General features: G+C 72.3%; 172 protein-coding genes, 5 tRNA genes, 2 pseudogenes and 3 riboswitches (1 of these 182 cut by a window edge). Of the genes and pseudogenes, 130 read left to right on the plus strand and 49 right to left on the minus strand.

The features are described 5' to 3' along the window. Window positions 1-837 (minus strand): maltotransferase domain-containing protein (locus ORI94_RS09145; RefSeq protein ID WP_266073873.1); only part of this gene is annotated, 837 nt, incomplete at its 3' end. 201 nt (window positions 838-1,038) lie between these two features. After that, the gene (locus ORI94_RS09150) at window positions 1,039-1,536 is read right to left on the minus strand and encodes a S8 family serine peptidase (RefSeq protein WP_323056033.1); all 498 of its coding nucleotides are present in this window, start codon (window positions 1,534-1,536) and stop codon (window positions 1,039-1,041) included. A gap of 545 nt (window positions 1,537-2,081) precedes the next feature. Between ORI94_RS09150 and ORI94_RS09155 the strand changes: the two genes are divergently transcribed. Next, complete coding sequence (locus ORI94_RS09155; RefSeq protein ID WP_266073875.1) at window positions 2,082-4,748, plus strand: glycosyltransferase family 1 protein; 2,667 nt, start codon at window positions 2,082-2,084, stop codon at window positions 4,746-4,748. Window positions 4,749-4,793: 45 nt separating this feature from the next. On the opposite strand, the gene ORI94_RS09160 is transcribed toward ORI94_RS09155, so the two are convergent. From ORI94_RS09160 to glgX, 5 genes are all read right to left on the minus strand, one after another. Beyond that, window positions 4,794-5,315 (minus strand): DUF1990 domain-containing protein, encoded by a 522-nt coding sequence (locus ORI94_RS09160; protein ID WP_266073876.1) that lies wholly within the window; start codon window positions 5,313-5,315, stop codon window positions 4,794-4,796. A gap of 105 nt (window positions 5,316-5,420) precedes the next feature. After that, entirely contained in the window at window positions 5,421-7,481 is a 2,061-nt protein-coding gene (locus ORI94_RS09165) for a M4 family metallopeptidase (protein WP_266073877.1), read from the minus strand. 399 nt (window positions 7,482-7,880) lie between these two features. Further along, window positions 7,881-9,743, minus strand: coding sequence for an ABC transporter ATP-binding protein (locus ORI94_RS09170; protein WP_266073878.1), 1,863 nt, complete (start codon window positions 9,741-9,743; stop codon window positions 7,881-7,883). Further along, the gene (locus tag ORI94_RS09175) at window positions 9,740-11,569 is read right to left on the minus strand and encodes an ABC transporter ATP-binding protein (protein ID WP_266073880.1); all 1,830 of its coding nucleotides are present in this window, start codon (window positions 11,567-11,569) and stop codon (window positions 9,740-9,742) included. Before ORI94_RS09175 ends, ORI94_RS09170 begins: the two co-directional genes overlap by 4 nt. Window positions 11,570-12,099: 530 nt before the next feature. Continuing rightward, window positions 12,100-14,385 (minus strand): glycogen debranching protein GlgX, encoded by a 2,286-nt coding sequence (gene glgX, locus ORI94_RS09180; protein ID WP_266073882.1) that lies wholly within the window; start codon window positions 14,383-14,385, stop codon window positions 12,100-12,102. Between the two features lie 353 nt (window positions 14,386-14,738). On the opposite strand from glgX, the gene ORI94_RS09185 reads away from it, so the two are divergent. From ORI94_RS09185 to ORI94_RS09230, 10 genes are all read left to right on the plus strand, one after another. Beyond that, entirely contained in the window at window positions 14,739-15,959 is a 1,221-nt protein-coding gene (locus ORI94_RS09185; RefSeq protein ID WP_266073884.1) for a L,D-transpeptidase, read from the plus strand. 201 nt (window positions 15,960-16,160) lie between these two features. Further along, on the plus strand, window positions 16,161-17,408 hold the full coding sequence (locus ORI94_RS09190; protein ID WP_266073885.1) for a L,D-transpeptidase: 1,248 nt from the start codon (window positions 16,161-16,163) through the stop codon (window positions 17,406-17,408). Between the two features lie 179 nt (window positions 17,409-17,587). Beyond that, window positions 17,588-18,355 (plus strand): enoyl-CoA hydratase/isomerase family protein, encoded by a 768-nt coding sequence (locus ORI94_RS09195; RefSeq protein ID WP_266073886.1) that lies wholly within the window; start codon window positions 17,588-17,590, stop codon window positions 18,353-18,355. A 273-nt stretch (window positions 18,356-18,628) separates the two neighbouring features. Further along, window positions 18,629-19,132, plus strand: coding sequence for an ATP-binding protein (locus ORI94_RS09200; protein WP_266073887.1), 504 nt, complete (start codon window positions 18,629-18,631; stop codon window positions 19,130-19,132). Between the two features lie 514 nt (window positions 19,133-19,646). After that, window positions 19,647-20,339 carry a hypothetical protein gene (locus tag ORI94_RS09205; RefSeq protein ID WP_416237794.1) on the plus strand — a complete coding sequence of 231 codons (693 nt, stop codon included), beginning with the start codon at window positions 19,647-19,649 and terminating at the stop codon, window positions 20,337-20,339. Beyond that, window positions 20,336-20,890: a YkgJ family cysteine cluster protein gene (locus ORI94_RS09210; protein WP_266073890.1), complete on the plus strand. Its 555-nt coding sequence runs from the start codon at window positions 20,336-20,338 to the stop codon at window positions 20,888-20,890. The genes ORI94_RS09205 and ORI94_RS09210 overlap by 4 nt, the downstream gene beginning before the upstream one ends. Then, window positions 20,887-22,038, plus strand: a complete 1,152-nt coding sequence (locus ORI94_RS09215; protein ID WP_266073891.1) for a sugar-binding transcriptional regulator — start codon at window positions 20,887-20,889, stop codon at window positions 22,036-22,038. The genes ORI94_RS09210 and ORI94_RS09215 overlap by 4 nt, the downstream gene beginning before the upstream one ends. After that, a complete protein-coding gene (locus ORI94_RS09220) occupies window positions 22,035-22,781 on the plus strand; it encodes a type VII secretion system-associated protein (protein ID WP_266073893.1) in 747 nt (248 codons plus the stop codon). The genes ORI94_RS09215 and ORI94_RS09220 overlap by 4 nt, the downstream gene beginning before the upstream one ends. Next, window positions 22,778-25,972, plus strand: coding sequence for a hypothetical protein (locus ORI94_RS09225; RefSeq protein WP_266073894.1), 3,195 nt, complete (start codon window positions 22,778-22,780; stop codon window positions 25,970-25,972). Before ORI94_RS09220 ends, ORI94_RS09225 begins: the two co-directional genes overlap by 4 nt. A 96-nt stretch (window positions 25,973-26,068) precedes the next feature. Next, window positions 26,069-27,469 (plus strand): hypothetical protein, encoded by a 1,401-nt coding sequence (locus tag ORI94_RS09230; protein ID WP_266073895.1) that lies wholly within the window; start codon window positions 26,069-26,071, stop codon window positions 27,467-27,469. Between the two features lie 91 nt (window positions 27,470-27,560). Here ORI94_RS09230 and ORI94_RS09235 read toward each other — a convergent pair whose 3' ends face one another. Further along, window positions 27,561-30,890, minus strand: coding sequence for a right-handed parallel beta-helix repeat-containing protein (locus ORI94_RS09235; protein ID WP_266073896.1), 3,330 nt, complete (start codon window positions 30,888-30,890; stop codon window positions 27,561-27,563). Window positions 30,891-31,009: 119 nt separating this feature from the next. On the opposite strand from ORI94_RS09235, the gene ORI94_RS09240 reads away from it, so the two are divergent. Beyond that, window positions 31,010-32,281 (plus strand): S8 family serine peptidase, encoded by a 1,272-nt coding sequence (locus ORI94_RS09240; protein ID WP_266073897.1) that lies wholly within the window; start codon window positions 31,010-31,012, stop codon window positions 32,279-32,281. A gap of 491 nt (window positions 32,282-32,772) precedes the next feature. Here the strand turns inward: ORI94_RS09240 and eccCa are convergent, their stop codons facing one another. Further along, window positions 32,773-36,765 (minus strand): type VII secretion protein EccCa, encoded by a 3,993-nt coding sequence (eccCa, locus tag ORI94_RS09245; protein WP_266074138.1) that lies wholly within the window; start codon window positions 36,763-36,765, stop codon window positions 32,773-32,775. Between the two features lie 406 nt (window positions 36,766-37,171). On the opposite strand from eccCa, the gene eccD reads away from it, so the two are divergent. The 10 genes from eccD to ORI94_RS09295 all read left to right on the plus strand — a co-directional run bounded on the left by eccD (window position 37,172) and on the right by ORI94_RS09295 (window position 69,565). Further along, window positions 37,172-38,569: a type VII secretion integral membrane protein EccD gene (eccD, locus tag ORI94_RS09250; protein ID WP_266073898.1), complete on the plus strand. Its 1,398-nt coding sequence runs from the start codon at window positions 37,172-37,174 to the stop codon at window positions 38,567-38,569. 19 nt (window positions 38,570-38,588) lie between these two features. After that, entirely contained in the window at window positions 38,589-40,109 is a 1,521-nt protein-coding gene (eccB, locus tag ORI94_RS09255) for a type VII secretion protein EccB (protein ID WP_266073899.1), read from the plus strand. Between the two features lie 348 nt (window positions 40,110-40,457). After that, the gene (locus ORI94_RS09260) at window positions 40,458-40,808 is read left to right on the plus strand and encodes a hypothetical protein (protein ID WP_266073901.1); all 351 of its coding nucleotides are present in this window, start codon (window positions 40,458-40,460) and stop codon (window positions 40,806-40,808) included. 222 nt (window positions 40,809-41,030) lie between these two features. Next, on the plus strand, window positions 41,031-41,351 hold the full coding sequence (locus tag ORI94_RS09265) for a WXG100 family type VII secretion target (RefSeq protein ID WP_266073902.1): 321 nt from the start codon (window positions 41,031-41,033) through the stop codon (window positions 41,349-41,351). 28 nt (window positions 41,352-41,379) lie between these two features. After that, window positions 41,380-41,823: a type VII secretion system-associated protein gene (locus ORI94_RS09270; RefSeq protein WP_266073904.1), complete on the plus strand. Its 444-nt coding sequence runs from the start codon at window positions 41,380-41,382 to the stop codon at window positions 41,821-41,823. Window positions 41,824-41,907: 84 nt separating this feature from the next. After that, window positions 41,908-45,546 carry an AAWKG family protein gene (locus ORI94_RS09275; protein WP_266073906.1) on the plus strand — a complete coding sequence of 1,213 codons (3,639 nt, stop codon included), beginning with the start codon at window positions 41,908-41,910 and terminating at the stop codon, window positions 45,544-45,546. Window positions 45,547-45,561: 15 nt separating this feature from the next. Then, window positions 45,562-46,065 carry a YbaB/EbfC family nucleoid-associated protein gene (locus tag ORI94_RS09280; protein WP_266073907.1) on the plus strand — a complete coding sequence of 168 codons (504 nt, stop codon included), beginning with the start codon at window positions 45,562-45,564 and terminating at the stop codon, window positions 46,063-46,065. Between the two features lie 2 nt (window positions 46,066-46,067). Next, complete coding sequence (locus tag ORI94_RS09285; RefSeq protein WP_266073908.1) at window positions 46,068-46,415, plus strand: hypothetical protein; 348 nt, start codon at window positions 46,068-46,070, stop codon at window positions 46,413-46,415. Further along, window positions 46,416-68,897: a lonely Cys domain-containing protein gene (locus ORI94_RS09290; protein ID WP_266073909.1), complete on the plus strand. Its 22,482-nt coding sequence runs from the start codon at window positions 46,416-46,418 to the stop codon at window positions 68,895-68,897. A 98-nt stretch (window positions 68,898-68,995) separates the two neighbouring features. Beyond that, window positions 68,996-69,565 (plus strand): type VII secretion system-associated protein, encoded by a 570-nt coding sequence (locus tag ORI94_RS09295; RefSeq protein ID WP_266073910.1) that lies wholly within the window; start codon window positions 68,996-68,998, stop codon window positions 69,563-69,565. A gap of 176 nt (window positions 69,566-69,741) precedes the next feature. On the opposite strand, the gene ORI94_RS09300 is transcribed toward ORI94_RS09295, so the two are convergent. The 5 genes from ORI94_RS09300 to gcvT form a co-directional block, all read right to left on the minus strand. Then, window positions 69,742-70,149, minus strand: a complete 408-nt coding sequence (locus ORI94_RS09300; protein ID WP_266073911.1) for a cold-shock protein — start codon at window positions 70,147-70,149, stop codon at window positions 69,742-69,744. A 91-nt stretch (window positions 70,150-70,240) separates the two neighbouring features. Then, the gene (locus ORI94_RS09305; RefSeq protein ID WP_266073912.1) at window positions 70,241-71,608 is read right to left on the minus strand and encodes an L-serine ammonia-lyase; all 1,368 of its coding nucleotides are present in this window, start codon (window positions 71,606-71,608) and stop codon (window positions 70,241-70,243) included. A 181-nt stretch (window positions 71,609-71,789) separates the two neighbouring features. Continuing rightward, the gene (gene glyA, locus ORI94_RS09310) at window positions 71,790-73,049 is read right to left on the minus strand and encodes a serine hydroxymethyltransferase (RefSeq protein WP_266073914.1); all 1,260 of its coding nucleotides are present in this window, start codon (window positions 73,047-73,049) and stop codon (window positions 71,790-71,792) included. Between the two features lie 15 nt (window positions 73,050-73,064). After that, complete coding sequence (gene gcvH, locus ORI94_RS09315; RefSeq protein ID WP_257847892.1) at window positions 73,065-73,442, minus strand: glycine cleavage system protein GcvH; 378 nt, start codon at window positions 73,440-73,442, stop codon at window positions 73,065-73,067. A gap of 141 nt (window positions 73,443-73,583) precedes the next feature. Next, window positions 73,584-74,717 carry a glycine cleavage system aminomethyltransferase GcvT gene (gcvT, locus tag ORI94_RS09320; protein ID WP_266073915.1) on the minus strand — a complete coding sequence of 378 codons (1,134 nt, stop codon included), beginning with the start codon at window positions 74,715-74,717 and terminating at the stop codon, window positions 73,584-73,586. Window positions 74,718-74,876: 159 nt separating this feature from the next. Continuing rightward, window positions 74,877-74,976, minus strand: a riboswitch (glycine riboswitch). Between the two features lie 236 nt (window positions 74,977-75,212). On the opposite strand from gcvT, the gene ORI94_RS09325 reads away from it, so the two are divergent. The 10 genes from ORI94_RS09325 to ORI94_RS09370 all read left to right on the plus strand — a co-directional run bounded on the left by ORI94_RS09325 (window position 75,213) and on the right by ORI94_RS09370 (window position 86,010). Then, entirely contained in the window at window positions 75,213-75,881 is a 669-nt protein-coding gene (locus ORI94_RS09325) for an AAA family ATPase (protein ID WP_266073916.1), read from the plus strand. A 112-nt stretch (window positions 75,882-75,993) separates the two neighbouring features. Next, on the plus strand, window positions 75,994-76,800 hold the full coding sequence (locus tag ORI94_RS09330) for an enhanced serine sensitivity protein SseB (RefSeq protein ID WP_266073917.1): 807 nt from the start codon (window positions 75,994-75,996) through the stop codon (window positions 76,798-76,800). Window positions 76,801-76,928: 128 nt separating this feature from the next. Then, window positions 76,929-77,717 (plus strand): enhanced serine sensitivity protein SseB C-terminal domain-containing protein, encoded by a 789-nt coding sequence (locus tag ORI94_RS09335; RefSeq protein ID WP_266073918.1) that lies wholly within the window; start codon window positions 76,929-76,931, stop codon window positions 77,715-77,717. Between the two features lie 428 nt (window positions 77,718-78,145). Next, window positions 78,146-79,816: an ABC transporter substrate-binding protein gene (locus ORI94_RS09340; RefSeq protein ID WP_266073920.1), complete on the plus strand. Its 1,671-nt coding sequence runs from the start codon at window positions 78,146-78,148 to the stop codon at window positions 79,814-79,816. Between the two features lie 105 nt (window positions 79,817-79,921). Beyond that, window positions 79,922-80,926 carry an ABC transporter permease gene (locus ORI94_RS09345; RefSeq protein ID WP_266073921.1) on the plus strand — a complete coding sequence of 335 codons (1,005 nt, stop codon included), beginning with the start codon at window positions 79,922-79,924 and terminating at the stop codon, window positions 80,924-80,926. 13 nt (window positions 80,927-80,939) lie between these two features. Then, on the plus strand, window positions 80,940-81,896 hold the full coding sequence (locus ORI94_RS09350) for an ABC transporter permease (RefSeq protein WP_266073922.1): 957 nt from the start codon (window positions 80,940-80,942) through the stop codon (window positions 81,894-81,896). Window positions 81,897-81,902: 6 nt separating this feature from the next. Continuing rightward, window positions 81,903-82,904, plus strand: a complete 1,002-nt coding sequence (locus ORI94_RS09355) for an ABC transporter ATP-binding protein (RefSeq protein ID WP_266073924.1) — start codon at window positions 81,903-81,905, stop codon at window positions 82,902-82,904. Next, the gene (locus ORI94_RS09360) at window positions 82,901-84,154 is read left to right on the plus strand and encodes an ABC transporter ATP-binding protein (RefSeq protein ID WP_266073925.1); all 1,254 of its coding nucleotides are present in this window, start codon (window positions 82,901-82,903) and stop codon (window positions 84,152-84,154) included. The genes ORI94_RS09355 and ORI94_RS09360 overlap by 4 nt, the downstream gene beginning before the upstream one ends. A gap of 259 nt (window positions 84,155-84,413) precedes the next feature. Beyond that, a complete protein-coding gene (locus tag ORI94_RS09365; protein WP_266074140.1) occupies window positions 84,414-85,073 on the plus strand; it encodes a trimeric intracellular cation channel family protein in 660 nt (219 codons plus the stop codon). 76 nt (window positions 85,074-85,149) lie between these two features. Then, on the plus strand, window positions 85,150-86,010 hold the full coding sequence (locus ORI94_RS09370) for a thioesterase family protein (protein ID WP_266073926.1): 861 nt from the start codon (window positions 85,150-85,152) through the stop codon (window positions 86,008-86,010). Between the two features lie 67 nt (window positions 86,011-86,077). Here the strand turns inward: ORI94_RS09370 and ORI94_RS09375 are convergent, their stop codons facing one another. Continuing rightward, a complete protein-coding gene (locus tag ORI94_RS09375; protein ID WP_266073928.1) occupies window positions 86,078-86,806 on the minus strand; it encodes a TetR family transcriptional regulator in 729 nt (242 codons plus the stop codon). A gap of 132 nt (window positions 86,807-86,938) precedes the next feature. Between ORI94_RS09375 and ORI94_RS09380 the strand changes: the two genes are divergently transcribed. The 3 genes from ORI94_RS09380 (at window position 86,939) to ORI94_RS09390 (ending at window position 88,609) form a co-directional block, all read left to right on the plus strand. Beyond that, window positions 86,939-87,100 carry a hypothetical protein gene (locus ORI94_RS09380; RefSeq protein ID WP_266073929.1) on the plus strand — a complete coding sequence of 54 codons (162 nt, stop codon included), beginning with the start codon at window positions 86,939-86,941 and terminating at the stop codon, window positions 87,098-87,100. A gap of 5 nt (window positions 87,101-87,105) precedes the next feature. Continuing rightward, on the plus strand, window positions 87,106-87,372 hold the full coding sequence (locus ORI94_RS09385) for a DUF4190 domain-containing protein (RefSeq protein WP_266073931.1): 267 nt from the start codon (window positions 87,106-87,108) through the stop codon (window positions 87,370-87,372). 67 nt (window positions 87,373-87,439) lie between these two features. Further along, complete coding sequence (locus ORI94_RS09390) at window positions 87,440-88,609, plus strand: cysteine desulfurase family protein (protein WP_266073932.1); 1,170 nt, start codon at window positions 87,440-87,442, stop codon at window positions 88,607-88,609. 19 nt (window positions 88,610-88,628) lie between these two features. Continuing rightward, a riboswitch (TPP riboswitch) is annotated at window positions 88,629-88,802 on the minus strand. Between the two features lie 84 nt (window positions 88,803-88,886). On the opposite strand, the gene ORI94_RS09395 is transcribed toward ORI94_RS09390, so the two are convergent. Then, complete coding sequence (locus ORI94_RS09395; RefSeq protein WP_266073933.1) at window positions 88,887-89,567, minus strand: N-acetylmuramoyl-L-alanine amidase; 681 nt, start codon at window positions 89,565-89,567, stop codon at window positions 88,887-88,889. A gap of 59 nt (window positions 89,568-89,626) precedes the next feature. On the opposite strand from ORI94_RS09395, the gene mnmA reads away from it, so the two are divergent. Then, window positions 89,627-90,766, plus strand: a complete 1,140-nt coding sequence (mnmA, locus tag ORI94_RS09400) for a tRNA 2-thiouridine(34) synthase MnmA (protein ID WP_266073934.1) — start codon at window positions 89,627-89,629, stop codon at window positions 90,764-90,766. 337 nt (window positions 90,767-91,103) lie between these two features. Here mnmA and ORI94_RS09405 read toward each other — a convergent pair whose 3' ends face one another. Both ORI94_RS09405 and ORI94_RS09410 read right to left on the minus strand, forming a co-directional pair. Beyond that, window positions 91,104-91,883 (minus strand): alpha/beta fold hydrolase, encoded by a 780-nt coding sequence (locus ORI94_RS09405; protein WP_266073935.1) that lies wholly within the window; start codon window positions 91,881-91,883, stop codon window positions 91,104-91,106. An 80-nt stretch (window positions 91,884-91,963) separates the two neighbouring features. Next, a complete protein-coding gene (locus ORI94_RS09410; protein WP_266073936.1) occupies window positions 91,964-92,287 on the minus strand; it encodes a DUF427 domain-containing protein in 324 nt (107 codons plus the stop codon). Window positions 92,288-92,461: 174 nt separating this feature from the next. On the opposite strand from ORI94_RS09410, the gene ORI94_RS09415 reads away from it, so the two are divergent. From ORI94_RS09415 to gatB, 9 genes are all read left to right on the plus strand, one after another. After that, window positions 92,462-93,001, plus strand: coding sequence for a TIGR00730 family Rossman fold protein (locus tag ORI94_RS09415; protein ID WP_266073938.1), 540 nt, complete (start codon window positions 92,462-92,464; stop codon window positions 92,999-93,001). Between the two features lie 61 nt (window positions 93,002-93,062). Further along, window positions 93,063-93,773 carry an SDR family oxidoreductase gene (locus ORI94_RS09420; protein ID WP_266073940.1) on the plus strand — a complete coding sequence of 237 codons (711 nt, stop codon included), beginning with the start codon at window positions 93,063-93,065 and terminating at the stop codon, window positions 93,771-93,773. A gap of 208 nt (window positions 93,774-93,981) precedes the next feature. Beyond that, window positions 93,982-94,989, plus strand: coding sequence for a methionine synthase (locus tag ORI94_RS09425; RefSeq protein WP_266073941.1), 1,008 nt, complete (start codon window positions 93,982-93,984; stop codon window positions 94,987-94,989). A 14-nt stretch (window positions 94,990-95,003) separates the two neighbouring features. Next, window positions 95,004-97,223, plus strand: a complete 2,220-nt coding sequence (gene ligA, locus ORI94_RS09430; protein WP_266073942.1) for an NAD-dependent DNA ligase LigA — start codon at window positions 95,004-95,006, stop codon at window positions 97,221-97,223. A gap of 278 nt (window positions 97,224-97,501) precedes the next feature. Continuing rightward, window positions 97,502-99,850 carry a putative bifunctional diguanylate cyclase/phosphodiesterase gene (locus ORI94_RS09435; protein WP_266073943.1) on the plus strand — a complete coding sequence of 783 codons (2,349 nt, stop codon included), beginning with the start codon at window positions 97,502-97,504 and terminating at the stop codon, window positions 99,848-99,850. A gap of 176 nt (window positions 99,851-100,026) precedes the next feature. Continuing rightward, window positions 100,027-100,323 (plus strand): Asp-tRNA(Asn)/Glu-tRNA(Gln) amidotransferase subunit GatC, encoded by a 297-nt coding sequence (gatC, locus tag ORI94_RS09440; protein WP_042167914.1) that lies wholly within the window; start codon window positions 100,027-100,029, stop codon window positions 100,321-100,323. A gap of 5 nt (window positions 100,324-100,328) precedes the next feature. Beyond that, on the plus strand, window positions 100,329-101,822 hold the full coding sequence (gene gatA / locus ORI94_RS09445) for an Asp-tRNA(Asn)/Glu-tRNA(Gln) amidotransferase subunit GatA (protein ID WP_266073945.1): 1,494 nt from the start codon (window positions 100,329-100,331) through the stop codon (window positions 101,820-101,822). Next, on the plus strand, window positions 101,819-102,058 hold the full coding sequence (locus ORI94_RS09450; RefSeq protein WP_266073946.1) for a hypothetical protein: 240 nt from the start codon (window positions 101,819-101,821) through the stop codon (window positions 102,056-102,058). The genes gatA and ORI94_RS09450 overlap by 4 nt, the downstream gene beginning before the upstream one ends. 15 nt (window positions 102,059-102,073) lie before the next feature. Next, window positions 102,074-103,588, plus strand: coding sequence for an Asp-tRNA(Asn)/Glu-tRNA(Gln) amidotransferase subunit GatB (gene gatB / locus ORI94_RS09455; protein ID WP_266073948.1), 1,515 nt, complete (start codon window positions 102,074-102,076; stop codon window positions 103,586-103,588). 126 nt (window positions 103,589-103,714) lie between these two features. Here the strand turns inward: gatB and ORI94_RS09460 are convergent, their stop codons facing one another. Beyond that, window positions 103,715-104,518 carry an SAM-dependent methyltransferase gene (locus tag ORI94_RS09460; RefSeq protein WP_266073950.1) on the minus strand — a complete coding sequence of 268 codons (804 nt, stop codon included), beginning with the start codon at window positions 104,516-104,518 and terminating at the stop codon, window positions 103,715-103,717. Window positions 104,519-104,707: 189 nt separating this feature from the next. Between ORI94_RS09460 and ORI94_RS09465 the strand changes: the two genes are divergently transcribed. The 5 genes from ORI94_RS09465 to ORI94_RS09485 all read left to right on the plus strand — a co-directional run bounded on the left by ORI94_RS09465 (window position 104,708) and on the right by ORI94_RS09485 (window position 109,046). Then, a complete protein-coding gene (locus tag ORI94_RS09465; RefSeq protein ID WP_042167924.1) occupies window positions 104,708-105,037 on the plus strand; it encodes a hypothetical protein in 330 nt (109 codons plus the stop codon). A 155-nt stretch (window positions 105,038-105,192) separates the two neighbouring features. Then, window positions 105,193-107,439, plus strand: coding sequence for an MMPL family transporter (locus ORI94_RS09470; RefSeq protein WP_266073951.1), 2,247 nt, complete (start codon window positions 105,193-105,195; stop codon window positions 107,437-107,439). Next, window positions 107,417-107,986: a GNAT family N-acetyltransferase gene (locus tag ORI94_RS09475; RefSeq protein WP_042167928.1), complete on the plus strand. Its 570-nt coding sequence runs from the start codon at window positions 107,417-107,419 to the stop codon at window positions 107,984-107,986. Before ORI94_RS09470 ends, ORI94_RS09475 begins: the two co-directional genes overlap by 23 nt. A 35-nt stretch (window positions 107,987-108,021) precedes the next feature. Beyond that, window positions 108,022-108,606: a hypothetical protein gene (locus tag ORI94_RS09480; RefSeq protein WP_266073953.1), complete on the plus strand. Its 585-nt coding sequence runs from the start codon at window positions 108,022-108,024 to the stop codon at window positions 108,604-108,606. A 209-nt stretch (window positions 108,607-108,815) separates the two neighbouring features. After that, complete coding sequence (locus tag ORI94_RS09485) at window positions 108,816-109,046, plus strand: DUF6191 domain-containing protein (protein WP_266073954.1); 231 nt, start codon at window positions 108,816-108,818, stop codon at window positions 109,044-109,046. Here ORI94_RS09485 and ORI94_RS09490 read toward each other — a convergent pair. Beyond that, on the minus strand, window positions 109,043-110,206 hold the full coding sequence (locus ORI94_RS09490; RefSeq protein WP_266073956.1) for a PQQ-dependent sugar dehydrogenase: 1,164 nt from the start codon (window positions 110,204-110,206) through the stop codon (window positions 109,043-109,045). The two genes, ORI94_RS09485 and ORI94_RS09490, sit on opposite strands and share 4 nt — an antisense overlap. Window positions 110,207-110,659: 453 nt before the next feature. Then, window positions 110,660-111,658, minus strand: a complete 999-nt coding sequence (locus ORI94_RS09495; RefSeq protein WP_266073958.1) for an aldo/keto reductase — start codon at window positions 111,656-111,658, stop codon at window positions 110,660-110,662. 75 nt (window positions 111,659-111,733) lie between these two features. Between ORI94_RS09495 and ORI94_RS09500 the strand changes: the two genes are divergently transcribed. The 6 genes from ORI94_RS09500 (at window position 111,734) to serA (ending at window position 121,834) form a co-directional block, all read left to right on the plus strand. After that, window positions 111,734-112,684 (plus strand): 2-hydroxyacid dehydrogenase, encoded by a 951-nt coding sequence (locus ORI94_RS09500; RefSeq protein ID WP_266073959.1) that lies wholly within the window; start codon window positions 111,734-111,736, stop codon window positions 112,682-112,684. A gap of 333 nt (window positions 112,685-113,017) precedes the next feature. Beyond that, entirely contained in the window at window positions 113,018-116,191 is a 3,174-nt protein-coding gene (locus tag ORI94_RS09505) for a putative bifunctional diguanylate cyclase/phosphodiesterase (RefSeq protein WP_266073961.1), read from the plus strand. 228 nt (window positions 116,192-116,419) lie between these two features. Further along, window positions 116,420-118,312, plus strand: a complete 1,893-nt coding sequence (locus ORI94_RS09510) for an acetolactate synthase large subunit (RefSeq protein ID WP_266073962.1) — start codon at window positions 116,420-116,422, stop codon at window positions 118,310-118,312. Window positions 118,313-118,340: 28 nt separating this feature from the next. Further along, window positions 118,341-118,865 (plus strand): acetolactate synthase small subunit, encoded by a 525-nt coding sequence (gene ilvN, locus ORI94_RS09515; protein WP_042167943.1) that lies wholly within the window; start codon window positions 118,341-118,343, stop codon window positions 118,863-118,865. 118 nt (window positions 118,866-118,983) lie between these two features. Further along, a complete protein-coding gene (gene ilvC, locus ORI94_RS09520) occupies window positions 118,984-119,982 on the plus strand; it encodes a ketol-acid reductoisomerase (protein WP_266073964.1) in 999 nt (332 codons plus the stop codon). 262 nt (window positions 119,983-120,244) lie between these two features. Continuing rightward, a complete protein-coding gene (gene serA, locus ORI94_RS09525; RefSeq protein ID WP_266073965.1) occupies window positions 120,245-121,834 on the plus strand; it encodes a phosphoglycerate dehydrogenase in 1,590 nt (529 codons plus the stop codon). 76 nt (window positions 121,835-121,910) lie between these two features. On the opposite strand, the gene ORI94_RS09530 is transcribed toward serA, so the two are convergent. Continuing rightward, the gene (locus ORI94_RS09530; RefSeq protein WP_266074142.1) at window positions 121,911-123,167 is read right to left on the minus strand and encodes a PucR family transcriptional regulator; all 1,257 of its coding nucleotides are present in this window, start codon (window positions 123,165-123,167) and stop codon (window positions 121,911-121,913) included. 139 nt (window positions 123,168-123,306) lie between these two features. On the opposite strand from ORI94_RS09530, the gene ORI94_RS09535 reads away from it, so the two are divergent. The 7 genes from ORI94_RS09535 (at window position 123,307) to ORI94_RS09565 (ending at window position 132,638) form a co-directional block, all read left to right on the plus strand. Continuing rightward, window positions 123,307-124,233: a proline dehydrogenase family protein gene (locus ORI94_RS09535; RefSeq protein WP_266073966.1), complete on the plus strand. Its 927-nt coding sequence runs from the start codon at window positions 123,307-123,309 to the stop codon at window positions 124,231-124,233. A 98-nt stretch (window positions 124,234-124,331) separates the two neighbouring features. Beyond that, the gene (gene pruA / locus ORI94_RS09540; RefSeq protein ID WP_266073968.1) at window positions 124,332-125,972 is read left to right on the plus strand and encodes an L-glutamate gamma-semialdehyde dehydrogenase; all 1,641 of its coding nucleotides are present in this window, start codon (window positions 124,332-124,334) and stop codon (window positions 125,970-125,972) included. Between the two features lie 337 nt (window positions 125,973-126,309). Next, window positions 126,310-126,441: a hypothetical protein gene (locus ORI94_RS09545; protein ID WP_266073969.1), complete on the plus strand. Its 132-nt coding sequence runs from the start codon at window positions 126,310-126,312 to the stop codon at window positions 126,439-126,441. 109 nt (window positions 126,442-126,550) lie between these two features. After that, window positions 126,551-127,594, plus strand: a complete 1,044-nt coding sequence (locus tag ORI94_RS09550) for a 3-isopropylmalate dehydrogenase (protein WP_266073971.1) — start codon at window positions 126,551-126,553, stop codon at window positions 127,592-127,594. A gap of 240 nt (window positions 127,595-127,834) precedes the next feature. Beyond that, entirely contained in the window at window positions 127,835-128,923 is a 1,089-nt protein-coding gene (locus ORI94_RS09555) for a branched-chain amino acid aminotransferase (protein ID WP_266073973.1), read from the plus strand. 611 nt (window positions 128,924-129,534) lie between these two features. Next, the gene (gene cimA, locus ORI94_RS09560) at window positions 129,535-131,139 is read left to right on the plus strand and encodes a citramalate synthase (RefSeq protein ID WP_266073975.1); all 1,605 of its coding nucleotides are present in this window, start codon (window positions 129,535-129,537) and stop codon (window positions 131,137-131,139) included. Window positions 131,140-131,288: 149 nt separating this feature from the next. Next, on the plus strand, window positions 131,289-132,638 hold the full coding sequence (locus ORI94_RS09565; RefSeq protein WP_266073977.1) for a hypothetical protein: 1,350 nt from the start codon (window positions 131,289-131,291) through the stop codon (window positions 132,636-132,638). Between the two features lie 435 nt (window positions 132,639-133,073). On the opposite strand, the gene ORI94_RS09570 is transcribed toward ORI94_RS09565, so the two are convergent. Beyond that, window positions 133,074-133,679, minus strand: coding sequence for a YceI family protein (locus ORI94_RS09570; RefSeq protein WP_266073978.1), 606 nt, complete (start codon window positions 133,677-133,679; stop codon window positions 133,074-133,076). 137 nt (window positions 133,680-133,816) lie between these two features. On the opposite strand from ORI94_RS09570, the gene ORI94_RS09575 reads away from it, so the two are divergent. Continuing rightward, window positions 133,817-134,563, plus strand: a complete 747-nt coding sequence (locus ORI94_RS09575; RefSeq protein WP_266073979.1) for a hypothetical protein — start codon at window positions 133,817-133,819, stop codon at window positions 134,561-134,563. A 145-nt stretch (window positions 134,564-134,708) separates the two neighbouring features. Here ORI94_RS09575 and ORI94_RS09580 read toward each other — a convergent pair. After that, window positions 134,709-135,755, minus strand: a pseudogene (locus ORI94_RS09580) (B12-binding domain-containing radical SAM protein). A 299-nt stretch (window positions 135,756-136,054) separates the two neighbouring features. On the opposite strand from ORI94_RS09580, the gene ORI94_RS09585 reads away from it, so the two are divergent. From ORI94_RS09585 to ORI94_RS09595, 3 genes are all read left to right on the plus strand, one after another. Then, window positions 136,055-136,924 (plus strand): SDR family NAD(P)-dependent oxidoreductase, encoded by an 870-nt coding sequence (locus ORI94_RS09585; protein WP_266073980.1) that lies wholly within the window; start codon window positions 136,055-136,057, stop codon window positions 136,922-136,924. Window positions 136,925-137,145: 221 nt separating this feature from the next. Then, window positions 137,146-138,729, plus strand: a complete 1,584-nt coding sequence (locus tag ORI94_RS09590; RefSeq protein ID WP_266073981.1) for an acyl-CoA carboxylase subunit beta — start codon at window positions 137,146-137,148, stop codon at window positions 138,727-138,729. Between the two features lie 87 nt (window positions 138,730-138,816). After that, window positions 138,817-139,011: an acyl-CoA carboxylase subunit epsilon gene (locus tag ORI94_RS09595; protein WP_266073982.1), complete on the plus strand. Its 195-nt coding sequence runs from the start codon at window positions 138,817-138,819 to the stop codon at window positions 139,009-139,011. A 177-nt stretch (window positions 139,012-139,188) separates the two neighbouring features. Here ORI94_RS09595 and ORI94_RS09600 read toward each other — a convergent pair whose 3' ends face one another. The 8 genes from ORI94_RS09600 to ORI94_RS09635 all read right to left on the minus strand — a co-directional run bounded on the left by ORI94_RS09600 (window position 139,189) and on the right by ORI94_RS09635 (window position 149,974). After that, a complete protein-coding gene (locus ORI94_RS09600; protein WP_266073984.1) occupies window positions 139,189-139,770 on the minus strand; it encodes a GTP-binding protein in 582 nt (193 codons plus the stop codon). After that, the gene (locus ORI94_RS09605; protein WP_266073985.1) at window positions 139,751-140,320 is read right to left on the minus strand and encodes a DUF742 domain-containing protein; all 570 of its coding nucleotides are present in this window, start codon (window positions 140,318-140,320) and stop codon (window positions 139,751-139,753) included. Before ORI94_RS09605 ends, ORI94_RS09600 begins: the two co-directional genes overlap by 20 nt. Window positions 140,321-140,415: 95 nt before the next feature. Further along, window positions 140,416-140,829, minus strand: a complete 414-nt coding sequence (locus ORI94_RS09610; protein ID WP_042168317.1) for a roadblock/LC7 domain-containing protein — start codon at window positions 140,827-140,829, stop codon at window positions 140,416-140,418. Window positions 140,830-140,839: 10 nt separating this feature from the next. After that, on the minus strand, window positions 140,840-144,238 hold the full coding sequence (locus ORI94_RS09615; protein WP_266073988.1) for a nitrate- and nitrite sensing domain-containing protein: 3,399 nt from the start codon (window positions 144,236-144,238) through the stop codon (window positions 140,840-140,842). A gap of 374 nt (window positions 144,239-144,612) precedes the next feature. Further along, window positions 144,613-145,203 (minus strand): GTP-binding protein, encoded by a 591-nt coding sequence (locus ORI94_RS09620; protein WP_266073989.1) that lies wholly within the window; start codon window positions 145,201-145,203, stop codon window positions 144,613-144,615. Next, window positions 145,184-145,579 (minus strand): DUF742 domain-containing protein, encoded by a 396-nt coding sequence (locus tag ORI94_RS09625; RefSeq protein WP_042167979.1) that lies wholly within the window; start codon window positions 145,577-145,579, stop codon window positions 145,184-145,186. Before ORI94_RS09625 ends, ORI94_RS09620 begins: the two co-directional genes overlap by 20 nt. Window positions 145,580-145,690: 111 nt before the next feature. Next, on the minus strand, window positions 145,691-146,104 hold the full coding sequence (locus ORI94_RS09630) for a roadblock/LC7 domain-containing protein (protein ID WP_005479910.1): 414 nt from the start codon (window positions 146,102-146,104) through the stop codon (window positions 145,691-145,693). A gap of 9 nt (window positions 146,105-146,113) precedes the next feature. Next, window positions 146,114-149,974 (minus strand): nitrate- and nitrite sensing domain-containing protein, encoded by a 3,861-nt coding sequence (locus ORI94_RS09635; protein WP_266073991.1) that lies wholly within the window; start codon window positions 149,972-149,974, stop codon window positions 146,114-146,116. A gap of 620 nt (window positions 149,975-150,594) precedes the next feature. On the opposite strand from ORI94_RS09635, the gene ORI94_RS09640 reads away from it, so the two are divergent. From ORI94_RS09640 to ORI94_RS09680, 9 genes are all read left to right on the plus strand, one after another. Continuing rightward, window positions 150,595-150,780, plus strand: coding sequence for a hypothetical protein (locus tag ORI94_RS09640; RefSeq protein WP_266074155.1), 186 nt, complete (start codon window positions 150,595-150,597; stop codon window positions 150,778-150,780). Window positions 150,781-151,006: 226 nt separating this feature from the next. After that, window positions 151,007-151,792 carry a fumarylacetoacetate hydrolase family protein gene (locus tag ORI94_RS09645; RefSeq protein WP_266073992.1) on the plus strand — a complete coding sequence of 262 codons (786 nt, stop codon included), beginning with the start codon at window positions 151,007-151,009 and terminating at the stop codon, window positions 151,790-151,792. Further along, window positions 151,785-153,269, plus strand: coding sequence for a glutamate--tRNA ligase (gene gltX / locus ORI94_RS09650; RefSeq protein WP_266073993.1), 1,485 nt, complete (start codon window positions 151,785-151,787; stop codon window positions 153,267-153,269). Before ORI94_RS09645 ends, gltX begins: the two co-directional genes overlap by 8 nt. Before the next feature lie 74 nt (window positions 153,270-153,343). Then, the gene (locus tag ORI94_RS09655) at window positions 153,344-154,075 is read left to right on the plus strand and encodes an HAD family hydrolase (protein ID WP_266073995.1); all 732 of its coding nucleotides are present in this window, start codon (window positions 153,344-153,346) and stop codon (window positions 154,073-154,075) included. A gap of 90 nt (window positions 154,076-154,165) precedes the next feature. Next, window positions 154,166-154,237 (plus strand) — tRNA-Gln (locus tag ORI94_RS09660). Between the two features lie 40 nt (window positions 154,238-154,277). Next, window positions 154,278-154,350 (plus strand) — tRNA-Glu (locus tag ORI94_RS09665). 61 nt (window positions 154,351-154,411) lie between these two features. Further along, a tRNA-Glu gene (locus ORI94_RS09670) sits at window positions 154,412-154,484 on the plus strand. A 22-nt stretch (window positions 154,485-154,506) separates the two neighbouring features. Next, window positions 154,507-154,578: transfer RNA gene (locus tag ORI94_RS09675), tRNA-Gln, on the plus strand. A 28-nt stretch (window positions 154,579-154,606) separates the two neighbouring features. Beyond that, a tRNA-Glu gene (locus tag ORI94_RS09680) sits at window positions 154,607-154,679 on the plus strand. A gap of 120 nt (window positions 154,680-154,799) precedes the next feature. Here ORI94_RS09680 and ndgR read toward each other — a convergent pair. Then, entirely contained in the window at window positions 154,800-155,513 is a 714-nt protein-coding gene (gene ndgR / locus ORI94_RS09685) for an IclR family transcriptional regulator NdgR (RefSeq protein WP_042168001.1), read from the minus strand. A gap of 202 nt (window positions 155,514-155,715) precedes the next feature. Between ndgR and leuC the strand changes: the two genes are divergently transcribed. The 4 genes from leuC to ORI94_RS09705 all read left to right on the plus strand — a co-directional run bounded on the left by leuC (window position 155,716) and on the right by ORI94_RS09705 (window position 159,018). Next, complete coding sequence (gene leuC / locus ORI94_RS09690) at window positions 155,716-157,146, plus strand: 3-isopropylmalate dehydratase large subunit (protein WP_266073997.1); 1,431 nt, start codon at window positions 155,716-155,718, stop codon at window positions 157,144-157,146. 2 nt (window positions 157,147-157,148) lie between these two features. Next, on the plus strand, window positions 157,149-157,751 hold the full coding sequence (gene leuD, locus ORI94_RS09695; protein WP_266073998.1) for a 3-isopropylmalate dehydratase small subunit: 603 nt from the start codon (window positions 157,149-157,151) through the stop codon (window positions 157,749-157,751). A 276-nt stretch (window positions 157,752-158,027) separates the two neighbouring features. Next, on the plus strand, window positions 158,028-158,258 hold the full coding sequence (locus tag ORI94_RS09700) for a hypothetical protein (protein ID WP_266074000.1): 231 nt from the start codon (window positions 158,028-158,030) through the stop codon (window positions 158,256-158,258). Between the two features lie 136 nt (window positions 158,259-158,394). Beyond that, on the plus strand, window positions 158,395-159,018 hold the full coding sequence (locus ORI94_RS09705) for an HU family DNA-binding protein (protein ID WP_266074001.1): 624 nt from the start codon (window positions 158,395-158,397) through the stop codon (window positions 159,016-159,018). Between the two features lie 103 nt (window positions 159,019-159,121). Here the strand turns inward: ORI94_RS09705 and ORI94_RS09710 are convergent, their stop codons facing one another. Continuing rightward, on the minus strand, window positions 159,122-159,325 hold the full coding sequence (locus tag ORI94_RS09710) for a hypothetical protein (RefSeq protein WP_042168011.1): 204 nt from the start codon (window positions 159,323-159,325) through the stop codon (window positions 159,122-159,124). Window positions 159,326-159,334: 9 nt separating this feature from the next. After that, the gene (gene cofC, locus ORI94_RS09715) at window positions 159,335-159,973 is read right to left on the minus strand and encodes a 2-phospho-L-lactate guanylyltransferase (RefSeq protein ID WP_266074002.1); all 639 of its coding nucleotides are present in this window, start codon (window positions 159,971-159,973) and stop codon (window positions 159,335-159,337) included. 158 nt (window positions 159,974-160,131) lie between these two features. Here cofC and ORI94_RS09720 point away from each other — a divergent pair, with 158 nt between their 5' ends. The 3 genes from ORI94_RS09720 (at window position 160,132) to ORI94_RS09730 (ending at window position 163,275) form a co-directional block, all read left to right on the plus strand. Then, window positions 160,132-160,995: a lysophospholipid acyltransferase family protein gene (locus ORI94_RS09720; RefSeq protein WP_266074003.1), complete on the plus strand. Its 864-nt coding sequence runs from the start codon at window positions 160,132-160,134 to the stop codon at window positions 160,993-160,995. Further along, window positions 160,992-162,002 (plus strand): NAD(P)H-dependent glycerol-3-phosphate dehydrogenase, encoded by a 1,011-nt coding sequence (locus ORI94_RS09725; RefSeq protein WP_042168021.1) that lies wholly within the window; start codon window positions 160,992-160,994, stop codon window positions 162,000-162,002. Before ORI94_RS09720 ends, ORI94_RS09725 begins: the two co-directional genes overlap by 4 nt. A gap of 115 nt (window positions 162,003-162,117) precedes the next feature. Continuing rightward, on the plus strand, window positions 162,118-163,275 hold the full coding sequence (locus tag ORI94_RS09730; RefSeq protein ID WP_266074005.1) for a D-alanine--D-alanine ligase family protein: 1,158 nt from the start codon (window positions 162,118-162,120) through the stop codon (window positions 163,273-163,275). A gap of 55 nt (window positions 163,276-163,330) precedes the next feature. Here ORI94_RS09730 and ORI94_RS09735 read toward each other — a convergent pair whose 3' ends face one another. After that, entirely contained in the window at window positions 163,331-163,831 is a 501-nt protein-coding gene (locus ORI94_RS09735; RefSeq protein ID WP_266074006.1) for a DUF3515 domain-containing protein, read from the minus strand. 20 nt (window positions 163,832-163,851) lie between these two features. Continuing rightward, window positions 163,852-164,085 (minus strand): Lrp/AsnC family transcriptional regulator, encoded by a 234-nt coding sequence (locus ORI94_RS09740; RefSeq protein WP_042168027.1) that lies wholly within the window; start codon window positions 164,083-164,085, stop codon window positions 163,852-163,854. A gap of 218 nt (window positions 164,086-164,303) precedes the next feature. Here ORI94_RS09740 and ORI94_RS09745 point away from each other — a divergent pair, with 218 nt between their 5' ends. Continuing rightward, window positions 164,304-165,269, plus strand: coding sequence for a thiamine-phosphate kinase (locus ORI94_RS09745; RefSeq protein ID WP_266074007.1), 966 nt, complete (start codon window positions 164,304-164,306; stop codon window positions 165,267-165,269). A 38-nt stretch (window positions 165,270-165,307) separates the two neighbouring features. Further along, entirely contained in the window at window positions 165,308-166,147 is an 840-nt protein-coding gene (thiD, locus tag ORI94_RS09750) for a bifunctional hydroxymethylpyrimidine kinase/phosphomethylpyrimidine kinase (RefSeq protein ID WP_266074143.1), read from the plus strand. Window positions 166,148-166,259: 112 nt separating this feature from the next. On the opposite strand, the gene rpmB is transcribed toward thiD, so the two are convergent. After that, on the minus strand, window positions 166,260-166,445 hold the full coding sequence (gene rpmB / locus ORI94_RS09755) for a 50S ribosomal protein L28 (protein ID WP_004924906.1): 186 nt from the start codon (window positions 166,443-166,445) through the stop codon (window positions 166,260-166,262). A 267-nt stretch (window positions 166,446-166,712) separates the two neighbouring features. Here rpmB and ORI94_RS09760 point away from each other — a divergent pair, with 267 nt between their 5' ends. After that, window positions 166,713-168,452 (plus strand): DAK2 domain-containing protein, encoded by a 1,740-nt coding sequence (locus ORI94_RS09760; RefSeq protein WP_266074145.1) that lies wholly within the window; start codon window positions 166,713-166,715, stop codon window positions 168,450-168,452. Between the two features lie 483 nt (window positions 168,453-168,935). Here ORI94_RS09760 and ORI94_RS09765 read toward each other — a convergent pair whose 3' ends face one another. Together ORI94_RS09765 and ORI94_RS09770 are read right to left on the minus strand one after the other, a co-directional pair. Beyond that, window positions 168,936-171,947 carry a tetratricopeptide repeat protein gene (locus tag ORI94_RS09765; protein WP_266074013.1) on the minus strand — a complete coding sequence of 1,004 codons (3,012 nt, stop codon included), beginning with the start codon at window positions 171,945-171,947 and terminating at the stop codon, window positions 168,936-168,938. After that, a complete protein-coding gene (locus tag ORI94_RS09770) occupies window positions 171,944-173,791 on the minus strand; it encodes an HSP90 family protein (RefSeq protein WP_266074146.1) in 1,848 nt (615 codons plus the stop codon). The genes ORI94_RS09765 and ORI94_RS09770 overlap by 4 nt, the downstream gene beginning before the upstream one ends. 182 nt (window positions 173,792-173,973) lie before the next feature. Here ORI94_RS09770 and recG point away from each other — a divergent pair, with 182 nt between their 5' ends. The 8 genes from recG to mutM all read left to right on the plus strand — a co-directional run bounded on the left by recG (window position 173,974) and on the right by mutM (window position 181,651). Then, complete coding sequence (gene recG, locus ORI94_RS09775) at window positions 173,974-176,223, plus strand: ATP-dependent DNA helicase RecG (protein ID WP_266074015.1); 2,250 nt, start codon at window positions 173,974-173,976, stop codon at window positions 176,221-176,223. A gap of 99 nt (window positions 176,224-176,322) precedes the next feature. After that, complete coding sequence (gene rsmD, locus ORI94_RS09780) at window positions 176,323-176,910, plus strand: 16S rRNA (guanine(966)-N(2))-methyltransferase RsmD (RefSeq protein WP_266074016.1); 588 nt, start codon at window positions 176,323-176,325, stop codon at window positions 176,908-176,910. A 26-nt stretch (window positions 176,911-176,936) separates the two neighbouring features. After that, window positions 176,937-177,416 (plus strand): pantetheine-phosphate adenylyltransferase, encoded by a 480-nt coding sequence (gene coaD, locus ORI94_RS09785; RefSeq protein WP_042168041.1) that lies wholly within the window; start codon window positions 176,937-176,939, stop codon window positions 177,414-177,416. Between the two features lie 176 nt (window positions 177,417-177,592). Beyond that, entirely contained in the window at window positions 177,593-178,696 is a 1,104-nt protein-coding gene (locus tag ORI94_RS09790; protein ID WP_266074017.1) for an ATP synthase F0 subunit B, read from the plus strand. Window positions 178,697-178,892: 196 nt separating this feature from the next. Next, window positions 178,893-179,537, plus strand: coding sequence for a YceD family protein (locus tag ORI94_RS09795; RefSeq protein WP_266074018.1), 645 nt, complete (start codon window positions 178,893-178,895; stop codon window positions 179,535-179,537). Between the two features lie 2 nt (window positions 179,538-179,539). Continuing rightward, complete coding sequence (rpmF, locus tag ORI94_RS09800; RefSeq protein WP_003951102.1) at window positions 179,540-179,713, plus strand: 50S ribosomal protein L32; 174 nt, start codon at window positions 179,540-179,542, stop codon at window positions 179,711-179,713. Window positions 179,714-179,732: 19 nt separating this feature from the next. Next, window positions 179,733-180,599: a ribonuclease III gene (rnc, locus tag ORI94_RS09805; protein ID WP_266074147.1), complete on the plus strand. Its 867-nt coding sequence runs from the start codon at window positions 179,733-179,735 to the stop codon at window positions 180,597-180,599. Window positions 180,600-180,766: 167 nt separating this feature from the next. Continuing rightward, window positions 180,767-181,651, plus strand: coding sequence for a bifunctional DNA-formamidopyrimidine glycosylase/DNA-(apurinic or apyrimidinic site) lyase (mutM, locus tag ORI94_RS09810; RefSeq protein ID WP_266074035.1), 885 nt, complete (start codon window positions 180,767-180,769; stop codon window positions 181,649-181,651). On the opposite strand, the gene ORI94_RS09815 is transcribed toward mutM, so the two are convergent. Next, window positions 181,624-182,034: a winged helix-turn-helix transcriptional regulator gene (locus ORI94_RS09815; RefSeq protein ID WP_266074037.1), complete on the minus strand. Its 411-nt coding sequence runs from the start codon at window positions 182,032-182,034 to the stop codon at window positions 181,624-181,626. The genes mutM and ORI94_RS09815 overlap by 28 nt on opposite strands. A gap of 172 nt (window positions 182,035-182,206) precedes the next feature. Continuing rightward, window positions 182,207-183,559, minus strand: coding sequence for a CAP domain-containing protein (locus tag ORI94_RS09820; RefSeq protein WP_266074038.1), 1,353 nt, complete (start codon window positions 183,557-183,559; stop codon window positions 182,207-182,209). Window positions 183,560-183,725: 166 nt separating this feature from the next. On the opposite strand from ORI94_RS09820, the gene ORI94_RS09825 reads away from it, so the two are divergent. The 5 genes from ORI94_RS09825 (at window position 183,726) to ftsY (ending at window position 191,725) form a co-directional block, all read left to right on the plus strand. After that, the gene (locus tag ORI94_RS09825) at window positions 183,726-184,007 is read left to right on the plus strand and encodes an acylphosphatase (RefSeq protein WP_042168058.1); all 282 of its coding nucleotides are present in this window, start codon (window positions 183,726-183,728) and stop codon (window positions 184,005-184,007) included. Window positions 184,008-184,385: 378 nt separating this feature from the next. Next, on the plus strand, window positions 184,386-184,589 hold the full coding sequence (locus ORI94_RS09830; protein WP_004924871.1) for a hypothetical protein: 204 nt from the start codon (window positions 184,386-184,388) through the stop codon (window positions 184,587-184,589). Between the two features lie 254 nt (window positions 184,590-184,843). Continuing rightward, entirely contained in the window at window positions 184,844-188,515 is a 3,672-nt protein-coding gene (smc, locus tag ORI94_RS09835; RefSeq protein WP_266074039.1) for a chromosome segregation protein SMC, read from the plus strand. Window positions 188,516-188,740: 225 nt separating this feature from the next. Continuing rightward, window positions 188,741-190,159, plus strand: coding sequence for a sugar porter family MFS transporter (locus tag ORI94_RS09840; RefSeq protein WP_266074040.1), 1,419 nt, complete (start codon window positions 188,741-188,743; stop codon window positions 190,157-190,159). A 366-nt stretch (window positions 190,160-190,525) separates the two neighbouring features. Continuing rightward, a complete protein-coding gene (gene ftsY / locus ORI94_RS09845) occupies window positions 190,526-191,725 on the plus strand; it encodes a signal recognition particle-docking protein FtsY (RefSeq protein ID WP_266074042.1) in 1,200 nt (399 codons plus the stop codon). Window positions 191,726-191,826: 101 nt separating this feature from the next. Here ftsY and ORI94_RS09850 read toward each other — a convergent pair whose 3' ends face one another. Continuing rightward, window positions 191,827-192,492 carry a bifunctional DNA primase/polymerase gene (locus ORI94_RS09850; RefSeq protein WP_266074043.1) on the minus strand — a complete coding sequence of 222 codons (666 nt, stop codon included), beginning with the start codon at window positions 192,490-192,492 and terminating at the stop codon, window positions 191,827-191,829. A 444-nt stretch (window positions 192,493-192,936) separates the two neighbouring features. On the opposite strand from ORI94_RS09850, the pseudogene ORI94_RS09855 reads away from it, so the two are divergent. From ORI94_RS09855 to ffh, 5 genes and pseudogenes are all read left to right on the plus strand, one after another. After that, a pseudogene (locus ORI94_RS09855) lies at window positions 192,937-194,401 on the plus strand (hypothetical protein). Window positions 194,402-194,818: 417 nt separating this feature from the next. Continuing rightward, on the plus strand, window positions 194,819-196,159 hold the full coding sequence (locus tag ORI94_RS09860) for an ammonium transporter (RefSeq protein WP_266074045.1): 1,341 nt from the start codon (window positions 194,819-194,821) through the stop codon (window positions 196,157-196,159). Continuing rightward, window positions 196,156-196,494 carry a P-II family nitrogen regulator gene (locus tag ORI94_RS09865; protein WP_042168077.1) on the plus strand — a complete coding sequence of 113 codons (339 nt, stop codon included), beginning with the start codon at window positions 196,156-196,158 and terminating at the stop codon, window positions 196,492-196,494. Before ORI94_RS09860 ends, ORI94_RS09865 begins: the two co-directional genes overlap by 4 nt. A 28-nt stretch (window positions 196,495-196,522) precedes the next feature. Next, the gene (locus ORI94_RS09870) at window positions 196,523-199,057 is read left to right on the plus strand and encodes a [protein-PII] uridylyltransferase (protein WP_266074047.1); all 2,535 of its coding nucleotides are present in this window, start codon (window positions 196,523-196,525) and stop codon (window positions 199,055-199,057) included. Between the two features lie 220 nt (window positions 199,058-199,277). Continuing rightward, window positions 199,278-200,828 (plus strand): signal recognition particle protein, encoded by a 1,551-nt coding sequence (ffh, locus tag ORI94_RS09875; RefSeq protein WP_266074049.1) that lies wholly within the window; start codon window positions 199,278-199,280, stop codon window positions 200,826-200,828. A gap of 100 nt (window positions 200,829-200,928) precedes the next feature. Here the strand turns inward: ffh and ORI94_RS09880 are convergent, their stop codons facing one another. Continuing rightward, entirely contained in the window at window positions 200,929-201,798 is an 870-nt protein-coding gene (locus ORI94_RS09880; RefSeq protein ID WP_266074050.1) for a methyltransferase domain-containing protein, read from the minus strand. Window positions 201,799-202,416: 618 nt separating this feature from the next. On the opposite strand from ORI94_RS09880, the gene ORI94_RS09885 reads away from it, so the two are divergent. The 17 genes from ORI94_RS09885 to ORI94_RS09965 all read left to right on the plus strand — a co-directional run bounded on the left by ORI94_RS09885 (window position 202,417) and on the right by ORI94_RS09965 (window position 215,730). Next, window positions 202,417-203,019: a hypothetical protein gene (locus tag ORI94_RS09885; protein ID WP_266074051.1), complete on the plus strand. Its 603-nt coding sequence runs from the start codon at window positions 202,417-202,419 to the stop codon at window positions 203,017-203,019. Window positions 203,020-203,359: 340 nt separating this feature from the next. Further along, the gene (gene rpsP, locus ORI94_RS09890) at window positions 203,360-203,788 is read left to right on the plus strand and encodes a 30S ribosomal protein S16 (protein ID WP_266074053.1); all 429 of its coding nucleotides are present in this window, start codon (window positions 203,360-203,362) and stop codon (window positions 203,786-203,788) included. Between the two features lie 2 nt (window positions 203,789-203,790). Then, complete coding sequence (locus ORI94_RS09895; RefSeq protein WP_266074054.1) at window positions 203,791-204,030, plus strand: RNA-binding protein; 240 nt, start codon at window positions 203,791-203,793, stop codon at window positions 204,028-204,030. 81 nt (window positions 204,031-204,111) lie between these two features. Continuing rightward, a complete protein-coding gene (gene rimM, locus ORI94_RS09900) occupies window positions 204,112-204,675 on the plus strand; it encodes a ribosome maturation factor RimM (RefSeq protein ID WP_266074056.1) in 564 nt (187 codons plus the stop codon). Further along, the gene (gene trmD / locus ORI94_RS09905; RefSeq protein WP_266074148.1) at window positions 204,675-205,508 is read left to right on the plus strand and encodes a tRNA (guanosine(37)-N1)-methyltransferase TrmD; all 834 of its coding nucleotides are present in this window, start codon (window positions 204,675-204,677) and stop codon (window positions 205,506-205,508) included. Before rimM ends, trmD begins: the two co-directional genes overlap by 1 nt. Before the next feature lie 131 nt (window positions 205,509-205,639). Further along, on the plus strand, window positions 205,640-205,990 hold the full coding sequence (rplS, locus tag ORI94_RS09910; RefSeq protein WP_042168098.1) for a 50S ribosomal protein L19: 351 nt from the start codon (window positions 205,640-205,642) through the stop codon (window positions 205,988-205,990). 45 nt (window positions 205,991-206,035) lie between these two features. Next, window positions 206,036-206,788 (plus strand): signal peptidase I, encoded by a 753-nt coding sequence (gene lepB / locus ORI94_RS09915; RefSeq protein ID WP_266074057.1) that lies wholly within the window; start codon window positions 206,036-206,038, stop codon window positions 206,786-206,788. Then, window positions 206,781-207,875 (plus strand): signal peptidase I, encoded by a 1,095-nt coding sequence (lepB, locus tag ORI94_RS09920; protein ID WP_266074059.1) that lies wholly within the window; start codon window positions 206,781-206,783, stop codon window positions 207,873-207,875. Before lepB (ORI94_RS09915) ends, lepB (ORI94_RS09920) begins: the two co-directional genes overlap by 8 nt. Beyond that, on the plus strand, window positions 207,763-208,755 hold the full coding sequence (gene lepB, locus ORI94_RS09925; protein ID WP_266074061.1) for a signal peptidase I: 993 nt from the start codon (window positions 207,763-207,765) through the stop codon (window positions 208,753-208,755). The genes lepB (ORI94_RS09920) and lepB (ORI94_RS09925) overlap by 113 nt, the downstream gene beginning before the upstream one ends. 83 nt (window positions 208,756-208,838) lie before the next feature. After that, window positions 208,839-209,627 (plus strand): signal peptidase I, encoded by a 789-nt coding sequence (gene lepB / locus ORI94_RS09930; protein WP_266074062.1) that lies wholly within the window; start codon window positions 208,839-208,841, stop codon window positions 209,625-209,627. Further along, window positions 209,617-210,153, plus strand: a complete 537-nt coding sequence (locus tag ORI94_RS09935) for an NUDIX hydrolase (protein ID WP_266074063.1) — start codon at window positions 209,617-209,619, stop codon at window positions 210,151-210,153. The genes lepB (ORI94_RS09930) and ORI94_RS09935 overlap by 11 nt, the downstream gene beginning before the upstream one ends. A gap of 115 nt (window positions 210,154-210,268) precedes the next feature. Further along, complete coding sequence (locus ORI94_RS09940) at window positions 210,269-210,577, plus strand: DUF2469 domain-containing protein (RefSeq protein ID WP_003965949.1); 309 nt, start codon at window positions 210,269-210,271, stop codon at window positions 210,575-210,577. Between the two features lie 58 nt (window positions 210,578-210,635). Next, window positions 210,636-211,040, plus strand: a complete 405-nt coding sequence (locus ORI94_RS09945) for a YraN family protein (protein WP_266074067.1) — start codon at window positions 210,636-210,638, stop codon at window positions 211,038-211,040. Between the two features lies 1 nt (window position 211,041). Continuing rightward, window positions 211,042-212,667, plus strand: coding sequence for a YifB family Mg chelatase-like AAA ATPase (locus ORI94_RS09950; protein ID WP_266074068.1), 1,626 nt, complete (start codon window positions 211,042-211,044; stop codon window positions 212,665-212,667). After that, window positions 212,664-213,839 carry a DNA-processing protein DprA gene (gene dprA / locus ORI94_RS09955; protein WP_266074069.1) on the plus strand — a complete coding sequence of 392 codons (1,176 nt, stop codon included), beginning with the start codon at window positions 212,664-212,666 and terminating at the stop codon, window positions 213,837-213,839. Before ORI94_RS09950 ends, dprA begins: the two co-directional genes overlap by 4 nt. 335 nt (window positions 213,840-214,174) lie before the next feature. Further along, window positions 214,175-215,017 carry an RNA polymerase sigma factor WhiG gene (gene whiG, locus ORI94_RS09960; protein ID WP_266074070.1) on the plus strand — a complete coding sequence of 281 codons (843 nt, stop codon included), beginning with the start codon at window positions 214,175-214,177 and terminating at the stop codon, window positions 215,015-215,017. 155 nt (window positions 215,018-215,172) lie between these two features. Then, on the plus strand, window positions 215,173-215,730 hold the full coding sequence (locus ORI94_RS09965; RefSeq protein ID WP_042168130.1) for a TetR/AcrR family transcriptional regulator: 558 nt from the start codon (window positions 215,173-215,175) through the stop codon (window positions 215,728-215,730). 189 nt (window positions 215,731-215,919) lie between these two features. On the opposite strand, the gene ORI94_RS09970 is transcribed toward ORI94_RS09965, so the two are convergent. After that, window positions 215,920-216,534 carry a M23 family metallopeptidase gene (locus ORI94_RS09970; RefSeq protein ID WP_416237795.1) on the minus strand — a complete coding sequence of 205 codons (615 nt, stop codon included), beginning with the start codon at window positions 216,532-216,534 and terminating at the stop codon, window positions 215,920-215,922. 345 nt (window positions 216,535-216,879) lie between these two features. Here ORI94_RS09970 and rpsB point away from each other — a divergent pair, with 345 nt between their 5' ends. The 9 genes from rpsB to ORI94_RS10015 all read left to right on the plus strand — a co-directional run bounded on the left by rpsB (window position 216,880) and on the right by ORI94_RS10015 (window position 226,926). Then, window positions 216,880-217,815 (plus strand): 30S ribosomal protein S2, encoded by a 936-nt coding sequence (gene rpsB / locus ORI94_RS09975; RefSeq protein ID WP_266074071.1) that lies wholly within the window; start codon window positions 216,880-216,882, stop codon window positions 217,813-217,815. Between the two features lie 160 nt (window positions 217,816-217,975). Further along, complete coding sequence (gene tsf / locus ORI94_RS09980; protein WP_266074072.1) at window positions 217,976-218,821, plus strand: translation elongation factor Ts; 846 nt, start codon at window positions 217,976-217,978, stop codon at window positions 218,819-218,821. Window positions 218,822-219,011: 190 nt separating this feature from the next. Then, on the plus strand, window positions 219,012-219,767 hold the full coding sequence (gene pyrH / locus ORI94_RS09985; protein WP_042168138.1) for a UMP kinase: 756 nt from the start codon (window positions 219,012-219,014) through the stop codon (window positions 219,765-219,767). Between the two features lie 181 nt (window positions 219,768-219,948). After that, on the plus strand, window positions 219,949-220,506 hold the full coding sequence (frr, locus tag ORI94_RS09990) for a ribosome recycling factor (protein WP_266074073.1): 558 nt from the start codon (window positions 219,949-219,951) through the stop codon (window positions 220,504-220,506). After that, on the plus strand, window positions 220,506-221,639 hold the full coding sequence (locus tag ORI94_RS09995; protein ID WP_266074074.1) for a phosphatidate cytidylyltransferase: 1,134 nt from the start codon (window positions 220,506-220,508) through the stop codon (window positions 221,637-221,639). The genes frr and ORI94_RS09995 overlap by 1 nt, the downstream gene beginning before the upstream one ends. A gap of 157 nt (window positions 221,640-221,796) precedes the next feature. After that, complete coding sequence (gene rlmN / locus ORI94_RS10000; RefSeq protein ID WP_266074075.1) at window positions 221,797-222,903, plus strand: 23S rRNA (adenine(2503)-C(2))-methyltransferase RlmN; 1,107 nt, start codon at window positions 221,797-221,799, stop codon at window positions 222,901-222,903. A 48-nt stretch (window positions 222,904-222,951) separates the two neighbouring features. Continuing rightward, window positions 222,952-223,057: riboswitch (TPP riboswitch) on the plus strand. Between the two features lie 81 nt (window positions 223,058-223,138). Next, window positions 223,139-224,242 carry a thiamine ABC transporter substrate-binding protein gene (locus ORI94_RS10005; RefSeq protein ID WP_266074076.1) on the plus strand — a complete coding sequence of 368 codons (1,104 nt, stop codon included), beginning with the start codon at window positions 223,139-223,141 and terminating at the stop codon, window positions 224,240-224,242. Next, window positions 224,218-225,906: an ABC transporter permease gene (locus ORI94_RS10010; RefSeq protein WP_416237796.1), complete on the plus strand. Its 1,689-nt coding sequence runs from the start codon at window positions 224,218-224,220 to the stop codon at window positions 225,904-225,906. Before ORI94_RS10005 ends, ORI94_RS10010 begins: the two co-directional genes overlap by 25 nt. Next, the gene (locus ORI94_RS10015; protein ID WP_266074077.1) at window positions 225,907-226,926 is read left to right on the plus strand and encodes an ABC transporter ATP-binding protein; all 1,020 of its coding nucleotides are present in this window, start codon (window positions 225,907-225,909) and stop codon (window positions 226,924-226,926) included. A 255-nt stretch (window positions 226,927-227,181) separates the two neighbouring features. Here the strand turns inward: ORI94_RS10015 and ORI94_RS10020 are convergent, their stop codons facing one another. The 4 genes from ORI94_RS10020 to ORI94_RS10035 all read right to left on the minus strand — a co-directional run. After that, the gene (locus tag ORI94_RS10020) at window positions 227,182-227,910 is read right to left on the minus strand and encodes an LAETG motif-containing sortase-dependent surface protein (protein WP_266074078.1); all 729 of its coding nucleotides are present in this window, start codon (window positions 227,908-227,910) and stop codon (window positions 227,182-227,184) included. Window positions 227,911-228,128: 218 nt separating this feature from the next. After that, window positions 228,129-228,536 carry a VOC family protein gene (locus ORI94_RS10025; RefSeq protein WP_266074079.1) on the minus strand — a complete coding sequence of 136 codons (408 nt, stop codon included), beginning with the start codon at window positions 228,534-228,536 and terminating at the stop codon, window positions 228,129-228,131. A 145-nt stretch (window positions 228,537-228,681) separates the two neighbouring features. After that, window positions 228,682-230,094 (minus strand): hypothetical protein, encoded by a 1,413-nt coding sequence (locus ORI94_RS10030; RefSeq protein ID WP_266074080.1) that lies wholly within the window; start codon window positions 230,092-230,094, stop codon window positions 228,682-228,684. Next, a protein-coding gene (locus ORI94_RS10035; RefSeq protein ID WP_266074081.1) for an ABC transporter ATP-binding protein crosses the window boundary here: on the minus strand, window positions 230,076-230,686 show its 3' portion. It continues 139 nt past the right edge of the window; only the last 611 of its 750 coding nucleotides appear in the window; the start codon falls outside the window, past its right edge — the gene reads right to left on this strand; its stop codon occupies window positions 230,076-230,078. The genes ORI94_RS10030 and ORI94_RS10035 overlap by 19 nt, the downstream gene beginning before the upstream one ends.

Here is a 230,686-nt window from a genome sequence, read left to right on the forward strand (position 1 = left end):
GGAGCCGAACAGGGCACGCTCGCGCTCCACCAGCAGCGGCATCGGGTCGCTGCTGGTGACCAGGTCCCGCAGCGGGTGGCGGGCCAGCACCGCGTCCACCTCCGGCGTCAGCCCCGCCGCCAGCCGGGACGAGGCCGGACGCCGCTCGTCGCGCAGCGCGTCCACGGCCGCCAGGAGCACGGTCCGTCGGTCCGGTTCCGGGACCCCGGCCGCCGCCTTCTCGTACAGCAGGGCGCCCTCCTCCAGCACCAGGTCGGTGTCCATGCCCGCCGGAATCTTGATCCGCGCGTGGTGCCGCCAGGTGGTGACCGGATCGCTCCAGGCCTCCACGGTGTACGTCCAGTGCCCCGTCCGCCCCGCGGTGACGGTCGCCCCCCACCGGTCGGTGCCGGGCGCCAGCTCCCGCATCGGTGTGAACGGCTCCCGGCGGCCCTCGGGGTCGGTCAGGACGACATGGGCGGCCACCGCGTCGTGCCCCTCACGGAACACGGTCGCCGACACCTCGAACGACTCCCCGACCACCGCCTTCGCCGGCCGGCGCCCCTCGAGGACCTTCGGCCGGACGTCGAGGATGGGGATACGGCCCACGGAGGTGGCGGGACGGGGGGAGTCGGGGGAGGACGGCCCGGGTGTCGGTGAGGGTGACGGGGTTTCGCCCCCGCTGCCCGGCCGCACCGGAGAGGCTCCGGAACCGCGCTTCGCGGACGGCCGTGGCGGGCCGGGCTCCGAGGCCGTTCCGGGGCCCGGCCGCGCCGGTGTCCCGGGAGCGGGTGCCGAGGGCGTCCTCACGGTGTCGGGCTGTGGTGGAGGGGATGACGAAGGGTGCTTGGCGGGCATGACCGCTCCTGTCCGCGTCAACGTGGGTGGGCGGATGACTGTGGGGAGGTGGGTCCTGCGTGGTTCTGCGCGATCCTGCGTGGTCCTGAGTGACGTACCGTGATGCCCCGTCGTGTCCCGTGGTGCACGGCGGTGCTCCTGAGGGGTGTACCGCAGGAGCCTTCCCACCCTATTCGGGTGAGCAATCCGGCACTTTGTTAACTACTCGCGCGTATGTCGACACACAAGACCGGCCTCGCCGGGCAGGGCGGAGCCGGCCCTCGACAGGCCCGCTCCCACGCCGTCGCCCGTTTTCCGGCCGACGCCGTCGGCGGTCGGGGCGCGGGGCCGGGGAACGCCGCACCAGGGCGCCGGCGTCCGCGGCAGCCGGTTCGGCGCCCCGGGGCCGCGGCCACCGGCCTTCCCGGTCGTCGCCCTCTCGACCAGGGCTTTCACCCCCTGTGCCGGAGTCGCCCGCCGGTGCCCGGCGAGATGCGGTGCCGCCGCGCCCGCCGCGTGCGGGGACGCCGCCGACGTGCCCGGGGCGGCGACCCGCCCGGTGTCGCCCGCGGCGGACGCCGACCTGACGGCGACCCCGGGGGCGAACAGAACCATGGCCGAGCCGTGGTGCGAAAAGGCCGGTTTCTTGTCCTCCCGGCCGCTCGGGCCCACCGTGATCGCCCGTCCGGCCCCCGCCGGCGGGCACGGCCCGGCCGGCACAGCCGTTCAGCACCGTGCCGTACGTGTGACCGGGTCCCGCCCCGTGGCGCGCGGCCGGATCCCCGCCCCCACCGAGCGGGCCGGCGGTCCCCTCCTGCGGCGTCACCAGGCGGCTGCCGACCACGGAGCCGGGTGCTCGCCCACCGGGCGTCCGCCCCGCGGGCGCGGCGTGCGCGGGCAGGGGCGCGGCCGAAACCGTCGCGGCGCACGGGAGCGCCGCCGTGGTCGCCGTCGTCACTCCCGCCCGGCGCGGACGCCGCCTGCGCGTCCGTGCCATGGTCCGGGTCCTCCTCCTCGACCCGGCGCACGGCCCCGCGGGCCGGCACGCCACCGTGGCATCGTCCCGTGCGGAGCGAAGCCCCACAAGGACGCCCGCGGGTGGGGAACCGGCCGTGTCCGCCGCGTGGCGAATCGTTTGGGCGGGGTGTGCCGGTGCCGGGTTGCCCGACTTCCGCCGTGGATGCCGTTTCCGCCGGTAGTGTCGTGCGGGACGACCGGACGCACACTGCCGTCCCTCCGCACCGCGACTCGCGCCGAGGTGGAATTTGAAGGCGATCCGTCGATTCACCGTCCGTCCCGTTCTCCCCGAACCCCTCCGGCCCCTCAGCGACCTGGCCCGCAATCTGCGCTGGTCCTGGCACGCGCCGACCGGCGACCTCTTCCAGTCCGTCGACCCCGAACGCTGGGCCGCCTGCGGTCGTGACCCCGTACGGCTGCTGGGCGGCGTGGGGACCGAGCGGCTCACCGAGCTGGCCGGCGACCGCGCGTTCCTGGACCGCCTCGGCGCGGCCGCGGACGACCTGCACACGTACATGACCGGCGACCGCTGGTACCAGACCCAGTCCGGAACCCGGCCGCGGAGCGACCAACTGCCCGCCGCCATCGCCTACTTCTCCCCGGAGTTCGGCATCACGGCCGCCCTGCCGCAGTACTCCGGCGGGCTCGGCATCCTCGCCGGCGACCACCTCAAGGCCGCCAGCGACCTGGGCGTCCCGCTGATCGGCGTCGGCCTGCTCTACCGGCACGGCTACTTCCGCCAGACCCTGTCCCGGGACGGCTGGCAGCAGGAGCACTACCCCGTCCTCGACCCCCACGAGCTGCCCCTCGTCCAGCTCGAGGAACCCGACGGCACGCACATCCTGGTGAGCCTCGCCCTGCCCGGCGGCCGGTCGCTGCGCGCCCGGATCTGGCTGGCCCAGGTGGGCAGGGTCCCGCTGCTCCTGCTCGACTCCGACGTCGAGGAGAACGACCCCGGCGCCCGCGGCGTCACCGACCGGCTCTACGGCGGCGGCAGCGAGCACCGGCTGCTCCAGGAGATGCTGCTCGGCATAGGAGGTGTCCGGGCGGTACGCGCGTACTGCGGGCTCACCGGGCACCCACCGCCCGAGGTGTTCCATACCAACGAGGGCCACGCCGGCTTCCTCGGTCTGGAGCGCATCGCCGAACTGGCGGCCGACGGAATGGAGTTCGACGCCGCCCTGGAGGCCGTCCGGGCCGGGACCGTGTTCACCACGCACACCCCCGTACCGGCCGGCATCGACCGCTTCGACCACGCTCTGGTCGCCCGCCACTTCGGTCCCGGCACCGAACTGCCGGGCGTCGACGTCGACCGTGTCATCGGGCTCGGCAGGGAGACGTACCCCGGCGGCGAGCCCGGCCTGTTCAACATGGCCGTGATGGGCCTGCGCCTCGCCCAGCGCGCCAACGGCGTGTCCCTGCTGCACGGCAGCGTCAGCCGCGAGATGTTCGCCGGGCTCTGGCCCGGGTTCGATCCCGAGGAGGTGCCCATCACCTCCGTCACCAACGGGGTGCACGCGCCCACCTGGATCGCCCCCGAGGTGCTCCGGCTCGGCGCCCGGCAGATCGGCGCGGAGCGGGCCGAGGAGGCGCTGGCCGTCGGCGGCTCGGACCGCTGGGACTCGGTCGCCGACATCCCGGACCAGGACATCTGGGAGCTGCGCCGGTCCCTGCGCGCCCTGCTGGTGATGGAGGTGCGGGAGCGGCTGCGCGCCTCCTGGCGGCAGCGCGGCGCCGGGACGGCGGAGCTGGGCTGGATCGACCAGGTGCTCGACCCGGACGTGCTGACCATCGGGTTCGCCCGGCGGGTCCCCTCGTACAAGCGGCTGACGCTGATGCTGCAGGACCAAGGCCGGCTGACGAACCTGCTGCTGCACCCCGAGCGGCCGGTGCAGATCGTGATCGCGGGCAAGGCGCACCCGGCGGACGAGGGCGGCAAGCGGCTCATCCAGGAGCTGGTCCGGTTCGCGGACGACCCGCGCGTCCGGCACCGGATCGTGTTCCTGCCCGACTACGGCATGGCGATGGCGCAGAAGCTCTACCCGGGCTGCGACATCTGGCTGAACAACCCGCTGCGACCGCTGGAGGCGTGCGGCACCAGCGGCATGAAGGCCGCGCTCAACGGCTGCCTCAACCTCTCGGTGCTGGACGGCTGGTGGGACGAGTGGTTCCAGCCCGACTTCGGCTGGGCCATCCCCACCGCGGACGGGGCGGACGGGGCCGCCCCCACGCTCTCGGCGGTGGGGGGCGACCCGGACCGGCGCGACGCCATGGAGGCCGCCGCGCTCTACGACCTGCTGGAGCAGCGGATCACCCCGCGCTTCTACGAGCGGGGCGAGAGCGGACTGCCGGACCGGTGGCTGGAGATGGTCCGGCGCACCCTGAGCCTGCTCGGCCCGAAGGTGCTGGCCGGCCGCATGGTCCGCGAGTACGTCGAGCGCCTGTACGCGCCCGCCGCCGGCAGCCACCGCGCGATGGACCCGGACGCCGCGCGGGACCTCGCCCGGTGGAAGGCCCGGGTGCGCGCCGCCTGGCACGGGGTGAGCGTCGACCACGTCGAGACGTCGGAGACGACGGGCACCGCGGAACTCGGCACCACGCTCGGGCTGCGGGTGCGCGTGGGCCTCGGCGGCCTGGGCCCGGACGACGTCGAGGTCCAGGCCGTCTCCGGGCGGGTGGACGAGGAGGACCGCATCGCCGACGCCACCCCCGTGCCGCTGAAACCGGTGGGCGCCGCCGACCTGGAGGGCCGCTGGGTGTACGAGGGCCCGCTCTCCCTGGACCGCACCGGACCGTTCGGCTACACGGTCCGTGTCCTGCCCAGCCACCGGCTGCTGGCCCAGGGCACGGAACTGGGCCTGGTCGCGGTCCCCTCGGAGGAGGCGCTGGCGGCGGCGGGGCTGCTGATGAGGTGAGGCCCGGCGCGTAGGCAGGTGGGGCCGAAGGGCCTCGAGGAGCCCTCAGAACTCCTCGAGGCCCTTCGTCGCGAGGCGGCGCAGCACCGTGCCGCAGCGGCGGGCCCAGGCCTGCTGCAGGCCGCGGCCGGCCGGGCCGGCCGCCCGCGCGTACCACCTGGCCGGCCTGCTGAACGCCGAGACGGTCAGCCACACCGTCCCGTCACCGGTGCGGTCCACGACGAAGGCCTCCTCGCCGCACTCCGGATGACCGGGCAGCGTGCCGTACGCCCAGCCGGCTCTGCGGTGCTCCTCCACCGTCCAGACCACCCGGCAGGGCGCCCGGACCACTCCGGCGAGCGTCACGGTGACGTCGACACCGGGTGCCGCGCGGCCGGCGGCGGTGTCGAGCCCGGCCCCCAGGGCCCGGTGCAGCTCCCAGGAGAGGACCGCCTCCGCGCTCTGGCGGAAGACCGCCTCGCCCTCGCCGAGGCGGGTGCGGACGTGCAGGGGATGGAATCCAGGAGGGCAGAAACCCGGCTCACGGGTCGCGCCGACGTGGTCGTAGGTGAAGTCCGCCGAAGACATGGGACCCAAGAGTAGGGCGGCCCCCAAAGCCGTCGACGGCGGGGCGCCGCCCCGGAGGCCCGGCCTCCAAAACGGCGCCCCGTTCCGCGTGCCGCCTGCGGCGGCCTACGGGAAGGTGAGTCCCCAGCTGTTGATGTAGCCGGTGTCCCGGGCGGCCTGGTCCTGCACCCTCAGCCGCCAGGTGCCGTTGGCGGTCTCGGAGGAGGCGTCGACCGTGTAGGTCTCGTCGACGTTGTCCGAGGAGTCGCCGGAGGTGCGGCTCAGCAGGCGGTACGCCGTCCCGTCCGGGGCCAGCAGGTCCACGACGAGGTCACCGCGCCAGGTGTGCACGATGTCGACCGGGACCCGCAGGTTGGAGGGAGCCCTGCCCGCCTGCCCGGTCACGGTGATGGACGAGGTGACGGCCGCGCCGTTGTCCGGGACGGGCACGTCGGTGGTGTTCTCGAAGGTGGTGCCGTCGCCGCCACCGCCGTCGTCCCCGGAACGCGCGCCGACGTTGATGCCGGCCCAGGCGTCCTGCACCGCCCTGTACTCGGCGCTGTCCGTGCCGTACAGCTCACCGGTGGCCGCGAGGGTGCCGGTGCGGGCGCCCGCGTAGTTGGTGGTCGAGGTGAACTTGGTGGTCAGCGCGCGGAACCAGATCCTCTCCGCCTTGGCGCGGCCGATGCCGGTGACCGGCAGGCCGTCCGAGGTGGGCGAGTCGTAGCTGACGCCGTTGATGGTCTTGGCGCCGCTGCCCTCGCTCAGCAGGTAGAAGAAGTGGTTCGCGGGGCCCGAGGAGTAGTGCACGTCGATCGAGCCGATCCCGGAGTACCAGGCGTCCTTGGACGCGCCGTCCCGGCTCGGCCGGTCCATGTGGCGCAACGGGGTGCCGTCGCCGTTGATGTCGATCTCCTCGCCGATGAGGTAGTCACCGGGGTCGGAGGGGTTGGCCGCGTAGAACTCGACGGTCGCGCCGAAGATGTCGCTGGTCGCCTCGTTGAGGCCGCCGGACTCGCCGCTGTAGACCAGGCCCGCGGTGTTCGAGGTGAGACCGTGGGTCATCTCGTGCGCGGCGACGTCGATCGAGGTCAGCGGGTTGGCGTTGCCCGATCCGTCGCCGTAGGTCATGCAGAAGCAGCTGTCCGACCAGAAGGCGTTGACGTAGTTGTTGCCGTAGTGGACCCGGGAGTGGGCGCCCACCCCGTCCCCGCGGATGCCGCTGCGGCCGTGCACGTTCTTGTAGTAGTCCCAGGTCAGTGCGGCGCCGTAGTGGGCGTCGGCGGCCGCCGACTCCAGGTTCGACGGGCTGCCGTCGCCCCACACGTCGTCGGAGCCGGAGAACAGGGTGCCGGTGCCGGAGGTGCCGCGGTTCAGGTTGTACGTCCGGTGCCCGCCGCGCGCGCCGTCGGTGAGGTGGTAGGTCGACCCGGACCGGGTGGAGGTCAGGTCGACGGTGCCGCTGTAGACGGTGTGGCCGGTCGCGTTCCGGACGGCCTGCCACGCGTAGAGCTTCTCGCCCGTGGTGGCGTCGGTGACGACGTGCAGCTCCTGCGGCGTGCCGTCGTGCTGGAGTCCGCCGACGACCGTCTCGTACGCCACCGTCGGGGTGCCGCTCGCGGCCCAGACCACCTTGCGCGGGGCGCGGTCCACGGCGGGGCTCTTGGCGTCCCCGGCCTTCGCGGCGGACAGCGCCTGCCGCTTCGCCTCGGCGGTGGACACCGTGGCCGTGGTCGTGGCGGGCTTCACCGCGGCCCGGGTGGCCTTGACGACGGACTCGGCCGCGCCGGGCCGCTCGCCCCGCACGACCAGGTCGCCGCCGAGGACGGGCAGGCCGTCGTAGGTGCGCTCGTAGCGGACGTGGACGGTGCCGTCGCGGTCCTTGAGGACGTCACGGACGACGAGCTTCTCCTGCGCGTCCAGACCGAGGTCCTCGGCGGTGTCCGCCCTGGTGGCGTTCGCCTCGCGGATCAGCTCGGCGCGCTGGGCGGGGGTGAGCCGGACCGACTCCGCGGCGGGCTTCGGCTGAGCCGCCGGCGTGGCGTCCGGGGCCGCGGTGGCACTGCCGGCCTGCACGGCCGTGGCCACCAGGGCGGCGACCCCGGCGAGGGCGGCCGCCGCGGTGCGGCGGCGCGTGGGGCGGGGGCCGGCCTGGGGGGTGCGTCTGTGGGAGGACCTGCTTCTCAACACTGACTCCTTCTGCGTGACCGCGGGATGTGCGGCCAGGGGAGACCGGCCGGCTGGTGAGCGGGCCGGGCAGAACAGGGCGGTACGCGGTACCACGTGCTGCTGTGCGGGAGCGACGGCCGAGGCGCGACGGTGCGGTGGCGCTGTGGGGTTGTCGTGCAAGGGCCGTGGGAAGAGTGGCAGGCGACCGCGGTTTCTGTCAGGAGCGCGTCAGGAACTTGGCCGGAAACCGTCCGTTGTCCGGGAGTTCGGGTTCGATTAACGGAGGATTGCGCGGGTGCGACGGCGGCCGCGGCATACCCGCGGCACACCGCCGGCCCCGGCCTGCACGTCCGCCCCGGCCTGCACGTCCGCCCCGGCCGCATGCCCGGGCACGGGTCGCGCCCGGTGCTCCCCCCGTTACGCCAGGCTGTCCCGCCACGCCCGGTGCAGGTCCGCGAAGCGGCCCGTGCCCGCGACGAGTTCGGCCGGGGGACCGTCCTCCACGATGCGGCCGTGTTCCATCACCAGGACGCGGTCCGCGATCTCCACGGTGGACAGGCGGTGCGCGATGACGACCGCCGTACGGCCCTTCAGCACCGTCGCCATCGCGCGCTGCACCGCGCGCTCGCCGGGGACGTCCAGTGAGCTGGTCGCCTCGTCCAGGACCAGTACGGCGGGATCGGCGAGCAACGCCCTCGCGAAGGCCACGAGCTGGCGCTGGCCGGCCGAGATGCGGCCGCCGCGTTTGCGTACGTCGGTGTCGTAGCCGTCCGGGAGGCAGGTGATGAAGTCGTGCGCGCCGATCTCCTTCGCCGCCTGCTCGATCTCCGCGCGGCCGGCCTCCGGGCGGCCGAGGGCGATGTTGTCGGCGACCGTGCCGGAGAACAGGAACGCCTCCTGCGTCACCATGACCACCCCGCGCCGCAGTGCGGACCCCGGCAGGTCGCGCAGGTCGACGCCGTCCAGCAGGACCCGGCCGTCGGTGGGGTCGTAGAAGCGGGCGAGCAGCTTGGCCAGGGTCGACTTGCCGGCGCCGGTCGAGCCGACCACCGCGACGGTCTGCCCGGCGGGGAGGACGAGGTCGAAGCGGGGCAGCACCTCGCCGCCGGTGCGGTAGGCGAACCGGACCCCGTCGAAGACGACCTCGCGGCCGGGGTGCTCCGACCGCGGCTCCGGCAGCTCACGGGGCGCCGCCGGCTCCGGCACGGACGGGACCTGGGCCAGCAGACCGGCGATCTTCTCCAGCGAGGCCGCCGCCGACTGGTACGCGTTCAGGAACATGCCCAGCCGGTCGATCGGGTCGTACAGCCGCCGCAGGTACAGCACCGCCGCCGCCAGCACACCGAGCGCGAGCGTCCCCTCCGCCACCCGGTAGGCGCCCCACAGGACGACCAGCGCGACCGTGGTGTTGGCGGTCACCCGGGAGCCGACCACATAGCGGGCCATCTCCAGGAGCGCGTCGCCGTTGGTCCGCTCGTGCCGCCGGTTCAGCTCCCGGAACGCGGCGTCGTTGGCGGACTCGCGGCGGAAGGCGCGCACCGGGCGGATGCCGTTCATCGTCTCGACGAACTTCACGATCACCGCGGCGATCGCCGTGGACCGCTGCCGGTACACCTCGGACACCCGCCGCCGGTACGACCGGACGAGTGCGTACAGCGGGACGAAGGACGCCACCGCCACCGCGCCGAGCCCGAGGTCCAGCCAGAGCAGCAGCACCGCGATGTAGACGCAGGACACGATGACCGTCACCAGCTCCTGCAGGCCCTCCTCCAGGAGCTCCCGCAGCGACTCGACGTCCGTGGTGGAGCGGGAGATGAGCCGGCCCGAGGTGTAGCGCTCGTGGAAGTCGACGCTGAGCGCCTGCGCGTGCCGGAAGATACGGCCGCGCAGATCCAGCAGCACGTCCTGGCTGACCCGGGCGGCGGTGACGATGAACGCGTACTGCAGCACGCCGCCCGACGCCGCGCACAGCAGATAGCCCACCGCCACCGCGATCAGCGGCCCGTGGTCGGCGGACCGGAACGCGGGCACGCCCCGGTCGATCGCGTACGCCACCAGCAGCGGGCCCGCCTGCACCGCCGCCTGCTGGAGCAGCAGCAGAAGCGCCGTCAGGGCGACCCGGCCGGGCATCGGTGCCAGCAGGGAGCGCAGCAGGACGCCGCCGGCGCCCGGGGGAGTGGGCAGGACGTCCCGGTCGAAGGGGTCGCCGGCCACCGGGGCCGGCGGTGCGTCGTTCCCGCCGTCCTCGTCCCGGACGGGCGTGGCGGGGGCCGCCGTCATCGCTGCTCCTCCTTCTGTCCCGCCGGATCGCCGGCCATCAGGTGGGCGTACTCGGCGTTGGTGCGCAGCAGTTCGTGGTGGGTGCCGACCGCCGTGATCCGGCCGCCGGAGAGCAGGGCGACGCGGTCGGCCAGCAGGACCGTGGACGGGCGGTGCGCCACGATCAGGGCCGTGGTGTCCGCGAGCACCCGGCGCAGGGCCGCCTCGACCGCGGCCTCCGTGTGCACGTCGAGCGCGGACAGCGGGTCGTCCAGGACCAGGAAGTCAGGCTGCCCGACCACCGCGCGGGCCAGCGCGAGACGCTGCCGCTGCCCGCCGGACAGACTCAGCCCCTGCTCGCCGACCTGGGTGTCGGCGCCCTGCGGCAGCGCGTGCACGAAGCCGGCCTGCGCCACGCCCAGCGCCCGCTCCAGCTCGTCCTTCCCGGCGGTTGCCCCGGCGCCCATCAGCACGTTCTCCGCCACCGAGGCCGAGAACAGGGTCGGCTCCTCGAACGCGACGGAGACCCTGCACCGCAGTTCCTCGCGGGAGAGCGCGGTGATGTCCGTGCCGTCGAGGGTGATCCGCCCCGAGGTCGCCTCGTGCAGGCGGGGGACCAGGGCGGTGAGCGTGGTCTTGCCGCTGCCGGTCGCGCCGACCAGGGCCATCGACTCGCCGGGACGGATGTGCAGGTCGACCCGGTCCAGGACGGGCGGGGACCCGGAAGGGGCGTCGGGGTAGCGGAAGGTGACGCCGTGGAAGCGCAGCCCGCCGCCGCCCGCGGGGGCGGCCGGCGCCCGTGGGCCGCGGGGGCCCGGCTCCTCCTCCTCGATGTCCATCACCTCGAAGTACCGCTGGGTCGCGGTCGCCGCCTCCTGGCTCATCGCCAGCAGGAAGCCGATCGAGTCCACGGGCCAGCGCAGCGCCAGGGCCGTCGACAGGAACGCCACCAGGGTGCCCGCGGACAGGTCCCCGTCGGCCACCCGCACGGTCCCCAGCACCAGGGTCGCGCCGATGGCCAGCTCCGGGAGCGTCACGATGACGCTCATGATGGCGCCGAGCAGCCGGGCCTTGCGCAGCTCCGTCCCGCGCAGGTCCTCGGACAGCTTCCGGAACACCCGCGCCTGGCTGCGGTGCCGTCCGAACCCCTTGACGACGCGGATGCCGAGCACGCTCTCCTCGACGACCGTCGTCAGATCGCCGACCTGGTCCTGTCCGAGCCGCGACGCCCCGGAGTACCGCTTCTCGAAGATCAGGCAGGTGACCATCACCGGCACGGCGGGAATCAGGACGACCAGTCCCAGAGCCCAGTCCTGAACCAGCATGATGATCACACCGACGAGGATCGTCACCCCGTTGACCAGGAGAAACGTCAGAGGGAAGGCCAGGAACATGCGCACCAGCATCAGATCCGTGGTCCCCCGGGACAGCAACTGCCCCGACGGCCAACGGTCGTGGAACGCCACCGGCAGCCGCTGCAGACGCCGGTACAGGCCCGCCCGCATCCCCGCCTCGACACCCGCCAGCGGACGCGCCACCAGCCACCGCCGGAGCCCGAACAGCACTGCCTCCGCGAGCCCGAGCAGCAGCAGGTACAGCGCGCCGAGCCACACGCCCGCCGGATCCCGGTCGGCGACCGGGCCGTCCACCATCCACTTCAGGACCAGCGGGACGACCAGGGCGATGCACGAGGCGAGGACCGCGATGCCGGCGGCGGTCAGCAGCCGCGCCCGCACGGGCCGCACGTACGGCCACAGACGCAGCAACGTACGAACCGTGGAGGGCGCTTCGCGCGTTTCGAGGGGTGAGGGTGGGGGTGGGGGCGGGGACGGGAGTGTGGTGGCCATCGGCAGCGAGCCTACGGATCGTCACCGGCCCTGCCCACCGAGTTTTGGCCGGACCGCGCTCGGCCTTCCGGCCTACGACCTGCGGCTCGGGCCGGCCGTACACGCCGGACGCGGGAGGCGTATCACTCCATCGGCCGATCGGCCGATGCGTCCCGGGCGGGACGGCCGGGGTGCGGGCACCCCGACCGCCGGGAGGCTCGGTGCCGTGCCCGTCGTCGACGCCACCGGCCCGCGACGCGCGCCCGCCGCCGGACCCCGGTCCGCGCCCCCGGCCGCGCGGGAGCGCGAGGTCCTCGCCCCGGTCGCCAGGGGCACCTCCCACCGCGGGACCGCCCGCGAACTCCTCATCGGCGAGGCGGCCGTGAGGGCCCACCTCACCCACCGCGCCCACCTCCACGCCGAAACCCGGCGTCAAGGCCCGTGCCGCGGCCGTGGCGGTCGCCCACGACCGCGGCATCCCCGGCCGAGGCCGACCCGGGCACGGGCACGGGCTGCGCAACGGGCCGGTGTCCGGCCGGTGCCGCTTCACGTCACCCGACCACGCGCAGCAGCAGCACCGTCCGTCCCGCAACCGTGATCGCCGTGTCCGCCGGGTGGGTCGTGCCCGGCGGTGAGTCCTGGTCCTCCCGGCCGGTGTCGACGAGGACCTCGTAGCGCTCGGCCCACGGCGGGCCCGGGAGGCGGACGTCCGCCGGCTCGTCGCCGGCGTGCAGGACGGCGAGGAAGCTGTCGTCCAGGACGCGTTCCCCGCGCTCGTCCCGGTCCGGGATGTCCCGGCCGGAGAGGTACATGCCGAGGGTGGCGGCGGGCGCGTACCAGTCCTCCTCGGTCATCTCCGTGCCCCGCGCGGTGAACCAGGCCAGGTCGCGCAGGCCGTCGGCACTGTGCGCGTGTCCGGAGTAGAAGGTGCGGCGGCGCAGCACCGGATGGCGGCGGCGCAGGGCGATCAGCCGGGACGTGAGGTCGAACAGGGCCCGCCAGCCCGGCCGGTCCAGCAGCTCCCAGTCCACCCAGCCGGTCTCGTTGTCCTGGCAGTAGGCGTTGTTGTTGCCGTGCTGGGTGCGCCCCATCTCGTCACCCGCGACCAGCATCGGCACGCCCGTCGAGAGCAGCAGGGTGGTCAGCAGGTTGCGCAGTTGTCGCCGGCGCAGGGCCAGGATCCCCGGGTCCTCGCTCTCGCCCTCGGCGCCGCAGTTCCAGGAGCGGTTGTCGTCGGTGCCGTCCCGGTTGCCCTCGCCGTTGGCCTCGTTGTGCTTGCGCTCGTACGACACGAGGTCGCGCAGGGTGAACCCGTCGTGCGCGGTGACGAAGTTGACCGAGGCGTACGGGCGCCGCCCGCCCCAGTCGTACAGGTCGCTCGAACCGGAGAGCCGGTAGCCGATCTCCCGCAGGTCCGCGGCGCCGGGCCGCCAGAAGTCCCGCACGGCGTCGCGGTACCGGTCGTTCCACTCCGACCACAGCGGCGGGAACGCCCCCACCCGGTAGCCGCCGGGGCCCACGTCCCACGGCTCGGCGATCAGTTTCACCCCGCGCAGCACCGGGTCCTGGGCGATCACCGAGAGGAACGGGGCGCGCATGTCGACGTCGTCCCCGTCCGCGGTGCGGGCCAGCGCCGCCGCCAGGTCGAAGCGGAAGCCGTCGACACCCATCTCGGTCACCCAGTAGCGCAGCGAGTCCGTGACCAGACGCAGTACGTGCGGCTGGACGACGTCCAGGGTGTTGCCGCAGCCGGTGTGGTCGGCGTACCGGCGGGCATCGGCCCGGAGCCGGTAGTGGCCGCGGTTGTCGATGCCCTTCAGGGACAGGGTGGGGCCCAGTTCGTTCGCCTCGGCGGTGTGGTTGTAGACCACGTCGAGGACGACCTCGATGCCCGCCGCGTGCAGTGCGCGCACCATCCGCTTGAACTCGCCGACCTGCTGCCCGCCCGTCCCAAAGGCCGCGTAGCCCGCGTGGGGGGCGAACCAGCCGACGGAGTTGTAGCCCCAGTGGTTGCGCAGCCCCCGCCGCAGCAGATGGTCCTCGTGCGCGAACTGGTGCACCGGCAGCAGCTCCACGGCCGTCACCCCGAGCCGCACCAGATGGCCGACCGCGGCGGGATGGGCCAGCCCCGCGTACGTGCCGCGCAGCTCCTCGGGGACGCCCGGGTGCCGCTGCGTGAACCCCCTGACGTGCAGCTCGTACAGGACCGTGTCCGCCCACGGCGTCCCGGGCCGGCGGTCGTCGGACCAGTCGTCGTCATCATGGACGACGACTCCCTTCGGCACGTACGGGGCGGAGTCCCGGTCGTCGCGCACGGTGTCCGCGACCTGCTGCTCCGGCCAGTCCCGGACATGCCCGTACACCTGGGGCGGCAGGCCCGACGTGCCGTAGTCGCCGTCCACCGCGCGGGCGTACGGGTCGAGCAGCAGCTTCGCCGGGTTCCAGCGGGCACCGGTCCACGGGTCCCAGCGGCCGTGCACCCGGTAGCCGTAGCGCGTGCCGGGCAGGACGCCCGGTACGAAGCCGTGCCAGACCCCGTCCGTCAGCTCGGTGAGCCGGGCGCGGCTCTCCGAGCCGCGCCCGTCGAACAGGCACAGTTCGACGCCCTCGGCGCCCTGGGCCCACAGCGCGAAGCCGGTCCCCGCCGCCCCGTCCGGGCCGGTCCGGAAGCGGGCGCCCAACGGGGCCGGCGGGCCGGGCCGCACGGGCACCGTCACCGGCGGCGCGGTGGCCCGCACGCCGTTCACGGCGACGGCCGGGCGCCCGTCGCCGGTGACCCGGTCCCCGGTCACCGCCTGCCGCCCGGCCACCGCCTCCTGCTCGGCTGCGCTGGACACCTGTCAGCCTCCCGCGGCTCGTCGTGGGACGACGGCGGGCAGGGGAGTGCGGCCGCCCGGCCCCCGGGCGTTCCTCGGCCGAGGCCGCGGCTCCCCGGCGCGTCGTCCTCCCCTCAGTTCTGCCCAGAGCGTGCCGTGCACTCACGTTTCCCCGGGGAACGTCAGGGCGCACCCCGACGTTTCCCGGGGCGCGCCCCCGCGTCGCCCCGGAGCGGGGGCACACACGCAGGTCCCCGGAGGGGCGCCGGGGCCCGCCCCTTCGGGGCGCGGGGGCGGGACCGGGCGAAGACGGGTGCTCCCCCGAGGGGACGCATGGTCGTTTCCCCACGGCGCACACCGTCGTTGGGTAGCGCGTGAGCCACCTACAAGGGCGCGCACGGCGCGCGAGGGCCGCACTGGCCACCGTAGTGACATGGGCGGGATTGCTGGCCGGGGCCGTCGGCTGTACCCCGGACGGCCCCGTCGCGGGGGCGCTCGGCCCCCCGGGAGCGAAGGAGGTGATCCGGGTCGTGCCCGCCGACGCCAGCAAGGAGGTGCGCCCCGGCCAGGTGCTGCGGGTGCGGGCGTCCGAGGGCCGGCTGGAGTCGGTCAGGGTCGTCCGGTCCCAGGACGCGCGGGAGTCCCCGGTCCCCGGCCGGATCTCCGCCGACGGGCAGAGCTGGAAGCCCGACGACGAACGGCTGGCGCTGGCCGCGAAGTACACGGTCGACGCCGTCGCCCTGGACGACGACGGGCGCCGCTCGGCCCGCCGCACCACCTTCACGACGTACGTCCCCGAGCAGCGTTTCATCGGCTACGTCGCCCCGGACGACCGTTCCGTCGTCGGCACGGGGATGATCGTCTCCCTGGCGTTCAACCGCGGGATCGCCGACCGCGCGGCGGTCGAACGCGCCGTCCGCGTCACCTCCCGCCCGGCCGTCGACATCCGCCCGCACTGGTTCGGCAGGGAACGCCTCGACTTCCGCCCCGAGACGTACTGGAAGCCCGGCACCGAGGTCACCGTCGAACTGGACCTGCGGGACGTCGAGGGCGCGCCCGGCGTCTACGGGCTCCAGCACCGCACGTTCTCGTTCACCGTCGGCCGCGGCCAGGTCTCGGTGGTCGACGCGTCCCGGCACACGATGGAGGTGCGCCGGGACGGCGAGGTGCTCGCCACGGTGCCGGTCACGGCCGGGGCGCCCAAGACCCCCACGTACAACGGGAAGATGGTGATCACCGAGATGCTCGAGGTCACCCGGATGGACAGCCGCACGGTCGGCTTCGGCGGCGAGTACGACATCCCCGACGTCCCGCACGCCATCCGCCTGACCGACTCCGGCACCTTCCTGCACGGCAACTACTGGGCCGAGAGCGACGTCTTCGGCGACACCAACGTCAGCCACGGGTGCGTCGGTCTGCGGGATGTGAAGGGCGGCGGCGCGAGCACCCCCGCGGGCTGGTTCTTCGACCGCAGCCTCGTCGGCGACGTCGTCGAGGTGGTCAACAGCAAGGACCGGACGGTCGCCCCGGACAACGGCCTCGGCGGCTGGAACATGAGCTGGGAGAAGTGGACGAGGGGCAGCGCCGTGAAGTGAACCCCGGGGCCCCGGAACCCCCTCACGCGCGGATGGCCGAAAGGGCGCTTCGGTTGTGCCCCGAGGGCCGGCGGAGTTTGGAACGGAACGGTGACACACCGGACGCCTCCAACCCTCCTGGCCTGTGGTTACCATGCGCCGAAGCGCGCGAGGGGCGTGCGGGGGCGCGGGCCGGGCGAGGCCCGCCGAGGGGAGAAACAAGTGAACGTGGGGCCGATATCGGGGGCGTCGGTTGACGCGCGGAGGCGCGGCGGCGGGAAGCTCGCCGCGCTGGCACTCGGGGTGATGCTGGCGGTCACCGCGTGCGGCGGCGGGGGGACCGGGCCGGGCGCCGGGTCCGGCGCGCAGGACGACCGGCCCAAGGACTCCACCGTGGCGGTGAGCAAGCAGTCCGAGGCGGTCATAGCCGTAGCGCCCGAGGACGGCGCCGAGTCCGTGAAGACCAGCGGCGCGCTCAAGGTCGACGCGGCCGAGGGCAAGCTGACCGAGGTCGTCGTCAAGGACCCGGACGGCGAGAAGGTCGACGGGAGGATATCCGGCGACGGCGCCCACTGGACGCCGTCGACCCACCTGGCCGCCTCCACCGAGTACACCGTCCACGCGGTCGCCGAGGACTCCGCCGGCCGTACCGCCGCCGAGGACTCCAGCTTCACCACGCTGACCCCCGAGAACACCTTCGTCGGTATCTTCACCCCCGAGGACGGCTCCGAGGTCGGCGTCGGAATGCCGTTCTCGCTCCGCTTCACCCGGGGCATCACCCACCCCGAGGACGTCGAGAGGGCCATCACCGTCAGGACCGAGCCGGCCGTCGAGGTCGAGGGGCACTGGTTCGGCAACGACCGCCTCGACTTCCGCCCGGAGAAGTACTGGAAGGCCGGCACCAAGGTCACCGTCGACCTCAACCTCGACGGGGTCGAGGGCCGCCCCGGCGTCTACGGCGAGCAGGCCAAGACCGTCTCCTTCACCGTCGGCCGCAGCCAGGTCTCCGTCGTCGACGCCAGGAAGCTCACCATGAAGGTCGAGCGGGACGGCAAGGTCATCAGGACGATCCCGGTCACCACCGGCGCCCCCGGCACCGAGACGTGGAACGGCCAGATGGTCATCAGCGAGCGGCTCGCGGTCACCCGGATGAACGGCGAGACGGTCGGGTTCGGCGGCGAGTACGACATCAAGGACGTCCCGCACGCCATGCGCCTGAGCACGTCGGGCACCTTCATCCACGGCAACTACTGGGGTGGCGGCGCCTTCGGCAACTACAACGCCAGCCACGGCTGCATCGGCCTGCGCGACACCCGCGGCGGTTGGGACAAGACGGCACCGGGCTCCTGGTTCTTCGAGAACTCCATGATCGGCGACGTGGTCGTCGTGAAGAACTCCGACGACGCCACCATCGCCCCGGACAACGGCCTCAACGGCTGGAACATGTCCTGGGAGAAGTGGAAGGCGTAACCGCACGGCCCGCGGGGGCGTGGTCTCCGCGCGGCACACGCGGCCCCGGTGCGAGGTACGGCGCCGGGGCCGCGGCCGTTGGCCGCCGTGCCGTCGCTGCCCGGGGGCGGCCCCGGGCCCCGGCCGGATGTGATCGACCGCACCGGCCCGTTGCCGTTAGTCACCGTTAACCTGCTGCCATGACCGTACATCTCGAAGTCGCCGAGGGCGTCGGCACGCTGCGCCTGGACCGCCCGCCCATGAACGCGCTGGACGTCGCCACGCAGGACCGGCTGAAGGAACTCGCCGAGGAGATCACGCGCCGCGACGACGTGCGCGCCGTGGTGATCTTCGGCGGGGAGAAGGTGTTCGCGGCGGGCGCGGACATCAAGGAGATGCGGGCGATGGACCACGCCGCGATGGTCCTGCGCGCCCGCGCCCTGCAGGACTCCTTCACCGCCGTGGCCCGCATCCCCAAGCCGGTGGTGGCCGCGGTGACCGGCTACGCGCTCGGCGGGGGCTGCGAACTCGCGCTCTGCGCGGACTTCCGCATCGCCGGGGAGGACGCCAGGCTGGGCCAGCCCGAGATCCTGCTCGGACTGATTCCGGGAGCGGGCGGCACCCAGCGCCTGGCCCGTCTCGTCGGCCCGTCCAGGGCGAAGGACCTCATCTTCACGGGCCGTCAGGTGAAGGCGGACGAGGCGCTGGCGCTGGGCCTGGTGGACCGGGTGGTGCCGGCCGCCGAGGTCTACGAGCAGGCGCACGCGTGGGCCGCGAAGCTCGCGAAGGGGCCCGCGACCGCCCTGCGCGCGGCCAAGGAGGCGGTCGACACCGGTCTGGAGACCGACATCGACACCGGCCTCACCGTCGAACGCAACTGGTTCGCCGGCCTGTTCGCCACCGAGGACCGCGAGCGGGGGATGCGCAGCTTCGTGGAGGACGGCCCCGGCAGGGCGAAGTTCCTGTGAACCTTCCTGTGAGGGCTCGCACTTGACGCGATGTCTGGTCCGGGTCCCTCGATCGGGGGGTTTGTGGAAGCCTTGACGCGCCCTCGAGCCTGTCGTGTCGAGGGATCCTGGCGATCGCCGCGCAGCGAACCGTTTCCGCAGGCCGAACGGGCCGCCGGCGCCTCTGAAGTGTCAGGGGCATATGTCGACGGACTGTTCCGGGGCAGGGGCGTACGGGGGGCGCATTCCGCCGGAACGACCCCGGACGCCCCGTCGGACCTCCATGATGGGGGCATGGCGGGGCTGGAGGGCAGGGAACAGCCGCGGGGAGACGGACGTGCGACCGCGTCGCGCTGGTCGCCGACGGTCGAGGACGAACACGCCCAGAAACTACTGGAGTTGTTCGGCGATCCGTCGCAGGCGGAGGTCCCGCTGCCGTCCCGCCCGGAGTCCGCGGCCACCGCCCGCCGCCTCACCCAGGTCGTGGTCCTGCGCCACTGGGGCCTCGGGGCGGCGATCACCGAGGACGCCGTCCTCCTCGTCTCCGAGCTCGTCGGCAACGCGGTACGCCACACCGGCGCTCGCGTCTTCGGCCTCCGGCTGCGCCGCCGCCCCCGCTGGATCCGCGTCGAGGTCCGCGACCCGTCCCGCGGTCTGCCCTGCCTCATGCCGGTCCAGGAACTCGACATCAGCGGCCGTGGCCTCTCCCTCGTCGACGCCCTTGCCGACCGCTGGGGCGTCGACCTCCTGCCCCGGGGCAAGACGACCTGGTTCGACATGCGCATCACCGACCGCTGAGCCGCGGCGGCGTGGCCGGCAATCCGGGCGGTCGCCCGCGCACGGGATGGAAATGCCGGATTCCTGCCGTTGTGGGTACCTGCCGGTGCGGCCTCACGCGCCACAACGACTCCCTGGAGTCCCTCCGATGTCTTCTGCCCGCCATGTGTTGATCACCTGACAGGAGTGAACTACCCCGACAGAGGCGTGCGTCGGCGAGCCGACAGCCCGGGGCACGGTCGCTTCGGGCACTGCGCAGAACCCGTTGGGGGTTTGGTTCGGTGGGAGTCTCCGTGGGGCATGGGGCCGCGAACGCCCCGGCCTTTCGTGCGCCGGGACCGCCGGAGGCGACCGACGCCGACGGCCCCGTCGACGTCGGTCCTCCGCAGTGCCGCCTGCTTCCCCCGCGTCTGCTCCCCGCGCCCGGCCGGCCCGCCGGGGCCGCGGCCGGGGGCGGGCGCGTCCCGCGCCGTTGACCACGGGTGACGTACGTGCCACGCGCGCAGGGGGACGAGACCCTGACGAAAGGAACGACGTGTTGACGACTGGCGGTGCGCTGCGTACGCGCGCCGAATGGCATGCCTCCCGGACGGAGAACCTCTGTACCCGCGGGGCGCGCTTCGTCACCGGCTCGGACATCGCCCGCATCTCCCGGGCCCTCGCCCTGGAGCCCTGGCACGTCACGCAGACCGCGCCCGCGGCCGCCGACGACCCGACCGGGATCGTCACGGACGGGGGCCGGCGCCGGGTGAACCTCCGCCTCGCGAACGGCTCGCACGGCTGCGTCTTCCTGCTGCGCACCTCCGGTGGCCTCGGCCACTGCGGGCTCGGCGACCTCGCCCCCGTCTCGTGCCGGGCGTACCCCGCCCACCTGGGAGACGGCACCGCCCCGGCCCCGGCGGCGGACGCCGGGCAGACCGGTGCCACGACGTCCGGTGCCACGACGTCCGGTGCCACGCCGCCCGATGCCATGCCGCCCGGCGGGCCCCGGCGGTGGACCGAGGAGGACCTCGACCGGAAACTGCTGGCGGAGGTCAGGAGCGGCTGGACGGCGGACCGTGACCACTGGTTCGAGGTGGTCAGGCGGTGGAACGCCCTGGCCGCCGAGTACGAAGGCGCCGAGTCCGCCGACGACGAGCCCGGCATCCGCGACTTCCAGCGTTACCTCCTGGAGGCGTACGCCGCCCGCGAGGCGGGCACGGCCCGGCCCGGGGAGGCGACGTCGTGAACGGAAGCGGAGCCAACGTCGCCGGATGCGCCACCTGCACGGGCGACTGCTGCCGGAGGTACAAGGTGGGAGTCACCGCCGCCGACATGCGCAGGGTCGCCGCCGGAACCGCCTTGCACCCCGAGGAGTTCATCACCCTGCTCAAGGACGACACGGGGTTCAAACTGGTCCCCGAGGGGCCGACCCTCGACCTCTACCTCGTGCGCAGGCCGGAGACCGGCGGCTGCGTGTTCCTGATGGAGATCGACTCGGGCAAGGCCCGCTGCGGTGTCTACGCCCACCGCCCCCTGGTGTGCAGCAACTTCCCGACCACCCTCGAACGCGGCGCGGTCGGCATCCGCCAGGACACCGTCTGCGGACCGGACTCGTGGAATCTCGCCGCCATGGAACTGACCACGTACCGGCGCGACCTCGAACGAAACCGCGAGGCGTGGGCGGAGCACCGGCGCCTGATCCGGAAGTGGAACGCCGCCGTGGAGCGGGGCGAGCGGGAACGCACCGCCCGGGAGCTCTACGACTTCCTGCTCGGCCCCGACTGGACCGGCCGATGAGACTGCAGAGAAACGAGCGGCCGGACGAGCGGCCGGACGAGCGGTTGGACGAGTGGCTGGACGAACCTCGCGGTGGCCGACGGGAGGACCTGGTCGGGCCCGGCGAGCCGGAAGCTCCCTCCGCACCGCTCGACCTGCTCCTCGCCGCCTCCGTCGCCCGGCGGTTCTACCTCGGCAACCAGTCGAAGGTGGAGATCGCCAGGGAATTCGACATCAGCCGCTTCAAGGTGGCCCGCCTCCTCGACGCGGCGGTGGCCCACGACATCGTGCGGATCGACATCACCGTCCCGGCCGAGATCGACGCCCCGCTCGGGCAGGCACTGGCGGAGCGGTTCGGACTCCGTCACGCCGTGGTGGTCGGCCTGACGGACGGCGAGGGCGGGAAGGACGGCGCGGCACGCCCGGCGGACCGGCACCGGGTCAGCCGCTGGCTCGGCACGGCGGCGGCCCAACTGCTCTCGGAGACCGCCGAGGAGGGCGACGTCATCGGACTGGACGGCAGCCCCGAGGCGGACGCGCTCAGCGAGGCGGTCAACCGGCTGCCGCCGTGCGACGTCGTACAGATGACCGGAGTGCACGGACCGGACCTCGCCCGTGATCCCGCGGTCGCCGCGGTCCGCCGTACCGCCGCGGCCGGTGGCGGCCCCGCCTTCCCCCTCTACACCCCCTTCGTCCTGCCGGACGCCGCGACCGCGGCGGTCCTCAGGAGCCAGCCGGCCATCGCCGGGACGGTGCACCGCTTCGGCCGGATCACCCGGGCCGTCGTCGGCATCGGCGCGTGGGACGCCGGCCTGTCGACGATGTACGACGCCCTGGGCGACGCGGAACGCGAGACGTACCGGACGTCCGGCGCGTGCGCCGATGTGGCCGGCCATGTCCTCGACGGGTCCGGCGAGGTGATCCACACGGAGCTGAACGCCCGCATGATCTGCGTGAGCGCCGCCGAACTCCGTGCCGTGCCCGAGCTGATCGGCGTCTCGGGCGGCGCGCGGAGCGCCGAGGCGATCCGCGCCGTCCTGAAGTCCGGCCTGCTCACCTCGGTCGTCACCGACACGGCGACCGCCCGCCGTCTGCTGCGGCACGACGGCACGGACGACACGGCGCGGACGGTCCCGTCGCCCCGAACCACCGAACGAGGACAGCAATGACCCAGCAGGGCACCGGGAGTGCCGTCGCCGTGAACGAGCCGACGGCGGCTGAGGACCCGGGTACGGGTACGGGTGCGGAGCTTCTGTCCGTGCCCGACGACATCCGCGAGGCCGGCCGGCTCGCCCCGGACCACTGGCTGGGGGTCGTCGACCCGATGTGGTCCGGTCAGGAGCGGCCGCCCCGGTGGGCGGTGCCCGGCCGCTGGCGGTCCGGCCTCGACGGCGAGATCGTCGAGTGGGAGGAGAACCCCGACTACCGGCCGTCCCCCCTCGCACTCGGCTGGCCCGAACCGGAGGACGAGGTGGACCACGCCGTCCAGCTCGCCTCGACCGGTTACGGGCCCGGCGAGGCGGTGCCGGCCGCGCTCGTGGGCCGTGAGGTCGCCGTGCTGACCGGGCCGGACGGCGGTCCGCTGAGCGCCGCGACCCCGGAGGGAACCCCGGTCGTGCTGGTGTTCACCTCGCCCGCGTTCCTGCACACCGCGGGGCGCCTCGCCTTCGAACGCGTCGGCGTCGCCGACCTCGTGCCGCGGATTCCCGAGGGGCACGCGCTCTATCTGAACCCCTCGGCCGCGGTGAGCATGCTGCTGGACGTCGACGCCGTACGCGACGCGATCCGGTCCGGCGCGCAGGACGGAACGGACGTACGCGAGCCGGCCGCAGAGCAGTGGGACGGTGTGCGGCGGCGTCCCGCGCGAGTGCTGACCGAGGCCGTTCACCCGGTACGGGGGACGGACGCGTGAGCCGCTGGTCGTCCGTCATCCCGCGTCGCGGCGACAGGTCCGGTACGGGGCGCGGAACCCGGCGCCCCGCCGTCGAGCCGCACGGCGGTACCAAAGACGCCCGAGGCCAGGGGGCCGTCGGCGCCCCGCCCGTCGAGGACGTCGACGGCGTCCTGCTGGTCCGCTCGGTCGACGACGACTCCTTCCCGCTGGACACCCTGCTCGAAGTGGCGGGCGCCGTCGGCACGGAGGAGGACGTGGTCACGGTGATCGTCGGCTCCGCCGCCGACGGCGCCGAGCACTGGGCGCGGCTCGGCGCCCTGCTGGACACCCTCCGCTCGCAGGGCACCGACCGGGTCCGGCTCGTCATGCCCGGTGCCGGGGACGACCGGCCCGAGCGGCCCGGCATCGCCCGCCGGATCGCCGACGCCTGGGAACTGGAGGTCATCGCCCCGGACGGGGCCGTACTGGTCACCCCCGGCGGTGTGCTCTTCGTCCACGGCACCGCCCGCCCCGGACCCGGATGGTGGCGGTTCGCGCCCGGCGAGGCACCCCGCAGGCTGGGCCCGCGCGCCCCCGCGCCCGCCTGGCAGGAGGCGTTGGGCCGGGTGCCCGTGCGCACCACCGGCGGCTGCGTGGTGGACCGGATACCGGCGGGTGTGGTGATCCGCCCGGCCGAGGCCCCCGGACCGACCCCCGACGACCTGTGCTTCGCGGTGCCCGTCGACTTCGAACGTCCCATGGTCCTGGTCGGTGCCCCGCAGGCGGAGGACGTCGCGGCCGACGAGGTGGCCGCCGTGCTCGCGACCCTGCCCGTGGCCCAGCGCTCCCGTGTCCGGCTCGCGCCGGGCGGCCGGCGCGACCTGTTGCGGCTCGGCCAGTCCGTCGCCGACCAGCTGGGCGCCGAGGTCGAGGTACTCACGGGCCTGCCGCTGATCGCCGACCACGCACCGCCCGGCACGGGCCCCCGGCCGACCCTGGTGGGACGGGACGGCAGGCCGAGCTGGCAGCCGTTCGTGTCCGCGGTGGTCTGCGGACCCACCGACGCCGAGGGCCGTACGCCCGCCCCCAGGCCGGTGGCCACCCACATGCCCGACTGGATCCTCGGCGGCACCGGGCCGGGGACCGTACGGCTGACGGACCGCTGGCACGCCACCGTCACCCGGGCCGGACTCGCCCTGTGGACACCGGACGGCCCGCGTCCCGGGCCGGTGGGCCCGGCCGTGGATCCCGAGGTGTGCGCCATCGAACTGGGCATGCCCGGTCAGCCGTTGGACGGCTCCCTGCTGCCCGCGCTGTCCCGGCTGCTGCGCGGTCTCGGCGCCGACACCCGGGCGCGGACCACCCTGCTGGTGCGCGGCCGGCTCCTGGACGGCGACGGCGAACTGCGCCGGCTGGCCGCCGAACACGGCGTGCCGGGCATCCGCTACGTCACCGCCGCACGCCCCACGGGCGCCGGTACCGCGGCCCGCCACCCCGGCACGGCCGCGGTCGGGGCGCCCGCCCGGCCGCCCGGGGAACGTCCCTCCGCCGCTGCGGCGGCGCCCCCGCCGAACCTCCAGCTCACCTCCTTGCCGGCCCCGTCGCCGACCGGCCGCCGGACGGAGCCCGGGGCCGGGACGGAGGGCGGCCGAGTGGCAACGGCCGGAGCGGACGCGGCCCCGGCGGGCGGCGGGCCGCCCGGCCGCCCCGCGCCCGGCTCCACCACCAAGCCAGCGCACACATCCGGAGGTTCACGGATGGCCGAGGACACGGCCCGCTCCGGTGGCACGCCTGAACGGACGACGCCGGAAACCGCCCCGAACCACGACACCGGGAACGGAACGGCAGGGGCTGACAACAAGCCGGCTGCCCCGTCGGGTGGTTCACGTGTCGGTGGGGGTGTGGCCCGTGGTGGTGGGGTTGGGCCGGGGGCGGAGTCGGGTGGTCGTACGGGGTCCGTGGCCGGTGCGGTGCCGGGTGGCGGGGCCGGTGAGGAGGACGAGGCTCTGAACGGGGGGCGGATGCCTGAGGTCAAGCCGGCTGCCCCGTCGGGTGGTTCACCGGCCGGTGCGACGGTCCGTACCGTGCCCGAGGCCGGTGCCGAGCCCGAGCCCGGTGCCGAGCCCGGTGCCGAGCCCGAGCCCGAGCCCGGTGCCGAGACCGGTGCCGGCAGCCGGGCCGTGCCCCCGGGGCTCGACGCCGGGGGCACGGGCGCCGGGGGCACCGGCGGGGCACCGCGCGGTGCCGGAACCGGTCGCAGGGCGCCGCAAGCCGAGACACGGCCGGTGTCCGCTTCGACGTCGGCGTCCGAGGCGTCGCCGGACCCCGCCTCGCCGGCGTTCAGGGCCGGGGCCGGGGCCGGGGCCGGGATCCCGGGTACCCCGGCCCCGCAGGCCGCCCCGGTGCCGGGCGCCACGCCCGCCCCGGCCGCTCCGAAGCCCTCGCTCCGCCCGGTGCGTCCCGCGCACCTCCCCTTCGTCCCCGGGCATGTCAGCGGGGCCGCCGAGCAGGCCGCGTTCCGGGACTTCGCGGCGGGGGCCTGGGAAGCGCACGCCGCCGCGGTCTCCCGGCTGCTCACCCGGATGCCCGCGCTGCGCGGTCACGAGCTGGACGCCGCGCGGATCGATCTCGTCGCGGCGCACGCCTACCTCACCACCGACGAGGGGCCGCTGCACCACCGCGAGCTGATCCGGGACCTGCACTCCGGCGAGGGGCGCCTGCTGCCCTACGCCGGCTGCCTGGCGTCTGCCCTGCGGCGGCTGCCCTCCTATCGCGGGGTGGCACTGCGCGGCGGGGACCCCGTCGGGCCCGAGCCCGGGGTCGGCACGCTGCTGCAGGACCCCGGCCCGGTCAGCGCGCTGGCCGGAACCCCGGTGCCCCCCGCCGGGACCGCCGTGCGGTACGCGATCTGGTCCGTCACAGGCCGCAAGGTACGGCAACTGATCGACCGGCCCACCGGACCCGCGCAGACGAACGAAGAGATCGTCTTCGTGCCGGGGACCGGATTCCGGGTGCTGGGGGTACGGTCCGTGCCCGCAGGCCCCTCGGTGGTGCTGCTCCGTGAGCTCCCCGGGAACGCGACCGCCTACATGGACGGGTCGGAGGAACTGAGCGGACTGGACCTGAAGGCGCTCGCGCACCTCGAGGAGGCGCTCTCCAAGGAGAACCGCGTCGGCGAGGGCCGGGGCTGGCCGGAACGCTGCACCGGGCCCGTGGGCCAGGACGGGTAGCGACGGGCGACGGGTGACGCGCGGAGGAACCACTCCACCCGGTCGCGCCCACGGACAGAGATCACCACCGATCACGTACACAGTCCAAGGAGAACGATGGCAAGCAGTCAGAACCGGTCGTCCCCGGCCGGGCCGGAGCGGGAATCCCGGGCCACGGGCGGTTCGTCCGTCCGCCGGGCGGTGTCCCTGGGGCCGGCCGTGGCCGACCCGGGCGCGATGCTGGCGCCCGCCGCACGGCCGTCCGCCGCCCCGGCGAGCGGTACGGGCGCCGATGAGAGAAACGAAAACAACGAGAGCGACAAGAGCGAGGCGGCACCCGCGCGCCCCGCGGCAGCGGGCGCCGCGGCCGTGGAACCGGCCACGACGGCCGACCCCGCCTCCTCCACCGCCGGCACCGCAGCCACCGCCGGCACGGCCGCCTCCTCCACCACCGCGACGACCGCCGGCACCGCCGGTACGGCCACCGCGACGACCGCCGGCACGGCCGCCGCGCTCGGCGCTCAGTCGCAGCCGCGGACACGCGCGCAGGCGGCCCCGGAGGCCGAGGGTTCGGCGCGTGGCATGGCGGCAGCCGGTGGCGCGGCGGGTGCCGCCGGTGCGGCCGCCGCGGGCGGGGCGGGTGAACCGCCGTCCGGCAAGCCGAAGAAGCCGCTGCTCGCCGCCGCCGGTATCGCCGGTGCCGTCCTGCTCGCCGTGCCGCTGCTGATCTGGGCCACGGACGACGGCAAGACGAAGAGGGACAGTGTGGAGGTGGCCGCAGGCTCCGACACCCTGCTCGACGAGGAGCCCCTGGACGTACCGAAGGGTGCGTACGCCCCGGCCGAGCCCTCGCCGGAGCCGTCGACCGAGAAGCCCACGGCCAAGCCGGTTCCCGTCGTCAAGGCACCGGTACCGGTGCTGACGTCGGTGCCGCCCCGTGAGCCGGCCGAGAAGAAGGAGGCCGAGAAGAAGGAGGCCGAGAAGAAGGAGACGGAGAAGACGGCGGAGACCAAGAAGACGGCGGAGACCAGGAAGGTCGAGGACAACCCGCCGCCCAAGCTTCCGGCGAACACCGCCGGGGCCGCCGTCCAGCGTCTCGCCGCGTCGAACCCGGGCCGGCACATCTGCTACCGGGCCTATGTCAAGGACGTCGGCTGGCAGACCCCGCGGTGCGACGGAGCCGTCGCGGGCGGAACGGGCAAGGGCATCAAGGCCCTGAACATCGCGGTGTCGGGGACCAAGGGCATGTCCGCCAACGGCTTCGTCCAGAAGGACGGATGGACGGGCGAGTGGGAGAGCGTGTCCAACGGCATCGGCCTGGTCATGGGAACCTCCGATCACAACGCGCCGAACCTCGGCGGCTTCGCCATCGACGTCGGTGAGGGCCACGTCTGCCAGAACCACCGCGTCGGCGGGCACGGCTGGGGAGGCCTGGCGTGCGACACGGTCGACCCGTGGGTCTTCGGCGGTTCGACGGAGCCGCACCTCTGGCTGGAGTCCGTCCGCTTCACCGTGTGAACGGGGTGTGAGGGGTCCGACGGACGGACGAGCGCCCGCCGGTGTGTTCCTCCGGCGGGCGCTCGCCCTCACCGCGCGGCCGGGCGCGGTCTCACGGGGCCGCCTGCTGCCGCCGCGCGGGCGGCAGGTCCTCGGGCAGCAGGGTGGTGAGGTCGGCGAGGCTGGGCGACTGGAGCCCGCCCAGCCGGCGGGCCTGGCTGGTCATCATGGACTCCAGCAGCTGCCGGGCGAGCCGGGCGTTGCCGAAGGACCGGTCGCGCGGGATGGCGTCCACATGGGCGCGCAGCGCCGCGAGGGTGTCCTCGGCGCACTCGTACCCGGAGGAGGCCGCGTGCCGGGACACGATGGTGACCAGCTCGTCCGTGCTGTAGTCCTCGAACTGCACATACTTGGAGAACCGCGAGGTCAGACCGGGGTTGGAGGCGAGGAAGCGCTCCATCTCCTCGGTGTATCCGGCGACCACGACCACGATCTCGTCCCGGTGGTCCTCCATCAGTTTCAGCAGGGTGTCGACGGCTTCGCGGCCGAAGTCGTTGGAGGAGCCCTCGGGGGTGAGGGTGTAGGCCTCGTCGATGAACAGCACGCCGCCCAGCGCGCCGGTGAAGACCTCCTTGGTGCGGGCCGCGGTGTGACCGACGTACTGGCCCACCAGGTCCGCCCGCGCCACCTCCACCAGGGAGGCGCGGGGGAGCACCCCCAGCGAGTGCAGGAGCCTGGCGTAGAGCCGGGCGACGGTGGTCTTGCCGGTGCCGGGCGGCCCGCTGAAGACCAGGTGGTTGCTGATCCGGGGGGCGGGCAGCCCCGCCGCGATCCTCTGCCGGGCGTTGGACAGCAGGCTCACCAGGTCGGTGACCTCCCGCTTCACGGCGCCGAGGCCCACCATGGCGTCGAGTTCGGCCATCGGGTCGACCGCGTCGTCCCCGGCCTGTCCCGTGCCGCCGTCGCCTCCGACGGCCGCCGCCGCCTCGTCCCCGACGTCCTGCGGCAGCAGCAGCGTCAGGTCGTTCTCGGCCGGGTCCGCCATCGCCGCGAGGCGGAACGCCTGCCGGTCCACCATGTCCTCGAACACCCCGCGGGCCGCACGGCCGTTGCCGAAGGACGCGTCGCGCGTCATCGCCTCGAAGCGTACGGCCAGGGCCTCACGGGTCAGCGGCCCGAGCTCGAACCGGTGCTGGGCGCACATGGACTCGGTGATGGTCACCAGCTCCTCCACCGCGTAGTTGCCGAACTCGATGGTGCGGGTGAAGCGGGAGGCGAGACCCGGGTTGGCGGACAGGAACGACTCCATCTGCTCGGAGTATCCGGCCGCCACCACGACCACGTCGTCGCGGTGGTCCTCCATCAGTTTCAGCAGGGTGTCGACGGCTTCGCGGCCGAAGTCGTTGGAGGAGCCCTCGGGAGTGAGGGTGTAGGCCTCGTCGATGAACAGCACGCCGCCCAGCGCGCTGGTGAACGCCTCGGTGGTCTTGATGGCCGTACCGCCGATGATCTGGGCGACGAGATCGGCGCGGGCGACCTCGACCAGGTGACCGCTGCGCAGTACGCCGAGGTCCGCCAGGATGCTGCCGTAGAGGCGGGCGACGGTGGTCTTGCCGGTGCCGGGCGGCCCGGCGAAGATCAGATGCCGGCTCATCGACGGCACCGGCATGCCGAGACGGCGGCGGCGCTCCGCGAGCTGGTTGAGGTTGACCAGCGTGTTCACCTGGTGCTTGACGTTGTCCAGGCCGATGAGCGCCTCCAGTTCGGCCAGCGGGCTCCGAGGCCCCTGCTCCTCGCCGGAGCCGCCCGCGCCGCCCTCGCCGTTCAGGTCGGCGCTCTCGCCCCAGCTGTCCGCCAGACCGTTGTCCGCGCTGGTCAGCAGGTCGACCGAGAGCCGCTCGCTCGCACGGCTCTGGCGCAGGCCCGCGCCGCGGTTGTCGCGCACCACGCACCGGGTGACGTCCACCGGCTCGGCGCTGTCGATCCGTACGCCGTCGCCGGTGCTGCCGCTCACCTCGCAGCCGGTGAGTACGGCCCGGCCGCCGCGCGACACCTGGATGCCGTGGGCCTTCGCACCGCTCACCCGGACCCGCTCCAGGGTGATCTCCGCGCCGTCCCGCACGGTGATGCCCGCGTCGGTGCTGTCGTTGACCTCGCAGTCCCGCAGGACGCCCCGGCCGCGCTCGCCGACGTCGACACCCGAGCGGGCGGCGGAGGTCAGCACGGTGTCGCTGACCTCGGGGTCGGAGTCGTCGTCGATGCTCAGTCCGCAGCCGCCCGCGGACTCGACCTCGCAGTGTTCCAGCCGGCCGCGGCCGTCGTCGGTGATCTCGATGCCGTGGCCGCCCGCCCCGACCACCCGGGCCCGGCGCAGCAGGGGGTTGGCGGCGGAACGCACCGCGATGCCGACGCCCGCCGCGTCCAGCACCTCCAGGCGGTCGAACTCGGCCGTGGAGTCGTCCGCGAGCAGCACCGCCCCGCCGGTGTCGGCGCAGTCGCTGACCACGGTGTCCCGCAGCAGCGGCGAACTGCCCTCGACGACACGGATCGCGGCCTCCGTGGACCCGTGGAACGCGCAGCCCTCCAGGGTGCCGCGCGAGCGGTCCAGGACGAGCAGCCCGCTGTTCTTGGTGCGCCGGGTGACGCACCGGGCCAGCAGCGGGTCGGCCCCGCCGGAGATGACGACGGCGCTCTGCGCGATGGACTCGAAGGTCGTCTCCTCGATCTCCGGCCGGGACATGCTCGACACCAGCAGGCCCACCGAGGTGTGGTGGACGGTGCACCGCAGCACCCGGGTGGAACTGTGGCCCTCCAGGGCGACGGCCGGCTTGTCGGTGCCGGAGATGTCGCAGTTCTCCACGGTGCCCCTGGCCTCGCCGGAGGCCAGGACGCCGTTGGCCCGCGCGCCCCGGATACGGCAGTCGCGCACCAGCGGCGAGGCCTTCTCGCCGATGACCACCGCGGACGTGCCGAAGTTCTCGAACACGCAGTCCTCGACGATGCTTTCGCTCTCCGAGGAGTCGACGAGCCCCGCGCCGCCCGGGTTGCCGATCCGGCAGCCGCGGGCGGCCAGCGAGCCCTTGCCGCGCACCAGCAGCGCCGTCCAGCCCGCGCCGGTCACCGTGCAGCCGTCGAGGGCGGCCTGGCCGGCCGGTACGTCGACGACCGCCGCCTCCTTGTCGCGGCCCCGGATCGTGAGACCGCCGAGCATCACGGCGTCGGCCATGAGGCTGACGGCGGTGCCGCTCCGCGGACAGAGCTCCACGGTGCCCGGCTCGCCCTCGCCGACGATCGTGACCCGGTTGCGGATGACGAGGTTCTCGGCGTAGCGGCCGGGACGGACCCGGATCACCGCCCCGGTGCGCGCCTGGGTCAGTGCCTCACCGATCGTCCGGTAGCCGTCCGACCGTTCCGGGTCGACCGTGAGTATGTGCCGTGCCACGCGCCTCGAACCTCCTTGTGTTGCCGCGTCTTCGACTCGCCGTGCCCGGGGCCTGTCCGGTGGGTCAGGCCGTGGACGCGGCGTGCGCCCAAGCGTGTCATGTGCATATCATGCACTTCATGCGGAATGTCATGAAATACCGGTGTGTGCGTCTCGCGCCGGCAGTCGCCGTCGCCCTCGCCGTCGTCCTGCCGGTCACCTGCGGGCCCGCCCTCGCCGCACCGGCCGCGCCCCCCGCGTCCGGCGCTCCGTCGGCGACCTCCGGTGACGACCCGGGGACCACCCTGCTGCCCCCGCTGCCCGTCCGGCTCGGCGAGGACAACCCCTGCACCGGGGAGTCGGACCGGACGGCCACCAGGACGGCGTGGTCGCAGACCACGCTCGGGCTGCCGCGGGCCCAGCGGATCACCCGCGGCGGCGGGGTGACCGTCGCGGTGGTCGACACCGGCGTCGCCTCCGACGTCCCCGGCCTGTCCGGGCGGGTGACGGCCGTCGACGGCGCCGGCGAGGACTGCGTGGGACACGGCACCTTCGCCGCCGGCCTCGTCGCCGCCGCGCCCCGGACGGGAAGCGGCATCACCGGCGTCGCCCCCGAGGCCGGGATCCTGGCCCTGCAGGGCACCGACGACCGCGGCGCCCCCTCGGTGGAACGCGTCGCGCTCGGCATCCGCGAGGCCGCGGACCGCGGTGCGGAGGTCATCTACGTCGGCCACGCGCTGCGCACCGGACGGGCCGAGCTGACCGAGGCCGTCGCCCACGCCACCCGACGCGACGCCCTGGTGGTCGCCCCCGCCGCCCCGGACGCCGTGACCCGCGAGGAACGCGGACCCGGCGGGGAGATGCCCGAGGGGCCGTACTGGCCGGCCGCCGTGCCGGACGTGCTGGCCGTCGTGGACTTCGGGCCGGGCGGTGTACGGCAGAAGAACGCCCCGCCCGCCCACGAACCCGACCTGGCCGCACCCGGCAGCGGCATGGTCAGCGTCGGCCCCCGGGGCGCGGGCCACTACATCGGCTCCGGTGCCTCGCTGGCCGCGGCGGGCGCCGCGGGCGCCGCCGCACTCGTCCGCGCCTACCGGCCCGAGCTGACCGCGAACGAGGTCTCCCGGCAGCTCCTCGCCGCCGCCTACCCGTCGGACACACCCCGGCTCGACCCGTACGCGGCCCTGACCGTCGTCCCGGACCGGACCGCGGCGTCCCCGGCCGCACCGGTCCCGGCCCGCATGCCCGCCCCGGCCGACCCGACCCCCCACCGGCGCTCCCTGACCGTCGCCGCGGCGGGCCTGGCGCTCGTCCTCCTGCTGGCAGCCGCCGCCGCGGTCGTCCCCCGGGGCCGGGCCCGCAACTGGACCCCGCCGGGCCCCCGCACCCGTAACACCCCCGCGGGCCGATAGCCCACGCCCGGCACCGCCTCCGGCAGCGGACCGGGGGCCGGGGCCCCAAGGGGCGACGACCGGGGCGGGCGGGCGGACGCCGAACGGGCGGACCCCGCAGCGCACCCGGCACACCCAGAGCCGCGAACCCGTCCCCGGGCACGACGGCCCTCCGGGGACGGCACGGCCGGGGACATGACTGCCCGCCGCCGCCCCGGCGCTCCCCGTCCGGCTCCCGGCGCGTGCCGCGGGCGCGGCATCCGGCCGGGCCGTGACGGGGCCGGGGCGGGGCGCGCTCCGGTGCCTTCGGCGGCCCCGGAGCGGTGTGCTGGTCCGCGGGTCCGGACGGCCGCAGTCCGTGCGGATCACGGCGTGCGGGCCCGTCGCCGAAGCCAGGACCACCCCGCCTGGTCCGCTCCCGCCCCGGCCCCCGGCGCGTGCCGCGGGCCCGGCCGCCGGCCGGGCCGGGGCCGGGGCGGGAGCGGGGCGGAGTGCGGGGCGGGAAGGGAGCATCAGCTGGGGTTCTCCAGCAGGGCGGTCTGGATCTGGACGGTCTTGCGGCGGGCTATGCGCACCGCACGGCCGGGGATCAGTTCGCGGCCCTTCACACTGCCGAAGAGGTAGCCCTCACTGGGCGGGCAGGACATCAGCAGGCCGGGCGTGTTGACCTCCTGGAGGCGGCGCAGCAGCGACTCGTTGAGGCCGCGCCCGGCGCCCGCGGAGGAGCGCGCCACGATCAGGTGCAGGCCGACCTCGTGGCCGAGCGCGAGATGGTCCAGCAGCGGGGCGAACGGCTGCGCCATGGGGCCGCTGCCGACCATGTCGTAGTCGTCGACCAGGATGAACAGCCGCGGCCCCTGCCACCAGTCGCACAGCCGCATCCGCGACGGCGCGATGTCCTCGCCGGGCACCCGCTGCCGTACCGCCCTGGCCGCCCCGTCCACGAGGTCCTTCAGCATGTCCGTGGAGACCGCGTGGCCGAGCCGGTAGCGCTCCGGGACGCTCTCCACCAGCTCCCGCCGGTAGTCCACCGTCATGATGCGGGCCTCGGAGGGGGTGTACCGCTCGGTGATGCCCCGGGCGATCACCCGCAGCAGGTTCGTCTTGCCGGACTCGCTGTCACCCACCACGATCATGTGCGGGTTCTCGGTGAAGTCGTGCCACACCGGAGCGAGTTCGTTCTCGTCCAGGCCGATGGCGATGCGCAGCCCCTGATCACCCTCCGGCTCGGGCAGCTCCTCGACGGGCAGCGAGGCCGGCAGCATCCGTACCCGGGGCGCGGCCGGGCCCGGCCAGCTCTCGCTGATCGCGGAGACCAGCCCCGCGACCCCGTCGGCGAGGTCGTCGGCGTCCTCGACCCCGTCGACGCGCGGCAGCGCCGACAGATAGTGCAGCTTGTCGGAGGTCAGGCCCCGCCCCGGGCTGCGCGGAATCGTCGCCGCCTTGCGGGAGTCGATCTGCGAGTCCATCGGGTCACCCATCCGCAGCTCCAGCCGCGTACCGGTCTGGTCGCGCACCGAGGACGACAGCTCCACCCAGCGGGCGGTGGTGATCAGCAGATGGACGCCGTAGTTGAGCCCGCGGGCGGCCAGCGCGTTGAAGGTGGGAATGTGCCGGTCGAAGTCCTGGCGCACGGTCGACCAGCCGTCGATGACCAGGAAGACGTCCCCGTGCGGCTCCTCGGGAAACTCGCCCGCCGCCCGCCGCTTGCGGTACGTGGGCATGGAGTCGATGCCGTGCTCCAGGAAGAACCGTTCCCGCCGGCTGAGCAGCGTGCTCACCTCGGAGATCGTCCGGCCCACCCGCTCGGTGTCCACGCGCGCGGCCACCCCGCTCATGTGCGGCAGCCCGTCCAGCGCCGCGAGCGTGCCGCCGCCGAAGTCCAGGCAGTAGAACTGCACCTCGCGCGGGGTGTGGGTGAGCGCGAGACCGGTGATGAGCGTCCGCAGCAGGGTGCTCTTGCCGCTCTGCGGACCCCCGGCGATGGCCACATGGCCGCCGGCCGCCGACAGGTCCACCGTCAGCAGGTCACGCAGCTGGTCGAACGGCCGGTCCACCACACCCACCGGCACGGTGAGCCGGCCCCGCAGCGGCCAGTCGGCCGTCGTCAGGCCGTGGCGCGCGTCCGGTGCCAGCGGAGGCAGAATCTGGTCGAGGGTGGCCGGCGCGCCCAGCGGCGGCAGCCACACCTGGTGGGCGGGCGGCCCCGAACCGCGCAGCCGGTCCAGCGCCACCGACAGCAGCGTCTCGCCGCTCTCCGCGTCACCGCCCTCCGGACCCTCCGCCTCTTCCTCCCCGCCGGGCCCACCCGCGGGGTCCGGGTCGGCGGGCGCGCGCGGCACCACCCACTGGGCCGTCCACGGCACCACCTGACGGGCCACCTGCGCCTGCACGAGGGCACGCCGCCGCCGGTACGGACCGGAGACGTACGCGGCACGGAACCGGGTCAGCGCGTCGACACCGCTCTTGAGGAAACCGGCACCCGGCTGCGCGGGCAGCTCGTACGCGTCCGGCACCCCCAGCACACCCCGGCTCTCCATCGCGGAGAAGGTCCGCAGACCGATCCGGTACGACAGATGGCTCTCCAACTGGTGCATACGGCCCTCGTCCAGCCGCTGCGACGCCAGCAGCAGGTGCACCCCGAGGCTGCGCCCGAGGCGGCCGATCATCACGAACAGTTCCATGAAGTCACGGTGTGCGGACAGCAGTTCGCTGAACTCGTCGACCACCACGAACAGGCTCGGCAGCGGCTGCAACGGCACCCCGGACTGGCGCGCCTTCTCGTACTCCAGGGCGGAGGTGTAGTTGCCGGCCGCCCGCAACAGCTCCTGGCGGCGGATCAGCTCGCCGTGCAGGGCGTCCTGCATCCGGGCGACCAGCGACACCTCGTCCGCGAGGTTGGTGATGACCGCGGAGGTGTGCGGAAGCTCGTCCAGGCCGAGGAAGGTGGCGCCGCCCTTGAAGTCGACGAGGACGAAGTTCAGCGTCTCGGACGAGTTCGTCAGGGCCAGCGACAGCACGAGGGTGCGCAGCAGCTCGCTCTTGCCGGAACCGGTGGCGCCGATGAGCATGCCGTGCGGACCCGTACCGCCCTGCGCGGACTCCTTGATGTCCAGCTCCACCGGCCGGCCCTCGCCGCTGACCGCGATCGGCACCCGCAGCCGGGCACTGCCCGTGTACCGCTCCCACAGCGTCGCCGGCTCGTGCCGGTGCAGATCGGGGATGTTCAGCAGCGAGGTCAGCTCGACGTCGTCGGAGAACGGCTTCGAGTCGTCACCGCCCATGCTCATCCGGTACGGCGCGAGCAGCCGGGCCAGCGCCCGCGCCCCCACCGGCCCCAGCCGGTCGGGCCTGCCGAGCACCGTCGACTGCTCCTTGCGGTCCCGGTCGGTGCGCACCAGCGCGACACCGTCCTCCTCCACCTCGAGCCGCAGCGTGGTGCGCCCGGGCTTCCAGGCCAGGGAACCGGACAGGTCGAGCACCACCGCGTTGCGGAACCCGTGCCCGTCGAACCGGTGGCCCGCGGGCACCGTGCACCCGTCGATCACGATCACCGTGTACGGCTCCTCGCGCCCCGGCACCGCGTCCGGGTCGGCGCCGGGCCGCTCGTGGAACTCGACACCGAGCAGGCCCTCCAGCTCGTTGAACGCCGAGGCGATCATGCGGGTCGGCCCGGCGCCGTCCTCCTCGTGCCGGTGCAGACTGTGCGGGAGCCACTTCGCCCACTCCCACTCGGAGCGCCGCTCGTCCGAGACGCACAGCGTGATCCACAGGTCGTCGGGGGAGTGGAACACCGCCAACTGCGCGAGCAGGGAACGCGTCAGGGCCCGTACGTGCTCCTCCTCGCCCCGCAGCAGCACCTTCGACCAGGCCCGCAGATAGATCGCGATGGGCTGGTCCCGCACCGTCGAGTAGGCGCGGGTGAAGCTGCGCAGCGCGTGCGCGGACAGCGGCTCCAGGTCCTCCACGGGTTTCGTCGACAGCGGTGTCAGCTTCATCGCGAGGCGCTGGTCGCCGACGCCCATCCGGACCTCCGCGAAGTCCTCGTCGGACGCCCGCCGTTCCCACAGCCGGGTGCTGCGCACCAGCGACGACAGCGCGTCCGGCGCGGGGTGGCGCCAGGCCAGGGCACGCTGCTGGTCGACGACGGACGCCCGCACCTTGCGCCGGGTCTGGCGCAGATAGCGCAGGTAGTCGCGGCGCTCGCCCTTCATCCGCTGCTTGCGCTCGCCGTTGCGGCGCATGACCTGACCGAGCATCATGCCGGCGGACGCGATCACCATCACGCCGAGCGCGATGTAGATGAACCCGCCGCTGGACCGGCTCATGCCCGGCCGCATGAACATCAGCATCATGGAGACCGACATCAGTGCCATCGGCAAGTATGTCCACACCGCGGAACTGTCCGGCACGACTTCCGGAAGGGTCGGCGGTTCCTGGAGACTCAGCTCCCCCGACGGCAATTCCGGTCCTCTGCGGCGTGCCGGCCTGCGGAACAGGATCACGCTCAACGAATGGCCTCCTCAATGATCTCGGAACAATTCCGCGGTGACGGCACGGAATTGCCCGGTGTCCGCCTGCACACGCCCGCCGGAAATGCGCTCCCGTGAAGTCCACCTCGGAGTCCGCCCCGAAGTCCGACGGGGTGCGGAAGGGATGAAACGCCGGAGCGCAATGCGTCACAGTCCCGCGCCGTGGCTGCGGGAAAATTTCCGTAGGGTTCCCTAACGCTGAATTCTTGACCGGTGTTGCGAAAAGGCCCGACCTGCCGTCAAACTCGTCGGCGCGTGCCCCGTCCGACGTCCTGTCGCGATCGAGCGACCGACCGGTGTGCCGCTGTCACCCTCCAGCCACCGCGCAACCCGTGGCCCGCCAGAAAGCGTGAACCCGAACCCATGACGGACATCGCCCATGACTGACACCCAGGCGGCCAGCCTGTGCCGCGTCACCGTACGCGCTCCGGCCAGGACCGTCGACCTGGCCGTGCCCTCCGACGTTCCCGTCGCCGACCTGCTGCCCACAGTGATCGGTTACGGAGGGGACGACCTGGAGGAAACAGGTCTGGAGCACGGCGGTTGGGTACTGCAACGCCTCGGCGGCCCTCCGCTCGACCCCGAGAGTACCTTGGACTCCCTCGGTCTGCGGGACGGCGAGGAGCTTTATCTCCGCCCCCGCACCGAGGCGTTGCCCGAAGTGCACCTCGACGACCTGGTCGACGGCATCTCGGCCACCATGCAGCAACGCCCGCACGGCTGGAGCCCCGAGGCCGGCCGGCGGCTCCTGCGCGGCCTGGCCGTGGTCACCCTCGCCCTCGGCATGGTGCTCCTCGCCCTGCCGGGAACCGAGGGCTGGATCCGGGCCGTCGCCGCGGGCGCGGCCGGACTGCTGCTGCTCGCCGGCGCCGGCTCCGCGACCCGGGCCGTCGGCGACGCCGGAGCCGGCTCGGCGCTCGGCCTCATGGTCGGCCCCTACTTCGCCCTGGCCGGCTGGCTGCTGCCCGGCGGCGACCTGGGCGGAGCCGACGGCGAAGCCGTCCTGGGCGCACGCCTGCTGGCGGCGTCGGCGGCCGGCGGCGCGGGAGCGGTGCTCGCCCTCGCGGCGGTCGGCGTGTACCCGGCCCTGTTCATCGGCGTGGCCTGCGTCGCCGCGGCCGGAGCGCTCGGCGCCGCCCTGATCACCCTGAACCTGGCGCCGGACCAGGCCGCCGGGGTGGTCGCCGTCGTGGTCGTCCTGTTCGGCGGGTTCGTCCCCTCGCTGTCGTTCCGGCTCTCCGGCATGCGGATGCCCCCGCTGCCCACCAACGTCCAGCAGCTGCAGCAGGGCATCGACCCGTACCCCGCCTCCGACGTCGAGGCGCGGTCCATGCTCGCCGACGGCTGGATGACCGCCTTCTACGGCGCCATCGGCCTCGTCTGCCTGCCCTGCCTGGTGGCGCTCGCCGCCGATCCCGGCCTCGCCGAGATCCTCACCGTGGTCGCCCTCTCGCTCCTGTTGCTGCTGCACAGCAGGGGGCTCGGCAACGTCTGGCAGCGCCTCGCGCTGACCACCGCCGGCGCCTGGGGCGTGGTCCTGCTGCTGTCCGTGTCCGCCCGCTCCCTCGGCCCGACGGACCGGCTGACCCTGACGGCCGGCCTGATGGGCCTCGCGGCCGCCCTCGCCATCGCCTCGTGGACCGTCCCCGGCCGGCGGCTCGTCCCGTACTGGGGGCGCGCGGCCGAACTGCTGCACTCACTCGCCGCCATCAGCATCCTGCCGCTGACGCTCTGGTCCATGGGCGTCTACGGCCTGCTCCGCGGCATCAACGGCTGAACCCGGGAGAACGGCGAGCATGCACAGCAAACGGGACCAAGTACAGGCGCACCTCTTCATCATGGGGAGGCTGGCCTCGGCCATGCTGCGCGCCGAGCCCGACGACCCGGAGAGCCCCCTGGGCCGGACCAATCGCGGCGCCGCGATCGGCGTGATCATCGCCGTGCTGGTGTGCGCCGGAGCCTTCGTCTTCGGCCTCATCCAGCCCGGCGGCAACAACTCCTGGCGCTCCGGCGAGAACCTGGTCGTCGACAAGCAGACCGGCGCGCGCTACCTGTACCTCGACGGCCGACTGCGCCCGGTGCGCAACTACGCGTCGGCCCGGCTGATCGCCGGCGGCGACCTCGGCGTCACCACGGTCGGCACGTCCTCGCTGGCCGGCACCCCGCACGGCACCCCCGTCGGCATACCCGACGGCCCCGAGGCACTGCCGGCCACCGGAGACCTGGACCGTACGCCGTGGCTGGTCTGCTCGGGCGTCCGCCCGAGGTCGACCGGCGTCGTCGCGGCCACCACGACCCTCGCCCTGGGCACCGGCACACCGCGCGACGTCCCCGGTGCACGGCACCTGGGAGAGCGGGACGGCCTGCTGGTCACCGGACCGGGCGACACCACCTACCTGCTGTGGCAGGGAAGCAGGCTCCGGCTCGACGAGCGGGCGAACGCGGCCGAGGCCCTCGGCTACGGAAGCGTCACCCCGCGCCCCGTCTCCGCCGCCTTCCTCGACTCCTTCCCGCAGGGACCCGACCTGTCCCCGGCCGACGTGCCGGGCCGGGGTGAGGAGGGGCCCGAACTGGCCGGACGCACCACCAGGGTCGGGCAGCTGTTCCGGGTCGACGTCCCCGGCTCGGCCCCCCGCTACCACCTGCTGGCCGAGGAGGGCCTGGTGCCGCTCACGGCCACCGGCGCGACCCTCCTGCTGGGCGACCCGCAGACCCGCGAGAAGGCCTACGGCGGCGGCGCCGCGACCGTGGCGACGCTCGGAGCGGACACCCTGACCGAGCATCTCGCCCCGGCCTCCGTGAGCGCCGCGGTGAACGCGGCGAAGCTGCCCGAGACCCCGCCGAAGGCGGTCGAGGTCGGCTCCGGCTCCGCCGCCTGCGCGGCCGTCGACTCCACGGACGGCGGTGTCCGGGTCGGCACGTCCGTGCTGCCCGAGAACGTGCTGCCCGAGCCCGTCCAGCCACCCGCCGCCGAGGTCGTACCGGCCTGCCTGAAGGTCGACTCCATCGCGGTGCGAGCCGGAAAGGGCGCGCTGGTGAGGGCGTTGAGCGCGAGCGGCAGCGCCATGGGCGACACCACGTACCTGGTGACGGACACGGGCGTGAAGTACCGGCTGCTGTCCCAGGAGGGCGTCGAGGCGCTGGGCTACGAGGGCGTCGAGGAGCGGACCATGCCGTCCCCGATGCTGGCCATGCTGCCCAGCGGCCCCGACCTCACCCCCGAGGCGGCCTCCTCGGGCGAGGCCCGGGTGACGCTGCGCTGCCCGCGGGACCAGGGGACGAGCGGGGGCCAGCGGGAGCAGTCCGGCCCGAGGTAAGTCATCCGACAGGGAAAATCTTGGATTCGGGGATGTCACCTCGTGTTAAACCGGACGACCGGCGGTGCCGCGCGGAAGGAGGTGATGCCCGATCTGTCCGACCCCTGTCGCGCCGCTGCTCAGGTGAGCGCCACGAATTCTCCGAACCTGCTCAATCGAGCGCGGTAAACCGGGGTGTGGGGTGCCTTGGGCGCCTCGAGGGAAATTGTCAAACAACTTGTGGCGCGCATAGCATTTGGCCGCCCCACGACCCGGCGAACCACCTGGTGATCGCAGGGACGCCCCGTCTGCCCACGGGGTGATGCGGGATCCACAGGTCGGTGAAATTCACCGAAAGGGAGTTCTCTCATGGCCATGCAGCAGTCCGAAGAACAGGCGACCCGCAACGGGATCATGGCGCTGGAACAGGCCTTCAACGGTGTCCGTCGCTGTCAGGATGACGTCCAGTCCACCTCGCACAACCTCTCCGCCAATTACGGCGGCGTGGACGGCGGCAAGTACAAGTCGCTGCTCGAGCAGTGGGACAGCCACGTCGACACCATCCTGATCAACCTCGACCGGATGGTCGACGAGCTCAACACCACCCTCACGGAGCACGGCCTGGTGCAGGGCTCCTCGAGCGAGATCATCGACCAGGCGTACTCGCGCTCCACCGCCGTGTTCGACGAGCTCAACGGCACCAACACCTCCGGCAACTGACGTCCCCGGCCGACAGGGCCACCCGTCCCACCGCCGGCGTCGGCGCGTGCACCCGACGGCGCCTGCCCGCGCCTGCCCGCCGCCACACGCCGGCCGCCGCCCCACGGCAACGCCCCGCACACGCTCAGGGCGATCACCGCCCGGCGGCACGGTCCCGCCCACAGACCGTGCCGCGCACATCTTCCATAACCCGCGGTTCCCGCGGCGAATCGAGGAATTCCGATGGACTTCTCCGACGGTTACATCTACGTCGACTACAACCACGCCGAAGGCGCGGCGGACGACATGGTCAGCCAGTCGAAGGCGATCATGAGCATCCTGGCCAACCTCGAGATGGAGCTGGCCGAGCTCAGGAACAGCTGGATCGGTGACGACCGGGAGGTGTACAGCGAGGTCCAGGCGAAGTGGGACAACGCTGTCGAGAACATCAAGAACCTGCTGGCCAACCACTCCCACCTGCTCACCGACATCTCCTCCAACTACCGCTACACGGAGCAGAACCTGTCGCAGCGGTGGAGCGAAATCCGCATCGGCGGCCGCTGACCACTGCCGGTGACGGAAGGGTGATGACGTGGCCGTCACGGTCCTTGACAGCGAATTCCTGAGACAGTTCATCAACCACCAGATCACTGACTTCAGGAAGACGCTGGAGAACATCCTCAAAGACGACGCGCACGCCGGCCCGGCGATCTCGTACATCGCGGACGCCATCTCGACCACCACGATCGATGCTGCGAAACCCCTCGTCATCGGACTCATGGCCGGAGAGAACGGCTCGGTCGGCGGGGGCGCCCTGAACGGGGTCATCCAGAAGGGCGCGGGTGAGGTCGAGCGGATTCTCGAGGCACAGGGAGTCCTCTTCGAGGACCTCGAGGAGGCGTTGTGGGACACCATCGACCAACTGGCCAAGAGTCAGGGCAAGAACCTCGAGAGCATCACCGCGGACGAGTTCATGGACATCTTCGAGGACGTCGACAGCGACTTCGGCAATCCGGGTGCCCCCGACGAGGACTGACCGGGTCGTCGGACATCAGGTGACCCAGGGCGCTTCGACGCACACCCGGCAGTTCTCCTCCCCACCACCTCGCGGAGCTCGGCGATGGCCAACCCCGAAGACAACAACAACGACAACTGGAAAAAGGCAGTTGACATGCTCACCGGCTACATCCTGCCGGAGCGGAGCACGTTGTTCGAGAATCTGAAGGGCAACGACGACATCCCGTTGATCCACGTCCGGCTGGACAAGGAGGGCGGGCCGGAGTACTCGTCCGGGTTCCTTTCCCCCAGTGGCTGGAAGACCAAGAACACCGACTACACCCTTCCGTTCTACCGTTCCAGCGGTGACGACGCGGAGGTGTCCGAGGGCAGCTACCTCTACCGGTACCGGGCGTACATCACCTTTCTCGGTTCGGGCCAGGCCTGGCCGCCGAGCGGTGACGACATCATTCCGGGCTACACGAAGACCAGTGAGGTCCTCAAGGACAAGGGCGGCTGGAACAAGGAGGGGGAGAAGCTCGACTGGGACACCAATCCCCTGGTCCAGTACCTCTACGGCTCCAGGGACGCCCTCTCGCAGCTGACCATGTGGCCCTACTCCACCCACGGGTACACGAACCGTGACATCAAGGTGGACGACGCCAACTACGTCGACCTGCGGTCCTTCACGGAGACAGCCAAGGCGTTCGACCGGGTCGTCGCGTTCTTCGAGGACAGCTCCCTCACCGTCGGCAAGTGGGACACCGAGGACATCGGAGAGGGCAGCGAGTCCTGGGACGGCACCTCGGCCGCCATTTTCAAGGAGCTCATCCACAAGCTGGCACGGAACTACGAGGGGTACGCGGACCAGCTCAACGGTGACGGTGGTGGAGGCACCGCCCTCACCATCGACGGTGAGACGGTGACGTCCGAACCGGCCCGCGCCCTCGCCGAGGCCCAGCAGATCATCCTCACCCAGGCACAGAACCTCTACGACGCCTGGGAGGCGTGGAAGGCCGAGAGCAATCCGCAGCGCTGGCTCTACGACATGCTCGAGGAGGCCCGGCTGACGCTCTTCGACACCCAGTACGACAAGACCGACATCGAGACGGTGAGCTCCGGCTCCGGGCCGTACACGTCCTGGCACAACTACGTGGTGGCGACGGCCGGCTTCCAGAACGACATCGTCATCGAGGGCAAGTCGTACGGCAGGCCGAGCGAGATGTCGACGTGGAAGGCGATCGGCGACGAGGCGGTGCGCCGGTGGGAACAGTCGGTGCAGGACTGGCTCAGCACGGCGGGCGCCACGGCCATTGTTGAAATCCATAAAGCGTTCAAAACGGCCCAAGACGCATTTGACACGAGCATAACCGACAGGGACAGCAGGCCCCTTTCGGAGATCTCCGCGAAAGCGGAAGCGGACGCTGAGAAGAAGAAGGCGAAAGAAGAGGCTGACGCCGCCAAGGCGCTGGCCGACAAGGAGAAGGCGGACGCCAAGGCCGAGCGCGACGCGGAGAAGGCCGCGCTGGAGAAGGAGAAGGCGGAGGCCAAGGCGCTGGCCGACAAGGAGAAGGCGGACGCCAAGGCCGAGCGCGACGCGGAGAAGGCCGCGCTGGAGAAGGAGAAGGCGGAGGCCAAGGCGCTGGCCGACAAGGAGAAGGCCGACGCCAAGGCCGAGCAGGAGGCCGCCAAGGAAGAGGCCGCCAAGGAGAAGGCGGACGCCAAGGCCGAGGCGGACAAGGAGAAGGCGGACGCCAAGGCCGAGCAGGAGGCCGCCAAGGAAGAGGCCGCCAAGGAGAAGGCGGACGCCAAGGCCGAGGCGGACAAGGAGAAGGCGGACGCCAAGGCCGAGCAGGAGGCTGCCAAGGAAGAGGCCGCCAAGGAGAAGGCGGACGCCAAGGCCGAGCAGGAGGCCGCCAAGGAAGAGGCCGCCAAGGAGAAGGCCCAGGCCAAGGCGGAAGCCGCCGAGCAGCAGGCCTTCGTCCTCGCGCAGAACCAGAAGGCGCAGGACGAGGCGAAGAAGGAACGCGAACGGGCCCAGGCTCAGAACGACGCCGACCGCGCCGAGGCCAAGGCCGAGCAGGAGGCCGCCAAGGAGGAGCAGGCCCAGGCGAAGGCAGAGGCCGAGAAGGAGCAGGAAGCGGCCAAGGCCCAGGCGGAGCAGGAGAAGGCGGCGGCGAAGGCCGAGCAGGAAGCCGCCAGGGCCGAGGCCGAGAAGGAGAAGGAGGCCGCCAAGGCCGAGGCGGTCGCGGAGAAGGAGGCCGCCAAGGAGGAGCAGGCCCAGGCGAAGGCCCAGGCTGAGAAGGAGCAGGAAGCGGCCAAGGCCGAGGCGGTCGCGGAGAAGGAGGCCGCCAAGGAGGAGCAGGCCCAGGCGAAGGCCCAGGCGGAGCAGGAGAAGGCGGCGGCCAAGGCCGAGCAGGAAGCCGCCAGGGCCGAGGCCGAGAAGGAGAAGGAGGCCGCCAAGGCCGAGGCGGTCGCGGAGAAGGAGGCCGCCAAGGAGGAGCAGGCCCAGGCGAAGGCCCAGGCGGAGCAGGAGAAGGCGGCGGCGAAGGCCGAGCAGGAAGCCGCCAGGGCCGAGGCCGAGAAGGACAGGGAAGCCGCCCGGCAGGAGCAGGTCGACGCCAGGGCCGATGCCGAGGCCCAGCAGGAGCAGGCCCGCCGCGAGGCCGTGGTCGAGAAGCAACAGGCCAGGCTGGAGGCCGAACAGGCCAAGGCCGAGGCGCAGGCCGACTACGAGGAGCAGAAGGCCGAGGCCCGCGCCGAGCGCGAGGCCGCCGTACGGGAGGCCGACCGTCAGGAGGAGGCGGCCAGGCAGGAGTACGAGCGGGAGAAGGCCGCCGCCGAGGAACAGCGGGACCAGGCACGGGAAGAGGCCGAGCAGGAGCGGGCGCAGGCACGCCAGGAGTACGAGCGCGAGATAGCCGCCGGCACCGACGAGGCCCGCGCCCGGCAGGAGTACGACGACCGGATCGCGGAGATCGACGCCGCTGAACGGGAGGCCGTCGAACGGGCCGACGCCGCCGAGGCCGACGCCAGGAACGAGTACGAGCGGGAGAAGGCCGCCGCCCAGGAGGAACGGGAGCAGGCGCGCACCGACGCGGAGCAGGCGCGCAAGGACGCCAGGGCCGAGTACGACGAGCGCATGGGCGACATCCAGGCCGAGTACGACCGGATCAACGCCGGCGACAAGAACATCGACGAGCTGATCCGCCAGCGCATCGCGGACCTCCCCGAGCCTCCCGACCTCTCCGCCTACAACCCCGGGGGCACGCCCACGGGTTCGGCCGGGTCGATGTACTCCTCCGTCTTCGACGACAACCTCTACAACCAGGACGACCTCTCCTCGGCGCTGGGACGTCCGCAGAGCGGCGGCAGTCCGGCGGCCGCCTCCGCGGACGGCACCGGCACGGGAGCGGGATCGCCGGGGATGTATCCGCCGATGGCGCGGGGCGCCGGCGGCGGCGAGGCCGGTGGAAACTCCGGCGAGCGCGTGAGGAACGTCATCGAGCCGGGCGTCGCCCGGTCCGGCAGGGTGGCGGCCGGCACGCCGACCGTCGACGACGAGGAACACCGCGTCGTGTCCAAGGGCACGCAGACCAGCAGCAGCATGCCCTTCATGCCGCCCATGGGAGGCATGGGCGGAGCGGGCGAAGGCAGGCCGCAGACGGAGAGCGGCGACAGGGAACGCACCACCTGGCTCGCCGAGGACGAGGACGTCTGGGGCACCGACGAAGGGGGAGCGCCCCAGGCTCTGGGGCGCTGATGGGAGGAGACCGAGTTGAGTCAGTCGATGGAAGACCGTGTGGCCCAGGCGATGGCCCACCTCAAGGCGGCGGAGGAAGCCGCGGCTTCGGCGCGCGCGGAACTGGACGCCGCGTCGGTCACCGCGCGTTCGGCGGACCGGTCGGTCCGGGTCTGTGTCGGGGCGAAGGGCGAACTGACCAGCCTGGAGTTCCTCGACGGCAAGTACCGCACCATGGCCGCCCCGCAGCTGTCCGCGGCGGTGCTGGAGGCCGCCAACGCGGCGCGGGCCGAGATGGCCCGCCGGGTCGTCGAGACGCTCGATCCGCTCACCCGGATGACCTCGCGGGGCGCCGCACCCGAGCGGATGGGCGTCGACTGGGAGTCGGTCTTCGGTTCCCTGCTCAGCGAGACCTCCGTGACGAAGGGCCGGCCGACCGCGATGAGCCGGCTCCGCGACGAGATCGTCGAGGACGAGGAAGACCCCGCGGCCCCGCCCGGGGCCCGCGGCGCGGACGACCGACGGCAGGAGGGGAGGTAGTCATGGCCGGCAACTACTCCGCCGACATCCAGGCGATCCTGGCAGGTTCCCAGCACCTCGCCGACGCCGTTCGGTACGGCGACGAGATGCTGCCCCGGTTCGAGACCGGTTGCGCCGTGTACTCGGGCTGGTGGGGCGAGGAGGGCGGCGACGACGAGTTCGCCAACGTGGTCGGTGAACAGGTCCGGCAGGAACAGGAGCAGGTGGCAGCCACGGTCACGGCCATCACCGGCGGGTTCCTGAACCTGGTCGACGCGGTCGCCGCGGAGGCCGAGCATGTGCAGCGGCCGCAGATCCAGGCGCTGGACGACATCGGGGCGCAGGGCTCGGAGAGCGAAAACAGGCGCTGAATGGCGATCATGTTCCCGCCCGGTCTGCGGGAGTTCATCGAGGTCTGGGTGGGCGCGAACGTCGCGACCGGCAACGAGGACCGGGGCTTCGCCAGCCGCTACCCCTACCAGCGGCTGGCGGACGACGTCCGTGATCTCTCCGACGCGATGAAGGGAGCGATCTCCACCGCCGGGAACTCGCTCCCGCCGCGGATCGCCGACGAGTTCGTCGCCGCGATGAAGCTGTTCGTCGACGACAACGGTCAGAACCACCTGCAGAAGTTCTCCGACGAGCTCCGGGACATCGGCTCGCGCCAGGTGGACCGCTCGATGAAGCTCTCCGAGGCCAAGTACCAGATCCTCCTCGAGTTCATCCTGATGAACATCGAGCTGGCGCTGATCGCCGCGTTGTCCGTCTTCACCGGCGGGACCTCGCTCACCGAGATCGCCATCGCGAAGGCGCGCACCGCGCTCACCATTCTGCTGCTCCTCCAGCGGCTGGGACGCGCCGTCCCCACGCCGCTGTCGGTGCTGCTCGAGGCGATCCAGGAAGCGTTCGTCATGTTCGCCGCGCAGCTGATCTCCATGACCGCGCCGGACGACCCGGACCGCCGGCGCAAGGAGTTCGACTGGACGGAGATCGGGCAGTCGGCGGTCGCCGGCGCGTTCGCGGGGCTCTTCGGGGGCCTGTTCTCCCAGTTCAGCGCGCCGATCGTGCGCAACATCTTCAAGAACAACCACACGTGGAAGGAAGTGTTCGACCTTCCGCTCACCTTCGTCAACGAAGGCCAGGCGGAAACCTTCGCGGGGGCCTTCACCAACCTCATATTCCTGGGCACGTTCACGCTCAACCCCGCGACGTTCGTGAGCGCGGGCCTCAGCGGGCTCCTCTTCGAAGCCGCCTCCACCGGCGCCGAGTACGGCGGCAAGTGGATGTACGACAAGTTCTTCCACAAGCCCGACTTCGGCCCCGACGACATCAACCACCTGACGAACGGCGGAGGCGGGGGCGGGGAGAGGAACGGCTATCGCGACCGGTACGGAAATTCCTACGGGGACACGTACGAAACCACCTACGGGGACAGTGGCAACAACGCGTATGGGAAAACCTACCTGGACACCTACGAGGACGGGATCCATGAGCGGACCGGGGGCCCCTACAAGCCCTCGCTGTCCGATGCCGACCCGAACCCGGTCCCGCTGCCCCGCCCCGGGACGGTCTCCACCGTCGGCACCTGGGACGACCCGTACACGCCGCCCCGCTCCGTCACCTACGACGACGACACCTCCTCCCTCGGCGACGTCAGCGATATCAGCGACATCCCGACGGTCTCCTCCCTCACGGACTACGGATCCGACCACGGCGGCCCCTTCGATGGCGCCCCTTACGGGCAGCCCGTGGCGGCCAACGGGAACACCGGCACGCAGCCCGGGCCGGGAGCACCGGGTGCGGGCAAACCGTCGTCCACGAACACCTCCTCGGATGCGTCCACGAACGCCTACGACGACTCCACCGTGGACGACCTCGACACCACGGCCCCGGACTCCGTCATCGGCCGGAACACCCTGCCGACGCCGGCGAACGTGGACACCGACACCGTCTTCTCCACCCTCACCTCCCCTGTGGACACCGGCCCGGGGGCCGACGGGACCGCCGGCACGAACAACGGCCCGGGGAACATCCCGTCCACCGTCGGCTCCTCCGCCCCGGGGCTGCCGTCGACCCAGACGGGCGGCAACACCTCCGTACCGGACGGCACCGAACGCCGGCAGCCGGCGGACGACGACACGACGACACCGTTCGCCGAGGACGTGGACACGGACGACGTCCGTACCCCCCGCGCCACGGGCGACACCGGCGGCACCCGGGACGTCTCCAGGGCGCCCGACACGTCAGGGACCCCCGAGACCCGGTCCGCCCCGGAACGCCAACGGCCGGCGGACGACGACACGAGCACACCGCTCGCCGCCGCCGACGCCGCGGACGACACCGAGAACTCCGCGGACTTCTCCAGGAACCCGGAGACGTCCCGGATCCCCGACACCCGGGTCACGCCCGACCAGCAGGACCGGGCCACCCCGCAGCCGGACCCGCGGACGGGTCCCCTCGCACCCCCGGTCGCCCCGGTTCCCGGCGGTTCGCCGGCCGCCGCGACGCCCACCCCGTCGACCACCGCCTCCCCGGCCCCCGCCCCGCCGAACGCCACCCCGCAGCAACGGCCCCAGATCACCCCGTCCGGTGAGCACGGCACCACCCCCACGGACACCGACGGCGTCACCACCCCCGACGACCCGGCGGCCACCGTCACCCCGGACGGCACCCGTGCCCCCTCGCCCGAGGAGGCCGAGCGGTCCGGCCCGCCCCCCACGGCGCCGGAGACCGGGGCCACGTCCGACGTCCCGCCGCCCTACCGGCCCGTACGGACCGAGTCCGGGGAACTGCCGACCGCCGCCTCCCTGGTGGAACCGGCCCCGGCCGTCGCCCGCGAGGTGCCCCCCGTACCGCCCGTCGTCGCCGACGAGACGCCGCTCAGCTCCCGGGCACCGGCCGAGATCCCGGCCGGGCCCTCCTCCCCGCCGGGCTCGCCCGGCTCCCCGGACTCGATCGACATGATCATGGACTGGGAGGACGACGACGCGTCCATGACCGACTCGCCCGAGCCGTCCCCGGCCGCCGACGACCCCGAGCACCGGCTGCTGACGGGCGTGTTCGGCCCCGGCATCGAGACGAACCGGATCTACCCTGCCCTCCGCGACGCCCTCGCGCACCTCGACCAGCTCCGGCAGGCCGACCCCGCGCTGCGCGACGGACCGTTCGACCTGGACACCCTGACCCGCCGGGTGCTGCTCCTGGACGCCGCCGCCCCGGTGACCGACGCGCAGCGCAGCGAGCTGTTCCGGGTGGCGATGGACCCGGCGGTGGAGTCGGCGGGCAGCCTGGCCGCCCTGGCGGCGTTCCACCTCCAGCTCCAGGGGGTGCTGTCACCCACCCGTACGTTGACCGCCCCGGGCGGGGGCGTCCGGGGCCGCGACTGGACGAACGGCGCGATCCCCGACCTGGATCTCACCCATGTCGGCAAGGTGGTCCGCCAGGCCGGTGGCAGCCTGGTGCGCGGCGACGTGGACACCGCGCCCTGGCACCGCCCCGGTGAGCCGGAACCGTACGTCGTGATGACGGAGGGCGACCACCGGCGGATCGTCGTACGCGGCTTCGACGGCGCCCCGCGCCAGGTACCCATCGACGTGTTCGCCGAACTGCTCGCCCTCGATCCCGCGCTGAGCGGACTCCCCCCGGACGTTCCGGTGGTGCTGCTCGTCCCCGGCGCCGGTGCGCGGGGTCTGGATCTGCCCCGCAGGGCGGCGGACCGTACCGGCAGGGAGGTCTGGTCGGCCAACGGCGCCGTGAAGGTGTCGCCCCAGCAGGACCCGGCCCTGCCGCACGTCGTCTCCCTGCAGTTCGGGGAAGGGCTGCCGCGCGCCCACTGGATCCGCAGTACCCCCGGCCAGGTGCTCGACCCGGCGGAGTACGGGGACGCGCCGGCCTGGGAGCGCGAGATGCGGTCCCACAGCGTCGTCACCGACCGGGGCACCACCATCGGCAGAGGCGTGTTCGAGGAGTCCGAGGCTCCGCGCCGGATCGAGGCGCTGCGGCTCGCGACGGAGTCGACGGAGCTGTGGCACTACAACCCGTTCACCGGGGAGTCCGCCAAGGACGACGCGCCGGTTCCGTTCGCCGGCAAGCCGGTGTACGTCTTCGGCGCACACGCCCGGCCCGGCGCGACCCGGGTACCGACCCTGACGGACCCGCGCCACCACACCCGGCAGCGGGAGACCGGCGGGATGCTCAAGCGGCGCCCGAGCCTGGCGCGGCTCCCCAAGGACCACGCCGTCCTGATGGAGGCGTGCTCCAGCGCGAAGCCGCCCGGCGTGGTCCGCACCCGCAGGGGCATCGACGACACGTTCGTTCCCGACCCGCTGGCGGTCGTCAGCGAGAGTCAGCACGTCGCCAACGAGACCGGGCGCACCACCTACGGCGGCACCCACATGGTCAGCTTCGCGGTGCTGCCGGACCAGACGTTCGTCCACCGCCTCTACACGGACTCGCGGGGCCGGCGCGGCGCATGGGTGGAGCACCGCCCCGAACCCGCCGGCGCCGTCCTCGACGACCGCGCCCGCGCGGCCGGCCTGCACACGGACCCCTCGCAGCCGGTGTCCGACGCGACCCGTGAACGGACGCTGCGACTGGTCCGCGCGCTGCGCCTGACCTTCGGCGCGGCGATCGAGGACGACAGCCGGTACGGGGAACTCCTCGCCGGTATCGGCGCGCTGGAGAGCATGCGCGCTACCGACCCGGTCCTGCGCGACCTCGGCCCGTTCTCCATGGACCTGTTCGAACGCGCGGCCCACGCGAACCAGCAGGGCGACGTGGCGGGCGCCCCTGCCCCCGACGCCTACCGGGACCTGCTCACCCGGGCCGCCGACGCCGTGAGCCGCCAACCGGACGCCACGCTCACCGGCTTCGTCTCCCTGCCCCACGTGACGGCCGCGGCGCAGCGGCTGGGCGGACTGTCCGACCCGGAGCTGGACACCGAGGCCGCCCGCATCCTGCGTCTCGACGACGGCCCGGCGGCCGTCGGACAGCCCGAGCGGGCCCGGCTGTTCTGGGCGAGCGTGAAGGCCCTGGAGTGGGAGAGCCGGACCCCCGACCCGGACGCCCTGACCGGAAGGGTCCTGCATCTGGGCCGGCCGGACCCGGCCCGGCGGCCCGAACTGCTCGGCCTGGTCGCGCAGGCGGCGGCCGTCGGCGTCGACGTGGACGACCTGACCGAACTGGGCGCGTTCCACCTGGAGACGCTGGGTGCCCTCGCACCCCGGACGCAACTGCTCGACCTCAACGGCGTGCCGACCGGACGGCGCTGGTCCCCCTCCGCGCCCGACGCGGCCACGGCTACGACCACGGCCACCGACCGCGTCGTCGTCGCCGCCCCCAAGCAGGGCGGCGGCTACCAGGCCGTGGGGCAGGAACGCCCGCCGTGGAGCACCTCCGACAGGCCACCGGCCTACCTCGTGTGGGCCGGAGGCGACCGGGACCACCTCCTCATGAACCTGCCCGGCGGCTTCCGCGGCAGGGTGCCCTACGACGAGGTCGCCGAGCTGCTGGCACGCGACCCGGTGCTCAACACCCGCCCGCAGGACACGGACGTCGTCCTGGCCGTACCGAAGGCCGCCCCTGCGGCACAGGCCGGGCCGGCGACGCCCACCGGGCCGGCCGGCAGCGGCACCCCGGACACCGATCCCCGGGCCGTCGTCAGCGCCGGGACCGGTCGTGCCGTATGGGCCTCGCAGGGCAGCGTGAGCCTGGCCCCGACCGGTCCGTCACGGCCGTACGTCCCCTCCCTCCTGCTCAGCGCGCCGGGACGTCCCGCGGCAGCCGACTGGTCGGCCGTCCGCCCCGGCGGCACCGGAGTGGACGACATCACGTTCGCGGCCGAGGACGAGACCGAGGCCCCGGACAAGCTGCCCCCGCCCCCGCCCCCGGGGCCGGACCTGACGGTGGCCCTCGCTCCGAGGCCCACCGAGCCGGACCCGACCCCTCCGGACGCCCCACGCCTCGACCGCGCCATGACGCCCCCGCCCCGACGCCGTGCCCCGGCCCGGTTCGAGGACGGCAGGCGGATGCCCGAGTACGTCGACGACCTCCAGGCGCTGCTGCCGTCCGGGCTGACCGCCGCCGAGCTCGAACAGCTCCTCGCCAGTCCCGGCACCTTCGGCCAGAGCACGGTCGTCCTGCGGGGCTTCGAACAGGCGGTGGACGCGATCCACGCCGAACTGCGGCGCAGGCCGGGCGCCCGGCCCGGCGAGGGCGGCGCACAGCTGCTGACCGACATCCGTCAGACGCTCCGGGACAAGCCGAAGACGCTGGCGGACGGAGACGGGCGCCCGTTCCCGTACGCCAACGCGGACGGAAAGGTCCGTGTGCTGTACGTCAGAGCGCGTCACTACGGCAACTGGGCCCCGTTCGACGACGGCATCGGTGACGCCGCGAAGATCGACAGCATGCACCGGGGCGCCGCGACGTTCGGGTTCGCCAAGAACATGCAGGCCAACTCCCAGTACGGCCTCGGCGGGCCGATCGGCCCGGCGGGCGCCGAGGAGTTCGGCGGCTTCGGCCGTCTCGCCCTGCGGTTCGGCTTCATCAACAAGGTCGGCTACACGCTGGCCGACCAGCGCATGAACCAGGTGGAGACCCGGACGCTGGACGCGTCACGGTCGTTCCTGGACGACGTCCACTACGAGATACGCGTCACCGACGCCGCCGGACGGGACGTCACGGGCACCGACACCGACCCGGCCGCACCGGCCCGGTTCGCCTTCGGCATCCGCAACGGGCTCCGGGTGCGCCTGCCCGACAGCGTGACGAAGATGCCGAAGCCGGGCCGCATCCCCCGGTCGATCGACCTGGACCGCAACTCCCCGTACCGCTTCGTGCGGATCGAGGGGTTCGGCCCGGTCGCGGCGATCCGCGACTGGGCGGCCGGACAGATCGGAGCCCTGCCCGGCAGCTCGGCCTACACCGAGTTGGACGTCTTCTTCTCGGGCGACAGCTTCCAACGGCACGGCGGCACGATGGCGCGCGGCCGCATCACCACCCCGCCGCTGTTCGCCGACGACAAGAAGAAGTCACCGCTGGGCGTCTTCGTGGTGGAGGAACTGATCCCCCGGGCGGCGGTGCTCGTCGGAGAGACCGACCAGGCCGAGATGCGGGACATCAACACCTCGACGGTCCGCAGCGAGCGGAGCCGGGCCACGGGCAGAAGCCTGCTGCTGCAAGCCGTCGCCGGACCCGCCTTCAACTTCTTCAACCCCGGCACGGCCCCCTTCGACCTGCGGCTCCAGTTCGGGCCGAGTGCCCAGTACTCGTACGCGAGGACCTGGTCGGCCGGACTCGGCGGGGCAGGCACCCTCAAGTCGGCCGGACAGGTGAAAGGTCCCAAGACCGCCCTCTACCTGGTCGTGAAGTCCGTGCGCGTGCGGCGGGCCGGCGACGACGGACCGCCGACGCGCTTCCTCACCTGGAGCCTGGACCGGATGACCAGCTCCGAGGCACGGCGGCTGGCCGGATGGGACGACGGGACCTCACTCGCCCTGCGGCACGGCGGCGCCCCGCCGTTCGTCCCGGCCTATCTGACCGTGGACCGCCCGCGCACCCTGGGCATGCACCGGGTGAAGGAGCTCACCTTCGACGACGGCCTGCGCACCCGGGTCGCACCGGACACGGCGGACGGCGTCGGCCGCACCCTGCTGGACGCGTTCGCCGACGGCGTGGTGGACGCCATCGCGCATCTGCGCCAGGGGCTGGTGGTACCCCTCGACCAGCTGCTGCCGCCGAACCTGCCGAAGGGCCGGCGCGCCCGCCTGGGCGACCTGCTCACCCGCAGGCCGGACCAGGTGCTCGACGCGGCCCGACGCCTGCCCGTGCCGCCTCGGTGGACCGATCCCGTCACGTACCGGATCGCGCTCCAGAACACCCTGCAGGTCCTCGGTGTGCTGTCCCAGCAGAACATCACCGCGAACCTGGAGGCGCTGACCACGATCGGCCTGCCGGTCAGACTCACGGACCCCGACTCCGTCGGACAGACCTACTACACCCTCCGGGTGCGCGGGACGCTGACCGGGCGACGGTACGAGGGCAAGGACGTCGACGAGGGAATGCGCTTCAGCGCGCAGGGCGTCGACCGGCTCGACGGCCAGGCAAGCGCGAAACGAGGTGTGGACCTGGGCTTCGAAGGCACGTTCTCGGGCCGCGACAACAACGCCGACGACGCGGGGCTCCCCCGGAACACGCTCGGGCTGACCCTGGGCGCGCGCCGGGGATGGCAGTGGGAGGCGGAGACCGCCTTCGGCTCGACGGTCACCAACGAGCCGATGTCGGTGAGCAACCAGCCCACCCACCTGTACCGCTACGACATGTCCCTCACCGCGACCCTGGGCGGCTACTGGCGGCCCCGCGGCCTGATCCGCGGCCTCGGCCTCGGGCTGCCGGGACTGCTGGTCCTGGACGAGCCGGTCAACGTGCTCTTCGGCCGGACGGCGCTGGGCCACCTGAGGGGCGGCGGTCCGATGACCGGTCAGGTGCTCATCGGTGTCCCCGTCCAGCACACCCCCGACGCGGACCCGTACGCGGACGGGGCGCTCAACCCCTATCTGTCCGACGAGCCCGCCCCCGCCCCCATGGCCACCGAGCGGGCTCACGCCCTGGCGAGGGGCGACCTCGTGCTGCCCGCCGGCACCGGCGAAGGGCAGCCCGCCGGACGGCTCGCCGACCGCGGGGCGGAGCAGTTCAGGGAGTTCCAGCAGCACCCGTTCGTGATCGTGAACATGGTGCTGTCACCCACGCTGGTCGCGGAGGTGGACCGGGTCCTGAAGGAGGCGTCGGGCAGCGCCTGGCAACTGGTGAAGGAGGGCGCCCCCACCCGGGAGGCGATCGTCCGCACCTTCACCCCCCAGTACCTCGCGGCGAGTTTCGACCAGAGCTCGGGACCGCTGGGCCTGGTGGGCAGCGGCCTGCTGGGCAAGGGGCCGTACGGCGAGCTGTGGGGGACCTATCGGTACGCGACGACGGTCGGGGGCCTGCACGCCCTCACGCCGTCGATGTCCATGGACACCGAGATGACGCTCGGCGGCACCCGGCAGGCGGCCGGCAAGACCAGCAACAGCACGAGCTTCGTCTTCGGCGGCCAGCTGGTCTACTCCGTCGCCCAGAACCCGGGGCACGGCCTGATGGGCGCGTACGGACTCGTCGCCAACCCCGTCTCGACGTCCCGCGCGCACAGTGTCAGCGTCGTCCGGACGGTCGTCGCGGACATGAACCGCAAGGGCTTCACCCACCAGGTGCTGGTGGCCGGCGACGTGCAGCACTGGTTCGCGCTGGTCTCCAGCCGGCTGGGGACGGGCCGGATCGGGACGGCCGCGGCGGCCAGCGCCCTCGTACCCCGCTCGTTGGCCGGAGCGGCGGGGACGGAGCTGACGAGCCCGGGCGGCCTGCTGGGGCACCTGCCGGAGAAGAGCGCGCACCGGATGGGGCTGCTCGACGACGGCATGGGCGACGTCCCCCGCTACACGCGGCAGCTCTGGTCGCCGCAGCCCTGGCTGCGCGGCGCCGCCTTCGGCACGTACGCGGTGAACGCGCTGGATCCCACCGGCGTGCTGCTCGCGTTCGACAAGCGGATCCGGGAGCTGGGGCTCGACGACGAGAGCCGGGAGAGGGTCCGGCAGCTGGTGACGGCCCGCGCCACGCGGGCCCTGAAGGGGGAGATGACGACCACCGGCCCGTCGACGCCGGTCACCGCCGGAGGCTGGGGCTGGGGCAGTGTGCGGATCGGCAGCCGGCGGGTGCGGGCACGGGTCGAGCTGATCCCCGGGACACCCGTGTTCGACGGGCTCGACCACAGCGCGGAGCTGGAGGAGAACCGGCGGGCCATCGAGACCGCCCAGGAGAACTCGGAGGCCTCCTCCGGGGCGGACGTGGGCCTCCTGACCAGCCAGCTGGTGTACACCGGCAACACACAGGTCGTGGCAGCCGGACCGACGTACACCGAGGGCGGCTCCCATCGGAAGGCGGTCGCGTCGAGTCACGCGGTCACCACCGTCACGATCTACCGGGCGGCGTCCACCGAACCGCATGCGGAGATCGTCACCCCGTACCGGATGCGGATCACCCTGGAAGCCGACGACACCCCCCACACCGGCGCTCCGGCCGGCGAGGGGCTGCCGGAGGGCCGGGCCACGGCCTTCGACCGCTTCCGGGGCCGACTGCGGATCGTCGAGGAGGACGACGCCGGTGAGCTGCGCGAACACGTGCCGCTCAGCCTGATGGAGCCGGTGCCGTCGAAGACGGAGGCGCCCGGGGCGGAGGCATCCGGGGCGGACGGGACCGGGGCCTCCCCGGCCGGCCTCCCCACCGCCGGCCGGCTGCTGCCCGCGCCCGATCCGGCGGCCGACCCCGCCCTGGCCGAACCGCCCCGACCGGTACCTCTTCCCGAGGCGGGAGAAGAAGTGCTGGTCCGGGACGGGGAGGGCGCCGTACGGCCGTTCACCTTCCCCGAGAACGGCATGCACCCCCGCGGGATCGTCGGCATCGAGAACATCCGCGTCGCCAACGACCTCCTCCTCACGAAGGCGTACGACGCGGGCTTCTCCCTCCGTGCCCTCGAGGCCGAGGACGGTCCCGACGCCGACACCCTCACCACGCTCCTGCGCAGGACCAGGGAGACCGGCCTGACCCGGCTGGGCACCGGATCGGCGCAGGCGCTGGAGGACGGCACCAGCTCCACGGCGGTCACGGCGTTCTTCCCACGCACCACCGAACCGGACGGCTACCAGGTGGTGGGGCTGACCGAGAAGTCCCTCGTGGGCACCGACACCGGGCGGCTGACCCTGCGCTCGACACCCGACTTCAGCCGCGCGCTGCTGCTGACGGTCGCCGACGGCAAGAAGCTGGAGGTGCTCAGGCGGTACGGGGAGAACGCCGGCACGTCCTCGGCCGGCGAACACAGCCAGACCGGGGCCCTCGGAGGCGGCTTCCTGTACGACTCGCCCAACAATGCGGGTCTCAACCAGATCGGGCTCTTCGGCCCCGGCCCCAACGACCTCGACGGCGACGGGATGCCGGTCGGAGACGACCACCTGACCTCACGCAACCTCAAGCCCAAGACGGGCCGGTCCTTCCTGTTCGCCGTCCCGGCCACCTGGCTCAGCGTCGGCGACGTGCACCGGAGCATCGTGGACTCGAAGCTCGCGAACAGGGTCCGGGGCGGGACCCTCGGCAGCAGGGCCAGGTCGGGTCCGCAGGCGATGGAGTCCGAGGCGTACGTCGTCACCTGGGTCCGGGAGGACATCGCCCGCGACCTGAAACTCGTCACCGACGCGAACTTCCCCGAACGCGCCGCGAAGGCGTGGGACGCCGTCGGCAGCGCGAGCAAGGCGTGGGTCGACGCCGACAAGGCCTACTGGAAGAAGCGGCGCGCCTCCGCCGGCCTGCGCGCGGACCTCGACGCCGCGCAGGCCGACCTCGACAGAGCCGCCGCGATCGCCCGCGCGGCGGGGCGCCCCGTCGACCTCGCCCGGGCCGACGTCGGCACGGCGGACGCCGCCCTGCGACAGGCCGGGAACGACGCGCGCCGGGACCACGGCACCGCGGACGCGGCCGTGGCCGCCGCGCAGGCCGAAGTCGACGCCCTCACCGAGAACGAGTACGGCGCCGAACCCGAACACGACGGCTGGGCCGACCTCCTGAGAGAAGAACAGGACGCCGCCCGGGCCCGCCTGGCCGAGGAGACGAAGGCCGCCGGGGCCCTGCGGAAGGCCGCCGAGCTGCGGCTCGACACCGCGCGTGCCGAGAAGGCCGCGGCCGAGGAGCGGCTCGAGGCGGCCCTGCTCTCCGCGAGAGCGCCCGGCCGGAGTCTCGAGGACGCCACCGTCCGCCGGGACACGGCACGCGCCGCCTTCGACGCCCGGCGCGACGAGCTGGACACGCTCAGGGAGGCGGCGGAGAAGGCCGCGGCGGAATACCACCGGGTGCGGGCCGGGGCGGACCAGCTCACCCGCTGGCACCGGCTCGCGGCCACCGAGGAGGGCCGCAAGCAGCTGGACGGTCTCGCCGAGCCGCCCGCGGTGACCTACCAGGCCCCGCCCAGGCCGCCCAAGGCGTCCTCCCCGGCCCCGCCCCGCTACACCAGGACCGGTACGGGACCGGACGCCGTCCTGACGTCTCCCGCGAAGGAGACGTACACGCTCCACGACGTGCCGAGGGACGGGGAGGCCTTCTTCCGCGCGCTCGCCCACGGCCTCGAACGCGCCGCCCCGGGACTGCTGTCCGCGCAGGGCATCGACCCCGACGATCCGCGGGCGATGTCCGAGCTGCGCCGGAGGATGGCCTCCTGGCTCACCGACCACGCCGACGAGGACCTGCTGGCCGCCGTCGCCCCGGACACCACCGACGCCTTCAGCGCGGACGAGATCGCCGCGGCGGGCCTGGACCTCGCGGCGGACACCCCCGCCCGCCGTGAGTTCGACGGTCTCGGCGGTCTCCTCCCGCACGCTGTCGACCTGGCGCCCGAGGTACGGGCCGAACTGGCGATCACCCAGCTCCTGCGCCGGGGCGACGCCGCGTCCGAGGCCGGCTGGAACCACTCCGCGGCGGACCTGCTCCCGCTGCTCGCCGCACGGACCTTCGGCGTGCGCGTCACGGTGGTCAGGAGCGACGGCGGCTTCCAGGACTTCACTCCCGGGCACCCGACGGGAGAGGAGAACCTGCGGGGACTCGTCGAGACATCCGAACACACCGGCGCACACGTGGTGCTGAGCCTCGACGACCGCCACTACCAACTGGCACTGCCGACCGGACAGACACCGCCGACGGACACACGGCCCCCGGACACCCAGCCGCCCGTGCCGCCCGTGGACGGCGTGGCGCCGCCTGCGGATCCCGTGACTCCGCCCGTGCCACCTGCGGATACCGCCACTGCGTCCGTGGGCCCCGTGGTGCCGCCCGTGCCCCCCGCGGATACCGCCACTGCGCCCGTGGACCCCGTGGACCCCGTGGACCCCGTGGGCCCTGCGGTGCCGCCTATGGGCCCCGTGGTGCCGCCCGTTCCGCCCCAGGCCCCGGAGGCGGAAGGCGCACGAACAGAAGCCGGGGGAACGGAGGTCCCGCCGTCGGACGTCCAGGGGCAGAAGGACGGCAAGAAGGGCTACGAGCCGACGACGACCGGCAGCCCCGGTACGAGGGGCCGTCGCGTACGGGTGCCCGCCACGGGCGAGTGCCTCCTCTACTCCTTCGTGGCCGGCGACCCCGTGCACATCCGGAGCCGTCTGCACGGCCTCGCCTCCACCGACCGCGCCGCGTACGACTGGCTCGGGCAGCCCGACGCGGTACGCGGTGAACTGCGCCACCAGGCCACGCTCCACTCCACGACCGGCATGGCCCCGACCGGCCCTTCACAGGCCGTGCTCCGGGCCATGCGGTCCTCCGTGGAGGACCACGTGATCCGCAGCGGGGGACGGCTGCACCCGCAGATCGTCGGACAGTTCCGGCAGACGGTCGCCGACACGTTCGCGGCACGCGTCCAGGGCATGAGCCGGGCCGAGATGCTCGCCCGGCTCGCCCACCACGGCGTCCGGCACGTCCCCGTACCGGAGGCCCTCGACCCCGCCGAACTGCTGAGGCGGTACGTCGACGCGCGCATGGCGGCGCAGCCCGCCGGCCCGGGTGTCTCCCCGCAGGACGCCCGGACGGTCGAGGAGGCGGACGCCGGGAACCTCAGTCCGCGCCAGATGTTCGGCCATCTCGAGGAACACGGTCTGCTGCCGACGCCCGACGACCTGGACGACGACGCACTGCGCCGCCTGCTCCCCACCGTCTACACGCAGAGCGCCGCGCCGCTGGACGACCAGGAACTGCCCGCGCTCCTGGACGCCGTCGTCAACTGGGAGCAGCGCTGGGGGACGCCGGAGGGAGAGATCTTCCTGCCCCTCCTGGCGCACGCGTTCGACCTGCGGGTCGACGTGGTGCGGTCGTTCCCGTCCGGTGTCCGGCAGGTCAGCGGCGCGGGACCCGACAACGCCCTGCGGCAGACGGAGGTCTACTACAACGGCACCGACCACTACGAGGGCAGCGACGCCGCCCCCCGCGACAGGTTCGGCGACCCGGTCCTCCCGAAGCGGGTCAAGGACGAGGAACGCGACCAGGACGGCGACGTACGGCTGAACCCCCTGTGGGTGCCGTTGGACGAGGTGGATCCGCACCTGCTGATCACCGGGAACCGGGACGCGGTGTGGCTGTACACGGTCACCGATGACGGGCGGGTGGTCCTGGGCACGGAGAGTCTGAGCGGGATCGTCACCCAGGAGCAGTTCGACGCACTGCTGGCGGGCATGCGGGAGCGGGACCCCGAACTGACGGCCCAGGCGCTGCGCGAGGCGCTGGACGGGCTCGGCCACACCGGCATCGCCGCCGGTTTCGTCACCGACGGCGAGAAGAAGGCCGGACGGACGCTGCCGGGGCGCAGCCGGGTGTCCGGCGAGTTCCGCTGGAACGCGAAGCTGGGCTCCTGGGTGGTGAACGACAAGTCGGGCCGCTACATGAGCGACTCGGTCCGGCCGGGCCTGGACGCCGGGGAAGCCGCCGACTGGCTGACCAACGTGGCGGCCCTGTTCAGCGACCGGCTGGGCGTCGTCGTCCGGACCGACCAGGTGAAGACCGCCGCACCCGCCCCGGCCCCGCCGCAGCCCCCGTCCTCCCAGCGGCCCGCGCCCGCGCCTCCGCCGTCGGCCCCCACCACCGCCCCGGCCGACCGCGGCGCCCCGGGACCCCTGAAGGGGGCCGGGGCGTACGAGCCGGGCACGCCGTCCGGTGACGGCACCGGCGAGCTGGACGTCGCGCGCCGGGTCGGTGCCGTGCTGCACGGCCTCGGCCACCCGGTGGTGCTGGCCGGAGCCGCCCGCGGCCGGGTGCAGTTCGGCCAGCCCCGGCCGCTGGGTGCCGTGGAGTTCCAGCTGCCCGCGGCCGCCCTGCCCGCCGTCGCCGGGATACGCGGGGCGCTGGAGCGGGAGATGCCCGGAGCGTCGGTGCGGGTCCGGCCCGTCACGGGCGGCGGCCGTGTTCTCGACCTGTCGGTGAACGGCGTCGACATCACGGTCACGGCGGTGGACCGGCCGGCCTCCGGCACGGTCACGGTCGACGGTTTCACCGTGCCGGCCCCCGCCGCCTCCCTGGCCGACGCCGCCCTCGTCCTGGCCACCGGGACCGACCCGGAGCTGCGCGGACGCGACCTCCTCGACCTGCTGTGGGCGCTTCACCGCACCCCCGCCGACAACCCCCGTACGGTCACGCCGGTGCTCGCGCGCGAGGACTCCTACCGCCTCGCGCGGCCCGTCGGCGCCGCCCCCTCCCTCGCCGTACGGCTCAGCGAACTGCTCGACTCCGCCGCCCTGGACCCCGATGCCCTCGCCCGCCACGAACAGACGTGGCGCTCCCTCGGCGTCACCGACGCCGACCTGCCCGCGCTGCGCGCCGACCTGACCGCGCTCGCCGACGGGCTGCGGGTCCGTCCGGAGGTGACCGGGGACCCGGTCCGGGCGCTCGCCGCGCGGCTGCCCGGCCTGCCCACCGCCGACCGTGACGCGACGCTGGCGTCGCTGCCGCCCGCGGACCGCGAGCGGTTGGCCGGTGATCCCGTGCTCGTGGACGCCTTGCGTGCCGGGCTCGCCCCGGCCGAGTTCGCCTCGGTCGCGGCGCGCCTCATGACCCAGGTGCCCGACGGGGTCGAGCAGCCCGTCTCCGCCGGGGACCGGGCCCGTGCCCAGGTCGCCCGACTGCTGCGGGACCCCGATGTCGCGGCGCGGCTGCTCAAGGGCGGTTCGCGGGTCGTGGTGGTGCCCAGGGGCGAGGCCATGACCTCCCTGGACGCCTTCCGTTTCCTGCGGGGCGCCGTCACCGGCGACGGCCGCCCCTGGGACGACGTCCGCGGTGCCGGCACGCGCACCGCGGCCGTCACCGAGGAGAACCTGCTCGGCGAGCGCACCCCCGTCAGCACCGGCATGTCCGCCTATCCCGACGGCTACTCGACCACCCTGCACGAATTCGCCCACACCCTTCACCTGCACGGTCTGGACGCCGTCGACCGGCAGCGCATCACCAACACCTTCCGCACCACCACACGGGCCGGCGAGGCGGGCAACTGGCCCGACGGCCCCCTCCACGGCTACGACGCCGACGGCCGCCGCAGCGCCCCCAACTACAGCAGCCGCAACGAGCTCGAGTTCTTCGCCCAGCTCACCAACGTCTACCTCATGGCCAACGGCGGCAGCGACCCCTACACCGGGCTGCCCCGCAACAACGCCGGCCCGGAGTGGGTGCGCACCCGCCAGCCCGCCCTGTACCCCCTGCTGCGCCGGTTGTACGGAGAGGGCCCCCGGACGGCGTCCCGCCACCCGCGCAGCGTCGAACCGGCCCGTCCCCGCGGGTCGCGTCCCGCGGACGTCAACCCCGTCGAGGCCACCGACGTGGAGAACGAGGCGCTGGCCCGTGCCCGTGCGCTGTGGGACGTCGCCGGGGGCGACCCGGGTGACGGCAGTGACTCCTACGTGGCCGTCCGCGCCCTGTGGGACGGCACCACCGGCGCGCACGCGCCGCAGCCGCACACTCCCGCCCCGTTGCCGTTGCCGTTGCCCACTCCGGTGCCGGAGGCACGGCCTGCCGCCGCGCCGCCACCCACCGACAGCGCGGTCCAGCAGCGTCTCCGGGAACTGTGGGCGCTCGTCGACGCCACCTTCGGCTCCCAGCCGCTCCCACCGGAGCTGCGCAACGGGCTGTTCAACTCGCTGCGCGTGATCGAGGCGGTGCGCGCCGGGCACCCCCGCTTCGGCGCCGACCTGGACCTCGACGGCATCACCCGGATGCTGTTGCACCTGGCGCCGGACGAACCGGTGGACGCGGCCCGGCACTACGACGCCCTCACCCTCGTGAGCAGTGCCCACCGCCGGGGCCGGAGCGGCAGCCTGGACGCCGTCGCCGCTTACGGGCTGACCCGGCAGGGTCACCCGGAGCAGTCCGTGCTCAGCGGGGACGACGGCGCGCCGCACGGCCGGAACTGGACCGGACGTCCCGGTATCCGCCTGCACCTGGACGTGGTCGCCGATCCCCGGGGCGTCCACCCCGCGCCCTGGGGGCCCGCCGCCCACGCGGTGGTGGCCGAGAGGAACGCCGAGGGAGCGGTGCTGGCGGACGGACGACCGGTGTCGGACGAGGAGTTCGCCGAACTGGTGCTGCACGACCCCGAGCGGCAGCCGGACGTGCCCGTGGTGCTCCTGACCGGGGAGGAGGACGGCCGCAACGAGGCCCTCGCACGGGTGATCGCCGACCGCGCCGGCACCCGCGTCTGGTTCACCTACGGCGACCTGCGACTCGAAAGGGCTCCGGACGGCCGCCGGGTGCCGGTCCTGGCCGCGCCGGCCTCCGGGAGCGACCCGGCCGGCACCTGGGTCCCCGCCGACCCGGGACTGGTCCCGGACGACCCGGCGGCCACCGTCAGGGCCGCGAACGGCACCGTCTTCCCCGGCGCCGACGTCCACTCGTACCCGCTGGTCACGGTCGACGGGCAGAGGCTGACCGGGCGGGCGTTCCTCAACGCGCACGACATGGCGATGCGGGAGGAGGCCCTGCGGGTGGTGTCCGCCATCCAGCACTACACCAACGCCGTGGAAGGGCTGCCCGGTGTGTATGCCGGGCGGCAGAGCGGCGCGCTGCCCCTGCCGCGGGGCCTGGCCGACTCCTACGTCGTCGTCGGCCACGGCGACAGCGGACGCACCACCGTGCCCCGCCGCAGCACCCGCGCCAACCAGGCGGTCCACCCCCGGCAACTGGGCCGGATGCTGGCGCGGCGCAGGAGCATGCGGGAGCTGTCTCCCGAGACGCCGGTGTGGTTGCTGATCTGCGAGCTGTCCATGACGCGCGCCGACCAGGACCTGCTCGCCCATCCCTCCTCCGCCCAGTACGTCGCCAACGAGACCCGCCGCACCGTCTTCACCGTGGACCGGCAGATCTCGCCGAGCGAGGCCGAGGGCAGCCTGCCACCGCGCCTGATCGTGTACGACGACCCCGACGACCCCGTGGGCCACATCGAGGAGTTCCTTCCCGAGCCCGGGACCGTCGCCCTCGACGCGCTCGCCGATCTGGGCGGACTGCCCGACCGGCTGACGGGGCGCACCGACCGCGCCCTCCACTGGGTGCGGGCCCTGCGCCGGACCCACGGTGTGCGCATCGACTCCGACCCGGCCCGCGAGGCGGAGTTCCACGAGCTGATCGAGGGCTTCGGCGCCCTCGAACGGCTGCGGTTCCAGGCGGCCGGCAACGCCGACCCGGGCCTGCTCACCTGGGGCGGGCTCCAGCACATCGCCGGCCAGTACGCCGCCCGGCAGGGCTGGAACCGGTCGTTGACCGCCGGTTCCCTGGCCCACCTGCTGCGTGCGGCACACGCCGGCCGGCTGCTGCCCTCCGACGCCGCAGGACCCACCGCCCCCGCCGCGCCGCCGGCCTCCACCGACACCCCGGCCCCGACGGACACGGTGTCGCGGCCGACCGGTCGGGGGGCGTTGTGGGGCACCGACGGGGGCGGGGCCGTCTCCGACGGCGCGCGGTCCGCCCCGGACGACGCCGTCGGCCCCGCTGACGCCGAGCCCGACCCGGAGGACGCCGGACCCGCCGAGCCCGCTCCGGACGACGCCGTCGGCCCCGCTGACGCCGAGCCCGACCCGGAGGACGCCGGACCCGCCGAGCCCGCTCCGGACGACGCCGTCGGCCCCGCTGACGCCGGACCCGCCGAGCCCGCCCCGGAGCTTCCCCCGGCCCGGTCCCGGGTCGCCTTCGAGCATCGCCACCGGGACATCACCGATCCGGTCCAGCGCCGGCAACTCGCCGAACTGGCCGAGGAGATCGTGGTGTCCGGCCTGCGGGACCTCGGGGCCGGTCTCCGGATCCCCAGGACCACGGTCACCGGTTACAGCAACGGCCCCCGCTTCGCGCTGTCCGGCGGTGCCGTCGAGCACGCCGAGACGGTCGGCCGGCAGCGGGCGGACGCCGTGCGGGACCTCCTCCTCGACGAGATCCGGCGCCAACTGGAGCTCAACGAGCAGGCCGTGCGCAACGTCCTGCAGGTGCGGGGCGGCACGGTCCGGGCCGAGGACTTCCCGATCACCACGGAGAGCGGTGGCCGGGACATCGGCGCCGTCGGCCCGATCGACGGCGTCACCGGGCGGGCGGCACGACGCCAGGCAGTCATCACGGTCGACCGGTCCCCCCTGTCTGCGGCAGCCGCCCGGCTCGGAGAGCTGAGTCCGGAGATTTTCGACCCCGAGGACTACTTCGCCGACCCGGACAGGCTCGCCGGGGACATCCTGCACCTGGACGACAACCCCGGGGACGACCCCGACACGGACAGCGACTCCGACAGCTCCATCGATCCGGACGAGGCCGAGTCGGACGACGGGTCCGCGGACTCCGCCGCTCCGGCAGCGGTGCGTTTCGACGCCGACGACCTGTCGAACCGCGTGCGCAGGCTGTACGAGCTGGTGGACGAGGCGACGGCGGCCGGCCGGGCGACCAGCCGGGCGTCGCTGACCGCGTACCACCTGGGCAAGCAGGGCATGCTGTCCGACGCCACCCGCCTGACCGCACCGGACGGCACCCCGCTGGGCCGGAACTGGACGGGCCGGCCCGCCCGGGACGTGGACGTCTCCTCGTACGACGTGGTGGACGGAGGAAGCCGGGACTCCCAGCCCTCGCCGTGGGCACGCCGGCCCGGTGCTCCCCTCCCGTACGTGATCGGGACGAAGGACGGTGACCACACGAAGGTCGGGCTGTCCCTGCCGGACGGCAGCAAGCGGTGGAAGCTGTCGTCGGAGGAGTTCGCCGAGCTGCTGGCGCTGGACGAGGAACTGGCGAGCCGCGAGGACGCCGCCGAGGTGGTGCTCGTCTCGCAGAACGCCGGCGCCATGGGGCTGGATCTGCCGCGCCGGGCCGCGGCCCGGGCGCGCAGGACACTGTGGTCGCACAGCGGCGAGGTCGGTCTGAAACCGCACCCCGGCACCGGCCGCCACCGCATCGAGGTCCTCGACGACCGGGCCTTCGAAAGCGGGCCGCTGGGCGAGTGGATCGGCAGCGGGCCCGAGGACCTGGGCCCGGACGAGGGACGGCCGGAGCCCGGGGAGGGCGTCCTGCACACGACCGGGGGGAGGACCCTCGAGGACGGGAAGGTCATGTCCTTCACCCTCACCGACGAGGGCCGGCCCGTCGGCCGTGCGGTGCTCAACGGCACCGACCTGCTCCAGTTCGAGCCGATGCTGCAGACAATGATCCGGTCGACGGAGTGGTCCGTCTACGACCCGCTCACCAGTGAGCCGGTCGGAGACCCCCGGCCGGTTCCCTGGAAGGGCCAAAAGCCCTACTTCTTCCTGGCCCACGGCCTGCCGGGCCAGACCCTCATGGTCAATGAATTCCAGAGCAACGTTCCGGTCCGGGGTTCCGAAACCGGTGGCTTCCTCCGGCGGCGCCGAAGCGTGGCACGACTGGACCGGAACAGCCCCATCGTCTTCCTGTCCTGCTGGGGGAGCGGGCCGGAGGGACACACCGCCGCAGCCCTGAAGCGGAGTCGCCCGTTCGTCCCCGACCCGCTCTCCGTCTCGTCGGCGGCCCAGGGCGTCTCCAACGTGACGCGGCGCGACGTCTACGCCCCCGAGAGGGAGCACTGGAGTCGCCACGCGAACGGGAAGCTGTACCACCACGGGATCCCCACCACGCCGGCGAACGACCCGGTGGACATGGTGAAGCTGCGACCCGAACCGACCCCGGACGAACTCGACGCCCTGGCCGCCCTGGCCGGTCTGGCCGGTCTGGGGACGTCCCCCGACTTCACTCTGGCCGTGGCCCGGGACACGGCACTGCGACTGGTCCGCGCCCTGCGGGCGACGTTCGGCGCCGATGTGGAGCACGACAGGGACGACCCGGCCGGCACGTACCGTCAGCTGCTGCGCGGCGTCGGCGCCCTGGAGGTCATGCGCCGCGGGGACGGGAACCTGCGGGGACACGGGGAACTGACGCTCGATCTGCTCGACCGGGTCACCCGCGCGCACCACGGCCTGACGACCGCCCCCGGTACCCGGCCCACGCCGCCGGACCCCGCCGACGTACGGACGATGCTGGAGGCCGCGTCGGTACGGCTGTCCACCGATCCCCGGTCCGCGCTGTCCGACTTCGTCTCCCTGCCCTCCGTCGACCGCGCCCGCGAACTGATCGGACGGCACGATCCGGAGCAGTGGGCCCGTCTGGTGCTGGGTCTGCACACGTCGGCGCAGGTCACCGAGGCCCACCGGCAGAACGCGCTGTGGGCCACGGTCAAGGCGGTGGAGAGTGTGGAGAACCATCCCGACCCCGACGCCCTGACGACGAAGGCGCTCCATCTGGGCGGCACCGGAGAGGACCCGCGGGACGAGACCCTGCGGGCGGACCTGCTCCGGATGGCGGCCACGGCGGCGGCCCTCGGCCGCGACACCTACGATCCCACGGCACTCGCCGCGTACGACCTCGAACGCAACGGCGCGCTGGACGACCGCACCCTCATCACCTCCGTGAACGGTACGAAGGCCGGACGCAGTTGGACGGGGAAGCCCGTCCCGGGCCGCCTGTGGGCGGACCGCTACGTGATCTCACCCGGTGGCGGACTGGGCAACAGCCAGGGGGCCTTGGCGCCCTGGCACAGGCAGGGCGCCGGAAAGAGCGCCCATCCCGGTGGGTACGTGCTGGACATGAGCGGCACCACCCCGGGACAGGTGGACATGCCCTGGCCGGACCACAGCACCCGCTCGGTGCCCTACGAGGAGATCGCCGCACTGCTCTCCCACGATCCCGTCCTGGCGCAGCTGGACCGGGACGTCGTGATCGTCCCCGTCGGGGTGGGTTCAGGGGCTCCCGGGCTGGCCGAGGCGGTCGCCGCCCGGACGGGTGCCGCCCGGAGCGTGTGGCTGCCGACGCGGCCCCTGCGGCTCTTCGACCGGCAGCCGGCGGTGAACGAGAGCCTTCTCGTGATGACCTCGCCCCGGGACGACGCGGAGCACTGGTCGCAGACACGTCCGCCCGAACTGCCCGCACGGTCCGCCGGATCCGCTTCCGCCGCCGTCATCCCGCTCGCCGGAGCCGCCCCCGACGCCCTCACGGCAGACGGCGACACCCCGCCACGGCTCGACCGCGACGGAGACACGAAGGCGGAGAGGGCCGCGCCCCCACCCGATGAGATCGGCCCCGGTGCCGACGCCGGCATCGGCACCGACCCCGACGTGGGGTACGTGCCCGTCGTCCCTCGCGACACCGCCCAGCGCCAGTGGGTCGCCAGGCAGCTGACGGCCAAGGACCTGCCCGGCGATCCGCCGCGGTTCGAGGGCGCCGACACCGTCAGCCCGGCCGACCTGAGGGCCGCGGGCGTCGAGATGACCCCCGGGATGGACGTCGAGGCGCAACTCGGTGGAGGCCTGCGCGGCAGTGGACTGGCACCGCTCGACCAGGTACGGCTGCTGATGCTGCGGCCCGGCCCGTGGCCGGACGCGCTCGACGTCGTCGCGGCCACGGCGTCGCGGCGGATCTGGCGGTCGGCGTTCACGGACTTCGCGACCGCGTTGTCCGCCGAGGACCCGGAGACGAGCGCCGCCCGGGCGTGGGACACGGCCGTCGGGCTGGTACTGCCGCGCGAGGCGCACTCCGTGCTGGCGGATTCCCGGTACGCCGGGGAGGAGTTCCGCGACGCGGTGCGGCAGGTCGCCGACCTCCTGGCGGCGGGGAGGGCGGACCTTCGGGCGGCGACGCACCTCGCCGCCCGGCTCCGGCACGCTCTGGGACTGCCACCCCTCGGGTCAGGTGGTCCGAGTGCCGGGTGGGCTGAGCAGGCGGACGAGTGACGAGTGACGAGTGGAACGGCGGATGGCAGCCATGTGTGTCGGGAGAGCGCGTGCGGGTGAATGAGGCGAGTGAGCGGAGTGAGCGGAGCACGGCAGCGATGCCCACGCCTCCCGAGGACATCGTCGAGGCCGCACGGCTCGCGCCGGAGCACTGGATCAGCATGATCGACCCCGGCTGGCCGGGCGAGGGAGTGCCGCCCGACTGGGCCGTGATCGGCCGTTGGCGCACGGGGGCCACCGGCGAGATCGAGGAGTGGGAGGACAACGAGGCCCACCGCCCCTCCCCGGAATCGCTCGGCTGGCCCGAGGCCACCGACGGCGTCGACGAGGCCCTCCAGCTCGCCGTCACCGGTTACGGACCGGCCGAGGACGTACTGCGCGCCCTGGCCACTGCCGAGGTGGCGGTGCTGACCCTGCCGGACGGAACACCGGTGACCGCCGCCGTGGAGGGCGGCAGGCTCGTGGTCCCGGTCTTCACCGCCGCGCCCCACCTCGACGCCGTGGGCGGCTTCGCCTTCGAACACGTCGCCGCTTCCGACCTCCTGGACCGCCTGCCCCACGGCCACGCGCTGTACGTCAACCCGGCCGGCCCCGCGGGCACCGTGCTGGAGCCCGGCCCGCTCGCGGAGACGATCGCGAGCAGGAGACGGACGGACGTCGCCGGCTGACCGGACAGGGCCGCAGGGGCCGGAGCCCGGTCCGGCCCCTGCGGGCCGGGCCCGACGCCGACGCCCGCAGGGCCCGACGCACTCCCGTCCCGTGTCCGTCGGGCGCACCCGCTTCCTGCACGACGGCCTCCCGGACCCCGCCCGGCCGCACCGGGGCCCGGTCTACCGTGCCCGTCTCACCCGTCGCACCAGCCGTGGGTCTTGCCGAACTGCAGCAGCCCGCGGCGCGCCTGGAGGATCTGCTCGCCGGTCAGCGTGGGCGCGGCGGACAGCAGGACCTCCGTGACCTCCTGGAGGTACTCCTCGGCGGTGAGCACGTCGCACAGCGAGTCGTCGCCGTCCGGATGCCGGCCCACCCCGGCGGAGGACACCGGACCGGACCCCTGGGCCAGCCGCACGCCCGAGGCCTTCAGCCCCCGGTCGCCCTCCTCGATCTCGAACTCCACGGTGACCCCGGGACGCAGCTGATGCTCCGGAATCCGCACGTCGTTGACGTGGAGGAAGACGTCCTCCCCGCCGTGCTCCGGAGCGATGAACCCGTAACCCCGTACGGCGTCGAACCGCACCACACGACCGGCAACCATGTGTACCAACCCCCAACAGAACACCGGACCCCGTGTCCGGACCAGAACCCGACCAGCGAGGACAACATACGCCGTCCGCGGCGTCCCGTCCTCAGCACTCGATGATGTTCACCGCGAGCCCGCCCCGCGCCGTCTCCTTGTACTTGACCGACATGTCCGCGCCGGTGTCCTTCATGGTCTTGATGACCTTGTCCAGGGACACCTTGTGCGACCCGTCGCCGCGCATCGCCATCCGCGCCGCGGTGACCGCCTTCACCGCGGCCATGCCGTTGCGCTCGATGCACGGGATCTGGACCAGGCCGCCGACCGGGTCGCAGGTCAGGCCGAGGTTGTGCTCCATGCCGATCTCGGCGGCGTTCTCCACCTGCTCCGGCGAGCCGCCCATCACCTCGGCCAGTGCCCCCGCCGCCATCGAGCAGGCGGAGCCGACCTCGCCCTGGCAGCCGACCTCGGCGCCGGAGATGGACGCGTTCTCCTTGAACAGCATGCCGATCGCACCGGCCGCCAGCAGGAAGCGGACCACGTCGTCCTCGTCGGCACCGGGGACGAAGTTGACGTAGTAGTGCAGGACGGCGGGGATGATGCCGGCCGCGCCGTTGGTCGGGGCGGTGACGACCCGGCCGCCGCCGGCGTTCTCCTCGTTCACGGCCATCGCGTAGAGCGTGATCCACTCCATGGCGAGGGCCTTCGGGTCGCCCTCCGCGCGCAGCTTGCGTGCCGTGTTCGCGGAACGCCGGCGCACCTTCAGGCCGCCCGGCAGGATGCCCTCGCGGGACATGCCGCGCGCCACGCACGCCTGCATCACCCGCCAGATCTCCAGCAGCCCCTCGCGGATCTCCTCCTCGGTCCGCCAGGCGCGCTCGTTCTCCAGCATCAGCGCGGAGATGGACAGGCCCGTCTCCCGGGTCAGGCGCAGCAGCTCGTCGCCCGTGCGGAACGGGTACTTCAGAACCGTGTCGTTGAGCTTGATGCGGTCCGCGCCCACCGCCTCCTCGTCGACGACGAAGCCGCCGCCCACCGAGTAGTAGGTCTTCGCCAGCACCTCGGCACCGGATGCGTCGTACGCCCACAGGGTCATGCCGTTCGCGTGGTACGGGAGCGCCTTGCGGCGGTGCAGGACCAGGTCGTCGTCGAAGGAGAACGCGATCTCGTGGTCGCCGAGCAGGCGCAGGCGGCCCGATTCCCTGATCTTCTCCACCCGCTCGTCGGCCGTTTCCACGTCCACCGTGCGGGGCGAGGCGCCCTCCAGGCCGAGCAGCACCGCCTTGGGCGTGCCGTGCCCGTGGCCGGTGGCGCCGAGCGAGCCGTACAGCTCCACGCGGACCGAGGCGACGGGCTCCAGCAGCTCCTCGTTGCGCAGCCGCCGCGCGAACATGCGGGCAGCCCGCATCGGGCCGACCGTGTGCGAGCTGGACGGCCCGATGCCGATCGAGAACAGGTCGAAGACCGAGAGGGCCACGGAAGGACTCCTAGGGGTTCGGCGGACGGCGCTGTCCGCCGGGCAGGGGGTGGACCGAAGGGGGGATCGAAGGGGGATCGAAGGGGGACGTCACGTGCGCGGTGCATGGTGCGGGGCACCGCGCTCACCGACCCAGTGTGCGCGATGCCCCGGACGTCCGTACGAACGAAAGCGTACGGAACTACTGCAGACCGGGATACAGCGGGTGCTTCTCGGCGAGGGCCGTGACCCGCGCCCGGAGCGCCTCGGTGTCGTAGGACGGCTTCAGCGCCTCGGCGATCACGTCCGCGACCTCCGCGAAGTCCTCGGCGCCGAAACCGCGGGTGGCCAGGGCGGGCGTACCGATCCGCAGGCCCGAGGTGACCATGGGCGGCCGCGGGTCGTTCGGGATCGCGTTGCGGTTGACGGTGATGCCGACCTCGTGGAGCCGGTCCTCGGCCTGCTGCCCGTCCAGCTCGGAGTCGCGCAGGTCGACCAGGACCAGGTGCACGTCCGTACCGCCGGACAGCACGTCCACGCCCACCGCCCTGACGTCGTCCCCGACCAGGCGCTCGGCCAGGATGCGGGCGCCCTCCAGGGTGCGGCGCTGGCGGTCTTTGAACTCCTCGGACGCCGCGACCTTGAAGGCGACCGCCTTGGCCGCGACCACGTGCTCCAGCGGTCCGCCCTGCTGGCCGGGGAAGACCGCGGAGTTGATCTTCTTGGCCAGTTCGGCGGTGGAGAGGATCACGCCGCCGCGCGGGCCGCCGAGCGTCTTGTGCGTGGTCGTGGTGACGACGTGGGCGTGCGGGACCGGGTTCGGGTGCAGGCCCGCCGCGACCAGACCGGCGAAGTGCGCCATGTCGACCATCAGGTACGCGCCGACCTCGTCCGCGATCCGGCGGAACTCGGCGAAGTCCAGCTGCCGCGGGTACGCCGACCAGCCGGCGACGATCAGCTTCGGCCTGCTCTCCTTGGCCAGCCGCTCGACCTCGGCCATGTCGACCCGGCCGTCGTCGCCGACGTGGTAGGCGACGACGTCGTAGAGCTTGCCCGAGAAGTTGATCTTCATGCCGTGGGTCAGGTGCCCGCCGTGCGCGAGGTTCAGGCCCATGATCGTGTCACCGGGCTTGAGCAGTGCGAACATGGCGGCAGCGTTGGCCTGCGCGCCCGAGTGCGGCTGCACGTTGGCGTGCTCGGCGCCGAACAGCTCCTTGACCCGGTCGATGGCGATCTGCTCGATCACGTCGACGTGCTCGCAGCCGCCGTAGTAGCGGCGGCCGGGGTAGCCCTCGGCGTACTTGTTGGTGAGAACCGTGCCCTGGGCCTCCATGACCGCGACCGGGGCGAAGTTCTCCGAGGCGATCATCTCGAGGGTGGACTGCTGGCGGTGCAGCTCGGCGTCGACCGCGGCGGCGACGTCGGGGTCGAGCTCGTGCAGCGGGGTGTTCAGAAGCGACATGCGGCTACGGCCTCCTCAGCCCTGGATGAAGGCGTCGTACTCGGCGGCGGAGAGCAGGTCGGCCGGCTCCTCGCCGGTCCGCACCCTGAACAGCCAGCCGCCCTCGAAGGGGGCCGAGTTCACCAGCGACGGGTCGTTCACCACGTCCTCGTTGATCTCGGTGACCTCGCCGGTGACCGGGCAGTACAGGTCGCTGACCGACTTGGTCGACTCCAGTTCGCCGCAGGTCTCGCCCGCGGTCACGGTGTCACCGACCTCGGGAAGCTGGACGAACACGACGTCGCCGAGCGCGTTGGCCGCGTGCTCGGTGATGCCGACCGTCGACACACCGTCCTCGGCGGCCGACAGCCACTCGTGCTCCTTGCTGTAACGCAGCTGCTGGGGATTGCTCATGGTCTGGGTTCTCCTGTAAGCGGGGGATGTGCTTGATGAGTCGGAAACTACGCCAACCTGCGCCGTCGTACGGCACCGTGCACCGCCGTACCCCGACGTGCGAAAGCCCGGAAGGCCGCGCCGGGGCCGTCTACGACGGTGTCACTTCTGCCGCTTGTAGAACGGCAGCGCCACGACCTCGTACGGCTCGTGGCTGCCGCGGACGTCCACGCCGACGCCCTCCGTGCCCGGCGCCGCGTGCGCCACGTCGACGTACGCCATCGCGATCGGCCGGCCCAGCGTCGGGGAGGGCGCGCCGGAGGTGACCTCGCCGATCACCTCGCCGCCGGCGACCACCGCGTACCCGGCGCGCGGCACCCGGCGGCCCTCGGCGACCAGGCCGACCAGGGCGCGGGGCGGGGTCCGCTCGGCGCGGGCGGCGGCCTCGGCCAGGGCGGCGCGGCCCACGAAGTCGCCCTCCTTCTCGAACTTCACCACCCGGCCGAACCCGGCGTCGAACGGCGTCAGGGAGGTGCTCAGCTCGTTGCCGTACAGCGGCATGCCCGCCTCCAGGCGCAGCGTGTCCCGGCAGGACAGCCCGCACGGGACCAGCCCGGCGCCCTCGCCGGCCCCGGTCAGCGCCTGCCACAGCCCGACCGCGTGCTCCGGCTTCACGAACAGCTCGAAGCCGTCCTCGCCGGTGTAGCCGGTACGGGCGATCAGCGCGGGGACGCCCGCGACCGTCCCGGGCAGCCCGGCGTAGTACTTCAGGCCGTCGAGGTCGGCGTCGGTCAGGGACTGCAGGATGCCGGGGGACTCGGGGCCCTGCACCGCGAGCAGCGCGTACGCGTCGCGGTCGTCACGCACTTCGGCGTCGAAGCCGGCCGACCGCTCCACCAGCGCGTCCAGCACCACCTGGGCGTTGGAGGCGTTCGCGACCACCATGTAGTGAGGGGATCCGGCCCCGGTGTCCTCGAGCCGGTAGACGATCAGGTCGTCCAGGATGCCGCCGTCCTCGCGGCAGATCATGGTGTAGCGGGCGCGGCCGGGCTTGACGGTCCCGATGTTGCCGACCAGCGCGTGGTCCAGGAGCTGCGTCGCCTGCGGACCGGTGACGGTGATCTCGCCCATGTGGGAGAGGTCGAAGAGGCCGGCCCTCGTGCGCACGGCGTTGTGCTCGTCGCGTTCGGAGCCGTAGCGCAGGGGCATGTCCCAGCCGGCGAAATCGGTCATCGTGGCGCCGAGCGAACGGTGCAGGGCGTCCAGTGCGGTCCGGCGGGGTTCGGTACTGCTCATCGGTCGGTCTCCCAGGGCAGGACGGGCGAGGTCGTTCCTCCCCATCTGTCATCGGAACCTGAGAGGTTCGCCATGACCGCCCGCGCAGGGGGCGACCACGGTTTGCACCTTGGGTGGGGCCGCCGGAAACACGCGCGGCGGCCCGCTTTTCAGATGTGCCTCGCCCACGCGGTAACGGTGCCTGAGAGATTCAAGGGAGGGACTTGCTCCTTCGGCGCCCCGGCGGCAACGGTGCCGGAGACTCTCCCGCGCGGATTCGAACGGCCGGTATGCAGTTGGCGCGCACATCATTGCACGCATCGCCGGGCCGCGGCAGGGGGACCCTTCTGGGAGGAAGCGCAGGGTGCCCGGGTGTTCACGGACGGCTGTGACAGGTCTGTACCGGGAAAGGGAAGGAATCCGGAAGCCTCGGCGTTACCGTCTCTTTACACTCGGCGGGGAGACGGTCCGGTACCTGGTCACAGGGCCGGGCCGCCCCCAGGGGGAGGACTTACGGTGAACAAGGCCACGGCGTACGCCGCCACCACGGGCGTCACGCTGCCCGAGCAGCAGACCCCCTCGGCCCGGGACGCCTGCGCCAGTCTGCCCGCGCCGGTCGTCCGCGACCTGCGCGGACGCGCCGGCCGCAGCCCGCACGCCCTGTTCTTCGGCCCCCGCGACCTCGTCGTGGTCACCGGACTGCCCGGCAGCGGCAAGTCCACCCTCATGCGGCGCGCGGCGCGCGGCACCCGCATCGACTCGCAGGACACCCGGGACCGCTGGGACCGCGGCACGCCGCGCCTCCTGCCGTACGCGGTGTACCGGCCCCTGGTCCGCCTCGCCCACTACGCCGGACTGCGGCGCGCCCTGCGCACCGGCGAGGGCGTCGTCGTCCACGACTGCGGCACGCAGGCCTGGGTGCGCCGCTGGCTGGCCCGCGAGGCCCGCCGCCGGGGCGCGGTCCTGCATCTGCTGCTGCTCGACGTCCCCCCGGAGCAGGCCCTGGACGGTCAGCGCGAGCGCGGCCGCGGGGTCTCCCGGTACGCCTTCCGGCGCCACCGCACCGCCCTCGACCGGCTGCTGACGTCCGTGGTGCGCGGCGACCTGCCCGCGGGCTGCGGCTCGGCGGTCCTGGCCGACCGCGACGCGGCGGACGCGCTGCACCACATCGAGTTCACGGACTGATCACGGGCCGGCGGCCTCCCGGGCGGCCGGCCGGTGGCCGGGCCGCACGCCGGGGCGCGGCAGCGGTTAGCCTTTCCAGCCACAGCAGTGGTTTCAGGCAGGCGGTAGGCAGATGGACTTCCCGGCGGGCTTCTCCGCGGACTTCCCGGCACGGACTCACCCCCACCCGCACGGCGGATGGCCCGGCAACGAGCTGGAGGAGGCGCTCTCCGCCGCCCTCGGCGTCCCCTCGGCCGACGGCCGGATCATCGAGGTGCTGGGCCGCAGCCACCTGTGGATACCGCTGCCCAACGGCGGCGGACCGGACAGCGGCCCGCTGGACCTGCCCACGACGGAGATCGACGGCCAGGCGTACGTACCGGTCTTCAGTTCCGAGGAGCAGTTCCGTCAGGTCGTCGGCACCCACATGTCGTTCACCGTCGCGCCCGCGGTGGAGTTCGCGCGCGGTCTGCCGCCGCAGGCCGGGATCGCCGTGAACCCCGGGGGAGTGGTCGGTGTCCCGCTGCCGCCCCCCGCCGTCGCCGCCCTGTGCCGCGCCGGACGCGGCCCGCTGGACGGCCCCGCGAGCGGCGGCCGGGTCAAGCTGTTCGAACCCGACTGGCAGGACGACCCGGTGGACTTCCTCGCCGCCGCCTCCGCGGAGTTCGAGGCTCTCGGCCTCGTCACCACCGCCCGCCGCTGCCTCGCCGAGATCGAGACGGCCGACCCGGTCCTGTTCGTCGGCGTCGAGCTGGCCCTCGCCGAACTGTCCCGGACGGAGGGCGACCTGCGGGCCGCGCCGATGGACGCGCTGGGCCGTGCCCTGGGCCGCGAGCCGGTGAGGTGGCCCGTCAACCTCGTCCTCCTGGACGTGGCCCAGGACCCGGTCGGCCAGTGGATGCGCGACCGCCTCCGCCCCTTCTACCAGTGGCAGCGCTGAGGGACGCCGCGGCGTTGCCGGGGAGCTGTCGCGCACCGGCGGAGCTCCCCGGCGCCGTCAGGCGCTTAAGCTAGGTTCATTGGCTCGGGCGAGGGTGTTGTACGGGCGGTACGGAGGGGCGATACAAAGTGAGCGCTGGCACCGCGGCGGCCGGGCAGGTCGAGCACATGCTGCGCCAGGTGACACCCGGGCGTTACGACGCCTATGAGGCGTTGCTGCGCGCGCTCGCGACTCCCTCCTCCGGTCACGTCTGGATGCTGCTGTGGCACGGCCAGGCCGGCTCCCCGGACGCCCAGTACGGGAACATGGAGGTCGACGGCTTCGGCTACGCGCCCTGCGTGACCTCCGCCCAGGAGCTGTCCGCCAGCGGCTGGAACCGGTCCTACGAGGTCGTCGACGGCCTCGAGGCGGCCCGCGCCCTCTACCCCGACCGCTACGGACTCTGGCTCAACCCGCACGCCCCCGGCGGCGGCCTCGGCATCCCCTGGCTCGATCTGCGCCGGCTCGCCACCGGGCTGGACCGTCAGCCCGCCGGGCCCCTGCGGCTGTCCGAACCCGCCATCGAGATCCCGCAGTTCTACGCCCTGCTCGCGCAGAACGCGCACCGCACCCCCGCCGTCCGCTCGCTGCGCCGCGCCTGGGTGCAGCCGTCGCTCGGCGCCCCGTACCTCGCCGTCGGCCTGGACGTGTACGACACGTCGCCGCCGGCCGTGGACGCGGTGCGCGCGATGATGCGCCAGTCCCTCGGCGCGGTCCCGGACGGGCTCCCGGTGTCGACCGTCGCGATGTCCGACGAGCACGACCCGGTCGCGATGTGGCTGCGCGCCCACGCCCGCCCGTTCTACGACCGCGAGGCGCACGGCGCCGCGGCGCCCCCCGCCGCGGGTTCCGGCTACCCGCCCGCGCACCAGGGCTGACCGGGGCGTATGCGGGAGGGGCAGGTCCGGAAGGGCCCGGCCGCACACCCTCGTGTTGACTCAGCGTGACGGCGTCCACGGAATGGACGCGCCCGCGGGCGAGGGACGGCCGCCCCGCCCCCGAGGGCTGATTTCACGTCAGATTTTCGGCCATGTGCACTCAGCTATGACCGGTCAACCGCCTGTCACCTGCGGTTTCACCCGTTCTTCACGCCGCCTGGCGCTTTTTTCGAGGGTGCTGACGAGCTGTCAGATGTGTCCGGACGGTTAATTCGTGACGGGAGGGCGCCTGAAGCGTCCCTTATGTCAACTGTTCAGATCTCAGCTAGGTATCACCGCTATCCGGACTGTTCTCGACTCGCTGTGAACGTCTGTAGTGTTCGGCCGGTCAAGATGCATCCACATAGCGGACCCGGAGTGGCCCCAATATGCGCATACCCAAGTCCCGAGCCGCTCGGGCGATCACGGCCGCGGTGGCGGTCGGTCTGATCGCCACGGGCTGCTCCAGCGAACGGGACAGTGACAACGAGAGCGGCGGCGAGAAGGACACCTTCGTCTTCGCCGGCGCCGGTGACCCGGGCTCCCTCGATCCTGCCCTGGCGAGCGACGGTGAAACCTTCCGCGTGACGCGGCAGGCCTTCGAGGCGCTTCTGGAGCACGAGTCGGGCGGCAGCGAGCTCGTCGGCGGCCTCGCCGAGAAGTGGTCGAGCAACGACAAGGGCACCGTCTGGACCTTCGACCTCCGCAAGGGCGTGAAGTTCCACGACGGCGAGGCGTTCAACGCCGAGGCCGTCTGCGCCAACTACGACCACTGGTTCAACTGGACGGGCACCTACCAGTCCAGCGCGGTCTCGTACTACTGGCAGTCCATCATGGGCGGCTTCGCGAAGAACGAGGACAAGGAAACGCCCGAGGCGAACTACAAGTCCTGCACCGCGAAGGACGAGAACACCGCCGTCATCGAGGTCAAGGAGCCCTCCGCCAACCTCCCCGGCGGCTTCTCCCTCCAGGCCCTGGCGATCCACTCGCCGAAGGCGCTCGAGGCGTACAAGAAGCAGGACGCCTCCGCCAAGGGCGACGCCATCACGTACCCCAAGTACAGCCAGGAGGCCGGCACGGTCGCCGGTACCGGCCCGTACAAGATCACGAAGTGGAACAAGGGCAACAAGGAAGTCTCCCTTGAGCGCTTCGACGGCTACTGGGGCGACAAGGCCAAGATCAAGAACCTGGTCTTCCGCACCATCGACACCGAAGAGGGCCGCCGCCAGGCGCTCCAGGCCGGTGACATCGACGGCTACGACCTCGTCGCGCCGGCCGACGTCAAGACCCTCGAGGACCAGGGCTACGTCGTCCCGACCCGTGGCGTCTTCAACCTCTTCTACGTGGGCATGAGCCAGGAGGCCAACCCCGCGCTGAAGAAGAAGGAAGTCCGCCAGGCCATCGCGCAGTCGATCGACCGGGAGAACCTGGTCAAGACCCAGCTGCCCGAGGGCGGCAAGGTCGCCGACCAGTTCATGCCCGAAACGGTCGAGGGCTACTCCAAGGACGTCGAGCAGTACCCGTACGACACCGCCGAGGCCAAGAAGCTCCTCAAGAAGGCCGGCCAGGAGAAGCTGAAGGTCGACTTCTGCTACCCGACCGAGGTCACCCGCCCGTACATGCCTGCCCCGCAGGACCTGTTCGAGCTGATGAAGGCCGACCTGGAGAAGTCCGGCATCACCGTCACGCCGAAGGCGATGAAGTGGGCCCCGGACTACCTGGACGCCACCGAGTCGGGCTCCTGCGACCTGCACATGCTCGGCTGGACCGGTGACTTCAACGACGGCTTCAACTTCATCGGCACCTGGTTCGCCGGGTACGACAAGCAGTGGGGCTTCAAGAACAAGAAGGTCTTCGAGGCCGTGAACGAGGGCTCGACCCTCGGCAACCACGACGAGCGCGTGGCCGCGTACAAGAAGGCCAACGAGGTCATCATGGACTACCTCCCCGGTGTCCCGGTCTCGTCCTCCCCGCCGGCCATCGCCTTCGCCAAGAACGTGAACCCGCCGAACGTCTCCCCGCTGACGCAGGAGATCTTCGCCGAGACCTCGTTCAAGTAGGCGAGTAGTAACCACCCAAGCACACTGGGTCCGCCCGGCCGTCGCAACTCGGCGGCCGGGCGGGTCCGTTCATGTCACACATCACGTAAGAAAGGGGCATGCGGGGTGCTGCGTCTCGTCGTACGAAGACTGCTCCAGCTCATACCCACGCTGCTCGGCCTGTCGGTTCTGCTCTTCCTGTGGCTCGACCGGCTGCCCGGCGGACCCGCCTCAGCGATCCTGGGGGAAAAGGCCACCGAGGCCGAGGTGGTGCGCATCAACCGCGCACTCGGACTGGACCAGCCCGTCTATGTCCAGTACTGGCGCTTCATCAAGCGTCTCCTCCAGGGCGATCTGGGTACCTCCGTCCAGACCGGACAGCCCGTGTGGGAGGAGTTCACACTGAGGTTCCCGGCGACGGTGGAACTGTCCCTGCTCGCCATGATCATCGCCGTGGCGGTCGGGATTCCCCTCGGCTACATCGCCGCCCGCAAGCGCGGTGGCTGGCTCGACATCACTGCGGTCTCCAGCTCGCTCGTCGGCATCTGCATTCCGGTCTTCTTCCTCGGCCTGATCCTCAAGGAAGTCCTGGCCGTCAAGCTCGGCTTCTTCCCCGCCTTCGGACGCCTGGACACCGGCATCGACGCCACGAGCATCACCGGATTCGCCGTACTGGACGGCATTCTCACGGGTGAGTTGGACGCCTCCTGGGACGCGATCCACCACCTGATCCTGCCCGCCGTCACCCTGGCCTCCATCCCGCTCGCGGTCATCGTGCGTATGACCCGCGCCAGCGTGCTCGAGGTCCAGGACGAGGACTACGTCCGCACCGCAGAGGCCAAGGGGCTCAAGCGCAAGGTCGTCCGCAGCCGTCACGTGCTGCGCAACGCGATGCTGCCCGTGATCACCTCGGTCGGTCTGCTGACCGGTTCCCTTCTGTCCGGTGCGGTCCTCACCGAATCCGTCTTCTCCTTCAACGGCATCGGCAACTTCATCAAGACGTCGATCGACGGACGCGACTACCCGGTGCTCGTCGGGTTCATCATGCTCATCGCGATGGTGTATGTCCTGATCAACCTGCTGGTGGACCTGGCGTACAGCATCATCGACCCGAGAGTGCGGGTGCACTGACATGAGTGCCACCATGAGTGCCACCAAGACCGAGAAGATCCAGCGTCTCGCGGAGCTGACGGCCGGCAACGAGACCAGCACCGGAGCCAGTCTCTGGCGGGAGGCCTTCCGCCGCCTGAAGTCCAGCAAGATGGCCATCGTCGGTGCCGTCATCATCGCCGCGTTCTTCGCCGTCGCGATCGTCGGCCCCTTCCTGGCCCCCCACTCGCCGAGCGCCCAGATCTGGCGCGACGAGGTCTTCCCCAACCGGGGAGAGTTCATCGGAGCACGAGGGGAGAACTGGTTCGGTCTCGACCATCTCGGCCGCGACCTGTTCTCCCGGATGCTCGTCGGAGCCCGTCAGACCCTGCTCGTCGGCATCATCGCCACCCTGATCGGCCTGGTCTCCGGCTTCCTGATCGGTGCCGTCTCCGGAGCCGCGGCCACCCTCGGCGGCGACACCGGGCGACGCATCGACTCCGTCATCATGCGCTTCATCGACATGATGCTGGCGATGCCCTCCCTGCTGCTCGCCGTCTCCATCGCCGCGGTCATGGGCCAGTCGCTGACCACCGTGATGATCGCCGTAGGCGTTGTGCAGATCCCGGTGTTCGCCCGGCTGCTGCGCGGCTCCATGCTGGTCCAGGGCGGCGCCGACTACGTGCTCGCTGCCAAGTCCCTGGGCGTCCGCAAGCGCCGGATCGTGCTCTCCCAGATCCTGCCCAACTCGCTCAGCCCGGTGATCGTGCAGGCCACGCTCTCCCTGGCCACCGCGATCATCGAGGCGGCCGCCCTGTCCTACCTGGGCCTGGGCAACCCCGACCCGGCCATCCCCGAGTGGGGCGTCATGCTCGCCCAGGCGCAGCGTTTCTTCAGCTACGCGCCGATGATGGCGGTCTACCCCGCCGTCGGTATCATCATCACCGCCCTCGGCTTCACCCTCCTCGGCGAGGCCATGCGGGAAGCCCTCGACCCGAAGCTGAGGGGCTGAACCACCATGTCTCTGCTCACTGTCGACGAACTGACCGTCACCTTCGGCGGCCGCGGCCGCAAGGAGTCCCGGGCGGTCGACGGCGTCTCCTTCGCGGTCGACCGGGGCCAGGTCGCGGGCCTGGTCGGCGAGTCCGGCTGCGGAAAGTCCGTCACCTCCCTGGCCCTGATGGGCCTGCTGCCCCACAAGGGCGTCACGGTCGGCGGCCGCGCCGAATTCGACGGCACGGACCTGTTCACCATGAGCCCGTCCGCCCGCCGTGACCTGCGCGGCAGCAAGATGGCGATGATCTTCCAGGACCCGCTGTCCTCGCTCAACCCGGTCGTGCCGGTCGGAGTCCAGGTCACCGAGATCCTGGAGCGCCACCGCGGGATGAAGGGGGAGGCCGCCCGCAAGGAGGCCGCCCACCTGCTGGACCGGGTCGGCATCCCCGACCCGACCCGGCGGCTCAAGGAGTACCCGCACCAGCTCTCCGGCGGCATGCGCCAGCGCGCGCTGATCGCCATGGCGGTGGCCTGCGCCCCGAGCCTGCTCATCGCCGACGAGCCCACCACGGCCCTCGACGTGACGATCCAGGCCCAGATCCTGGAACTGCTCAAGGAACTCGTGGACCAGGAGGGCACCGCCCTGCTGATGATCACCCACGACCTCGGGGTGGTCGCCGGCCTCTGCGACGAGGTCAACGTGCTCTACGCGGGCAAGGCCGTGGAGTCCGCCGGGCGCCGGGAACTGTTCGCCCACCCGACCCACCCCTACACGCACGGACTGCTGGGCTCCATCCCGCGCCTGGACGCCCCCCGGGGCGAGTCCCTCACACCCATCCGCGGCTCCATCAACGACCGCGTCGCCTGGGCCGACGGCTGTGCCTTCGCGCCGCGCTGCGACCGGTACGAGATGGGCTGCCTGACCGGCACCCCGCAGCTCTCCGAGGAGCGCGCCGCCGGTCACCAGGTGCGGTGCGTCAACCCCGTACCCGACGACGCGAAGGCCGAGGAGGTCCCCGCATGAGCCTGCTCGAACTGGACGGCGTCAAGGTCCACTTCCCCATCAAGAAGGGCATCCTGTTCGACCGTACGGTCGGACACGTCTACGCCGTGGACGGGGTGTCCCTGAAGGTCGAGGCCGGCGAGACCTACGGCCTGGTCGGCGAGTCCGGCTGCGGCAAGACCACCCTCGGGCGGTCGGTGCTGCGGCTGGTGGACATCACCGAGGGGTCGGTCGTCCTCGACGGCACCGACCTGGCGAAGCTGCCCGGCGAGGAGATGCGCCGCTTCCGGCGCCGGCTCCAGATGGTCTTCCAGGACCCGCTGGGCTCGCTCAACCCCCGGCAGAACATCGAGTCGATCCTGTCCGAGGGCATGGTCGCCCACGGCATCGGCAAGAACCAGGAGGAGCGCCGGGAGAAGATCAAGGCGATCCTGGAGCGGGTCGGCCTGCCCTCCAACGCGCTGGCCCGCTACCCGCACGAGTTCTCCGGCGGTCAGCGCCAGCGCATCGGCATCGCCCGCGCACTGGTCCTCGAGCCGGACGTGATCATCTGCGACGAGCCGGTCTCCGCGCTCGACGTGTCGATCCAGGCCCAGGTCGTCAACCTGCTGGAGGAACTCCAGGAGGAACTCGGCCTGACCTACCTGGTGATCGCCCACGACCTCGCGGTCGTCCGGCACATCTCCGACGTCATCGGCGTGATGTACCTGGGCTCGCTGGTGGAGGAGGCACCGAGCGACACGCTCTACGCCGAACCCAAGCACCCGTACACCAAGGCCCTGATGTCGGCGGTGCCGGTGCCGGACCCGGAGGTGGAGGACCGCCGCGAGCGCATCCTGATCACCGGCGACCTGCCCTCCCCGGCGAACCCGCCCACCGGCTGCCGCTTCCACACCCGCTGCCCCTGGGCCCAGGCCGAGAAGTGCGCGACCGAGCGACCCGAGCTGAAGGACGTCGGCGGCGGCCACCGGGTGGCCTGCCACTACACCGCCGAGATCGCGTCGGGAGAGCTGACCCGGAGCCGGCCGACGGACATCGGGGCCGTCAAGGAAACCGAGGACGTGCCGGTGGAGCGGGCCGAGGGCGAGGCGGAGGTTCCCGCCGCGCTCCTGCCGGCCGACTCGACGACCAAGCCGGACGCCGCGGTGGTCAAGGAGAAGGTGCCCGCAGTGGTCGAGGTCCCGAGCGATCCGACGGCCGATGCCGACGCGAAGGGCCACGACGCGACGGGGCCGGACGCGCCCGCCAAGGGTCCGTCCGGGACCGACTGACGGACCGCCGTACTCCCGGATTCCCGGAGCACTGGACGGAGCAAAACCTCCCGGCGCTCCGGGGCCCCTCCGGGCCACCGCCCGGCGCCCGCCCGGGCCGGTCCGCACCTTCGCGGACAGCCCGGCGGCCGTCGGACGACTGGACCGCGGATCTGATCCCATCGAAGATCTGATCCCATCGATCCATGGACAGCACGTTCGTCTCGCCCCTCGCCTTGCTTTGTAAGGCGAGGGGTTCTTGCTGAGCAAGAATGTGCGGGTGCTTCAGCAACTCTTCAGCCCGTCCCTCCTGCACGCACTCGACCTGATCGGCATCTTCGTCTTCGCGATCTCGGGCGCCCTGCTGGCCGTGCGCAAGAACCTCGACGTCTTCGGCATCGCCGTACTCGCGGAGGTCACCGCCCTCGGCGGCGGTCTCTTCCGCGACGTGGTCATCGGCGCGGTGCCGCCCGCCGCCTTCACGGACCTGGGGTACTTCGTCACCCCGCTGTCCGCCGTGGTGCTGGTCTTCTTCCTCCACCCGCACGTGGAGCGCATCCAGAACGCCGTCAACTTCTTCGACGCCGCAGGGCTCGGCCTGTTCTGCGTCGTCGGCACCACCAAGGCGTACGACTACGGGCTCGGCCTGACCGCCTCCGCCTGCATGGGTCTCGCCACCGCGGTGGGCGGCGGTGTGCTGCGGGACGTGCTCGCCAACGAGGTGCCCTCGCTGCTGCGCTGGGACCGCGACCTGTACGCGGTACCGGCGATCGTCGGCGCCACCATGGTCGCGCTGTGCATCCGGTTCGACGCGCTGAACGCGTTCACCAGCACCGTGGCGGTGATCACGGCGTTCGTCCTGCGGCTGCTGGCGCTGCGGTACCACTGGCGGGCGCCCCGTGCGTGGCAGCGGCTCTCGACGGTCCGCGAGGAGGAGTAGACGAGGGGAGCGGGGGAGGAACAGGGAGACAGAGGGAAAGCTACCGCTCAGTAGGTCACTCTTGTACTGTTCATCCATGCCAGAAGCAGCCTCCGCCGCGGCCGTTCGGGCCGCCATCGGCGACAGTGAGTTCGATCGCGACACCGCGGTCGTCCCCCGCGAACCGGGCGTCTACGACGCCGATCTCTCCGCCGGCTGGACGATCATCAGCGCCGTCAACGGCGGCTATCTGCTGGCCGTCCTGGGCCGTGCCCTCGCCGACGCCCTGCCGCACCCGGACCCGTTCACCCTCACCGCGCACTACCTGACCGCCTCCCAGCCGGGCCCGGCGGTCGTCCGTACCCAGACCGTCCGCACCGGACGCACCCTCTCGACCGGGCAGGCGTCCCTCTTCCAGACGGACGACCGGGGCCGTGAGGTCGAGCGCATCCGCCTCCTGGCCTCCTACGGCGACCTGGACGCCCTGCCCGACGACGTCCGTACGTCGGCCGAGCCGCCCGTGATGCCCCCCATGGACCAGTGCCTCGGTTCCGAGGACGGCCCGGCCCCCGTCGACGGCAGCTCCGCCATCATGGACCGGCTGATGCTCAAGATGGACCCGTCGACCCTCGGCTGGGCCCTCGGAAAGCCCTCCGGCAAGGGGGAGGTGCGCGCCTGGTTCGGGCTCGCCGACGGCCGGGACCACGACCCGCTCTCCCTGCTCCTCGCGGTGGACGCGCTGCCCCCCACCGCCTTCGAGCTCGGGCTCAAGGGCTGGGTCCCCACGGTCGAGCTGACGGTGCACGTCCGCTCCCGCCCGGCGCCCGGCCCGCTGCGGGTGTCGATCACCACCCGCAACCTCGCCGGCGGCTTCCTCGAAGAGGACGCCGAGGTCTGGGACGGCGCCGGCCGCCTGGTGGCCCAGTCCCGCCAGCTCGCCCGGGTGCGCCTGGGCTGAGCGGATCCTTAGCAGGCCCTTCCGGACCCTCGCAGGTCTCGCGGTCCTTCGCGGTGCGGTCGGCGCGTCAGCCGGCCGCACCGCCGCCTCTCGTTCCGTCGCCGGGAGCGTCGCCGCCGGGAGTGCTTGCGTCGGCCGGGCGGTCCAGCCAGTGCAGACGGCCGATGCTGATCAGCCGCAGCCGGCGGGCCGCCATCAGCGCCACGCGCTCCCGCGTCCGCGCCCCTCCCCGTTCCCCGGGGTCCGTCGCCGTCGCCGATGCCGGTGCCTCCAGGAAGAGGCATCCCGTGGCGATCATCTGGTCGACGTAGAGCTGGGCCAGCATCAGCAGGTCGTCCTCGCTCCAGCCCGCGGACACCGGGTCCCCGGCCAGCGCCTTCGCCACCTCCTCGGTGAACCGGGCGAGCTGGTCGTGTATCGCCTCCCGGACCGCCTGCACCCCACCGTGCCGTTCACGGACGATGAACCGCATGTGTGCCGGGTGCTGGTCCACGTGCCCGGCGATCAGCTCCACGGCGCGCGTGATGCGCTCCTCGGCGTCACCGCTCGTGGCCATCGCCGTTCCGATCAACGGGTGCAGGCTTTCGAGCGCTTCCCCGACCAGTGCCACGCCCAGGTCCTCGATCGAGCGGAAGTGCCGGTAGAAGGCGGTCGGGGCGACCCCCGCGGCCCGGGTGACCTCGCGCAGCCCCAGGCTGCCGAGGCCCTGTTCCTCGAGCAGCCCCAGCGCCGCGTCGAGGAGTGCCCGCCGGGTCCTCTGCTTCTGGGCCTGCCGGGCGCCGAGGGTGTGACTCATGCCGTGCAGTCAACAGCTGTTCTCCGGAATTGCAAAGCGTGACCGCGGGCGCCGAGTGTTTAGGCTGTCCGGTCAGTGAACACCCGTACCTGCAGATGTTCACCGAACCCGAGGCCCGGAGGAGTCCGACCCATGCTGTTCCTCGCCGCCGCGCTTCTGCTGATGGGCGTCGTCCTGGGCACCGTGGCCCACGCGCCCCTGCCCGTCTCCGCGGCCGGGGGCGCCGTCATCGCCGTCTGGCTCACCGTCTTCGCCCTGCGCGAGCGCCACGCCCGCGCCCGCCGGGAGGGCTGACCCCCATGGACCCCACCTCCCGGGTCGCCCACCGAACCGCTGTCCAGGACGCCGACGGCATGGCGGTCGCCTCCTTCGTCCTCGGGCTGCTGGGCCTGCTCGTCCTCAACGTCGTTCTCGGGCCGATCGCCATCGTGCTGGCGGGCGTCGCCCTGCGGCGGGGCACGACCCGGCGCGCACGCGCCTGCCTGGGTCTCGGCCTGGGCATCGCCGACCTGCTGGTCCTGCTGGCGTTGATGCAGATGAACGACACGATCTCCTGGAGCTTCTGAGCGGGCGTGGTATCCGGCCGACTGCACCCCGGAGGCAGCGGACGCGGCCCGTAGAATCGGCCTCACCATGGCTTACCTCGACCACGCCGCGACCACCCCGATGCTTCCCGAGGCAGTCGAGGCACTCACCGCGCACCTCGGCGTCACCGGCAACGCCTCCTCCCTGCACGCGGCCGGCCGGCGCGCCCGCCGGAGTGTCGAGGAGGCCCGCGAGGCCCTCGCCGACGCCCTCGGCGCCCGCCCCAGCGAAGTGGTCTTCACCTCGGGCGGGACCGAGGCCGACAACCTCGCCGTGAAGGGCCTGTACTGGGCCCGCCGCGACGCCGAACCGGCCCGCACCCGGGTCCTCGCCAGCCCCGTCGAGCACCATGCCGTCCTGGACGCCGTCCACTGGCTCGGCGAGCACGAGGGTGCCACCGTCGAGTACCTGCCGGTCGACTCCTGCGGCCGGGTCCCTCCGGACGCCCTGCGCGAGGCGATCGCCCGCAACCCCGACGACGTGGCCCTGGCCACCGTGATGTGGGCCAACAACGAGATCGGGACGATTCTGCCGGTCCGCGAACTCGCCGAGGTGGCCGCCGGATTCGGTGTCCCGCTGCACTCCGACGCCGTCCAGGCCTTCGGCCAGGTGCCGGTGGACTTCGCCGCGTCCGGGCTCGCCGCGATGACCGTCTCGGGCCACAAGATCGGAGGCCCGTACGGCATCGGGGCACTGCTCCTGGGCCGCGAGCACACCCCCGTACCCGTGCTGCACGGCGGCGGTCAGGAGCGGCACGTACGCTCCGGCACGCTCGACGTGCCCGCGATCGCCTCCTTCGCGGTCGCCGGCCGGCTCGCCGCCCGGCGACGGGAGTGGTTCGCCCGCGAGATCGGCGCGCTCCGCGACGAACTGGTCGCCGCGGTCCGCGAGGCCGTCCCGGACGCCGTCCTCGGCGGCGACCCCGCGCCCGGGGGGCGACTTCCGGCCAACGCCCACTTCGCGTTCCCCGGCTGCGAGGGGGACTCCCTGCTGCTCCTGCTCGACGCCCAGGGCATCGAGTGCTCCACCGGCTCCGCCTGCACCGCCGGTGTCGCCCAGCCCAGCCACGTCCTCCTGGCCACCGGCACCGACCCGGACCTGGCCCGCGGCACCCTGCGCTTCTCCCTCGGCCACACCTCCACCCGTGCCGACGTCGAGGCCCTGGCGAAGGCCATCGGACCGGCGGTGGACCGTGCGCGGGCGGCGGGACTGACCTAGCTTCCCCCGGGCACGACTACGACCTACGAGACGGGTTCCCTTCGCCGGTATGACCCGGATCAGGTGACTAGGGGTCGCCTTCCGGTCCTGCGACCTTCCGGCCTCTCAGCCCGACCGTCGATGTCGGCACCAGCGGAAGCCGAAACCTCGCGCTGAAGTCGGCTACTCCGGTCGAACTCCCTCACTCGTCCCGTAGGCCTGTTCCCATGATAGAACGCCCGTTTGTGAATGGAAGAGGGTGGCTTGAGGTTTTTGTCCATTTTTCGGGTGGTGGGGGTCAGGCCGTCGCCGTGAGCGCCCGACGTACGAGCTTCATGTAGCGCTCCCAGTCCCAGTGCGGGCCCGGGTCGGTGTGATCCGTCCCCGGCACCTCGATGTGGCCGATGATGTGCTCCCGGTCGACCGGGATGTCGTAGCGGGCGCAGATGCGGGCCGTGAGCCGGGCCGAGGCCTCGTACATCTCGTCCGTGAGGTCCTGCGGCCGGTCCACGAACCCCTCGTGCTCGATGCCGATACTGCGCTCGTTGTAGTCGCGGTTTCCCGCGTGGTAGGCCACGTCCAGCTCGCGGATCATCTGTGCGACGCGTCCGTCCTGGCCGACGATGTAGTGCGTCGCCGCCTGGTGCCCGGGGTCCTGGAAGGCCCGCACCGCGCTGTCGAAACTGCCCTGGGTGACATGCACGATCACCATGTCTATGCCGAAGTCGTCGGGTCGGTCCGCACGCCGCCAGTTGGCGTCCGAGGCCGCCACCCAGCGCGCGCCCGCGAAGTCGACGACACCGTCCTCACGCGGCTTCTCGACCCCGGGCACCCTCCACCACAGGCGGCCCAGCTCGTCCCGCGCCAGCACGGCCGTACCCGCGGCGGCGGTCACTCCGCCGACGATCAGGGCCCGTCGGCCGATGCGACGGTCCCCGTCCTTGGCGGCCCGGTCCCCGGAAGCTCTTCTCTCCCCCATGCGACCTCCAACGGATACCCGGTCGTTCCGGTTCCCGTGCCCCGTACTCTGGAGGGGTTATGACTGAGACCCCGCAGCCCTCCCGCCCCCTTCGCGTCCTGGCCGCCATGTCCGGCGGCGTCGACTCCGCCGTGGCCGCGGCCCGTGCCGCCGAAGCGGGACACGACGTGACCGGCGTCCACCTCGCGCTCTCCGCGAACCCCCAGTCCTTCCGCACGGGCGCGCGGGGCTGCTGCACCGTCGAGGACTCGCGCGACGCCCGCCGCGCCGCCGACGTCATCGGCATCCCGTTCTACGTGTGGGACCTCGCCGACCGCTTCCGCGAGGACGTGGTGGAGAACTTCGTCGCCGAGTACGAGGCCGGCCGCACCCCCAACCCGTGCCTGCGCTGCAACGAGAAGATCAAGTTCGCCGCGCTGCTGGACAAGGCCCTCGCCCTCGGCTTCGACGCCGTGGCCACCGGCCACTACGCGCGCGTGGTCACCCTGTCCGACGGCACGCGCGAGCTGCACCGCGCCTCCGACATGGCCAAGGACCAGTCGTACGTCCTCGGCGTGCTGGACGACCGGCAGCTCGCCCACGCGATGTTCCCGCTCGGCGACACGGTCACCACCAAGGACGAGATCCGCGCGGAGGCCGGGCGCAGGGGACTGGCAGTGGCCAGGAAGCCCGACTCGCACGACATCTGCTTCATCGCCGACGGCGACACCCAGGGCTTCCTCGCGAACCGGCTGGGCCGGGCCGAGGGCGACATCGTCGACGAGTCCGGCACCAAGGTCGGCACGCACGAGGGCGCCCACGGCTTCACCATCGGCCAGCGCAAGGGCCTGCGGATCGGCACCCCCGCCCCCGACGGCAAGCCCCGGTACGTCCTGGACATCTCCCCGGTGACCAACACGGTCACCGTCGGCCCCGCGGACTCCCTCGACGTCGGCGCGCTCACCGCGGTCGAGCCCCGCTGGTGCGGCACCGCCCCGGCCGGCCCCGGCACCTACACCGCCCAGCTCCGCGCCCACGGCGACGAGACCGAGGTCACCGCCGAACTGACCGACGACGGCATCCTGGAGGTGTCGTTCAGGGAGCCGGTCCGCGGCGTGGCCCCCGGCCAGGCCGTCGTCCTCTACGCGGGCACCCGGGTCGTCGGCTCCGCCACCATCGCCACGACGTCCCGCACGACGAGGACGCCCACGGCGGTCTGACCCGGGCGCGGTCCTGCCCGAAGACGTGAGCAGCCGGCGAACGAATGCCGCTCTGCCGCTCGGACGGGCGGGAGAGCGGCAGTGGGGGGGGAGTGGTCACGTCTTCGGGTGGGAGTGCTCCCTCCGGACGGGCGTGACCGTCACGGTGACGCGGGAACTCGTGGACGAGTCCGGTCTCCCCCACGATGCGGGAGTTGAACTCGTCGAGCTCCTCGGCCAGAACCACGGCTCGGGGATGGCCTGCCCGCCTGCCCGCCGGACGGGACGACGGGCGGGGAGGAGCGCCCGCGCGGCATGAAGGAGGACCGGGGTGCGGCGGTCCGGCCTCGCCGCGTCCTCATGACGTGAAGAAATCCGCCAACACCGGCGCCAGGACGTCCGGTTCCACCATGTGGGTCTGGCCCGCCAGGGTGCGGCAGGTGCCGTGGGGGACGGCGTCCGCGATGGCCCGGGCGGCCTCGCGCATCCAGGCCGGGCTCGCGTCGCCCGCGATGGACAGCACCGGCACGGGGACCGACGCCAGCAGCTTCACCGGGACGCCGCCGTCGCCCATGACCGCGTCGTCGTGGGCGAGGCTCGGCGCGATCGACTCCATCCCGGCCCACAGGGGGGACTGGCGGGCGCCCTCGATCACCGCCTCGCTCAGTCCGGTGAGGCGGAGGAAGAGCTCCACCGCGTCGCCGCGGCGTCCCTCACCCAGTGCCTCCGTCAGGCGCCGGGTGTACCGCGCGCGCTCCCTCAGATCCTCCTCGGACATCGCGTACGGCGTCTCGTACACGGCGACGTGCCGCACCGGCAGACCGCTCGCCGCCGCGCGCAGTGCCAGCGCGCCGCCCGAGGACACGCCGTACAGCGACGCCTGTCCGCCCACCGCCTCGATCAGCGCCGCCAGGTCCTCGACCTCGCGTTCCACCGCGTACGGGGCCGTGTCCCCGCTCGCGCCGCGGCCCCGGCGGTCGTACACGACGACCCGGAACCGCTCCGAGAGCGGCGCGGCCAGCGGGGCCACCGTGGCGCCCGTCGACATCGCGCCGCTGACGAGGACGACCACGGAACCCCGTCCGGCGCTCTCGTGGGCGATGGGGGTGCCGTCACGCGAAACGATGCTCTTGTCCATGTCTCAGCAGACTGCCGCACCGCGGCCGGATCGTCGGTGAGGCGGGCCGCGCGTCCGACGATCGCAACCCTTCTATCCGATCATCGGACTTCCACCTCGTAGAAGCACAGGTGGTCCTTGATGCCGGCGACGTCCGGCTTCGGGTCCGGGTACGCCCACACGAGGTCGGCTGTGCCCGGCCGTGACCAGTAGGACGCGGTGCCCTTGAAGGGGCAGTGGGTGCGGGTGTCGGACGGGGTCAGCAGGTCGAGCCGTACGTCCCCGGACGGGATGTAGTACCGCGGGGGACAGCCCGTCTCGCGCAGGACCAGCGCCCGGTCGCTCTCGGCCAGGACCTCCCCGCCGTGCACCACACGCACGTGCCGCTCGCTTTGTTCGAGGGTGATGCGATGTCCTGCGGTCATGGTCCACGCTCCTCAGTCGGTCGGGTCGGTCGGGTCGGTCGGGTCAGCCGGGTCAGGGGGTGTCCGGGCCGGCGGGGCAGGCCGAACGCCGGCCGGCCCGGGCACCGGACGGTGCAGCGTCCGGCGGACCCGCATTCTTCCCTCCTGCGCCGGACGGGCCCGTACCCTGGGCCGGTGAACATCTGTGTCTTCCTCTCCGCCGCCGATCTCGACGAGCGCTACACGCGCCCCGCACGGGAGTTCGCGCAGCTGCTCGGCAAGGGCGGCCACACCCTGGTGTGGGGCGGCTCCGACGTCGGTCTGATGAAGGTCGTCGCCGACGGCGTGCAGGAGGCGGGCGGCCGGCTCCTCGGTGTCTCCGTGGGGTTCCTCGCGGCGAAGGCACGCCGGGGCGCCGACGAGATGGTGATCGCCCCCGACCTGGCGGAGCGCAAGCGGCTGCTGCTGGAGAAGGCCGACGCGGTGGTGATCATGGTGGGCGGTACCGGCACGCTCGACGAGGCCACCGAGATCCTGGAGCTGAAGAAGCACGGGCACACGGACAAGCCCGTGGTCCTGCTGAACACCGCGGGCTTCTACGACGGGCTCAAGGCGCAGTTCCGGCGGATGGAGGACGAGGGCTTCCTGCCCCGCGCCCTCACCGACCTGGTGTTCTTCGCCGAGGAGCCCGTCGGGGCGCTGGCGTACCTGGAGGAGAGCCGGGGCATCGAGTGACCTGGCCCGGATCCTCGGCGGGAGAACCCGGTCCGGGTCTTGCCCCCAGGGTGGTGCGAGCATGGCGGGCATGCCTACACATGTGATCACCGGAGCCGGTTCCGGCATCGGCGCGGCCGTCGCCCGCCGGCTGCACGCGCGCGGCGACGACCTCGTCCTGCACGCGCGGTCGGCGGGACGCGCGAAGGAACTGGCGGCCGACTTCCCCGGCGCGCGGACCCTCGTCGGCGACCTGGCCGACCCCGACAGGCTCAGCTGGGCCCTCTCCCACCAGTCCCTCCCGGACCGGGTGGACTCCCTGCTGCACATCGCCGGTGTCGTCGACCTCGGCGAGGTCGGCGAGCTGACGCCGAAGACCTGGCGGCACCAGCTCGACGTCAACCTCGTCGCCCCCGCCGAACTCACCCGGCACTTCCTGCCCCAGCTGCGCGCGAGCCGCGGACACGTGGTCTTCGTCAACTCCGGCGCGGGCCTGGGCGCCCACGCCCGCTGGTCCGCCTACGCGGCCTCCAAGCACGGCCTGAAGGCCCTCGCCGACGCGCTGCGCGAGGAGGAGCACGCGGGCGGCGTCCGCGTCACCTCGGTCTACCCGGGCCGCACCGCCAGCCCCATGCAGGCCAAGGTCCACCAGCAGGAGGGAAAGGACTACGACGCCGGCAGGTGGATCGACCCCGAGTCGGTCGCCGCGACCGTCCTCATGGCCCTCGACCTGCCGAGGGACGCGGAGGTCAACGACCTGACCGTGCGCCCGGGGCCGGGCACCGGGCGCTGACCCACGGGCGCACGGCCGGACGCTCCGGGGACGCCGTCCCGCGGGGTGTGCGGGCCGTCGGGTGTGCGGGCCGTCGGGTGTGCGGACCGTCGGGGGGCATGCCGACCGCCCGCCCTGCGGCCGGGGCGAAGCCGTCCGTGCCGCCGGGCGCGCTCCCCGCGGCCCGGCCGGGACGCCGGCTCCGCCACCCGTTCCGTACGCTTCTCGGGTGAGCGATAACAGTCAGTTCAGGTTCGGGGCCGCGACCGGGGTCGGGTCCATGCCGGGCGGGGACGCCCGCGAGGCCGTCAAGACCGTCACCGGAAGCTTCGAGGACTTCCCCTTCCTGCCCGAACTGCCCGCCCGGGGACCCGGCGCGGACATGATCGGACGGACCGCCGGGATGCTCGTCGAGCTGTACGCGCGGGTGGAGCCCAGCGGCTGGCGGCTCGGGGACCGGCCCGGACGCGACACCAAGCGGGCCCGCTCCTGGCTCGGCGAGGACCTCGACGCGCTGGAGGAGTACACCCAGGGGTACGAGGGGCCGCTGAAGGTGCAGGCCGTCGGCCCCTGGACGCTCGCCGCCCACCTGGAGCTGCGCAACGGCGAGGCCGTCCTCTCCGACCCCGGTGCCTGCCGGGACCTGGCCGCCTCGCTCACCGAAGGACTGCGCCTGCACCTCGCCGAGGTGGGCCGGCGCGTGCCCGGCGCGCGGCTCGTCCTCCAACTCGACGAACCCTCCCTCACCGACGTCCTGCGCGGCCGGGTACGCAGCGCCAGCGGCTACCGCACCCACCGCGCGGTGGACCGCCAGCTCGTCGAGTCCGCACTGAGGGACGTGTTCGCGGTGCACGACGGCGGCCCGGTCGTGGTCCACTCGTGCGCGCCCGACGTGCCGTTCGCCCTGCTGCGGCGGGCGGGCGCGCAGGCGGTCTCCTTCGACTTCTCGCTTCTCACCGAACGTGACGACGACACGATCGGGGAGGCGGTCGAGAGCGGCACCCGGCTGTTCACCGGTGTCGTGCCGGGCACGGACGGCCCGTTGTCGGACCCTGCCGGTAGCGTCATGGGGGTCAGAACGCTGTGGCGCAGACTGGGGCTGCGACCGGGCCTTCTCGCGGAGGCGGTCACGGTCACCCCGGCGTGCGGACTCGCGGGGGCGTCCCCGGAGTACGCGCGCACCGCCTACGCGCACTGCGTCCGGGCGGCGAGATCCCTCGCGGACAACCCAGAGTGACGGAAGGACCCACGGTGGCGGGTGACCAGCAGGCGGAGACGACGAGCGTGCCGGCCGAGGCGCGGGAGCAGCACGCCCGGCTCGCCGAGCAGATCGAGGAGCACCGCTTCCGGTACTACGTGAACGACGCGCCCGTCGTCAGCGACGCCGAGTTCGACCGGCTGCTGCGCGAACTGGAGGCGCTGGAGGAGCGGTACCCCGAGCTGCGCACCCCCGACTCCCCGACCCAGAAGGTCGCCGGGGCGTACGCGACGGAGTTCACGTCCGTCCAGCACCGCTCCCGCATGCTCTCCCTCGACAACACCTTCAACGACGACGACCTCGCCGCCTGGGCCGAGCGCATCCACCGGGAGCTGGGCGAGCAGGAGTTCCACTTCCTGTGCGAGCTCAAGGTCGACGGCCTCGCGGTGAACCTCACCTACGAGCACGGGCGCCTGGTCCGCGCGGCGACCCGCGGCGACGGCCGCACCGGCGAGGACATCACGCCCAACGTGCGGACGATCACCGAGATCCCGGACCGCCTGAAGGGCGACGACGTGCCCGCCCTCGTGGAGATCCGCGGCGAGGTCTTCTTCCCGATGGAGGCGTTCCAGGGCCTCAACGCCCGCCTGGTGGAGGCCGGTGACAAGCCCTTCGCCAACCCGCGCAACGCGGCGGCCGGTTCGCTGCGCCAGAAGGACCCGCGCGTCACCGCCACCCGCCCGCTGCACATGGTCGTCCACGGCATCGGCGCCCTGGAGGGCTTCGAGGGCCTCACCCGCCTCTCCGAGGCGTACGACCTGCTGAAGACCTGGGGCCTGCCCACCTCCGCGCACAACCGCGTGGTCGACGGCCTGGCCGGCGTACGGGAGTTCATCGCGCACTACGGCGAGAACCGGCACTCCGTGGCGCACGAGATCGACGGCGCGGTGATCAAGCTCGACGAGATCCCGCTCCAGGGCCGCCTCGGCTCCACCTCGCGCGCACCGCGCTGGGCCATCGCGTACAAGTACGCGCCCGAGGAGGTCAACACCACACTGGTCAACATCCGCGTGGGCGTGGGACGTACGGGCAGGGTCACGCCGTACGCGCAGGTCGAGCCGGTCACCGTGGCCGGCTCCGAGGTGGAGTTCGCCACGCTGCACAACCAGGACGTGGTCAAGGCCAAGGGCGTCCTCATCGGGGACACGGTGGTGCTGCGCAAGGCGGGTGACGTCATCCCGGAGATCCTCGGCCCGGTCGCCGACCTGCGGGACGGCAGCGAGCGCGCTTTCGTGATGCCGGCCGAGTGCCCGGAGTGCGGTACGCCGCTGCGGCCGATGAAGGAGGGCGACGTCGACCTGCGCTGCCCCAACGCCCGTACCTGCCCGGCCCAGTTGCGGGAGCGCCTGTTCTACCTCGCGGGCCGCAAGGCGCTGGACATCGAGCACTTCGGCTATGTCGCCGCCGCGGCGCTCACCGGGCCCCTCGAGCCCGCCGACCCGCCGCTGAAGGACGAGGGCGACCTGTTCGACCTCACCGTCGAGCAACTGCTGCCCATCAGGGCGTACGTCCTCGACCAGGACAGCGGCCTGCCCAAGCGGGACCCGAGGACGGGCGAGGAGAAGACCGCCACCGTCTTCGCCAACCAGGAGGGCGAGCCGCGCAAGAACGCGGTGGCGATGCTGGCGAACATCGCGGCGGCCAAGGAGCGCCCGCTCGCCCGGGTCCTCACCGGCCTGTCGATCCGGCACGTCGGCCCGGTCGCGTCGGAGGCGCTGGCCCGGGAGTTCCGGTCCATCGACCGGATCGAGCAGGCCACCGAGGAGGAACTGGCCGCCACCGAGGGCGTCGGCGGCATCATCGCCGCCTCCGTCAAGCAGTGGTTCGCCGAGGAGTGGCACCGCGAGATCATCCGCAAGTGGCGGGCGGCCGGTGTCCGCATGGAGGACGAGGGGGCCGGCGAGGACGAGGGCCCGCGTCCGCTCGAAGGACTGACGGTCGTGGTGACCGGCACCCTGGAGCGCTTCACCCGGGACGGCGCGAAGGAGGCGCTGCAGACCCGGGGGGCGAAGGTGACCGGTTCGGTCTCGAAGAAGACGTCCTTCGTCGTCGTCGGCGACAATCCGGGGTCGAAGTACGACAAGGCGATGCAGCTCAAGGTGCCGGTCCTGAACGAGGACGGCTTCACCGTCCTGCTCGACGAAGGGCCGCGGGCGGCGGCCGACGCGGCGCTGCCCGTCGAGGAGCAGTCCGCGGAACAGCCGGCGGAGTAGGGGAGCGGCGGGGGAGCAGCGGGGAAAGGCCACCCGATCGGCGCATACCAGATGGATACGGGTGACTGGGGCGCATTCGGGCGACCGTCGGTGACCGGTGCCCCGGGAAGCCTTCCGCGGCCTACTGTTGGCAGGTGCGCCCGCCGTGCCCAGCTGCGGCCGGGGCGTCCCCGTGTTCGTGGCGGCACCGTGGAAGGGCTTTCTGTCACGGAGTCGCCGGGGGTTGTCAGGCATCGAGCCGTGTGGCGTGGGCACCGCCGGCTGTGAGAGGGACGGGAATGGAACCCACCGAGAGCGCCACCCCGGGTTCACGGCTGCGCCTGGGCCTGCGCCGCATGACGGCCGTACGGCGGCGCGGACGCGGGACCGGGCGGCCCGCGGGGCCTGTGGGCGCGAAGGGGCGCCCCGGGACGCGCACCGCGGACGCGCGCCCCGGGGTGCGCGGCACCGGACAGCGGGCCGCGGGGCGGCCGGCGGCCGGGCAGCCGGGCACCGGACGGGGCCCCGGAGGGCCCCCGCTCGCCACCGGACTGTCCGCGGACGGCCCCGGGCTGTCCGAAGCGCACACGCCACGGCACCTGTTCTGGCCCGCGCTGCCCACCGCGGTCGTCTCGGCCGCCGCGTTCGTGCTCGGCGCCGGCGTCCTCGGAGCGTTCACCGGCGGTCACGCGCTCTTCCCGTCCGGCCGCGTCGGCTGGTCCCTGGCCGTACTGACCGGGATCGTCGTCGGCCACCTGGTGATGCTGGGCCGCTCCCGCTGGTGGGGCGGCACCGGCTCGGGCGCCGCCGTCACCCTCGCCGTGCTGCTGCTCCACGGCTGGGTCCCGGCCGGCATGGTCAGCCTCACCGTGGTCGTGCTGGTCGGCATGGCCCGGCGGGGCCGCTGGCGGCAGAGCATCCTGCACGGCGCGGTCGACCTGCTCGGCATCGGTGCCGGCGCGCTGGTGCTCGCCCTGCTCGGGTCCGTACCGTCCGTCGAGTCCCCCGCGACCCCCGACACCTGGGGACTGCACACCGCCTTCGAGGTGGTGCTCGTCGCCGCCGCGTATCTCGTGGTCACCCGCACCCTCTACTGGTACCTGCACGTCCCGCGGGGCGGACTGCCCACGGTCGCCCGTACCGCCCTGGTCAGACAGGGCCTGGTCGCGGTGGCGCTGCTCGGCATAGCGCCGCTGATCTGCGTGGTCGCCGACGCCCGGCCGATCGTCCTGCCGCTGTTCGCCATCCCGCTGATCGCGCTCGACTCCATGCTGTGGATGGCCAGGGCCCGCGCGGAGGAGCAGCTGCGCGACCCGCTGACCGGACTGCCCAACCGCCAGTGGCTCCTCGAGCGCATCTGGACCGCGCTGGACGACGCCGAGCGCGCCGACGCCCGCACCACCCTCATGCTGATCGACCTCGACCGGTTCCGGTCGGTCAACGACACGCTCGGTCACCTCGCGGGTGACCGGCTGCTGCTGCAGATCGCCGACCGGCTGCGGCTGGCCCTGCCGCGCGGGGCGGAGGCCGCGCGGCTCGGTGGCGACGAGTTCGCCGTCTTACTGCCGGTCGCCGACTCCATCACGTCGGCGACCCGGGTCGCCCGCGGTTTGGTGTCCGCCCTCAGCTCGCCGCTCGACCTCGACGGCCTCACTCTCGTGCTGGAGGCCAGCGCGGGCGTCGCCGTCTTCCCCGACCACGCCCTCGACGCCGAGGGCCTGCTGCGGCGCGCGGACGTGGCGATGTACCAGGCCAAACGGGACCGCACGGGCGTCGAGGTCTACGAGTCCAAGCGGGACTCCAACACCCCCGACCGGCTCGGACTCCTGGGCGACCTGCGCCGGGCCCTGGACGCGCACGAGGTCCAGCTCCACTACCAGCCCAAGGTCCGCTTCGACGGACAGGTCGCGGGCCTGGAGGCCCTGGTCCGCTGGGTGCACCCGGAGCGCGGCAGGGTACCGCCGGACGAGTTCATAGCCATCGCCGAGTCCTCCGGCCTGATGCCGCAGCTCACCGACTACGTGCTGGAGACCGCCCTCGGGCAGGTCGCCCGCTGGCGTGCCCAGGGCCTGTTCGTGCCGGTCGCGGTCAACGTCTCCCCGCGCGACGTCCACAGCCCCGGCTTCGCCGGCTCCGTCGCGGCGCGGCTGGCCCGGCACGGGGTTCCGGCGGGATCCCTCCAGCTGGAGATCACCGAGCACGTCCTCCTGGAGGACCCGCAGCGCGCCGCCGACACCCTCAACGGACTGACCGGGCACGGCGTGAAGATGTCCCTCGACGACTTCGGCACCGGCTACTCCTCCCTCGTGCACCTGCGGCGGCTGCCCGTCAGCGAGCTGAAGATCGACCGCTCGTTCGTGGCCCGGCTGGCCGTCGACACCGAGGACGCCGAGATCGTGCGCTGCACCGTCGACCTCGCCCACTCGCTCGGGCTGCTCGTCGTCGCCGAGGGCGTCGAGGACGACGAGACCTGGGAACGCCTGCGCGACCTCGGCTGCGACGCCGTCCAGGGCTGGCTGGTCGCGGCCGCGATGCCGCCCGACGAAACCACGGCCTGGCTCCTCGCCCGCGGCTCCCGCGGCTGGCAGCGCCCGGCTGCCGCCGCCCTCCCGGCGGCAGCCACCGACGACTCCGTCCGCCCGGCCTGAAGCCGCGGGGCGTCCCGCTTTCGGGAGGCGCGGGGAAACCGTTTCACGGGCACGGGGCGGCGCCCCATAGGATTGGGCCAGCCGTCACCTTCCCGCCTGCCGCGCCACGCCCGGCCGCCCGGGACACGACGGCAGGTCCTAGCCCGAACCGCACACTCACCCCAGAGGAACGCTGCATGCCTGGCATCACGCGCGAGGAGGTCGCCCACCTCGCCCGGCTGGCGCGTCTGGAGCTGAAGCCCGAAGAGCTCGACCACTTCGCAGGCCAGCTCGACGACATCATCGGCGCGGTGGCCCGCGTCAGCGAGGTCGCCGACCAAGACGTACCGCCGACCTCGCACCCGCTCCCGCTGACGAACGTCATGCGCCCGGACGAGGTCCGTCCCTCGCTCACCCCCGCGCAGGCGCTCTCCGGCGCCCCGGCCCAGGAGCAGCAGCGTTTCAAGGTGCCGCAGATCCTGGGGGAGGACTGAATCCCATGACGGACATCATCAAGCTCACGGCCGCCGAGACCGCCGCGCGGATCGCCTCCGGCGACCTCACCGCCGTCCAGGTCACCGAGGCACACCTGGCCCGGATCGAGGCCGTCGACGAGAAGGTGCACGCCTTCCTGCACGTCGACCGCGAGGGCGCCCTCGCCCAGGCCCGCGCCGTCGACGAGAAGCGCGCCAGGGGCGAGAAGCTCGGCCCGCTGGCCGGCGTCCCCCTCGCGCTCAAGGACATCTTCACCACCGAGGGCATCCCGACCACCGTCGGCTCCAAGCTCCTCGAGGGCTGGATCCCGCCGTACGACGCGACGCTCACCAAGCGGCTCAAGGCCGCCGACGTCGTCATCCTCGGCAAGACCAACATGGACGAGTTCGCCATGGGGTCCTCGACCGAGAACAGCGCCTACGGACCGACCGGCAACCCCTGGGACCTCACCAAGATCCCCGGCGGCTCCGGCGGCGGGTCGAGCGCCGCGCTCGCCTCCTTCCAGGCCCCCCTCGCCATCGGCACCGACACCGGCGGCTCCATCCGCCAGCCGGCCTCCGTCACCGGCACGGTCGGCGTGAAGCCGACCTACGGCGCGGTCTCCCGCTACGGCATGGTGGCGTTCTCCTCCTCCCTCGACCAGGGCGGCCCCTGCGCCCGCACGGTCCTGGACGCGGCCCTGCTGCACGAGGTCATCGCCGGGCACGACCCGCTCGACTCCACCTCCATCGACGCCCCGGTCCCGCCGGTCGTCGAGGCGGCCCGCAACGGCTCGGTCACCGGCATGCGCGTCGGTGTCGTCCGGCAGTTCCGCGGCGAGGGCTACCAGGCCGGCGTCATCCAGCGGTTCGACGAGACCGTCGCCCTGCTGAAGGACCTCGGTGCCGAGATCGTCGAGCTGGACTGCCCGTCCTTCGACCTCGCGCTGTCGGCGTACTACCTGATCGCGCCGTCCGAGTGCTCCTCCAACCTCGCCCGCTTCGACGGCCTGCGCTACGGCCTGCGGACCGGCGACGACGGCACGCACTCCGCCGAGGAGGTCACCTCGCTGACCCGCGAGGCCGGCTTCGGCCCCGAGGTCAAGCGCCGCATCATGCTCGGCACCTACGCGCTCAGCTCCGGCTACTACGACGCGTACTACGGCAGCGCCCAGAAGGTCCGCACGCTGATCAAGCAGGACTTCGACACGGCGTTCGAACAGGTCGACGTGATCGTCTCCCCGACGACGCCCACCACCGCCTTCGCGATCGGCGAGCGCGCCGACGACCCGATGGCGATGTACCTCGCCGACCTGTGCACCATCCCGACCAACCTGGCGGGCAACGCGGCCATGTCGCTGCCCTGCGGCCTCGCGCCCGAGGACAACCTGCCGGTCGGACTGCAGATCATCGCCCCGGTCATGAAGGACGACCGCCTCTACAAGGTGGGTGCAGCCGTCGAGGCCGCCTTCGTGGAAAAGTGGGGCCACCCGCTGATCGAGGAGGCTCCGTCGCTGTGAGTGCACTGACCAAGGCCAAGGGTTTCAAGAAGTCCAGGTCCGGCACGTATCTGGCCATGGCCGGTACGGCGTTCGGCGCGATCGGTGTCGCCAAGCGCCTCAGGAAGGCGCGGCACGAGAAGGACACCCTGGTCCTGATCGACGCCACCGTGTCCGCCGCCGCGATCGTCACCGGCCTCGCCATCCTGTACCGCGAGCTGAAGCGGCTGGGCGACGACGACGTCCTGCTGGGCTGAGAGGGAAGTTACACCGTGACCACCACGACCGACCTGGTGTCGTACGAGGACGCGCTGGCGTCGTACGACCCCGTCATGGGCCTCGAGGTCCATGTCGAACTCGGCACCAGGACCAAGATGTTCTGCGGCTGCTCGACCACGCTCGGCGCCGACCCGAACACCCAGACCTGCCCCACCTGCCTCGGCATGCCGGGCGCGCTCCCGGTCGTCAACGCGACCGGGGTCGAGTCCGCCGTCAAGATCGGTCTCGCGCTGAACTGCGAGATCGCCGAGTGGTGCCGCTTCGCCCGGAAGAACTACTTCTATCCGGACATGCCGAAGAACTTCCAGACCTCCCAGTACGACGAGCCGATCGCCTTCAACGGCTACCTCGACGTGCAGCTGGAGGACGGCGAGACCTTCCGCGTGGACATCGAGCGCGCCCACATGGAGGAGGACACCGGCAAGTCGACGCACGTCGGCGGCGCCACCGGCCGCATCCACGGCGCGTCCCACTCCCTGCTCGACTACAACCGGGCCGGCATCCCGCTGATCGAGATCGTCACCAAGCCGATCGAGGGAGCGGGCGAGCGGGCCCCCGAGGTCGCCCGCGCCTACGTCCGTGAGCTGCGCGAGCTCATCCGGGCGCTCGGCGTCTCCGAGGCCCGGATGGAGATGGGCCAGATGCGCTGCGACGTCAACCTGTCGCTGCGCCCGCACGGCCGGGAGGAGTTCGGCACCCGCTCGGAGACGAAGAACGTCAACTCGCTGCGTTCCGTGGAGCGCGCGGCCCGCTTCGAGATCCAGCGGCACGCCGCCGTGCTGAACGACGGCGGGACGATCATCCAGGAGACCCGCCACTTCCACGAGGACACGGGGTCGACGACCTCAGGCCGCGTGAAGGAGGAGGCGGAGGACTACCGGTACTTCCCGGAGCCCGACCTGGTCCCCGTCGCCCCGTCCCGCGAGTGGGTCGAGGAACTGCGCGCCGGGCTGCCCGAGCTGCCGCTGGTGCGCCGCAGCCGGCTCCGTGAGGAGTGGGGGATCTCCGGCACCGACATGCAGGCGATCCTCAACGCCGGTGCGCTGGACCTGATCGTCGCCACGATCGACGCCGGCGCGGACGCGGCCTCCGCCCGCAAGTGGTGGATGGGCGAGCTCGCCCGCAGTGCCAACGAGTCCGCCAAGGCGCTCGACGAGCTGGCGATCACCCCGGAGCAGGTCGCCCGCGTCACCGCGCTGGTGACCTCCGGCGACCTGAACGACAAGCTGGCCCGTCAGGTCATCGAGGGTGTCCTCGCCGGCGAGGGCACGCCGGACGAGGTGGTCGACAGGCGCGGCCTGAAGGTCGTCTCCGACGACGGCGCGCTCACCGCCGCCGTGGAGGAGGCCATCGCCGGCAACCCGGGCGTCGCGGACAAGATCCGCGGTGGCAAGGTGGCGGCGGCCGGCGCGCTGGTCGGCGCGGTCATGAAGGCCACCCGCGGCCAGGCGGACGCGGCCCGCGTCAAGGAGCTGATCCTGGAGAAACTGGGCGTCGCCGAGGGCTGATCCCCGAACGCCGCACGGGAACGGAGGAGGGGGACGCACCGGGTTCGACGCGTCCCCCTCCTTCATGCGGCCGGCTCCCGCACGGGGCAGGCGTTCCAGGCGGTCGGCGCCGCACGTCCCACGCGGTCAGAAACGGCGTCCCACCACCCGGGCGAAGCCCAGCGCGCGGCCCTCGTCCACGCGCAGCATCCGCGCGTTCTCACGGCTCGACCGCACGTGGAACTCCTCCGTGCTCTCCTCGGCGACGACGTCGCACCAGAGCAGCCACTCCCGCCAGCCGTCCGGCAGCCAGTCGGCCGTCTCGACCTCCACGGCCGCGCTGCGGGTCCAGTGGCGACGCCACCAGGCGGGGGTGTGGAAGCACCAGAACGCGGGGTCCCAGAAGGGCTTCAGGTGCTCCGGCGGCTCGATGCCCCCGCCCTCCTCGCGCATCGCCGGGACGACGACACCGATCCGCCCGCCCGGCTTCAGCAGCCGGGTCAGCGACGGCAGATACAGATCGTCGGTGCCGAAGTACTGGTACGCGTCGATGGAGACGATCGCGTCGAAGCTCTCGTCGCCGAAGGGCAGGTCGTGCGCCTCGGCGAGGACCGGAAGCACCCGGTCGGAGACGCCCGCTCCGGCGATACGGCGCGCGTTCTCCTCGGGCCTGACCCACAGGTCGGCCGCGGTGACCTGGACGTCGTACTCCCTGGCCAGGAAGACGGACGTCATGGCGCGTCCGCAGCCCAGGTCGAGCACACGGGCGCCGGGGCGCAGGGTGTCGGGGCCGAGGGCCGGGGCGAGCCACTCCAGCAGCCACAGCGCGTGCGGGCCCATCGTGTTCTCGACGGTCCAGCGGGCGTCGTAGGTGCTGCTGCGCGGGTACCGGGGCAGCGTCAGGCGGCTAGCGAGGTCGTCGTGCGGGGTGTGCGATGTGATGTCCGACATCGGTGAACGGGCTCCTCGGGTCCGTGCAAGGGGAAAGGGCTGCGTCGGAGATCGGGCGGACCGTCATCGGAGCACCTGCTTCGGCCGGGGCGGCGGGCTGCCGCGGAGCATCGGACCGACGGACGCTAACAGGCGACCGCACGCCCCCGCATCCCGGTTTCCGGGCCGGGGGCGCTACGCTCCCGCGCCATGAGTGGACGCACCGACTCCGACCCGCCCCCGGACACTCACGTCGAAGAGGCCGAAGACGCGGAGCAGGGCGCCGACGCCCTCCGGGCCGCCCGGCGGGCCCGGTGGACCGCGGTCGGTACCGGGACCGTGCTCGCCCTGGCCGGGACGGCGGCGGCGCTGCTCCGCCTCACCGGCTCCACCCCGGTCCTCGTGCCGGTGGCCTACGCCTGCGGCGCCGGCGCCTGCGCACTCGCCGCCGTCCTGGGCTCGCGCGGACGGACCCGCAGGGCGCTGTGGCTGCTGATCGCGGGGCTGATGGTGATGGCGCTGGGGGACCAGTTCGACTGACCTGCGAACTGTGAACAAGAACACGAACGCCACAATGGATCATTTATCGCTGGAATAGTGCACTTCATTGCTCATGCGTTCTTTGCGGGCCATTCGGTCATCCATGGCTGTTCCTGGTCAAAGAACCGCCGCACGTCACTCTGGGAGCACGATTCGTGGCAGCCCTCGCACGCTGGTGTGTCCGACGCCGACTGATCACCGTCCTGCTGTGGCTCCTCGCCCTCGGCGGGGTGGCGGCGGGAGCCTTCGCGACCGGAAACGCGTACTCGAACGACTACAAGGTGCCCGGCACCGAGTCCGGGCACGCCACCGAACTGCTGCGCGAGGGCTTCCCGGCCCTGTCGGGCGACAGCGACACCGTGGTCTGGCACACACCGTCCGGCAGCGTCCGGGACTCCGGCGTCGAACAGAGCATGACCCGCACCCTGGACCGGATGGCGGACCTGCCCGGCATCGCCGCCGTGGCCGGCCCCTACGGGGACGACGGCACCGGCGGGATCAGCGCCGACGGCCGTACCGCCTACGCCACCGTCACCTACGACGACCTGGCCAAGGACATCGACGAGGCCGAGGCGGCGGCCGTGCTCGACGCGGCCGAGGCCGCCCGGACCGACGGACTCCAGGTGGAACTGGGCGGCAGCGCCGCCGCGCTGACCGGGGCACCGGAGGGACACCTCGCGGAGATCGTCGGAGTGGCCGTCGCCGCCGTCGTCCTCTTCCTCGCCTTCGGCTCGCTCGCCGCCTCGCTGCTGCCCATCGCCACGGCGCTGGTCGGCGTCGGTACCGCGTACGCCTCGATCGTGCTGCTCGGGCATGTCATGACCGTCGCCGACTTCGCGCCCATGCTGGGCATGCTGATCGGACTCGGCGTCGGCATCGACTACGCGCTGTTCATCGTGACCAGGCACCGGCGCGGACTGAAGCGCGGGCTGTCCGTCGCCGAGGCCGCCACCGACGCCGTCGCCACCACCGGACGCGCGGTCGTGTTCGCGGGGGCCACCGTGTGCATCGCCCTGCTGGGCATGCTGATCCTCCGGCTGAACTTCCTCAACGGCGTCGCCGTCGCGGCCTCACTCACCGTGCTGCTGACCGTCGCCGCCTCGGTCACCCTGTTGCCCGCGCTGCTGTCGCTCATCGGCATGCGCGCCCTCAGCCGCCGCGAACGGCGCCGACTGGCCGAGGCCGGCCCGCAGCCGGAACCGCCGACCGGCTTCGCCGCACGCTGGGCGGCGTTCGTGGAACGCAGGCCCAAGCTGCTCGGGGTGCTCGCCCTGGCCGTCATGGCGGTGCTGGCGCTGCCCACCTCCTCCCTCCACCTCGGCACCTCCGACCAGGGAAACGACCCGAAGACCTCCACCACCCGCCAGGCCTACGACCTCCTCGCCGACGGATTCGGACCAGGCGTCAACGGCCCCCTCACCCTCGTGACCGAGGTCGACGGCGCCGCCGACCGGCTCGCCCTGGACACGCTCGGCCCCGCCCTGCGCGAGACCGAGGGCGTCGCGAACGTCGGGCCGGTGGTCCACAGCGCCGACGGCGGTACCGCGTACCTCACCGTCGTACCGGAGTCCTCCCCGCAGTCGAAGCGGACCAGCGACCTCGTCGACCGGCTGCGCGAGGACGTACTGCCGCGCGCCGAGGCCGGCACCGCCCTCGACGTGCGGGTCGGCGGCATGACGGCCGGCTACGACGACTTCGCCGAGGTCATCGTCGACAAGCTGCCCCTGTTCGTCGGGGTCGTCGTCGGCCTGGGGTGTCTGCTGCTCCTGCTCGCCTTCCGGTCCGCCGTCATACCCCTCAAGGCCGCCGCGATGAACGTGGCCGCCGTCGCCGCCGCCTTCGGCGTGGTCGTGGCGATCTTCCAGTGGGGCTGGGGCAGCGAACTGCTGGGCCTCGGCAGCGGGGGGCCCATAGAGCCCTTCCTGCCCGTGATCATGGTGTCGGTCCTCTTCGGGCTCTCCATGGACTACCAGGTCTTCCTGGTCAGCCGGATGTACGAGGAATGGCTGGAGACCGGGGACAACCGGCGCGCGGTACGGGTCGGCCTCGCCGAGACCGGCCGGGTGATCAACTCCGCGGCCGTGATCATGATCTCGGTCTTCCTCGCCTTCGTCCTGACCGGCGACCGCGTCATAGCGATGTTCGGCATCGCGCTCGCCGCCGCCGTCGCCCTCGACGCCTTCGTGCTGCGCACCCTGCTCGTCCCCGCGCTCATGCATCTGCTCGGCGGTGCCAACTGGTGGCTGCCCGCCCGGCTGGACCGGATCCTGCCGCGCATCAGCATCGAACCGCCGGAGAGCCGCGCCGCCCATGAGAGGCTGGCCGCTGCCACCGACGCCGAGGTGGAGGACGTGTTCGCCAGGGAGGAAGGGCAGACGGATGTACGCGATACGACTGGGTGACGACGGAGCCGAACTGCGTCCCCTGGAGCCCTGGCACGCGGAGGAGTTCCTCGCTCACCTGGAGCGGGGCCGGGAATTCATCAACCGGTACGTCCCCTTCGGCTCCAAGGCCGTCGACGTGCCCACCGCGCGGGAGGCCCTCCAGCGGTACGCCGACTTCCGCGCCGCCGACACGGCCGCGCTGCACGGCCTGTGGCTGGACGGCACGCTCGTGGGCGGGGTGCTCACGCTGAACTTCGACGCCGCAGGCGGCACCTGCGAGGTCGGCTGCTGGCTGGAGCCGGCCGCCACCGGGCGCGGGCTCGTCACGCGCGCCATGCGGGTGCTGATCGACTGGGTGATCGAGCAGCGGGGCATCCACCGCGTGGAGTGGGTCGCCGCCGCCGGCAACGAGCCCAGCCTGAACACCGCCCGCCGGCTCGGCATGACCCGGGACGGGGTACGGCGCGCGTCCCATCTCCACCACGGGGTACGGCACGACCTGGAGGTGTGGTCGGTGCTGGCCCCCGAGTGGCGGACGGCGCGCGCGGCGCACAGCGATCATTAAGGGACTTCTCAGAGAGCGTCCGTACGGTGCGTCCCATGGGAACCAAGACCGGGACCGGGGAAGCGGCCAAGGCCGAGGACGACAGCGCGGACACCAGCGCGGACAGGAGCGGCACCGGGGCCGGGGCCGGGGCGGTCGCTGACGCAGACGCGGTCGACGACGGCGCCACGGAGCCGGGAACGGAACCGGAGACGGAACCGGCCTCTAAGCCGGGGCCCCGAGGCGCCACCGGGGTCGGACAGGGTGCCGCGGCCGTCGTCTCCGCCGGACTGGGCGTCGTCTCGCTCACCGGCAGCTGGCTCGGCACGGTGGCCTCCGCCCGCGAGACCCTGGTCGGCCAGCTGGAGACCGCCGCGGACTCGACCGTCGCCGTCCAGATCAAGGAGGTCTACGGCGACGCCTGGCAGACCAGCGCACTGTGGGGCGGCCTGTTCGCGCTCACCGCGCTGATCGTCGGCGTGGCGGTGCTCGTCCGGCCCGCGTTCGGGACGCCCGGCGCCGCGCAGGAGCCCTGGATCAAGTCGGTCGCCTGGGCCGGTGTCGCACTCGGCGCCATCGGGCTGCTGTTCGCCGTACTCAAGTACACCGACGTCCTGCTGGGGCTGCCCGCCGCCGGTTGAGCCGCCGCGGTCCCCCGGCAGGCACCGGGAGCTCCGGGCAGTTCCGGACCGGGCCCCCTCATCCGTGTCCAAGGCCCCGGCAACCGCCCAGGGCGCGGGCGAGGCAGCGGCGGTCGCCCCTCACCCGGGGCCGTTCGCGACCCCCGGCCGGGGACCGGTCCGCGGCGGGACAACGGGCGGCACGCCCGCACGCCTCCGGAAGGGGAACGATGGCCAACGCCTTCGAGGAACTGTTCGCTCCCGGCCGCAAGCACACCCGGGAGGAACAGAACCGGCTCGGACCGATCCGGGAGGACACCGGCGACGCCGGTCCCGGACGCGGGCCGATCGACCTCGCGTCCGGAAAGGTCCTCGTACGCCCGTCACCGGAGCACCCCGAAGCGGAACCGGACCCCGAAGCGGAACCGGGCTCCGAACCGGCACCGGACGACAGGGCCTAGCTCACCTGGACCTCCAGGATGCGGTCGTCCTCGCCGCCCGGGTCGCCGCGGCCGTCCGTGTTGCTGGTGACCAGCCACAGCTTGTCGCCGCCCGCCGCGGCCACCGTGCGCAGCCGCCCGTACTCGCCCTCCAGGAAGGCCTGCGGGTCCGCCGAGACCTCCGTGCCCTTGAGCGGGATCCGCCACAGGCGCTCCCCGCGCAGGCCCGCCATCCAGACCGACCCCTCTGCGTACGCGATGCCGCTGGGGGAGGCCTCGTCCGTGCTCCACTGGGCGATCGGATCGTGGAAGCCGCCCTCGTCGGACGTGCCCTCGGCCTCGGGCCAGCCGTAGTTGTCACCGGGCTCGATCGCGTTCAGTTCGTCCCAGGTGTTCTGGCCGAACTCCGAAGCGAACAGCCGCTGCCTGGAGTCCCAGGCGAGGCCCTGCACATTGCGGTGGCCCAGTGAGTACACCGCGGAGTCGGGGAGCGGGTTGCCCGGAGCCGGCTCGCCCTCCGGGGTCAGCCGCAGGATCTTGCCGCCCAGCGACTTCTCGTCCTGGGAGAGGCCGGTGTCACCGCTCTCGCCCGTGCCCACGTACAGCATCCGGTCCGGTCCGAACGCGATCCGGCCGCCGTTGTGGACCACTCCCTTGGGGATGCCGCGCAGCACCGTGTCCGGGGCGCCCAGCCGCTCGCCCTCGGGCTTGTCCTCGTCGTGGATCATGCGGACGATGCGATTGTCCGAGGCCGAGGTGAAGTAGGCGTAGACCATGCGGTCCGAGGCGTAGTCGGGGGAGAGCGCGATGCCGAGCAGACCGCCCTCGCCGGACGGCGACACCCCGGGCACCTCGCCCAGCTCCGAGGTCTCGCCCGTCTCTGCGTCGACCCGGCTGATCGTGGCATCGTCACGCGACGACACCAGCAGATCGCCGTCGGCCAGGGGCGCGAGCCCCCAGGGGGAGCGCAGGTCCGTGGCGACCGTACGGAGCACCTTCGCCGAGCCCTTCGCGGGCGGTGTCTCCTCGGCTCTGCTCTCCGGGGACGCGGACCGCCCCGCCGTGCTGCCCGGGGAGGAACGGTCGTCTCCGCCCGGCGATCCCCCGTCGTCGGAGGAACAGCCGGCCGTCAGCAGGAGCGCGGCGGTGGCCAGCACGGCCGTAACGGCTCGATGGTGCACGATGTCGTCCCTTCGACGCGGCGGGTTCTCCCTGTCATACACCGCCCGCGCCCCACAAGTTCCCGATCACGGGAGACCGAACCGCCGACCGCCGTCCGATCCCGGCCCGGATCCCACGGGTCCCGGCCCGACAGCCCAGGGCCCCGGAACCCGCCTCCACGGGACCCGGGGTCCTGAGCCTTCCGGGCCCTGCGCCCCCGGGGCCCGCGCCTCCCGGGCCCCGCGCCTCCCGGGCCCCGCGCCCCCGGGGCCCGGGGCCCGCCTCCACGGGTCCCGGCCCGACGGCCCAGGTCCCCCGGGGCCCGCCCCTCACGACCAACCCGTCACGACCGACCCGACCGGCCGCGCCCCGGGTTCCGGTCCCACGGACCCGGCCCGGCGGTCCCCCTCCCGGTTCCGCGCCCGTGGGCCGAACGCCCGCGACGTCCGGTCCCGCTCCCGCGGGCCTGCGTCTCAGTCCCACGACCCCTGGGCCGCGGGCAGGTCCGCGATCTCCGCCAGGTCGGCCTCCGTCAGCCGCAGGCCCGCCGCCCCCGCGTTCTCGGCGACCCACCGCTCCCGCTTGCTGCCCGGCACCGGGATCACCTGCCGGCCCTGGGCCAGCACCCAGGCCAGGGCGACCTGCGCCGGGGTGACCTCCTCGCCGTGCCGGCGGGCGACACGGCGCAGGCCGACCACGATCGGCTGGTTCGCGGCCATCATCTCGGCGGTGAAACGGGGATGCCGGGCCCGCAGATCGTCCGCCTCGAACCCCCCGCCGGGCGTCAGCGTGCCGGTCAGGAAGCCGTTGCCCAGCGGCATCGCGGCCAGGAAACCCACACCGCGCGCCGCGCACCACGGCAGCAGCGCCTCCCGCGCCTCCGGCGACCACACCGACAGCTCCGCCTCCACGGCGCTCACCGGGAAGACCTGCTGCACCCGCTCCAGCTGCCGGACCGTCGCGTCGTGCAACCGCGCCCCCGGCCGCCGCGCGGACCGCGCACCGACCGCGCAGAGCCCCAACGCCCGTACCTTTCCGGCCCGTACGAGCTCCGCCATCGCGCCCCAGGTCTCCTCGACGGGGATCTCCGGGTCCGCCCGGTGCAGCTGGTACAGGTCGATGACGTCGGTCTGCAACCGGCGCAGCGAGGCGTCGCAGGCCCTTCTCACGTACCCGGGGCGGCCGTTGGCCACGATGTGCTGGTCGCCCACCAACAGGCCCACCTTCGTCGACACGAAGGCGTCACCGCGCCGCTCCTTCAGCACCCGCCCCAGCAACAGCTCGTTGGTGAACGGCCCGTACATGTCGGCCGTGTCCAGCAGCGTCGACCCCAGGTCCAGCGCCCGGTGCACCGCCCTGAGCGAGTCCTCGCCGCGCTGCCGCGAGGTGCTGTAGGCCCAGCTCATCGGCATGCACCCGAGTCCGACCGCCCCCACCGCGAGCGCCGCCGTGCCGATCGTCCTGCGCTCCACCTGGTCGTGACCCTCCCTTTCCCGGAACCCAACCTAACCTCTGGCGTCGCGGACCCCTGACGTAGCCTCCGCTGCATGACTGCTGACATATGGCTTCCCATCCCGCCGGACGAGATCGAGGGCCTTCCCGAGGGGCCGGAGTACCACTTCTGGGAGGGCGCGCAGGAGTACCCGGCGGACCCGGCCGACTGCGCGTTCTACGTCGTGCCGTACATGAAGCCCGGCGACGTCGGGGTGCGCCCGCTGCCGCTGATGAGCTCGGTCGAGGTCGTGCAGACCCTGTCCGCCGGCGTCGACCACGTCCAGCCGGGCCTGCGCCACGTGGGCCCCGGCGTACGGCTGTGCAACGCGCGCGGCGTGCACGAGGCGAGCACGGCGGAGCTGGCGCTCGCCCTGATCCTCGCCTCGCTGCGCGGCCTGCCCGACTTCGTGCGGGCGCAGGACAAGGGGGAGTGGCTCGGCGGATTCCGGCCCGCGCTCGCCGACCGGAACGTGCTCATCGTGGGCTACGGAGCGATCGGCGCGGCCATCGAGGACCGGCTCGTTCCGTTCGAGCTCGCGCGGGTGGCGCGCGTCGCGCGCTCCGCACGCACCACGGCGCGCGGCCCGGTGCATCCGTTCGCCGAACTGCCCGCGCTGCTGCCCGAGGCGGACGTCGTCGTTCTCTCCACCCCGCTCACGGAGGCCACCCGCCACCTCGTGGACGCCGGTTTCCTGGCCCGGATGAAGGACGGCGCGCTGCTCGTCAACGTGGCCCGGGGGCCCGTCGTCGACACCTCGGCCCTGCTCACCGAGGTGGAGAGCGGCCGTATCACCGCGGCCCTCGACGTGACCGATCCCGAACCGCTTCCTTCGGAGCATCCCCTGTGGCGGGCGCCGGGCGTTCTCATCAGCCCGCACGTCGGCGGACCCACCTCCGCGTTCCGGCCACGCGCCGAGCGGCTGCTGGTGGACCAGTTGAACCGGTTCCTGAACCGGGAAGAGCTTCGCAACGTGATCCTGGTGACCGAGGCGGCAGACCTGTAGTCCACTTCGAGCACCGTCCGCGTTTTTTCGGATGCGGTGGGTACCCATATATCAGGTGATCGTCACAGAGCGTAGAGAAGCTATGTCCCTGAGTGACGAGACTGGTGTATCGTCCCGACAGGGGCAGCGCCGCTGACCGACCGGCGCGGGGGATTGGCATTGCAGACTGTGAGGGGGGCGACGGGCGATGTACGGCCTATGGACAAGCGATCCGACGCGATTGAGCCGCCGCCGGCGACCCTGGCGCACGACCGCGCGCAGCCGGGGCCACCACGGCGGTCACCGCACCCGCGCTCACCCCGCCCGCAGCGGCGACCGCCCCGGGAGGAGCCGGTGAGCGCGCCGGCCGCCACGACCACACTCGACGGGGCGGGGCGGGCCCACCCCGCCCCGGAAGCGCTGCTGCCCGGCCCGCCGGCCGTGGCCCGTCCGCAGGGGCTGCTGCCGCAGCTCGTCCTCGCCGTCGTCTGCGCGGCCTACGCGATCGGGGCGGCCTTCGGCTGGGGATCGGACCGGCTCGCGCTGATCATGGGTGATTTCGGACTGAGCGCCGCGGCGGCCGCGGCCGCCGTCTCCTGCATCCTGTACGCGCGCGGCCCCCGCATCCGCTTCCGGCCCGCCTGGCTGCTGTTCGGCATCTCCTCCGCCATGGCCTCCCTCGGCAACCTCGTCTGGGGGTGGTACGAGGTCGTCCTCGGACTCCCCGTGCCCAGCCCCAGCTACGCCGACCTGTTCTTCCTGTGCTTCGCGCCGCCCGCCATCGTGGGGCTGCTGGTGCTCGCCAAACGGCCCGTGACCAAGGCCGGCTGGGTCTGCCTGGGCCTGGACGCCTGGTTGATCGGCGGCTCCCTGCTCACGCTCGCGTGGAGCCTCGCACTCGCCCGGACCGCGCAGGCCGGGGGCGAGGACGTGGCGCACACCGCGCTGTCCCTGGCGTATCCGCTGCTCGACATCGCCCTGGTCAGCATGGTGCTGGCACTGCACTTCCGGCGGTCGGCGGTCAACCGGTCCGCGGTCAACACCGCGATCGGCGCGCTCGCGCTCACCGTGATGTGCGACGCCCTGTTCACCTCCCCGCTGCTGCACGACACCTACCGCTCGGGACAACTGCTCGACGCGGGCTGGTTCGCCGGCTCACTGCTCCTGGCGTACGCACCCTGGAGCAGTCGCCGGGGCGGCCGGCCCGACGAGGAGGGGCACACGCGCGTGGTGCGCGAGCACCTGCCCGGACCGCGCGGCGGACCGGACCCCCGGGCGAACGGACCCCGGGACACCGGCGATCCGGGGCACCACGCGGCCCACGGGACGGCTCATGACACGGCCCACCACCCGTACCCCCACCACCCGTACCCCCGCCACCCGTACTCCCGCCACCCGTACCCCCGCCACCCGTACTCCCACCACCAGAACCTTCGGCATCCGGCCGCGCCCGGTGGCGAGCGCGGGCGGTATCCGGTCTCCCGGCCCCTCGCCGGCTCCCTCGGCGCGCTCGCGCCGTACCTCGCCGCCGCGGTGTGCACCCTGGGGATCCTCTACACCGTCCTCAACGGCCGCAGCGTCGACCGCGTGGTCCTGTTCACCGGTGGCACCGTGGTGCTCGCGCTCGTCGTGCGCCAGGGCATCATGCTGCTGGACAACATCACCCTCACCCAGGAACTGGCCCACAAGGAGAACCACTTCCGCTCCCTGGTGCAGGGGTCCAGCGACGTCATCATGATCGCAGCGCCGAGCGGCATCCTCCGCTACGTCTCCCCGGCCGCCGCCGGCGTGTACGGCCGCCCCGCGGAGGACCTGGTGGGGACGGAACTGGCGCAGCTCATCCACCCCGAGGACCTGGACTGCGTCGTGCACGAGGTGCGCCGGTTCCTCGCCGCCGGTCCGGCAGAGGAACCCACCACGCGCATCGAGTGCCGGTTCCGCTCCGGTGACGACGGCTGGCTGAACGTGGAATCGACCGTCAACCGGCACCACGGCGGCCTCATCTTCAACAGCCGGGACGTCACCGAGCGCGTGCGGCTCCAGGCGCAGCTCCAGCACAACGCCGAGCACGACCCGCTCACCGACCTGCCCAACCGCTCCCTGTTCACCCGGCGCGTCCAGCAGGCCCTCTCCGGCCGTCGGGCCTCCGACCGGGGCGCCGCCCTCAGAGGCACGGCCGTGCTCTTCATCGACCTCGACGGCTTCAAGGCCGTCAACGACACCATCGGCCACCAGGCCGGCGACGAACTGCTGATCCACGCCGCCCGCAGACTCCGGGACGCGGTCCGCAAGGGCGACACCGCCTCCCGGCTGGGCGGCGACGAGTTCGCCGCCCTGATCGTGGGCGACGGCGCCCGCGACCGGGAGGCCCGCGAGCGGCACATCCTGGAGCTCGCCGACCGTCTCAGGGTGACCCTCTCCCAGCCCTACCTCATCGACGGCAACGATGTCCGGGTCAACGCCTCCATCGGTGTCGCCTTCGCCGAACCGTCGCTCGGCGCGGGCGAGTTGCTGCGCAACGCGGACCTCGCCATGTACCGGGCCAAGGCCGGCGGAAAGGGCCGGGTGGAGCTCTACCGGCCGCAGATGCAGCAGGACGTCGTCCGCCGGGCGGAGCTGGCCACCCGGCTGCGCGCCGCGCTGCACGACGGCGAGTTCGCACTGCTGCACCAGCCGGTGGTGTCCCTCCAGGACGGCAGGATCACCTCGGTCTGCGCCCAGGCGCGTTGGCGCTCCTCGCAGGGCGCGCTCCTCACCCCCGCGGAGTTCCTGCGCGTCGCCGAGGACAGCGAGAAGACCGCCGAACTGGGCCGCTGGCTGCTCGAGGAGGCCGTGGAGCAGGCCGCCGAACGGCAGGCGACAGGCGTGGCGGTGCCCGTGGCGGTCCGGGTCGGTGCCCGCCGGCTCCTCGACCGCTCGCTGCCGCTCGGCTCCATCGAGGCCCTGCTCACCCGGCACGGACTGCCCTTCGGCTCACTGGTCGTCGAGGTGGCCGAGACCGACCCGCGGGTCTGCCTGGACGAGCTGGAGCGCCGGCTGGCCGCACTCAAGCGGGTCGGCGTCCGGATCGCCCTGGACGGCTTCGGCGGTGGCTGCGCGGCGATCCCCGCCCTCAGACGCCTTCCCGTCGACGTACTGAAACTCGACCGCAGCCTGGTCGAGGGCGTGGTCGAGTCCGCGCGGCTGTACAAGATCACCAGTGGGCTGCTGCGGATCGCCGGGGACCTGGGCATGCAGTCCGTGGCCGACGGGGTGGACCTGCCCGAACAGGTCGTCGCCCTGCGCGCGATGGGATGCACGCACGGTCAGGGCATGGCCTTCTCCGGACCGCTGGACGAGTACCGGCTGCGCAGAGCACTCGGCACCGGCCGCTGTCCGGTGCCGCACGGACCGGCCGAACCCGTGTACGCGGGCAGCGGTTCCGGCGGTTCCGGAGGCTCGGGAGGGTACGCCTCGGGGGTCGCCTCGGTGCTCCGCGCCGGTGCGGTCCTGCGCTCACATGATGAGACTCCCGTCCCACCCACTTGACAGTCGGTGCGCGCCGGGGGGAAGGTCAGTGCCATGCGCACCCGAATTCTCGTACTTGGACAGCGCGTCGGCCGACGCTGAGCATCGCCTGCTCAACGCCCCCGCCCGACGCGCTCCCCTCGCTTGCCTCATGGCACGAGGGGTTTTTTGTTGCACCAGCGCCCGTCGCACCGCCCGCGCACACCGCGCGAACCTCGCAAAAACCCTCAGCATCGAGAAGAGAAGCCGATGACCGAGCAGGCCACCGGGGCCCACCCGCAGCCGCGGCCCCGATCCGGAGGACAGCAGTCCGCCCCCGAGAGCGTGACGGGCGCGCAATCCCTCATCCGCTCGCTCGAGGAGGTCGGCGCCGACACGGTATTCGGCATTCCCGGCGGTGCGATCCTTCCCGCCTACGACCCGCTGATGGACTCCATGCGGGTGCGCCACGTCCTGGTCCGGCACGAGCAGGGCGCGGGCCACGCGGCCACCGGGTACGCGCAGGCCACCGGCAAGGTCGGCGTCTGCATGGCGACCTCGGGCCCGGGCGCCACCAACCTGGTCACCCCGATCGCCGACGCGCACATGGACTCCGTGCCACTGGTCGCGATCACCGGTCAGGTCGCCTCCAAGGCGATCGGCACGGACGCCTTCCAGGAGGCGGACATCGTCGGCATCACCATGCCGATCACCAAGCACAACTTCCTGGTCACCAAGGCCGAGGACATCCCGCGGGTGATCGCCGAGGCCTTCCACATCGCCGCCACCGGCCGCCCCGGCCCGGTGCTCGTGGACATCGCCAAGGACGCCCTCCAGGCGCGGACCACCTTCTCCTGGCCGCCCACCATGGACCTGCCCGGCTACCGGCCCGTCACCAAGCCGCACGCCAAGCAGATCCGCGAGGCCGCCAAGCTCATCACCTCCGCGAAGCGGCCGGTCCTCTACGTCGGCGGCGGCGTCATCAAGGCCCGGGCCACGGCCGAGCTGAAGGTCCTCGCGGAACTCACCGGAGCGCCCGTCACCACCACCCTGATGGGGCTCGGCGCATTCCCCGACAGCCACCCGCTGCACGTGGGAATGCCGGGCATGCACGGTGCGGTCACCGCCGTCACCGCGTTGCAGAAGGCCGACCTGATCGTCGCCCTCGGCGCCCGCTTCGACGACCGCGTCACCGGCAAGCTGGACAGCTTCGCCCCGTACGCCAAGGTCGTCCACGCCGACATCGACCCGGCCGAGATCGGCAAGAACCGGGCCGCCGACGTGCCGATCGTCGGGGACGCCCGCGAGGTCTTGGCCGACCTCGTCCAGGCCGTCCAGAAGGAACACGCGGAGGGCCACCGGGGCGACTACACCGCCTGGTGGAAGGACCTGAGCCGCTGGCGCGACACCTACCCCCTGGGCTACGACCAGCCCGAGGACGGTTCGCTCTCCCCGCAGCAGGTCATCGAGCGCATCGGACAGCTGGCCCCCGAGGGCACGATCTTCGCCGCCGGCGTCGGCCAGCACCAGATGTGGGCGGCCCACTTCGTCCAGTACGAGAAGCCCGCCACCTGGCTGAACTCCGGCGGCGCCGGAACCATGGGCTACGCCGTCCCGGCGGCCATGGGTGCCAAGGCCGGACAGCCCGGCCGGGCCGTCTGGGCGATCGACGGCGACGGCTGCTTCCAGATGACCAACCAGGAACTCACCACCTGCGCCCTGAACAACATCCCGATCAAGGTCGCCGTCATCAACAACGGCGCCCTCGGGATGGTCCGCCAGTGGCAGACCCTGTTCTACAACCAGCGCTACTCCAACACCGTGCTGCACTCCGGCCCCATCGAGGCGGGCCGTGCCCCCACCGACCTGGGGAGCGGCTCGGCGGTGGGTCCCGGCACCGAGCGGAGCGCCGGCACCCGGGTCCCCGACTTCGTCAAGCTGTCGGAGGCCATGGGCTGCTACGCGATCCGCTGCGAGGACCCGGCGGACCTCGACAAGGTCATCGAGGAGGCGAACTCGATCAACGACCGCCCGGTCGTCGTGGACTTCATCGTCCACCAGGACGCCATGGTGTGGCCGATGGTCGCCGCCGGCACCTCCAACGACGAGATCATGGCCGCCCGCGACGTCCGTCCCGACTTCGGCGACAACGAAGACGACTGAGCCGGGAAGAGCGAAGAGGAAACCCGACATGTCCAAGCACACGCTCTCCGTCCTGGTGGAGAACACCCCCGGCATCCTGGCCCGGATCGCCGCGCTGTTCTCCCGCCGCGGCTTCAACATCGACTCGCTCGCGGTCGGCGTCACCGAGCACCCCGACATCTCCCGCATCACCATCGTGGTGAGCGTCGACGAGTTCCCGCTGGAGCAGGTGACCAAGCAGCTCAACAAGCTCGTCAACGTGCTGAAGATCGTCGAGCTCGAACCCGGGCAGGCCGTTCAGCGCGAACTCGTTCTGGTGAAGGTGCGCGCCGACAACGAGACGCGTTCCCAGATCGTCGAGATCGTCCAGCTCTTCCGGGCCAAGACCGTGGACGTCTCCCCGGAGGCCGTGACCATCGAGGCCACCGGCAGCAGCGACAAGCTGTCCGCCATGCTGAAGATGCTGGAACCGTTCGGCATCAAGGAACTGGTCCAGTCCGGCACGATCGCGATCGGACGCGGCGCCCGTTCGATCACCGACCGATCGCTGCGCGCACTCGACCGGTCGGCGTAAGACGGAAGCGGGCGGTCGGCGACACTCCGGCCGCCCGTATTCCGAGACTCCGAACCTTCCCCTCCCTCCACCGTCATACGGTGGGACGCGACACCTGCACACAAGGAGAGAACCCAAAGTGGCCGAGCTGTTCTACGACGCCGACGCCGACCTGTCCATCATCCAGGGCCGCAAGGTCGCGGTCATCGGTTACGGCAGCCAGGGCCACGCCCACGCCCTGTCGCTGCGCGACTCCGGCGTCGACGTGCGCGTCGGTCTGCACGAGGGCTCGAAGTCCAGGGCCGGGGCAGAGGAGCAGGGCCTGCGGGTGGTGGGCCCGTCCGAGGCCGCCGCCGAGGCCGACGTCATCATGATCCTCGTCCCGGACCCGATCCAGGCCCAGGTCTACGAGGAGCACATCAAGGACAACCTGAAGGACGGCGACGCCCTGTTCTTCGGCCACGGCCTGAACATCCGCTACGGGTTCATCAAGCCCCCGGCCGGCGTGGACGTCTGCATGGTCGCCCCGAAGGGCCCGGGCCACCTGGTGCGCCGTCAGTACGAGGAGGGCCGCGGCGTTCCCTGCATCGCCGCCGTCGAGCAGGACGCCACGGGAGACGGCTTCGCGCTGGCCCTGTCGTACGCGAAGGGCATCGGCGGCACCCGCGCCGGCGTCATCAAGACGACCTTCACCGAGGAGACCGAGACCGACCTGTTCGGTGAGCAGGCCGTCCTCTGCGGTGGCACCGCGGCGCTGGTCAAGGCGGGCTTCGAGACCCTGACCGAGGCCGGCTACCAGCCGGAGATCGCCTACTTCGAGTGCCTGCACGAGCTGAAGCTGATCGTCGACCTCATGTACGAGGGCGGCCTGGAGAAGATGCGCTGGTCGATCTCCGAGACCGCCGAGTGGGGCGACTACGTCACCGGCCCGCGGATCATCACCGACGCCACCAAGGCCGAGATGAAGAAGGTCCTCGCCGAGATCCAGGACGGCACCTTCGCACAGCAGTGGATGGACGAGTACCACGGCGGTCTGAAGAAGTACAACGAGTACAAGAAGCAGGACAGCGAGCACCTGCTGGAGACCACCGGCAAGGAGCTGCGCAAGCTCATGAGCTGGGTCGACGAAGAGGCGTGAGCCGCACGGGCGGGGCCGGGGCGACGCGCTCCGGCCCCGGCCGAACCCGGGGTAACGTCGGTGGTACGGCGTTGTCCGTCCCGTCCTGCCACGGACGGGTGATCCTTCCGAAGCGGCGTAAGACGACGCCCTCGGCGCCACTAGACTGCTGCACTACATACGCGTCAGGCCCACAGCGTCGTGCGTCTTCCACGCGGCTAGCACTTCTTCACCGCATGCGGCCGTCGGGACGGCCGTCCGCATTGGACATGTGAGGACTCACGTGAGCTCGAAACCTGTCGTACTCATCGCCGAAGAACTGTCGCCCGCGACCGTGGACGCGCTCGGCCCGGACTTCGAGATCCGCCACTGCAACGGAGCGGACCGCGCCGAACTGCTGCCGGCCATCGCCGACGTGGACGCGATCCTGATTCGCTCGGCCACCAAGGTCGACGCCGAGGCCATCGCCGCCGCGAAGAAGCTCAAGGTCGTCGCGCGGGCCGGCGTCGGCCTGGACAACGTCGACGTCTCCGCCGCCACCAAGGCCGGTGTGATGGTGGTCAACGCGCCCACCTCGAACATCGTGACCGCCGCGGAACTCGCGTGCGGTCTGGTCATCGCCACCGCGCGCAACATTCCGCAGGCCAACGCCGCGTTGAAGAACCACGAGTGGAAGCGCAGCAAGTACACGGGCGTCGAGCTCGCCGAGAAGACCCTCGGAGTCGTGGGTCTGGGGCGGATCGGCGCCCTCGTCGCGCAGCGCATGTCCGCCTTCGGCATGAAGGTCGTCGCCTACGACCCCTACGTGCAGCCCGCCCGGGCCGCGCAGATGGGTGTCAAGGTGCTGTCGCTGGACGAGCTGCTCGAGGTCTCCGACTTCATCACCGTCCACCTGCCCAAGACCCCCGAGACGCTCGGCCTGATCGGCGACGAGGCGCTGCGCAAGGTCAAGCCGAGCGTGCGCGTCATCAACGCCGCGCGCGGCGGCATCGTCGACGAGGAGGCGCTGTACGCGGCGCTCAAGGAGGGCCGCGTCGCCGGCGCCGGCCTGGACGTGTACGCGAAGGAGCCCTGCACGGACTCCCCGCTCTTCGAGTTCGACCAGGTCGTCTGCACCCCGCACCTCGGCGCGTCCACCGACGAGGCCCAGGAGAAGGCCGGCATCGCCGTCGCCCGCTCGGTGCGCCTCGCGCTCGCCGGCGAGCTGGTCCCGGACGCGGTGAACGTGCAGGGCGGCGTCATCGCCGAGGACGTCAAGCCGGGCCTGCCGCTCGCCGAGCGCCTCGGCCGGATCTTCACGGCGCTGGCCGGCGAGGTCGCCGTCCGTCTCGACGTCGAGGTGTACGGCGAGATCACCCAGCACGACGTGAAGGTGCTCGAACTCTCCGCGCTCAAGGGCGTCTTCGAGGACGTCGTCGACGAGACGGTGTCCTACGTGAACGCGCCGCTGTTCGCCCAGGAGCGGGGTGTCGAGGTCCGGCTGACCACCAGCTCCGAGTCCGCCGACCACCGCAACGTCGTCACGGTGCGCGGCACCCTGGCCGACGGCGAGGAGATCGCGGTCTCCGGCACGCTGGCCGGTCACAAGAACGTCCAGAAGATCGTCGCGGTCGGCGAGTACGACGTGGACCTCGCGCTCGCGGACCACATGGCCGTGCTGCGCTACGAGGACCGCCCCGGTGTCGTCGGCACCGTGGGCCGGGTCTTCGGCGAGGCCGGCATCAACATCGCCGGCATGCAGGTCGCGCGCGCCGCGGCCGGCGGCGAGGCCCTGGCCGTCCTGACCGTCGACGACACGGTGCCCTCCGCGGTCCTGGCCGAGCTCGCGGCGGAGATCGGCGCCACGTCGGCCCGCTCGGTGGAGCTCGTCTGACACGTCCGGTCCGGCTGTTCGAAGGCGCCGGGGGGCCGAGACCGCTCGGTCCCCCGGCGCCTTTCGTGGAGCCGCCCTACAGCCGCGCACCCTTGAGGGCCATGTGCAGCAGCAGCCGGTTCTCGCCGTCGTCCAGGTCCAGGCCCGTGATCTGTTCGATGCGGGACAGGCGGTAGTACAGGGTCTGGCGGTGGACGCCCAGCTCGGCGGCCGTACGGCCGGCCTGGCCCGCATGGTCGAGGTAGGTCTCGGCGGTCCGGGCGAGTTCCCGGTGCACCGGGAGGAGCAGGGGGCCGACGGCGGGGTCGGGGGCGGCCCGGCGGGGCAGCGCGGTCAGGAGCCGGTAGGGGCCGATCGAGGACCAGCGCGCGACCGGGCCGAGGCGGGGCTCGGCCAGGGCCGCGCGGGCCGCCGCCGACGCCTCGCCCCAGGCGGTGGACAGGCCGACGAGGCCGGAGCGGGGCGTGGCGATCCCGGCGGCCGAGGCGGTCGCGACAGTCGTCCCCGGCGCGGCGGGCCGGTGTCCGGGGCCGCTCGCGCGGGTCCGCTCGAGCAGCCGGGCGGCGGCCGCCGTCGCCGGGGTCAGCACGTCCGGGGCACGCAGCCGCAGCAGCAGGGCCAGCGACACGTCCGAGGCGCCCCACGGCAGGGTGCACAGGGCCGTGGCGCCCGGCACCGTACGCACCGACGGGGCCTCCTCGGGACCGGCGGAGGGCCACGGGGCCACGCACACCAGCGTGTACGGGCCGTCGGCGCGGCCGCCCAGGGCGCCGCGCAGCTCGGCGACCGCCAGATCGCGCTGCCCGTCGCGCTCCGCGCCGAGCACCGCCCGCAGCTCGCGGGTCAGGTCGGCACCGTGCTGCGCCTCGTCGGCGAGCAGCGCCCCGATCCGGGCGGTCACCCCCATCGCCGCGCCCAGCTGCTCCTCGGAGGGGCCCGGCTCGTAGTCGAGCAGCCAGACATAGCCGAGGACGACGCCCCGATGACGTACCGGCAGACAGACCCGGCCCCGGTGCACACCCGCCTCCGGAGTGCGCGGAATACGGACCGGGCCCGTCGCGCGGGTGATGCCGAACCCCTCGAACCACGCCCGGACGGCGGCCGTCGAACGGCGGGTGAGGATCGAGCGGGTGCGCACCGGGTCGAGGACGGACGGGTCGAGCTCGCCCTCGCTGTCGTACGCGCCGAAGGCGAGCAGCTCGAAGTCACGGTTCTCCAGGGTCGCCGGAGCGCCGAGCAGCTCCGAGATCTCGTCCACCAGCTCCTGGTAGTCATCCCTGTGTTCCGACGTCACCCCGGCATTGTCCCGCAGAACCGCGCCGCCTTCATACATCTGTCTGAGATCGGCGGTGCGGATGCGTGACAGCTGTCGATGGCCCACGATCGGATGGATCCCTAGGTTTCACGGTGGTTCTCCGTGCCGTACCCGAAGCGTCGGGACGCGGCCATTTCGCAGCTTGTGGAGGTGCCCCGTGCTGGGTCCCGTGATTCTCGCCGCCTCGCGCAGCGACCGTATGCGTCGCCTCGTCTCGGCGGCCCCGGTGACCAAGCAGGTCGTCGACCGCTTCATCCCCGGTGAGACCGTGGACGAGATCCTGCCCGTCATCGAGGAGCTCACCGGCAACGGCCTGGAGCTGACGATGGACGTCGTCGGCGAGGACATCACCACTCCCGAGCAGGCCACCGCCGCGCGCGACGCCTACCTGGAGCTCATCGGCCGGCTCGGCCCGCTGGAGCTCGGTGCCCGCGCCGAGATGTCGGTGAAGCTGTCGATGTTCGGCCAGGCGCTCCCCGGCGGCCACGACCTCGCGCTCGCCAACGTCCGCCCGGTCGTCGAGGCCGCCGCCGCGATCGGTACCACGGTCACCCTCGACGCCGAGGACCACACCACCCTCGACTCGATGTTCGCCATCCACGACGAGCTGCGCGGGGACTTCCCGCAGACCGGCTGCGTCATCCAGGCCTACCTCTTCCGCACGCAGGAGGACGCGCGCCGCCTCGCCGCGAACGGCAGTCGCGTACGGTTGGTGAAGGGCGCCTACAAGGAGCCCGCAGAGGTCGCCCACCAGCACAAGCACGAGATCGACAAGGCGTACGTGCGCATCCTGCGGACGCTGATGGAGGGCGAGGGGTACCCGATGATCGGGTCCCACGACCCGCGCCTGATCTCCATCACCCAGGAACTGGCCCGCACCGCCGGACGCAAGCCCGACGAGTACGAGTTCCAGATGCTCTACGGCATCCGCGGGGAGGAGCACCTGCGGCTGGCCGCCGAAGGCCACCGCATGCGCGTCTACACGGCCTACGGCACCGACTGGTACGGCTACTTCATGCGCCGTCTGGCGGAGAAGCCGGCGAACCTGCGCTTCTTCCTGCGCTCGATGGTCAGCAAGGGCTGAGCCCGAGCACCGACGCCCGGGCACCGACGCCCGGGCATCCGACGGCTCGAGCACCACCGCTCAAGCACCCGCAGCTCAACTCAAGGAGTACGGAACCCATGGACGCTGTGACCCAGGTCCCCACGCCCGTCAACGAGCCGGTGCACGGCTACGCCCCCGGCTCGCCCGAACGCGCCCGGCTGGAGGCCAAGCTCAAGGAACTGGCCGACAACCCCGTCGACCTGCCCTGCACCATCGGCGGCGAGAAGCGGATGGGCGGCGGCGAGCGGTTCGACGTCGTGCAGCCGCACAACCACAAGGCGCGCCTGGGCACCTACGCCAACGCCACCCAGCAGGACGCCCAGGACGCGATCGACGCCGCCCTGGCCGCCGCACCGGCCTGGCGCGCGATGTCCTTCGACGACCGGGCCGCGATCATCCTGCGCGCCGCCGAACTGCTGTCCGGCCCCTGGCGCGAGACCATCGCCGCCTCCACCATGCTCGGCCAGTCCAAGACCGCGCAGCAGGCCGAGATCGACAGCCCCTGCGAGCTGATCGACTTCTGGCGGTTCAACGTCCACTACGCGCGCGGCATCCTCGCCGAGCAGCCCCCGGCCAACTCGCCGGGCGTGTGGAACCGCATGGACCACCGCCCGCTGGAGGGCTTCGTCTACGCGATCACGCCGTTCAACTTCAGCGCCATCGCCGCCAACCTGCCCACCGCGCCCGCGCTGATGGGCAACGTCGTGCTGTGGAAGCCCTCCCCGACCCAGACCCACGCCGCGGTGCTGCTGATGCGGCTGCTGGAGGAGGCCGGGCTGCCCAAGGGCGTCATCAACCTCGTCACCGGCGACGGCATCGAGGTCTCCAAGGTCGCCCTCGAGCACCGCGACCTCGCGGGGATCCACTTCACCGGCTCGACCAAGACCTTCCAGCACCTGTGGAAGACGGTCGGCAACAACATCGAGAAGTACCGCACCTACCCGCGCCTGGTCGGCGAGACCGGCGGCAAGGACTTCCTGGTCGCCCACCCGAGCGCCGACCGCGCCGTGCTCAAGACCGCCCTGACCCGCGGCGCCTTCGAGTACCAGGGCCAGAAGTGCTCCGCCACCTCGCGCGCGTACATCCCGGCGTCGATCTGGAACGACGGCTTCAAGGAGGAGTTCGCCGCCGAGGTCGACTACCTCACCATGGGCGACGTCACCGACCTGTCGAACTTCATCGGCGCCGTCATCGACGAGCGGTCCTTCGCCAAGAACAAGGCCGCCATCGACCGGGCCAAGGAGGACCCGTCCTGCACCATCGTCGCGGGCGGTTCCTACGACGACTCGGTCGGCTACTTCGTCCGCCCGACCGTCGTCGAGTGCTCCGACCCGGAGAACGAGGTCTTCCGCACCGAGTACTTCGGCCCGTTCCTCGCCGTCCACGTGTACGACGACAGCGCGGCCGACGCGTACGACGCGATGCTGACCCAGATGGAGTCGGTGTCCGACTACGCGCTGACCGGCTCGGTCGTCTCGGGCGACCGCGCGGCCGCCGCGTACACGATGGAGAAGCTGCGCTACGCGGCGGGCAACTTCTACATCAACGACAAGTCGACCGGCGCCGTCGTCGGCCAGCAGCCCTTCGGCGGCGGCCGCGCCTCCGGCACCAACGACAAGGCCGGCGCCCCGCAGAACCTGATGCGCTGGACGCTGACCCGCGCCATCAAGGAGACGCTGGTCCCGCCGACCGACTACGCGTACCCGCACATGGGCTGACACCCCGGCACCGGGACACCCCCCGTACCGTTGCCGCGGTCCCGCCGGACGGGCCAGGTCTGCAGACCTGGCCCGTCCGGCGTTTTCGCAGGTCATTGCAGTGTGTCCGGGTCCACCGTCTCAGATGGTAGGAAGTCCGAGTAATTGTGCAGACAGATGCGCCGGGGCCCCTTATTTTTGTAGGAGCCGAACGTCTCGCTCGACCAGGCGAACGGCGGTAGCGAGCCGGGCCCCGTGCAGGCAACCCCTGCGGCCCCCGCTCCCCGCCCCTTCCGGTGACGCGTTTCCCCCGCTGCGCTCGCGCGCATTCCCGGCTTGTCGAAGGAGTCGATTCCCCATGGCCGAGACCACTGCCCGCCGCCGTGTCCGCCACACCACCCCCACGAGCGAGTCCGACCGCAGGAACGCCGCCGCCGCCCTCCAGCGCGCCCTCGACCGCCGCGACAACGGCGGCTCCACCGGCCACTGAGCCGCGCCGCCGAGCGCGAGCGCACCGGAGCGCGGCCTCCCCTCCCGTGCGGATGTCCGCATCCCGGACGGTCCGTGTCAGAGCATGGGACGAGGAGTAGGGTGCCCGCATGTCTCGCAGCATCAATCTCGCAGTGATCCCCGGTGACGGCATCGGCCAGGAAGTCGTGGCCGAAGGTCTGAAGGTGCTCTCCGCCGTCCTCCCGCAGGATGTGAAGCTGGAGACCAAGGAGTACGACTTCGGCGCCCAGCGCTACCACGCCACCGGTGAGACCCTCACCGACGCCGATCTCGACGCGCTGAAGCGGCACGACGCCATCCTGCTCGGCGCCATCGGTGACCCGAGCGTCCCCTCCGGCGTCCTGGAGCGGGGCTTCCTGCTGAAGCTCCGCTTCGCCTTCGACCACCATGTGAACCTGCGGCCGTCGAAGCTCCTGCCGGGCGTGGCCACACCGCTCGCGGGGCAGCCGGAGATCGACTTCGTCGTCGTCCGCGAGGGCACCGAGGGCCCCTACACCGGCAACGGCGGCACCATCCGCAAGGGCACCCGGCACGAGGTCGCCACCGAGGTCTCCGTGAACACGGCCTTCGGTGTCGAGCGCGTCGTCCGCGACGCCTTCGCCCGCGCCCAGGCCCGCCCCCGCAAGAAGCTCACGCTGGTCCACAAGAACAACGTGCTGACCTTCGCCGGCCACCTGTGGACGAACGTCTTCAACGAGGTGGCCCGGGAGTACCCCGAGGTCACCACCGACTACATCCACGTCGACGCCGCGACGATCTACCTCGTCACCCAGCCCGAGCGCTTCGACGTGATCGTCACCGACAACCTCTTCGGTGACATCATCACCGACCTCGCCGCGGCCGTCTCCGGCGGCATCGGCGTCGCCGCCAGCGGGAACATCAACCCGTCCGGCGCCTTCCCGTCCATGTTCGAGCCCGTGCACGGTTCGGCACCGGACATCGCGGGCCAGGGCAAGGCCGACCCCAGCGCCACGGTCCTGTCCGTCGCCCTCCTCCTGCGCCACCTCGGCCACGACGCCGAGGCCACCCGTATCGAGGACGCCGTCTCCGCCGACCTCGCGGAGCGCGGCGGCCTGCCCGCACGCAGCACCTCCGAGATCGGCGACGCGCTCGCCGTACGCGTAGCCGGCTGACCTGGCGCGCACACTCGAAGCCGCCGGTCGCGACCGCCCGGCGGCTTCCGCATGTCCCCGCCGGGTGCCACCATCGACCACCGGGCCGCATTCACCCCGTGTTTCCTCCTCCGCAGCCTCCGGGCGATAATCGAACACGGAGCCGCGGATTGAGGGAATGCTCGGACGTCCTACCACTGGCCACCGGCCGTACGGGCGTGAGCGCGGCCCGTCACTACAACCGGTGAAGGACACCCACTCATGACCACGCCCACGATCGAGCTCAAGCCCTCCGCCCACCCCCTCTCGGACACCGAGCGGGAGGCGATCCTGGCGGACCCGGGGTTCGGCCGCCACTTCACCGATCACATGGTGACGATCAAGTGGACCGAGGGCCGGGGCTGGCACGACGGGCAACTCGTCCCGTACGCGCCGATCCCCCTCGACCCGGCGACCCACGTCCTGCACTACGCGCAGGAGATCTTCGAGGGCCTGAAGGCCTACCGCAGGCCCGACGGGTCCGTCGCCACCTTCCGTCCCGAGAAGAACGCCGAGCGGTTCCAGCGCTCCGCCCGCCGCCTCGCGATGCCCGAGCTGCCGGTGGAGACGTTCATCGCGGCGTGCGACGCCCTGGTCGGGCAGGACAGGGCCTGGGTGCCGGCGCACGGCGGCGAGGAATCCCTCTACCTGCGTCCGTTCATGATCGCGACCGAGGTCGGGCTGGGCGTGAGGCCCGCCAACGAGTACCTGTTCCTGGTGATCGCCTCCCCGGCCGGCGCCTACTTCCCCGGAGGTGTGCGGCCGGTCTCCATCTGGGTCTCCGAGGACCGGGTGCGCGCCGTCCCCGGCGGCATGGGCGACGCCAAGACGGGCGGCAACTACGCGGCCTCCCTGCTCGCCCAGGCCGAGGCCGCCGCCAAGGGCTGCGACCAGGTCTGCTACCTCGACGCCGTGGAGCACTCCTGGGTCGAGGAACTCGGCGGCATGAACCTGTACTTCGTCTACGGGGACAGGATCGTCACCCCCGAGCTCAGCGGCTCCATCCTGGAGGGCGTCACCCGTGACACGCTGCTGAGCGTCGCCCGCGACCTCGGCTACCAGGCCGTCGAGGAGCGGGTCTCGGTCGAGCAGTGGCAGCGCGACACCGAGAACGGCACCCTCACCGAGGTCTTCGCCTGCGGCACCGCGGCCGTCATCACGCCCGTCGGCACCGTCAAGCGGGCCGGTGGCGAGTGGCAGCAGAGCGGCGGCGAGCCCGGCGAGGTCACCCTGCGCCTGCGCCAGGCCCTGCTCGACATCCAGCGCGGCACGGCCGAGGACAGGCACGGCTGGATGCACCCGCTGGGCTGAGGGCTCCTTCCCCCAGGAGCGTCCGGTCGGGCCACGTGGTCCGGTGCCGTGCGTCGCAAGGCGCCGGGGAGCTCTCGTAGCGGAGCCACCAGGGCTTTTCGGCAACGCGGCGAGCTGCGGTGCCGGGCCGCGCGACCCCCGGGCGGGCAGGGTGAAAGGGCCTCTGAGCCCGTACGCGCCTGCCGGACCGGGCACCGCAGCGGTCCGGCAGGCGCGCGGCCCGGTCCCGGCATCCCGTCCCCGGCTCCCCGGTCCTGGCCCGCCGGTCCCGGCATCCCGCCCTCGGCTCCCCGGTCGCCGCGGGCCGGACACCCAGCGCCCGCATCCTGAGACGGACGGTGATCACGGGACCGCTCTGTGCCAGACTCGCCCCGTGCTCTCGTTCGCCACGATTATTGGCAGCAGGCGCGCCGGTCCGCAGTGACCGCACGTACGACAACGTACGGGCGGACACCGTCGTCCTCGACCCGCGCGCAGACCTCTCGCACCCGCGAGGGGTTTTTCTGTTTCCTGGCCCACCTCAAGCCGGGGACCGGGCGCGAGGGACCATGGGGGGCGGTGGAACCGGTCATTCCGGTAGACCGAGATCCGACATCAGGAGCCTTCAGACCATGACCGCAACCAGCGAGCCCGACGACTCGTTCCACGTCTTCGACACCACCCTGCGCGACGGCGCCCAGCGTGAGGGCATCAACCTCACCGTCGCCGACAAGCTGGCCATCGCACGGCACCTGGACGACTTCGGCGTGGGTTTCATCGAAGGCGGCTGGCCCGGCGCGAACCCGCGCGACACCGAGTTCTTCGCCCGCGCCCAGCAGGAGATCGACTTCCGGCACGCCCAGCTGGTCGCCTTCGGCGCCACCCGCCGAGCCGGCACCACCGCCGAGAAGGACCCGCAGGTCAGGGCGCTCCTCGCCTCCGGTGCGCAGGTCGTCACGCTGGTCGCCAAGTCCCACGACCGCCATGTCGAGCTCGCCCTGCGCACCACCCTGGACGAGAACCTGGCGATGGTCCGCGACACCGTGGCCTTCCTCAAGGCCGAGGGGCGCCGGGTGTTCGTCGACTGCGAGCACTTCTTCGACGGCTACCGCGCCGACCCCGAGTACGCCAAGTCCGTCGTCCGCGCCGCCTGTGAGGCCGGCGCCGACGTCGTCGTCCTGTGCGACACCAACGGCGGCATGCTCCCCGCACAGATCCAGGCCGTCGTCTCCACGGTGCTCGCCGACACCGGTGCCCGGCTCGGCATCCACGCCCAGGACGACACCGGGTGCGCGGTCGCCAACACCCTCGCCGCCGTCGACGCGGGCGCCACCCACGTGCAGTGCACGGCCAACGGCTACGGCGAGCGCGTCGGCAACGCCAACCTGTTCCCGGTGGTGGCCGCGCTGGAACTCAAGTACGACCGGCAGGTCCTGCCCGAGGGGCGGCTGAGGGAGATGACGCGCATCTCGCACGCCATCGCCGAGGTGGTCAACCTGACCCCCTCCACCCACCAGCCCTACGTGGGCGTCTCCGCCTTCGCGCACAAGGCCGGCCTGCACGCCTCCGCGATCAAGGTCGACCCCGACCTGTACCAGCACATCGACCCCGAGCAGGTCGGCAACACCATGCGGATGCTGGTGTCCGACATGGCCGGCCGCGCCTCCATCGAGCTCAAGGGCAAGGAGCTCGGCATCGACCTCGGCGACGACCGCGAACTGGTCGGCCGGGTCGTGGAGCGGGTCAAGGAACGCGAACTCAGGGGCTACACCTACGAGGCCGCCGACGCGAGTTTCGAACTCCTGCTGCGCACGGAGGCCGAGGGCAGGCCGCTGAAGTACTTCGACGTCGAGTCCTGGCGCGCCATCGTCGAGGACCGCCCCGACGGCACCCACGCCAACGAGGCCACGGTGAAGCTGTGGGCCAAGGGCGAGCGCATCGTCGCCACCGCGGAGGGCAACGGCCCGGTCAACGCCCTGGACCGGTCCCTGCGCGTCGCCCTGGAGCGGATCTACCCGCAGCTCGCCAAACTGGAGCTCGTCGACTACAAGGTCCGCATCCTCGAGGGCAAGCACGGCACCCAGTCCACCACCCGGGTCCTGATCTCCACGTCCGACGGTGCGGGGGAGTGGTCGACGGTGGGCGTCGCGGACAACGTCATCGCCGCGTCCTGGCAGGCCCTGGAGGACGCGTACACGTACGGTCTGCTGCGCGCCGGGGTCGAGCCGGCGGCCTGATGGCGACGGGTCCGGTCCGGCAGGGACGGCCCGTGCGGCGTGCGGTGCCGCGTGGTGAGGCGCGGGCCGTACGGGGCGCGGGGGCCGTACGGGAAATCCCTGCCGGACCGGATGTCCGTTTCCGGCCCGGTTCGGGTAGCTTCGAACATATGAAGGACGCGCTGGCGCGTACCCTCGTACGCCTGCTGATCGTGCCGGTGGCCGCCGTTCTGGCGGTCCTGATGGCCGGGGCGCCGGGCGCGCACGCGGCCACCGATCTCTCGACCGTGGCCCAGGCCCTGCGCGAGAGCCCCGTCTACGTCGATCCCGAGGCGACCGGCATCCTGTCCGAGTCGGACGCCGAGGCCCTCGCGGACAAGATCGAGGAGGCGGACAAACCCGTCTTCGTCGCGGTTCTCCCGGCCGGATACCCCACCGGGAACCTCTTCCAGAACCTGCGTACCGAGACCGGGATCACCGGTCTGTACGGCGTCCGCCTCGGTGACGAGTTCGACGCGCGCGCCGACAGCAGCGTGCTGAGCCGTCAGGGCGTGGGGAACCTGGTCACCTCCGCGCAGGGCGCGGGTGACGCCAAGGCCCAGCTGAACGACTTCGTCGACGACGCCCTGCGCAACCTCGGCGGCTCGGCGCCCGCCTCCTGGAACGAGGGCGGCGGCGAGGTGCCGGTCGGCGGGCTGATCACCGTCGGCGCGGTGGTGGCGGTGGGCGGCGCGGGCGCGTACGCCGTGGTCCGCCGCAACCGCAAGCGCCACGAGGAGGAGCAGCGGGCCGCGCTGGAGAAGCTGCGGGCCGTGGTCGACGAGGACATCACCGCGTTCGGCGAGGAGCTCGACCGGCTCGACTTCCACCCCGGCGAGCCCCGCGCCGACGACGCCATGCGCGCGGACTACGAGCGCGCGCTGGACTCCTACGAGCTGTCCAAGCAGCTGATGGCCGGGGCGGGCAGGCCGGAGGACGTCCGGGCGGTCACCCGGGCCGTGGAGGACGGCCGCTTCGCGCTGGCCGCGCTCGCCGCACGCCGTGAGGGCCGGCCGCTGCCGGAACGCCGTCCGCCCTGCTTCTTCGACCCGCGTCACGGCCCGTCGGTCGCGGACGCCCACTGGACGCCGCCGAGCGGCACCGTGCGGGAGGTACCGGTGTGCGCCGCGGACCGGGCCCGCCTGGCCGACGGCCTGGAACCGGTGGTCCGCGAGGTCGACACCGACTCCGGCCGCCGCCCCTACTGGGAGGCGGGACCGGCCTACGGTCCCTGGGCCGGCGGCTACTTCGGCGGTGGCATGCTGCCCGGTCTGCTCGTCGGCACGATGCTCGGCAGCATGATGGCGAGCCCCGCCTACGGTGCCGACTACGGCGCCGGCTACGGCGACTTCGGCGGGTACGGAGGCGGTGACGTCTCCGGCGCCGACTTCGACCCCGGTGACTTCGGCGGTGATTTCGGGGGCGGTGGATTCGGCGGTGGCGGCGGCTTCGGCGGCGGGGACTTCGGCGGAGGTTTCTGACGCGGACGGCGGCGCAGGGCCGACTGCGGCACCCTGGGCGGGCGGGTGCCGCGGGGCCGCGCGCTTCTCGGCCGGTGTCGTGCTTCCGCGAGCCGGGTGAAGGACACTCCGCGTCGCCCTCGGCGACGGGCCTGCGGCCCACCCCCGGCCCGGCTCGCGGAAGCACGGGGGAGGAGTGTGCGCGGCTGGAAGGAGCGGTCGGGCCGGGCACGCCGGTGGTGTGGGGTGTGCTGCGCGGTCGGCCCTGGTCGGCGGCACGCGGCCGTGCCTTGCCCGCACGCCGGTAGGGCCCGGCGGCTCGCGGTGGGTGGGGTGCGGTGGGAAGCGGGTGCGCGGCCGGGCGCGCGGCCCGGCAGGCGCCCGGCCCGGACGCCGTACCGGGCCTCGGGCCGCTGCCGTGGTGGACTCAGGTGTCCCCGAGGAGGGCGGCGAAGCTCACGCCTGCTTGATCGCCGAGACGTCGAAGTTCAGCTTGATCTTGTCGGAGACCAGGACGCCGCCCGTTTCCAGGGCCGCGTTCCAGGTCAGGCCCCACTCGGAGCGCAGGATCTCCGCCTTGCCCTCGAAGCCGACGCGCTCGTTGCCGAAGGGGTCCTTCGCGGCGCCGTTGAACTCGAGGTCGATGGTGAGCGGCCGGGTGGTGCCCAGGATGGTCAGGTCGCCGGTGATGCGGTAGTCGTCGCCGCCGAGGGCCTCCGCCTCGGTGGTGCGGAAGGTCATCGTCGGGAACTCGTCCGTCTTGAAGAAGTCCGCGCTCTTCAGGTGGCCGTCACGGTCGGCGTTGCCCGTGTCGATGCTGTCCATCACCACGTCGACGGTGGCCGTGGAGTTGGACGGGTCGGTGCCGTCGAGGTGCAGCGTGCCGGTGAAGTCCTGGAAGCCGCCCTTGACGTTGGTGACCATGGCGTGCCGGGCGACGAAGCCGAACGTGCTGTGCGCGGGATCGATCGTGTACTCGCCGGTCAGTGCGGCCAGGTCCGGGCTGACCGCGGTGGGGGTCGCGGTGGCGGTGGCGGTGTCCTTGCGGCCGAAGACGCCCATGGTGTTCCTCCTGAGAGATTACGTTGAATATTCAATCAACTCGACGAGGTCCACCGTAGACCCATTCCCTTCAAGTTTCAACATCTTTGGCGGGAGTGGCGGGACTGGACCACCGGAACGCGTGGTACCCGCCCCCCGTGCCTTCGGTAGCGGTCCTGGTGGAGCTGTTGCGGCGCGACACGTCGGGCGGCCAGGTGAAGTGCTGGGAGCACTTCGCCCGGAGCGCCGCCCGCCTCCCGGGCCGGATACCCGACGCCCGTGGCGGCACACCCCTCGACCTGACCCTCTACTTCCTCGGTGAGCGCGAACGGGTCGAGTCCCTGTCCCCGCACGTCCGGTTCGTCATGCTCCGGCCGGTGCTCAGCTCGGCGGCCGTGCGGTCGGCCGACGGCGCGGAGGACGTCTGCGACCTCGCGCCGTACCACCCGCGTCTCGCGGCCCTGCTGCCCCGGCACGACGTCTGGCACCTGACCCACAGCTTCACCTTCGCCGCCACCGCCGTACGGCTCGCCCACTGTGCCGCCCGGCGCTCCCTCCCACGGCCCCGGCTCATCGGCTCCGTGCACACCGACGTACCGCTGCTGGCCTCCGTCTACGCCCGCTATCTGGCCGAGCGACGGCTGCCCGGTCGTCATCCGAGGGTGGACGACCTGCTCGCGGGGCGGGCCAGGCCCGCCGCGACCGCGAGCGTGCCGAACCACTCCCGCCGGCCCAGCCGCAGCCGGTGCAGCCGTGCCGACAGCGGGACCGCGAAGACCAGTTCGGCGACGATCAGCGGCTGCACCAGACTCAGCGGTCCGAACGCCAGCGCCAGCGACTGGAATCCGTACGCCACCACGGCCAGTCCGATCCCGCACCGCCACAGCGGATCCCGTACCAGATGAGCCAGCAGCCGTGCGGTGAGCGCCTCCGCCGTCCGGCCGGGTGGCCGCCGCCCACTGCTGTATGACCCCCGCGACGGCGAAACAGACACCGGCGGCGAGCGAGGCGAGAACGGCGATCGCCATGACGGAAGGGCCCCCGCGCGGACTAGTCCGGGGTCCGGCCGGTCGGCGCGCCCCCGGTCGACCCCCGGGCGTGGACGTACAGCCTGCGCCGGTCGCCGACGTCGAGACGCTGGGGGAGCGGCAGCTCGTGGCGCACCGGCCGCGCGTGGTCGGCGAGTTGCCGGTGAGGGTTGTAGACCTGGTGGAACTTCCACAGCATGCGGGCGAAGTTCGTCTGCCCGTGCAACGGATTGCGGGTGAGCACCCGCACCGCGCCGAACGCCGTGCGCAGTCCCAGGTGCTTGCGGTGGATGACCGCCTGGGTCCGCACCAGCTCCTCGTAGAAGCGCTCCAGCGGCAGCGTGGTGGGCACCACCGCGTGCTGGATGTCGAAGAGGCGGTAGTCGCGAGTGGTGAGCCGGCGCGACTCGGTGTGCCAGATCTCCGTACCCGGATACGGCGTCATCACCGTGAAGTGCACGATCTCCGGCACGGCCAGCGCGAACTCCCGTACCACGCGGAAGCGTTCCTCGTCCCAGGCCGGGTCCACGATCAGATTGACGGCGACCCTGATGCCCAGCCGGCGGGCCGTCTCCAGCGCCTTCAGGTTCTCGTCGGGGCCGACCCGCTTGCGGTACAGGTCGAGCCCTTCGGCGTCGATCGCCTCCATGCCGAGGAACATGTAGCGCAGCCCCAGCCGCGCCCACCGCTCGAACACCTCGGGAGGGCGCAGCAGGACGTCGGAGCGCGTCTCCAGGTAGTACCCGCTTGCGGATGCCGTGCCGCTCCACCTCGGCGGCGATGGCGTTCCCGTGCTCGGGCCGGATGAAGGCCACGTCGTCCACGATGAACACGTTCGGCTCGCGGATGTTCGCCGGATAGTTCAGCGAGATGCCCAGCGCGCCTCCGGACGGAAGGACCGCACCTCGTCCCGCAGCCGGTTCACGCCCCGCACCTGGAGGTCGACGACCCGGACCTCGTGACCGGCCGCACGGGCGGCGCCCGCCACCCGCTCCAGACCGAGTGGTTCGAGGCGGAGGAAGATCTCGGAGTACATCAGGGCGCTGGGGTGGACGAGCAGCAGACGCACGGTGACCTCGCCACGGGGCCGGACGGACCGGGTACGAAAGGGATGTGCCCCCTTCGTATCCCGGCGGACCGGCCACGTGCCCGCCCGTACGCCCGGTCGGCCGTATCCCGCGGCACGCGGGAGTGGTCCTGCGGCGCGGCGTACCGGGCGCCGGGAGCCGGGACACCGCCCGCAGACAGGGAACGGCACGTGTCCGCAGCAGGCCGGGCGGACGGGCTCCCGCACTGGCGCGGCGCACCGGGGTGGGGGTGTCCTGGACGACGAGGACCCGCAGCGACAAGCGCATGGGAGACCGACTCGTGACCACCACCGGATCCGGTTCCACCTACGACCCCCCGGCGGACCCCGAAGGCGGTGCCGCCCGTGCCGTCGTTTTCGCCTCCGTCCCGGAGGCGGCGCGCGGTCACGGGCCGCCGCCACGCACGGACCGGCGCGTCGCCCTCGTCACCGGCGCGTCCTCGGGCATCGGCGCGGCCACCGCGCGGCGCTTCGCCGCCGAGGGCTGGCAGCTGCTGCTCAGTGGCCAGGACCGGCGACGGCTGGAGCAGACGGCGTCCGGCACCTCGGCGGTCCTCCTGCCCGCCGACCTCGCCGCGCCGGAGGGTGCGAAAACGCTGGCGGAGGCCGCACTGCGGGAGACCGGGCGGATCGACGTGCTGGTCGCGGGGGCGGGCATCGGCTGGGCCGGGCCGTTCCTGACCATGCCGCACGCCGACATCGACCGGGTGCTGTTCCTGGATCTCAGCGCGACACTGCACCTCGTACGGGAGGTGCTGCCCTCCATGGTGGCGGCCGGCAGTGGCCGGGTGGTGCTCGTCGGCTCGGTGGCCGGCGCCGTGGGCGTACGGGAGGAGGCGGTGTACTCCGCCGCCAAGGCCGGACTCGCCGCCTTCGCCGAGGCGCTCCGGCAGGAACTGCGCGGGACGGGCGTGGGGGTGACGCTCGTCGTGCCCGGCCCCGTCGAGACGGGCTTCTTCGCCCGCCGCGGCAGGCCGTATCCTCGTTCCCACCCGCGCCCCACCTCACCCGGCCGGGTCGCGGGCGCGGTCTGGGACGCCGTCTCCCGGGGCCGCGACGACGCCTACGTCCCCGCCTGGCTCACCCTCCAGTCCCGGGTACGCGCCCTCGCCCCCGGCCTCCACCGCAGACTCCTGAACCGCTTCGGCTGAGCCGTGGTCGCGCGTCACTCCCGTGGAGGTACGCGCCGTCGAGGAATGTGGGGCGGCTCCCAGGTGACGCCCTTGTGCGACCCCTACAAGCGGAAAGCCCTCTGAGCAGTCGGAACGGTTGCATTCCGCCATGGTTCTGTCCGGTGCTACCAGGAAAACACCCCGGAGACTGTGAGGAGTCGACGGCTCGCATTCCCGCGTGGGCTTCGTAAGGTCGCAGCATGACCGTTTTGGATGACGCACCGGGTGAGCCGACCGACGCGCGCGGACGCGTTGCCGAACTGCACGAGATCCGTGCGCAGGCACTGACCGGCCCGAGCGAGAAGGCGACCCGGGCGCAGCACGCCAAGGGCAAGCTGACCGCCCGGGAGCGCATCGAACTGCTGCTGGACCCGGGCTCCTTCCGCGAGGTCGAGCAGCTGCGCCGGCACCGGGCGACCGGGTTCGGTCTGGAGGAGAAGAAGCCGTACACGGACGGTGTGATCACCGGCTGGGGCACGGTGGAGGGCCGCACGGTCTTCGTCTACGCCCACGACTTCCGGATCTTCGGCGGCGCGCTGGGCGAGGCCCACGCCACCAAGATCCACAAGATCATGGACATGGCCATCGCGGCGGGCGCGCCGCTGGTCTCCCTCAACGACGGTGCGGGCGCCCGGATCCAGGAGGGCGTCTCGGCGCTCGCCGGCTACGGCGGCATCTTCCAGCGCAACACCAAGGCGTCCGGTGTCATCCCGCAGATCAGCGTGATGCTCGGCCCGTGCGCGGGCGGCGCGGCCTACAGCCCCGCCCTCACCGACTTCGTGTTCATGGTCCGCGAGACGTCGCAGATGTTCATCACCGGACCGGAGGTCGTCAAGGCGGTCACCGGCGAGGAGATCACCCAGAACGGTCTGGGCGGCGCCGACGTGCACGCCGAGACCAGCGGCGTCTGCCACTTCGCCTACGACGACGAGGAGACGTGCATCGCCGAGGTGCGCTACCTCCTCTCGCTGCTCCCCCAGAACAACCGCGAGAACCCCCCGAGGGCCGAGAACGGCGACCCGGCCGAGCGTCGCAGCGAGGTCCTGCTGGACCTGGTCCCGGCCGACGGCAACCGTCCGTACGACATGACCAAGGTCATCGAGGAGATCGTCGACGACGGCGAGTACCTCGAGGTCCACGAGCGCTGGGCGCGGAACATCGTCTGCGCGCTGGCCCGGATGGACGGCCAGGTCGTCGGCATCGTCGCCAACCAGCCCCAGGCGCTGGCCGGCGTGCTGGACATCGAGGCGTCCGAGAAGGCCGCCCGCTTCGTCCAGATGTGCGACGCCTTCAACATCCCGATCCTCACCTTCCTGGACGTCCCCGGCTTCCTCCCGGGCGTCGACCAGGAACACGGCGGCATCATCCGCCACGGCGCCAAGCTCCTCTACGCCTACTGCAACGCGACGGTCCCCAGGATCTCGCTGATCCTGCGCAAGGCGTACGGCGGCGCCTACATCGTCATGGACAGCCAGTCCATCGGCGCCGACCTCACCTACGCCTGGCCCACCAACGAGATCGCCGTCATGGGTGCGGAGGGTGCGGCCAACGTCATCTTCCGCCGCCAGATCGCCGACGCCCAGGACCCGGACGCCATGCGGGCGCGCATGGTCAAGGAGTACAAGTCCGAGCTGATGCACCCCTACTACGCGGCCGAACGCGGTCTGGTCGACGACGTCATCGACCCCGCCGAGACCCGCGAGGTGCTGATCCGCTCCCTGGCGATGCTGCAGACCAAGCACGCCGACCTGCCCTCCCGCAAGCACGGCAACCCGCCGCAGTAGACGGCCGGACCGAGCAACCCGCCCCGGTAACCCGGCGGACCCGCCGCGGCAACCCCGCGGACCTCTCTCCCAGGGAGACTGACACCCATGAGCACACCTGACATCCGCGTCGAGAAGGGCCACGCAGGGCCCGAGGAAGTCGCCGCCATCACCGCGATCCTCCTCGCCCGCGCCGCCGCCCGCCCCGCCCACGAGGCCCCGGCCCACCCCGGCCGCGCCAGGGCCGGCTGGCGCCGCCTCGAGCGCGAGCCCGGCTTCCGCGCTCCGCACAGCTGGCGCTGAGCCCACGAGCACGCCCCGCAGGGGCCCGCCCACCCGGGCGGGCCCCTGCGGGGCGTCCGCCCCTCGGAGCGGGGCCGCAGGGGCGCACCACGACACGGAGAACGACACGGGAGAGTCCCCCACCGGACCGGTGGGGGACTCTCCCGTGTTCGGCGGCCGTACGGCCCGGCCGCCTTACTACCGCAGGCGCGCCATGAGGGCGTGCTCGACCAGGGTGATCAGCGCGCTCTTGGCGTCCGAGCGGTGCCGGGCGTCGGTGGTGATGATCGGGGCGTCGGGCCCGATCTGCAGGGCCTCACGCACCTCGTCCGGGTTGTACGGCTGCTGTCCGTCGAAGCCGTTGAGCGCGATGACGAACGGAAGTCCGCTGTTCTCGAAGTAGTCGACGGCCGGGAAGCAGTCGGCGAGCCTCCGCGTGTCGACGAGCACGATCGCGCCGATCGCGCCGCGCACCAGGTCGTCCCACATGAACCAGAAGCGGTCCTGGCCGGGTGTACCGAAGAGGTACAGGATCAGGTCCTGGTCCAGAGTGATACGGCCGAAGTCCATGGCCACCGTCGTGGTGGTCTTGTCCCCGGTGTGGGTGAGGTCGTCGATGCCCGCTGAAGCGGACGTCATCACGGCCTCGGTACGCAGCGGGTTGATCTCCGAGACAGCGCCGACGAACGTGGTCTTGCCCACGCCGAAGCCGCCCGCCACCACGATCTTCGCGGAGGTGGTGGAGCGGGAAGGACCGCCGCTAGAGCTTGCGAAGTCCACTGAGCACCCTTTCGAGCAGTGTCACGTCTGGCTGGCCGCCGGCGCTCTCGTCGCCGCCGGGCTGATGGATGGCGACCAGTCCTGCCTCCGCCAAGTCGGCGACGAGAATCCTGGCCACACCGAGAGGGATGGTCAGCAGGGCCGAGATCTCGGCCACCGACTTGATCTCCCGGCAGAGGTGGCAGATCCGCTGATGCTCGGGCAACTGGCCCTGCATCTGGTGCGGCTGCGCGGTGGTGTGCACCAGCGCCTCGATGGCGAGCTGGTACCGCGGCCTGGTGCGGCCGCCCGTCATGGCGTACGGGCGCACCAGGTGATTGTTCGACGCCCCGGCGGGCGTCGGCTCGGGGGTGCGGTGCTGCGGCTGCACGGGCTGGATGTGCGGCGCATGCGGCTGCTCGTACGGCGAAGGGCCGGGGCCCTGCGGCGCGTACGGGTGGCCGTGGTTCGGCGAAGAGGGGTAGCCGTACCGGTTCTGGGAACCGTCGTTGTGCCCCTGTGCGGGGTCGTACGACCAGTTGCCCGTAGACGATCCGTCTGGTATAGCCACTTTTCTCCTCCTCCGGCTGTTCCTGGCATCCGTCCCGTGGAAGCCGCGTCCCCAGACCTTACGGCCACGGGGCGCGAAACCGCACCGTCCGTTTGTCAGTTGAGCAGGCTCCCCTGGAGCTCCGCGCGAAGGTCCGGGGTCAGGACCGTACCGGCACGGTCGACCAGGAGGGCCATCTCGTAGCCGATGAGACCGATGTCCGCATCGGGATGTGCGAGAACGGCGAGTGAGGAACCGTCGGAAATGGACATGAGGAACAGGAATCCCCGCTCCATCTCCACCACCGTCTGGTTCACGCTGCCGCCCTCGAAGATCCGGGAGGCGCCTGCCGTCAGCGACGTCAGCCCGGAGGCCACGGCCGCGAGCTGGTCCGCGCGGTCGCGGGGAAATCCTTCGGACATCGCCAGAAGGAGTCCGTCGGCGGAGACCACCACCGTGTGGGACACCCCCGGGGTGTTGTCCACGAAGTTGGTGATCAACCAGTTCAGGTTCTGTGCCGCCTGGCTCATCGGGCTCACACTAACGCTCCTGGTTGTAGGTGCTGTCAGGACCACTGCGGTGATTCCCAGTGGCCTGGCCGTTCGTTTCACTGCCCGCGTTGCGGCCTCGTTGTACGCCGCGCCGCAGGTTGCTCAGCCTGCCCCGGACATCCTCCGGGGCACGGGAGACCTGGGGGCCTCCCTGAGGGGTGGTTTCGGCGGCGCCCTCGACCAGGTTGGCCTGGGGAACACGCCGCGGCAGCCCGGATGAGGTCACCCCGCCCGCCTTGGGCCTCCGCAACGAGGACGCCTGCTGCCAGCGATCGTCGTTCGCCGAACGCCAGGAGCTGTCGCCGTCGCCGTCGCCCTGCTGGGCCGGAGCCGAGGTGGCGGCGAAACCCGGAGCCGTGGGCTCCTGGTGCGCACGCTGCTTGTCACCGGCGCCGCCCGTGGAGGCCCCACGACGCGGAAGCCCGGCGTCGGTCAGCTCGTGGAAGTCGGAGTCGGCCGGACCCGGACGGTCGAAGCCTACGCTGTCCTGCGCCGTCGCGTCAGCGGCCGGGGCGGACTCCGTCTGAGGGGACGCCGTGGGGTACTGCGCGGGGTAGCCGTTCCGGTAGCCGTCCTGCTGCGGCCAGTCGTCCTGAGGACGCTGCTCACCGAAGGCCGGGAACTCCCCCGGGCCGGCCTGGCCGCCCGTCGTGCGATCGTCCTGGGCCGGCTCCGCGTAGGAGCCTTCCGGATAACCGCCGTTCGAGGAGAAGGAGTCGTTCTGCGGCAGGTGGGCGCCCGGTGCGTAGTACGGCTCGCCGTACGCCTGCTGCTGTCCCTCGTACTGCGCCTGCTGTCCCTCGTACTGCGCCTGCTGCCCGTTGCCGTACGCCTGCTGGCCGTAACCGGCCGGCTCCTGCTCCGGGTAACCGGCCGGCTCCTGCTCCGGGTAACCGGCCGGTGCGCCCTCGAAGTTCTGGGAGTCGGTGACACCCCGACCGTCGCCGTAGCCCTGCGGGGAGGCGGCGAACTCGTCGGGTCCGGCGGCCTGTTCGGCGCCGTCCGGCTCGCCGGGCGCCCGCGGGCCGGAGAGTGCGGGCGGCTCGCTCTGCGGATCATGGGCCGCCCGGCGCTCCTCGCGCGTCAGGGAACGGCCGACCGGGTCCAGGTCGCGGAGGTCGTCCGGGACCTCGTAGCGGCTGTCGTCGAAGCCGAGCTCCGCCGCCGTGCGCAGCGGCTGCTGCTGCTGTTGTTGCCGGCTGAAGTCCTCGCCCGGGTAGGCGTTCTGCTCCGGGATGATCTGGGAGACCGTGAACTCGTCGGGGGCGGGCTGCGTCTCGCCACCGCCACCATGGGTGATCGCGTCCGGCAGCATGACCAGCGAGGTCGTACCGGCCTGCTCGCCCGAGGGGCGCAGCTGGACCCGGATGCCGTGCCGGTCGGACAGCCGGCCGACCACGAACAGGCCCATGCGCTGGGAGATCGCGGCGTCCACGGTCGGCGGGTTGGCCAGCTTGTGGTTGATGTCCGCGAAGTCCTCGGCGGTCAGGCCGATGCCCTTGTCGTGGATCTCGATCATCACGCGGCCGTCGGGAAGACGGGTCGCGGTGACACGGACCTTGGTCTGGGGCGAGGAGAACGTGGTGGCGTTCTCGAGGAGCTCGGCCAGCAGGTGCACGAGGTCGGTCACCGCGCGGCCGTGGATCTCGGCCTCGGGGACACCGGACAGCTCGATGCGTTCGTACTGCTCCACCTCGGAGGAGGCGGCGCGCAGCACGTCGACCAGCGGGACCGGCTGGTCCCAGCGGCGGCCCGGCTCCTCACCGGCGAGGACCAGCAGGTTCTCGCCGTTGCGGCGCATACGGGTGGCCAGGTGGTCCAGCTTGAAGAGGTGCTCCAGCTGGTCCGGGTCGGCCTCGTTGTTCTCCAGGCCGGTGATCAGGGTCAGCTGTCCCTCGATCAGCGACTGGTTGCGGCGCGAGAGGTTGGTGAAGATCGCGTTGATGTTGCCCCGCAGCAGAGCCTGCTCGGAGGCGAGCCGTACGGCCTCACGGTGGACCTGGTCGAAGGCGCGGGCCACCTCGCCGATCTCGTCCGTGGAGTTGATCGGGATCGGGGCGACCCGGGTGTCGACCCGGCCGGGGTCGGTACGGGAGAGCTGGTCGACCAGCATCGGCAGCCGCTGCTCGGCGATGCCGAAGGCGGCGTTGCGCAGCTGGCGCATGGAGCGGCTCATCTGGCGGGCCACCATGCCGGCCAGGACGAACGCGGCGAGCAGGGCGATCACGACGGCGCCGCCGGTGACGAAGGCGTCGCGCCGCGCGTCACCGGCGATGGCGGCCGCGTCCTCCACCGCGGTGTCGGCGAGGTCCGCCTCGATCTCGCGGTAGCCGTCGAACTTGAGGGTGTTGACCGCCCAGTAGTTCTCGGCGGTGATGCCGCGGCCGGCCATCTCGGTGCGGGCGGCCGGGTCCGTGGTGTTGAGCCGCGCGACCTCCGTGACCAGCGTGACCGGGTTCTCGGGCGGCGGCACGTAGTCCGGGTCCGAGGCGGCGTTCTCCTTGGCCAGGGCCGCACCGTCGGCCTCGATGTCCTTACGGGTCTGCGCCAGGTTGTCGGCGTCGGCCTCGGTGCCACCGCCCATGTACTCCTGGACGGCGATGCCCTCGAGGTAGGCGTAGGACGAGAGCGCGACGCGCTGGCTGGCGAGCTGGCTGTCGGTGGGGCCGGGCTTCACCAGCAGGTGCGTACCGATGGACCGCTGCAGCGACACCGCTGCCTTGGACAGCGAGATCGCGTAGACCGTACGGCCGTAACTGGTGACGTTGCCGGTGCCCAGGCCGAGTTCGTTGGCGAACTGCATCAGAGGGTTGGCCACCCGGACGTAGCCCTCTTCGGTCTCCACCCCCTTGAGCTCGGAGGTGTACGCGGCCTCGCGCAGCTGCGTCAGCCCGGGCTCGGCCTCGCGCAGCAGTTCCAGCCGGCGCTGCAGGCCCGGCTTGTCCGGCATGGACTGGGCCGCCACGTCGAAGTCGTCGGCGGCCTGGTCCGTCGCGGCACGCGCCTTGACGACGGCCGGGTCGTCCTGGCCCTCGCCCTGCAGCAGCGGAGTCGCGGTGAGGTCGCGCTCCAGGTAGAGGGCGTTGGCGTAGGTGAGGGAGGCCCGCACCAGACGGGCGGTGTTCTCCGCGTCCTCGGCCTCCTGCCAGGTGTCGATCGACCCCTTCACCTGGAAGCCGCCCATGACGAGGCCGACCAGCACGGGTATGAGCAGGATCGCGTTCAGCCTGGTGGCCACCCGCCAGTTGCGGGGGGAGAGGCGTCCGCCGCCGGGTGCGGGCGCGGTCGTCGGTTCCGTGTCGTGCACGGGGGCGGGAGCCGCTGCGCGCGGCGGCGGGGTGAAGTTGCCCCGGGCCGACGGCTCGGGACTTCGCGGGCTTCGCCTCACTCGACCAACAACCTCTCAGCGGGTCGGCACCTACGTCGTGCCGCAGTGTCTCAGAGCCCGGCGGGCCAACGACTGCTGAGTGCGTCTTCGACCAAGGGGCGGTCCAGGCATTCCAGCATGCCGACCAGTTCTCTTCCAAACAACGGAAGGGAAGGTTCCGGCGTGATGTAAACCGCAGATAAAACGGTCAAAAAGAGTGAGCCCCGTCAAATGACGGGGCGGTCGTGCGCGCAGCGGTACGGATCGAACGCGTCGCGTGGCGGCCCTGGTCGATTCCTCTCCCGAAACGTTATGAACACCGGGGCCGGCCGTGTCCAAGGACACAGCCGGCTCCGGCGTATCTACGGCAACTGCCGTATGCGGTCGCCGCCGCGCTACCGCAGGCGCGCCATGAGGGCGTGCTCGACCAGGGTGATCAGCGCGCTCTTGGCGTCCGAGCGGTGCCGGGCGTCGGTGGTGATGATCGGGGTGTCGGGCCCGATCTGCAGGGCCTCGCGCACCTCTTCCGGCTGGTAGGGCTGCTGTCCGTCGAAGCCGTTGAGCGCGACGACGAACGGAAGTCCACTGTTCTCGAAGTAGTCGACGGCCGGGAAGCAGTCGGCCAGCCGGCGGGTGTCCACCAGGACGACCGCGCCGATCGCGCCGCGCACCAGGTCGTCCCACATGAACCAGAAGCGGTCCTGGCCGGGTGTACCGAAGAGGTACAGGATCAGGTCCTGGTCCAGAGTGATACGGCCGAAGTCCATGGCCACCGTCGTGGTGGTCTTGCCTCCGGTGTGCGTGAGGTCGTCGATGCCCGCTGAAGCGGAGGTCATCACGGCCTCGGTACGCAGCGGGTTGATCTCCGAGACGGCGCCGACGAACGTGGTCTTGCCCACGCCGAAGCCACCCGCCACCACGATCTTCGCGGAGGTGGTGGAACGGCTTTCGGAGACCGTCCCGCCGCTAGAGCTTGCGAAGTCCACTGAGCACCCTTTCGAGCAGTGTCACGTCCGGTGCGCCGGTGGTCTCGTCGCCGCCCGGCTGGTGGATGGCGACGAGACCCGCCTCCGCGAGGTCCGCCACCAGGATCCGGGCCACGCCCAACGGCATGTTCAGGAGCGCCGAGACCTCGGCGACCGACTTCACCTCACGGGTCAGATGGCAGATGCGCTGGTGCTCCGGGAGGAGCCCCATGAGCGCTGCCGGATCGGCCGTCGTACTGATCAGTGCCTCGATGGCGAGCTGATAGCGCGGCCTGGTCCGGCCACCGGTCATCGCATAGGGACGGACCAGTGGCTGGTCGCCCTCGTCCTCGTACGGCTCCGCGTACGGATCATGAGAGGCGGTGGGCGGGGTCATGGATCCTCCGGGCGGGACAGCAAGTCGGTCGGTCAAGCCGTCTGACGGGGCCGGTGGGGGGAATGTGGCGGCCGGACGGTGATTTGGTGAGACGGGTGGTGCCGGGGCCGATCAGTGGAGCAGACTTCCCTGTAGCTCAGCCCGCAGGTCCGGGGTGAGGACCGCTCCCGCACGGTCGACCAGGAGTGCCATCTCGTAGCCGACGAGGCCGATGTCGCACTCGGGGTGAGCCAGGACGGCCAGGGACGAACCGTCCGAGACGGACATGAGGAAGAGGAAACCCCGCTCCATCTCGACGACCGTCTGTGCGACGTCGCCGCCTTCGAAGATACGGGAGGCGCCGGCGGTCAGGGACGTCAGTCCCGATGCCACGGCCGCGAGCTGGTCCGCGCGGTCGCGGGGAAATCCTTCGGACATCGCCAGAAGGAGTCCGTCGGCGGACACGACGACGGTGTGGGACACCCCGGGGGTGTTGTCCACGAAGTTGGTGATCAACCAGTTGAGGTTCTGTGCCGCCTGGCTCATCGGGCTCAACTAACGCTCCTGCTGGTGAGTGGGTCGGGGGAAGCTGCCGGTCTGGGTGGACGAACCGGCCTGACGACCCTGTGCGATACCTCGACGGAGATTGGTCAGCCGGCCGCGCACGTCATCGGGCGCACGGGAGACCTGCGGACCGCTCTGGTGGGACTGCTGCTGAGCCGTGCCCGGGACGAGGTTCGCCTTGGGCACCCGGCGTGGCAGGCCTGAGGTGGTGACGCCGCCCGCGGCCGGCTGCCGGACGCGTTCGGCCTGCCGGACCAGCTCGTCGTTGGGCGAGCTGCGCCAGGTGGTGGCAGCGGACCGCTGCGGGCCGGTGGGCCCCTGCGGCGGCTGCGGTGACTGCTGTTGCGGCTGCTGCTGTTGCGGCTGCTGCTGGGCCGGAGCCGGGGGATTGCCCTGCTCCTCCTCCCGGGCACCGTGGAACCAGTTGGTCTCCAGGGTGTCGTACAGCGGGGTGCGCCCGTCGCCGGGACCGGACGCCGGCGGCAGTGCCCAGGCGTCGCTCTGCCCACGGCCGTTGTCGGGCCGCTGCGGGGCAGCTCCCTGTTCCAGCTGGGGACGGTCCGGACGCTGCTGCGGGGCCGCAGGACGCCGGCTGCCGTGGTCGCCCTCCTGCGTCCCGTTCATCTGGGGACGCTCGAACTGGCCGGTGGAGGCCGGGTCCGCGAGGTTCGGGCGCTCCGGAGCGGGGTACCGCGTGGGAGCGCCGTCGCCCTGGCCCTGCTGGGCCGGGTACTGACCGGTGGAACCGTCGTCGTACGAGCCGCTGCCGTAGGCCCCGGTGTCATAGCCCTGCTGGCCCGGGAACTGGCCGGTGTGGGAGGGGTTCTGACCGTTGCCCTGTTGTCCGTTGTAGCGGTCCGCCGGGGCGCCGTAGAGGTCACCGCGGACGAACTGGCCCGGGTCCTGGTCGCCGTCCGCACCGGGCCGGCCGTACTGGCCGGCGTGCTGCGGGGCGTCGCCACCGGGAGCGCCGTGACGGGGAGCGCCGGAGCCCTGCCGGTCGTCGAACCGGGGCATCTCGGCCGTCGCGCCGACACCGTGCTGGTCGTCGAACCGCGGCATGGCGTTCGTCCGGGCGGCGTCCGGCTCGTCGTGGCCGCGCGGGGCGTCCAGCGGTGCCCGGGGCACCGGCGGCTGGGCGTTCTCGTCGCTCCAGCTCGGCACCCGCGGCTGCTGGTCGCCGGGCAGCTCGGCGCGCGGACCGTTGTCGCGCGGGGGCAGCTGCGGACGACGGCCGCGCTCGGCGTTGCCGTTGCCCCGCTGCTGGGGCACGTCGCCCCGGCCGCCACCGAACAGGTCCTGGCCCTGTGCACCGCCCTGACCCGGGGACTGCATCCCCTGCGGGGCACCCGGAGCCTGGCCGCCGTAGCCGGCACCCGCGCCGGCCGGGGCCGGACGGCCCTGCGACGGAGCGCCGCCCTGCTCGAACAGCGACGGAGCGGACGACCTGCCCTGCTGGCCACGCGCCCCTCCCGGGGCACCCGGCCGGCCCTGGCCGTCCCGTCCGGGCAGCGCGGCCCGCGGACCCTGGCCCGCGCCGAGCAGACCACCGCCGGACTGACCGGCACCGAGGGCGCCGCCGCCGGACTGACCGGCGCCGGCGGCCCGGCGGGCCGCCGCGGCACCGGCCGCGGCCTGTGCGGCCGCGGGACCGCCGCCACCCGGCTGACCGGGCTTGCCCTGGGGCTTCTTGCCACCCTGGGCGACATCCACGGGCAGCATGACCAGCGCGGTCGTACCACCGGAGTCGGACGGGCGGAGCTGGATGCGGATGCCGTGCCGCTGCGACAGCCGGCCGACCACGAACAGACCCATGCGGCGGGAGACGGAGACGTCCACGGTGGGCGGCGAGGCGAGCCGCTCGTTGATCGCCGCCAGGTCCTCCGGCGACAGGCCGATACCGGTGTCGTGGATCTCGATCAGCACCCGGCCGTCGGGCAGCGCGTGCCCGGTGACCTTGACCTTGGTCTGCGGGGAGGAGAACGACGTCGCGTTCTCCAGCAGCTCGGCGAGCAGGTGGACGAGGTCGTTGACGACCCGGCCGGCCACCTCGGTGCCCGGCACGGAGGCCAGCTCGATGCGCTCGTACTGCTCCACCTCGGAGGCGGCGGCACGGAGCACGTCGACCAGCGGGACCGGGCGGGTCCACCGCCGTCCGGGCTCCTCACCCGCGAGGACCAGCAGGTTCTCGCCGTTGCGGCGCATACGGGTGGCGAGGTGGTCCAGTTTGAACAGCGAGGACAGCTGGTCCGGGTCGGCCTCGCGGGACTCCAGCTCGGAGATCAGCGACAGCTGGCGCTGGATCAGACCCTGGGAGCGGCGCGAGAGGTTGGTGAACATCGCGTTGACGTTGCCCCGCAGCAGGGCCTGCTCGGCGGCGAGGCGGACCGCCTCGCGGTGCACGTCGTCGAAGGCCGCGGCCACACGGCCGATCTCGTCCCGGGAGTGCACACCGACCGACTCCACGGACGTGTCGACGTCCTGCGGGTCGGCCTCGGACAGCTGCTTGACCAGCTCGGGCAGACGTTCCTGGGCGACCTTGGTCGCGGTGTCCTCGAGGCGGCGCAGCGAGCGGATCATGGAGCGGGCCACGACGAAGGCGCCGACCAGCGAGACGCCGAGCACGATCAGGATCAGCGCACCGGAGATGATCGCGTCGCGCTCGGTGGCACTGCGCAGCTCACGGGCCTTCTGTTCCATCTCCTCGAGCAGCGTGTGCTCGACGTTCTTCATCTGCTGGAGCTTGGTGGAGCTGTCGTCCAGCCAGTCCCGGTAGGACCGCTTGTCCATCGACTCCAGGCCGCCGGCCGACACCAGGGCCCGGCTCGCGTACTTGTCGGTGGCCTGGATGGTGGCGTTGCCGTCCTCGATGGGCAGCAGCAGCTCGGTGGCCGGGTCCTCGCCGTAGATGCTCTTGAAGCTGCGCACCTCGGACTTCTGGCTCTCCAGCGCCGACTCGGCGTAGAGCCGGTCGTTCTCGGCGAGGTCGCCGAAGCTGGTGTTGTTGGCGGGCAGGGCCGCCGCGAGGACCGCGCGCTGGATCGACGCGTACTCCTTGGCGGCGGAGAAGGCCCCCAGGGCGCGTGTGCGCTGGATCATCTCGGAGTTGCTGGTCGCCTCGGCCATGTCCTGGGAGAGGCCGATCAGGTTCTCGATCAGGCGGTGGTACGCCTCGACGGTCTGGGTGGAGTTGCCCTCCGCCACGTAGGCCGTGTTGCGGATCTTCTCCAGGTCGCCCAGGTCGCCGGCGAGCTGGACAAGGTTGTCGCGGACACCGGTGAGATTGCCCTCCCGGCTGGCGTTGTTGATTTCCTCGGAACTGTCGAGGAAGTTCTTCCGGGCGCGGTCGGTCTTCTCGCGGTGGCCCTTGACCCCGAAGTCGGTGGCCTTGCCGCCGTGCGCCAGCGGGCCGGCCGACTGGTCGCGCTCCTCCTGGAGCGCGGCGGCGAGCTCGGTGGCCTGCTGGGTCATGTCGGTCAGCAGCTTCATGTTGTCGAGCTGCTGGATGTCGTCCATCGACTGGTTGATACGCAGGGCGCCCAGCGAGGTGGCCGCGACCACCGGGAGCGCGAGCAGCGACACCAGTCGGGTGGAGATCCGCCAGTTGCGCAGGGCTATGCGCGGCCCCGGGCCGGTGGGGTTCTTCGGAGGCTTCGACGGGGCCGGGGGAGCACCCTCCGCTCCCGCGGGCTTGGCGCCGGGACGGTCGCCGCCTTCACCGTTCACGGCCGGGCCCTGGTTCTGGGCGTGGTTCTGGGCGTGCTGGGGCGAGGAGCCGACGGCCATGGGGCCATTCCCGCCGTGCTCCGGCTCCGCCGAAGCGCTGCCATCCCTCTTGAAACGTCCCTGCACTAGCGTCGCAACCTCTGGACCAGGCGCCCCTCCGCGTGAACGGCGGGACACGGTGTCGGCGTCATAGGGGCGCCCTGAATACGCCCCCGTGGCGGTCGTGAGTGACCGGCGCGGGTTCCCCCCTTGCTCACCGCCACGACGGCGCGTTCGTGCGCCCCCTGTGCGCCGGATCGGAATCTGCGGCGGTCGCTGGAATTCCAGCACAGTGCGGGATCTCCCAACAAGGCCCACGGGGTATGCGGTGACTTACATGACAGGGGGTGAAGGAGGGATCACCGCACGTGGAAAGTGATCCAGGGCAAAGGGGGTCAACAGGGGTGATTGCGCTGAGTGGATCCGGGGTCGACCCGGTGTCCCAGTCGCGATGATCAGGAGCGGAATGGCTGCTTCAGTTGCCCAATGTCCGTTTCGCTCACAGGGGGAGGCGGCCCGGATTGTGCGATTTGCCCCTCGATTCGTGAGCAAACTCACACGCATATGACGGTCCCCCACGGCGGTCGGTGGGAAACGCGTGTTTAGCCTGACGCTTTACAGAGACGACACAACAGACAACCCGCGCCCGAGGGGGCGGTCCTCGGACCCCGTCGGACGCCCGTGAACAGGACAGGGTCGAGCAAACAGTGAAGACGACGATGTTCCACAAGATCGCCAACCCGCGGCGCACGACGCTGGCCCACCTCGACGGCACCGCCGAACTGCAGACACCGGTCCAGCAGGAGCACACCGTCGAGCTCCCGGCCCAGACCGCCAATCCCAGGCGCACCGTCCTCATGGAGATGCCGACCGCGGCCGGCGCCGCGAGCTAGTCCCCCTTTCCTTACCGGCACCGACCGGTACGGGCACCGGCCCCGAAATGCTCAAAGGCCCCGGAGGCAGTCCGAGCGGCCGGAACGGTCCCGCGGCGTCCCCTCCCCAGGGGGCGCCGCTCCGTGCTGTGCACGGGGCGATGCGCGAGGCGCGCGCCCCCTGCCGCGTTAGCCTGGAGCGTCAGACTCCAGCCAGCTCAGTCAAGGTCAAGGGGCCAAGCATCCCGTGCGCATCGCCAGATTCTCCATCGACGGGAACGTCGCCTTCGGCGCGGTCGAGGGCGACCAGCAGGACGAGCTCGTCCTGGACATCATCAAGGGCATCCCGTTCACGGACTTCGAACTCTCCGGCACGAAGGTCCCGGTGAGCAAGGTCAGGCTGCTGCCCCCGGTGCTCCCCAACAAGGTGGTGGCCTTCGGCCGCAACTACGCCGAGCACGCGAGGGAGATGGGCGGCGAGGCGCCCGACGCCCCGTTCGCCTTCTTCAAGCCCGCCACCTCGGTGATCGGCCCCGGCGACGAGATCCAGTACCCCTCCTTCTCCCAGGAGGTGCACCACGAGGCCGAACTGGCCGTGGTGATCGGCCGGCTCTGCCGCGAGGTCCCGCGCGAGCGCGTCAAGGACGTGATCTTCGGCTACACCTGCGCCAACGACGTCACCGCCCGCGACGTCCAGCGGCGCGAGAAGCAGTGGGCGCGCGCCAAGGGCTTCGACACCTCCTGCCCGCTCGGCCCCTGGGTGGAGACGGACCTGGACCTCGCCGCCGCCGGTGACCTCACCGTGCAGCTCACGGTCAACGGGGAACAGCGCCAACTCGGCCGCACCAGCGAGATGATCCACTCCATCGAGGATCTGATCGTCCACATCTCCGAGGCGATGACGCTGCTCCCCGGCGACGTGATCCTCACGGGCACCCCGGCCGGCGTCGGCCCCCTCAACGTCGGCGACGAGGTCGCCGTCACCATCGAAGGCATCGGCACTCTCACCAACAAGGTTGTCAAGCGTGGCTAGCGCAGCAGGTTCCTCAGTTCGCGTCCGTTTCTGTCCGTCGCCCACCGGCAACCCCCACGTGGGCCTGGTCCGCACCGCCCTGTTCAACTGGGCGTTCGCCAAGCACCACCAGGGCACGCTGGTCTTCCGCATCGAGGACACCGACGCGGCCCGCGACTCCGAGGAGTCGTACGACCAGCTCCTCGACGCGATGCGCTGGCTCGGCTTCGACTGGGACGAGGGCCCCGAGGCCGGCGGCCCGCACGCGCCGTACCGCCAGTCGCAGCGCATGGACATCTACCGGGACGTCGCCGACAGGCTCCTGGACGCCGGCCACGCCTACCGCTGCTACTGCTCCCAGGAGGAGCTGGACTCCCGCCGCGAGGCCGCCCGCGCCGCGGGCAGGCCCTCCGGGTACGACGGCCACTGCCGCGAGCTGACCGACGCCCGGGTCGAGGAGTACCGGGCCCAGGGCCGCGAGCCGATCGTCCGCTTCCGGATGCCCGACGAGACGATCACCTTCACCGACCTGGTCCGCGGCGAGCTCACCTTCACCCCGGAGAACGTCCCGGACTACGGCATCGTGCGCGCCAACGGCGCCCCGCTGTACACCCTGGTCAACCCGGTCGACGACGCCCTGATGGAGATCACCCACGTCCTGCGCGGCGAGGACCTGCTCTCCTCCACCCCCCGCCAGGTCGCCCTGTACAAGGCGCTGACCGAGCTGGGCATCGCGAAGCGGACCCCGGCCTTCGGCCACCTGCCCTACGTCATGGGCGAGGGCAACAAGAAGCTCTCCAAGCGCGACCCCCAGTCGTCGCTCAACCTCTACCGCGAGCGCGGCTTCCTCCCCGAGGGCCTGCTCAACTACCTCTCCCTGCTCGGCTGGTCGCTCTCCGCCGACCAGGACGTCTTCACGGTCGAGGAGATGGTCGCGGCCTTCGACGTCACCGACGTCAACCCCAACCCGGCCCGCTTCGACCTCAAGAAGTGCGAGGCGATCAACGCCGACCACATCCGCCTGCTCGACGTGAAGGACTTCACCGAGCGCTGCCGCCCGTGGCTGAAGGCCCCCGTCGCCCCCTGGGCCCCGGAGGCCTTCGACGAGGCCAAGTGGCAGGCCATCGCGCCGCACGCGCAGACCCGCCTGAAGGTGCTGTCGGAGATCACCGACAACGTCGACTTCCTGTTCCTGCCGGAGCCGGTCTTCGACGAGGCCTCCTGGACCAAGGCGATGAAGGAGGGCTCCGACGCCCTGCTGCGCACCGCCCGCGAGAAGCTGGACGCGGCCGACTGGACGTCGGCCGAGTCCCTGAAGGAGGCCGTCCTGGCCGCCGGCGAGGCCCACGGCCTCAAGCTCGGCAAGGCACAGGCCCCGGTCCGCGTCGCCGTCACCGGCCGCACGGTCGGCCTGCCCCTCTTCGAGTCCCTCGAGGTCCTGGGCAAGGAGCAGACCCTGGCCAGGATCGACGCGGCCCTGGCGAAGCTCGCCGCGTAGTCCCACCCGGGCCGAGGGGCGGCACCCGAAGTACGGGGTGCCGCCCCTCGCCCGTTGTCGGTACCGTCGTTTCCATGGCGATCCGAGCAGTTGTCTGGGACGTGGACGACACCCTCTTCGACTACACCTCCGCCGACCGTGAAGGCATGCGGGCACATCTCCTCGCCGAGGAGCTGCTCGCCGGGTACGCCTCCGTGGAGGAGGCGCTGCTGCGCTGGCGGGAGGTGACCGACCTCCAGTGGGCCCGGTTCGCCGCGGGCGAGGTCGACTTCGAGACCCAGCGGCGCGACCGCATCCGGATCTTCCTGGAGCGCGAGCTGAGCGACGACGAGGCCGACGACTGGTTCCGGCGCTACCTGGTGCACTACGAGTCCGCCTGGTCCCTCTTCCCGGACGTCCTGCCGGTCCTCGACGCGCTCGCCGCCAGTCACCGGCACGCCGTGCTGTCCAACTCCAGCCTGCACGTCCAGGACCCCAAGCTGCGCGCCCTCGGCGTCCACGACCGTTTCGAGGCCATCCTGTGCGCCGCCGAGCTGGGTGTCTCCAAGCCCGAGGTCGGCGCGTTCCTGGCGGCCTGCGAGGCCCTGGCGCTGCCGCCCGACCAGGTCGCGTACGTCGGCGACCATCCCGAGATCGACGGGCGGGGCGCCGCGGAGGCCGGGCTGCTGTCGGTGTGGATCGACCGGGGCGGGGCGTACGCGACCGCCGAGCCGCCCGTGGGGCCGCGCCGGATCGTCTCCCTCGGTGAACTCCCCGCACTCCTGCGCGCGGATACCCGTTTTGGAGCCCCGACCGGCATCGGGTAATGTTCTTCCTGCGCCGCGGGGTCCGGGCCGGAAGGCCAGAACCCCCCAGCGCACAGCTAGAACAAGAACCCTCCGGGGCTTGCGTTCCAGTGGCCTATGGTGTAATTGGCAGCACGACTGATTCTGGTTCAGTTAGTCTTGGTTCGAGTCCAGGTAGGCCAGCTCGCAGAGCTCATCTGCACCGTGCGGATCTCATCCGCGAGCCCCCGTTGTGTAGCGGCCTAGCACGCTGCCCTCTCAAGGCAGTAGCGCCGGTTCGAATCCGGTCGGGGGTACAGATCCTTCCCGCGAGGGCAGCAGGGTAGCTCCCACTGCTCACGATGCAGGATCGCTAGGGCCCCCGTTGTGTAGCGGCCTAGCACGCCGCCCTCTCAAGGCGGTAGCGCCGGTTCGAATCCGGTCGGGGGTACTGAACTGGTCTAAACCATCATTGGTCTATGGTGTAATTGGCAGCACGACTGATTCTGGTTCAGTTAGTCTTGGTTCGAGTCCAGGTAGACCAGCTCGGACCTGCGGAAACGCAGTGTCCACGCCCCCGTTGTGTAGCGGCCTAGCACGCCGCCCTCTCAAGGCGGTAGCGCCGGTTCGAATCCGGTCGGGGGTACAGAGAAGGAAGCCCTCCACTTCGGTGGAGGGCTTTCCTCGTGTCCGTACGTCCATGCCCCGGGTCCGGGGAGGGCCTGCCGCGGCGTTGGGGCAGGCCGGTCCCGGAAGGCGGGCGGGGTCAGGTGCGGCGCAGCGCCTCGGAGAGGCGGGTCGCGGAGTCGATGACGGCCTGGGCGTGCATCCGGCCCGGGTGGCGGCTCAGGCGCTCGATGGGCCCCGACACGGAGACGGCGGCCACCACGCGGTTGGACGGACCGCGCACCGGCGCGGAGACCGAGGCCACACCGGGCTCGCGCTCCCCGATCGACTGCGCCCAGCCGCGCCGCCGGACACCCGACAGGGCCGTCGCCGTGAAACGGGCGCCCTGCAGGCCGCGGTGCAGGCGCTCCGGTTCCTCCCAGGCCATCAGGATCTGCGCGGAGGAACCGGCCTTCATCGTGAGCGTGGAGCCCACCGGGACCGTGTCCCGCAGACCGGACAGGCGCTCCGCCGCGGCGACGCAGATGCGCATGTCGCCCTGGCGGCGGTAGAGCTGGGCGCTCTCGCCGGTGATGTCGCGCAGGTGCGTGAGGACGGGGCCCGCCGTGGCGAGCAGCCGGTCCTCGCCGGCCGCCGCGGCCAGCTCGGCCATGCGCGGGCCGAGGATGAACCTGCCCTGCATGTCGCGGGCCACCAGCCGGTGGTGCTCCAGGGCCACGGCCAGGCGGTGGGCCGTGGGTCGTGCCAGTCCGGTGGCACCGACCAACCCCGCGAGGGTGGCCGGACCGGACTCCAGAGCGCTCAGGACAAGGGCTGCCTTGTCCAGAACGCCGACGCCGCTACTGTTGTCCATGCAACGATACTCGCGTCTCACTCTGTGAAACGCAAGTTCAATTTTCCGTGGGACGCGCCACTCTGGACGTACACAGTTCATCAGCACCGCGGTCCGTGAATCACCGGGCCGGGCGGCGACGCCCCGGAACCAGGGGTGGGGTGCCGTCTCCTCACGGATCTCTAGTTGGGCCGGCGCGCCTTTGCCGGCCGGAGGGAAAGCGATGGGTAGGACACTCGCGGAGAAGGTCTGGGACGACCACGTCGTCCGGCGCGCCGAGGGCGAGCCCGACCTCCTCTTCATCGATCTGCACCTGCTGCACGAGGTGACCAGCCCCCAGGCCTTCGACGGCCTCCGCAAGAGCGGCCGTACGGTGCGCCGCCTCGACCTCACCATCGCGACCGAGGACCACAACACCCCGACCCTCGACATCGACAAGCCCATCGCCGACCCGGTCTCCCGCGTCCAGCTGGAGACGCTGCGGGCGAACTGCGCCGAGTTCGGCGTCCGGCTGCACTCGCTGGGGGACGTCGAGCAGGGCGTCGTGCACGTCGTCGGACCCCAGCTGGGCCTGACCCAGCCCGGCATGACCGTGGTCTGCGGGGACTCGCACACCTCGACGCACGGTGCGTTCGGCGGGCTGGCCTTCGGCATCGGGACCTCCCAGGTCGAGCACGTGCTCGCCACGCAGACGCTGCCGATGGCCCGCCCGAAGACCATGGCGATCACCGTCGACGGCGAACTGCCCGACGGCGTCACGGCCAAGGACCTGATCCTGGCGGTCATCGCGCGCATCGGCACCGGCGGCGGACAGGGCTACATCCTGGAGTACCGCGGCGAGGCCATCGAGAAGCTCTCGATGGAGGCCCGCATGACCATCTGCAACATGTCGATCGAGGCCGGCGCCCGCGCGGGCATGATCGCCCCCGACGAGACGACGTTCGCCTACCTCGAGGGCCGCCCGCACGCCCCGCGGGGCGAGGACTGGGACGCGGCCGTCGCCTACTGGAAGACGCTGCGCACCGACGACGACGCCGAGTTCGACGCCGAGGTCGTCATCGACGCCTCCCGGCTGTCCCCGTTCGTCACCTGGGGTACCAACCCGGGCCAGGGCGCGCCGCTGTCGGCGGCGGTCCCCGACCCCGCTTCGTACGAAGACGCCTCGGAGCGCCTCGCCGCCGAAAAGGCCCTGGAGTACATGGGGTTGGAGGCCGGTCAGCCCCTGAACTCCATCAGTGTCGACACCGTCTTCGTAGGCTCCTGCACCAACGGACGGATCGAGGACCTGCGCGCCGCCGCGGACATCGTCAAGGGCCGCAAAGTCGCCGACGGGGTGCGGATGCTGGTCGTCCCGGGCTCCGCACGGGTCGGTCTGCAGGCCGTCTCCGAGGGCCTGGACGTGGTCTTCAAGGAGGCCGGCGCCGAGTGGCGGCACGCGGGCTGTTCCATGTGCCTGGGCATGAACCCCGACCAGCTCGCTCCCGGTGAGCGCTCCGCGTCCACCTCCAACCGCAACTTCGAGGGCCGGCAGGGCAAGGGGGGCCGTACCCACCTGGTGTCCCCGCAGGTCGCCGCCGCCACCGCGGTCCTCGGCCACCTGGCCTCCCCGGCCGACCTCGCCGCCGACACCCGTACGCCCGCTGGAGTCCGATAGCCATGGAAGCATTCACCACGCACACCGGCCGGGCCGTCCCGCTGCGCCGCAGCAACGTCGACACCGACCAGATCATCCCCGCCCACTGGCTCAAGAAGGTGACGCGGGACGGGTTCGAGGACGGGCTGTTCGAGGCCTGGCGCAAGGACCCGGAGTTCGTGCTCAACCGCCCCGAGCGCGAGGGCGCCACGGTCCTGGTCGCCGGCCCCGACTTCGGCACCGGCTCCTCCCGTGAGCACGCCGTCTGGGCGCTGCAGAACCACGGCTTCAAGACCGTGATCTCCTCCCGCTTCGCCGACATCTTCCGCGGCAACTCGCTGAAGAACGGCCTGCTCACCGTGGTCATCGAGCAGAAGATCGTGGACGCGCTCTGGGAGCTCACCGAGCGGGACCCCGAGGCCGAGGTCACCGTCGACCTCGAGGCCCGCGAGGTGCGCGCCGAGGGGATCGCCGCCGCCTTCGAGCTCGACGAGAATTCCCGCTGGCGGCTGCTGAACGGGCTCGACGACATTTCCATCACCCTGCAGAACGAGGCGGACATCGCCACGTACGAGGCGAAGCGCCCGTCGTTCAAGCCGCGGACGCTCACGGCGCAGGGCGCCTGACCCTCCGTAGCGCGCAGTCCGGGCGGCAGGTCGACTTTCAGCCACGCCCACCCCCCTTCCGTACCCCCGATCGGACCGATCGGGGGTACGGCCGTGTCTGCACCCGTTCGGACCTGCGCGCCCTCTTGAGGCCTGGCAACTTCCCACGTTATGAAGGTGGTTGCCGGGGTACACGTGTCACGTGCGCGTGACCTCGGAATGTGCTCGGACCGCCGTCCGAGGTGGCAGTTGCCCCCTGCGCAGGCGACAACTCGCCCCAGATGGCACAATCTGTGCATGGAACGCGACGGCCAACTCGAGCTCTACACGGTGGTCGCGGTCCGGCTCAAAGAAGCGCATACAAGAGTGCGCGCACTGCAAGTACCGGAGGGCGTACGGATGGCGCTGGCCCGGAAGCTGCTGGTCATTACGGCCGCGGCCAAGCACGATCTCGCCTCTGCGGCAAAGCGGCTGGAGCGGTTCATCGCGGACCTCGACGAGGGCCGATTTCCCGAAGAGGAACGCTGAACCGCTCGAGGCGGCCGAGCTCATTGCGGCACAAGGGTGATAAGCCCGTTTCGTGTTTGATTTGCGGTATATATCTGCCTAACGTGCGAAAACGCTTGAACGGATTCGTTCGGGCGATGTCTCCGAAGGGGAAGACGTGAACAAGGCGCAGCTCGTAGAAGCGATTGCCGACAAGATGGGCGGCCGGCAGCAGGCCGCCGATGCCGTCGACGCGGTCCTGGACGCCATCGTCCGTGCCGTGGTCGCGGGTGACCGGGTCTCGGTCACCGGCTTCGGTTCGTTCGAGAAGGTCGACCGCCCGGCCCGCTACGCCCGCAACCCCCAGACCGGTGAGCGGGTGCGGGTCAAGAAGACGTCGGTGCCGCGTTTCCGTGCGGGCCAGGGTTTCAAGGACCTGGTGAGCGGCTCGAAGAAGCTGCCGCGCGGTGGCGAGGTCGCCGTCAAGAAGGCGCCCAAGGGCAGCCTGTCCGGCGGGGCTTCCGCGACGGTGAAGAAGGCCGCCGCGAAGAAGAGCGCCGCCAAGAAGGCCACGGCGAAGCGGGCCGCGGAAAAGACGGCCGCCGCGAAGAAGACCACCGCGAAGAAGAGCGCCGCCAAGAAGACCACCGGCGCGTCCGCGGCGACCGCCAAGACCGCCGCCGCGAAGAAGACGACCGCCAAGAAGTCCCCGGCGAAGAAGGCGACGGCCACGAAGGCGCCCGCCAAGAAGTCGACCGCACGCAAGACCACCGCCAAGAAGACCACCGCCCGCAAGAAGTAGCGGCGGCGAAACGGTACTCACGCGCCGGGCCGGACTCCGTCACGGAGTCCGGCCCGCGGTGTGCCGGCACACACCCGAAACGTCGTCGGGGCGTGGACGGTGGTCAGAACGTCTGGAGCGTCACCAGGGTGATCCGCCGGGCCTCGCCCTCGCCCCGGAACTCGATGCGCACGCGCTGCCCCGGACGCAGCAGCCTCAGGCCTCCGGCGTCGAAGGCCGGTGCGTCGAAGGGCACCGGAGTGCCGTCGTCCAGCAGCACCTGGCCGCTTCGGCTCTCGGGATCGTAGGTGTACGCGGTCGCCTGCATGGCCGCAGCCTACTGCTCCGCGATCAGCAGCCGCGCGGTGGCGGCCGCCGTGCGGGGTCCCACCCCCAGCGCCAGCGCCGCCCGGAGATCGTCCCCCGTGTCCACGTCCTGCCGTACGGAATCGACCGCGTCGAGGCACAGTTCGACGGCTCCCCACGCGCGGTGCCGGGTCCGGGAACCGGGGCCGAAGGACGGCCGCAGTTCCTCCGTCGCCGCCGCTGCGAGCAGCGTGGTGCCGGTGCCCGCGGTATCGGGGAGGAACGCGCGCGGGAACGCGGCCGCCCCCTCCAGTACGCGCGCCAGTTCGGCCGGGCGCAGCGCCGGGAGATCGGCGTTCAGGGCCGCCACGGGACCCGCGTGCCGCACGGTCCGCACGGTGGCGGCCGCGTGGGCGAGGGCCGCGTTCAGTCCGCTGCCCGGCTCGTCGGCGACGATGCCCGCACCCAGCGCGGCCAGTTCGCGGCCGGCCAGGGCGTCGTCCGTGACGACCACCACGTCCCGCACCGCGCGGCAGGCCAGGGCGGCCGCCACGGTGTCCTGTGCGAAGGCGAGCGCGAGCCCCGGACGCAGGGCGTCGTCCGCGGTGTCGGAGAGCCGGCTCTTGGCCTCGGCCAGCGGTTTCAGGGGTACCACCAAGGTCCACTGCACGCGTGTTACGTCCCTCTCTTGTCGTCTGCATTGTCCCCCGCGGCACCCGGTGGCCGGGGGGCCGGGGCGTACGGTGTTCTCGACAGACCGGCGGCCCGGGGCGACACTTGTGCGGCCCGCCCGGCCCCCGGGTCCAGGACTTAGAGGAAGGTGTCCGTGTGCCGCGCCGCAGAATCGGCTTCGCGTACCGCTTCGCCGCGGTGATCTGCAAACCTCCGCTGGTGGTTCTGCTCAAGCGGGACTGGCGCGGAATGGAGAACATTCCGGCCCAAGGTGGATTTATCACTGCGGTGAATCACAATTCACACATAGACCCCGTCGCCTACGCGCACTTTCAGTACAACACCGGTCGCGTTCCGCGATTCCTGGCGAAGAGCGGTCTTTTCAGCAGGGGATTCGTCGGAGCCATGATGCGCGGCACCGGGCAGATCCCCGTCTATCGCGAGAGCACGGACGCGCTCAGCGCCTTCCGGGCCGCGATCGACGCCGTGGAGCGCGGCGAATGCGTCGCCTTCTACCCCGAGGGCACCCTCACCCGGGACCCGGGCGGCTGGCCCATGACCGGCAAGACCGGCGCCGCGCGGGTCGCCCTGCAGACCAGGTGCCCCGTCGTCCCGGTCGCGCAGTGGGGAGCCAACGAGGTGCTGCCGCCGTACGCCTCCCGGCCCCGCCTCCTCCCGCGCAAGACGCACCGCGTGCTGGCCGGACCGCCGGTGGACCTGGACCGTTTCTACGGCCGGGAGATGACACCCGAGCTGCTCAGGGAGGCGACCGAGGTCATCATGGCCGCGGTGACCCGTCAGCTGGAGGAGATCCGCGGCGAGAAGGCCCCCGGGGAGCCCTACGATCCGCAGCGTGAACGCGTGGAGCAGCGCCGCAAGACCCGGACCCAGACCCGGCGCAAGGGACACGCCGGCCCGTCCGGGCGCGGACCGGCGGAACACCGGCACCAGGAACGGCAGAACGAACAGCGGTGGCCCAAAGAACGCGCCACCGCGCGGGAAGAGGGGCTGAACACGTGAGCAAGCCGGTCAAGGCGGCCGTCTTCGGCACCGGATCGTGGGGTACGGCCTTCGGCATGGTGCTCGCCGACGCCGGATGCGACGTGGTGCTGTGGGCGCGGCGCCCCGGACTCGTCGACGCGGTCAACTCCACCCGCACCAATCCCGACTACCTGCCCGGAGTCGAACTCCCGGCGAACCTGCGGGCCACCACGGACGCCGCCGAGGCCGCGCGCGACGCCGACTTCACCGTTCTCACGATCCCCTCCCAGACGCTGCGCGACAACCTCGCCGAATGGAAGCCGCTGCTCGCCCCGGACACGGTCCTGGTGTCGCTGATGAAAGGCGTCGAACTCGGCTCCGCCATGCGGATGAGCGAGGTGATCGAGGACGTCGCCGGGGTCGGCGCCGACCGGATCGCCGTGGTCACCGGACCCAACCTCGCCCGGGAGGTCGCCGCCCGGATGCCGGCCGCCACCGTCGTCGCCTGCACCGACGAGGCCGTCGCCCAGCGGCTCCAGGCCGCCTGCCACACGCCGTACTTCCGCCCGTACACCAACACCGACGTCGTCGGCTGCGAACTGGGCGGCGCCGTGAAGAACGTGATCGGGCTGGCCGTCGGCATCGCGGACGGTATGGGGCTCGGTGACAACGCCAAGGGTTCGCTCATCACCCGCGGGCTCGCCGAGACCACCCGGCTCGGGGTCGCGCTCGGCGCGGACCCGCTGACCTTCGCCGGACTCGCGGGCCTCGGCGACCTGGTGGCCACCTGCTCCTCACCGCTGTCGCGCAACCACACCTTCGGCACCAACCTCGGCAAGGGCATGACCCTTCAGGAGACCGTCGCGGTCACCCGGCAGACCGCCGAGGGCGTCAAGTCCTGCGAGTCGGTGCTGGATCTCGCCCGTCGGCACGGCGTCGACATGCCGCTCACCGAGACGGTCGTCGGCATCGTGCACGAGGGCAAGCCCCCGGTGGTCGCCCTCAAGGAGCTGATGTCGCGCAGCGCGAAGCCGGAACGACACTGAGCGACGACGCGGCGGCGGGGGAGCGACGCGGGCACCGTCCCGCGCGGCAGCCCTCCGTTTGCCGCACCGTGGGCGCTGTATCAGGGGTGCGGCCACCAGGTACTCTCATCGCCATATGAGCACCCAGAACCTCCCCCAGAGCCCCGAGCAGCCGCCTCGCAAGCCGCGTGTGGCCGTTGTGTTCGGCGGGCGCAGCTCCGAACACGGGATCTCCGTGGTCACCGCCGGCGCCGTCCTCAAGGCCATCGACCGGACGAAGTACGACGTCCTGCCGATCGGTATCACCCGGGACGGCCGCTGGGCACTCACCGCCGACGAGCCGGACCGTATGGCCATCGTCGACCGGCGCCAGCCCAGCGTGGACCAGCTCACCGACGCGGCCGAGGGCACGGTGGTGCTCCCCCTCGACCCCGCGAACCGCGAAGTCGTCTACAGCGAGCCCGGTTCGGTCCCGAAGGCGCTCGGCGAGGTCGACGTCGTCTTCCCCGTGCTGCACGGCCCCTACGGTGAGGACGGCACCCTGCAGGGGCTCCTGGAGCTCTCCGGTGTCCCCTACGTGGGCTCGGGGGTGCTCGCCTCCGCCGTCGGGCAGGACAAGGAGTACATGAAGCGGGTGTTCACCTCCTTCGGGCTGAAGGTCGGCCCGTACGTGGTGATCCGGCCCCGCGAGTGGGAGAACGACGAGTCCGCCGCCCGTAAGAAGATCGTCGACTTCGCCGGGGAGCACGGCTGGCCGCTGTTCGTGAAGCCCGCGCGGGCGGGCTCCTCGATCGGCATCACCAAGGTCGACGGCCTCGCCGGTCTGGACGAGGCGATCGCCGAGGCCCGGCGGCACGACCCGAAGATCCTGGTGGAGGCCGCGCTGCACGGCCGCGAGATCGAATGCGGGGTGCTGGAGTTCGAGGACGGCCCGCGCGCCTCGGTGCCCGCCGAGATCCCGCCGCCCGACGCACACGCCTACTACGACTTCGAGGCCAAGTACATCGACTCCACGCCCGGCGTGGTGCCCGCACCGCTGACCGCCGAGGAGACCGCCGAGGTGCGCCGGCTGGCGGTGGAGGCGTTCGAGGCGGCGGGCTGCGAAGGGCTGGTGCGCGCGGACTTCTTCCTCACCGGGGACGGCGGGTTCGTCATCAACGAGATCAACACGATGCCCGGCTTCACGCCCATCTCGATGTACCCGAAGATGTGGGAGGCCACCGGCGTCGAGTACTCCGAGCTGGTGGACCGACTGGTGCAGGCGGCGCTGCGCCGGCGGACCGGACTGCGCTGAGACGCACGGCCAGAAGGCCGAGCGGTCGGAAGGACGGGCGGTCGGAAGAACGGCCCTAGGAGGCGATCCCCTCGGGGATCGCCTCCTTGACGGCGGGGGCGAGATCGATCAGTACGCCCGTGCTGTCGCGTCCGTCGGTCACCCTGACCTCGACATAGGCCTCACGGCTCGCGGTCGTGAAGCGGTGTGCCCCGTCGTCCCGCTGTTCCATGAGCCAGTCGACACCGTCGACGCCGCCCGCCAACGCCTCCGGGTCGTTGCCGCCCGCCACTTGGGGATCCACCATCTTCGGCGGTTGCGAGACACCGCACCGCAGTATGATCGCCTCGCCGCCCCAGCCCGCGGTCAGCGCGGACGCGGGTTCGGGATCGTCGCGATTCTCGCCGTCCACCTCCGCCGGCAGGACCTCGTCCAGGTCCTGGCACAGCTGGGTGGTCTTCGCGTCCGGGTTGGGAACCGCCGCCGACGCGCTGTCGTCTGCCGAGGAGCAGCCCGCGGCGGTGATCAGCAGGGCGAGAGCGGGAAGGACGGCGTGACGGTGACGGAAGGAGCTCACCGGCACAGGGTAGACGGGGGCTACAAATGGACGACCGGGCAGGTCAGGGTACGGGTGATGCCGTCCACCTGCTGCACCTTCGCGACCACCATGCGACCCAGGTCGTCGACGGTGTCGGCTTGAGCGCGCACGATGACGTCATAGGGTCCGGTCACGTCCTCGGCCTGGACGACTCCAGGGATCCTGCCGATCGTGTCGGCGACGGTCGACGCCTTGCCGACCTCGGTCTGGATCAGGATGTACGCCTGTACCACGGAACCTCCAGAGCGGCCACGAGGATCATGTGGGGGAAGGGAACGCCACGGTATCGCGTTGCCGCTCGTCGCGGGGAGACCTGCGGGGACCGGATCCCGCGCGCCGGGGCACGGGCTGGACACAAGGTGACGGTCACTTCGACCGTAGCGAGGGCGGAGACGACTCGCGACCGGGAACGGACCCGGGAACGGACCGGGACAGAAGGGGAGCTGGGGACATGAAGGGCACGGTTGGTGAGCTCGGGGAGTTCGGGCTCATCAGGGAGCTCACCTCCCGCCTCACCACCACCCCGGCGGTCCGGATCGGCCCGGGCGACGACGCCGCCGTGGTCGCCGCACCCGACCGCAGGGTCGTGGCCAGCAGTGACGTCCTGCTCGAGGGCAGGCACTTCCGCCGCGACTGGTCCACCGCCTACGACGTCGGCCGCAAGGCCGCCGCGCAGAACCTCGCGGACATCGCCGCCATGGGCGCCGTGCCGACCGCGCTGCTGCTCGCGCTGGTCGTCCCGGCCGAACTGCCGGTGACCTGGCCCTCCGAGCTGATGGACGGCCTGCGTGACGAGTGCCAGGTGGCGGGCGCCGCGGTGGTCGGCGGAGACGTCGTACGCGGCGACACGATCATGGTCGCGATCACCGCGCTCGGTGACCTGCGCAACCAGGAGCCGGTGACCCGGGGCGGCGCACAGCCCGGCGACCTCGTCGCGGTGACCGGCTGGCTCGGCTGGTCCGCGGCCGGGTTCGCGGTGCTCTCGCGCGGTTTCCGCTCGCCGCGTGCCTTCGTCGAGGCGCACCGTCGGCCCGAACCGCCGTACCACGCGGGCCCCGCGGCGGCCGGGCTGGGCGCGACCGCGATGTGCGACGTGAGCGACGGACTGATCGCCGACCTCGGGCACATCGCCGAGGCCAGCAAGGTCCGCATCGACATCCGCTCCGGGGCGGTCGACATCCCCTCCCAGATGAACGACATCGGGCAGGCCGTCGGCGTCGACCCCATGCAGTGGGTGCTGACGGGGGGAGAGGACCACGCGATCGTGGCCACCTTCCCGCCGGACGTGAAGCTGCCCGCCCGCTGGAAGGTGATAGGCGAGGTCCTCAACCCCTCGGCGCTGCCCCAGGTGACGGTCGACGGGGCCCCCTGGACCGCCCAGGGCGGCTGGGACCACTTCGCGGACATCGAGTCGTGAGCGCCGGGAGCGTGGAGGGCGCCGAGGGCGCCGCGGCCGTGCCGCCGAGGGTGCTGACGGTCGCCGGCTCGGACTCCGGCGGGGGAGCGGGGATCCAGGCCGACCTGAAGACGATGCTCGCGCTGGGCACCCACGGCATGAGCGTGATCACCGCGGTCACCGCGCAGAACTCCCTCGGCGTGCAGGGCGCCTGGCCGCTGCCGGTGGAGGCGGTGCGGGCCCAGTACCGCAGCGTCGTCGACGACATCGGGGTCCAGGCGGTCAAGACCGGCATGCTCGCCTCCGCCGGACTGGTGGAGGCGGTGGCCGGCCTGCTCGCCGGAAGCCGGGTACCGGTGGTCGTCGACCCCGTGGGGGTCTCCAAGCACGGGGACGCGCTGCTGGCGTCCTCCGCGCTCGACTCCGTGCGGACGAAGCTGCTGCCGGTCGCGACCGTGGCCACGCCGAACCTGGACGAAGTGGCCCAGCTCACCGGTGTCCGGGTCCAGTCGGAACGGGACTTTCGCCGGGCCGCGGAAGCGGTGCTGGCGTTCGGGCCGCGGTGGGTCGTGATCAAGGGCGGCCATCTCGCCGGAGACCCGGGCGACGCCGTCGACCTCCTCACGGACGGTTCACAGGAGCACTGGCTGCGCGCCCCGAGGTACGACAACCGGCACACCCACGGAACGGGCTGCACCCTCGCCTCGGCGATCGCCGCGCAGCTGGCCAAGGGGCAGTCGGTGCCGGAGGCGGTGACGGCCGCCAAGGAGTACGTCACGGGTGCGATCGCGGCCGGGTTCGGGCTGGGCGCCGGGATCGGGCCGGTGGACCACGGGTGGGCGCTCGGGCGCAGGGACGGCGTCGGATCCGGGGGCCGCCCCGCGTCCGACGGGTGCTGAGGCCCGCCTCACGGCCGGGAAAGCCCGCGCGGGCATGGCAAGAAGCCGGTCCACCCAGGGTGGACCGGCTCAGTGCGGTGAACCAGCTGTGGCCGCGCGCTCAGCGAGAGCGTCAGCGCGAGACCTTGCCGGCCTTGATGCACGAGGTGCAAGCGTTCACGCGCTTCGGCGTCCCGCCCACCACGGTACGCACACGCTGGATGTTCGGGTTCCAGCGACGGGGCGTACGGCGGTGCGAGTGCGAGATGTTGTTGCCGAAGCCCGGCCCCTTGCCACAGACGTCGCAGTTGGCAGCCACGGGTCACTCCAAAGACTTCAGATGCACTTACGGTTGATCCCGGCATGCCGGGATCAGGAACGTCGGAACTCGAGGAGCTCTTGGGAATCTGAGTGGCTCTGCCAGGGAGAGGCCCGATTCGGATCGGGCAACCGGAGCAGCATACAACGGGTGAACCAGGAGAACGAAACCGGCATGGCAGCTCAGGGGCCCGCCCGGCCCGCTTCCGCCGACCGGACCCCCGAGGTCTACGCTGCGTGCCACGTCCAGCAGCTCAGGGAGGCGCAGGTGGCGCAGGTGCCGCAGACATTCTTCGATGCTCTCGCGGTGCGTGCCTGGTGCGGACGCGCGCTCGACGCCCTGGGGCGCGCGCGTGAGGAGATCGACGCGATCAACGTCTACCCCGTGGCGGACGGGGACACCGGGACCAATCTCTACCTGACGGTCGAGTCCGCGGCCACGGCCGTCGAGGCGGTGTTCGCGGGGTACGAGGCGGGCGGGCCCGAGGGGCCCACGCTGGCGGACGCGGCGCGCGCGATGGCGCACGGGGCGCTGATCGGCGCCCGCGGCAACTCCGGGACGATCCTGGCGCAGCTGCTGCGCGGGATGGCACAGGTGCTGGCCGGGGAGGAGGCGCCCCACGCCGACGGCCAGGGGCTGCGGCGCGCCCTGCGGACCGCGGCCGACTCCGCGCGCCGGGCCGTGGCCCACCCCGTCGAAGGCACCGTGCTCACCGTCGCCACGGCCGCCGCCGACGCGGCCGGCGGTGCGGAGGGCGACTGCGGGGAGGTGGCGCGGGCGGCCTACGACGGCGCCCGCGCGGCCCTCGCCGCGACGCCGGGCCAGCTGGCCGTGCTCCGGCGGGCGGGTGTGGTGGACGCGGGCGGCAAGGGACTGGTGGCGGTGCTGGCGGCCCTGGTGGAGACGTTCACGGGAGAGACACCGGGAGGGGCCGGGCCCGGGGTGTACGGGACCGGGGCGCACGCGCGGGCGGGGCACGCGCGGGCGGGTCACGGGGAACCCGCCGGGGCCGGGCGCCCCGCCGGCATCACGCCTCCCACCGGGTGCGCCGACGGCGGGGGAGCGGCGGAGGCCGCGGTCACCGGACCCGCCTTCGAGGTGATCTACCTCCTGGAGGCCGAGGACGCGGCCGTGCAGCGGTTGCGGCAGCGGCTCGACGCCCTCGGGGACTCACTCGTCGTGGTCGGCGGCGACGGGCTGTGGAACGTCCACGTCCATGTCGACGACGCCGGAGCCGCCGTGGAGGCGGGGGTCGAGGCAGGGCGCCCGCACCGCATCCGGATCACGCACTTCGGCGCCGGTGACGCCCACGCCCCCGGTGCCGGCCGGCCGGCCGCGGAACGGGTCGCGCGGGCCGTGGTGGCCGTGGTGCCCGGCGAAGGGCTGGCCGGCCTGTACACCGAGGCCGGGGCGACCACGGTGCTGGCCCGCCCCGGCGAGCCGCCCGCGAGCGGCGAGCTGGTCGACGCCGTACGGCGGGCCCACGCGCACGAGGTGGTGCTGCTGCCCAACGACGCGGAGCTGCGCCACACCGCCGCCGCGGCCGCCGAACAGGCCCGCGCCGACGGGCTCAGGGTGGCCCTCATCCCCACCCGTTCCGCGGTCCAGGGCATCGCGGCACTCGCGGTGCACGAGCCGGAGCGCCGCTTCGACGAGGACGTGGTGGCGATGACCTCGGCGGCGGGCGCGACCCGGTACGCCGAGATCACCGTCGCCGAACGGCAGTCCTGGACCATGGCGGGCATCTGCCAGGCCGGCGACGTCCTCGGCCTCATCGACGGCGACGTGGCCGTGATCGGCGACGACGCCACCGCCACCGCCACCGCCGTCCTGGACCGCATGCTCTCCGCCGGCGGCGAGATGGTCACCCTGGTCCTCGGAGACGGGACCCCGCACACCGTCGCCACGCACCTGGAGACCCACGTCCGCGAGCGCTACCTGGCCGTCGACACGGTCCTCCACCAGGGCGGCAGGCAGGGAGCCCTGCTCCTCATCGGGGTGGAGTGAGGGCGGGCCCCCTGCGGGCGGCGCGAGCCGCGTCGTCGCCGGTCCCGGCTCCACGCCCCGGCCGGCCGCAGCGGACGCCTGCGGTCACCGGGCCGCGTACGCGCGCCAGACCGCTGCCGGGGGCAGTCCTGTCCAGTCCTGCCCCCGGACGTCCCGGCCACCGGAACCGCCGTGGTGCCCCGGCCACGACCCGTCACCTCCGGTCCGGGCCCGGCGGGCACGTCCGCCGAGGGGGGCGCCCGGCGGCCGTCGCCGCCCGGCCCCGCGACGCCGGACCGCGACGCCGGGGACGGTGCGACCGGGGCCGCGGTCCGGGTGTTCCGTCGGCCCGACCGGCTGGATGACGTGGCGGGAGACAGCCGGACGTCGCCGTCGCCGCCCCGTTTCGCGCCGGACCACCCCGCCCCGGGCCGGCGGTGGGCCCGGTCGCGTGCGAGGAGGTTTCAGGGGCGGTCCGGCCCGCGCGGTCGTCGTGCGGCGGGTTCAGCTCTCCGCCGCGCCCCGCTCCTCCTCCGCCTCCCTCCCCGTGACGGTACGCACCAGGTGTTCCGCCTGGGCGCGCAGGGCCCGGGCCGTCCCGTCCTGCCCGGGGGCGTTCCCGTGGGCGGTCAGGACGGCACGCGCGCGTGCCGTCGCGGCGGCGGGGCGGCCCAGGTCGGCCTCCAGCCGGGCCGCGGCCAGTTCGGCCCGGGAACGGTCCTCGAGGGTGTCCGGGCCCAGCGGGGCGAACGTGGCGATCGCCCGGTCCAGCGCGGCCACCGCCTCCTCGCGCAGGGACTTCCCGTCCTCGGCGGCGGTCCCGCCGCCCGCCACCCGCACCAGCAGGTCCGCGAACTGCAGGTGGGTGTGGCCGAGCTCGGCGGTGAGACGCGCACGGGTCTCGTCGTCCGGGGCCGCGGCCGCCGCCGTCCCGCACTCCTCGACCGCGTCCGCCATCAGCGCGCGTGCCCCGTCGAGGTCGGCCTGCGCACGCAGCAGGAGCCACGCGCGGGCACGCAACGAGCGCACCAGGCCGGGCACGTCGCCGACCGTGCGCCACAGCTCGCCCGCACGGGCGAAGGCCCGCTCCGCGTCCCCGGACAGGCCCGCCTGCTCCAGGCTGGCCGCGGCCAGATGGGCCAGCGTCGCGTGGTCCTGCTGCTCCGGCCAGTGCCGGGCGATCTCGGCGGCCTGCAACCGCCGCTCGGCGGCGGCCCGGTGCTCGCCCAGCTCACCGAGGCAGTCCCCGAGCCACCACAGCGTCTGGACGACCGCCCCGTCCCCGTGCGTACCGGCCGTCACGTCGGGCAGGACGGACTCCAGCACCTCGGCCGCCTCGGCCCATCGTCCGCGCCGCAGCAGGAACCCGCCGAGCTGGTGCCGCGCCCAGGCACCCAGCGTCGCTCCCTCGCCCGCCTCGTCGGCCCAGTGCGCGGCCTCCAGGGCGTGGTCCGCGGCCTGGGCCACCCGCCCCAGCCCGCCGGTCACCTCGGCGAGCTGCAGATGCAGCTGAGCCCGCCCGACCGGCTCCAGATACGGCCCGCCGTGCTCCAGAGCCGCCCGCAGCGCCCGTTCGGCACCGTCGACGTCACCGAGATGGTGGGCGAGCTGCGCCAGCCGGGCCTCGTACTCCACCGCGAACCACGGCAGCCCCGCCGCGACGAACGCCTCGGCGGCCCGCGCGGACAGCTCCGCGGCACCCTCCACGTCCCCGGAGTGCCCCGCCAGTTCGCCGAGCATCGCCTGGGCCTCGGCGGCCCGCGCGGCGAGCCGCACGTCCCCGCCGGTGTGCCCCTCCACGAACGCCAGGACCGCGCGGACGGCGGTCACGGCCTCCTCCAGGACGGCGTCCTCACGGTCCTCACCGGCGGCGTGCACCCGCCGGGTCAGGATCCGCGCCCGTGCCATCAGTACCGACGCCGTCTGCCGCGGGCCCGTACCGCCGGCGGCGTACAGCGCGAGGACCTCCTCGTGCGGTCCGGCCACCGCCGCGAGCGCCTCGTCCACCCGGCCCTCCAGCGCGTGGACGTAGGCCGCACGCGCGCGTGCCGCCAGAGCCTCCCCGGGGTCGTCCGCCTCCGCGTACAGTTCGGCGGCCCGCTCGAAGAGGCCGGTGGCCCCGGGGCCGAGGGCCATCGCCTCGTGGTCGGCGACCTCCGCGCGGTCGCGGACCTCCAGGATGTCGGCGTTCCCCGCCGCCTCGGCCTCCTGCGCGGCGCGCGCCACCGCCGCCCACGCCTCCACGGCGTGCGGCTGCAGGGTGTCCGACAACCGCCGCGCCTCGACGAGCAGCGCGGGCAGCCCGAAATCGCCGAAGGGCTCCGTGTCCGGCGCCGCCGGCGCCCCGGCACCCGGCGCCACGGGCCGTACCGGGCGCTCGGGCGACCGTATCGGGGACCTGCCCGACGGCCGCACGCCGAGCGGCAGCCGGTCCACCAGCGGGCGGCGCGCCATCCGCGCGCGGGCCCGCTCACCTACGTGCTCCGTGCCGTTGCGCTCGTCGAAACGGGCCGCCAGAGCCAGCGCCCGGTCCCGCGCGTGCGGGGCCAGTTCCGCGGCGGTCCAGGTCCGTCCGGCCGGCCCGGGGACCCGGCTGCCGCCCAGACCGAGCCCGGTCAGCCGGTCCATGACCAGCGTCACCACACTCAGGAAGTCCAGCTTGCTGCGCGGATGCCCCTCGTCGGTGAAGTAGGCGGGCCGCTCCGCGAGCAGTTCGAGGGCGCGCGCCTCGTTGCCGCTCAGCGCGCAGAACTCCACATGGTCCGCGTACGCGCCGCGCATGCTCTCCATGGGCCGGACCAGCCGGAAACCACGCAGATGGTGGGCGCGCGCCTCGTCCACGCGGCCCAGCCGCAGCAGGGGCAACAGGGAGGACGCCAGGACCGTGTGCGGTTCGTGGGCACAGGTGAACTCGCCCTCCAGGACCGGCCGCCACAGCTCGAGGGCCTCCGCGTCCCGCCCGTTGTGCGCCTGCCACCAGCCCTGCCCGTGCAGCTCGCACGCATGGCAGTCGGCCATGGTGTCCCGGTCGGCGGCCAGCCACGCGGCGTACGCACGCTCGGCCCGCGGCACGTCCCCGACATGCGCGGCCACACTGAACTCGGCACTGCGCACCGCTCGCTCGGAATGACCGGCCAGCCGGTAGCGGCGCTCCATCTCGCCGAGCCACTTCTCGATCGAGGCGAGCGGGATGTGCGGCTGGTCGAGCATGCCGGCCGACATCCACTTGAACACCCAGTGCAGCGCATGCGTCTCGTCCGCGTCGAAGTCCTCGGGGCGTTCGTCCCACATGCGCAGCAGCCGCGCGAAGGGGACGAACATCTTTCCCTTCTCCGAGCTGTAGTTGTAGACCTTCAGCTGGTGCCCGAGCGCCTCGATCACGGCGAGCGGGATGCCCAGCTGCTCGGCCTCGAGCAGCAGGTGCTCCGCGCGCGCGTTGCGGGCCGGCCCCTCCGGCTGCTCGGAGTTCTCGCCCATCGCGCGGCGCAGGGAATCGAGATCGGTGATCGAGGTCATCGGCCGGAGCCCCCCGTGGAGTCGTCGTGGGTGGCCCACTCCAGCAGGCCGAGGAACGCCCGGTTGAGCAGCGCCGAGTCGGCAGGCCGCAGCTGCCGCTGTGCCATGAGCAGCGCCTGCCCGTACAGGGACTCGGTGGCGGTGCCGATGAGTTCGGTCTCGCCCAGCGAACCGATGCGCCGTACCAGCGGGTTGAGATGGTTGAGCACCAGACGCGCCCGCGGGGCGCTGCCGCGCAGCGAGCCGAGAATGCCCGCCCACAGGTCGTCGGCCCCCGACTCCGCCTCGGCGCGAGCCTGTTCGTGCCGGATCTCCCGGTCGTCCAGGTGCAGCGCGGGCACCGACAGCGGGTGGAACGCGCGCAGGACCACGTCGCAGCCCAGCGGGTCCAGTCTGGCCCGCGCGGCGGCCAGGAAGCCCGACAGGGCCAGCTCCTCGGCCGGGTCCACCGCGTCCAGATGGGCGGTGACCGTGTCCGCGTCCAGCTCGGCGACCGCGGTGTTCGGCCGCACCGCCGGCAGCGCCTCGACCAGTTCGCTGTCGTACGTGTAACCGCCGTTGACCACGCCGATGCCCTGCGCGGACGCGATCGGCGCGACCTGCCGGTACTCCTCGACCGTGCGCGTGAAGTGCACCACCGGGTGCCGCTGCGCGAACTCCTCCAGGGACAGCCGCCCGTCCGTCGTCTCGAACGGCAGCCAGGGCAGCATCGTGCGCAGCATCTCCCGGTCGTGCCGCGCGAGCGCCTTCACGCCCAGGTGGTGCACCGACAGGAACGCCGCAAGGCGCTCCGGGTCCCCGGCGGCCAGACCGGTCAGCCAGCCGCGGATCCGCTCGCCCAGCGACTCGCGGACCCCGGCCAGCGTCTCGTCCTCGTACAGCGACTCGCGCGAGGCCGTCGGTCGCAGACTGTCCGTGTCCAGGACGCAGCGCACGAAGAACGCCCAGTCGGGCAGCAGCTGTTCGGCCCGCTCGGTCAGCAGCATGCCCTTCAGGTGCACGCGGTGTCCCGCGCGCCGGGCCGGACTGACCGCGGACGGCAGCACGTACGCCACTCCGCGCACCCCCGCCAGCGGCACGTCCAGGTCGACGGAGTCCAGCGGGGTGAAGCCGAACAGGTCGTGACAGTGCCGGGCCAGTGCCACCCTGCGGGCGGCGGGACTCGGATACGCGCGGTCCCAGGGCGCGGGCAGCCCGGTCACCGCCTCCTCGCCCACCCGTACGTCGTACGGCAGCAGCGAGCCGAAGTCCCGGGCCAGCGACAGCACCCGCTCCTCGGCCAGCCACTCGGCGGACCCGGCCCGCGCCACCAGGTGCACGGTGGTGCCCGGCTGGGGCCGCGCCTCCCCGGGCAGCGTCCGTACGGTGTACGAACCGTCGTCGCGCGCGGTCCACTCCACGGGCAACGCGTCCGCCGTCCGCGCACTGCGGCTGACGACGCGGATCCGCTCGGCCACCACGAAGCAGGCGAGCAGCCCGATGCCGAACTGCCCGAGAAAGCCGGAGCGGGCCTCCTGCAGGCCCTCGGCGCGCTTGGAGCTGCGCCCGATGGTGGCCAGCAGGTCGTGCACGTCCGCCTCGGTGAGGCCGACACCGGTGTCCTCCACCCGCAGCCCGTCCGCCTCCACGGACAGCCGCACGTGTGCCGGGGCGTCCGGATCCTCGGCGCGGCGGGCGGTGATGGCGTCCACCGCGTTCTGCAGCAGCTCGCGCAGGTAGACCTTGGGACTGGAGTAGAGGTGGTGGGAGAGCAGGTCCACCAGGCCGCGGAGATCGACCTGGAAGGTGTGGGGCGGCTGAGGTGGGCCGGGTGCCTGGGATGCCTGGGAGATCTGGGAGTCCATCGTCACGGCGCCGGTGGGGGCTCTTGACGGCGCGGGGTCGGGCGGTCCGGTGACCGCGGGGATGGCCGGGGCGTTGGCGCGTCATCCTAGGGCCCGGAGGACTCCGCCGACCAGGGAATTCCCCATCCGCCGGAAGGCGCCGCGGCACCGGTGTTCCCGCTTTGTCAGTGCCGTGGTGTGCAATGGATGCCGTGCCCGCACTGCAAGAACCGCTGCAAGAACCGTCGCGAGAACCACTGCAACAGCCGCTGAAGTCGGTGCTCGGTCCGCCCACCGCGAAGGTGATGGCCGAGCACCTCGGCCTGCACACGGTCGGCGACCTCCTCCACCACTACCCCCGCAGATACGAGGAGCGCGGTCAGCTCACCCACCTCGCCGACCTCCCCATGGACGAGCACGTCACCGTGGTCGCCCAGGTCGCCGACGCGCGGCTGCACACCTTCGCCTCCGCCAAGGCCCCGCGCGGCAAGGGCCAGCGTCTCGAGGTCACCATCACGGACGGCAGCGGCAGGCTCCAGCTGGTCTTCTTCGGCCACGGTGTCCACAAGCCGCACAAGGAACTCCTGCCGGGCACCCGCGCGATGTTCGCCGGCAAGGTCTCCGTCTTCAACCGCCGCCTCCAACTCGCCCATCCCGCGTACGAGCTGCTGCGGGGCGACCCGGAGGAGAGCGTCGAGACCTGGGCCGGCTCACTCATCCCGATCTACCCCGCCACCGCCAAACTGGAGTCCTGGAAGATCGGCAAGGCGCTCCAGACCGTCCTGCCCCGTGCCCAGGACGCCGTGGACCCCCTCCCCGGACCGCTGCGCGAGGGACGCGGCCTGGTCCCGCTCCCCGAGGCCCTGCTGAAGATCCACCGCCCGCAGACCAGGGCCGACGTCGAGGAGGCCCGCGCCCGCCTGAAATGGGACGAGGCCTTCGTCCTCCAGGTCGCCCTCGCCCGGCGCCGCCACGCCGACGGCCTGCTCCCCGCCGTCGCCCGCAGGCCGCGGCCCGACGGCCTGCTCGCCGCCTTCGACGACCGGCTGCCCTTCACGCTCACCGACGGCCAGCGGAAGGTCTCCGAGGAGATCTTCGGCGACCTCGGCACCGAGCACCCGATGCACCGGCTGCTCCAGGGCGAGGTCGGCAGCGGAAAGACCCTGGTCGCCCTGCGCGCCATGCTCGCCGTCGTCGACGCCGGGGGACAGGCGGCCATGCTGGCGCCCACCGAGGTGCTCGCCCAGCAGCACCACCGCTCGGTCACCGAGATGATGGGCGAGCTGGCCGAGGGCGGCATGCTGGGCGGGGCGGAGAACGCCACCAAGGTCGTGCTGCTCACCGGCTCCATGGGTGCGGCCGCCCGCCGTCAGGCCCTGCTCGACCTGGTCACCGGCGAGGCCGGCCTCGTCATCGGCACACACGCGCTGATCGAGGACAAGGTCCAGTTCCACGACCTGGGCCTGGTCGTCGTCGACGAGCAGCACCGGTTCGGCGTCGAACAGCGCGACGCCCTGCGCGGCAAGGGCAAACAGCCCCCGCACCTGCTCGTCATGACCGCCACGCCCATCCCGCGCACCGTCGCGATGACGGTCTTCGGCGACCTGGAGACCTCCGTCCTCGACCAGCTCCCGGCCGGCCGCTCACCCATCGTCAGCCATGTCGTCCCGGCCGCCGACAAACCCCACTTCCTGGCCCGTGCCTGGGAACGGGTCCGCGAGGAGGTGGGCAACGGCCACCAGGCGTACGTGGTCTGCCCGCGCATCGGGGACGAGGAGGACGATCCGAAGAAGGCGGGGAAGAAGAAGCCCGGGTCTCCCGAGGACGACGCCGAGAAGCGTCCGCCGCTGGCCGTCCTCGACGTCGCCGACCACCTGGCGAAGGGCCCGCTGAGCGGCCTGGGCGTGGAGGTCCTGCACGGCAGGATGCAGCCCGACGACAAGGACGCCGTCATGCGCCGCTTCGCCGCCGGGGAGACCGATGTCCTGGTCGCCACCACCGTCATCGAGGTCGGGGTCAACGTTCCCAACGCCACCGTCATGGTGATCACGGACGCGGACCGCTTCGGCGTCTCCCAGCTCCACCAGCTGCGCGGCCGGGTCGGCCGGGGCTCGGCCCCCGGCCTGTGCCTGCTCGTCACCGAGATGCCCGAGGCGAGCCCGGCCCGCCAGCGGCTCGGTGCGGTCGCCGCCACCCTCGACGGCTTCGAGCTCTCCCGCCTCGACCTCGAACAGCGCCGTGAGGGCGACGTCCTGGGCCAGGCCCAGTCGGGCACCCGCTCCAGCCTGCGCATGCTCGCCGTCATCGACGACGAGGAGATCATCGCCGAGGCCCGCGAGGAGGCCACCGCGGTCGTCGCCACCGACCCCGGACTGGAGAGCCTGCCGGGACTGCGCACCGCGCTCGCGGCTCTGCTGGACGACGAGAGGGAGCAGTACCTGGAGAAGGGCTGACAGACTGGTGCGGCCGGCCTCTGGGCACTGGCCGGCACACCGGTCGGCACGCCGGCAGGAGCCCAGCGACCAAGGACGACCGAGGACAAGGACGAGGACATGACCCGCGTGATCGCCGGCCGGGCCGGCGGACGCCGCCTGGGCGTACCGCCGGGCAACGGCACCCGCCCCACCTCCGACCGGGCCCGCGAAGGCCTGTTCTCCACCTGGCAGGCCCTCCTCGGCGGCCCGCTGCACGGCGAGCGCGTCCTCGACCTGTACGCCGGTTCCGGCGCCGTGGGCCTGGAGGCCCTGTCCCGGGGAGCCGGGCACGCCCTCCTCGTCGAGGCCGACGCCCGGGCCGTCCGCACCGTCCGGGACAACGTCAAGACACTCGGGCTGCCCGGCGCCGAGGTCAGACCGGGCAAAGCGGAACAGATCATCCGCACGCCCCCGCCGGCCGAGCCGTACGACGTCGTCTTCCTCGACCCTCCGTACGCCGTCTCCGACGACGATCTCCGCGAGATCCTGCTCACACTCCGCACCGGGGGCTGGCTCGCCGACGAAGCCCTCGTCACCGTGGAGCGCAGCACCAGAGGCGGGGAGTTCGCGTGGCCACCCGGCTTCGAAACGCTCCGGTCCCGTCGGTACGGCGAGGGAACGTTTTGGTACGGTCGCGCCGCCGCTGCGTGCGAAGACGCACGATGACCGGACCGGAGAGCGAGGGATCACCAGTGCGCCGCGCCGTCTGCCCCGGGTCGTTCGACCCGATCACCAACGGACACCTCGACATCATCGCCCGAGCCTCGAGTCTCTACGACGAGGTCTACGTCGCGGTGATGATCAACCAGTCCAAGAAGGGCCTCTTCGAGGTCGAGGAGCGGATCGACCTGATCGGCCGGGTCACCGCCGAGTACGGGAACGTCCGGGTCGAGGCCTTCCACGGCCTGCTCGTCGACTTCTGCAAGCAGCGCGACATCCCCGCGATCGTCAAGGGCCTGCGCGCGGTCAGCGACTTCGACTACGAACTGCAGATGGCCCAGATGAACAACGGCCTCTCGGGCGTGGAGACCCTCTTCATCCCCACCAACCCCACCTACAGCTTCCTGTCGTCCTCCCTGGTCAAGGAGGTCGCCACCTGGGGCGGCGACGTCTCCCACCTGGTGCCCCAGGAGGTCTTCGCCGCCCTTTCCGAGCGCCTGCGCAAGGACTGAGAGCGACCGGGTGCCGCCCGCGCGCAGTACGAGCGCGCGACGGTGCCGGGCAGGCCCGAGGCCCGTCGGCGGGCCCGCCTCCGGGGAATTCGCCGGGCGGTGTTCCCCACGCGCCCCAGGGCCGTACAGTCGTTGCGTCCGTCTCCAACACAGCTGTAGAGAGTGGCGAGCACACGGTGGACGTGCAGAAGAAGCTGGACGAGATCGTCGACCTGGTCTCCGGGGCCCGGTCGATGCCCATGTCGGCCTCGTGCGTGGTCAACCGCGCCGAACTGCTCTCGATGCTCGAAGAGGTGCGCGCGGCGCTGCCCGACTCCCTCGCCCAGGCCCGGGAACTCATCGGCGGCCGTGAGCAGATGGTCGAGCAGGCCCGCCAGGAGGCCGAGCGGATCATCGAGGGCGCGCACGCCGAGCGCGGCTCCCTGGTCTCCGGCACCGAGATCGCCCGCCGCTCCCAGTCCGAGGCCGACCGGATCCTCGCCGAGGCCCGCAAGGAGGCCGAAGAGGTCCGCGCCGAGGCCGACGACTACGTCGACTCCAAACTCGCCAACTTCGAGGTCGTCCTGACCAAGACCCTCGGCTCCGTCGGCCGCGGCCGCGAGAAGCTGCTCGGCACCGGCCCCGGGCTCGACGAGCAGGGCTACGAGGACGAGGACGCCCCCGAGCGCAGCCACGACCCGGAGACCCTGCGCCGCAATGCCGACGCGTACGTCGACGTCAAGCTCGGCGCCTTCGAGGCGGTCCTCGCCAAGACCCTGGAGGCGGTGGGCCGGGGCCGGCAGACCCTGCACGGTCGGATCGCCAGCGACGACCTCGGCGCCCTCTCCGAGGACATGACGACCGTGCAGCACTCCAGCGACGCCGACTACCTCGCCGACCTCGCGGCCATGTCGGACGCCCCGGACCGGCGCGCCCGGCCCCAGCAGACCGCGCCCGACCGGCCCCAGCAGGCTCCGCAGGTCGCGCAGCAGGACTACGCCCAGCAGCAGACGTACGGCTATGAGCAGCAGAACCGGCAGTCCGATCCGTACGGCGGCTACCCGCAGCAGTACGGCGGGGGGCAGGACTCGTACGGCTACCCGCAGCAGGCCGACCCGTACGCCGCCTACCAGGGCTACGAGGCACCGCAGCAGCCGGCCTACGAGCCCGGTCGGGACCGGCAGGGCTACGCCCCGCAGCAGCAGGACCCGGCCGCCCTCGACGAGACCAGCCTCTTCGACACCAGCATGATCAGCGCCGAGCAGTTGCGCGCCTACGAACAGGGCCGCGACAACGGCTGACCGCCCGGCCACGGCCCGGCCGGCGCCACCCGGCCCCACGGCTGCCACCGGCCCGGATTGGGACGAGAGCCGAAGGTCCAGTATCCTGGCTCATCGGTCGTGTGTGCGCTGCGCTGACTTCGTAGACGTCCGCGATCCACGCTGCCCAGGACACGACGGGGCAGCGTATCTCCGAGCTCGAAGATCGAAAGCAGGAATGGTTCTGAACGCCCGCCTCGACCACCGCAATCCCCTCGTGTTCGACACGCACGAGCTGGGACGGAGGCCGGGCGCGCAACAGCGCCTGACCCGCTCGATCGAGGCGCCCGGGGACCTCGGGATCCAGGGAGTCATCGGAGTGCCGGAAGGCGCCCCGGTGGAACTCGAACTCCGGCTCGAGTCGGTCATGGAAGGTGTGCTCGTCACCGGCACCGCCCGTGCGACGGCCGAGGGGGAGTGCGTAAGGTGTCTGGAGCCGCTCGAGCAGGAGCTCGTCGCGGAGTACCAGGAGATGTTCTCGTACCCTGACGCCGACGACCGGGGCCGCGTGAAGGCGGAACCGGGCGACGACGCCGAGGACGACGAGGACAGGCTTTTCCTCGAGGACGGCATGTTCGACCTCGAGCCCGTGCTGCGCGATGCGGTGGTGCTCGCACTGCCGATGCAGCCGGTGTGCCAGGACGACTGCCCCGGCCTGTGCTCCGAATGCGGAGCCCGGCTCGCGGACGACCCGGACCACCACCACGACGCCGTCGACATCCGTTGGGCGGCACTGCAGGGACTCGCCGGTTCACTCGAAGATGGCGAGAAGGACGAGATGAGCGGCGCCGAACCGGGCGTCGACGAGAAGCAGGAGAAGTAGCCGTGGCTGTTCCGAAGCGGAAGATGTCGCGCAGCAACACGCGCCACCGCCGGTCGCAGTGGAAGGCTGCGGTCCCCACCCTGGTTGCGTGCGAGCGCTGCCACGAGCCCAAGCAGCAGCACATCGCGTGCCCGTCTTGTGGCACCTACAACAAGCGCCAGGTCCTCGAGGTCTGAGCGGCTGGTGAGAGGCACTGTGTCCACGCCCAAGAAGCAGTCGCCCCGCGCGAGCGGGAGCGGATCGGCGGACAACAACCAGGCCTCGTCCCACACGCTTCTGGAAGGGCGGCTCGGCTACCGGCTCGAGTCCGCCCTTCTGGTGCGTGCGCTGACCCACCGTTCCTACGCGTACGAGAACGGCGGTCTGCCGACGAACGAGCGGCTGGAGTTCCTCGGGGACTCCGTGCTCGGTCTCGTCGTCACGGACACGCTGTACCACGCCCACCCCGACCTGCCCGAAGGCCAACTGGCCAAGCTGCGGGCCGCGGTGGTCAACTCGCGTGCGCTGGCGGAGGTGGGCCGCGGGCTCGACCTCGGCTCCTTCATCCGGCTCGGCCGCGGTGAAGAGGGCACGGGCGGCCGGGACAAGGCGTCCATCCTCGCCGACACCCTCGAAGCGGTGATCGGCGCGGTCTATCTCGACCAAGGGCTCGACTCGGCGGCGGAGCTGGTGCACCGCCTGTTCGACCCGCTGATCGAGAAGTCCTCCAACCTCGGCGCCGGCCTGGACTGGAAGACCAGTCTCCAGGAGCTCACCGCGACCGAAGGACTCGGCGTGCCCGAGTACCTGGTCACGGAGACCGGCCCCGACCACGAGAAGACCTTCACTGCTGCCGCCCGCGTCGGAGGCGTCTCGTACGGCACCGGCACCGGCCGCAGCAAGAAGGAGGCGGAGCAGCAGGCCGCCGAGTCCGCCTGGCGGTCCATCCGGGCCGCGGCGGACGAGCGTGCCGAAGCGGTCGCCCCCGCCGAAGCGGCCGGCCTTGTCGAAGCGGCGAGCGCGGAGACAGGCGCGGCGGCAAGCGTCGAGCCTGCCGCCGACACGTCGGCGGCCTCCGCCTGACGATCCGTACCCGCGCGCACCCGCGCACACGCCCACGGATCGCGCGGCACCCGCGGGCGCCGGGGTGTTCGCGACACACGCAGAGCGCGACCCGGGTGCCCGTCCCGCAAGGGGCGGGCACCCGGGTCGCGGTCGTGAAGACCGGTCCTCGGAAGGGGAAAGGAACCATGCCCGAGCTGCCCGAGGTCGAAGTCGTACGGCGCGGACTGGAGCGGTGGGTCGCCCACCGGACCGTCGCCGAGGCCGAGGTGCTGCACCCGCGTGCGGTGCGCCGCCACCTCGCCGGCGCCGACGACTTCGCGCACCGGCTGAAGGGCCACCGCCTCGGCGTTCCCAGCCGCCGCGGCAAGTACCTGTGGCTGCCACTCGAGGACGCGGACCAGTCGGTCCTGGCCCACCTCGGCATGAGCGGCCAGTTGCTGGTCCAGCCGCACACCGCCGCCGACGAGAAGCATCTGCGTGTCCGCGTCCGCTTCACCGACACGCGGACATCAGCCGCTGCCGCGGCGGGCGACACCGAACTCCGCTTCGTCGACCAGCGGACGTTCGGCGGGCTCTCGCTGCACGACAACACCCCCGACGGGCTGCCCGACGTCATCGCGCACATCGCCCGCGACCCGCTCGACCCGCTCTTCGACGACGAGGCCTTCCACCGGGCGCTGCGCCGCAAGCGCACCACGATCAAGCGGGCCCTGCTCGACCAGTCCCTGATCAGCGGAGTGGGCAACATCTACGCGGACGAGGCACTGTGGCGGGCCCGCATCCACTACGAGCGCCCCACGGAGACCTTCACCCGCCCGCGCTCCCAGCTCCTCCTGGACCACGTCCGGGACGTGATGAACGCGGCCCTCGCGGTGGGCGGCACCAGCTTCGACAGCCTGTACGTCAACGTCAACGGCGAATCGGGCTACTTCGACCGCTCCCTGGACGCCTACGGCCGGGAGGGCCTGCCCTGCCGCCGCTGCGGTACGCCGATGCGCCGACGGCCCTGGATGAACCGGTCCAGTTACTTCTGCCCGACATGTCAGCGGGCGCCGCGGGTCGCGTCGTAGCGCTCGCGGGCCTGGAGCACGTCGCCCATCCTGCCCTCCAGGAAATGGATGAGGGACAGCACGCGCCGTGCCACCTCATGGCCCAGCGGGGTGAGTTCGTAGTCCACCCGGGGCGGATTGGTCGTCTGGGCCTCGCGGTGCACCAGGCCGTCGCGCTCCAGTGCGTGCAGTGTCTGGGAGAGCATCTTCTCGCTCACACCGTCGACGCGGCGGCGCAACTCGTTGAAGCGCAGGGATCCCCCGCACAGCGCCCCGAGCGTCAGCGCGCCCCAGCGTCCCGTCACATGCTCCAGCGTGCCGCGCGAGGGGCACCCCCTGGCGAATACGTCGTAGGGGAGCCGCTGCTCCGTCGAGTCCTCCGGGTGCGGCCGCGTGGTGGTCATGCCTTCAGCGTACTTCGGCGCAGCGCTTACCAGCAGGTGGCACTCACCGCGCCACAGTGCCGGGAGGCCACGCGGAGAAGTGCGCGGAAGCACGGACGGCGGCCCGGGACCTCCCGGACCGCCGTCCGTGCTTCCGCGTGCGTACTGCTGTGGTCCTCAGGTGGGTGAGCCCCTAGTAGCCGAAGTTCTGGGTCCACCACGGGCCGCCGGAGCCGAAGTGCACGCCCACGCCCAGGGTCTTGAAGTCGCAGTTCAGGATGTTCGCCTTGTGGCCGGGGCTGTTCATCCAGGCCTCCATGACCGCCGCGGCGGTGGCCTGGCCGCGGGCGATGTTCTCCCCGCCGAGGTCGGATATCCCGGCCGCCGACGCCCGGTCCCACGGTGTGTCGCCGTCGGGGTCGGTGTGGTCGAAGAAGCCGCGGTCGGCCATGTCCTTGCTGAACGCCGTGGCCAGACCGGACAGCGCGCTGTTCGCGGCCACCGGGCTGCAGCCCACCTTGGCCCGCTCCTGGTTGACCAGCCGGAGCACCTGGGCTCCGGCGGCGGCCTCCTCGGAAACGGTCACCGGGCTGCCGGGCGTCTTCTTCTCCGGCTGCGGAGCGGTCCTGCGCTCCGGAGCCGTCGTCTTCTCGGACACCTCCTCGCCCGGTGTCGTCGAAGGCTTCTCCTTCTGCTTCTCCTCCGCCGCTTCCGCTTCCGCTTCCGCTTCTGCGGGCGCCTTCTTCTCCGGGGTCCTCGTCTTCTTCTCGTCCGAGGAGCCCGACGGCGAGGGCGTGGGGGAGGCGTCGCGGTCGGCGTCGCGGCTCGCGGGTTCACCGGCGTCGCGGCCCGGGCTCTCGAGGCTGCCCGAGGTGCCCCCCAGCTCGCCGGGCGTGTTGGTCGGGGTGCCCGCGGCCTCCACGCTGTCACCGGGGGCACGGTCACCGCCCAGTTTGTAGTTCTCGAGGCCGGGCACCACGCCCGTGGCCACCGCCACCGTGCCGAGGGCCACGGCGGCGGACACCCCGAGCAGGCCGGTGCGGACCGGGGTCGCGGCCTTCTTCTTCCGGCGCCGTCCCCCCGCGTGCCGGTCGCTCTCGCCGGGTGTGAAGCCGTCGCCCGGGGAGCCGCTCCGCGGGAAGTCCCCGGGCCGGAGGCCCTCGCCCGCGAACACGGCCGTGTCGGCGGCGGCCGTGTCAGCGGACCTGGAGCGGTCCGGCCCCGCGGAGAAGCGGTCGTCCCGGTGGACGTACCCCTGGTGGTCCTCCCGGTGGGCGCCCGGGGGAAAGCCGCCCCGCGTGAGGTTCCCCGTGTAGTCGTCCCCGGGAACGCCCTCCGTCGCGAAGAGGTAGGCCTCGCTCCTCGCGGCCGTCTCGGCGTACGCCTCCGGGTTCAGATAGGGGGCGATGCCCATGGTCGGAGCGTCTTCGGCGTGAGCACCCAGCGGGCCGTGGCCTCCGTCGTGCAGGTCGTCGTGCTGAGTGACCCCCGTGGTGGCGCGGCCCGTGGCGGCGCGGCCGGCGGCGGAGCGTCGGTGGCGTCCCATGTTCTGGCCTTCCTCAGTCCTGGCGGTCGGTCGACTCGTCCTCGCGTTCAACACGAAACTCACACCATCGAGTGAGTTTCATATGAGATTCATCCGATCGGGACGGTACCGCATGCCGTCAGGGGAGGGAGTGCCCCGAGTGACATTGTCCGGTTAGGTTGCAGTCATGAGCGAGGATGTGCGACTGGTCGCCTGGGTGCGGGGACGTGTCCAAGGTGTGGGTTTCCGCTGGTTCACGCGGGCCAAGGCGCTGGAGATCGGCGGCCTGAGTGGCTTTGCTCTCAATCTGGCGGACGGACGCGTCCAAGTGGTCGCGGAGGGCTCCCGTGAGCGCTGCGACGGACTGCTCGACTGGCTCCAGGACGGCGACACGCCCGGGCGCGTGGACGGCGTCACCGAGATCTGGGACACACCCCGCGGCGGATACGACGGCTTCGCCATCCGCTGAGTCCTCCGCGTCCGAAGGGCCTCCGGGGTGCCGGCCGACCGCCGCGGCAGGCCCTCCGGCGCGGAAAAGTCCTGGTGGTTGCCGAGGCCCGGGGCGCCGCGGGAAGCCCCCGGTGCCGACGGCCACCACCCCGGGAGGGCCCGCCGGGACCGCCGCGATGCCGCCCGGCGGCCGTGTGCACCGCGTCGTCGGCCGATACGGCGTGTGATCGTGTTGACCGTCAAACTTTTTGGTGAGACGCTGAAAGTCCCCGCGCACCTTAGCTGTTTGGCATGGCTGAACGGCAGCACAACTGCAGGTCTGCCAGGCATCGCGGGTGCTCATCCCTCACGACCCACACCGCACAGGTCGGTCACGCATTGTGGAGGACCATCCATCATGGCAAAGGCGCTTCTCGGTTACGTCGGCGGCTCCGACCCTCGACTCCTCGCCGAGATGCGACGGCTCCAGCAGCGCGTCCAGGACCTGGAATCCGAACTCGTACGGATCCAGGCGGAGAACGACGAGCTTGCGGCTGCCGCTTCTCACGACAGGATCATGGAGAGCGTTGACGCACACCAGGCGGAGCCTGCGCTGACCTGATCACTGCACCGCTCCACCACGGCACGCAGTGGTCGGTCGGCTCGCCCGTCACCACCGCCACGCTGTCAGAAGTGCAAGGGACGCCCCGGCGTCCCTTCTTTCTTGCCTCCGCGTCCCCCGCGCCGACCGGATTCCCAAGTTCCTTGCTCCGCGCATCCTTTCACCGTCTTCAACGTGTGGTGTGCCCTGAGCGTTCATCCGTGAAACCGCCGGTTCGTGGAGGGGGACATCCCGGGCAGGTAGAGTCCGGCGGCGTGCACCTCAAGGCCCTGACCCTCCGTGGCTTCAAGTCGTTCGCCTCGGCGACCACGCTCCGGTTCGAACCGGGGATCACGTGCGTCGTCGGACCGAACGGCTCGGGCAAGTCCAACGTCGTGGACGCGCTCAGCTGGGTCATGGGCGAGCAGGGCGCCAAGTCGCTGCGCGGCGGCAAGATGGAGGACGTCATCTTCGCGGGCACCACCGGCCGCCCGCCGCTCGGCCGGGCCGAGGTGGCCCTGACCATCGACAACTCCGACGGGGCCCTGCCCATCGAGTACGCCGAGGTCACCATCACGCGGATCATGTTCCGCAACGGCGGCAGCGAGTACCAGATCAACGGCGACACCTGCCGCCTCCTCGACATCCAGGAACTGCTCTCCGACTCCGGCATCGGCCGTGAGATGCACGTCATCGTCGGCCAGGGCCAGCTGGACTCCGTCCTGCACGCCGACCCGACGGGCCGCCGCGCCTTCATCGAGGAGGCCGCGGGCGTCCTCAAGCACCGCAAGCGCAAGGAGAAGGCGCTGCGCAAGCTGGACGCGATGCGGGCCAACCTCGCCCGCGTGCAGGACCTCACCGACGAACTGCGGCGCCAGCTCAAACCCCTCGGCCGCCAGGCGGCGGTCGCCCGGCGGGCCGCCGTCATCCAGGCCGACCTGCGCGACGTCCGCCTGCGCCTCCTCGCCGACGACCTCGTCCGCCTGCGCGAGGCCCTCACGGCGGAGATCGCCGACGAGGCCGCCCTCAAGGAGCGCAAGGAGACCGCCGAGCAGGAACTGCGCGAGGCCCTCCAACGCGAGGCGGTTCTCGAGGACGAGGTCCGGCGCCTCACCCCGGGCCTGCAGAACGCCCAGCAGACCTGGTACGAGCTCTCCCAGCTCGCCGAGCGGGTGCGCGGCACCGTCTCGCTCGCCGACGCGCGCGTGAAGAGCGCCACCTCCGCACCTCCCGAGGAACGCCGCGGACGCGACCCCGAGGACCTGGAACGCGAGGCCGCCCGGGTCCGCGAACAGGAGGCCGAGCTGGAGGCCGCCCTCGAAGCCGCCGAACGCGCCCTGGAGGACACGGTCGCCCATCGCGCCGAGCTGGAACGCGACCTGGTCCAGGAGGAACGGCGCCTGAAGGACGCCGCCCGCGTCATCGCCGACCGGCGCGAGGAACTCGCCCGGCTCACCGGAAAGGTGGGTGCCGCCCGCTCGCGCGCCGCAGCGGCCCAGGCCGAGATCGAGCGCCTGGCGGCCGCGCGGGACGAGGCCCGGGAACGGGCCGCCGCCGCCCAGGAGGAGTACGAGACCCTGCAGGCCGAGGTCGACGGCCTCGACGCCGGGGACGCGGACCTCGCCGGACAGCACGACGCGGCCAAGCAGCGGCTCGCCGAGGCCGAGGCCGCCCTCACCGCCGCCCGCGAGGCGGCCACCGCCGCCGAACGCGAACGCGCGGCGACCCGGGCCCGTCACGAGGCGCTCGCCCTGGGCCTGCGCCGCAAGGACGGCACCGGCGCGCTGCTCTCGGCCCAGGACCGGCCGCCCGGACTGCTCGGCCCCGCCGCCGAGCTGCTCACCGTCGTCCCGGGCCACGAGACCGCCCTCGCCGCCGCCTTCGGGGCCGCCGCCGACGCCCTCGCCGTGACCGGCCCCGCCGTCGCCGCCGAGGCGATCCGCCTGCTGCGCACACAGGACGCGGGCCGTGCCGCCCTGCTCCTCACCACCGGCCCGAACGCGGTGGGTACCGGGGCACCCGACGGTCCGCACGAGCCGCTCGCCGGCGTGTCCGACGGACCGCGGTACGCCGCCGATCTGGTGCGCGGGCCCGCCGAGCTGCTCCCCGCCGTACGCCGGCTGCTGCGCGGGATCGTCGTCGTCGGCACCCTCGAGGACGCCGAGGAACTGGTGTGCGAGCGGCCCGAGCTGATCGCCGTGACCGCCGAAGGCGACCTGCTGGGCGCGCACTTCGCACACGGCGGCTCGGCGGGCGCTCCGAGCCTGCTGGAGGTGCAGGCCTCCGTGGACGAGGCCGGCGCCGAGCTGGAGGAGCTCGCCGTGCGGTGCGAGGAGCTGACCCGGGCCCAGCGCACGGCGACCGAGGAACGCGGGCGGTGCGCCGCCCTCGTCGAGGAACTGGGGGAGCGGCGCCGGGCGGCCGAGCGGGAGAAGTCCTCCGTCGCCCAGCAGCTCGGCCGGCTCGCCGGGCAGGCCCGTGGGGCCGCCGGGGAGGCGGAGCGGTCCGCCGCCGCGGCGGCCCGGTCGCAGGAGGCCCTCGACCAGGCGCTCGACGACGTGCAGGAACTCGCCGAACGGCTCGCCGTCGCCGAGGAGATGCCGTTCGACGAGGAGCCCGACACCTCCGTGCGCGACCGGCTCGCCGCCGACGGGGCCAACGCCCGCCAGACCGAGATGGAGGCCCGTCTCCAGGTACGCACGCACGAGGAGCGGGTCAAGGGGCTTGCCGGGCGGGCCGACTCCCTGGACCGGGCCGCCCGTACGGAACGCGAGGCACGCGCGCGTGCCGAGCAGCGGCGGGCCAGGCTGCGGCACGAGGCGGCCGTCGCCGGGTCCGTCGCCGCCGGTGCCCGGCACCTGCTCGCGCACGTCGAGGTGTCCCTCGCGCGCGCCGACGAGGAGCGCACCGCCGCCGAGGCGGCGAAGGCCCGCAGCGAGCAGGGGCTCGCCCGCGCGCGGACCGAGGGACGCGACCTGAAGGCGGACCTCGACAAGCTGACGGACTCGGTGCACCGGGGCGAAGTGCTCGGCGCCGAGAAGCGGATGCGGATGGAGCAGCTGGAGACCAAGGCCCTGGAGGAGCTGGGCGTGGAACCCGCCCACCTCATGGCCGAGTACGGCCCGCACCGGCCGGTACCGGCGGCACCGCCTTTCGAGGGCGGACCGGGCGGACGGCTCCCGGCCACGGCCGGCCCGGACGACGGACGGCCCAGCGGCTCCGCCGACTCCGGCACCGGCACCGGCTCCGCAGAGGGAGGGCAGCAGGGGGACGGGGCCACCCGCCCCTTCGTCCGCGCCGAGCAGGAGAAGCGGCTGAAGGCAGCCGAGCGCGCCTACCAGCAGCTCGGCAAGGTGAACCCGCTCGCCCTGGAGGAGTTCGCCGCGCTGGAGGAACGCCACCAGTTCCTCGGCGAGCAGCTGGAGGACCTGAAGAAGACCCGCGCGGATCTGCTCCAGGTCGTCAAGGAGGTCGACGAGCGCGTCGAGCAGGTCTTCAGCGAGGCCTACCGGGACACGGCCAGGGAGTTCGAAGGAGTCTTCTCGCGGCTGTTCCCCGGCGGCGAGGGGCGGTTGGTGCTGACCGATCCCGCCAACATGCTCACCACGGGCGTGGACGTCGAGGCGCGTCCGCCGGGCAAGAAGGTCAAGCGGCTGTCGCTGCTCTCGGGCGGGGAACGGTCACTGACCGCCGTGGCGCTGCTGGTGTCGATCTTCAAGGCGCGGCCGAGCCCGTTCTACGTCATGGACGAGGTCGAGGCCGCGCTCGACGACACCAACCTCCAGAGGCTCATCCGGATCATGCAGGAACTGCAGGAGGCCTCGCAGCTGATCGTGATCACGCACCAGAAGCGCACCATGGAGGTCGCCGACGCGCTCTACGGCGTCTCCATGCAGGGCGACGGTGTGTCCAAGGTCATCAGCCAGCGCCTCCGCCAGGCATCCTGACGGCCCCTCGCGCTCACTGGCTTCACATTGTGAACTCAATGCTGCCGCATGTGTGCGGGCATTGCAGGAAATGTGGGTCTAATTCACCACTCACCCCCTCTCTTGACTTCAGGACTTGAAGGCATAGTCTCGTCGGCGTCGCTTTTACCTTCAGGTACCTTCAGGTGGACCTCGAAGGGCTGAACCCCCACCCGGCGATGCTGCCGGTGGCCCGAGGAGTTACACGTGACCAGCTCAGTGCAGGCACAGAAGTCAGGAGCCGGTACGGCTCACCCCGATCATCTCGGGCACGTCGTCTTCATCGCGGCGTCGGCCGCCATGGGCGGTTTCCTCTTCGGCTACGACAGTTCCGTGATCAACGGCGCCGTCGAGGCCATCCGCGACCGCTACGACATCGGTTCGGCCACTCTCGCCCAGGTCATCGCGGTCGCGCTGATCGGCTGCGCCATCGGTGCCGCCACCGCCGGCCGCGTGGCCGACCGCATCGGCCGCATCCGGTGCATGCAGATCGCCGCAGTCCTGTTCACCGTCAGCGCCGTCGGCTCCGCCGTCCCCTTCTCCCTCTACGACCTGGCCTTCTGGCGGATCGTCGGCGGCATAGCCATCGGCATGGCCTCCGTCATCGGCCCGGCCTACATCGCCGAGGTCGCCCCGCCCGCCTACCGCGGCCGGCTCGGCTCCTTCCAGCAGGCCGCGATCGTCATCGGCATCGCCGTCTCGCAGCTGGTCAACTGGGGCATCCTGAACGCGGCCGGCGGCGACCAGCGCGGCGAACTGCTGGGCCTGGAGGCCTGGCAGCTCATGCTCGGCGTCATGGTCGTCCCGGCCGTCCTCTACGGACTGCTCTCCTTCGCCATCCCCGAGTCCCCGCGCTACCTGATCTCCGTCGGCAAGCACGAGCGCGCCCGGAAGATCCTCGGCGAGGTCGAGGGCCGGGGTGTCGACCTGGACGCGCGCGTCACCGAGATCGAGTCGGCGATGCACAGCGAGGAGAAGTCCCGCTTCAAGGACCTGCTCGGCGGCAGCTTCTTCTTCAAGCCCATCGTGTGGGTCGGTATCGGCCTCTCGGTCTTCCAGCAGTTCGTCGGCATCAACGTCGCGTTCTACTACTCCTCGACGCTGTGGCAGTCGGTCGGCGTCGACCCGACGGACTCGTTCCTCTACTCCTTCACCACGTCGATCATCAACATCGTCGGCACCGTCATCGCGATGATCTTCGTCGACCGCATCGGCCGCAGGCCGCTCGCGATCATCGGCTCCGTGGGCATGGTGATCGGCCTCGCCCTGGAGGCCTGGGCGTTCTCCTTCGACCTCGTCGACGGCAAGCTCCCCGCCACCCAGGGCTGGGTCGCGCTGGTCGCCGCCCACGTGTTCGTCCTCTTCTTCGCCCTGTCGTGGGGTGTCGTCGTCTGGGTCATGCTCGGCGAGATGTTCCCCAACCGGATCCGCGCCGCCGCCCTGGGTGTGGCCGCCGCCGCGCAGTGGATCGCCAACTGGGCCATCACCGCGAGCTTCCCGTCCCTGGCCGACTGGAACCTGTCGGTCACCTACGTGATCTACACCCTGTTCGCCGCGCTCTCCATCCCCTTCGTCCTCAAGTTCGTCAAGGAGACGAAGGGCAAGGCCCTGGAGGAAATGGGCTGAGCGCGGCCGCGGGGCCGATGCCGACGGGTCCCGTTCGGGCCGCCCCGTCCCCCGGACCGAGGAGAAGGGTCCACGTCCCCGCTGCCCCTCTCCTCGTACCACCGCCGCCCCGGCCCGGACCCCGTCCGGGCCGGGGCGGCGGTGCGCCGCACCACCTCCGGCACCGCGTCCCGGCGGGAGCCGCCCGACCGTGACGGGCGTCTCCCTCGCCCCTCCTCCCCGTGCACAGGGCGGGCCGCGTGCGGGGGCGGACCGTGACCGGCGGGGCATCGGACCACCAGGCCGCAGGCGCCCGGCGGAACGGGACGCGTCGCACGGGCCGCCATCGGCACGGCCGGGGTGCCCATGGCTGATACTGGGGCTGTTATGGACATCCTCATCCTTGCTGTAGTCATCGCCGTGGTCGTGGTCGGCGCGCTCGGCGGGCTCATCGTCGGCAGCCGCCGCAAGAAGCAGCTGCCCCCGCCGCCACCCGCCGCCCCCGACATCACCGCCCCACCGGCCGAGCCGCATGTCGGCGACGAGGCCGAGACGCCGCGGGAGGAACCGCGGCGCACCGTAGAGGAGGTTGACCTTCCGGACGGCTCCGCCCCGGTCGTCGTCGAGGAGCCGCCCGCCGAGGCGCCCGCGATCGAGATCCCGGAGCCCACCGCCGGCCGGCTCGTCCGGTTGCGTGCCCGTCTCTCCCGTTCGCAGAACGCGCTCGGCAAGGGCCTGCTCACCCTGCTGTCCCGTGAGCACCTCGACGAGGACACCTGGGAGGAGGTCGAGGACACCCTGCTCACCGCCGACGTCGGCGTACAGCCCACCCTGGAACTGGTGGAGCGGCTGCGTGAGCGCGTGAAGGTGCTCGGCACGCGCACACCCGCCGAGCTGCGCGGGCTGCTCCGCGAGGAACTGGTCGCCCTGATCGACCCCGGCATGGACCGCACCGTGCACACCGAGAACGAGACCGGCGGCCCGGGCATCGTGATGGTCGTCGGGGTCAACGGCACCGGCAAGACCACCACCACCGGCAAGCTCGCCCGGGTCCTGGTCGCCGACGGCAACACCGTCGTCCTCGGCGCCGCCGACACCTTCCGCGCCGCCGCCGCCGACCAGCTCGAGACCTGGGGCGAGCGGGTCGGCGCCCACACCGTGCGCGGCCCGGAAGCAGGCGACCCGGCCTCCGTCGCGTTCGACGCGGTCAAGGAGGGCAAGGAGATGGCCGCGGACGTCGTGCTCATCGACACCGCCGGCCGGCTGCACACCAAGACCGGCCTCATGGACGAGCTCGGCAAGGTCAAGCGGGTCGTGGAGAAGCACGCCCCGCTGGACGAGGTGCTGCTCGTGCTCGACGCCACCACCGGCCAGAACGGCCTGGTCCAGGCCCGGGTCTTCGCCGAGGTCGTCGACATCACCGGCATCGTGCTCACCAAGCTCGACGGTACGGCCAAGGGCGGCATCGTGGTCGCCGTCCAGCGGGAACTGGGCGTCCCGGTCAAGCTGATCGGTCTCGGTGAGGGCGCGGACGACCTGGCGCCGTTCGAGCCGGACGCGTTCGTGGACGCGCTGATCGGCGAGTGAGACCCCGTGGCGGCCGGCCGGACCGGACCGCCGTGGAAACGCGAAGAAGCGCCCGCTTCCGGAATCCGGAAACGGGCGCTTCGCCATGCGGGCACGGTGACCTACGCCCGCGACCGGTGCACCACGTAGGCCAACGTGCCCAGCACCAGGCGGGCCTCCGGCGGCCGGAGTGCCGAATCGAGGGCGGGGGAGCGCAGCCAGCGCACCGGACCGAGACCTCCCCGGTCGGACGACGGCGCCGTGATGTGCGTACCGGGGCCGAGGCCGTGCAGGTCGAGGGCGGCCGGGTCGTCCCAGCCCATGCGGTAGAGCAGTTCGGGCAGCACGGCGGCGGCGCCGGGGGCGACGAAGAACTGAGCCCGGCTGTCCGGGGTGGCGGCGACGGGGCCGACGGGCAGGCCCATGCGCTCGAGCCGGGCCAGGGCCCGGCACCCGGCGGGCTCCGCCACCTCGATCACGTCGAACGCCCGCCCGACCGGCAGCATCATCGCGGCGCCCGGGTACTCGGCCCAGATCTCCGACACGTCGTCCAGCGGGGCCCCGGCGGGGATCTCCGGCGCGAAATCCAGCGGATGCGCGCCCGGTGCCCGGCACCCCGCCCGCCCGCAGGAGCAGGCGCCGGCGGTGGCGCGGGCGCCCGGTACCACGTCCCAGCCCCACAGCCCGGTGTACTCCGCCACGGCGGTGCCCCCCGACCCGCGGCCCCGGCGGCGCGAGCCGGACCGGATGTCACGGATGCCCCGGCTGATACCGATCGTGAAGCCCATGCCCCCTCCAACGGGTCCGACGCACCGCCGGTTACGCAGCGGGCGCTACGCGTGACTCTCTGTTCTCGACTTCCCGGTGCGGTCCTGCTCAGTCGGCGCTTCGGGGCGACCGGGGTGGTGTGCACGGTGCCGCGCGCCCCCGAGTGCGTCGCCGCACCACTCCTGGCTGTCCCGTGCCAAGTGAAGCGCGAGTCGGCCACGGTGAGTTCATTCGATGGGGTGGCGAATGGTGGCGATTCCGGGTTCGCCGTGGCTGGACGGGTGATCGTAGGGCTACGTTGTGTGCATGGTTTGCCGGGGCACATGCGCGTGCGGGTATGCCGGAGGCAACTCGGCATTCCGTTCGAAGGGTGGGAAGCGCCGGACGGCGGTTCCGGCAACCGGCATTCTGGTAGGGCTTGGCGCACTCAGCGGCAAGTGGTTTTCAGGGATGGGGGCGTTCCAGTGAGCGGCAACGGCGGTGGCGGGACGAACGCTGCGAGTAATCAGAAGCGTCCGAACGAGCTGCTCGCCTCATGGTTCGCCCGCAGCGGCTGGTCGAAGGGCGAGCTCGCCCGCCAGGTCAACCGCAGAGCCCGCCGACTGGGCGCCAACCACATCTCCACCGACACCTCGCGCGTGCGCCGCTGGCTGGACGGTGAGAATCCGCGCGAGCCCATCCCCCGGATCCTCTCCGAGCTGTTCTCCGAGCGCTTCGGCGTCGTCGTGTCCGTGGAGGACCTGGGCCTGCGCGCCACCCGGCCCTCACCCTCCGTCACCGGCGTCGACCTGCCCTGGACGGGCCCGCAGACCGTGGCCCTGCTCAGCGAGTTCTCGCGCAGCGACCTGATGCTCGCGCGGCGCGGTTTCCTCGGGAGTTCGCTGACCCTCTCCGCGGGCCCGTCCCTCATCGAGCCCATGCAGCGCTGGCTCGTTCCCTCGCCGTCCGCGGCGCAGTCCCACCCGGAGCCCGAGCCGGTCCCCGCCGGAGCTGGACCTGCTGGAGACCACCACCGTGATGTTCCGGCAGTGGGACGCCCAGTGCGGCGGCGGCCTGCGCCGCAAGGCGGTCGTCGGGCAGCTCCACGAGGTGACGGACCTGCTCCAGGAACCCCAGCCCGCCCCGATCCGGCGGCGCCTGTTCAAGGTCGCCGCCGAGCTCGCCGAACTGGCCGGCTGGATGTCGTACGACGTCGGGCTGCAGCCCACCGCGCAGAAGTACCACGTCCTCGCCCTGCACGCGGCGAAGGAGGCCGGGGACCGTCCGCTCGGCTCGTACATCCTGTCGAATCTGAGCCGTCAGATGATCCACCTCGGCCGGCCCGAGGACGCCCTGGAGCTCATCCATCTCGCGCAGTACGGCAGCCGTGACTGCGCCAGCCCCCGCACCCAGTCGATGCTGTATGCGATGGAGGCCCGCGCCTTCGCCAACATGGGCCAGCCCGGCCGGTGCAAGCGCGCGGTCAGGATGGCCGAGGACACCTTCGCCGAGGCCGACGAGTGGGACGAGCCGGACCCCGACTGGATCCGCTTCTTCTCCGAGGCCGAGCTGTACGGCGAGAACTCCCACTCCTTCCGCGACCTCGCCTACGTGGCGGGCCGCAGCCCCACGTACGCCTCGCTCGCCGAACCGCTGATGCGACGGGCCGTCGAACTGTTCGCCGCGGAGGCCGACCGGCACCAGCGGTCGTACGCCCTCAACCTGATCGGCATGGCCACCGTCCACCTGCTCCAGCGCGAGCCCGAGCAGGGAGCGGTTCTCGCCACCGACGCCATCAGGGCGGCCAAGAAGGTCCGCTCCGAGCGCGTCAACACTCGTATCCGAAAGACGGTCGGCACGGCCGCCCGGGATTTCGGCGACCGGGCCGAAGTCGTCGACCTCACCGAGCGGCTCGCCGTCGAACTGCCGGAGACCGCCGAAGCGGTCTGACGTCCCAAAACCCCGGAGATCTCCGGGAAATTCAGAGCCCCGGCCGCGGCCGGCCCTCCCGAACCGCCCGACTCGGCTCCCCCATGCCAGGTCATCGGAAGGCCCGCCGCGGCCGGCACCTTTGTGTGCCCGAGCCGGCGCCGCTCTCGCGGACCCGGCTGCTCGCCGTCGTGGTGCCGCCGCCGATGGGGGCGGTGCCATGGGGCGAAGATCGCGTCACGACAGCGACCGACACCGTCCGCATCCGGCAGTTCATCGACGCGTAACACGCCGGGTGCCTTCGTCACGGCGGCGAAACAGCGAGGGGCCTCCACCGAAACGGTGCTGCGCGAATCTCTTGGCGCAGAACCGGCCCACCCCTCACGACCCGCCCAGGCTTCGCCCGCACGGGGCCGTACCAACGACGAGGAGACGCCGATGGCACCAGCCATCACCCTTGCCGCAGAAGCGCCCACGCTCTCTGCCGCCAACACAGGGTTCATGCTCATCTGTTCCGCTCTGGTGATGCTCATGACACCAGGCCTGGCCTTCTTCTACGGAGGCATGGTCCGGGTCAAGAGCACCCTGAACATGCTGATGATGAGCTTCATCAGCCTGGGAATCGTCACCGTCCTGTGGGTGCTGTACGGCTTCTCCATGGCGTTCGGCACCGACTCCGCCGGTCTCGTCGGCTGGAACTCCGACTGGGTCGGCCTCAGCGACATCGGTCTGACCGAACTGTGGGACGGCTACACCATCCCCGTCTTCGTCTTCCTGGTCTTCCAGCTGATGTTCGCCGTCCTCACGCCCGCTCTGATCAGCGGCGCGCTCGCGGACCGCGTGAAGTTCACCGCGTGGGCGCTGTTCATCGCCCTGTGGGCCACCATCGTCTACTTCCCGGTCGCGCACTGGGTCTGGGGCTCCGGCGGCTGGGCCTTCGAAATGGGCGTCATCGACTTCGCCGGCGGTACGGCCGTCCACATCAACGCGGGCGCCGCCGCACTCGGTGTCATCCTGGTGATCGGCAAGCGGGTCGGCTTCAAGAAGGACCCGATGCGCCCGCACAGCCTGCCGCTGGTCATGCTCGGCGCCGGGCTGCTGTGGTTCGGCTGGTTCGGCTTCAACGCCGGTTCCTGGCTCGGCAACGACGACGGCGTCGGCGCGCTGATGTTCGTCAACACCCAGATCGCCACCGCCGCCGCCGTCCTCGGCTGGCTCGCCTACGAGAAGATCCGCCACGGCGCCTTCACCACGCTCGGCGCCGCCTCCGGCGCGGTCTCCGGCCTCGTCGCCATCACCCCGGCCGGCGGGGCGGTCACCCCGCTCGGCGCGATCGCCGTCGGCGCCATCGCCGGTGTGCTGTGCGCCATGGCCGTCGGCCTGAAGTACAAGTTCGGCTACGACGACTCCCTGGACGTCGTCGGCGTCCACCTCGTCGGCGGCATCCTCGGCTCCCTCCTCGTCGGCTTCTTCGCCAGCGGCAAGGGCCAGTCCGAGGTCGAGGGCCTCTTCTACGGCGGCGGCCTCGACCAGTTCTGGAAGCAGTGCGCCGGTGTCTTCGGTGTCCTCGCCTACTCCCTGGTCGTCTCCGCGGTCCTCGCCCTCCTCCTCGACAGGACGATCGGTATGCGGGTTCCCGAGGACGACGAGGTCGCCGGCATCGACCAGGTCGAGCACGCCGAGACCGCGTACGACTACAGCGGTGCCGGTGGCGGCGCCGCCCGCAGCACCGCCGCCCCGTCCGCAGCCCAGGCCGAGAGCAAGAAGGTGGACGCATGAAGCTCATCACCGCCGTCGTCAAGCCGCACCGGCTCGACGAGATCAAGGAGGCCCTGCAGGCCTTCGGGGTACACGGCCTGACGGTCACCGAGGCCAGCGGCTACGGCCGCCAGCGCGGCCACACCGAGGTCTACCGCGGTGCCGAGTACACCGTCGACCTGGTCCCCAAGATCCGCATCGAGGTGCTGGTCGAGGACGACGACGCCGAACAGCTCATCGACGTCGTCGTCAAGGCGGCCCGCACCGGCAAGATCGGTGACGGCAAGGTCTGGTCGATCCCCGTCGACACGGCCGTACGGGTCCGGACCGGCGAGCGCGGCCCGGAAGCGCTCTGAGGAAGACCGACGGAACAGGAGTCGCCGGGTGACGAGCACCGACACGCACGACGAGACACAGGACTCGGGACCCAGCGGCTACGCGGCGGCCCGGCTGCGCCTCCTCACCGAGGGGGCGCGGTCCGGGCCGCCGCGCCGTGCCGCCCTCGCCCGGCTCACGGACGACTGGCTCACCGCACTGTTCACCGCGGGCACCGAACAACTGTGCGGCGCCTCCCTGGTCGCGGTCGGCGGCTACGGGCGGGGCGAACTGTCCCCGCGCAGCGACCTCGACCTGCTCCTGCTGCACGACGGCAGCGACCCCAAGGCCGTCGCCGCCCTCGCCGACCGGCTCTGGTACCCCGTCTGGGACCTCGGCATCGCCCTCGACCACTCCGTACGCACCCCGGCCGAGGCCCGCCGCACCGCCGGCGAGGACCTCAAGGTCCAGCTGGGCCTCCTGGACGCCCGGCACATCGCCGGAGACCTCGGCCTCACCGCCGCCCTGCGCACCACCCTCCTGGCCGACTGGCGCAACCAGGCACCCAAACGCCTTCCCGAACTCCGGGAACTCTGCGCCGAACGCGCCGAGCGCCACGGAGAGCTGCAGTACCTCCTGGAACCCGACCTCAAGGAGGCCCGCGGCGGGCTGCGCGACGCCACCGTCCTGCGCGCCGTCGCCGCGTCCTGGCTCGCCGACGCCCCGCGCGAAGGCCTCGCCGACGCCCGCCGCCGACTCCTCGACGTACGGGACGCGCTGCACCTGACGACCGGCCGCGCCACCGACCGGCTCGCCCTCCAGGAACAGGACCAGGTCGCCGCCGAACTCGGCCTGCTCGACGCCGACGCCCTGCTGCGCCAGGTGTACGAGGCCGCCCGGGGCATCGCGTACGCCGGCGACGTCACCTGGCGCGAGGTCGGACGGGTACTGCGCTCCCGGGCCGTGCGACCGAGGCTGCGCAAACTGGCGAGGGAGCGGAGCGACTTCCTCAGAAGGGCGGTGGCGGGCGACGGGAGGGCGCTCGGCGGCGGGAAGCAGAACGCCGAGCGCTCGCCGCTCGCCGAGGGCGTCGTCGAGCAGGACGGCGAGGCGGTCCTCGCCCGCGCCGCCCGCCCCGAACGCGACCCCGTGCTCCCCCTGCGCGCCGCGGCCGCCGCAGCACAGGCGGGGCTCCCACTGTCGCTCCACGCCGTCCGGCGCCTCGCCGCCACCGTGCGTCCGCTGCCCACCCCCTGGCCCGCCGAGGCCCGCGAACAGCTGGTGACCCTGCTCGGCTCCGGCCGCCCCACCGTCGACGTCTGGGAGGCGCTGGAGGCGGAAGGCCTGATCACACGGCTGCTGCCGGACTGGGAACGGGTCCGCTGCCGCCCGCAGCGCAACGCCGTGCACCTGTGGACCGTCGACCGGCACCTCATCGAGACGGCGGTCCGCGCCTCCGCCTTCACCCGGCGCGTGCACCGCCCCGACCTGCTCCTGGTCGCCGCGCTGCTGCACGACATCGGCAAGGGCTGGCCCGGCGACCACTCCGTGACCGGCGGGACCATCGCCTCGGACATGGCCGCGCGGATCGGCTTCGACCGCGCCGACGCGGGTGTCCTCGCCACCCTCGTACGCCACCACCTGCTGCTCGTCGAGACGGCCACCCGCCGCGACCTCGACGACCCGGCCACGGTGCGCGTGGTCGCCGACGCGGTCGGCACCCAGGGAACCCTGGAACTGCTGCACGCCCTGACCGAGGCGGACGCGCTGGCCACCGGACCGGCGGCCTGGTCGTCCTGGCGCGCCTCACTCGTCGCCGACCTGGTCCAACGCGTCTCGGCACTCCTGGCCGGGGACCCGCCAAAGGAACCCGAGGCCGCCGTGCCCGCCGCGCCCACCGCCGAGCAGGAACGGCTCGCCCTCGAGGCGATCGCCACCGGCGGCCCGGTGCTGTCCCTGCGCGCCCAGACCGAACCGTCCGCCGGGCCGCCGACGGAGACACCGGCAGAACCGGAGCGGGCGGGCGAGCCGGAACCCCTCGGCGTGGAGCTGCTGATCGCCGTACCCGACCAGGAGGGCGTGCTCCCCGCGGTCGCCGGGGTGCTGGCCCTGCACCGCCTGACCGTCCGCACCGCCGAGCTGCGCACCCTCGCCCTGCCGGAGGGCGTCGAGGGCTCCGTCCTGCTGCTCGACTGGCGGGTCGCCGCCGAGTACGGCTCGCTGCCCGAGGCCGCCCGCCTGCGCGCCGACCTCGTCCGCGCCCTGGACGGCACCCTGAACATCGCCGGCCGCCTCGCCGAACGCGACGCCGCCCACCCGCGCCGCCGGGGCGTGGTCCCGCCCCCGGCCCGGGTGACGGTCGCCCCGGCCGCGTCCCGTCTGGCCACGGTGATCGAGGTCCGGGCGCAGGACGCGCCGGGACTGCTGTTCCGGATCGGGCAGGCGCTGGAGGGGGCGGGGGTGCGGGTGCGCAGCGCGCACGCGAGCACACTGGGCGCGAACGCGGTCGACGCCTTCTACGTGACGCAGGCGCCGGGTGTGCCTTTGCCGGGTGGAGAGGCGGAGGCGCTCGCGGGGAAGTTGCAGGAGATCTTGCGGGCGTGAGCTTTCGGTCATGTCGCGCGTTGACCGGGTGCGCTCCCCGCTGACGCGGGGGTGATCCGGCGACCGGCAAGCGTTCGGAGAGAGTGTCCACCTGCTCCCCGCCGACGCGGGGACCCGCCCCCGCCCACTGACTGCAGCGGGCGGGGGCGATTTGCCTGCCGGGCCGGATACTCTGGAGGGCAGCCCAGCTCCGCCCCCGACTCCGAGGACCGACGCCGCCGTGTTCGATACTCTCTCCGACCGCCTCAGCCTGACCTTCAAGAACCTCCGTGGAAAAGGCCGGCTGAGCGAAGCGGACATCGACGCCACGGCGCGCGACATCCGCATCGCCCTCCTCGAAGCGGACGTGGCCCTGCCGGTCGTCCGGGCGTTCATCAAGAGCGTCAAGGAGAGGGCGCTCGGCGCCGAGGTCTCCAAGGCCCTGAACCCGGCACAGCAGTTCATCAAGATCGTCAACGACGAGCTGGTGGGCATCCTCGGCGGCGAGACCCGCCGGCTGCGGTTCGCCAAGCAGCCGCCGACCGTGATCATGCTCGCCGGTCTGCAGGGTGCCGGTAAGACCACCCTCGCGGGCAAGCTCGGGCACTGGCTCAAGGAGCAGGGCCACTCGCCGCTCCTGGTCGCCTGTGACCTCCAGCGCCCCAACGCCGTCAACCAGCTCAGTGTCGTCGCCGAGCGCGCCGGTGTCGCCGTCTACGCGCCCGAGCCGGGCAACGGCGTCGGTGACCCGGTGAAGGTCGCCAAGGACTCCATCGAATTCGCCAAGTCCAAGGTCCACGACATCGTCGTCGTGGACACCGCCGGCCGCCTGGGCATCGACCAGGAGATGATGCAGCAGGCCGCGGACATCAGGGACGTCGTTCATCCCGACGAGATCCTGTTCGTCGTCGACGCGATGATCGGCCAGGACGCGGTCAACACCGCCGAGGCCTTCCGCGACGGCGTCGGCTTCGACGGCGTGGTGCTCTCCAAGCTCGACGGTGACGCCCGCGGCGGTGCGGCCCTGTCGATCGCCTCGGTGACCGGCAAGCCGATCATGTTCGCGTCGAACGGTGAGAAGCTCGACGAGTTCGACGCCTTCCACCCCGACCGGATGGCCTCCCGCATCCTCGACATGGGTGACCTGCTCACCCTGATCGAGCAGGCGGAGAAGACGTTCAGCCAGGACGAGGCCGAGAAGATGGCCTCCAAGCTGGCGTCGAAGAAGGGCCAGGACTTCACCCTGGACGACTTCCTGGCCCAGATGGAGCAGGTCAGGAAGATGGGCAGCATCTCCAAGCTGCTCGGCATGCTGCCCGGCATGGGGCAGATCAAGGACCAGATCAACAACCTCGACGAGCGGGACGTCGACCGCACGGCCGCGATCATCAAGTCGATGACCCCGGCCGAGCGCCAGGACGCGTCGATCATCAACGGCTCCCGCCGCGCCCGTATCGCCAAGGGCTCCGGCGTCGAGGTCAGCGCCGTGAAGTCCCTTGTGGAGCGGTTCTTCGAGGCCCGCAAGATGATGTCCCGCATGGCCCAGGGCGGCGGCATGCCGGGGATGCCGGGGATGCCGGGCACGGGCGGCGGTCCCGGCCGGACGAAGAAGAAGCAGAAGCAGGCCAAGGGCAAGCAGCGCTCGGGCAATCCGATGAAGCGCAAGCAGCAGGAGGAAGAGGAGGCCCAGCGCCGCGCCGCCGCGGCCGAGGGGGGCAGCGCCTTCGGGCTGCCGCAGCAGGGCGGCAAGGACTTCGAGCTGCCGGACGAGTTCAAGAAGTTCATGGGCTGACGAGCGGTTCGATCCGCTCGGTCGGCCGTGCGGCGGGGGCGCCCCTTGCCCGGGGGCGCCCCCGTCCCGTAAGCGGCGTCGGGTGCGTGGGGCCGTGAGGTCAGGAGGTGCGGGCGATCAGGTACCGGAAGACGTTCGGCATCCACACGGTCCCGTCCTGCCGCTCGTACGGATGCAGCGCCTCGGCGAGTTCCTTGTCCACCTGTACCCGGTCCGTCGCCGCGATCGCGGGGTCGAACAGTCCCGTCGACAGCAGGCCCCGTACGGCACTGTCCATGTCGGCGTATCCGAAGGGGCAGGCCACCCGCCCCGAGCCGTCCGGCCCGAGGCCCGCCCGCCGGGCGACGTCCTCCAGGTCGTCGCGGTGCGCGGGGCGCCAGGAGCCCGTACCGCGCAGCGGCTCCGCCAGCCGGGTGGCCACCCGGAGCACGGACGCCGTGGCGCAACGCTCCGGAGGGCCCCAGCCGGCGAGCACCACGGCCGCTCCGTGACCGGCGAGCGGGACCGCCTCGGCGAGCTGTTCGCCCAGCCCGTCCGCGTCGCCCGCCAGGCATCCGATCGGTTCGAAGGCGGTCACCACGGTGTACGCGGGGCCGCCGCCGCCCGCCGTGTCCGTGCCGGCCGTGTCCCCGGGCGAGCCGTCCACGATCCGGGCGTCCGCGTGCCCCCGCGCGTCCCGCCCGGTGGTCAGCAGCCGCTCGCGCGCGAGGGCCAGCCGGTCCGGCGAGGTGTCGACGCCGGTGACCGCGGCACCCCGGGAGGCCGCCATCAGCAGGGCGAGCCCCGAGCCGCAGCCGAGGCCGAGCAGCCGCGTCCCGGAGCCCACGTCCAATCGCCCGTAGACGGCCTCGTAGAGCGGTACGAGCATCCTCTCCTGTATCTCGGACCAGTCACGCGCGCGTGCCCGCCGGTCCACGCGAGGGTCGTGCCCTGTGCGAGGAAGGTGCTGCCGCACGAGCGTAGGTGTCATAGGTGAGCGCCCCAATCAGCCGAGAGTTCCCGCGCCGCCCCATCGCCTCGCCCCCGTGCGGCGCGCTCGTACTACCCCCGTCATGCCAGGAAACTCCGCCCTCGACCCGGCGTCCAGTGGAACGGGGCGGCGGCTTGGGAGTCGCTCGTGCCAGTGGCAAGAATTCACATTCCGGTAATCCGGGGGAGACCGGGTGGTTCCGGCCAAGGTCCGCAAAACGGTGATCGCGGACCAGTTCGGACCAGGTCGGAGCAGGCGGCGGCGAGGGAGGGCGGGCCGGTGTCGGATGCCGGTGGCAAGGGGGGTAACGTCGCGACCGTGGCACCCGTCCGGGGAAGCGGGTCCGGTGCGGGACCGCTCCGCCGCCAGGGCGGCCGAAACGCCCCTTGCGCACGCGCGGGTCGCGGGAGCGCCGGCGCGCGGGCACCGCGTACGCGCCGGGCCGGGGGATCGTGTACGTCAGCCTACGCACCACCTTGAGGTGAGCTGCGAGGCTTCTCCGCAGATCAGCGCACCCGCCCTCGTCGGGACGCATGAGCGCATACTGACGGGTAAGGGCAAATTATTTGGGATGCCCCGGAATCGGAACACAGGGGCACCCAGGCTCGTTGTCATTACGTGAGCACGACACAGACACCACCTGTACTCGCCGCAGAACTGGCGCAGGCGTGGGCCGACATTCAGCGGTACCACCCCGAGCTGCCCGATCTTGCCGCGCCCGAGTCCCTGATCGGGGAGTCGTCGTCCGCGTGCGGTCACGAGCTCTCCTTCGAGCGACTGCTGCACGAGGCAGTCCATGGCGTCGCCGCCGCGCGCGGCGTACGCGACACTTCCCGCGCCGGTCGCTACCACAACCGCAGATTCCTCGCGATCGCAGAGGAACTGGGGCTGGACCACCCCGACGAGCCGCATCCCAGCAGTGGTTTCTCGCTGGTCTCCCTCACGCCGGAGGCGAAGCGCCGCTACCGTCCCACGACCGAGCGCCTCCAGCGGGCCCTGAAGGCGCACACCGCCGCGACCGCGGGCGACACCGCCCGCAGCTTCCGTGGTCCGGCGGCGCGGCACGGCTCGTCCGGCGGTGGTGTGCGCGTCAAGGCCGTCTGCGACTGCGGCCGCAACGTGCGCGTCGTCCCGTCGGTCCTGGCGCAGGCCCCCATCGTCTGCGGCGGCTGCGGCAAGCCGTTCCGGATCCCCGAGGGGGTGGCCGCGGCCGCGGGCTGACAGCAACCCGGCATCTCGTGGGTGCCGGACACACGTCAGACGCGCGGATGCCGTCCGTGCGGGCGCATCCACGGCAGTCGTGCCGGGTGCCGGCGCCCGGCGTGGCGGCACGGCCTCCGTCGCGCCGGGTGCCGGTGAGGCGTGCCCCGGTGCGACGGAGGCCGTGCCCCGCGGTCCCGGGCGCCCCGCGGGTTGTGGCACAATGACTAGCTGTACTCGACAGCCGCACAGGAACCCTCTCTCCTCCGGCTGACGCGTCCATCGGGCACTCGGGTACCGCAACCCCACGCGGCCGTCTCGCCGTGCCCAACCACGTCAAAATCCAGGAGAACCCACTCCCGTGGCAGTCAAGATCAAGCTGAAGCGTCTGGGCAAGATCCGTTCGCCTCACTACCGCATCGTCGTCGCCGACTCCCGTACCCGCCGTGACGGCCGGGCCATCGAGGAGATCGGCAAGTACCACCCGACGTACAACCCGTCGGTGATCGAGGTCGACGGTGAGCGTGTGGCGTACTGGCTCGGTGTCGGCGCCCAGCCGACCGAGCCCGTGCTCGCCATTCTGAAGAAGACCGGCGACTGGCAGAAGTTCAAGGGCGAGCCCGCCCCGGCTCCGCTGCTGCAGCAGGCCGAGAAGTCCGCCCGCCCGTCGTTCGAGGCGCTCGGCGGCGAGGACGAGGGCAAGGGTGAGGCCATTACCCAGAAGAAGAAGGCTGAGAAGAAGGACGAGGCCCCGGCCGAGTCCTCTTCGTCTGCGTCGACCGAGGCCTGAGCATGCTCGAGGACGCTCTCGAGCACCTCGTGAAGGGCATCGTCGACCATCCTGACGATGTGCAGGTCGCCTCGCGCAACCTGCGCCGCGGGCGTGTGCTCGAGGTCCGGGTCCACCCGGACGACCTCGGCAAGGTGATCGGCCGCAACGGTCGCACCGCACGCGCCCTGCGCACCGTCGTGGGCGCCATCGGCGGCCGCGGTGTCCGGGTCGACCTCGTCGACGTGGACCACGTCCGCTGACGCTCAGCGCAACCGGCTCGGGCCGGGGAGGGCCTCAGGGCCGTCCCCGGCCCGTCGTCGTACGACAGGAGAACAAGCACAGTGCAGCTGGTAGTCGCTCGCATCGGCCGTGCCCACGGCATCAAGGGCGAGGTCACCGTCGAAGTCCGCACCGACGAGCCGGAACTGAGGCTCGGGCCCGGTGCCGTCCTGGCCACCGATCCGGCCTCCGCCGGACCGCTCACCATCGAGACCGGGCGGGTGCACAGCGGCCGCCTCCTGCTGCGCTTCGAGGGCGTCCGTGACCGCACCGGCGCCGAGGCGCTGCGCAACACCCTCCTCATCGCCGAGGTCGACCCGGAGGAGCGGCCCGAGGACGAGGACGAGTACTACGACCACCAGTTGATCGACCTCGACGTCGTCACCCTGGACGGGCAGCCGGTGGGCCGGATCACCGAGATCTCCCATCTGCCGACGCAGGACCTCTTCGTGGTGGAGCGGCCCGACGGCAGCGAGGTGCTCGTGCCGTTCGTGGAGCAGATCGTCACCGAGATCGACATCGAGGAGCAGCGCGCGGTCATCGACCCGCCGCCGGGCCTCATCGACGACCGGGCCGAGATCGCCTCCTCGCGGGACGAGACCACTGCCTCGCGGGACGAGGCGTGATGCGGCTCGACGTCGTCACCATCTTCCCCGAGTACCTCGAACCGCTGAACGTCTCCCTCGTCGGCAAGGCACGCGCACGGGGACAGCTGGACGTCCAGGTGCACGACCTCCGCTCCTGGACCCGTGACCGGCACAACACCGTCGACGACACCCCGTACGGCGGCGGCCCCGGAATGGTCATGAAGACCGAGCCGTGGGGCGAGGCGCTCGACGAGATCCTGGCGGACGGCTACGAGGCCGGCGCGCACGCGCCCGCCCTGGTCGTCCCCACCCCCAGCGGCCGCCCCTTCACCCAGGAACTCGCCGTCCGCCTCTCCGAGCGCCCCTGGCTGATCTTCGCACCGGCCCGCTACGAGGGAATCGACCGGCGCGTCGTCGACGAGTACGCGACCCGCACACCGGTGTACGAGGTGTCCATCGGCGACTACGTCCTGGCCGGCGGCGAGGCGGCCGTCCTCGTCGTCACCGAGGCCGTGGCCAGGCTGCTGCCCGGTGTCCTGGGCAACGCCGAGTCCCACCGGGACGACTCCTTCGCCCCGGGCGCCATGGCCAACCTCCTGGAAGGCCCCGTCCACACCAAGCCGCCGGTCTGGCGCGGCAGGGGGATCCCCGACGTGCTGCTCAGCGGCCACCACGGGAAGATCGCCCGCTGGCGGCGCGACGAGGCCCTGAGCCGCACCACGGCCAACCGGCCCGACCTCATCGAGCGCTGCGAGCCCGGGGCCTTCGACAAGAAGGACCGCGAGATGCTCTCCGTCCTGGGCTGGGAGCCGGACCCGGCAGGGGAGCCGTACGGCAGATTTTGGCGCAGGACCGGCGGCGTGGAACAATAGGCCGCTGTTGTGCGTCGTCCGGCGTGCGCCCCTGCCGCAGGGGGACATGACGCCCGCTTCGAACCGCACACCCCGATCCCCACTCCTATCGCCGTTGATGACCTGCGGCATCAGCGAAGAAAGCAGACGAAATGTCCCACCTGCTCGACTCCGTCGACTCCGCGTCGCTGCGCGACGACGTCCCGGGCTTCCGCCCCGGTGACACCGTCAACGTCCACGTGCGCGTCATCGAGGGCAGCCGTTCCCGTGTGCAGCAGTTCAAGGGCGTCGTGATCCGCCGCCAGGGTGCCGGCGTGCGCGAGACCTTCACGGTCCGCAAGGTCTCCTTCTCCGTCGGCGTCGAGCGCACCTTCCCGGTGCACACCCCGATCGTCGAGAAGATCGAGCTCGTCACCAGGGGCGACGTCCGTCGCGCCAAGCTGTACTACCTGCGTGAGCTGCGCGGCAAGGCCGCGAAGATCAAGGAGAAGCGCGAGAACTGAGCGCTTTTCCGAGGTGGGCGCGGGGCCGGATAACATCTGGCCTCGATGGACACCGAAGCACAGCCGACGGAGCGCGACCGCTCCTCCCACCCGGCCGGCCCCGAGGACACCTCGGGGGCCCCGGGCCCGGAGGGGCGGTCGCGTTCCTCGTGTGCGGGGCACCTCGCGGGACGGCTTCCCGGGGGACGGATCACCGCGGCCCTGCTCCTCGTGCTGCTGCTCCTGCCGGCGCTCAGCATCTTCGTGGCCCGCCCGTTCCAGATTCCCAGCGGATCGATGGAGCCCTCGTTGAGGGCCGGAGACCGCGTTCTCGTACTCAAGTTGGCATACCGTTTCGGTGCCGGACCGCAGCGCGGGGACGTGGTCGTGTTCGACGGCACCGGATATTTCGGGGATGCCGACTACATCAAGCGCGTTGCCGGGGTGGGCGGGGACCGCGTGGTCTGCTGCGACAGGGAGGGGAGGATCCGGGTGAACGGCCGGTCGGTCGACGAGTCGGGATTCCTGTTCCCCGGCGAGAGCGCCTCCACGGTCCCCTTCGACGTCGTCGTCCCCGAGGAGCGCCTGTTCGTCCTCGGTGATCACCGCGGAGCCTCCAGCGACTCCCGTGACCGTCTCGGTTCGCCCGGCGGCGGCATGATTCCGGTGAGCAGGGTGATCGGCCGCGCCGACTGGATCGTCCAGCCCTTCGGCCGTGCCACCCGGCTGCACCGCCCCGACGCCTACGCGCGCGTGCCGGCCCCGGATCCGGCGGCGCAGGCGGACGCGGCCCGCCCGGGGGAGGGGATCCATGGGTAACCGCGGCAAACCCCGCGGCGTCCCGGCGAGCGCCGCGGACAACCTGCTGCCCACCGGCGCGCGCCGCGCGGTGAGCGCGGCGAGCGGCCGCAGCCGGGCCGACCGGCGCAAGCTCCAGCGGAAGGTCAAGCGGCGCCGCCGGCAGGGCGCGGTCAAGGAGATACCGCTGCTCATCGGAGTCGCCCTCCTGATAGCGCTGGTGCTGAAGACGTTCCTCGTCCAGGCCTTCGTCATCCCGTCCGGTTCCATGGAGCAGACCATCCAGGTCGGCGACCGCGTCCTGGTGGACAAGCTGACCCCGTGGTTCGGCTCCGAGCCGCAGCGCGGGGACGTCGTCGTCTTCAAGGACCCCGGCGGCTGGCTGCAGGACGAGCAGCCCACCCCCCAGAAGGAGGACCCGGTCGGCATCAAGCAGGTCAAGACCGGGCTCACCTTCATCGGCCTGCTGCCCTCGGAGAACGAGAAGGACCTGATCAAGCGGGTCGTGGGGGTCGGCGGTGACCAGGTCCGGTGCTGCGACACGCAGGGGCGGGTCACCGTCAACGGCGTGCCCCTGGAGGAGAGCGACTACCTCTTCCCCGGGAACGCCCCGTCCACCACGCCGTTCGACGTCACCGTGCCCCAGGGGCGCCTGTGGGTGATGGGCGACCACCGGTCCAACTCCGCCGACTCCCGCGCCCACCAGGACACCGACTACGGCGGTACCGTCTCCGAGGAACAGGTGGTGGGGCGGGCCGTGGTCATCGCCTGGCCGTTCGGTCACTGGAACACGCTGGACGAACCGACGACCTACGCTTCCGTGTCGGACTCGACGACCGGGTCGACCGCCGCCGCCCAGCTGTCGCATAGGGTTGCCCCGGATGATTCGGACGGAATGATCCAGCTCCCGAGCCCTGCGGAACTCCCGCTCGTTATGGGAGTGGTGGGCCTGCGCCGCGCATGGGGCAGGCGGCGGCACAGAGTGAGGAGCTGGCGTGGGGGATGTGGCGGTTGGCGCACGGTCCGGAGCCGACGGCGAGGAGCACCGCGGGCGTCCCGCGGAACCCCGCGTCCCGGCCGAGGACGGCGCCGTGACCTCCGGGAGTGACTCCCCGGCGGCAGGAGAGGGAAGAGTGGCGGACGACGGGCCGGAGCGCGGTGGCCGAGGGCCGGACGAGCCGCCCCGCGAACAGAAGAAGCCACGCTCCTTCTGGAAGGAGCTGCCCATCCTGGTCGGTATCGCCCTGGTTCTGGCGCTGCTGATCAAGACGTTCCTGCTGCAGGCGTTCTCCATTCCGTCGGACTCGATGCAGAACACCCTCCAGCAGGGTGACCGCGTCCTGGTCGACAAGCTCACCCCCTGGTTCGGCTCCGAGCCCGAGCGCGGCGAGGTCGTGGTCTTCCACGACCCCGACAACTGGCTGGCGGGCGAGCCGACGCCCGAACCCAACGTGTTGCAGACGTTCCTCAGCTGGATCGGCCTGATGCCGTCCGCCGAGGAGAAGGACCTGATCAAGCGGGTCGTCGGGGTCGGCGGTGACGTCGTCGAGTGCAAGGGCACCGGCCCGCTCACGGTCAACGGTGTCGCCTTGAACGAGGCGGACTACGTCTATCCGGGCAACACCCCGTGCAGCCAGGACGACCAGGGCGGCCAGTTCAAGGTCGAGGTTCCCGACGGCAAGATCTGGGTCATGGGCGACCACCGGCAGAACTCCCGGGACTCGCGCTACAACCGGGCCGACAAGAACGACGGCATGGTTCCGGTGAGTGAGGTCGTCGGCCGTGCCGTCGTCGTCGCCTGGCCGGTCGGCCGCTGGGACATGCTCGAGGTTCCGGACACCTTCGACCAGTCCGAGCTGGGCACGCAGGCATCGGCGTCCGCGGCGCTGACGGTGGCACCCCAGGGGGCCGCACTCGTGGGCGTGGTCCCACTGGTGCTGTGGCGGCGCGGGTGGGACCGCCGCCGCGGGGACGGGCCCAGGGCCTGAGCGCTGCGGGAGGCCGCCGCGGCGGCCTCCCGCAGGACAGGAGGGGCTGACCCGGTCCGGTACTGCCGGGTAGGGTGCCGCCCATGACTGGGCAGAGCACGACACGTACGGCTTCTCGCGGTGGCGGCGGTGCGGGCCGGGGCCCGGCGGGAAGCCGGACCGGGCGGCGACTGTCCTCACTGGCCGTGGCGCTGGGTCTGGCGCTGTTCCTCGGCGGGTTCGTCTGGGGAGCGCTGGTGTACCTGCCGTACACCGTGCCCACCCCCTCGATGGCGCCGACGATCGGTGCCGGGGACCGGGTGCTGGCCCAGCGCGTCGACGGCGGCGACGTCCGCCGCGGTGACGTCGTGGTCTTCGAGGACGAGAACTGGGCGGACGTACCGGTCGTCAAGCGGGTGGTCGCCGTCGGCGGGGACACCGTCTCCACCGGGCAGGACGGCAGGCTGAGGGTCAACGGTACGGAGATCGACGAGCCGTATCTCTCCGCGGACGAGGCGGCGGGGCTCAACGCCTTCCCGGAGGTGACCGTGCCGAAGGGCCGCCTGTTCCTGCTCGGTGACGAGCGCAGCGGCTCCCTGGACTCGGCCTCCCATCTCACCGACACCGCGAACGGCACCGTCTCCCGCGAGGCGGTCGAGGCCCGGATCGACGCGGTGGTCTGGCCGATGGACGGCATGCTGCAGGTTCCGACCGGCTTCGAGGAACTCGGCGGACTCTCCTCACCGGGGCCGCTGCCGACGGTCGTCGCCCTGGTCACCGGCGGTGCCGTGCTCATCCTCGGCGGGGCCGCGTACGGCCCGCTCGCCGCGCGGGCCGGCGCCTCCCAGGCCCGCCGGGCGGACGCGGGAGCGGGGGCGAACGGTGTCCGCTGAGACGGCCCACTCCGCCGGGGACTCCCACGAGGGCGGGAGCGGGGGCGGGCTGCGCAAGGTCGCCCGCGTCGTCCTGCTCGACCCGGAGGACCGCATCCTGCTGCTGCACGGTCATGAGCCGGACGACCCCGCCGACGACTGGTGGTTCACGCCCGGCGGCGGTGTGGAGGGCGACGAGAGCCGTGAACAGGCGGCGCTGCGGGAACTCGCGGAGGAGACCGGCATCACGGAGGTGGAGCTCGGGCCCGTGCTGTGGCGGCGGACGTGCTCCTTCCCGTTCGCGGGCCGCCGTTGGGACCAGGACGAGTGGTACTACCTCGCTCGCACCACCGGGAGGGTCACCGGGGCCACGGCGCTGACCGAGCTCGAGCGGCGCAGCGTCACCGGAGCACGCTGGTGGACGTGCCCGGAACTGGCTCGGGCCCGTGAGACGGTGTACCCGACGGGACTCGCCGAGCTGCTGCGCGTCCTGCTCGACGAGGGTCCCCCGGCCGGGCCCGTCACCCTGGGCACCGGGACCGTCTAGGACACGACCTGGACGCGGGCCCCGGGGGCCGTCCGGCGGGTCGGGCCGGTTCGGGGACGGGGCCCCCGGGACTGGCGCACAATGGTGGGATCGCACAGGTGAAGGGGAACATGCCATGAGCGCCGAGGACCTCGAGAAGTACGAGACCGAGATGGAGCTGAAGCTCTACCGGGAGTACCGCGACGTCGTCGGTCTGTTCAAATACGTGATCGAGACCGAGCGCCGCTTCTATCTGACCAACGACTACGAGATGCAGGTGCACTCGGTCCAGGGCGAGGTGTTCTTCGAGGTGTCCATGGCGGATGCCTGGGTGTGGGACATGTACCGGCCGGCCAGGTTCGTGAAGCAGGTACGTGTCCTGACGTTCAAGGACGTGAACATCGAGGAGCTCAACAAGAGCGACCTGGAGCTCCCGGGCGGGTGACGGGGTTCTCCACAACCGCCGGGTTGTCCACCAAGATCCACTTCGGACGGCCGGCCGGGTGACGGTGGGCGCCGGAGGTGGTGCCCACATGAACCCACGACAGCAGGCACGCAGCGCACTCGGCAGGTACGGCGAGACGCTGGCCGCGCGACGGCTGGCGCAGGCCGGAATGACGGTCCTGGAGCGGAACTGGCGCTGCGGCAGGACCGGCGAGATCGACATCGTGGCCAGGGACGGCGACGCTCTCGTCGTCTGCGAGGTCAAGACCCGCAGGGCCGGGTCCTTCCAGCACCCCATGGAGGCGGTCACCCCCGCCAAGGCGGCCCGCCTGCGAGGCCTGGCACAACGCTGGCTCCAGGAACACGGGGGAGCACCGCCCGGCGGCGTCCGCATCGACCTGGTCGGCGTCCTGCTGCCGAAGCGCGGCGCGCCCCGGGTGGAGCATGTCCGGGGGGTGGCCTGAGATGGGGTTCGCCCGTACGTGCTCGGTGGCGCTGGTCGGCGTCGAGGGCGTGGTCGTGGAGGTCCAGGCCGACCTGGAACCGGGAGTGTCGGCGTTCACGCTGGTGGGGCTGCCGGACAAGAGCCTGACGGAGAGCCGCGACCGGGTCAGGGCCGCGGTCGTCAACTCCGGGGCGGAATGGCCCCAGAAGAAACTCACCGTGGGGCTCAGCCCGGCGTCGGTGCCGAAGGCGGGCAGCGGCTTCGACCTGGCCGTCGCCAGCGCCGTCCTGGGCGCCGCGGAGCGGATCGACCCGCGGGTGCTCGCCGACCTCGTGATGATCGGCGAGCTGGGCCTGGACGGCAGGGTGCGGCCCGTGCGGGGCACGCTGCCCGCGGTCGTCGCGGCGGCCGACGCCGGATACGAACAGGTCGTGGTGCCCGAGTGCGCCGCCGCCGAGGCCTCGCTGGTGCCGGGCGTGTCCGTACTGGGGGTCCGCAGCCTGCGCCAGCTGATCGCCCTGCTCACCGACGAGCCGGTGCCCGAGGAGGGCCCCGGCGGCCAGGGGCGGCCCGACCCGCTCCTGGCCGGACTGCGGGTACCCGGCGCCGGCGCGGCCACCGGCATGCACAGCGCCGGCGCGGCACACTACGACACCGGCCACGACCTCGCGGACGTCGTCGGCCAGCTCCCGGCCCGGACCGGGGTGGAGGTGGCGGCGGCCGGTGGCCACCACCTGTTCCTCGAGGGGCCGCCCGGCGCGGGCAAGACCATGCTCGCGGAACGGCTGCCCTCGCTCCTGCCGCCACTCGACCGGCAGGCGTCCCTGGAGGTCACCGCCGTGCACTCGGTGGCCGGCCTGCTGCCTCCGGACAGGCCCCTGATCGACACCGCCCCCTACTGCGCCCCGCACCACTCGGCCACCATGCAGGCGCTCGTCGGCGGCGGCCCCGGCATCGCCCGTCCCGGAGCCGTGTCGCTCGCCCATCGCGGCGTGCTCTTCCTGGACGAAACGCCAGAATTCGGCAGCCACGCCCTGGACGCCCTGCGCCAGCCCCTGGAGGCCGGACATGTCGTCATCGCGCGCAGCTCGGGCGTCGTGCGCTTCCCGGCGAGGTTCCTCATGGTGCTCGCCGCCAACCCCTGCCCCTGCGGCCGCTTCTCGCCGAAGGACAGCCTGTGCGAGTGCCCGCCCTCGTCGGTCCGCCGTTACCAGGCCCGGTTGTCCGGCCCGCTGCTCGACCGGGTCGACCTGCGGGTCGAGGCCGAGCGCGTCACCCGCGCCGAACTGACCGTCGACGGAGCCCGCGGCGAGTCCACCGCCACGGTCGCCGACCGGGTGCGCGCGGCCCGGGAACGCGCCGCGAGACGGCTCGCGGGCACTCCGTGGCGCACCAACAGCGACATCCCCGGACGGGACCTGCGCAACCGCTGGCACGCGGCCCCGGGCGCGATGGAGGACGCCGAGCGGTGCCTGGAGCGCGGCGTGCTCAGCGCGCGCGGACTCGACCGGGTGCTGCGGGTCGCGTGGACCGTCGCCGACCTGGTCGGCCGCGACCGGCCCGACGCCAGGGACGTCGCCCTCGCCCTGCACCTGCGTACCGGTGTCCCGCGCGGGGTGCCCATGGCGATCGGGGCGCTGACATGAGCGGTGCCGCCGGGTCCGCCGCCGGGTCCGCGGACGGTGAACTCCTCGCCCGGGTCTTTCTCACACGGGTCCTCGAACCCGGCGACGAGACCGGTGGGCGATGGGTGCGGGAGCTGGGCGCGCGGGAAGTGGCGGAGCGGCTGCGAACGAGGAACGAGCCGTTGCCGGGGGCGAGCGGCCGGCGCTGGGCAGGGATGCTGGCGCGGGCCGAGCAGGCCGCCCCGGGCCGGGATCTCGCCGTCGCGCGGAACGCCGGGGTGCGGTTCGTGTGCCCGGGGACGGCCGAATGGCCCCGGCAGCTCGACGACCTGGGGGACGGCCGGCCCCTCGGGCTGTGGGTGCGCGGTCCCGCCGACCTGCGGATGTGGGCGCTGCGCTCGGTCGCCGTCGTCGGTGCCCGGGCCTGCACCGAGTACGGCGCCCACATGGCCGCCACCCTCGCCGCCGAGCTCGTCGAGCGCGGCTGGGTCGTGGTCTCCGGCGGTGCCTACGGGGTCGACGGCGCCGCACACCGCGGCGCGCTCGGCTCGGGCGGCGCCACCGTCGCCGTCCTCGCCTGCGGCGTCGACCGGCCCTACCCGCGCGGACACACCGGGCTGATCAGCAGGATCGCGGAACAGGGACTGGTCGTCGGCGAGCTGCCGCCCGGCGATCACCCGACTCCGAACAGGTTCATCCTCCGCAACCGGGTCATCGCCGCGCTCACCCGGGGCACCGTGGTCGTCGAGGCCGCGCACCGCAGCGGTTCCCTGGTGACCGCCAGGGCGGCCGGGCGCCTGGGACGTCACACGATGGGGGTACCGGGGCCGGCCACCAGCGGACGCTCGGCCGGGGTGCACGAACTGCTGCGGCGGGGCGCGGTACTGGTCACCGATGCCGCGGAGATCGTCGAACTGGTCGGGGACATGGGTGAACTGGCCCCGGAACGGCGCGGTCCGGTACTGCCCCGGGACCTGCTGGACCCCGCCGCCCACCAGGTCCTCGACGCGTTGCCCGCGCGCGGGGCGGCCCCGGCCGACGGGATCGCGCGCGACGCGCGGACCACCCGGGACGACGCGATCGCGAGACTGTACGAACTGCGCGCACTCGGGTACGTCGAACGACACGGCGACGGCTGGAAGTTGACACGCCAGGCGGTGATTCCGGTCGACGAGGGTTCCGGGGCCCTCTGACGGAGGGTGTTCGGCCGTCCGGGGGAACGGCTACACCCCTTGGAAAATACGTCAGTTGGGACACCCGGGTGATCACTTAGAGCGACGAGGTTCACCCGACGGGTGGCGTGCGGGACACGCCCGCACCCGCCCCGACCTCACTTCTTCGCACACCGCGACCCCGCAGTCACGCTACGCTCACAAGCGTCCCCGCACGGAACGACGGCATGGAAGGAAGCCCGGCAGGCGACGACCGCAGGCGATACGGGCAGGCAGCCGCCAGCAGGCGGCCCGGTATCAGACAGACGGCCCACCCGGGCGACACCAGCCCACTGCAGAACGGCACAAGGCGACGAATGCCCCAGCACACCTCCGGGTCCGACCGGGCGGCGATCCCCCCAGCCGCCCGTGACGGTGGCAGCGTGCGGCCGCCCGCTCCCTCGACCCTCGACGAGCTGTGGCGGTCGTACAAGGCGACGGGCGACGAGCGGCTGCGGGAGCAGTTGATCCTGCACTACTCGCCGTTGGTGAAGTACGTCGCGGGCCGGGTCAGCGTGGGGCTGCCGCCCAACGTGGACCAGGCGGACTTCGTCTCCTCCGGGGTGTTCGGGCTGATCGACGCGATCGAGAAGTTCGACGTCGACCGGGAGATCAAGTTCGAGACCTACGCGATCACCCGCATCAGGGGCGCGATGATCGACGAACTGCGGGCCCTGGACTGGATTCCGCGTTCGGTGCGGCAGAAGGCGCGCAACGTCGAGCGGGCGTACGCGACGCTGGAGGCACGGCTCAGGCGTACGCCGACGGAGAGCGAGGTCGCCGGTGAGATGGGCATCGCCGTGGACGAACTGCACGCGGTCTTCAGCCAGCTGTCGCTCGCCAACGTCGTCGCCCTGGAGGAGCTGCTGCATGCCGGGGGTGACGGCGGCGGCCGGCTCAGCCTGATGGACACCCTGGAGGACACCGCCGCCGACAACCCGGTGGAAGTGGCCGAGGACCGGGAGCTGCGACGGTTCCTGGCCCGGGCGATCAACACCCTCCCGGAGCGGGAGAAGACCGTGGTCACGCTCTACTACTACGAGGGGCTCACCCTGGCCGAGATCGGCCATGTGCTGGGGGTCACCGAGAGCAGGGTCAGCCAGATCCACACCAAGTCCGTCCTCCAGCTCAGGGCGAAGCTGGCGGGCTTCCGGGGCTGAGCCGGACGCCGGGCCCGCCGCTCGCCCCGCCGTCCGAGCCGGACGCCGGACCTCCACTGCGGTAGGCCCGGACGGCCTGCGGTTTCGGCCGGGGACTCCCACCTCGCGCGGTGCGTCCGTAAAGTGGTGGCGTGCCAAGGATTCGAGCGGCCTCCGTGGCCGAGCACCGGTCGATGCAACGCGCCGCCCTGCTGGACGCGGCACGCTCCCTGCTGTCCGAGGGGGGTACGGAAGCGCTGACCTTCCCCGCCCTCGCCGAGCGCACGGGCCTGGCGCGCTCCTCCGTGTACGAGTACTTCCGGTCCCGGGCGGCCGTCGTCGAGGAACTGTGCGAGGTCGACTTCCCGGTCTGGGCGGCCGAGGTCGAGACGGCCATGGCCACGGCCGACGGCGCCGGGGCCAAGATCGAGGCGTACGTCCGCAAGCAGCTGGAACTGGTCGGGGACCGGCGCCACCGGGCCGTGGTGGCGATCTCCGCGAGCGAACTCGACGCGGGCGCCCGGGAGAAGATCCGCGCGGCCCACGGCGGTCTCGTCGCGATGATCGTCGAGGCCCTGGGCGAACTGGGCCACGACCAGCCCCGGCTCGCCGCGATGCTGCTCCAGGGCGTGGTCGACGCGGCGGTGCGCCGCATCGAACTCGGCGCCGCCGAACACCCGGAGACGATCACGGAAGCCGCGGTCGCCATGACCCTGCGCGGCATCCAGCCCTGACGGCCCGAAGCCCCGGACGCTTCGAGCCCGGGCGCTTCGACGCCGGACGTCCGGTGCTGCGGCGTGTGACGGCTGCCGTCCGGCCGCGCGGGCCCCGGCTCCTCCCGGCACGTTCACGGGGCGGCAGGAACCCCCCCCGCCGCTCCGCTCCGCCCAGCCCCGTGCTCCCGCCTCCTCCCGCCCTGCCGGTCACTCCGGTACCGGCAGGCCGAGGACCGGCAGGAGCCTCGGCGGACCGGCGCGCAGGAGCCAGGGCGGAAGCAGGGTGAGCGGGTCGAGGTAGACGTCCGCTCTGAGCAGGCCCCAGTGCAGGCAGGGAGCCGTGCAGTGCGGGCTCCTCGCCGGCTCCGTCGCCGCCACCGCCCCGACCACCTCGCCCGCTGCCACCTCGGTCCCCTTCTCCACCGACGGGCGGACCGGCTCGTAGGTCGTACGCAGCGGCGGTGTCCCCGTGCCCGACAGCTCCACCGAGATGACGCCCCGGCCGGCCACCCGGCCGGCGAAGGAGACCCGGCCCGCTGCCACCGCCCGCACCGGCGTCCCCGGTGCCGCCGCCAGGTCCACTCCCCGGTGCCCGCGTCCGTACGGGGTCTTCGGTGGCTCCCAGTCCCGCAGCACCCGGGGCCGTACTCCCACGGGCCAGACCCGTCCGACGACCGGTACCCCGGCACCGGCCCGAGCGGTGTCCCCGGCCGAAGCCGCGGGCCGCAGCGGCAGCGACGACGGCGGCGGGGACGACGGGATCGTCGGTGTCAGGACCAGCAGGACGACCAGACGCGCCCAGGTCCTCGGGGATCGGCGCACGGACCGGCTCACACACCGCCCCACACACCGCCCCACGGACCGGCTCACGGATCGGCTCACTCGCATGCCGGAAAGCCTCCACGGAATCCGTGATCACGGCCCGGACCTGTGGACCGTCACCCGGTTGTGGACAACGGCGTCACCCGGTGCCCCGCGGGTCCCGTACACTTCTGGTGGCGATCCGGGTCACCGGGTCGACTTCGCACGCCCCGACATCAGGACCGGTCACGGCCGCTCCCGGTGTCAGCGCCCCTCGGTCCTTCGTGGCAACGGCGCGTCGTGGGCGTCAGGCGTGGGAGCCGCCGGTTCCCGCGGCACAACCGAGAAAATCAAGGAGATACGGCCATGGCCGTCGTCACGATGCGGGAGCTGCTGGAGAGCGGCGTCCACTTCGGTCACCAGACCCGTCGTTGGAACCCGAAGATGAAGCGCTTCATCTTCACGGAGCGCAACGGCATCTACATCATCGACCTGCTCCAGTCGCTGTCGTACATCGACCGCGCCTACGAGTTCGTCAAGGAGACCGTCGCCCACGGCGGCACGGTCATGTTCGTCGGCACGAAGAAGCAGGCGCAGGAGGCCATCGCGGAGCAGGCCACCCGCGTCGGCATGCCGTACGTCAACCAGCGCTGGCTGGGCGGCATGCTCACCAACTTCTCGACCGTCTACAAGCGTCTGCAGCGCCTCAAGGAGCTCGAGCAGATCGACTTCGAGGACGTGGCCGCCTCCGGCCTCACCAAGAAGGAGCTGCTGGTCCTCTCCCGCGAGAAGGCCAAGCTGGAGAAGACCCTCGGCGGTATCCGCGAGATGCAGAAGGTGCCCAGCGCCGTCTGGATCGTGGACACCAAGAAGGAGCACATCGCGGTCGGCGAGGCCCGGAAGCTCAACATCCCGGTCGTCGCCATCCTCGACACCAACTGCGACCCCGACGAGGTCGACTACAAGATCCCGGGCAACGACGACGCGATCCGCTCCGTCACCCTGCTCACCCGCGTGATCGCCGACGCGGTCGCCGAGGGCCTCATGTCCCGCTCCGGTGCCGCCACCGAGGGCAAGGGCGAGAAGGCCGCGAGCGAGCCCCTCGCCGAGTGGGAGCGCGACCTGCTCGAGGGTGAGAAGAAGGCCGACGAGACCCCGGCCGCCGCCGAGGCCGACAAGCCCGCCGAGACCCCCGAGGCGGAGGCCCCCGCGGCCGAGGCTCCGGCCGCCGAGGCCGACAAGCCGGCCGAGGAGGCCCCCGCGGCCGACGCCGCTCCGGCCGCCGAGGCCGACCAGGCCTGACCTGCCTGTCCGGGCTGATGACGGCGGGAGCGGGTGACACGAAGTCCGCTCCCGCCGTTCACCCGTAGGTGCGCGACGCGTCACGGCCCTCCAGCTCACTGAGGACCGAAGACCCCGCAGATCCCCGATTCTCCAGACTTCGAGGAAGACTCACAGACTCATGGCGAACTACACCGCCGCCGACGTCAAGAAGCTCCGGGAGCTCACCGGCGCCGGCATGATGGACTGCAAGAAGGCGCTGGACGAGGCCGAGGGCAGCGTCGAGAAGGCCGTCGAGGCGCTCCGTATCAAGGGCCAGAAGGGCGTCGCCAAGCGCGAGGGCCGCTCCGCCGAGAACGGCGCCGTCGTCTCGATCATCGCCGACGACAACTCCTCCGGCGTCCTCGTCGAGCTGAAGTGCGAGACGGACTTCGTCGCCAAGGGCGAGAAGTTCCAGGCCGTGGCCACCGCCATCGCCGAGCACGTCACCAGGACCTCCCCGGCCGACATCGAGGCGCTCCTCGCCTCCGAGATCGAGGCCGGCAAGACCGTCCAGGCGTACGTCGACGAGGCCAACGCCAACCTGGGCGAGAAGATCGTCCTGGACCGCTTCGCCCAGTTCACCGACGGCTACGTGACGGCGTACATGCACCGCACGATGCCCGACCTGCCCCCGCAGATCGGTGTTCTCGTCGAGTTCGACAAGCAGACCGACGAGGCCGCTGCGGTCGCCAAGGGCGTCGCCCAGCACATCGCCGCCTTCGCGCCGAAGTACCTCTCCAAGGAGGACGTGCCGGCCGAGGTCGTCGAGACCGAGCGCCGTGTCGCCGAGGAGACCACCCGCGCGGAGGGCAAGCCCGAGGCCGCCCTGCCGAAGATCGTCGAGGGTCGCCTCAACGGCTTCTTCAAGGAGACCACGCTGCTGGGCCAGCCCTACGCGCTGGACAACAAGAAGTCCGTCCAGAAGGTCCTCGACGAGGCCGGTGTCACCCTGAAGCGCTTCACGCGCATCAAGGTCGGCATCTGAGTCCGTACCGCGACGGGCGCGCGACCCCTATAGGGTCGTCAGCAGTCGTTCGGACACGCCGTCACGCACGCGCGCGTGCCGGACGACAGCAGATCTGACGAGGAGGCCATTGCGGCATGGGATGCGTCGTACACCCCGCCGGCAGTGGCCTCCTTCGTATGTGCAACAGGTGAAAGAGGCGGGATCCGCGATGACCAAGGCTGAGAAGAGCGACGACGGCACCGTGCACGGACGGTTTCTGCTGAAGCTGTCCGGAGAGGCCTTCTCCGGTGGCGGAGGCCTGGGCGTCGATCCCGACGTGGTGCACGCCATCGCACGCGAGATCGCAGCGGTCGTCCGTGACGGCGCACAGATCGCCATCGTCATCGGCGGCGGCAACTTCTTCCGTGGCGCGGAACTCCAGCAGCGCGGCATGGACCGGGCCCGCTCGGACTACATGGGCATGCTCGGCACCGTGATGAACTGCCTCGCGCTCCAGGACTTCCTGGAGAAGGTGGGCGTGGACTGCAGGGTCCAGACCGCCATCACCATGGGCCAGGTCGCCGAGCCCTACATCCCGCTGCGGGCCGTACGGCACCTGGAGAAGGGCCGCGTGGTCATCTTCGGCGCCGGCATGGGCATGCCGTACTTCTCCACCGACACCACCGCCGCCCAGCGCGCCCTCGAGATCGACGCCGAGGCACTGCTGATGGGCAAGAACGGTGTGGACGGGGTCTACGACTCCGACCCGAAGACCAACCCCGACGCGGTGAAGTTCGACCACCTCGGGTACGGCGAGGTCATCACGCGTGATCTGAAGGTCGCCGACGCCACGGCCGTCACCCTGTGCCGCGACAACAAGCTCCCCATCGTCGTCTTCGAACTGCTGGCGGAGGGCAATATCGCGCGCGCCGTCAAGGGTGAGAAGATCGGCACGTTGGTGGGTGACCCGATGGACCGGAAGTGACCGGACCACAAGCACCCGTCCGAGGGGCGACACCCCCGGGGGACGGACGGGGCGGACCGGCCCGGGGGATGGACAATGTCCCACCGGTCGGGAACCGTGCAGGAACAAGACGCGACGCAGCCGGTCGTTGCCCCGACAGGGAACCGCGGCCGGGCCTACTCAAGACACGCAGGAGCAAGTGGTGATCGAAGAGACCCTCCTCGAGGCCGAGGAGAAGATGGAGAAGGCCGTCGTGGTCGCCAAGGAGGACTTCGCCGCGATCCGCACCGGCCGTGCGCACCCGGCGATGTTCAACAAGATCGTGGCCGACTACTACGGTGCGCCGACGCCGATCAACCAGCTGGCCTCGTTCTCCGTGCCCGAGCCGCGCATGGCCGTGGTGACGCCGTTCGACAAGAGCGCGCTGCGCAACATCGAGCAGGCCATCCGCGACTCCGACCTGGGAGTCAACCCGAGCAACGACGGCAACATCATCCGCGTGGTGTTCCCCGAGCTGACCGAGGAGCGCCGCCGCGACTACATCAAGGTGGCCAAGGCCAAGGCCGAGGACGCCAAGGTCTCCATCCGTTCCGTGCGCCGCAAGGCCAAGGACGCCATCGACAAGATGGTCAAGGACGGCGAGGTCGGCGAGGACGAGGGACGCCGTGCGGAGAAGGAGCTCGACGACACCACCGCGAAGTATGTCGCCCAGGTGGACGAGCTCCTGAAGCACAAGGAAGCGGAACTGCTCGAGGTCTGATGAACGACTCTTCCTGGGAGGCGCCGCCGCAGGCCGGGTACTGGGGGTCGCCCGACCGGGGGCCCGCCCAGGGAGCCGGCCCGGTGGGTCCCCCGTACGATGCGCACTACGCGCAGCAGACTCGCCCCATGCCCCTCGTGCCCGCCGCACCCGAACACGGCGGTGGCCAGGACGTGGACCAGGGGATCGCTCGGCTGAGCGGCCCCCTGGTCCGAGACGAGACGACGCGGGCGCGCCCCCACCCCGGGGAGATGCCGCACCATCCGCAGAATCCGGAGTCCATGTCCGACGCCCCGCAGCCGGTGCCCCCACCGCAGAAGAAGACCGCGGGGCGTGATCTGGGTGCCGCGATAGGCGTCGGCGTCGGCCTCTGTGCGCTGGTCGTGGTCTCGCTGTTCATCGTGAAGGCCGTCTTCGTCGGCGTTGTCGCCGTCGCCATAGTGGTGGGCCTGCGGGAGCTGACGAAGCGGCTCGAGGAGCGCAAGGGCATCAGGGCACCGTTCGTGCCGCTCGCGGTCGGCGGGGCGGCCATGATCGTCTCCGGGTACGTCTGGGGCAGCGACGGCGCCTGGATCGCCGTGGCGCTCACCGCGCTGGCGGTGCTGGTCGGGCGGATGGCCCAGCCGCCCGAGAACTACCTCAGGGATGTCACGGCGGGGGTCTTCGCCGCGTTCTACGTGCCGTTCCTGGCGACCTTCGTGTCGATGATGCTGGCTGCGGACGACGGGCCCTGGCGGGTGCTGACGTTCATAGTGATCACGGTCGTCGCCGACACCGGTGCGTACGCCGTCGGCTGGCGTTTCGGCACGCACAAGCTCGCCCCGCGCATCAGCCCCGGAAAGACCCGCGAGGGCCTGCTGGGCGCGGTCGGGTTCGCCATGGCGGCGGGCGCGCTGTGCATGCAGTTCCTGATCGACGAGGGCACCTGGTGGCAGGGGCTGCTGCTCGGCCTCGCGGTCTCGGTCAGCGCCACCCTCGGCGACCTGGGCGAGTCCATGATCAAGCGGGACCTCGGCATCAAGGACATGGGCACACTGCTCCCGGGGCACGGCGGCATCATGGACCGGCTGGACTCGCTGCTGCCGACGGCGCCGGTGGTGTGGTTGCTGCTGGTGGTGTTCGTCGGGAGCTGACCCGACCGGCCCGGCACCTCTTCGAGCCCCCGCGTCCCGCCGGACGCGGGGGCTCGCGCCGTCCCGGAGAGGTCTCCGGGGGCCGTTCCGGGCGGCCCCGGAGGCCTGCGGCCGGTCCGCGCGGTCACCCCGATGGATCTGCGACACTGGTACAGCCATGCCTAAGCCCGGAGAACTGACCTTTGTCGCGCCGCGCGGATCCAAGAAGCCGCCGCGGCACCTTGCCGACCTCACGCCCGCCGAGCGCAAGGAGGCGGTCGCAGCGGCCGGTGAGAAGCCGTTCCGGGCGAAGCAGCTCTCGCAGCACTACTTCGCGCGGTACGCGCACGATCCGGAGCAGTGGACCGACATTCCCGCCGGAGCCCGGGCCAAGCTGCAGGAGGCGCTGCTTCCGGAGCTGATGTCGGTGGTCCGGCATCTGTCCACCGACCAGGGCACCACCCGCAAGACGCTGTGGAAGCTCTTCGACGGGACCCTGGTCGAGTCGGTGCTCATGCGCTACCCGGACAGGGTGACGATGTGCATCAGCTCGCAGGCGGGCTGCGGCATGAACTGCCCGTTCTGCGCGACCGGGCAGGCCGGTCTCGACCGGAACCTGTCCACCGCGGAGATCGTGCACCAGATCGTGGACGGGATGCGGTCGCTGCGGGACGGGGAGGTCCCCGGTGGGCCGGCGCGGCTGAGCAACATCGTCTTCATGGGGATGGGCGAGCCGCTCGCCAACTACAACCGGGTCGTCGGAGCCATCCGCCGTCTGACCGACCCCGAGCCGGACGGTCTCGGCCTGTCCCAGCGCGGGATCACCGTGTCGACGGTCGGACTCGTGCCGGCGATCAACCGGTTCTCCGACGAGGGCTTCAAGTGCCGCCTCGCCATCTCCCTGCACGCCCCCGACGACGAACTGCGCGACACCCTCGTCCCCGTGAACACGCGGTGGAACGTGCGTGAGGTGCTCGACTCCGGGTTCGAGTACGCGGCCAGGTCCGGGCGGCGGCTGTCCATCGAGTACGCGCTGATCCGGGACATCAACGACCAGGCGTGGCGCGGTGACCGGCTCGGGCGGCTGCTGAAGGGCAGGCCCGTGCACGTCAACCTCATCCCGCTCAACCCGACGCCCGGCTCCAAGTGGACCGCCTCGCGGCCCGAGGACGAGAAGGCGTTCGTGGACGCGATCGCCTCGCACGGTGTGCCGGTGACGATCCGGGACACCCGTGGACAGGAGATCGACGGGGCCTGCGGTCAGCTCGCCGCGAGCGAGCGGTAACCTGACCGGCGCAGGAACAACAACTTCATACCGGGCCATCACACGTTCATATTCCGACAGGGGAGCGCCACAGCGCTGAGAGTGCGGCACCGGCCGCAGACCCTCCGAACCTCGCCCAGGTCATTCTGGGTAGGGAGATCGGTCATCACTCGAGCTGTTGCGCCCTGCCCGGGGCACCTGCGGGGGCCCCGGGCAGGGCCGCGTCTCTTCCTGGTCACCCCAGGAGGAAATACCGGTGAACATCACCAAGAAGGTCACGAGCCTGGCCGTCGGGCTCGGTCTGGTCACGCTGTCCGCCTGCGCTTCTTCGTCCGACGGGTCGGACGGATCCGGCGGCGACGGCCGGAGCGGCGGCGGTTCGAAGACCGTCACGCTCGTCAGCCACGACTCGTGGGCCGCGTCCAAGGACGTCGTCGCCGCCTTCGAGAAGGAGACCGGCTACCGGCTGAGGGTCCTGGAGGACGGCGACGCCGGACAGGCCGTCAACAAGGCGATCCTGACCAAGGACAACCCCCAGGGAGACGTCTTCTTCGGCGTCGACAACACCCTGCTGTCCCGCGCCCTCGACAACGGGCTGTTCCAGCCGTACGAGGCGAGGGAATCCGACGCCGTCCTTCCCGAGTACCGGGTCGACGAGGACAAGCACCGGGTCACGCCCGTCGACACCGGTGACGTCTGCGTCAACTACGACAAGGCGTGGTTCGAGGAGCGCGACCTGGCCCCGCCGCGGACCTTCGACGACCTGGCCGAGCCCGAGTACAAGGACCTGCTCGTCACGTCGAACGCCTCCACCTCCTCGCCCGGACTCGGCTTCGTCCTCGGCACCGTCGCCGAGTACGGCGACGAGAACTGGCAGGGCTACTGGAAGAAGCTCAAGGCCAACGGCGTCAAGGTGGTCGACGGCTGGGAGCAGGCCTACAACGAGGAGTTCTCCGGCTCGGCCGGCGGCAAGCAGGCCGGGGGCGACCGGCCGCTGGTGGTGTCCTACGCCTCCTCGCCCCCCGCCGAGGTGATCTACGCCGACCCGAAGCCGAAGAACGCGCCGACCGGTGTCGCCGACGGCACCTGCTTCCGCCAGGTCGAGTACGCGGGGCTGCTGAGCAACGCGCGCAACCCCGAGGGCGGCAAGGCGCTGCTCGACTTCCTGGTCGGCAAGAGGTTCCAGGAGGACATGCCGCTCAACATGTTCGTCTACCCGGTGCGGGAAACCGCCCAGGTGCCCGAGGAGTTCGCGGAGTTCGGACCGCAGGCCGAGAACCCCGAGACCATGGACCCGGCGAGGATCGCCGACCACCGCGACCAGTGGATCAAGTCGTGGACCTCGCTCGTACTGAAGTGAGACGGGCCGAGGCGGGCCGGGCCGCGGCGAGGTGGCGCGGGGCCGCGGCGCGGCTCGGCCTGATGGCCGTGCCCGTCGCGTTCTTCGCCGTCTTCTTCGCCCATCCCGTCGCCGCGATCGTCGCGCGCGGGCTGAAGGCCGACGGGGTCTGGCAGCCCGGGCGGATCGGGGAGGTGCTGGCGCAGTCCGACGTCCGGCAGGTGCTGTGGTTCACCACCTGGCAGGCACTGGTCTCCACCGCCCTCACCCTCCTGGTCGCCCTGCCCGGCGCGTACGTCTTCGCCCGCTTCGACTTCCCCGGCAAGCAGCTCCTGCGGGCCGTGGTCACCGTCCCGTTCGTGCTGCCGACGGTCGTCGTCGGTACGGCGTTCATGGCGCTCGTGGGGCGCGGCGGGCTTCTCGACGAACTGTGGGGTCTGCGGCTGGACACCACCGTGTGGGCGATCCTGCTCGCGCACGTCTTCTTCAACTACGCCGTCGTCGTACGGACCGTCGGCGGACTGTGGGGCCAGCTCGACCCGCGGCAGGAGGAGGCCGCGCGGATGCTCGGCGCCTCCCGGCTCACGGCCTGGCGGACCGTCACGCTGCCCGCGCTGGCCCCCGCCGTGGCCGCCGCCGCGCTGATGGTCTTCCTGTTCACCTTCACCTCCTTCGGCGTGGTGCAGATCCTCGGCGGACCCACCTTCGCCACCCTCGAAGTGGAGATCTACCGGCAGACGTCGGAGATCTTCGACCTGTCCACCGCCGCCGTCCTGACGATGATCCAGTTCGTCGCGGTGGGCGCGGTCCTCGCCCTGCACGCCTGGACCGTACGACGGCGGGAGACCGCGCTGCGACTGGTGGACGCCTCCCACACCGCGCGCCGGCCGCGCGGCGCAGGGCAGTGGGCGCTGCTCGCCGGGGTCGTCGCGACCGCCGCCGTGCTGCTGCTCCTGCCGCTCGCGGTGCTGGTGGAACGGTCCTTCGGTGACGCCGGCCTCGGCCACTACCGGGCACTGACCCACGACGACGGGGGCGTGTTCCTGGTCGCGCCGATCGAGGCGGTCGGCAACTCCCTGCGCTACGCGGTCGTGGCCACCGCCATCGCCGTGGCGATCGGAACCCTGGCGTCCGTCGCGCTCACCAGGCGGGACGCGGGACGGCTGGTGCGGGGCTTCGACGCCCTGCTGATGCTGCCGCTGGGGGTGTCCGCGGTGACCGTCGGCTTCGGGTTCCTGATCGCCCTCGACGAGCCGCCGCTGGACCTGCGCTCCTCCTGGATCCTGGTGCCGCTCGCGCAGGCGCTGGTCGGCGTCCCCTTCGTCGTACGGACCATGCTGCCCGTGCTGCGGGCCGTGGACGTGCGGCTGCGGGAGGCGGCGGCGGTGCTCGGGGCGACGCCGTGGCGGGTGTGGCGGGAGGTGGACCTGCCGATGGTACGGCGGGCCGTGCTCGTCGCGGCCGGGTTCGCCTTCGCGGTGTCGCTGGGGGAGTTCGGGGCGACGGTGTTCATCGCGCGGCCGGACAGTCCGACGCTGCCGGTGGCCGTGGCACGGCTGCTGGGGAGGCCGGGGGAGCTCAACTACGGGCAGGCGATGGCCCTGTCGACGATTCTGATGATCGTGTGCGCGGTGGCGCTGCTGCTCCTCGAGCGGCTGCGGACCGACCGGTCCGGGGAGTTCTAGATGCTGTTGGGTCTCGAGGGTGCCACCGTCCGCTTCGCCGGGCGGGCGGTGCTGGACGGCGTGGATCTCCAGGTCGCCGAGCACGAGATCGTCTGCGTGCTCGGGCCGAGCGGCAGCGGCAAGTCCACGCTGCTGCGGGCGGTGGCCGGGCTGCAGCCCCTCGACACGGGGCGGATCTCGCTCGCCGGGAGCGACCAGACCGGTGTGCCCGCACACCGGCGCGGGGTCGGACTGATGTTCCAGGACCACCAGCTGTTCCCGCAGCGGGACGTGGGCGGCAACGTGGCCTTCGGGCTGCGGATGCACGGTGCGTCCCGCAGCGAACAGGCAGATCGTGTGAAGGAGTTGCTGGAACTTGTCGGGCTGCCCGGGGCGGCCGGACGGGCGGTGGCGGCCCTGTCCGGCGGCGAGCAGCAACGCGTGGCCCTCGCTCGCGCGCTGGCGCCCAGTCCGCGGTTGCTGATGCTCGACGAGCCGCTCGGCCAGCTCGACAGGTCGTTGAGGGAACGGCTCGTCGTCGAACTCCGTGAGCTGTTCGGCCGGCTGGGCACCACCGTGCTCGCCGTGACGCACGACCAGGGCGAGGCGTTCGCCCTGGCCGACCGGGTCGTGGTGATGCGGGACGGGCGGATCGCCCAGTCCGGTACGCCGCTCGAGGTGTGGCAGCGCCCGGCCGACGCGTTCGTGGCCCGCTTCCTCGGCTTCGAGAACGTGGCCGGGGCGACGATCGCCGCGGACGTCGCGGTGACGCCCTGGGGCAGGATCCCGGTGCCGGCCGACGCCCCGCAGGGCACCCGCACCCTGCTGGTGCGGCCCGCCGGCGTCCGTCTGGTCCCGGACGGGTCGGGCCTGCGCTGCACCGTGGCCGCGCGCACCTTCCGCGGCACCCATGTCGCCGTCCGCCTCCAGCCCGAGGACGCGCCCGTTCTCGAGGCGGCCTGTGCGCTGCGGGCGGCACCGGAGGTCGGGGACGAGGTCGGGGTGGAGTTCGACGCGGACGAAACCGTCGTGCTCGGCTGAGGCACCCTGCCCGGAGTGGGGGGCACGACACCACTCGCGCACGCTCGCCGCCGCGGCGAAACCGCCGGCCGGGCAGGCCGGTTGCGGTCCCTGGTGGTCTCGGGGCCGATCCGGACGGCACGGTGCCCGCCACCTCGAAGGGGGTGCTGGAGCAGCTTGTCCGGGCGAGGCGAACCGCACGGAGGGGCGGGGGCCCGCGCGCGGTGATGGCCCGCCCCCACCGGGGACGGGCCATCACGTCATGTCGTCGAGGCGTCAGTTGTCGCTGTTCGCCCCACGACGGCGCATGCCGAAGAAGACCGCACCGCCACCGACGGCGACCAGGGCCGCCGCGATACCGGCGATCAGGCCGGTGTTGGAGTCGGCACCGGTTTCGGCGAGGTTCGACTCACCGACGGCGGGCGACGGAGCGTTGTCCGAGGTGTCCGCCGGGGCGGTGGTCCCGGGCTCCGGCTCGGACGGAGCCGGGGTACCGGGCTCGTCCTCGTCCTCGGGCGGGGTCGAGGCGGAGTCCGACGGCGTCGGAGCGGGCTCCGACGGAGCCGGGGGCTCCTCCTCTTCCTTGCAGGCCGTGGCCGGGGTGGTCAGGTTCGGCTTGATGTCCTCGTCCACGTAGGGCTCGGCCTTGACGTGGATGCGGTACTCGGCGCTGGGCTGCCAGTCCTCCTCGAAGGTGATGGTCACACCTTCGCGGGAACCCTTGACGACCTGCTCGCCGATCTTCTTCTCGTCGGCACCGTTGTTCTCCAGGAACACGGTGACGGTCGCGGGAACGCCCGCCGGGTCGACGTCGGTGACGGTGATGACACCCTTGTCACCGACACACTTCGCCTCGGCCGAGAACTCGTTGATGTTGCACGCGGCCGCGCTGCCGGCGAGGCCGACGGTGAGCGCGGCCGACGCGGAGACGACACCGAGGGCGCGAACGGTGCGCGCGACGTTACGGCGCGAGGCCGTACGGCGTGATACGGACAGAACTGTCACGTTTGTCCTTACGGGATACGCAGATGGGGGGTTGAGGGAGCGCTGATGGAGCATCAGCGCTCCCATGAGGCTCCCAGGTCTATAAGCGCCGCATAAGTAGTGTCAACGCATATGCCGATAGCAGGCCATCGTTTTACTGATTCGTTAACTCCCAAGGCGTTTCAACGCCTTGGGAGTCTCCTCGGCGGGCCCCCGCCCCCCGGTCGCGGGTCTCCCCCTCAGCCCTCCAGCACGGACGGGTCCATCCACACGACCTCCCAGGTGTGGCCGTCCAGGTCGTCGAAGGCGCGGCCGTACATGAAGCCCTCGTCCTGGGTCTCGCGGCTGACCGAACCGCCCGCCGCGAGAGCCCTCTCGACCAGCTCGTCGACCTTCTCGCGGCTCTCGGAGCTCAGGGCCAGCAGCACCTCGCTGGTCTTCGTGGAGTCGGCGATCTCCTTCTTCGTGAACTCCGCGTAGCGCTGCCTGGTGTGCAGCATCGCGACGACGGCCTCGCCGATCACGACGGAGGCGGTGTTCTCGTCGCTGAACTGCTCGTTGATCTCGTAGCCGAGTGCCGTGAAGAACTCCTTCGAGGCGTCGAGGTCGTTGGTGGCCAGGTTCACGAAGATCATCTGCTGTGTCATGGTGGTGCCTCTCCCGTGCGGCTCTCCGGTTCCGTACCGGTTCCGAGTGGTGCCGTGTCGTTCGAGGGGTGGACCGGCGGAGGGTACGGAACTCATCGCTCCGCGGAGGTTCTCTCCGGGGGCCGGTGGCGTGGGGTGCGCGGTCTCAGAGGGCCAGGGGCAGCGCCGACAGTTCGGCCACCACCACGGTCAGCGGACCGAACAGGGCGAGGAGCGCGCCCGCCCTGAGGGCCGCGGCCCGGCGCGGTGTCGAGGCGGGAGCCCCCAGGCGCAGCAGCGCGGCCGTGGTGCCGGCGTGCGCCTGCTTGGCCTCGACGGCCGCCGTCAGCAGCGTCGCCACGGTGCAACCGGTCACCAGCAGCACCCCGAGCAGGGTGAGCGGACCGGCCGACAGGCCGTCGGCGTAGTGCAGCGAGCCCAGGGTGTACGCGCCCGACAGCACGGCGCAGACCACACCCAGCGGGCGGCCGATCCTGGTGGCCTCCGTCATGAGGACCCGTCCGGCCAGCAGTCGCAGGGCGCCCGGACGGACCGACTGGAGCAGCCGGCCGCACAGATGGGTGAGACCGGGACCGGCCAGCGCGAGGCCGACGGCGGCCAGCACCAGACCGGCCACGGCGCCGGGCCGGTCGCCGGGCGCGGTGCCGGTGCCGGTGCGGCTCGCGTAGGCCTCCACGGCCAGCCCCGCGGCCAGCACCGCGATGCCCCAGGGCAGGCCGGACGGTGCCCTGCCGGCGCCGGGCGACGGGGCCGGGACCGCGACGACCGGCACGGGGCCGCCCTCCGCGCCCCGCGGCCGCCGGGAATCCTTCCCCGGAAGATCCGCCCGCCCCCGATCCTGCTGTGTCTGTGTCTGTGTCTGTGTCTGTGTCTGTGCCTGCTCCGGCGTCGTCTGCCGGCCGCCCGCCGCCCGGCGGCCGTGGGCCGCCGGCTCCAGGTGCGCGCCGAAGCGTCCGTACGCGCCGAACGTCTCCCGCACCGCGGTGGCACGGTACGCGCCGAAGCGGCCGTACCCCGTCCGCTCCGTACGGGACGGGCCCGCCGCCCGCCCGCGCGGACGCAGCGCCGTCGCCACCGCCACCGAGGCGCTCACCGGCACCAGCGCCAGCAGCGTCAGGGTCGCCGGCAGCGGCAGCGGCCGGCCGGCGGCCAGGAAGTCGGTGCCGGCGCCGTCGGAGGGCATGCCGGTGAGGTCGCCGCGCAGGTGGAGGAAGACGAGCAGGGCGATCACCGACCCCAGCGTGCAGGCCAGGGCCGTGGTCGTCGCGGAGATCGCCATCAGCCGTGCCGGGCCGAGGCCGAGTGCCGAGAGACCGGAACGGGGCCGGGTCCCCGGGTCGGCGCGGGCCACCGCGACCGCGAAGTGCACCGTGGCCGCCAGCGGGGCCGCGCACCAGGCCAGCCGGAGCAGCGAGGCGGACGGCGTGCCCGGGTGGCCGATCGCGTGGCCGAGGGCGCACAGCAGCAGAAAGCCCGTACCCGCAGAGGCCGTCGCGACCAGGAGACGGCGCAGCTGGACGGCCGGACGGGCACCTCGGGTCAGACGGAGAGCGAGCACGCCGTCCGGCCCTCCGTCTCGGCGGTCCCGGAGACCGGAGGCAGATGTACGGTGCGCACCCGGCGCCCGTCGAGCAGCGAGACCGTGCGGTCGGCGAGGGCCGCGGTGTCCGCGTCGGCGGTGGCGAGGAGCACCGTGATGCCGTGCGAACGGGCCGCCGTGGTCAGCGTACGCAGGACGTGCCGCCGGTCGGCGCGGTACAGCGGGGCGGTCGGCTCGTCGGCGAACAGCACCGAGGGAGCCGGGGCGAGGGCGCGGGCGATGCAGACCCGCTGCCGCTCCGCGTGCACCAGCTCCGCCGGCCGCCTGCGGGCCTTGTCGCCGATGTCGAGGCGCTCCAGCCACTCCAGGGCCGTCGCCCTGGCCCGGCGCCGGTCGGTGCCGCGCAGCATCAGGGGGAGGGCGGTGTTCTCCCAGACGTTCAGCTCGGACACGAGCACCGGCGCCGGGTCGATCCAGCAGAAGCGCTCCCGGCGCAGCCGCTCGCGGGCGGCCGGACGCATGGTGTGCACGGGGACGCTGTTGTACCAGACCTCGCCGTCCGCCACGGAGGCCAGTCCGGACAGGCATCGCAGCAGGGTCGTCTTGCCGC

The sequence above is a fragment of the Streptomyces sp. NEAU-W12 genome (genome assembly GCF_026242095.1).
In the GTDB taxonomy this organism is placed as follows: domain Bacteria; phylum Actinomycetota; class Actinomycetes; order Streptomycetales; family Streptomycetaceae; genus Streptomyces.

Bases quoted from the DNA above. Each gene is read 5' to 3' on its own strand.
- lepB (WP_266074059.1), top strand. From the start codon at position 206,781: ATGGGTAACCGCGGCAAACCCCGCGGCGTCCCGGCGAGCGCCGCGGAC.
- ORI94_RS10015 (WP_266074077.1), top strand. From the start codon at position 225,907: ATGCTGTTGGGTCTCGAGGGTGCCACCGTCCGCTTCGCCGGGCGGGCG.
- gatA (WP_266073945.1), top strand. From the start codon at position 100,329: ATGACGGACATCATCAAGCTCACGGCCGCCGAGACCGCCGCGCGGATC.
- ORI94_RS09215 (WP_266073891.1), top strand. From the start codon at position 20,887: ATGAGACTGCAGAGAAACGAGCGGCCGGACGAGCGGCCGGACGAGCGG.
- ORI94_RS09565 (WP_266073977.1), top strand. From the start codon at position 131,289: ATGAAGGACGCGCTGGCGCGTACCCTCGTACGCCTGCTGATCGTGCCG.
- leuC (WP_266073997.1), top strand. From the start codon at position 155,716: ATGGGTAGGACACTCGCGGAGAAGGTCTGGGACGACCACGTCGTCCGG.
- ORI94_RS09795 (WP_266074018.1), top strand. From the start codon at position 178,893: ATGGTTCTGAACGCCCGCCTCGACCACCGCAATCCCCTCGTGTTCGAC.
- ORI94_RS09340 (WP_266073920.1), top strand. From the start codon at position 78,146: ATGCGCATACCCAAGTCCCGAGCCGCTCGGGCGATCACGGCCGCGGTG.
- gcvH (WP_257847892.1), bottom strand. From the start codon at position 73,442: ATGAGCAATCCCCAGCAGCTGCGTTACAGCAAGGAGCACGAGTGGCTG.
- rpsB (WP_266074071.1), top strand. From the start codon at position 216,880: ATGGCCGTCGTCACGATGCGGGAGCTGCTGGAGAGCGGCGTCCACTTC.
- ORI94_RS09435 (WP_266073943.1), top strand. From the start codon at position 97,502: ATGGAACCCACCGAGAGCGCCACCCCGGGTTCACGGCTGCGCCTGGGC.
- ndgR (WP_042168001.1), bottom strand. From the start codon at position 155,513: ATGGACAACAGTAGCGGCGTCGGCGTTCTGGACAAGGCAGCCCTTGTC.
- ORI94_RS09550 (WP_266073971.1), top strand. From the start codon at position 126,551: ATGTCTCGCAGCATCAATCTCGCAGTGATCCCCGGTGACGGCATCGGC.
- ilvN (WP_042167943.1), top strand. From the start codon at position 118,341: ATGTCCAAGCACACGCTCTCCGTCCTGGTGGAGAACACCCCCGGCATC.
- rsmD (WP_266074016.1), top strand. From the start codon at position 176,323: ATGACCCGCGTGATCGCCGGCCGGGCCGGCGGACGCCGCCTGGGCGTA.
- ORI94_RS09395 (WP_266073933.1), bottom strand. From the start codon at position 89,567: ATGGGGGAGAGAAGAGCTTCCGGGGACCGGGCCGCCAAGGACGGGGAC.
- gatC (WP_042167914.1), top strand. From the start codon at position 100,027: ATGCCTGGCATCACGCGCGAGGAGGTCGCCCACCTCGCCCGGCTGGCG.
- ORI94_RS09355 (WP_266073924.1), top strand. From the start codon at position 81,903: ATGTCTCTGCTCACTGTCGACGAACTGACCGTCACCTTCGGCGGCCGC.
- gcvT (WP_266073915.1), bottom strand. From the start codon at position 74,717: ATGAGCAGTACCGAACCCCGCCGGACCGCACTGGACGCCCTGCACCGT.
- ORI94_RS09195 (WP_266073886.1), top strand. From the start codon at position 17,588: ATGACCGTACATCTCGAAGTCGCCGAGGGCGTCGGCACGCTGCGCCTG.
- ORI94_RS09655 (WP_266073995.1), top strand. From the start codon at position 153,344: ATGGCGATCCGAGCAGTTGTCTGGGACGTGGACGACACCCTCTTCGAC.
- ORI94_RS09420 (WP_266073940.1), top strand. From the start codon at position 93,063: ATGGCGGGCATGCCTACACATGTGATCACCGGAGCCGGTTCCGGCATC.
- ORI94_RS09765 (WP_266074013.1), bottom strand. From the start codon at position 171,947: ATGACCTCGATCACCGATCTCGATTCCCTGCGCCGCGCGATGGGCGAG.
- ftsY (WP_266074042.1), top strand. From the start codon at position 190,526: ATGGACATCCTCATCCTTGCTGTAGTCATCGCCGTGGTCGTGGTCGGC.
- ORI94_RS09175 (WP_266073880.1), bottom strand. From the start codon at position 11,569: ATGGCCACCACACTCCCGTCCCCGCCCCCACCCCCACCCTCACCCCTC.
- leuD (WP_266073998.1), top strand. From the start codon at position 157,149: ATGGAAGCATTCACCACGCACACCGGCCGGGCCGTCCCGCTGCGCCGC.
- ORI94_RS09940 (WP_003965949.1), top strand. From the start codon at position 210,269: ATGAGCGCCGAGGACCTCGAGAAGTACGAGACCGAGATGGAGCTGAAG.
- ORI94_RS09465 (WP_042167924.1), top strand. From the start codon at position 104,708: ATGAGTGGACGCACCGACTCCGACCCGCCCCCGGACACTCACGTCGAA.
- ORI94_RS09475 (WP_042167928.1), top strand. From the start codon at position 107,417: ATGTACGCGATACGACTGGGTGACGACGGAGCCGAACTGCGTCCCCTG.
- ORI94_RS09290 (WP_266073909.1), top strand. From the start codon at position 46,416: ATGGCGATCATGTTCCCGCCCGGTCTGCGGGAGTTCATCGAGGTCTGG.
- ORI94_RS09770 (WP_266074146.1), bottom strand. From the start codon at position 173,791: ATGGACTCCCAGATCTCCCAGGCATCCCAGGCACCCGGCCCACCTCAG.
- ORI94_RS09630 (WP_005479910.1), bottom strand. From the start codon at position 146,104: ATGAGCCAGGCGGCACAGAACCTCAACTGGTTGATCACCAACTTCGTG.
- ORI94_RS09240 (WP_266073897.1), top strand. From the start codon at position 31,010: ATGCGGAATGTCATGAAATACCGGTGTGTGCGTCTCGCGCCGGCAGTC.
- ORI94_RS09590 (WP_266073981.1), top strand. From the start codon at position 137,146: ATGACCGTTTTGGATGACGCACCGGGTGAGCCGACCGACGCGCGCGGA.
- ORI94_RS09300 (WP_266073911.1), bottom strand. From the start codon at position 70,149: ATGGTTGCCGGTCGTGTGGTGCGGTTCGACGCCGTACGGGGTTACGGG.
- eccB (WP_266073899.1), top strand. From the start codon at position 38,589: ATGCACAGCAAACGGGACCAAGTACAGGCGCACCTCTTCATCATGGGG.
- ORI94_RS09570 (WP_266073978.1), bottom strand. From the start codon at position 133,679: ATGGGCGTCTTCGGCCGCAAGGACACCGCCACCGCCACCGCGACCCCC.
- ORI94_RS09265 (WP_266073902.1), top strand. From the start codon at position 41,031: ATGGACTTCTCCGACGGTTACATCTACGTCGACTACAACCACGCCGAA.
- dprA (WP_266074069.1), top strand. From the start codon at position 212,664: ATGAGCGGTGCCGCCGGGTCCGCCGCCGGGTCCGCGGACGGTGAACTC.
- ORI94_RS09485 (WP_266073954.1), top strand. From the start codon at position 108,816: ATGGCCAACGCCTTCGAGGAACTGTTCGCTCCCGGCCGCAAGCACACC.
- ORI94_RS09350 (WP_266073922.1), top strand. From the start codon at position 80,940: ATGAGTGCCACCAAGACCGAGAAGATCCAGCGTCTCGCGGAGCTGACG.
- ORI94_RS09375 (WP_266073928.1), bottom strand. From the start codon at position 86,806: ATGAGTCACACCCTCGGCGCCCGGCAGGCCCAGAAGCAGAGGACCCGG.
- ORI94_RS09950 (WP_266074068.1), top strand. From the start codon at position 211,042: ATGGGGTTCGCCCGTACGTGCTCGGTGGCGCTGGTCGGCGTCGAGGGC.
- lepB (WP_266074057.1), top strand. From the start codon at position 206,036: ATGGACACCGAAGCACAGCCGACGGAGCGCGACCGCTCCTCCCACCCG.
- ORI94_RS09710 (WP_042168011.1), bottom strand. From the start codon at position 159,325: ATGCAGGCGACCGCGTACACCTACGATCCCGAGAGCCGAAGCGGCCAG.
- ORI94_RS09385 (WP_266073931.1), top strand. From the start codon at position 87,106: ATGGACCCCACCTCCCGGGTCGCCCACCGAACCGCTGTCCAGGACGCC.
- pruA (WP_266073968.1), top strand. From the start codon at position 124,332: ATGGACGCTGTGACCCAGGTCCCCACGCCCGTCAACGAGCCGGTGCAC.
- ORI94_RS09595 (WP_266073982.1), top strand. From the start codon at position 138,817: ATGAGCACACCTGACATCCGCGTCGAGAAGGGCCACGCAGGGCCCGAG.
- ORI94_RS09220 (WP_266073893.1), top strand. From the start codon at position 22,035: ATGACCCAGCAGGGCACCGGGAGTGCCGTCGCCGTGAACGAGCCGACG.
- pyrH (WP_042168138.1), top strand. From the start codon at position 219,012: ATGACCAAGGCTGAGAAGAGCGACGACGGCACCGTGCACGGACGGTTT.
- ORI94_RS09390 (WP_266073932.1), top strand. From the start codon at position 87,440: ATGGCTTACCTCGACCACGCCGCGACCACCCCGATGCTTCCCGAGGCA.
- trmD (WP_266074148.1), top strand. From the start codon at position 204,675: ATGCGGCTCGACGTCGTCACCATCTTCCCCGAGTACCTCGAACCGCTG.
- ORI94_RS09380 (WP_266073929.1), top strand. From the start codon at position 86,939: ATGCTGTTCCTCGCCGCCGCGCTTCTGCTGATGGGCGTCGTCCTGGGC.
- eccD (WP_266073898.1), top strand. From the start codon at position 37,172: ATGACTGACACCCAGGCGGCCAGCCTGTGCCGCGTCACCGTACGCGCT.
- ORI94_RS09860 (WP_266074045.1), top strand. From the start codon at position 194,819: ATGGCACCAGCCATCACCCTTGCCGCAGAAGCGCCCACGCTCTCTGCC.
- glyA (WP_266073914.1), bottom strand. From the start codon at position 73,049: ATGTCGCTTCTGAACACCCCGCTGCACGAGCTCGACCCCGACGTCGCC.
- ORI94_RS09815 (WP_266074037.1), bottom strand. From the start codon at position 182,034: ATGACCACCACGCGGCCGCACCCGGAGGACTCGACGGAGCAGCGGCTC.
- ORI94_RS09480 (WP_266073953.1), top strand. From the start codon at position 108,022: ATGGGAACCAAGACCGGGACCGGGGAAGCGGCCAAGGCCGAGGACGAC.
- ORI94_RS09825 (WP_042168058.1), top strand. From the start codon at position 183,726: ATGAGCGAGGATGTGCGACTGGTCGCCTGGGTGCGGGGACGTGTCCAA.
- ORI94_RS09370 (WP_266073926.1), top strand. From the start codon at position 85,150: ATGCCAGAAGCAGCCTCCGCCGCGGCCGTTCGGGCCGCCATCGGCGAC.
- ORI94_RS09200 (WP_266073887.1), top strand. From the start codon at position 18,629: ATGGCGGGGCTGGAGGGCAGGGAACAGCCGCGGGGAGACGGACGTGCG.
- ORI94_RS09730 (WP_266074005.1), top strand. From the start codon at position 162,118: ATGAGCACCCAGAACCTCCCCCAGAGCCCCGAGCAGCCGCCTCGCAAG.
- ORI94_RS09880 (WP_266074050.1), bottom strand. From the start codon at position 201,798: ATGACACCTACGCTCGTGCGGCAGCACCTTCCTCGCACAGGGCACGAC.
- ORI94_RS09545 (WP_266073969.1), top strand. From the start codon at position 126,310: ATGGCCGAGACCACTGCCCGCCGCCGTGTCCGCCACACCACCCCCACG.
- ORI94_RS09895 (WP_266074054.1), top strand. From the start codon at position 203,791: ATGCTCGAGGACGCTCTCGAGCACCTCGTGAAGGGCATCGTCGACCAT.
- cimA (WP_266073975.1), top strand. From the start codon at position 129,535: ATGACCGCAACCAGCGAGCCCGACGACTCGTTCCACGTCTTCGACACC.
- ORI94_RS09260 (WP_266073901.1), top strand. From the start codon at position 40,458: ATGGCCATGCAGCAGTCCGAAGAACAGGCGACCCGCAACGGGATCATG.
- ORI94_RS09405 (WP_266073935.1), bottom strand. From the start codon at position 91,883: ATGGACAAGAGCATCGTTTCGCGTGACGGCACCCCCATCGCCCACGAG.
- ORI94_RS09500 (WP_266073959.1), top strand. From the start codon at position 111,734: ATGACTGCTGACATATGGCTTCCCATCCCGCCGGACGAGATCGAGGGC.
- ORI94_RS09285 (WP_266073908.1), top strand. From the start codon at position 46,068: ATGGCCGGCAACTACTCCGCCGACATCCAGGCGATCCTGGCAGGTTCC.
- ORI94_RS09460 (WP_266073950.1), bottom strand. From the start codon at position 104,518: ATGTCGGACATCACATCGCACACCCCGCACGACGACCTCGCTAGCCGC.
- ORI94_RS09410 (WP_266073936.1), bottom strand. From the start codon at position 92,287: ATGACCGCAGGACATCGCATCACCCTCGAACAAAGCGAGCGGCACGTG.
- lepB (WP_266074062.1), top strand. From the start codon at position 208,839: ATGACTGGGCAGAGCACGACACGTACGGCTTCTCGCGGTGGCGGCGGT.
- ORI94_RS09160 (WP_266073876.1), bottom strand. From the start codon at position 5,315: ATGTCTTCGGCGGACTTCACCTACGACCACGTCGGCGCGACCCGTGAG.
- ORI94_RS09830 (WP_004924871.1), top strand. From the start codon at position 184,386: ATGGCAAAGGCGCTTCTCGGTTACGTCGGCGGCTCCGACCCTCGACTC.
- ORI94_RS09700 (WP_266074000.1), top strand. From the start codon at position 158,028: ATGGAACGCGACGGCCAACTCGAGCTCTACACGGTGGTCGCGGTCCGG.
- ORI94_RS09510 (WP_266073962.1), top strand. From the start codon at position 116,420: ATGACCGAGCAGGCCACCGGGGCCCACCCGCAGCCGCGGCCCCGATCC.
- ORI94_RS09745 (WP_266074007.1), top strand. From the start codon at position 164,304: ATGAAGGGCACGGTTGGTGAGCTCGGGGAGTTCGGGCTCATCAGGGAG.
- ORI94_RS09330 (WP_266073917.1), top strand. From the start codon at position 75,994: ATGGACTTCCCGGCGGGCTTCTCCGCGGACTTCCCGGCACGGACTCAC.
- ORI94_RS09850 (WP_266074043.1), bottom strand. From the start codon at position 192,492: ATGGGCTTCACGATCGGTATCAGCCGGGGCATCCGTGACATCCGGTCC.
- ORI94_RS09360 (WP_266073925.1), top strand. From the start codon at position 82,901: ATGAGCCTGCTCGAACTGGACGGCGTCAAGGTCCACTTCCCCATCAAG.
- ORI94_RS09625 (WP_042167979.1), bottom strand. From the start codon at position 145,579: ATGACCCCGCCCACCGCCTCTCATGATCCGTACGCGGAGCCGTACGAG.
- ORI94_RS09995 (WP_266074074.1), top strand. From the start codon at position 220,506: ATGAACGACTCTTCCTGGGAGGCGCCGCCGCAGGCCGGGTACTGGGGG.
- mutM (WP_266074035.1), top strand. From the start codon at position 180,767: ATGCCCGAGCTGCCCGAGGTCGAAGTCGTACGGCGCGGACTGGAGCGG.
- ORI94_RS09230 (WP_266073895.1), top strand. From the start codon at position 26,069: ATGGCAAGCAGTCAGAACCGGTCGTCCCCGGCCGGGCCGGAGCGGGAA.
- rlmN (WP_266074075.1), top strand. From the start codon at position 221,797: ATGCCTAAGCCCGGAGAACTGACCTTTGTCGCGCCGCGCGGATCCAAG.
- ORI94_RS09530 (WP_266074142.1), bottom strand. From the start codon at position 123,167: ATGTATGAAGGCGGCGCGGTTCTGCGGGACAATGCCGGGGTGACGTCG.
- ORI94_RS10025 (WP_266074079.1), bottom strand. From the start codon at position 228,536: ATGACACAGCAGATGATCTTCGTGAACCTGGCCACCAACGACCTCGAC.
- mnmA (WP_266073934.1), top strand. From the start codon at position 89,627: ATGACTGAGACCCCGCAGCCCTCCCGCCCCCTTCGCGTCCTGGCCGCC.
- tsf (WP_266074072.1), top strand. From the start codon at position 217,976: ATGGCGAACTACACCGCCGCCGACGTCAAGAAGCTCCGGGAGCTCACC.
- ORI94_RS09555 (WP_266073973.1), top strand. From the start codon at position 127,835: ATGACCACGCCCACGATCGAGCTCAAGCCCTCCGCCCACCCCCTCTCG.
- ORI94_RS09865 (WP_042168077.1), top strand. From the start codon at position 196,156: ATGAAGCTCATCACCGCCGTCGTCAAGCCGCACCGGCTCGACGAGATC.
- ORI94_RS09275 (WP_266073906.1), top strand. From the start codon at position 41,908: ATGGCCAACCCCGAAGACAACAACAACGACAACTGGAAAAAGGCAGTT.
- recG (WP_266074015.1), top strand. From the start codon at position 173,974: ATGGATGCCGTGCCCGCACTGCAAGAACCGCTGCAAGAACCGTCGCGA.
- whiG (WP_266074070.1), top strand. From the start codon at position 214,175: ATGCCCCAGCACACCTCCGGGTCCGACCGGGCGGCGATCCCCCCAGCC.
- ORI94_RS09610 (WP_042168317.1), bottom strand. From the start codon at position 140,829: ATGAGCCAGGCGGCACAGAACCTGAACTGGTTGATCACCAACTTCGTG.
- ORI94_RS09295 (WP_266073910.1), top strand. From the start codon at position 68,996: ATGCCCACGCCTCCCGAGGACATCGTCGAGGCCGCACGGCTCGCGCCG.
- ORI94_RS09820 (WP_266074038.1), bottom strand. From the start codon at position 183,559: ATGGGACGCCACCGACGCTCCGCCGCCGGCCGCGCCGCCACGGGCCGC.
- ORI94_RS09170 (WP_266073878.1), bottom strand. From the start codon at position 9,743: ATGACGGCGGCCCCCGCCACGCCCGTCCGGGACGAGGACGGCGGGAAC.
- rplS (WP_042168098.1), top strand. From the start codon at position 205,640: ATGTCCCACCTGCTCGACTCCGTCGACTCCGCGTCGCTGCGCGACGAC.